We start from the raw sequence: 218,248 nt of genomic DNA on the forward strand, positions 1-218,248 counted from the left end.
ACTCACTTCTGTGGGACGGTAGTGCTGATGACTTTTTGTAAAGTCAAACCCGTTAGGTTCAGTTAGCTATTCGTAAGCCCGTGGAAATACTTGTGATGGCGGCCGTATTTGTGCCTTTTTCTGCCCTCGTGATGAATGCATTCTCCGGTGATTCAGAAGACGATTTCGATTTCCTCTGAATGGAAGCCAAGCTCCTGGCGATGATGGCCTTTGGTGCCGCTGTTATGACCCTTTGGGCTTGGTTGATGGCGAATTTGCCGCGGATGGAGTCTGACCGGAACAAGCCTGACAACCGCCGTTGATGCGGTAGGGCGCGAGGTGTCCACGCAGGCAAATTGTGCCGCGGAAGAAGAGTTTTCGTCCCAGTTCTCGCGCGTGGGCATCTGTGAGCGGCAGGGAAAGCCAGCGATCAGGTACTCGACCCTTTAGCTGTGATCTGGCTTCCAGCGCTGCTTGGCGGCGTTGTTTTTCTTCTCGATCGTTTTTGCGATAAACCCCTTCAATTTGAAGTTCGCGGGAACAGGTTTCACAGGCATTCACGGTGGGCTTGCGGCGAGCCGTGTTCAGCGACAACTTGTCGCTGGGCACTTCCCGCTCGGCCCCGCAGCTGCAGCGGCACCACCAAAAAGCGTTTCCTGCTTTGGTTCGCCGTTCGGATGCGCGCACCACGGTGAGTTTGCCGTAAACCTCGCCAATGCGGTTGCGTGGACTGGAGGGCATGGCTCAGGCCGATTTCTGATCAGGAGCGTTGTTCAAGTCAGCAAACTTGGCTGTCATCGTTGGATTGTGTCGGGTCAACTTTTTAACGGTCACATCCTGTGCCTTGTCATTGGCAAGCCTCAGGTTTCGATCAGCACCCATCAGGGCCTCTTTGGTTTTTTGGAGGTGATCGATCGACTTATCGATTTCATCGATTGCCGTTTGGAAGCGTCTGGAGGCGAGGTCGTAGTTGCGTGAGAAGGCTGTTTTGAAGGTTTCGAGGTCGTTCTCGAAATTGGTGACATCAATGTTCTGTGCCTTCACCAGAGCTAGTTCAGCCTTGTATTCCAGAGACTTCATGGCTGCATTGCGGAGCAATGTGATGAATGGAATAAAGAATTGTGGGCGAATGATGTAGGTCTTCGGGAAGCGATGAGACACATCAACAATGCCTGAATTGTAAAGCTCATTTTCAGGCTCCAGTAGGGAGACGAGCACCGCATACTCGCAATTTTTTTCGTTTCTATCTTTATTTAGCTCTTTGAGAAAGTCTTCGTTTTTCTTTTTGGTGGCCGTTGTATCAGCCTCATTTTTCATCTCAAACATGATCGAGATGATTTCGTTGTTGTGTTCGTCCTGGTCGCGGAAGATGTAGTCACCCTTGCTTCCACTGCGCGCGTCGTTGTCTTTTTCGAAATAGGCCTTGGGGAAAGCCGCTGCACGAATCCTGTTGAATTCGGTTTCGCAGTGCTGCTCGAGGGTTTCTCCCACCATTTTGGTGGAAAGCCGCGCCTTCATGTCGCGCAAGCGTTCAATGGCCTGATCTCGATCACTGAGCTGGGCTTCGTAGCGATCTTTCAGTGATTGAGATTCCAGTTGATGCTTCAGTTCCGCTTCCTTCAAGCCGCTTTGAAGTGCATCGCGTTGCTTCTCCACGGAACTGACCGCTTCATTCACGGCCAGCTGGCGCTGCATGGCTCCAGCCTGGAGCTTCGCCTGCAAATCCCTCACTTCACTATCTTTTTGCAGCGTCAGCGCCTGCATTTCTTTGGCGAATTTGGTTTCAGCCAGGCGTAGTTCTGTGGCCTGCTGCTCACGAATTTGCTGGAGCTCAGCGGCAATGCGATCACGCTGCTTCTCCGCTTTATTCACCGCATCTTTAATCGCCAGTTCCTGATGGATTGCACTTTGCTTGAGTTGGGCCTCAAGCGTTTGCATTTCCCTGTCTTTTTTGGCAACGGTCAACTCGATGGCATTGCGTTTGTCCTGTTCGGCGAGGGCCAGGCGCTTGTTCAGTTGCTGTTCAAATTCACGATCCCTCACCTGCTTGAGGATGTCGGCATACCCGGCCTCATCCACCTTGAAGGCGGTATTGCAGTGAGGGCAAATGATGTCGTGCATGTCTGACGATTTGTGTTGAACGTTCGCGCTACGTGCTGGGATTTTATCCGGCTCTGGCTAATACGAGATCAGCCCACGGTTCATGCCATGCCTGATTGGATCGATCCTCGCTCGCTGCTCGACACGGTGATCATCTTGAGCATCGTGGCCTTGGCCGCCATCGGATTCGTGGTTGGCATCAAGGAAATGATCATCGATCTGAGCAAACTGCGTCGCGCCAAGGTTTAACCGGCCTTCAGCTCTCCAGCCCCGCCCGCAACGCCGCCAATCGTGCGGCGTTCACACCAAGATCCGAGTCGCCGAGACGCGACTCGGACCGTGCCTTGATCCGGTTGTTGTCGCGATCAGCGAACAGCTCCAGGTCATCCACAAAGCCAAAGAAAGCGCTGCTGGCCTCGGCATGCAGGTAGGTCTCGGTCTGATCAATCACAACTGTCCGCGGCGACTCCTGCACCAACCCACTCAGCTTGCTGAAGTCAGCCATCGGGTCGGAGCTCGCCCAGTTTTGGCTGGAACAGTGAGCTGTTGTCGGGCAGTCGCGCAACGCCCCGTTGCGCACGCCGAGATCCGCAGGGACGGGGCCTGCAAGATGGAAGAGCATCAACACGGGGGCCAGTAGGCCGGCAAGGAAGGTCACTGGTCTCTGCGGGAACGACCGCCCCAGTTCAGCATCCAAAGCCAGATGCCGAACAGGGTTCCAACTGGTAAGGCGATCACCACCAACTGGCTGATCACGAACTGGCGCACCTCAGGATCCACGGTTGCGCTGGTGAGGGGACATGCAGGCAAGACTCGCGTCCCGTTCGCCATCATGGAGCGCATTGCTGGGCAACGATGACGAATCCGGGTTGGATTGTGCTCGCATGGTTGGTGGTGGCCCTGGCGTCTGCCCTCAAGTTTTGGTCGATCACGCGCCCCTATCGCGACAAAACAGCTCTTTCCCGTGGGCAAACCGTTGACGAAGCACGTCAACGTTTGGAACGACGCTGGCGAAACGACAGCAAAGTGTGAGGCTTATTTCTCGGCGATCACCCAGGCCGTTGCAGCTCTCTGACGCACATAGAGATCTGCGAGTTCCCGTGCCAGAGCTTTCAACTGGTCAAGATCGTCGGTTTCGTTGATGGACCGCTTGATCGCTTCAGCTTCGAACTGCTGAGGCAAGCTCAGGTTCATGACTTCCAAGCAGGTCAATCAACTGTAACGAAGCGTTATTTCTTGTGTGGGCTGGCTGCTGCCCGTGAGCGGGCAATCTCCTGCTGCCAAGCCAGAAGCAGATCTTTGCTGATCTCCTGAAGCTGTTTCACGTCAGTCATTGAATTGATATCGCGACTGCGCTGTTCAATGTCGAATTGTTGGCCAATTGTAAGAGCGATGGGCTCCATGGTGACGTCGGCAGGATCAGCTCAAAGTATTGACTCGATCCTGCGTTGTCGTAACAACGGGTACGTTTTATCCCTGCTGTGTGCTGTTCCGTACTTGGTCTGGATGAAAGAACATTGACCCTCGTTCTTGCCATCGTGATGTGAAGCAAGTGCTAGTCGCTAAATGTTGACATCGAAGGCGATGCCGTTCTGCATTGCTTAGATTTTGTGGGTGATGCAGGTAGAGCTTTGGACGGTTCTGGACAAAATCTCGAGCGCCGTTATCACCTGGAAGTTTGGAGGGAAACGGTGTACTGGATGCAAGCGCGATGTAGCGACCTGCAGGAGCTCGATCGTGAGCGCGATGCTGCTTCGATTTATATGGAATTTCGCCTAAAAGGTATTGGCTGACTCGAAATCAGTTCTGGGATTCAGCGACGGGCAGGGAAACGGCCACTAGCAGGGCAATTCCGATTTCCGTGGCAGCGATCAGCAGTTCGGTAACGATTCCCATGCTCAATTGCGGTTCTCGTCGATGGGTGGCATGTCACTGGGACGCATCAGGGCAAACACCACAGCAGCCGTCAACACGATGCCAATGCCCACCATGGCGATGATTGCGGTTGTGTAATCACCCATCAGGTGCGTCCAGCTCTCATCACGTTACACGAATGTAACGCTCTGTAAAGCGTTTCTCAGCTGGTTGGAGCCGTTGCCGTTCTCTGATTCAACAGCTCCTCTCCGCGGCGATGGATCTCCTGGGCATAGTCGGTCCAGGTTCCTTGACCCCAGTAGCGAAAACAACTGGTTTCCAGCAGCAGCACATGCAGCAACGCTTCCTGATAAGCCCGGGTCCCGGTGGTGGTGGGGTCTGCGGCGACTGAGGGGTCGAACAGCGCATGAAACTGAGCGCTGAGTTGATTCATCGGGCCCAGCACGTTGGCGTAACCCTCAACCCAGCTCAGGTCGTTGGTCCAGGACGCACCCTCCATGCTGAAGCTGGTGTCGTCAGCCCTCAGTTTGCTGATGGTCTCTTCCATCGCTTCGGCTGAGGCGTTGTTGTCAAGCTCTTGCCAAAGGCGGTGTTGTTGCACGGCCTGGATGGTGGGGAAGTGGTGGCGATTCACGCCCTTGCGCTCCAGGGCCTCAAGGTATTCACTGCCGTTGATGGCCACGGTGCCGTTGGGGTTGTCACGGATGTGGCGATTGGCCTGCCGGAACGCCTCTGGGAATTCATTCATCATCACCCCACCGTTTTCTCCGTCGGCGATCTGGCTCACCAGGGATGGCAGTGCAACGTCACCAAGACGTTGCTGTTCGCAACCCAATGCCTCGTAATAAGGCTGCATCTGGCCCACAAGTTTGGTGTCAGACCCCTGGGTTTTAATCAATGCCGTCATGCTGATCTCCTCGCCTCGACTGTTTCTGGCGAGAAGTTGATTGGGAATGAAGCATTGGCTGCGCGGCAGTGGACTGCCGTCCATGCGTTCAACGCTGTGCTCTTGCACCAGAAGCCACTGATATCCAGCTTCTTTGAGGGCTTTGATGAATTCGAACAGGGTGTCGGGATGGTTGGGCAAAGCCATCTCCGGCGGTGAGAACCCCTTGACTCGCTCCAGGGCAGCGCTGCCAAAACAGGCCGCGAACTGCTGTTGCCAGGCGTTGATTTGCAGTTTCAGGTCTGGGATGGGTGTGGATGGAGCCACGGCATGGCTCCAGAAGGTTCCAAGCCACTCCACATGTCCCTGCATCAAAGGGTCACAGGCGAGGTAGTGGAGTGCATCGCCAATGTCGCCGCGCCCCATCTGCTCGATTCCCCAGAGCAGATTGCCCGAGTAGTCGAGCATGATTCTTGGGTTACAGCCTTCGTTGATCAGTTCAGGCAGCAGGTCGGCAAGACGCCGATAGCAGTGGGCGAATGGCTCTGCGTTGTGGTTGTCACCCTCGTTGGGGTGATCGAGCATGTATTGAAGATGGGAGATCAAGCTGTTGTTCGCCCCCGCCGGCACCGTTGGTTGGTGCATGTGAAGAGCACAGGCAAATCCGGAACGCAGTTGTTCCAGATCGATCGCGCTGTTGGCCCACACGTGACGCGGGGGCAGCATCACAGCGGCGATGTCCGCTTCGCGTCCGCTGATCGGGGGACAGCCTGTCATTGCACTCCGCTTGTTATGACCAGCCGGCACGCGGTGTTTGGCGCAGCAAGCCTTCCCAATGATCACGCCAGGTGTGCTGATCGCCAATGCCAGCCAACAGTTCAACCTCAGCAGGGGCTTGATCCAGCCGATTCCTCCAGTGGGTGATGTCTTCGGCTTGATCGAGCCAGGTGCTCATTACGTCGTGACGAATCGCCTCCCCATCCCAGTGGTGCTGGTCGGCCATGTTTTGCGACCAGTGCATCAATTCATCCAGGCTCAGTGGCCTGAATCCCATGATTGTGAGACCTGTGATCTGCTCGAGTTCAAAGCGACGCAGAACGTCTCCAAGGCCAAAGAAGTGAAGAAGGATCATTGAGCTGATCACTTTTGTGTGAAATTTATGAGCCTTTCTTTCTTCGAATTGTTCAGGTTGATGCTCTTTGTTTGTGGAAATATTTCACTTGGATCAACATCCAGGGCTTGGCACTCCTGGCCCGAGAGTGCCAAGCTTCTCCCAGCATTCTTGGGCCGATGCCTCTGATCAATGTGCGCACGTCGCTTCCAGCGTTGAAAGACGGATCGGCGTTGCTGCAGGAGCTTTCGTCTGAGTTGGCCAACCAGACGGGCAAGCCGGAGGCCTACGTGATGACGCTCCTGGAGACGGGCGTGCCGATGACCTTCGCCGGGAGCCACGAGCCCTGTGCCTACGTGGAGGTGAAGTCGATCGGTGCCCTGCGTCCGCCCGCGATGACGGCCGCATTCTGTGAACTGATCCAGGCACGCACGGGAATCCCTGCCAACCGGGTGTACATCGGTTTTGAGGATGTGCAGGCCAGCTGTTGGGGTTGGAACGGCAACACCTTTGGGTAACAACAGCTGCTAACAGCAGGTAACAAGCCAATTCGCGTTGTCAATAGTGCTGCTTAGCGTTTGCTCAGCACGAATGATTGCTGTGAGTGAATCCTTCGGTGGTCTGCCCAACAAAGAGTTGAGTTCTGGTGTGTCGCAGTGGTGGCGCGAACGGGTTCAACACCTGATTGATTGCGGCCGGGCTGAGGATGCCCGCTGCCTTTACCTGGAGTTCGGGGAGGACAGTGCAGGAACGCTGGGTTTCTGAAAAACTGCATAAAAAAGGAGGGTTCCCTAGGCCCTCCCGGAGTCGACGCATTACCCCTCACCGGGGTGCACCAAGTGTTACGTGCTGAACACTCAAGCGCTGTAAGTGTTGATACTTATTCTTGGCCGCAACGATCAACTTAAGGATTGTTCCTGACGCCGCAGAATTTCATAGGCCAGCCAGAGACCTTCAACGTCAGAGCACACCGCTTGTCGATTGCAGACGCGATAGCGGCCCTGGCCGATGGCATCAATGGTTGTGCCCTTGGATGTGGCGCAGATGCGACTGATGCTCTCCATGGGATTTGCTCAGTGGATCAAGGATCTACAGCCGTGAGGGGGCGCCATGCACATCTGATTTGCAGTTCTAAATCTCTTTTGCAAGAGAAAAGATCCATGGCTAACAGCTCAGCGCCATAAAAAAACCGGGCCTGGCCCGGTTTTTGTTCAGCTTTTGCTGGCGTTTTGAACGCTCAGGCTTTGGAAGGCTTGGTGGTGAGTGCAGCAGACATGGCGGAGGCCAGGAGCACGCATCCGGCGACGGCGAGGAAACCCATGGATCGGGGGGAGGGAACGACCTGAGCATCATTCCCACAGCTGGCGTCAGCTTTTGTTGCTGTTGGCACGGAATTCGGAAGAACCTTGCTTTCTGCCTCCCTCGGCCGTTTTCACAGGTATCTCCTGACGGTCGAGACACGATGAGCACAGCAATTTCCCCTTGTTGCGCCAGTACGCCGCCATCGAGCGCTCGATGCGCATGGAGCACCCTTCACAGCGAAATAACGGCATCGACGGCTCCGCGACGCAGCCCTTCTAACGCAACGGCGCGGTTGAACCGGTGTTCTCTGTGACGATGGGTGCGCTTCGCTTGCCCCAGCCTTGTGATGCAGGCCCTGCGTTTGTTGCTGCTCACCCTGATGGCGTCCGTTGCCTCTGCCTCCACGTCGTTTCAGCCCTTGGATCGGGTGGAGGGTTGGTTGATCGAGCGACGTTTGGATGCAAACCAGGATCCGATCTGCCGTGCGTCTGTGCCAGGACCTGGCACCTGGTTCTCGGCACGGGTTCATCTGGATGCGAACGACGAGATGGTGGTGCCTGCCGGACTGCATCGGCCGGACGAAACGAGGCTGGCGGCTGTGCGTGATGCGCTCCGGCGTTGTCGCGCCAGTGTTCTTTATCTGTAGCGGATAAAGCTTTGTGGCCGGGGCCGTTGCTGATCTGAAATCGAGCTATGAAATCGGTGTCGGCAGTTGCAAAATCGTCGACTCCTCACACCACCTGAGCCTCCGCCAAGCGCGGGGGCTTTTTTTTGATTGATCCCGAACAGCACCTTTCGATTTTGTGCTCAGCAAATGTTTTGCGGTTGTGATGTTTTTAACCGCTAGATCTCTGATGTATTGCATCGAGAGGCTTGATACAGGAGGGCAGTGGATCCAGGAGATCTGCTTCAAAACGGAGTTCAAAGCCTTTGTGAATGCCCGCACCAAATCGCGCGCCACGTTGAAGACCTATCGCGTGGTGCATGCCACCTGGAATCAGGTGGTCACCGTTGTGCAGGGATCAGCTGAACCCCATTGATCTGCCTTGCTTCGGCGTTCCCCGAGCCGGTGCGATCCCGAAGACTTCAAGGCTCTTTCTTGGATGTGAAATGTCCTGAGCCATAACCGGTGGCCCAGGGGCCTGTGGGCATGATCCTCACGCGGTATCTCAGCAGTGAAGGTTGGGTGGAGGAGTGTTCCCATGCCAACGCTTTTGATGCCTATATCGACGCAAGGCGACGCTGCGTGCTCCGAGGCTGCCCTTATCTGCTGGTGGATGCAGAGACCGGCAGCACGGTCTCCGTGCTCACGGTGAAACAGTGTTTGCATCAGTACGGCGTCGAGGGGGATTTCCCGGCGTGATCGCGTCAGGGGATCGACGCAAGAGCCGGCAGGATGGCGGTTGCTGAAACCTCCCGATGGCGACGTTTCTGGTCACCGGCGCAAACCGTGGGATCGGCTTGGAATACTGCAGGCAGCTCAAGGCCCGTGGCGATGACGTGGTGGCCGTTTGCCGTCAAACCAGTGATGAACTGGAGTGCCTAGGGGTGCGGGTGGAAGCCGGCCTTGAGTTGAGCGACAGCCAAGCCATTGATGACCTGATGCGGCGACTGGATGGTTTGCCCCTCGATGGCGTCATCCTCAATGCCGGGATTTTGCAGTCGATGGGCCTGATGGATTTGGATCCCTCCGGGATTCGCCGCCAGTTTGAGGTGAACGCCCTTGCTCCTTTGCTGCTGGCCAGGGCGTTGGTGGATCAGATGCCCAACGGAGCGAAGTTGGTGCTGATGACCAGCCGCATGGGGTCCATCGACGACAACAGTTCGGGAGGCTCCTATGGCTATCGGATGTCGAAGGTGGCGCTCAACATGGCCGGAAAGTCGTTGGCGATTGATCTGGAACCGCGGGGCATCGCCGTGGCGATCTTGCATCCCGGATTGGTGCGCACTCGCATGATTCGCTTCAATCCCAGCGGGATCCCCCCCGAGCAGTCGGTGAAGGGGCTGTTGGCCCGGATCGATGGCTTGACCATGGCCACCAGCGGCAGCTTCTGGCATGCCAATGGTGAGTTGTTGCCATGGTGAGGCGGGAGACACGCTTTGGGCTTTGATCCGCGTCAGTGGTCAGGCGGACGCCCTGAACAACGGGTCACCAGCAATGTTGAGGCGTTGCTGGCGGAGAACGACGCTTTGCGTCGCGAGGTGTTGCGGCTCAACCGTGAGTTGGAGCGACTGCAACGTCAGCAACGCCAACGCATTCGTACGGAGCCCAGATCCCATCGCCCCTGGACTGAGCCATCGGCACAAGCTCCACCGCGCATCAGCAGCCAACAGGTGCTGGCCTGGGGGCAGGCCCTGGCTCAGCAGCCGGGATGGACGGCACTGCGTCAGCGCGGATTGGAGCTGTTGATCGAGCAGCTCAACCGCAGTGGTTTTCCTGCCCACTTAACCCTTGAACAGCGGTTGGATCGGTTGGTTCGGGGGCTGGGAACAGATCTCATGGCGGCGGTGGGAGCCAAGCCGAACAAGCAAACAACGGCCGTTCTGGCGGCGTTTGCCTTGTTTGGGGTTCGCGCCAGTGAATGGCTGGATGAGGATCCACAGCGTGTGGTGGAGCAGTTGCGTCAGCGGCAGGACCAATCAGGTTCAAGGCGGCAGGGTCGCCGCACCCGAACGGACCAACGTCAAACGGATCGTCAGGACGATGGCCACGCCCGTGATCCACGCCGTGCCGCTTTAAGGGTGTTGGGCTTGGAGGCCAACGCGTCCCTCGCTGAGATCAAGCAGGCGCATCGAAAACTGGTGAAGCAGCACCATCCCGATCTCGGTGGTTCTGCTGAGGCGTTCCGACGCGTCAATGAGGCGTATCAGTCGTTGGTTCAGTGACGCTCTTGTCCGATGATCTGGGGTAGCAACAGGTGGTGTTGATGCCGGTGGAAGTTGGTGTGGTGCTGATTGGTGCTGGCTTTGCCGTGGGTGTGTCCCTCGCCGTCGCCGTTTGGTTTGAACGTTGGAAGGCAAAACAACCCGATCCTGAACGCAAATGAGCCATAAAAAAGCCCCGCCGAGGCGGGGCATGTAAGAGGTCGTCGTGCTGTTTTCAGCGGGCGACTTTCTGACCGCGGTAAACAAGAACTGGGCGCTGAGCGTTGGACGCAGCAGCGTTGTTCTGGTTGTACTTCTGGCCGCGATAGGTCAGGGTCATGATGGGTTCCTCGAAGCAAGCTCAGGTCCCCGTTCCATGGCCTGAGTCGAACTGCGCCTCGCCGAAGACGAAGTGAACGTGATTGCGTAGCAGTTGCTACAAATCTTTTATAAGGGTGATGTCAATCCACGTGTCGTTCGTGCTGTTACAGAACAGGAGATCTGTTCAGCTCCGATGGGTTGATTCAGGCCTTTAAGTGCTTCAAGCGCGTTTGGGTGGTGTGTGCACCGGGCGTGGCTTGAGTTGAGGTGCTTTCTGGGTCATCACGGCTGAAGGTGAATTGAATCAATTCTGTCGCTGCTTGAATGGTCGGAATGATGGATCGGCTACCGATCACGAGGTTCAGGCTCTGATCGCTCTGGCTTGGACTCAAAGCTTCTATTAATTCGTTGTTCTGCTGAACAGTTCGGCTGCGATTGAGTGATCCTTGATGCTTACTCAGTGTGAAGCTCATGGCGCCGAAGAACGCCATCCGTACGGTGTGGGCAGGTCAGTTTTCGCGGTCATGAACAGCGCTCAGAGCAAGGATGATTGGGTGAAGGCGCAGCAGCACAAGTTCCATAAACCGATTGATGTCGACACCTTGATGTGGGTGCGCAATCGCCTGATGCGTTTGGAAGTGGAGGCCCGTTGGGCCGACCGCATCTGTGTGTTTGAAGAGTTCTTCCCCAACGACGCGATCATTCCGCGCATCTGAACCTCAGCCATGTTTTTGACTGTCTTTGGCCAGAAGGGTGGTGTGGCAAAAACCTGCACCAGCATTCATTTGGCTTGTGTCTGGGCCCAGCAGGACCTGTCGGTGTGTGTTGTTGATGCGGATCGCAACCGCTCGGCAACCGCCTACGCAGCCCGGGGGATGCTTCCGTTTGAAGTGGTGCCTGTGGAGGCTGCAGCAAAGGCCACCCGCCATGCCCAAGTGATCATCACCGACGGGCAGGCCAGCAGTCACGAGGATGAACTCAAGAATCTTTCGGCCGGAGCAGATCTTGTTTTGCTGCCCACTACGCCGCAGGCGAGATCGGTTGAGCTCACTGTTGAACTCTCCTCAATCCTCAGGCAGATGGACACCATGCATGCCGCATTGTTGGTGAAGGTGGACAGCCGAAAACAACGGCTTGCGCAGGAAGCACGCCAAATTTTGGAGGGTTTTGATGTGGATGTGATGCAGGCGGAAATCCCCTTGTTGGCGGCGTTTGAAAAAGCAGAAGTGGAGGGTGTTTGTGTGTCGAATGCCGTCGATGACCGTGGCCGTGCCGATCTGAGGCGCATGGGGGGATGGGCGGCCTATTGCCAGGCCGCTGTTCAGATCCGTGATCGCTTGTCGGCAGCAACGCCTGACGCCATTAGTGCTTGATCAAGAAACAGCTCACTTTTGGCGTCGGTCGCCAATCAGACAGATCTTTTGAGCTTCAGCCGCAATCCTTACCTCAGCTGATTGAAGGTTGATGGGTCGCAGTTCTTGGTTGAAGAATCCCACCCGTTGCTCAGCAGCATCCACCTGGCAGCCCCAGGCGCAATCCGCTTCCTCTGGACAGGCGACGGTTAATGCATCCGCTGCGGCGGTTCTGCTCAAGACGCCGAGCATCTCCACCAAAGCCGCATGATCGAAGCCGTGGTGATGCTTGCCATTGGTTTGTCGATGGCAGGCGTGGTTCTTGGCAATCTGAACAACGACGAGTCCGTTTAAGTTCAAAAGCCATTGCTGCTTTTGATGAATCCCTTGTTGGCCTTCATGCTCGGGCAGCTTGAGATCAGCAATCTCACTGCGGCCTTCCTCGCTTTGGTGGCGGTGGTCTTTGTGGGCAGCTTTGCTGTGGTGTCGTTGCAGACCGGTGAGCTGATCAAACCCCCCAAAAACGACTGAGTCTGAAAGGTTGATGCCTGATCAAGCCAAGGTTGCCAGCGTGGATGGTTCCCATGTGATGGTGATCGGCGCTGGCTGGGCCGGCTGGGGTGCTGCCAAAGCTCTCTGTGAAGCCGGCGTTCGCGTCACCCTGGTCGATGGGATGTCGGATCCCACGGGGAGGACGCCGATGCGCACCGCCAGCGGTAAACCCTTCGAAGCGGGCACCCGGGGCTTTTGGAGGGATTACCCCAACATCAATGCGCTGACCGATGAGCTTGGGCTCACCGACGTGTTCACTGCATTCACCACAAGCGCCTTCTGGTCTCCCGCCGGTCTGGAGGCCACGGCCCCGGTGTTCGGTGACGGGTTGCAGTTGCCTAGCCCCCTGGGGCAGGCCATGGCAACGATCAAGAACTTCAAGCGCCTGCCTGTTGCCGATCGCCTGAGCATTGCCGGCCTTTTGGTGGCGATGCTTGATCTGAACCGCAACGAGGAGACCTTCCGGCGCTACGACGCCATCGATGCGTTGACCCTGTTCCGCCAACTGGGAATCACGGAGCGGATGATCGACGAATTCTTGCGTCCGATTCTTTTGGTGGGTCTGTTCAAGCCACCGGAGGAATTGTCGGCAGCCGTCACCATGGAGCTGCTCTACTACTACGCCCTGGCGCATCAAGATTCCTTTGATGTGCGCTGGATTCGTTCCGGCAGCATCGCCGAGCAGCTGATCGCTCCCCTGGCGGAACGCCTGCTGGACTCCGGTCTGCTCACTGTTCTGGGAGGAACGTTGGCCACGCGCCTGAATCTTGATCAGCCAGGCGAAGCGATTCGGTCGGTGGAGGTCTGCGGCAAAGCAACAGGCCGCTCCAGCGTTGTTGATGACGTTGATGCGGTTGTGCTGGCGGTTGGTGCCAAGGGCATGCATGACCTGATGGCGGAGTCGCCGCGTTGCAGTGATGTGCTGCCGGAGCTGGTGGCGGCTGGCGGCTTGGGCGCGATTGATGTGGTGTCTGTGCGGTTGTGGCTGGATCGCACCATTGCGGTCGCCGATCCCGCCAATGTCTTCTCGCGCTTCGACGCTTTACAGGGTGCGGGCGCCACATTTTTTATGCTCGACCAGCTGCAGGACGCGGATCTTGATGCGCTCTGGGGCGGCAGCGAGCCCCAGGGTTCCGTGGTGGCCAGCGACTTCTACAACGCCACGGCAATCGCAGCCTTGAGTGATCAGGAGATCGTCGACACCCTGCTGAAGGAGCTGTTGCCCCAGGCGGTGCCGGCCTTCCGGCTTGCCCAGGTGCTGGAGTTTGAGGTGCGGCGTTACCCGGGCTCGGTGTCGTTGTTCTCCCCCGGCAGTTTCAGCCAGAGGCCCCCGCTGCAGACGGCACTTCCTTCTGTGGTCTGCGCTGGCGACTGGGTGCGGATGGGCGAACGCGAGCACGGTGCCAAGGGCCTGTGCCAGGAACGGGCCTACGTCTGCGGTCTTGAGGCGGCCAACGCCTTGATGCGCAGTGGGGTGGTGAGAGGGGCGAATGCTGCGACCCGCCCAGAACATCCGGTGCGGCCGATCCGTCCGGAAGAACCCCAGGTGCTTTTGGGCCGGGCCCTCAACAAGTTCGTGATGGATCCCCTGGAGGCGTTCGGGATCCGTTGGCCTTGGCTGGCCTGAGCTCAGAAATTCAGTTGACCTGAAAGCCAGAGTTCCTGCCAAGACCCTGCGGCTGAGGCATTCAGCGCCATCAGGATGGTCACGCTGATGCCACCCAGGGTGAGCCCCACCCCCATCATGATCAGGGCGGTCAGTCCTTCCGCTTCGGTGAGCGGTTGCTTTTCGAGAAAGCGACGCTTGGCCATGGCTGCTGATCCGATGCACCCGTTCTGCATCGGCCCAAGGGCACTTGGCAACAGGCCGTATCACTCATTCACGCAGAGCTGCGGGGGATGACTCAGCGTTGCTTAGGTTGCTGGCCTGCGCTTGACGCCGCCCCGATGGGTTTCATCATGCAGCCATGACTGGTTTGATCTGTGGCATGACCGCCCTGTGGCTCCACGCCTGGTGGTGTTGCAGAACAACCAATTCGCCTGCGGTCAAACGCAGCTGGCCTTACCCGCGCTCGTGGAAAAACAGCGCCGATCTGTATGAAAGGCCCTGTCGCCGTCACCGTCATCTCAGGGCGCGCACGCAACTCAGCGCACGCAGCCGCCGCAGCATCGCCGGTAGAACACCTGTCTTGGTAGCGCAAGTTACTGAAAACGCTTAAGTTGGCGCGTCTGGATTTTTCTTTTGAACGGCAGCCAATCGGTCGAGGCCAGGAGTGAGAAGCGCCGTCAACAGCTGATGGGAGTCTCGTTTGTGGCTGCAGCGGTTGGGGTTCTGGCGTTGTTGACGATCCGTCTTGGCACCTGTTGCTCCTGGTTCGGTTCGCACTGACCTTTCGGGGTGAGCGGCTGGTGGTCAGTGGTGTTACGTGCCTCAGCAAGGCTGCGCCAGCCACCAGATGTGGTGTCATCAGCCCTTGATTGTGTGTGCAGGGCCGGTATGTTTCATTTGTTCCCCATCACCTGGCTTCAGCCCATGCGGCTGAGGCTTTTTTATTGCCTTCTTGCAGGTCGTTGTATCCAGGCAGACCAACTTCTGATTGTCTTAAGTGACATCACTTGGTGGCAACGGCCACATCGATATCACGTTCCTTAAGTTGAAAATCCACGTGTTCCCTTGATGTCTCCTGCTGAATTGTCGAGCATCAAATGGGAGAAAGATGGGGAAATGTCTGCGCAAGACACCTGGACTCTGGTGAAAAAGCTCACCAAGGTGGAAGAGCAAGACAAGGCATCCAACCTGTTGCATTTGTCGTCGAAACACAGCCACTCCAAGCGCTCCAGTCGCCGCTGAATTCGACACCTTCCTTTGGAACGCGGTCGGGTCGTTGATGGAAACGTGGGTGAGGTTGTTCGTTCTGACTCCCCCCTTTGGGGGAGGGCGCAGCTCTGAATACTCCCTCATCTGAGGGATGGACCGTTGGTGCTGGTGGGTTGTCTCGAGGTGTCTTCAGCCGGTCTAGGATTTTTTGCTCTCTCGATAAGGACCCACAGCGGCCTTGACCAACAAACTCATCGTCGGCAGTGAGGAGTGGTGCTCCCTGCCAGGGCTTGGATTGCCGGCGATTAAGGCACGCGTCGATTCCGGCGCGGCGACGTCGTCGTTGCATGCCTTCAACATCGTCCCCTTCCAGAGGGATGGTGAGCTGTGGATCAGTTTTGAGGTGCATCCGCTCCAGAACGACCGCAGTGTGGTGGTGCGCCATGAGGCGCCGGTGCTGGAGCAACGCAGCGTGCGCAACACCAGCGGCATCTCTGAAAACCGCTACGTGATTCGGGAAGAGTTGGTGCTCGGCGAGCAGCGTTGGCCGATTGAACTCACCCTCACCAACCGGGATGCGATGGGCTACCGGATGCTGCTGGGGCGTGAGGCGATGGTGGGTCGCGTGCTTGTGGATCCTGAGGGGAGCCATCAACTGGGTGATGTTGAACCGGCCCAGCTCGAAGCGATGTATGCGGCCTTGCGCACCGAACGCACGGGGCTTCGTATTGCTCTGTTGGCTTCGGATCCAGCGCTCTACAGCAACCGCCGATTGCTGGAGGCGGGTGAGGAGCGCGGACACCGTATGGAATTCCTCAACGTCAAGCAGTGCTACATGCGGCTCGATCCGCAAAACCCCGAGATGCATTACCGGGGCGGCAATGTGCTCGAGCGAATCGATGCAGTGATTCCTCGCATCCGTCCAAGCGTCACCTTCTACGGATGCGCGATCACCCGTCAGTTTGAGGCGATGGGCATTCGTGTTCTCAATGCCGCTGAGCCGATCAAACGATCCCGCGACAAGCTTCTGGCGTCACAGCTGTTTGTGCGCCATGGGCTGAGCATGCCGGTCACCGGTTTTGCCAGTTCTCCGCTCGACACCAAGGATCTGATCAAGATGGTGGGCGGCGCACCGTTGATCCTCAAGCTTCTTGAGGGGGCTCAGGGACGTGGCGTGGTTTTGGCCGAAACCCAGAAGGCAGCAGAAAGTGTGATCAATGCCATGAAGAGCCTGAACGCCAACCTGCTGGTTCAGGAATTCATCAAGGAAGCCGGCGGGAAGGACCTGCGTTGTTTCGTGATTGGCAACAAGGTGGTGTCGGCCATTGAGCGGACAGCAGCCATGGGTGACTTCCGCTCCAACATTCATCAGGGCGGTTCCGCCCAGGCGGTGCGCATCCGGCCTGAGGAGCGCAAGTTGGCTGTGGCGGCGACACGGGCGCTCGGCCTGGATGTGGCTGGCGTGGACATCATCCGCTCGGAGCGGGGGCCCTTGCTGTTGGAGGTGAATTCCAGCCCTGGGCTCGAGGGAATTGAAACGGCGACGGGTAAGGATCTTGCCGGCCAAATGATTCAGGAAGTGGAGCGAAAACTGGGTTGGGTTCGTTCCTGTTCGACCCCCGCTCTGGTCGCTGCTTGATCGGGTTTTTGGGCAGAAGCTTTGGTTTTCTGCCCTATCCAAAGTTCACTTTTTCCTTTTGGTTGTTTCGATGCTGGCTCTGCTGGTGTTGGTGATTTGGCTGGCTTCAATCTCCTGGCGATTGTCGAGGCGACGTTGAGATCAATGGTTGGGGAGGCTTATTCGTGTCTTTGAACAGTGTTATTTAGGTGCTGCTTGAGCTGGTGCTTTTCTGCGCTGGAGTGGGTGGTTTGAGCCTGGCCTGATCCATTCCTCTGCAGAATCACTGCATTGATGGGGAGTTTGGTGGGAGTCACGGGAAGACCTTTCTTGATGCTCTCAGCCGGCGTAAGCCAAGGTTTGCCGCCATCCCAGAGGGTCACGGAAAGACGGGAACCTCAGCGTTGAACCACAGGCAAAAAGAACCCCCCCCCCGCCAAGAGCAGGGGGAGAAGAGCGCAAATGGCTTTTGCGTTCAGCTGTCGTTTTTGTAGAGCTTGCAAGCCTCGCTATCAGCCAAGGCCGGATCGGTAGAGCACAGATGCCTCATTAAGCCGTCTTGGTCGTGGGGAGACAGGGTTCCGTCTGCGCCCCACTTCATGCAGGTATTCAGGGTGCAATCGACAGGCTTTTTGAAAGCTTCGTACATGTGACCCTCCTTGTTTGGGTCAACTGAACTTGGGATCCTTTTTCTGTCGCGAGATCAAAAACACACAAATCTTGTCAGGATCTCAACACAAGTCTTGGGCCAGGTCTGGCCGTCCGAACACAGCTTGCGCATCGCATTGGTCCAAGTACGAGGCACGCCGTTCCAACAATCGGTCGCTCTGCCTCAGAAGGCAATGAGCACGACAGCTGATTGCCGAGTGCTCCACGGCTGCCGAGAGTGTGTGCATCGAGATCGGAGGAGCCCATGACGGCCGACACTCCACCTGAGCAAATCGCAGAAGCAGCCTGACTTTTCTGGCCCCTGCTCCAACTTTTCAACCCAACCGTGAGCGCCTCGTCTGTGACGACACTGATGTGCGTCTGATCAGTCGATACTCCTCTGCACCGTGCGTAGGTGCCCCGCAGGAGTCCCGCTACACACCTGGTCCAAATGGCCCCAGGGTTGCCATAAGCCAGACGCTTCGACCTTCCTCTTTCAGTCCCATTGCCAAGGAGATCCCCAAAGGCAACACGTACTGACTAGGTCGACTGCAATGCATAAACGAGCGAGTTAGGCCGTCTCTTCCATCTGGGAGGGGCGGCCTCCTCTTTTGTTGAAGTGCAGGTGAGCAGTTCCCTAGGACGCTTTGCTGTTTTTGCAGGGGCGTTCACCTCGCTTCAACTTGAGCCACATCGCTTTTTCAAGTGCCGTCAGCTTTGGAGACGTTTCATGCAATGCAGCTTCGGCGCGTCGCCTGGCGGCAATGATGAAGCGGTCTGTCTTATCGACTCCGTCGAATCCCATGTCCCTAAAGAGGACGACACTCGCAAGGTAGGCATTCGAATCGTGCGTGCATCGAATGCCAGTGAGCCCTCACTTCAAGCGATGGCCAGAGCTGACTGGGGCTTCAATCGCTCGACCCAAACTTGGCCGTAGCGAATGATTTCTTTCACGCCGATGCCTGTTCAGTCGTGTCATCGAGGACATCTTGCTGTAGCTGCTGAACTGCGCAGAGGGCTTCATGCGCTGGCCATCCATGGACGTCCATCAACTCCTTAACCAGAGCATCAGGGGCCTGAGTGATCGAGGAGCGAATGGCATTGATGACTTTGTTGTCCCTCGCGAGTGCAGACAGCCGTAGAGCCCTAAGTCGCTGTGTGTTCGGCTGTTTCATAACCGCACTCTGGACTACCGCTGGTGTTGCTCCAATTGCCAACTACTCGTAAGCACTTGGTTGCTCCGTTCACTGCCCTACCGAAGTGGACCGGCGCACCTCCTCCAGCCCATTGACTTGAGTGCATTCCATTTCTCCAGCGCCTCTTGTCTTGTCATCAGTTGACTCCCCTGAGGAATCGGGTCGTCAGGTGGTCTCCAATGGAAGCTGCGCATGACGATCGACTCCCCTTGAGAGCCATCCTTGGAAGCGGTGAATTGGTAGTAAAGCTGCTGTGGCTCATTGACAAGCCACGCGCCAACTGACTTGTAGGAGAGTTCTTCAGTGATGAGCTCGCCCCATGGGAGAGGAGCCTGATCGATCGATCAGACGGCTTTTTTCGTAGGTGAGCTGGCGGAGCCTTTCGATGTGCTGCTCATGCTCTCCGCTGCTCCAGTGCTGTGGGTAGGCAACCCGGGCTTGAAGCTCCGAGATTTGGTTGTTGAGTTCTCTCGCTGGGTCCTCGGTCCGAAGGTCTTCCCTACTGTGGACGATCGCAACCCCCTACTGGCATAGGGGGGGAGTGAATCTCCCTAATAATTCCCGGTGGATCTTCCCGGGCCATCCTTCATTTGACGCGGCTACTCCTTCTGACTCACGGCAGCTGCAGTTGCGGCCGTGAGTTTCTAGTAGCCAAAGGTCAGTTCTGCTTGACCTCTTCGGCGTATTCCCGCTCGAGGTGATCAAAGCGGGCCAAGCACTCTTCTGCGTCAGCCCAGCGCCCAAAGCGGCTGAACCAACGGCTGCGTAGCCCTTCCCACCTCATGCCCCAATGCAATGACTCTGCGTAGGTCCGGCCTGCTTTACCGCTGTATGTGAGCCGACTTCGCGTTGATCGTTCAGCCATTGGAGCCTCCTCCATGAAGGAGACCCGTGGTGTGGGTATCCATGCTTACCTTCTAGTGGGGTTGGCCTGTCAGCTGCGGGTAACCAGCCTCGATCCGCAGGTGCGTTGTCTACTTCTGGGCGTAGTCGATCAAAAGTTGCTTTTGGAAGTTGAGCTGACGCAGCTTTTCGATGTTCTGCTCATTCTCTTCTTTGCTCCAATGACGTGGATTGGCGATTCGGGCCTCAAGCTCCGATATTGCGTCGTTGAGATTTGTCGTTGAGTCCTCGGTCCAAGGTTCACCTCCACAGTGGACCATCGGGTGATAACCATGGCTGAGGTGAGTAAATATCCTTTATTGCTACTGATGCCATCTCGTTCGGCTGTTATCAGTATGTGGGTGTCGTGCTCGTGCAGACCTCCTCTAGGTCGGTGGTCAAACTGAGGCGACGGGATGAGGGAACAGTTGGGTTTGCGCAACCTGCCCTCATCGCACCACGGTTAAGCAGCCAAAGTTGCGATGCTGCTTAGCATGCAACACGAAGGGCAGAGCATGACGAACAGCACTCCGAACCTCATCGCTTGGCTGGCTGAATACAGAAAGTATTTAATCCTCGTCGCCGATGGTGCCAACGATGAGGCTGCACTTCTAAGGCAAGAAATTGAGGAGGGTCTCAATTGGGTTGAGCTGAGTTGGGCTGACCTTGAATTTGCAAATGATTCTGATCAGTAGACCAACGTCGACGAAACAAGGTGTCACGTTGTCGTTATTCAGAGTGATATCAATGCTGGCGATATTCGCAGCTGAATGCGCAGGTTGATCAAAGCCCTGGTCTCCAACCGACGAACCCATTCTCGAGAAATACTCATTGATCTGCCGATCTCGGCAAGGGTGTGTCCCTCAAAGAAGCGCATACGAATAATTTGGGCATCTTGCTTATTAAGTCGACCAAGTGCGGCTTGGACTGCTTCCTCCATGTCAGTCACCTCCGGCTCGTCGCCAGGGGCTGCGATCCGATCCAGAAGGCTTCTACCTCCTTCTGTTGTTGCTGCATCGAGTGAGCAGCAGCGGGTGCGCTGGTCGTCGGCAAGGGTCTTCGTTATTTCCTCCACTGTTATGGCCAAATGATCAGAGATCTGTTGCAGCGTCGGCTGGTCTCCATGCTGCAAGGTCAGCCGCGAACTCACTTGTTTGATTTTTGAGAGCAGCTCCCTCCGGTTTGAGGGAATTCGGATCGTTCTGCTCTGCTGGCTGATCGCTCGGTTGAGCCCCTGACGGATCCACCAGTAGGCGTAGGTCGAAAACTTATACCCCCTTGTTGCATCAAATTTTTCAGCGGCTCGGCTCAGACCAAGTGAACCCTCCTGGACCATGTCCTGTAACTCAAGGCCATTCCCCATCTTTTTCTTACAAACGGAGACAACCAAGCGGAGATTGCCTGCCATCAAACGTTCCTTAGCCCGCCTCCCGCGCCGCCGAACTTGTGCGGGAGCGGCTTCAGGTCCGCCAACGTATTGGAGCCATGCCTGGATTTGACGGGAGCAGTAGATCTCCTCTTGATCCGTTAGTAGGGGGACCCGTCCGATCTCCTGCAAGTAGTCGCCGAAAGAGTCCATAAGGCGACCTTTGTTTCAACGATCGTTGCAGGTTTTTCTGCGAGGTGGTGAAACCCCCCAGATTTCTCCGCACATTTGCTTGCATCAACATCTCTGCCACCTGTGCCGTAGTCACGGCGACGTATGCTGCGAAATATCCGATCGAGCAAACTTGGTTAGCTAAAGCTTGACCTTTTTTTGCCTTTGAAGGCCCGCTTGTTACGCCATACGGCGAGATAGCCGCCGAGCCCCTAAGCCAACCAGTAATAGAAAAGGACTCACCTTTTGTTGTTCTTGCTCAGATCTGCATCCTGACTAGCGTTACAAGCTTCGGATTGAGCCAATGCCGGATCAGTCGCGCAAAGGCGTTTCATCAGTTCATCTTGATCGTGCTCGGACAATGAGCCGTCAGGAGACCATTTCAAGCAAGTTCTCCCAGTACACGTTTGGGGAATGAAGGAAGTGGCCACAAAGCCCTCCTGCTTTGATTCTGTCAATCTCCCATCCGGCACAGGCACCTCAATATCCCTGCTTGGGGACAAAAGAAAAACCCTGGAGAGTGACAGCTCCAGGGTGGTTCTCGAGGCAAAGACGAAAACCCTGTCGTCTCAGGTCCAGGGCTCTCGCTCGATGACCGAAGGAGGTGCTGACGCCCCTTCGATCTGTTTATTTGACTCCTGTTTGGCTTTTTCCAATACCCCCGCATAGGGGTATTGGGCACCTGAAATACCTGAGAGGCTCAACTCATGCGGAAGGGCCGAGAGACCACAACGCGAGAACTGATTAGGAGGTCTCTGTAATGGCCAGAAGTGATGTGCATCCCCTATTGATGTGGTGGGATGAGGAACGTCGCAAAGTCGAGAACAAAGCTCTGGAAAGGCTCGACGCTCAGATGACTGGCCTTGAGTCACCTCAACACAAGCGTTTCCTTCGTGCTGAGGCAGAAGAGGAAGTACAGGGCAAAGTCGTATGAATCAGATGAGGCCGACCAAGCTCACCAGCACTTGATGCCTGGCAGGATCGCTAGAGCAATCCCAAGGGTGTGATGTCTCGCCTGTGGCACTGGATCAGGTGAAGTACGGGAAGCCGATCGCCGGCTGGGAACTTGACGTTCGTAGACCGTTTGAAGATTTTCCCGGTTATGACAATCCATCTTTCAGGCGGCGCGCCAATCGGTTCGGTCATCTTTGAAGGGATGCACGCTCCTTTTCGTGCTCTCGCCTGTCCATTGCACGCAATATCAACGGGCTCAGAGGAATCTCCTTTGGATTCAGCTCAAAGCCGCCGCGCACGTCGCGCTTGAAGTTTCACTAGCGGAGCAATCTCAGGCAGCCTCTGTAGATCCAGCTCCATCGTCGGGGAAGGCCCAAGGCTCTTCCGCTTCTTTTGCTCTGCGCTTCTGCCAAGCCTCAAAGCTGTCCTCCTCTTGCTGCTCAAGGAGCGGTTGATCGGCTGGATGGATGCCCATGTCGGCACCCTATGGGATTTCTTCGGTCTTAGAAAAAGTCTCAACTCGCCTCAGGAGCCCAGCTCATCTCCTTCTGCAACTTGAAAGGCCTAGAAGCCGAAGAAATTAAGGACTGCTTCTAAGGCTCCAAGCCCTAATAGGAAGGTGCCCGCGAGCAAAGCAAAGTCTCTTTTGGAGTTAGCCACAGTTGCAACGGTTGCTCCAACGAATGCCAATAGCAGAAACCTAAAGAAAATCGGAAGACTCAGCATTGAGTTCCATGTAGTTCCCGAATGAGTTATGTAAACCACTGCGACGCAGTGGTTTATCCGCTCGATACCAACTTTGAGTACCTTAATTTCTCTCAAAGGAGGTAATGCTTATGACGAGGGCTGCCCCCGTGCGGTGACTTCCTTGAGTTTTCCGCTCTGCTCAGTCAACAAAAAAGGAGTAGACCCCCTAAGTCCGCCACTTCGTATTTGTTCGACGCAGAGAAGGGCACCACTGCCCTCTCCTCAACACTGACTGGGTAGGTGCCGATATGTAAGCCCCTGAACACCAATTAGGCATTAAGACTCTTGAGGGGAAAAGCCAATTATTTGATGATTTCGATGGCGCAAGCACCACTGCCAGCGCTTCGGGAGATGTAGTTCGCGGGTCCCCCTAGCCCGCGTCTCCCTCAACTATCCAGCCTCAGGGGCCTAGTCGACTTGCTTCTGCCAGGTGGTTCTCCAGAGCTTGCAGCTCTTCTTTAGGTGTTCATTCTGCTGCGGCTGCCTCTGTCAGAAGGATCGGGCAATGAGACGCTCACTGCCGCAATGATGATCGCCGTTGCATTGGGCTTGAACCGCGCATAGCTCTTTAGGTGAACCTCGATGGTGCGCCTCATTGCTTCGGAGATGTTGGCGATTGGCGCGTTCGAGGTATGCATCCCCTTGGCGTAGCGATACCGGAATGAATACGAGGTGAGATGGCGGCAACCGGCGTGGCGGCTTGTGCTGTTCTGCACCGGAGTGGGTGGTTTGACCTTGGCCTGATCCATTCCTCTGCAGAATCACTGCATCGATGGGGAGTGTGGTGGCTGGAGCTGGTGTGAATCCTGCTGATCAGCGCTGGGGTTTCTGGCCGCTGCTGCCGCTCTACCCCTACGGCCGCCGCCGCACGCTGTTCAGTGAGCTGATCCCTGGTCAGCTCTGGAGCCTGGAGCAGCTGCAGGGTGTCTATTACGTGGCCGTGCCGGTGCGGCTCACCGTGGCCAAGGTGCCCGGTGGCTTGATGTTGGTGAACCCTCTGCCGCCCACCGGTGAGGTTCGCCAAGCCATTTCCGAGCTGGAACAACAGCACGGTCCGGTGCGCTCGATCGTGCTGCCCACCGCCTCTGGTTTGGAGCACAAGCTTCCCCTCGGTCCCCTGGCACGCGCCTTCCCGGATGCGGACATCTGGGTGTGTCCGGGCCAGTGGAGTTTCCCGGTGCAGTTGCCACTGGCCTGGCTGGGTGTCCCGGCACGCCGCACCAAGGTGTTGTTCGACGATGGCGTCCCCCATAGCGATGTTTGTGCGTGGTTCTCCCTTGGACCGCTGGACCTTGGCGTGGGTCGTTTCCAGGAAGTCTCCTGTTTTCATCGCCCGTCGGGGGCTCTGTTGGTGACCGACGCCCTTGTGGGCATCAGTGCTGAACCCCCGGCCCTGTTCGATCTCGACCCAACGCCACTGTTGTTCCATGCCCGTGAACGGGGTGATGAACCCCTCATTGATTCAGCGGAAGCCCGCCGCCGTGGCTGGGCCCGGTTGGTGCTGTTTGCCTCCTATCTCCGGCCGGAACCGTTGGAGGTGCCAGAGCTGCCGGAGTTGCTGCGGGATGCGTTCAAGCCCGGGCTCCGCTCCCTTAAGGCCCACTTCGGCCTCTACCCCTTCCGTTGGAAGGCCGGTTGGCAGGCGGCTGCCGATGGCTTGATGGGCGAAGAAGCGCCCAGGCTGCAGGTGGCCCCAGTGCTCGAGCGGTTGGTGTTGCCAAGAGCCCAGGACGCCCTGTTGCGTTGGTTGGACGAGCTAAGCGGTCTGGCTGAGCTGCGCTGGTTGGTGCCGGCCCACTACAGCGCGCCAGTTACATTTACGTCCGAAACAGTGCAACAACTGCTCGCATCATTGCGACAGCGGGATTGGGCGCCAAGTTCAGAGAATTGGGAATTTTTGAGTTCCATTGATCAGCGTTTGCTGGATCTCGGCGTCGTGCCTGATCAGCCCGTGATCAAAGCTTGAGTTCGTCTTCCGGCTCGATCGCCATCTGTTCGTCGGCGAACAGGGTTTCCTCGAGCTCCTTGCGCTGTTCCATCTGGCGCAGGAAATACCCGGTCATCATTGCTGAGGCCAACATGTTGGCGAGGTTGTCGCGATTCGCCGTCACCTTGACTTCAAAGTGCTCGCCAGGAAGCATTCCCAGTAGCCCCTGAACGTTGTGGCGAATGATGTCTTGAACATCGTTGCTTGCTGCCTTGGCGACCCGCTGCAGGGTGTCTGACGACTGCTCTTGCAGGTAGTGGATCAGGCTGTTCCCCGCGTGACCATCACTGTTGTCAGTTGTCAGGAACTCGGGGTTAAACATTCGACTGTGATCTACATCACGAACCTGACACTAACGCAAGGCATTGGAATCAACCGCCATCGCTGCTTTCGGTGATCCGTAACGGACCGAACCTTTGTAGCGGCCAGTACCGCCAGACCGCCGTGCCCAGAACATTGGTTTCCGGCAGTGATCCCCAGAGGTGGGAATCAAGGCTGGCATTGCGGTTGTCCCCCATCACCCACAACTGATCCGCCGGCACGGTGATCGGGGCCATGGCGTAGTTGATCGGTTCCGCCAGCCAAGGTTCTGTAGCTGGTTCGCCGTTGCGGAACAGCTTGCCGTCGTGCACGTTCAGCTGATCGCCAGGAAGCCCCACCACCCGCTTGATCAACGCAGCTGATGCGTCATAGCCAGCGGCCACGAGCTGCTCCGGCGGAGCGAACACCACCACATCGCCCCGGTGCAGATGGCCGTGGCGGCTGCGTGCCAGACGGGGCCTCACCTTTTCCACGAGGATGCGGTCCTGCAGCTGCAGGGTGGGCAGCATCGAGCCGGAGGGAATCCAGCGTGGTTCCACCACCAGCCAGCGCAGTAGCAGTGCCAGCAGTGCCCAAAGAATCAGATTGCGCCAGAAGCCCTTGCTGTCTTCTCCTGGAGCGGGTGTCGTGGGTTGGGTCATCGTTGACCGAAGATCACACCAGCCTGGCCTGCTGCACTGACCATCGCTCGCGCCAATTTGCAGGCCGCCCTCACCCTGCTTGAGGCGTTGTGCCTCCAGGGGCTGAAGCAGCTGGTGCTCTGCCCCGGCAGCCGTTCCGGCCCCCTGGCAACAGCGGCGGGCGTGCTGGCGTCCCAGGCGAAGCTGCAGTTGGTCACAGCGATCGATGAGCGCTCGGCCGCCTTTCTGGCTCTCGGCATGGCGACCGCCCATGGACGTGCCGTGGCGGTGGTCACCACCTCCGGCACCGCGGTGGCCAACCTGCTACCCGCTGCGGTGGAGGCGGACCGCTCCTGTCAGCCCTTGCTGCTGCTCACAGCAGATCGCCCCGCCCGGCTCAAAAACTGCGGTGCCAACCAGACCGTCAATCAGGAATCCTTTCTGCTCTCGGCCTGCCGCTGGTTCGGCAGTGGAGCGGGGGCAGGTGTCCATGCCCAGTCAAACGATGCCCTCAACGCCCTGGCGGTTCAGGCCTGGCAGCAAGCCCAGGGCGCAGGCACTGAGCCGCCAGGACCGGTTCACCTCAACATGCCCTTCGAAGAGCCGCTGCACACCACTCTCGAGCAGCAGCAACAGCTGGTTTCGGGTGCATGTTCAACCGTGGCTTGCCCTGAGCATTCGGCCGAGATTGGGCCTGCGCCTCACCTCGATCCCGAGCGCCCGGGGGTTGTCATTGCTGGCCCCTGGCGTGGACTCACGCCTTCCTTGGAGGCATATCAACAGGCGCTGCATCGCTGGCTGAACCTCAGCGGTTGGCCTCTGCTGGCCGATCCCCTGGCAGCTCTGGCTTCTGAGTGCCCCAACCGCATCGAGCACTGGGAGCTGCAGCTTGATCGGCTGAATCTCCCTGACGATGCTCAGCTGCTGCGGCTTGGGCCGATGCCCGCAAGCCGGCGGTTGGAGGCCTGGCTTCAGCAGCATCAGGGCCCCCAACTGTTGATCACCGAAGGGGATTCAAGGCCGCTGGATCCCTTGCAGACGGCCCGCCAATGGTCGGGGGGCATGGCCGCCTGGATTGCCAAACAGCCCGTTCTCGATCAGCAGAGCAAGCCGTCGGTTGGGACCAATGACCTTTCACGGTGGCTTGAGACCCATCTGCCCTTGAGCGGCGCAGTCAATGAGCCCGCTCTGGCCTACTGGCTTCCCCAGCTCCTGCCGGAGCGGTTGCCGGTGATGCTGGCCGCCAGTTCGCCGGTGCGCGACTGGTTGACCTGGGGTGGCCCAGTCAGCGGCCGTCACCGATGCTTCAGCTTCCGCGGGGCCTCGGGAATTGACGGCACCTTGTCCCTCGCCATGGGTCTGGCGACGAATCTCGGTCCGCTGGCTCTGGTGACCGGGGATCTGGCGCTGCTGCACGACAGCAACGGCTGGCTGCATGCCTCGTCCGCTGCGGAAGCTCCGCCATTGCTGGTGCTGCTGATCGACAACGGGGGCGGCGGCATTTTCCAGCAGTTGCCCATCGCTACACGGGCCTTCGAATCACTCTTCGCGATGCCCCAGCAGGTGGATCCCCTGGCCTTGGCGGCGGCCCATGGTGTGCCTGGTCGCCAGGTGGCCTGTTTGGACGACCTGGAGGAGGCTTTGGCCTGGGGCTTGTCGCAGCAGCGTCCGGTGTTGTTGCGCTTGTGCACCGACCGTGAACGTGATGCCGCCCTGCGTCAGCAGCTGCGCGCCGCTGCTCAGAATGAACGCACCGAGCTCGGAACCCGATGAGTGACATGCGTCAGGTGCTCCCCGGTGCGCCAACAGCGCAATGGACACCGTGGGGCACCTATCAGGACATCCTCGTGGACCGTTGCGCGGACGGCCTGGCTCGCGTGGCCATCAACCGCCCCGCCAAGCGCAATGCCTTCCGTCCGCAGACGGTGATGGAGCTCTGTGATGCCTTCACGCGCATCCGGGATGACCGTGACATCGGTGTGGTGCTGTTCACGGGGGTTGGCCCGGCTCCTGATGGTGGATATGCCTTCTGTTCCGGCGGTGATCAGAGTGTTCGTGGCGATGGTGGTTACGTCGGTGAGGACGGCCTGCCGCGCTTGAACGTGCTGGATCTGCAGCGCATCATCCGCAGCTTGCCCAAGGTGGTGATCGCTCTGGTGGCGGGCTATGCGATGGGCGGCGGCCAGGTGCTGCATCTGCTCTGCGACCTCAGCCTTGCCGCCGACAACGCCGTGTTTGGCCAGACCGGACCCAAGGTCGGCAGTTTTGATGGCGGCTTTGGTTCGGGCTATCTGGCTCGTGTGGTCGGCCAGCGCAAAGCGCGCGAGATCTGGTTTCTCTGCCGCCGTTATGGCGCCCAGGCGGCCCTGGAGATGGGGCTCGTTAATGCCGTGGTGCCGTTGGATCAGTTGGAGGCGGAGGGGGTGCGTTGGGCCCGGGAGGTGCTGCAGCACAGCCCCACGGCCATCCGTTGCCTCAAGGCCGCATTCAATGCCGAAACCGATGGCCTTGCCGGGATTCAGGAGCTGGCCGGCAATGCCACCCATCTCTTTTATCGAACCGAAGAAGCCGTGGAAGGCCGCAATGCCTTCCTTGAGAAGCGGTCTCCGGATTTTTCCGAGACAGGCTGGTTACCCTGACGGGAATGCTTCCTCTCCCCCCGCCGGAACCGCTGGCCCTGCTGCAGGCGGCGGCTGAGGATTCCGTGACGGCAGACCTGGCTTCACTGCCTCAGGATCTGCGGAGCAACAGCAGTCGCCATGTGGTGATGTTGCGCGGCCGTCGCCGTGTCTTTCTGCTCGACAACGGCAGGCTGCGCAACGCCTTTCCGGTGGCCATCGGAATGCCCGGCTGGGAAACCCCCACCGGACGCTTTGAAGTGCTTCAGAAGATCCCCAATCCGGTGTGGGTGCATCCGGTGAGTGGTGAGCGGGTGGCGTAACAGGGGGCCAACAATCCCTTGGGCAGCCACTGGATCGCCTTCCATCGCGATTGCCGCGGCCGTGATGCCCATGACGGCGATGCCTGGATCACCATCAAGGGATGCACCACCACGGGGTTCCATGGCACCCCCCACCGCTGGACGGTGGGACGGTCCGTTTCTCATGGCTGCGTGCGGCTTTACAACGAGGATGTGCGTGCCCTGTATCGCCAGGTGTCGCTTGGAACTCAGGTGACGGTTCTTCCCTGACGGAACAGATTCCTAAATTCCCCTTAAAGTCGCCGCGCCAACGCCGATCTGAGACATGCGCATCCTCTTCGCTGCAGCGGAATGCGCCCCGATGATCAAGGTTGGAGGGATGGGCGATGTTGTTGGCTCTTTGCCCCCGGCATTGGCCAAGCTCGGCCACGACGTGCGCCTGATCATGCCGGGCTACGCCAAGCTCTGGAGCCGCCTCAATGTGCCGGCGGAGCCGATCTGGCGGGCCCAGACCATGGGCACCGAGTTCGCCGTCTATGAAACGAAACATCCCACCAATGGGATGACGATTTACCTGGTGGGTCACCCGGTGTTCGATCCGGAGCGCATCTATGGCGGTGAAGACGAAGACTGGCGTTTCACCTTCTTTGCCAGTGCTGCTGCCGAATTCTCCTGGAACGTCTGGAAGCCCCAGGTGCTGCATTGCCACGACTGGCACACCGGGATGATCCCGGTGTGGATGCATCAGGACCCTGACATCAGCACGGTGTTCACCATCCACAACCTCAAGTACCAGGGTCCCTGGCGCTGGAAGCTCGATCGGATGACCTGGTGCCCCTGGTACATGCAGGGGGATCACACCATGGCCGCTGCCCTGCTCTACGCCGATCGCGTCAATGCGGTGTCGCCCACCTACGCCCAGGAGATCCGCACGGCGGAATACGGCGAAAAGCTGGAGGGTCTGCTCAACTTCGTCTCGGGCAAGCTGCGCGGCATCCTCAACGGCATTGATCTGGATGCCTGGGACCCAGCCACCGATCGCTCCCTGCCGGCGAACTTCAGCGCCGACGATCTTTCCGGCAAGGCGGTCTGCAAGAAGGTGCTCCAGGAACGCATGGGGCTGGAGGTGCGGGAGGACGCCTTCGTCCTTGGCATGGTCAGCCGCCTGGTCGACCAGAAGGGAGTTGATCTGCTGCTGCAGGTGGCTGATCGGTTGCTGGCCTACACCGACACCCAGATCGTTGTGCTGGGCACCGGCGACCGGGGGCTCGAATCCGGGCTCTGGCAACTCGCATCCCGTTACCCCGGCAAGTGCGCCGTCTTCCTCACCTATGACGACGACCTGTCGCGGTTGATCTACGGCGGTAGCGATGCCTTCCTGATGCCCAGCCGGTTTGAGCCCTGTGGCATCAGCCAGCTCTACGCCATGCGCTACGGCTCAGTGCCCGTTGTTCGCAAGGTTGGTGGTCTCGTTGACACAGTTCCGCCCCACATCCCCGCTGCCGACAGCGGCACAGGCTTCTGCTTCGATCGCTTCGAACCGGTCGACTTCTACACAGCCCTGGTGCGGGCCTGGGAGGCCTTCCGCCACCGGGACAGCTGGGTCGAGCTGCAGAAACGCGGCATGAATCAGGACTACAGCTGGGATCGTTCCGCGGTCGACTACGACCTCATGTACAAGGACGTCTGCGGCATCAAGGAACCCACCCCGGATGCTGCCCTGGTGGAACAGTTCTCTCAGGGGCAGGCTGCTGATCCTTCCCGTTCCGAGGGGCAGACTGAAGAGGCCAGGGTTCCTGCTGAGGTGACCTCCGCCGGCCGGAATCCCCTGAATCGCCTCTTCGGTCGTCGATCCAGTTGAGTTTGAGCGAGCCCGCCCGATCCGACTCCCCACCTGAGGCTCGTTCCGAGCTCCAGGGGGTGGAGCCATCAGGCAATCTCCCGGCTCCCTACGTCAGCCCCTGGCAGGAGTTCGGCCGCAACCTGCAGGCGATGGCCGCCGATCTTCGGCTCAGGGGTCAGGAACTCTGGCGCCGCAATCGAGAGGGTGAGCTTTCGGTGCCAGGCTTCTGGCCCCGGGATCTGGCCCCCAGCTTCTGGCCACTGCTGCTGTTGCTGCTGCTGCTGCTTCCGCTTGCTGGGATCCGCTTCTGGCAGGACCATGCCCGCCCTGCGCCGCGTCCGGAGCCGGTCATGGAGCAGCTGACGTCTCCCCTTGAGCTCCCTGTGCCGGAGCTGATCCCAGCCCCACAGCCCATGCTGGAGGAGCCATCCCCTCCGCCGGAAGCTGTGGATGCGGAGCCGGCCTTGGAACCATTGGAGCCGGAGCAGCCCCTCCAACCCCAACTCAGTTTCGATCCGCTGTTCGAGTTGTTTCAGGACAAGGCCGTCCCGGAAGGACTGCTCCGTTCAGCCAAGCCCGTTCCGGAGCAGGACCGCTTGCTGTTGGAGTTGTCTGTTGACGCTTGGCAGCAGTTGTCTCTCGATCAGCGCCAGAGCCTCGCCTCCAGCTGGCTTCAGTCGGCGTTTGAGCTGGATTACGCCAGTCTTCAGTTGGTCAATGAACAGGGCGATCTGCTGGGGCGGTCAGCTCGGGTTGGGGGCGGCATGATCCTGTTTGACCTCGGGTTGGTGGGATGACCCTGACGCTGCGTCAGCTGCTTGATGCCTGGGGAACGCCGCAGGGCGGCAGCTTTGAACCCAATGCCCCTGTGGGACGGGTCTGCACCGACAGCCGACAGCTTCAGCCGGGTGATTTTTTTGTCCCCCTGGTGGGCGAGCGCTTCGATGGTCATCACTTTCTTGCCCAACTGCCTGAACACAAGGTTCAGGCTGCTGTTGTGAGCCGCAGCTGGACTGAAACGTTGCCTTCGGGCCTGTTGCATTGGCGGGTGGACGACACACTGCTGGCCTATCAACAGCTGGCCTTGCTGCATCGCCGTGCCCTGGCCAAGCCTCTGGTGGCGGTGACGGGCTCAGCCGGCAAAACCACAACCCGGGAGTTGATTCGAGCGGCATTGGCTCCGCTGGGAGCGATTCAGGCCAGCGAAGGCAACAACAACAACGATGTCGGCGTTCCCCTCACCGTTCTGGGCGCCACCGCAGCTGATGCGGCTCTGGTGATTGAGATGGGCATGCGGGGGCCTGGGGAGATCGAGCGTCTCTCCCGCTGCACCGAGCCGGATCATGCGGTGATCACCAACATCGGCACGGCCCACATCGGTCGTCTCGGCAGCCGTGAAGCGATTGCAGCGGCCAAATGTGAAATCACGGCTGGGTTGCATCCGAAGGGAACCGTGGTGATTCCCGCCGGTGATCCCCTGCTGGAGTCGGCTTTGGCGGCGGTGTGGTCCGGCCGCGTGCTGCGCGTGCGCCTGGCTGACGATCCCGAGGTCGAATCCGATCTGGTTGGAGACATCAACGGCGACCAGTTGCTGATCGATGCGGATCGTCTCCCGCTACAGCTGGAGGGACGCCACAACGCCCGCAACCTGCTCTTGGCCGTCGCTGTTGCAGACCAGTTGGGCGTGTCCCGCAAGGCGTTGCAAGGCATGCAGGTGACGGTGCCGGGCGGACGCAACCGACGCCTTCAGCAGGGTGGTTTGACACTCCTCGATGAGACCTACAACGCCTCGCCTGAGGCGGTGTTGGCGGCTCTTGAGCTGCTGGCGGCGCAACCGGGGCGACGTTTTGCCGTGTTGGGGACCATGCTCGAGCTTGGGGAGCGCAGCCTGGAGCTGCATCAGGAGGTTGCCGCCCGCGCCGTGCATCTGGGCCTGGATGGTCTGGTGCTGGTGGATGGCGGTGCGGAGGGCAAGGCGATGGCTGAAGTGGCGGCTCCCCTGCCCCACCTGCAGCTGGTGTCGCATCCCGAAGACGCCGCAGCGCCCCTGGCCGCCTGGCTGAACTCCGGTGATGTTTTGCTGCTCAAGGCCAGCCGCGGTGTCGCCCTGGAACGGTTGATTCCGCTGTTGCCACGCCTCTGAAAAGGCTGGACTAAACCTTTCGTTCCGCCCAGGCGTCCTTGGTCATCTGGCGGGCGCGACCGATTGCCAGGGCGCCATCCGCCACATCCTTGGTGATCGTTGACCCGGCACCGATGGTGGCGCGTTCACCGACGTTGATGGGGGCCACCAGCACGGAATTGGCACCGGTTTTGCTGTTGCTGCCGATCACGGTGCGGTGCTTGTTCACCCCGTCGTAGTTGGCGGTGATGGTTCCGGCCCCCACGTTGACCTTCTCCCCCAGTTGGGCGTCGCCGATGTAGCTGAGGTGGTTCACCTTGGTGCCAGCCCCCAGCTGGCTTTTCTTCACCTCCACAAAGTTGCCGATGCGGCAGCCATCACCGACATCAGCGGCCGGCCGCAGGTGAGCAAAGGGACCGATGGCAACGTCATTGCCGACGTTGGCCTCTCGCACCACAGAGTGCACCACACTGACATTGGTCCCAACCGACGCGTCCTCGATCAGGCTGCCGGGGCCGATCCGGGAGTTGTCGCCGACCACGCAACGGCCGCGGAAGTGGGTTTGCGGTTCGATCACCACATCGCGGCCGAAACTGCAGCCTTCGCTGAGGGTGCAGCTTTCGGGATCAACGAAGGTGACCCCTTCATCCATCCAGTGGTGGCGCAACCGTTGCTGCAGCAGGGCTTCGCACTGGGCCAGTTGCCGCCGGTTGTTGATGCCGTTCACCTCATCGGCATCGGCCACCTCCAGGTGCATGGCCTTCGGCAGCATCGCCACCGTGTCGGTGAGATAGAGCTCCCCCTGATCGTTGTCGGTGCTGAGCTTCGGCAGAACGTTGGCCAGGGCTGTCCAGTTGAAGCAGTAGATCCCGGCGTTGGTGAGGTTGTTGCTGCGTTGCTCGTCTGTGCAATCGCGATGCTCAATGATGCTGCTCACCTGGCCCTCGGCATCGGCGAACACACGCCCGTAACCGGTGGGATTCTCGAGCCGTGCCGTCAGCAGGGTGACATCGGCACCGCTGGCCCGGTGCTGTTGCACCAATGCGTCGACGGTTTCACGTCGCAGCAGCGGTACATCGCCGTTGAGCACGAGCAGTTCCCCTTCAAAGCCCTGCAGCGATGGGACCAGCTGTTGCACCGCATGGCCCGTGCCGTTCTGGGGCTGCTGCAGAACAAATTCCAGGCCTCCGAGCGGTGCCAGCTGCTGCTCCACCCGTTCGGCTTGATGCCCAACGATCAGCAGCCGCCGTTCCGGTTTCAGGTTGCCGGCACTGGCGAGCACCCGTTCCACCAGGGTGGCTCCCGCCAGCGGTTGGAGCACTTTTGGGAGTGCGCTCTTCATGCGGGTGCCTTTTCCAGCGGCCAGTACGGCTACGGCAAGCATGCGGAGCGAGGGGAAGACGGGCGGAATCTACCGGGCTCAGGACGGACTGTCCTTGCGCCAGCGCCTTTGCCAGACATTGGTGGGTTCATAACCGCAATGCTCCTGTTCAAGGCGGCGGCGCTCAAGGATGTCTTCAGCTGTGGCGTTGCCCTGGGGATCACGAAATGGCACGGCCGCCCGGGTCTGCAGGTGTTCCCACTCCATCGCCGAGAGCTGGCGCCAACCGGGGCCGTCCAGAGGACAGGCGGCGTCAGCAGGCGTGGCCATGGTGCCGCTGCTCCATCCCACCCGTTCGCCCGGGGCCGGCAACAGGGAATACAGGCTCAATCCCGCCCGCTTCAGGCTGCCCCGCACCGCGGCGGAACGGCTGTAGGTGAGCAACCGTCCCTGCGGAGCCAAGCGCTGCGCCAGCGCTCCCAGGAATTCCTCGCTCCACAGTTCCGGGCAACGCTGGGGGGAAAAGGCGTCCAACAGCACCAGATCAAAGCGAACGGGCTCGGGAATCTCCTGGAGCATCGATCGGGCATCGCCCCAGAGCTGGATCCCTTGGCTGTTGGGTTCTTGCCAGTTGTTGGGTTCTTTCCAGCAGCCGTGGTCGCGAATGGCTTCAAGCTTCGCCAGCACAGAGGCTGACCAGAGGGATTGGAAACTTGCCTGCTCCAAGGCTTGTTCCAAGGGCCGGCGGTCCAGCTCAAGCCCCCACCACTGCAGCTTCGGCCCTGCCGTCGGCAAGGCTTCCAGCACAGCGGCCGTGTTGTAGCCGAGCCCCAGGCACACGTCCAGGATCCTTAAATCAGAGCCGCTGCTGAAGCGCTGCAGCTCAGCGGGTTGGACGAACTTGGCCCGGGCCTCATTCAGGGCTCCCGCCGAGTTGTGAAAGGCCTCGCCGAAGTGATCGCTGTGCAGGCTGAAGCTGCCATCCGCCGTCGGATAGACGTGGAGCGCACCGAGCTCAGCAGCGGAGCCGTTCAAGTTCGTCCCAGAACGAGGGATACGACACGGCTGCAGCTTCGCTTCTCGCCAGGCTCGAGTTGCCGTCGGCGAGCATGGCCGCCACGCCGAGGCTCATCGCCACCCGGTGATCGGTTTCGCTGTCCAGCACGGCTCCCTTGAGCGGTCGACCGCCGCGGATGGTCATGCCGTCCTCATGCTCATCAATGTCGGCACCCATGGCCTTGAGCTGACGCGCCATCACCGCCAGCCGATCGGTTTCCTTCACCCGCAGTTCAGACGCTCCACTGATCCGGCTTTCGCCCTCGCAAAAACAGGCGGCGACGCTGAGGATCGGCACTTCATCCACGAGGCGGGGCATGATCTGCTCGCCGAAGTTGAAGGGCTTCAATGGGCCGTGGGTCACCCGCAGATCGCCCACCGGTTCGCCCGCCACGTCGCGGGGGTTGAGCACCTCGATCCGGGCACCCATCTGCTCCAGCACCTCCAGGATCCCGGTGCGTGTTGGATTCAGCCCCACGTTTTCGATGGTGAGATCGGCACCTGGAATCAGGGCTCCAGCCACAAGCCAGAAGGCCGCCGAGCTGATGTCACCAGGGACCACCACGTTCTGGCCCTGCAGGGTGGCGCCGGGACGCACGCTGATGTGCCGTCCCATTTCGCCGCCAACGGTGAGATCAGCACCGAAGGCCTTCAGCATCCGCTCGCTGTGATCACGGGACTGGGCCGGTTCGATCACCGTGGTCGGGCTCTCGGCCGTGAGCGCAGCCAGAAGCAGGGCTGATTTCACCTGAGCACTGGCCACGGGCGTGCCGATCACCGTTCCTTTCAGCTGGCGCCCCTGCACCGCTAGCGGCGCCAGGTTGCCCCCATCACGGCCACGCACTTCCGCACCCATTGAGGCCAACGGTTGGCCCACCCGACGCATCGGGCGGCGGCGCAGGGAGGCATCGCCATCCAGCACGAAGTGGCGACCGTCGCGGCCCGCCAGCAGGCCCAGCATCAGTCGCATCGTGGTGCCGGAGTTGCCGCAGTCGAGCACTTCTGCTGGCTCCTGCAATCCGTCCAGGCCAACCCCTTCAACGGTGACGATGCCGCCATCGGTGATCGGGCTGATGCTGACGCCCATCGCCCGCAGGCAGGCGGCGGTGCTCAGGGGGTCTTCGGCCGGGAGCAGACCATCAATGGTTGTGGTGCCCTCTGCGATGGCGCCGAACAGCAGCGATCGGTGCGAGATTGATTTATCGCCTGGAACCTTCACCCGTCCCTGGAGGGTTCCTCCGGCCTTGAGCTCACGAGGGTCGTCGGATTGGCCTGTGCCGCTCAAGGTTGTTTCGTCGTTGGGCTGATCCTATTGGCCGGTCTTCAGGCCCTGAATCAGGCGATCGAGGGCATAGCCGAAGAGGCTGGGGTCGGGGTCTTCGTTGCCGAGGCCCTCCAGACCCAGCTCGGCCCAGCGGTCGCTGACCCGCTGTTCCAGATCCGCCGGACGGCTGAGGGGTTCGCCCCATTCGTGATTTTTCTCAGGTCCCACCTTGGTGGTGGCATCAATGGCCAGTCGTCCCCCCAGGCCCAACTGCTCGCTGGCGAAGTCCAGGGTGTCGAAGGGGGTGTTTTCCAGGGTGAACAGGTCGCGCTGGGGATCCACCTGGGCCGCGATGGCCCAGACCACCTGACGCGGGTCGCGCACGTTGATGTGACTGTCCACCACAACAACGAACTTGGTGTATGTGAATTGCGGCAGGGCACTCCAGAAGGCCATGGCAGCACGCTTGGCCTGCCCCGGATAGGCCTTGTCGATCGAGATCACCGCCAGCTTGTAGCTGAGCGCTTCCATCGGCAGGAAGAAGTCGGTGATCTCTGGGATCTGCTGCCGCAGGATCGGCGTGTAGATCCGGTTCAGCGCGATGGCCAGCATCGCTTCTTCTTTGGGAGGACGGCCGCTGAAGGTGGTGAGAAACACCGGATCCCGCCGTTGGGTCATGCAGTGGAAGCGCACCAGAGGTGAGTCCTCCACACCGCCGTAGAACCCCATGTGATCCCCGAAGGGGCCATCCGGCAGCACTTCACCGGGAGTGATCGTTCCCTCCAGAACCACTTCGCTGTGGCTGGGCACCTGCAGGTCGATGGTTTTGCAGGGGGCCAGACGAACCCCTTCTCCGGCATAGATGCCTGCGAACAGCCACTCGCTGAGTTGCACCGGGATCGGTGTGGCTGCGGCCATCACCAGCAGCGGGTGCACGCCGATGGCCACCGCCACCTCCAGCTTCTTGCCCATGGCGGCTGCCTTGCGCAGGTGGCGGGCACCACCGCGCACGCTCAACCAGTGCACGGTCATCGTGTTCACCGACTGCTTCTGAAGCCGGTAGACACCCACGTTGGGGACACCGGTTTCGGGGTCTTTGGTGATCACCAGTCCAAGCGTGATCACGCCCCCGGCATCCCCTGGCCAGGGCCGGACCAGGGGGATGTTGTCGAGATCAACCTCATCGCCACGGAACACCTGCTGACGACAGGGGGGGGTGAGGTCGCGGTCGGGCTTGGCCTTGACCAGGTCCCAGAAGACCCGGGCGAACTGTTTGGTTTCCTCCAGGCCTTTGGGGGGGCGTGGTTGCTGCAGCAGGGCCAGGCGTGACCCCAGCTCCTCCAGCTGCTCGGCCCGTTCGAGGCCCATGCTCCACACCACCCGTTCCACGGTGCCGAGGGTGTTGACGGCCACCGGCATCGACGAGCCGATCACGTTCTCGAACAGAAGAGCGGGCCCCCCTTGGCTCAGCACCCGGTCGGCAATGGCCGCCAGCTCAAGGTCGGGGTCCACTGGTGCTGTGATCCGGCGCAGCTGGCCGCGATCCTCGAGCAGCTTGAGGAAGCCCCGCAGATCTCGGGTGGCCGGACCGGATTGGAACAGGGCCATGGGATGACGGTCTCGGCGCAAGCGGTCTCGGTACTGTGTCGCACGCCGGTGTTCAGCGTGGCCATGCAGATCTCCTACTTCCATGTGCCGGCAGAGATGCCGCAGGACCTTCGCCCCGATGCGGCGGTGGTGATTGATGTGCTGCGGGCCACCACCACCATTGCCTGGTCGTTGCACAACGGCGCCGAGGCGGTGCAGGCCTTCGCCAGCCTCGACGATCTGCGCGCTGCGGCAGCGGCATGGCCTGCCGATGCGCGGCTGCTCCTTGGTGAGCGCGGTGGGCAAATGCTCGAGGGATTTGACCTGGGCAATTCACCCGTTGCCGTGACGCCGGAGCGGGTGGCTGGCAAGCGTCTGTTCATGAGCACCACCAATGGCACACGGGCGCTTGATCGTGTCCGGGAGGTTCCTCTGCTGTTAACGGCGGCGTTGCCAAACCGTGAAGCCGTGGCCCAGCGCTTGCTGGCGAAACAACCCACCCACGTGGCGATTGTCGGCAGCGGTTGGGAGGGGGCCTATTCCCTCGAGGATTCCCTGGCCGCTGGTGCCTTGGGCCATCGCTTGCTGGAGCTGGATCCCACCGGGAGCTGTGCCGCCAACGACGAACTCACAGCAGCCGTCTCCCTCTGGCGTCAGTGGCAATCCGAACCAGAGGCTTGTCTTCGCACGGCAACCCATGGTCAGCGCTTGATTCGCCTTGGCGATCACGATGCGGATTTCCGCTGCTGTGCTGGCCTCGATCAGCTCAGTGTCGTTCCGACACAGGTCGAGCCTGGGGTGCTTCGGGCGGCCTGACCCTCACTAAAGTTCGCTCATCTGATCAGTGCATGTGAGCGACTTCCTGGCGGCTGCTGTCCAGCTGACGAGTGGTCAGGACCCGGAGCTCAACTTCAATGCAGCTGAAGAGCAGATCGATTTGGCTGCCCGCCGTGGGGCAGAGCTGATCGGTCTGCCGGAGAACTTCGCTTTCATGGGCGAGGACAGCCGGCGCCTGGAGCTGGCTCCCACCCTGGCGGAGCAGAGCAGTCGCTTCCTGGTGACCATGGCGCGTCGCTATCAGGTGGCGCTGCTGGGTGGTGGCTTTCCTGTGCCGGTGGGTGATGGATCGCGAACCCTGAACCGCGCTGAGCTTGTCGACCGTGACGGCATGCTCCTGGGCCGTTACGACAAGATTCACCTCTTTGATGTCGACCTGCCGGACGGCAACACCTACCGCGAGTCGGCAACGGTGAACCCAGGCAGGGATCTGCCTCCGGTCGTTGAGATTCCTGGTCTCTGCAAGGTGGGGCTGTCCATTTGCTACGACGTGCGGTTTCCTGAGCTTTATCGCCATCTCGTCGGTGCCGGCGCAGAACTGTTGATGATTCCTGCGGCATTCACGGCCTTCACCGGAAAAGACCACTGGCAGGTGCTTTTGCAGGCCAGAGCCATTGAAAACACGGCCTATGTCCTCGCTCCGGCTCAGACCGGTGTCCACCATGGTCGCCGTCAGAGCCATGGTCACGCCCTGGTGATTGATCCCTGGGGAACGGTCCTCGCGGATGCGGGTGTCCAGGCGGGTGCCGCCATTGCTCCGGTGAACACCAACCACCTCGGTCATGTTCGGGGTCAGATGCCGAGCCTTCGGCACCGCCAACCCACGCTGTTCTGAGCGCCATGGCTCCGGCCTCGTCCCGACGGATGGCCTGGCTTCTGGCCGCAGCCCTGCAGTGCACGACCTTCACCCAGGCGTTGCCTGCCCGAGCCGCGAGTGCCTTGGCCGCCTGGGCCTTCACCGAGGAGGGGGTGCTCAAGCTGCGCACCAGCCGGAACGCTCGCTTGGAGGCATTTTTTCAGGCTGCTAGCGATGGCCGCGGCACCCGGGTCTGGATTGACATTCCAGGTGAGCTGAGATTCCCGCGGCGCCTGGCGGGGCGCGGTGCCGTTCGTGAGATCCGGCTGGGCAAACCCCGCGCGGGTGCCACCCGTCTGGTGGTGGAATTCCGCCCTGATGTGGATCTCAACCCCAACGATCTGCGCCTGCGTGGAACCGCTCCGGACCGTTGGGAACTGGTGTTCACAGGCCTGCCCACCCGGGGCTTGGATGATTTCGGTGAAGGCGACCTCAGCGGTCGTGCCACGGCCTGGCTCCCACCGGGTGGATTCCGTTCCACCCGCACGCCGGTGGATCCTTCCGGGCTGCCCACCGTGGCCCGCAACCGTTATCGCATCGTGATCGACCCCGGTCATGGCGGCCCTGATCCGGGGGCCATCGGCATCGGCGGTCTGCGCGAGACCGACGTGGTTTTGGATGTGTCGCTGCAGGTGGCCGACCTGCTGCGGGCGAGGGGCGTGGACGTGCGCTTGACCCGCACCCGTGAAGTGGATGTGGACCTGCCGCCGCGGGTGTCCCTGGCAAACCGCAGTGGGGCCACGGCCTTCGTGAGCATCCATGCCAATGCCCTGAGCATGAACCGCCCGGATGTGAACGGGATCGAGACGTTCTTTTTCTCGGACCCCCGTTCTGGACGCCTCGCGTCCTATCTGCAGCAGCAGATGATGGATGTGTCCCCCGGAACACCGAACCGCGGCGTCAGACGTGGTCGCTTCTTCGTGATCCGGCGCAGCACCATGCCTTCGGCTCTGGTGGAGATGGGATTCGTCACCGGGGCGATAGATGCGCCGCGTCTGGCCAAGGCCGACCATCGCCGCCGCCTGGCCTTGGCCCTGGCGGCCGGCATCCTCAACTACCTCAAGCAGGAGGTGCGATGACGAAGCAACTGCTGGGGTTCTTCGACAGCGGCCTCGGTGGCCTGACGGTTCTGCGTCGGGTGCTCGAACGCCATGGCCCGGTGCCCTGCGTGTACCTCGGTGACACGGCCCGGGTTCCCTATGGCAACCGTCAACCGGATGACATCCGGCGCATCGCTGCAGAAGTGGTGGGTTGGTTGCGCGACCAACAGGTCTCCACGGTGGTGATGGCCTGCAACACCACCAATGCCCTGGCGAGGGATGTGGCCGAGGGACAGGCCGGGGTGCCGGTGATCGGTTTGATCGGCGCCGCCGCCGCGATGGTGGAAACGCGCCGTGTTGGCGTGCTGGCCACACCAGCCACCGTGGCCTCCTCGGCCTACCGGGCCAGCATCGAAGCGCTTCATCCTGGCTCGGTGGTGATCGAGCAGGCCTGTCCTGCCTTTGTGCCTTTGATCGAAGCCGGCGAGATGAACAGCGACGACCTGCGTCGTGCGGCCCAGGCCTATCTCGAACCCCTGCTGGCAGCCTCCGTGGACTCGATCGTTCTGGGTTGCACCCATTACCCGTTATTGGTGCCGCTGTTGCGTCAGCTGCTGCCGGAGTCGGTCCAGATCATTGACCCGGCCATCGGCGTGGCCCGTCAACTGGATGCCGTTCTGGGGCCACCGGTACGCATCTCGCCGGCCTCAAGGCCCTTTTCCCTGGAGAGCTGCCGGTTCTGCGTCACCGCAGACCCCGATGGCTTCGCTGTGCGCGCCACCCCCTGGCTGGGCCAGCGGCCTGCCGTCAGCCTTCAGCTGCTGCAGGACTGAGCGTGGGACCACTAGGATCGCGGCGCCGAGGGGAGTCATGAGCACCGTTACCGAGCTACTCCAACCGGTAGAGACAGATCTTGAAACCCTGCTCGGAGACCTTCGCAGCCTGATCGGGGCAGGTCACCCCATCCTCCAGGCCGCTGCCGAGCATCTGTTCAGCGCCGGTGGCAAGCGGTTGCGCCCCGGCATCGTTCTGCTTCTGTCGCGGGCTCTGTCCCCTCAGGGAGAGCTCACGCCCCGCCACCGCCGCCTGGCTGAGATCACTGAAATGATCCACACGGCCTCGCTCGTTCACGACGATGTGGTGGATGAGGCGTCCACCCGGCGCGGGGTGGACACGGTCCACAGCCGGTTCGATGCCCGCGTTGCCGTTCTTGCCGGCGACTTCCTCTTTGCTCAGGCCAGCTGGCACCTTGCCAATCTCGATGACCTCGACGTGGTCAAGCTGCTCAGCCGCGTGATCATGGATCTCGCGGATGGGGAGGTGAAGCAGGGCCTCTACCGCTTCGACACGGCCCAAACCTTTGAGACCTACCTCGAAAAGAGCTACTGCAAGACGGCATCCCTGATTGCCAACAGCTGCCGTGCTGTAGGCGTGCTCAGCGGCTGCTCGCCCTCCCAGCTCGACAGCCTCTATCAATTCGGTCGCCAGTTGGGCCTGGCCTTCCAGGTGGTGGATGACATCCTTGATTTCACCGGGAGCGACCAGCAGCTCGGCAAGCCGGCCGCCAGTGATCTCGCCAGCGGCTACCTCACCGCGCCCACCTTCTATGCCCTTGAGGAGCATCCATCGCTGCAGCCGTTGATCGATCGCCAGTTTTCCGAGCCCGGTGACCTGGACAAGGCACTGGAGATGGTGCGGGCCTCCAAGGCGATTGAACGCACCCGTGAGCTGGCGGAAACCTTTGCCCGCGAATCCCGGGAATCGATCGCTTGGTTGCCGGAGTCTGCGGCGCAACGCGCCTTGATGGAACTGCCGGACTTTGTCCTCAGCCGCCTGTACTGAGCAGCGACTTCAAGCCAACAGCCTCCACACAACAGCCAGGCTGTTGATGGCACAGGGGTTTGTCTCCAGGTCGGGTTGGTCTGAGCCCTTGGGGCTCACGAGCCAGACCTGACACCCAGCGCCAAGGGCTGATTGGCTGCCGGCCTGGGAATCCTCCAGGGCCCAGCAGTTGCTTGGGTTGAGCCCCAACCGGTGGGCAGCAAGTCGAAAGGGTGCGGGGTCGGGTTTGCCCGCGTTGAGCTCGGGATCGTCGCCGTAGACCCGTTCCTGGATCAGCTCCAGCCAGGGATGGGGTGCTGCTTTGAATGCAACGGCCTCGCTGCTGCTGCTGGTGACCAGTGCCATGGGGATGCCCCGGTTGTGGCAATGCGCCACCAGCTCCTGCGCGGCAGGCATCGGGGCAGCATCCGGAAGCAGGGCACGCACGATCGGCTGCTGCACCGCCAACAGCGCATCCGCGCCCACCGGTTTCGCCAGCCATGCATCCACCTGGGCCGCACAGTCGAGCCGGCGACGGCCCTTCAGCTGCATCAACTGGGCCTCGCTCAGCTGGGTGCCGAAGTGGGCCGCGGCTTCCCACCAGCCCCGGCCATGCAGCGGCTCGGTGTCGAGCAGAAGCCCATCCAGATCGAACAGGCAAGCGGCAGGTGGCAGTTTCATCCCGGGATGGCGATGCCCAGCTCAATCCTTTCGCATCGACTGCATCATCGTCCGACGGATTGATACGGGACCTGGATCAAGCGGGGTCCTGCTCCTTACCCTTCCAGGAGAAGCACTGCGCAGTCTGCTGTGACCGACGCCAACACCACCATCGAAAGCGTGCTGCAGGAGCAGCGGGTGTTCGAGCCGCCAGCAGACACTGCCGCCAAAGCGCGCATCGACAGCCTCGAGGCCTACCGTGCCATGGCCGATGCCGCCAAAAACGATCCTGATGCGTTCTGGGGTGAGGCCGCCCGTCGAGAACTGCATTGGTTCGAGCCCTTCCACACCGTTCTCGATTGGTCGAATCCTCCGTTCGCGCGCTGGTTTGAGGGCGGCACCACGAACCTCTCCTACAACTGCCTGGACCGTCATCTCGTTGGGCCAACGGCGCAGAAGACAGCGTTGATCTGGGAAGGAGAACCGGGGGATGTGCGCCGGTTCACCTACCAGGAACTGCATGCCGAGGTGTGCAAAGCCGCCCATGGCCTCAAGGCCATGGGCATCGGCAAGGGTGACCTTGTGGCGCTCTACATGCCGATGGTGCCTGAGGCGGCGATCGCCATGCTCGCCTGCGCGCGCATCGGTGCACCCCATTCAGTGGTGTTCGGCGGCTTTTCCGCCGAAGCCCTGAGGGATCGGCTCAACGATGGTGAAGTGAAAGCGGTGATCACCGCTGATGGCGGCTTCCGCAAGGACAAGCCGGTGTCACTCAAGCCCGCGGTGGATGCGGCGCTGGCCAATGGCGCCTGCCCCTCGGTGACCGGCGTGCTTGTGGTGCAGCGCACCAAGCAGGACGTGGAGATGGTCTCCGGTCGCGATCAGTGGTGGCATGACCTGGTGGAGGGTCAGAGTGCCGACTGCCCCGCTGAGCCGATGGCCAGCGAGGACCGCCTGTTCGTGCTCTACACCTCCGGCTCCACCGGCAAGCCCAAGGGCGTTGTTCACACCACCGCCGGCTACAACCTCTGGGCGCACCTCACCTTCCAGTGGATCTTCGATATCCGGGATGAGGATGTCTTCTGGTGTACGGCCGATGTGGGTTGGATCACCGGCCACAGCTACATCGTCTACGGCCCCTTGTCGAACGGTGCCACGACGGTGATGTACGAGGGTGCGCCGCGACCGTCCAAGCCCGGTGCCTTCTGGGAGTTGATCCAGAAACACAAGATCTCGATCTTCTACACGGCCCCCACCGCCATCCGAGCGTTCATGAAGAGCGGCCGCTCCGTTCCGGATCAGTTCGACATGAGCAGCCTCCGGCTGCTCGGCACCGTCGGCGAACCGATCAATCCGGAGGCCTGGATGTGGTATCGCGACGTGATTGGAGGCAACCGCTGCCCGATCGTCGACACCTGGTGGCAGACCGAAACCGGCGGGGTGATGATCAGCCCCCTGCCAGGGGCAACGCCCACCAAGCCCGGCTCCGCCACCCTGCCCCTGCCCGGCATTCAGGCCGACATCATCGATGCGGAAGGCAACAGCTGCGGTGCCGATGAAGGCGGGTACCTGGCGGTGCGTGCCCCCTGGCCGGGAATGATGCGCACCGTGCATGGCAACCCCCAACGCTTCCGCGAGAGCTATTGGGAGCACATCCGTCCTGCCGATGGGTCCTACCTTTATTTCGCCGGGGACGGTGCCCGTCGGGATGCCGATGGCTACTTCTGGGTGATGGGTCGCGTCGATGACGTGATCAACGTCTCAGGCCACCGTCTCGGCACGATGGAAATTGAATCAGCCCTGGTGAGTCACCCCGCGGTGGCGGAGGCGGCCGTCGTGGGTCGGCCCGACGACCTCAAGGGCGAAGGCATCGTGGCCTTCGTCACCCTGGAGGCGGGCCGCGAGGGCGATGACGCCCTGGTGAAGGAGTTGCGCGCCCACGTGGGAACGGAAATCGGTCCGATTGCCCGGCCGGATGAGATCCGTTGCAGTGATGCCCTGCCCAAGACCCGCAGTGGCAAGATCATGCGCCGGATCCTGCGGGCCCTGGCGGCGGGGCAGGAGGTGAGTGGCGACACCAGCACCCTGGAAGATCGCTCTGTGCTGGATCGCCTCAGGGCCTGATCGCCTGGCCGATGGTTCGGCTCAGCTGACGGATGACCGCCACCCGCCTGGGGTCATCCGCCCAGTCTCCGAGAAAGCTGCGCCGCAGCCCTGCACTGGCCGGGGTGAGGTGATCACCGGGCAGCTCCAGGGTTGAGCTGGCGTCGGAAGCACGTTCTCGCAGGGCCTGGATCAGATCGCCGCTTTGATCCAGTTCATCGCGCCCGAAGCGCACCACCAGGTTCCGCTCCTGTTGGTAGTGGCGGCTGATCAAGCGAAGCGTTTCAGCTGGGCTTGGGCTGAACTCGGTTTCCACCCCGAGCCTTGGTGCCAGTTCCCCCAGGAGGGGAATCGAGCGATCGGCGTTGAAGTTGTTGAAGCTCAGGGCCACCAGAGCCCTGCTGCCCCGACCCCCATCGGGGGCCAGCAGGTGAAGCTTGCATCCCAGGCTGTGGCCAAGCCGCAGCGGAGCCCCAAAGGTCCCGCAGCGCTCCTCAAGTTGGCGACGCGCAGAGCGGAAGGCACTCCAGGCATCGCGGGCCTGACATTGATGATCGAACCCGGGCACATAGGCCCAGGCATGCACCGCCAACCCATCCGCCGCCAGCTCTTCCAACAGCCTGCGGTAGCTGATCTGGGGGGTTGCCGCCAGATAGCTGCCGCCGATGAATTCGATCAATCCCGTGGGTTCGGCCGGCCGCAGTTGCCAGATCGCACCCAGCTGACGCCAGTTGGCCATGCTCAACCGCGCAGCTGATTCAGCACTTGCTGTGCTTCACGCACGTGGGCCGGGCCATCCAGGAGGTTGCTGAAGGTGTGACGGATCACCCCCTCGCCATCAACGATGTAGGTGACACGACCGGGCAGCAGACCAAGGGCTTTGGGCACACCCATCTCGCGGCGCAGGGCGTTGTTGCGGTCGCACAGCAGCGGAAACGTGAGGTTGTGGCGGCTGGCGAAACGGCGGTGGCTGACGGCGTCATCACCGCTGATGCCCCAGACCTCTGCATCGAGGGCAGCAAAGCTCTCTGCGTTGTCGCGGAAGCTGCAGGCTTCAGCTGTGCAGCCAGGTGTGTCGTCCTTGGGATAGAAGAACAGCACCAGCCAGCGGCCCTGCACCGAAGCGGGAGTGCGAAGGTCGCCGTTCTGATCCTCCAGGCTGAAGGAGGGGAGCCGGTCGCCTATCCCGAGGGCCATTCGATTGAAATGAAGAGGTTGAACCCTAGGCAGCAGGCACCTTGCCCGGGGCGGGAGAATCAGGGGCGGGAGGAGTCACTGCGCCATGCCTGAACAGCTCGATTTGCTTGCGGGATTTTCAAGGCCTCAGGCGGAGCCCCAAACAGCGGCAATGCCGATGCCTGTTCCGCCAGCCGCTGAACCCGAGGCCATGGCTGATCAGACCGAGGACGCGCCAAAGCCCTCACCCACCACCCTGCTGATCATCGACACCGAAACCTCCGGTCTGGATCCGCAGCAGGACCAATGCCTGGAGGTGGGCTGCATTTTGTTTGATGTGCCGAGTCGTTCGGTGCTGGCCCAGCAATCGTTTCTCCTGCCGGTGGACTCCAACGCGGCAGAGGCGATCAACCGGATCCCCGCCGCCGTCACCCGCAGGCCCCAGCCCTGGCGGGAGGCGCTGGTGTGGTTTGAGCATCTGCTTGAAGCTGCCGATCTGCTGGTAGCCCATAACGCGGCCTTCGATCGCCAGTGGTTCGGTCTTGGCGTTGTGCCGGCCACCGCAACACCGTGGCTGTGCACCATGGAAGACATCCGCTGGCCGGCGGAGCGTCAGCTGCGTTCGCGGCCGTCGGTGCGTGACCTGGCCCTGGCCTACGGCGTTCCGGTTTGGGCGGCCCACCGCGCCCTCAGCGATTGCATCTACATCGCGGAAGTCTTCGCCCGCTGCGACGACCTGGAGCAGCTGTTGGAGCGGGGCTTGGAACCCCGCCAGTTGATGCGTGCCCGGGTGTCGTTCGACGAACGACACCTCGCCAAAGCGGCGGGTTTCCGTTGGAACGATCCGATCAAGGGGGCCTGGACCCGTCGTTTGAGCGATCGTGAGGTGGCGGAGCTGGAGTTTCCGGTTGCCCCCGTTGAGATCGAAGCCGATCGCCTCAGCGCCTGAGCCTGCGCATTTGCTTCAGCACTCCGAAGCGTCTGGGTGATTTTGCGGAGAGTGCTGCTAGACGCAGCAGGCTGAAGCCATGACGGCTTTTCTGCATCCCCATCAACGCCCCATCCGCTCCCGCCTGCGTCAATGGCAGCAGGTGCGCACTTGGGCGCGTTTGATCCGTGAAGCTGAAGCGCTCTGGCATGTGGATGTGCGTGCCCTGCGCCGTATGGGGGCGGATGAACTCAGCCAGTTGATTGAGGAGGTTCCCGCCCCCCACCGCAAACGGGTCAACCGTTGGCTGCGCTGTTACGCGGTGGCAACACGGCTCACCGTCGCCTCCACCGTCGTGCCCAGCGTGTAGGCCACCTCTGAGCCTGGATCAACGACGCGGGAGGATGGAGCAAATCACTCAAACGGTTTTGGCACATCGTTCCCTGGTTGTTTCAAGCCTGAGCGTTCTCGCTGTTGGCCTCGCCGCCTGTGGCGGAAGTTCCAGTGTGTCCAGCCTCAATGCGGCGGGGGCCTCCTTCCCCGCCAAGGTGTATCAGAGCTGGTTCGCCGAGCTTGCCGGCTCCGGCGGAATCAAGGTGAACTACCAGGCGGTGGGTTCCGGTTCCGGCCGCAAAGCCTTCATCGATGGCACCGTGGATTTCGCCGCTTCGGACGACCCGATCATGGAGGCTGATCGCGCGCAGGTGAGCCAAGGGGTGGTTCAGATCCCGATGGTGGGGGGAACGATCGCCTTCGGTTACAACAAACCGGATTGCGAGCTTCAGCTCACCCAGCAACAGGCTGTGGAGGTGGCCATCGGCCGCATCAGCGATTGGAAGGAGCTCGGCTGTGAAGCGGGCACGATCACCTGGGTGCACCGCTCGGACGGTTCCGGCACCACCAAGGCTTTCACCAACTCGCTGCAGACCTTTTCACCGGATTGGACCCTCGGCAGCGGCAAATCGGTGAAGTGGCCGGTGGGCGTGGGTGCCAAGGGCAACTCGGGCGTTGCCGGGGTGATCGACAACCGGGTCGGCGCGATTGGCTACGTGAATCAGTCGTACATCAAGGGGAATGTGAAGGCTGCTGCGCTGCAGAACAAATCCGGGGAATTCCTCACGCCCTCCGTGGAGGCTGGTGCCAAAGCCCTCAACGGCATTGAGCTTGATCAGCATCTTGCGGGAAGCAACCCCAACCCCTCCGCTGCTGGTGCCTACCCAATCGCAACACTCACCTGGGTGTTGGCCTATGCCGAGGGCAATGGCGCCAAGGCTGAAGCTGTGAGGAACGTCTTCAACTACATGCTGGAAGACTCCACCCAGGAGGGTGCTGCGGCCCTGGGCTTTGTGCCTCTACGGGGCAGCATCCTTGAAAAATCCCGCACTGCGGTGGCAGGCATTCAGCCTTGAATGCGAACCCTCGATTGGGTGAACGACATGCCCCGGTTTGGATAGCCAAACCGGGGTTTTTTGATGGTTTAAACAGGGTTTTATGGTTCCTTAACTATCGTTAATGGCCGCATAACGACAGGTGGTTTGAGTCCCGATTAGGTCTTGGTTGCAACAGCCTCTTTCCTCTTTCGGTTGTCGTGATGCGCATTGCACAAAAGGCCCTCCTCGCCTCGTCCCTGCTTGTCCTCGGGGCAAGCATGTCAGCTTCTGCAGCTCCCAAGCTGAACGGCGCTGGCGCCTCCTTCCCGGCCAAGATCTACCAGCGTTGGTTCGCCGACCTGGCCAAGGCTGGCGGCCCTCAGGTCAACTACCAGGCCGTGGGTTCCGGTTCCGGCCGTAAAGCCTTCATCGACCAGACCGTGAACTTCGGTGCATCGGATGACCCGATGCAGAAAGCGGACATGGCCAAGGTCACCCGTGGTGTGGTTCAGATCCCGATGGTGGGTGGCACCATTGCCTTCGGCTACAACAAGCCCGGTTGCAACCTGAAGCTCACCCAGGAGCAGGCCGTCCAGGTCGCCATGGGGATGATCAAGGACTGGAAGGAGCTCGGCTGCAAGCCCGGCACCCTCACCTGGGTGCACCGTTCCGATGGCTCTGGCACCACCAAGGCCTTCACCAACTCCATGCAGGCCTTCTCCAAGACCTGGACCCTCGGCACCGGTAAGTCCGTGAAGTGGCCCGCTGGCGTTGGCGCCAAGGGCAACTCCGGTGTGGCTGGCCTGATCCAGAACCGTGAAGGCGCGATCGGTTATGTGAACCAGTCGTACATCAAGGGCAAGGTGGTTGCCGCCGCTCTCCAGAACAAGTCCGGTGAGTTCCTTAAGCCCTCTGTGGCTGCGGGTGCCAAGGCCCTCAATGGCATCAGCCTGGACAAGGACCTGGCTGGCAAGAACCCCAACCCCACCGCCAAGGGCGCATACCCCATCGCAACCCTCACCTGGGTTCTGGCGTACAAAACCGGCAACGGAGACAACGCCAAGGTGGTTCAGGACGCCTTCAACTACATGCTGAGCGACGCTGCTCAGAACAAGGCTCCTTCCCTGGGCTTCGTTCCCCTCAAGGGCGACATCCTGGCCAAGTCCAAGGCCGCTGTGAACAAGATCGGCAAGTGATCTTGGCTTGTATTGGTTTTTCAAAACCAAACATCAAAGGGGGCCCCTCGGGGCCCTTTTTTTTTGGCTGAATCATTCGAATTGCGATCAGTGTTAGAGCCTTCTTAACCGAATCTCCCCCGAATCTCTCCCAGCTCTTTGTTGGGAATCGATGTTGTCCTCAATACAGTTTTTCTGGATTCACGGGATTCCAAATGCTTGCTACTCCATCGGCTGATCTGAGTTCAACAGCGCTGGGTTTCAAGGCGTTTCTTGAAAACAGCTACGACAATCGCAATGTTGTTCATGTCACCGCGGGAAGTTTCGTTCCTCTGCTGAAGAACAGTGTTTGGTTTGTGGTGCGCGGCATGGTGAAGCTCGGGGCGCTGTCGGTGCATGGCGACGAGCTGGTGCTTGGCCTGGTGGGTCCCAACGAACCCTTCGGTGCCGCATTCACCAATGTGGAGGCCTATGAGGCTGTAGCGCTCACCGATTGCGATCTGCTCTGCTGCAATCTGGCGGAGCTCGAGCAGTCTCCTCAGTTAGCGCTTGGTTTGGCCAAGGCCATGGCCGCCCGCTACCGCCAGGCGGAGTCGCTCCTGGCCCTGCTGGGGCTGCGTCGCGTTGAAGAACGGGTCCGGGGCTTTTTGGAGCTGCTCGCCAAGGACTTTGGCGAACCCTGTGAGGCCGGGTTGCGGCTCAACCTTCGCCTGACCCATCAGGAGATCGCCAGTGCCCTGAGCACCACACGGGTGACCGTGACCCGCGTGTTGGGGCAGTTGCGGGATGAAGGCTGGCTTCAGATTGATGCCTCCAGGCATCTGGTGGTGACCGGCGCTGGCCGCCGCTGAAGGCAAAAAAAAGAGCCGGCGAAACCGCCGGCTCAATCCCTGAAGTGTCGATGTTCAGGTGGGGAAACAAGACGGTTGAATCGGAGCGGCGGGATTTGAACCCACGACCCCCACTACCCCAAAGTGGTGCGCTACCAAGCTGCGCCACGCCCCGTCAGATTTAAGTTATCACAGTGCATCCCGGCGTCTGAGTCGCCTGAGCAACCGAGTGGTGAGCTGGTCTCTCGTTGCGGATCCGTAGTGGTACAGCCGCAGTTCTGCGGCGGCCTGGCGAAGCTCAGCCAGGGTCATCGCCGCCAGACGCAGCTCGGGCAGGGTGCGCCAGGCTCTCGAGCGCATCGGGAGTGAGGCAGGGCCTTTGGCCTGGCCCAGATTCAGGGTTCCATCCGCCAGCCATTCGGGGATGAGCACCACCAGAACGGCGATCAATCCATAGAGCTCCACCAGCCCCCTCGGCAGGGGATGCAGTTGACGCTGCTCGGATGGATCAGGCCGTTCACTCACCGCAGAACGGAGGAGTCCTTGTTGTCCCACGATCGCACCAACAGCAAGCGAGCCCGCCGGCTGGTGGTCAGATTGCCAAAGGTTTTGTAGTGGGTAGCGGGGTCTCCCGCCACAGCATCGGTGACTGCTGCTCTCGATTGAACGAGACACTGCCGAGGATCAGGCCTAGAACCAAAATCAAGGTGAGGGCGATCGCCAGGATCACCTGCCGATCAGACCAGGGTTCGGGCATGACATGGGTCGGGAGCGTCCTCATCTTGGCCGAATCAGCCCAGGGCGATCGGGCTGTTGTCGGATCGAAGCACGCAGTGACTGATCGACCAGTCGTACTTGTCCCAGACCTGCTTCGGGAGTTTGTAGTTCGATCCCTCGAAGTCACTAAGCAGGGTCTGGGTTGGCATGGCGGAGCAGTAGGGGCGGCTGCCGGGTTTGGCCAGGTATTGCTGGTGGTAGTCCTCGGCGAAATAGAAGGTCTGGTCCGCCAGGATTTCGGTGGTGATGGCCCCGTAGCCCTTGGCCGAGAGGGCGACTTGATAGGCGTCCCGGCTGGCCAGGGCCAGTTGCAGATGCTCCGGATTGAACGTGTAGATGGCTGATCGGTATTGGCTGCCGGTGTCGTTGCCTTGCCTGTTGCCCTGGGTGGGGTCGTGGCACTCCCAGAACAGCTTCAGCAGGTCGCTGAAGTCGAGGGCGGGTCGGCTCCACACAACTCGCACTACTTCCGTGTGTCCCGTTCTGCCGGAGCAGACCTGGTTGTAGGTGGGTTGCTCGGTCTGGCCGCCCGCATACCCCACAGCAGTGCTCACCACCCCAGGCAGTCGCCAGAACCCTTTTTCAGCACCCCAGAAGCACCCACAGGCAAAGATTGCTTCCTCTTGGTCGGCCATCAGGGGTGCCTTCAGCGGCGTTCCCAACACGGCGTGCGTTGCCGGGGCCGAGGATTCGGCGCCGCCGCGGGGAGACAGCCAGGAAGGAAGCATGTTGGTTGCGTTGATCCGCAGAGCTTAGGCAGCGGATTCAGCACGGTGATGCTGCCGCGTCGAGGGCCATCTGTGAACTTTCAGTGATGGCTCCCCAAGTGAGGGATACATAGGGAACGAATCAAAGCTTGTCTGGAAGAGTGGTTCTTCTTTGAACAATGTTCTGCAGAAAGGTGTTGATTGTTTGTCAGTGGTTTTCAGCCTGAATGGCGCTGTTGCTGAGCTGTCTCGAGGCGAGTCTGCCGGTCAGGCACATTTGATTGTTGACACCATTGAGAATGTCATCAGGGGTGGAGGAGATTGTGCCGATGGCTGGGCCATGGCCAGAAAGAAGACGAATTGGATGGATCAATCAATTGCAAGCCATTGATTGATGGCTTGTTGATGAAGAAAGCTGTTTCTCAGAAACAAAACCAGATGGTTCACTCGGTTGAACCAGAAAGCGCACCTGCGCCAGGACTGTCTGCCCTTAATCGTTTTGCAGGATGGAACGAGCTTCTGCTGGTGGCCGACCAAGGGAAGTTGTCTCGTCCTGCGGAACCACCGCGGGATAGCCGTTCCGGACGTGTTGACAGGCCCTCGTTTCTTGTTGCCGTTGATGCTCAGGACGCGTTGGCTTCCCCCTCAACTGGGTTGAGCTGGATGTGATTCAGCAGCGTTGTGACGAAGGCGAAGAGCAGAAACGGCAGGCTGAGCACCAAAATCAGCCCCACTCCCACCAGCGCAAACACCGGTCGCGACGAGCCCATCAGGGCAAGCCCCGCAGCCAGGCTCACAAAAATGACGGCCATCCAGGCCAGCACCTGTCCGTAGATATCGCCAAAGGTGAGCGTGCAGCGCACCGCGAAGGGGGATCCGCTGGTCATAGGCAAGGAGTTGCCTTCACAGCTAAGCCACGAACGTTGGTGTTGTCAGAAACCGCCCGGAGATTCTTTAGGAAGCCAACGCATCCAGTTGTTGCGAGGCCTGCTGACGCTCCCAAAGCCGTTTGTATACACCCGGCTGCTGAATCAAGGCGTTGTGGTGTCCCTGTTGAACGATACGTCCGTTCTCCATCACCAGGATGCGATCACAGGCCGCTGCGGCTGAAAGTTGATGGCTGATCATCACGATCGTCCGGTCTTCCTGAGCTCGGATCGAATCCAGAATCGCCGCAGCCGTGTTGTTGTCAACGCTGGCCAAGGCGTCGTCGAGGACCAACACCGGCGCCGACATCAGCAGAGCCCGGCCCAGAGCTGTGCGTTGACGCTGACCACCACTCAAGGTGATGCCGCGTTCACCAACGATGGTTCCGAAACCATCGGGAAAGCCCTTCACGTCATCAGCCAGGCGGGCTTGCTCTGCCGCCAGTTCAACCCGCTGATCACTGGCTTCAGGGTCGCCATAGCGCAGGTTGTCCGCCAGGGTGCTGGTGAACAGAAAGCCCTCCTGGGGAACGATCGCCACGTCACGGCGCAACCTCTTCAGGGGCATCTGGGTGACATCCACACCATCCAGGAACAGCTGTCCCGGTTCCAGTGGAACCATCCGACCGAAAGCCCGAGCCAGGGTGGTCTTGCCGCAGCCCACGGCCCCGACAACAGCCACCAACTCCCCAGGCTCGATGCAGAAGCTCAGGCCATTGAGGGTGTTCTGCTCTGCGCCCTGGTACTGAACCGTCAGGTCACGGGCTTCAAAACGCCCCCTGCGTTCTGCCGTTGGCTGGGGCTGAGCATCAGAGGGATCCGGGTCTTTGATCTTTGGTTCCCGTTTCAGTAACTCCTCCACCCGCTCGAGGCTCACCTGGCCGGTCTGGAAGGTGTTGAGCGTGAATCCCAGCAGTGCCGTTGGGAAGACGAGCTGCTCCACATAAAGGATCAGGGCCACCAGTCCTCCAATGCTCAGACGACCGGCTTCGAGCTGACCGCTGCCGATGGCCAGCAGCAAAAGAACCGAGAGGGAGGAAATGCCCTGAAGCAGCGGGAACAGAGTGCTTTGTGTTCTCGCCAGCTGAATGGCACTGTCGCGGTAGCGGCGGTTGCGCGTGGCAAAGGCCTGCTGTTCTGCTCCCTCCTGGCCGTAGATCTTGATGGCCCCGATTCCCGAAAGATCCTCCTGAATCAGGTTGCTGAGGGCGGAGAGTTCTTCCTGCTGCGCGCGCTTCTGACGCATCATGCGCCCACCGAACAGGCGCACTGTGCTGAGCATCACGGGGTAGAGCCCGACGGCGGCCAGGGTCAGCCACGGATCGATGGCCAACATCGCGGGCAGCGTCAGCGCATAGGCCAGCAGCGTGTTGGTCAGGCTGAGAATCGCGAATCCGAGCAGGCGCCGGATGTTTTCCACATCGCTGGTGGCGCGACTGATCACTTCACCGCTGCCCTTGCTCTGAATCCAATCGGGTTCCTGGCGGAGCATGTGCTCGAACAGGCGCTGACGCAGATCCACCTCCACCTGCCGACCCACGCCGAAGATGAGTTGTCGCGAGGCCAGCCGGATCACCCCCATGGTGCTGGCGAGCAGCACAACCCATCCCGCCTGGCGCAGGACTCCGGCGTAACTGAATCCCCCTTGCAGCTCGTCCACAACGCTGCGCACTTCCATCGGGATCGTGACCCGCAGAACGTTGACCACCACCAGGGCGATGGCTCCCAGCAGCACCGTGCGGCGGTGGGGACGCAGATAGCGGCCGATCAGATCGAGACGAAGGGCGGCCATGCGAGCTCGTGGGTCCCGTTGGCAGGCCAACCTAGGCATCCGGCTTCAACGGCTGGTTGTTGGCTGGTCGTTATCCGTTGATTTGGGGGATAGTGGGACTGTCCCCATCACCCGGCCCGGCGTGCCTCGCACCCCGGGTTTTTTACTGCCAGCCCCCTCCATGTCTTCAGACCCGCGTTCCTGGTCCGGTTGCTTGGACCATCTGCTGCAGGGCAACAACCTCAGCTCCGATGAGGCCACTGCTCTCATGCGTGCCTGGCTGGCCGAAGAGCTCGAGCCCGTGCAGACCGGGGCGTTCCTGGCTGGACTGCGGGCCAAGGGGATGGTGGCCGATGAGCTGGCGGCCATGGCGGCTGTCCTGCGCGAGGCCTGCCCCCTTCCCTGCCCCCGGCCCGATCTGGCCATGGTCGACACCTGCGGCACCGGTGGTGATGGTGCCGACACCTTCAACATCTCCACGGCGGTCGCCTTTGCCGCCGCCGCCTGCGGGGTCAATGTGGCCAAGCACGGCAATCGCAGCGCCAGCGGCAAAGTGGGTTCAGCCGACGTGCTCGAGGGGCTCGGCCTCAACCTCAAGGCACCGTTGAACAAGGTGGTCGACGCTTTGCCGGGAACCGGTGTCACCTTCCTGTTCGCTCCCGCCTGGCATCCAGCTCTTGTGAATCTGGCGCCGCTGCGTCGCAGCCTGGGGGTCCGCACGGTGTTCAACCTGTTGGGTCCTCTGGTCAATCCGCTGCAGCCCCAGGCCCAGGTTCTTGGCGTGGCGCGTCCGGAACTTCTCGACCCCATGGCGGGCGCTCTGCAGCACTTGGGCTTGAGCCGTGCCGTGGTGGTTCATGGCGCTGGAGGCCTCGATGAGGCGTCCTTGGCGGGGCCCAATGCCTTACGTCTGATCGAATCCGGGGGCATCACCACAAAGGAGGTTTCCCCTGAAGATCTGGGCCTCACTCGTGCTGGTCTCGATCAGCTGCGCGGTGGTGACTGCGCGGTGAACCAGCAGATCCTTCAGAACGTTCTGCAGGGGCAGGGATCCCTGGCGCAGACGGAGGTTGTGGCCTTCAACACAGCACTGGTGCTCTGGGCTGCTGGGCTTCAAAGCGATCTGCCGGCTGCTGTTGCTCAGGCTCTGGCTGTTCTCAATGAGGGCAAGGCCTGGTACAAGCTTGTGGCTCTGCGGGATGCCCTGTCCGACGGAGATGGAGAATGAGTGACTGATGACCTGCGGCGGCCCTTCGATGCCCGATTCCCCATCAGACAAGGCTTATCTCGTCCTTGCCGATGGCACGGTTCTCACCGGTGTCGGCTTCGGCCATCGCGGCACCACCATCGGTGAGGTGGTGTTCAACACCGGCATGACCGGTTACCAGGAGGTGCTGACCGACCCCTCCTATGCCGGGCAGCTGGTGAGCTTCACCTATCCCGAACTCGGCAACACCGGGGTGAATGCTGACGATCAAGAAGCTGATCGCCCCCATGCCCGTGGCGTGATTGCCCGCCAGCTGGCCCCAGTTCCCAGCAACTGGCGCTGTGAACAATCCCTTGAGAGCTGGATGCAGACCCATCAGTTGGTGGGCATCAGCGGTTTGGACACCCGTGCCCTGGTGCGTCACCTGCGTGAGGTGGGGGCCATGAATGGCGTGATCAGCAGTGACGGCCAGACCCCTGCGCAGTTGCTTGAGCTCCTGAAGCATGCCCCGTCGATGCAGGGGTTGAACCTGGCGGACCGCGTCACAACCCGTGAGCCCTACCAGTGGAATCAGGCCTGCAGTGTTTGCTTCGATCAGCGTTTGCAGCGCCGCAGCGACGCGCCCTTCCGCGTTGTCGCCATCGATTTCGGCATCAAGCGCGCCATCCTCGATCGATTGGTCGCCCATGGTTGTGATGTCACGGTTCTGCCGGCAGACACGGATCTGGAGACGGTTCGTTCCCATCGCCCGGACGGAGTCTTCCTGTCCAACGGGCCTGGCGACCCGGCAGCGGTGACCCGTGGGATCGCCCTGGCCAAGTTGTTGCTGGAGGAATCCGATCTACCCCTGTTCGGCATCTGCCTGGGCCATCAGATCCTTGGTCTGGCCCTAGGCGGAGAGACGTTCAAGCTCCCCTATGGCCACCGCGGCTTGAACCATCCCTGTGGCACCACAGGCCAGGTTGAAATCACCAGTCAGAACCACGGCTTTGCCCTCTCCGCTGATTCTCTTGATTCAGACGTCATTGACGTCACCCATTTCAATCTGAACGACCGCACCGTGGCAGCGATCGCCCACCGTCAGAAGCCGGTGTTCGGGGTGCAGTACCACCCGGAAGCGAGTCCGGGCCCCCATGACGCCGACCATCATTTCGCCCGCTTTGTGACGCTGATGGCCGATCGCCGTTGATGAGGTGGTAGCCAACGCTCAGCATCACTACACTTCGTGCCGATGATGCCTGGGGGGCTTGATCCCATCAGCGAACTGCAGCGACTGACCGTCTCTCTCCGGGGCGGATTCGAACAAAAAGACGGCTGTCTGGTGTTTCATTTCACCGGTCAGCTGGATGCGTACTCCGAGAAGCAGTTCATGGAGTACGTGGGTGATGTTTTGAAGGCCAACAAGCTTCCTTCTGTTCTCGATCTCAGCAAGATCGATTTCCTCGATTCATCCGGCCTTGGGGCGCTGGTTCAGCTGGCCAAGCAATGCACGGATGCCAAACGATCTTTTCTTTTGGTGGGCAACACCAGGGTGACGCAGACGATCAAGTTGGTGCGTCTTGAGGAGTTCCTTCATCTGGTGGAGGATCTGCCCACAGCCCTCAACCAGTTGGCCGCTTGAGCGATTGGATTAGAAGCCAGTCTCCCCGGGATATCAACGAACAGCTGGGTCCATTGCAGCTGGCTTGGATTGGTGATGCTGTGTGGGAGCTGCATCAACGGCTCCGCCATGGGTCGAGGCCAGGACGTTCTGACGACCTGCATCGCGCTGTCGTGGCTGATGTTCGTGCTGACGCCCAGTCCCGTTTGTTGAGCTGGCTGGAAGAACGCGAGCTCCTCTGCTCAGAAGAACTCGATCTGGTGCGGCGGGGTCGCAACAGTGCCGGGCGGGGGCCACGGCGCGCAGACGCTGCGGTTTATGGAAGGGCCACAGGGTTTGAGACAATGGTGGGCTGGCTGTTTCTGAACAATCCAGCCCGGCTTGCGGAGCTCTTCGATCACTTGGAGCAAGCCGGATCCCACCCATAACGTTGCCTCGCACACCATGAGCCCTCGCTTTGAACGCCGCTCCAGCGGCCCATCCCGCGATGGCCGCTCGGGGCCAGGGGGAGGTGGGGGCGGTCGACCACCAGTAGGAAGGCCGGCGAGTGGGCGAGCATCCGCTGGCCGCTCCTCGATGGGGCGATCAGATAGCGGTCGCCCCATGCCCAGTAACCGTCGTTTCGATGGTGGTCGTTCCCCCTATGCCAAACCTGGGCGTGATGGCGGCGGATATCGCGAACGACGCGCTCCACGGGATGGAGAGTGGGACCAGTCGCGAGGTGGTGACCGGCCCAGTAACCGCTTTGGTGAGCGTTCCGGTGATCGACCCGGTTATCGGTTCAAGGAGCGGTCTGGGGATCGTTTTGGTGATCGACAAGGTGATCGAACTGGAGAACGTTTCGGTGATCGCCCGAAAGACCGGTTCGGCAACCGTTCCCGTTCCTTCGACCGAGATCAGAATGCATCCCGTTCGGGCTCTCAAGACGAACGCTCAGGGCCTGGACGTTTTCGCGATCGCAACGATCGGTACGCCGACCGCCGTCGCTCCGGGGATGAGCGGCGCCAACCGTCCCAGCGCTCCAGATCTCGTTTCGATGAGGCTCGTCCTCAGCGGCCGGATGCAGCCCCGGAGGCTGCAGCGGCCACCCCGCCAGCGGACGATCTGATCTGGGGGCGTCATGCCACCCAGGCCGCGTTGGAGGCCGGACGCCCCATCCATCGCATCTGGTGCACTGCTGAGATGCGCAGTGCCTCCAAATTCCTCCAGCTTCTGCGCGATGCCAAGGCCTCGGGCGTTCTCGTGGAAGAGGTGACCTGGGCCCGGCTGGGACAGATCACAGGTGGGTCCGTTCATCAGGGCATCGCCTTGCAGACGGCTGCGGCGGAAACCCTTGATCTCGACAGCCTCATCGAGGGCTGCTCGGATCTGGGGGAACCCCCCTTGTTGGTGGCCTTGGACGGTGTCACCGACCCCCACAACCTTGGGGCGGTTGTTCGCTCCGCTGAGGCCATGGGAGCCCATGGTGTGGTGATCCCCCAGCGCCGCAGTGCTGGCTTGACCGGTTCCGCCGCCAAGGTGGCCGCCGGAGCCCTTGAACACCTGCCGGTGGCACGTGTGGTCAACCTCAATCGCTCCCTGGAAAAGCTCAAAGATGCCGGCTACAGGGTGGTGGGCCTTGCCGCTGAAGGGGATGTGACCCTCACCGATGTCGACCTCAGTGGGCCGATGGTGCTGGTCACCGGATCCGAGGACCAGGGCCTGTCGCTGATGACCCGGCGCCATTGCGACCAGTTGGTTCGCATCCCGCTGCGGGGCATCACACCGAGCCTCAATGCTTCCGTCGCCACAGCCCTTTGCGTCTATGAAGTGGCACGGCGCAACTGGATGAAGGACATTCACGGCCAGGCACCGTCGCCGCCGATTAGGAGGCCCAAACTTGCCGGTGCTGAATCGCCTGTTGTGGCTGAACAACCTGTTTCGTCTGAACAGCCCGCTTCGCCTGCACAGCTTGCTACGCCCGAACAGCCTGAAGCTCCTGTTGAGAAGGCCCCGGAACAGCGGATTGACCTGGATCTGAACCCATCGCAGCCGGATGCTGCCCTGCCGTTCGATCAGAACATCCAGCTATCTCCCTGAAAACAGCGCGGTTGAACAAGATCTCGGGGCACAATGCCCCGACGTCCTGTTCATCCCATGAGTCCCCTGATTCGGCCTCTGCGCAGCCTTGCCAATGGCTTTGGAGTCGCTTGGTGGGCTCGCGTTCAGACGTCAGGCCCTGATGTGACCTACTGGTTCGGACCTTTCATCACCCGCAAGGGGCTGGAGAGCGAGCTCAGTGCCTTCCTGGACGACGTCAAGTCGGAGCAACCCCAGTCGATTAGCCATTCCCTGCTGCGGACCCGGCGCTCCGAGCCCCTCACTATCTCAGCTGAGGGCTGATCCTGCGGCTGATAGCGTCCTTGCTGCAATGGATCGCAGGGACATGACGATCAGCGCGTGGCGTCAGCAACTGCAGAGCGGCGAGGTGTCCTCCCGCGAGCTCGTTGATCAGCACCTCAAGCGGCTCGAAAGTTCTGAGCCTTCGCTGAACGCCTTTGTTGAAGTCACGGCCGATCAGGCCCGTGCTGAGGCGTCCCGCATTGATGAAGCCCGGGCCGCCGGCGAGACGCTCGGCCCCCTGGCGGGATTGCCGCTGGCCATCAAGGACAACCTCTGCACCAAAGGTGTTCGCACCACCTGTTCCAGCCGCATGCTCGAGCAGTTCGTGCCGCCCTACGAATCCACGGTCACCGAGCGGCTCTGGCAGGCCGGTGGTGTGTTGGTGGGCAAGACAAATCTGGATGAGTTCGCCATGGGTGGCTCAACCGAAACGTCCGCATTCGGGGCCACACAGAACCCCTGGAACACCGCCCATGTGCCGGGTGGAAGCTCCGGTGGCAGTGCAGCGGCCGTCGCCGCTGGCAGTTGCGTCGCTTCGCTTGGTTCCGACACCGGTGGCTCCATCCGCCAACCGGCGTCGTTCTGTGGTGTGGTGGGCCTCAAGCCCACCTACGGCCGCGTCAGCCGTTGGGGCCTGGTGGCCTTCGCCAGCTCTCTGGATCAGGTGGGACCCTTCGCCGGCAGCGTTGCTGATGTGGCTGAACTGCTCCAGGTGATCGCCGGGCCCGACCCCCGCGATTCCACCTGCCTTGATGCAGCTGTTCCCGATTTCAGCGCCGGCCTCAACCAGTCCATCAAGGGGCTCAAGGTGGGTGTGATCAAGGAGTGCTTCGATGCCGAAGGCCTCGACCCTGAGGTGAAGGCATCGGTGCAGGCCTCTGCTGCCCAGCTGGAGGCTCTCGGTGCTGAACTGGTGGAGGTGAGCTGCCCCCGGTTCAACGACGGCATCGCCACCTACTACGTGATCGCACCATCGGAGGCGTCGGCCAACCTGGCGCGGTACGACGGTGTCAAATACGGCTTCCGTGCCGAAGACGCCGAGAGCCTTGCCGCGATGACGGCGCGAAGCCGTGCTGAAGGATTCGGCGCTGAGGTGCAACGGCGAATCCTGATCGGCACCTACGCCCTGTCCGCCGGATATGTCGATGCCTACTACAAAAAGGCGCAGCAGGTGCGCACCCTGATCCGGCGGGATTTTGATGCGGCCTTCCAGAGTGTTGATGTGCTGCTGACGCCAACAGCGCCGTCCACGGCCTTCAAGGCTGGTGCCCACGCCGACGACCCGCTGGCGATGTATCTGGCTGACCTGCTGACGATTCCGGTCAACCTGGCTGGACTTCCGGCCATCAGTGTTCCCTGTGGATTCAGCGCGGCGGGTCTGCCGATCGGGATGCAGCTGATCGGCAATGTGTTGGATGAACCGCGTCTGCTTCAGGTGGCGCATCAGTACGAGCAGGCCGCTCAGGTGTTTGCGTCACGCCCGGAAGCTGCACTGGTTCCCTGATCTGCGCCACATATGGGGGGTTGTGTTCCCCCTGAACGCTGGATCTTGCGTCGGGTCCTAGTCTGACCCCATGGCTTTCGTTCCTCTCCACAACCACAGCGACTACAGCCTTCTGGACGGTGCGTCGCAGTTGCCGGCCATGGTGGAGCGGGCGAAGCAGCTGGGCATGCCTGCCATCGCCCTGACGGATCACGGCGTGATGTACGGCGCGATTGAGCTGCTGAAGCTCTGTCAGGGTTCAGATCTCAAGCCGATCATCGGCAATGAGATGTATGTGATCAATGGGTCCATTGACGACCCACAACCCAAGAAAGAGAAGCGATATCACCTGGTGGTGCTGGCGAAAAACGCCACCGGTTACCGCAATCTGGTGAAGCTCACCAGCATCAGCCACCTGCGGGGGATGCGGGGACGCGGGATTTTCTCCCGTGCCTGCATCGACAAGGAACTGCTGAAGCAACACAGCGAAGGCCTGATCATCGCCACGGCCTGCCTCGGCGGTGAGATCGCCCAGGCGATTCTGCGGGGTCGCCCCGATGTGGCTCGCAAGGTGGCGGCTTGGTATCAGGAGGTGTTCGGCGACGACTACTACCTCGAAATCCAGGATCACGGATCCCCGGAAGATCGGATCGTCAACGTTGAGATCGTCAAAATTGCCAAGGAACTCGGCATCCAGATCGTTGCCACCAACGATGCCCACTACCTGAGCAAGCAGGACGTTGAAGCCCACGACGCCTTGCTTTGCGTGCTCACCGGCAAGCTGATCACCGATGAGAAGCGGCTGCGTTACACCGGCACTGAATACATCAAAACCGAAGAGGAGATGGGCCTTCTCTTCGGGGATCACCTCGAGCCTGAGGTGGTTCAGGAGGCGATCGCCAACACCGTCAAGGTGGCCAAGAAGGTGGAGCCTTACGACATTCTCGGGCGCTATCAAATGCCCCGATTCCCGATTCCCGAGGGCCATACCCCCGTCAGCTACCTGAGGGAGGTGACCGAGCAGGGATTACGGGATCGGCTCGAGCTCAGCCCTGATGCTGCCTTGCCCGACGACTATGCCGAGCGCATGGCCCATGAGCTCAAGATCATGGAGCAGATGGGATTTCCCACTTACTTCCTGGTGGTCTGGGATTACATCCGTTTTGCCCGGGAACAGAACATTCCCGTCGGTCCGGGTCGTGGCTCCGCTGCAGGGTCGCTCGTCGCGTATTGCCTGGGGATCACCAACATCGATCCGATCACCAACTGCCTGCTGTTCGAGCGCTTCCTCAATCCGGAACGCAAGTCGATGCCTGATATCGACACCGACTTCTGCATCGAGCGTCGTGGTGAGGTGATCGACTACGTCACCGAACGCTACGGCGAGGACAAGGTGGCGCAGATCATCACCTTCAACCGGATGACCTCCAAGGCGGTTTTGAAGGATGTGGCCCGGGTGCTCGACATTCCCTACGGGGATGCCGACCGTCTGGCGAAGCTGATCCCGGTGGTTCGCGGCAAGCCCGCCAAGCTCAAGGCGATGATCGGCGCGGAATCACCCAACCCCGAGTTCCGCGAGAAGTACGAGGCGGATCCAACGGTGAAGCGTTGGGTGGACATGGCAATGCGGATTGAAGGCACCAACAAAACCTTCGGTGTTCACGCAGCTGGTGTGGTCATCGCCGCTGATCCCCTCGACGAACTGGTGCCGTTGCAGCGCAACAACGATGGTCAGGTGATCACGCAGTACTTCATGGAAGACGTGGAATCCATGGGTCTGTTGAAGATGGATTTCTTGGGGTTGAAGAACCTCACGATGATCGAAAAGACCCTCGAACTGGTGGAGGTGAGCAGTGGCACCCGTGTCGATCCCGACAAATTGCCGCCCCAGGATGAAGAGACCTTTGCCCTTTTGGCGAGAGGTGATCTGGAGGGGATCTTCCAGTTGGAATCCAGCGGAATGCGGCAGATCGTGCGTGATCTCAAGCCGTCATCCCTGGAAGACATCTCCTCGATCCTTGCCCTCTACAGACCGGGGCCTCTCGATGCTGGCCTGATTCCCAAATTCATCAACCGCAAGCACGGCCGGGAGGCGATCGATTTCGCCCACGCGATTCTTGAGCCGATCCTGTCCGAGACCTACGGGATCATGGTGTACCAGGAACAGATCATGCGGATCGCACAGGATCTGGCCGGTTACTCCCTGGGTCAGGCCGATCTGCTCCGGCGGGCGATGGGCAAGAAAAAAGTGTCTGAGATGCAGAAGCACCGCGGCATCTTCGTTCAGGGTGCTGGAGAGCGCGGCGTTGATGAAAAGGTCGCCGACGAACTGTTCGATCAGATGGTTCTCTTCGCTGAATACTGCTTCAACAAGAGCCATTCCACGGCCTATGGCGCCGTTACTTACCAGACGGCTTACCTGAAAGCGCACTACCCGGTCGCTTACATGGCGGCCCTGCTCACGGTGAACGCCGGAGCGGCCGACAAAGTGCAGCGCTACATCTCCAATTGCAATGCGATGGGGATTGAGGTGATGCCCCCGGATGTGAATGCCTCGCTCACGGATTTCACCCCCAATGGCGATCGGATCCTGTTCGGCCTGTCCGCCGTTCGCAACCTTGGTGATGGTGCGATCCGTCAATTGATCGCCGCCCGCGATAGTGATGGCCCCTTCCGTTCCCTGGCGGACCTCTGTGACCGGATCCCGTCCTCGGTGCTCAACCGCCGTGCTCTGGAGTCGTTGATTCACTGCGGTGCCCTGGATGCCATGGATCCGCAGGCCAACCGTGCTCAGTTGATGGCAGATCTTGATCTGCTGCTCGACTGGGCCTCCTCACGGGCCAAAGATCGAGACAGCGGCCAGGGCAACCTCTTTGATCTGATGGCTCCAGCCGCCGATGCCGATGGGCCGGCGGATCTCAGCCATGCACCCAAGGCGGCGCCGGTGCCGGACTATCCCCCAACGGAAAAGCTTCGTCTCGAAAAAGATCTGGTGGGCTTCTACCTCTCCGATCACCCACTCAAACAGCTCACACCCTCGTCGAAGTTGCTGGCCCCCATCGGCCTGGGTTCCCTGGAGGAACAGCCCGACAAAGCCAAGGTGAGTGCCATTGCGATGGTGGCTGAAATGCGCCAGGTCACCACCCGTAAGGGCGATCGCATGGCGATCCTGCAGCTTGAGGATCTCACTGGAAGTTGCGAAGCGGTGGTGTTTCCCAAGAGTTACGCGCGCCTCGCAGATCACCTGATGGCTGAAGCCCGCCTTTTGGTGTGGGCTGGGGTCGACCGGCGTGACGAGCGCGTGCAGCTGATCATTGACGACTGCCGTGCCGTCGATGAGCTCAATCTGCTGCTGGTTCATCTCCCCTCCGATCAGGCCAGCGACATCGCCATTCAGCACAAGCTGCGGGAATGCCTGAACCAACATCGCCCTGAGCGTGATGAGCTGGGCGTCAAGGTGCCTGTGGTGGCCGAGGTGTGCCACGGCGACAGTGTTCGCTATGTGCGTCTCGGTTCCCAGTTCTGCGTCAAAGACGTTGATGCAGCGATCGCGTCACTGCGCACCCAGTCCTTTGAAGCCCGGTGCAGCGACCGTCTGGTGCTCACCTGATCGTCTGACCAGGAGGTCCTGATCCACAGAACTGGATCAGGACTTCGATTGCTCTTGCTGCTGCTTTTGGGCCCGGATCGACTCCTTCATCCGCTGAATGTTCGGCTTGAAGTTCTCGAAGCCGAGCAGAGAACCCGGTTCGGGATCCCAGCTGGCGGTCAACACGCCAACGCTGAGGCCTACCAGACCCAGGAGGAAAAACAGGCCGGAGCCAGTCAGCGTGAGCCCTGGAGCGATATCGGCGATGCCACGGGTGACGACGAAATAACTGCCAACAAAAACTCCCATCCCAGCGAGGGACGGGAGTCCTGTGAACACAGCAACCCGACGAGCCATCCGATCGGCCACGTAGCGAGGAATGGCTTCCTGCCTAGGCGTCCCTGAAGCAGGCTTGTTTCCCTTCCCAGACCCTTTGGGCTCAAAGGGGAGGGCGTTGCGTTGCTCAGGCATGGGGGACGTCGATCAGCCGCGGATGCCCAGTTTGGCGATCGTGTCGGCGTAGCGTTGCTCGCTCTTGCTGCGCATGTAGCTCAGCAGGCGCTTGCGGCGGCCAATCATCTTGAGCAGCCCCTGCCGTGAGGAGAAGTCATGGATGTTGTTCTGCAGGTGGCTGCTGAGACGGTTGATCCGCTCACTCAGCATGGCCACCTGGACCTCGGCAGAACCGGTGTCGGTGCCGTGGGTCTGGTGGGTGTTGATCAGCTGCTGCTTCTCGGTGGTATCAAGCGACATGCGCGGGGGGCGGCCCTGTCAGTGCAAACAACCAGCTTACCTTCGCGTGGGGCGGCTCAGGCCGATTCGCGGCTCAGCCATTGCAGGCAGCCCCGCAGCCAGGCGTCCTGGTCGTCTCCAGCAGGCGGTTGGCCATCGGCGCCCTCAGCGATCGCACGGATGGCTCGACGGATTTCCAGATCGTCGTAACCCAGCATCGAGAGGGTCGCTTCCACGTCGGCACCGCTTGCCGGCATCTGCTCCGAGCTGACGCCTTCCGCCAGCGATGGGGCGGGATCCACGCCCGCGAAGGCCGCAATCGAGGCCCTGAGTTCCACCGCCAGGCGCTCAGCGGTGCGTTTGCCGATGCCCTGCGCCTTGCAGAGGCGACGCAAATCACCGCTGCTGATCGCTTCCACCAGCTCCTGGGGCTTGCATTCCTGCATCAGCGCCAGACCGGCCTGGGGGCCCACACCGCTGACGCTGATCAGCAGCCGGAACAGATCCCGCTCCTGGCGCAGGGGAAAGCCGTAGAGGCTGCTGCCGTCCTCCCGCTGCACCTGATGAATCCACAGGTTTAGGTCGCCGTCCGCCGGAAGGTTCTGCTGATGCCGCTCGGTCAGGTGCACCTCATATCCGACCCCACCGCAGAGCAGCAGAACGCCGCTACGGTTGCCTTGAGTCCAGCACTCCATCGGTCGTCCCTGAAGCCAGCCGATCATGGGGAGAGGTTTCAACCGCGTCATGTTGCCGCAGCTGTCATTGCCTGTCTCTGCTTTCAAGCGCGTTGTGCGCCGTTTGCTTCAGGTGCTGTGCGTTCTATCGATCGTGGTTTCACTGACGGCATGCAATGGATCTCAGCCGCCACGGGCTCTCCTGAATGAAGCGCTGGCCCTGCAGATTCAGCTCACCCAGTCGGCCATTGCCAGCTCCCTCGATCTCACCCCGATGCCCATCGCCCCAAGCGTGAGTCGGGTGCGGGTGGAGGACCAGGAAAGTTTTTCCCTGGGTGACGAGCAGGGCCTCAGGATTTCAGGCCGCTTCGACTGGCAGCTCCCCGGCGACCGTGTGCAGGTGGATAGCCCGTTTGAACTGTTTCTGCAGCGGGGCTCTCGTGGTCAGAGCTGGCGCCTGGCCAGACCCAAAGGCGGATCCGACGACCGCCAGGCCTGGCTGACGTACCCCCTGGGTTTGGACAAAGCCTGAGCTCTAACGTCGCGCCGACAGGCTGATCAGAGTGGCGGCCAGCACCAGCATCCCGCCGCCCACCTGCCAGGCATTGATCGACTCGGCGAACCACATCCAGCCCCAGCCTGCGGCAAAGACCACCTGCACGTAGTTGATCGATGTGGCTCGGGCGGCGGGCAGGCAGCGCAGGCCCTCGGTCACCCAGATCTGGCCCAGCTGGGTCATCACCCCGACCCCCAGGAGCCAGAACCATTCGATGCCTTGGGGCCAGACCCCTTGCTGCAGAACCCAGGGCAGGGTCAGGGGAACCGAGATCATCGGGAAATAGAGGATGATCACCAAGGGGTGCTCGGTTTGCGACAGCCGCCGCACACTCACGTAGGCCAGGGCGGTCATCAGAGCGCCACCAATGCCGATCAGGGCAGGGATCAGTTGCGCAGGTTGGGCTGTTCCCGTGAGCCACTGCGGTTGCACCACCAGGGTGACGCCGATCCAGCCCAGCAGAACCGCTGCACTGATGCGTCGGCGCAGGGGCTCGCCCAGCAGCAACAGCGCTGCCACGGCGGTGAAGGTGGGGTAGGTGTACTGCAGCACCGTCGCTGAAGCGAGCGGCAGCTGGTCAATCGCTTCGAAGAAGCAGAGCAGGGCCAAGCTGCCCAGCACCCCCCGCGCCACCAGCAGCCCCCGTCGCTGGCCCCACGGGGAGACCCCGGCCAGGCGCAGGCCCACAGCGGTCAGAACGATGCTGATCAGGGCCCGGCACAGCACGATTTCCGCCACCGGAAGCCGACTGTTCAGTTGCTTGACGCAGACCGTCATCAGGCTGAAGGCCAGGGAGCTCAGGATCAGGGCACGGCTGCCCCGCACCGAGTCCTGGTTCCACCAGGGCTGTGGGGTCTGCGGTTCGGCCATGGCTGTTCGGATGACGGGGTGCACGGAACCCTGCGACTTCGCAGAATGGACCGATGGTGAACGCCCGCCTGCACCCAAGAACGATCGAGGCCGTCAAGGAACGGGCCGACATCGTTGATGTGGTGGGCGAGCACGTGGTGCTCAAGAAGAAGGGACGGGAATTCGTCGGGATCTGTCCGTTCCATGACGACAGCAAACCGTCTATGACGGTGTCGCCCGCCAAGCAGTTCTACTACTGCTTCTCCTGTGGTGCTGGCGGCAACTCCATCAAGTTCCTGATGGAGTTCCAGCGCCAGAGTTTCAGCGATGTGGTGCTGGATCTGGCGCGGCGTTATCAGCTGCCGATCGAGACTGTGGATGGTCCGCAGCAGGAACGGCTGCGGCAACAGTTGTCCCGCAGGGACAAGCTGCAGCGGGCCCTGGCCCTGGCTGCCGGTTGGTTCCGCAGCCAGTTGATGGCGCCTGCTGGAGCAGAGGCCCTCAAGTACCTCAGTGAGGCCAGAGGGTTGAGTCCCGCCACCCAGGAGACCTTTCAACTCGGCTATGCGCCGGATCAGTGGGATGGTCTGCTCAAGCATCTTCAGCAAGTTGAGGGGCTGGCGCCTGAGCTTCTCGAGGCTGCTGGGCTGGTGGTTCCCCGCAAGGGCGGCAACGGGTTCTATGACCGCTTCCGCCATCGGGTCATGGTGCCGATCCATGACCGTCAGGGCCGGGTGATCGGTTTCGGGGGACGCAGCCTTGATGGCAGCGAACCGAAATACCTCAACTCCCCCGAGACCGAAGTGTTCGAGAAGGGGAAGCATCTGTTCGGTCTCGACAAGGCCTCCAACGCCATCCGCAAGGACGACAGGGCGGTGGTGGTGGAGGGCTATTTCGATGTGATTGCCCTGCATGCCGCCGGCATCACCAACGCTGTGGCCTCCCTCGGCACGGCCCTGAGCAGTCAGCAGATCACCCAGTTGTGCCGCGTCAGCGACAGCAAGCGGATCGTTCTGAATTTCGACGCCGACGGTGCCGGTGTCCGTGCCGCCAATCGGGCCATCGGCGAGGTGGAGCAGCTGGCGATGCAGGGCCAGCTGGAGCTGCGGGTTCTGCACCTTCCTTCAGGCAAGGACCCCGATGAGTTCCTCAAACAGAACGGGGCTGGCGATTACCGCGCTCTGCTCGATCAGGCCCCCCTCTGGCTGGATTGGCAGATCGAGCAGGTGCTGGAGGAGCGCGATCTCAGCCGGGCCGACCAGTTCCAACAGGCGGTTACGGCCCTGGTGGGGCTGCTGGGCAAACTGCCCCAGTCCGCCGTGCGCACCCATTACCTCCAACGGGTAGCGGAGCGCCTCAGTGGTGGCCAGGGACGCCTGGCGCTTCAGCTCGAGGACGACCTGCGGCAGCAGGTGAAGGGCCAGCGTTGGCATGGGCGCTCCAGCCGTCATGAGCAGCCCGGTGAATCCGGACAGCGGGAGCGTTGTGAGGCCGATCTGCTGCGGCTGTATCTGCATTGCCCCCGGCATCGGGCCACGATTCGCCAGGAACTGCGCAAACGCGAACTGGAGGATTTCGCCATTCCCCATCACCGCCATCTCTGGGCGGCCATTACGGATCTCGAGGAGACCAACCTGGGTGAGGGGCGCATGGAGTCGATCAGCCGTTGCGACGACGACGGCGAGGGTCTGGATCTCATCGATCTGCCCCGCTTGCTCACCGATCAGCTCTTGCTGGAGAGCAGTGCGCTGGTGTCTCGCCTGACGCCCCTTTTGGAGCCTGGTGAATTGCAGCGTGTTGCCCTGGCGGAGCCCCTGGAGCAGCTGCGGGGCATTGCTGCTCTGCTGGAGCGTCAAAAAAGCTTGAAGCGCTGCCGGCACCTGTTGGAGGCCTGGGGTGGCCAGCGTCTGCAAACCCTGGAATCCTGCATCGCTGTTCTGATCGATCAGGAGGCTTCGTCAGATCAGGCCTCCGTGGACATGGAGGTGCGGATTCAGGCCCTCTTCGATGACCTCAACCGTGATGCGCTGCGCTACCAGGAGTTGTATTACACCGAGCGAAAACACATCGGCCATTTGGATCAGCAACGTTGCGCCAGCTACACCGTTCCCCCGGCCGCCTGAGCCATGGGCCGGTGGTCTGGGCAAACTGCATCAGGATCTGTTCCTCGAGTTGAAGATGTCTGAATTCTTCGAAGCGATCTGGCACGGTGAGGGCGTCGGCGACGGCGGTGATCTGGAGGAAGCGCTGCAGGCCTACGTCGTGGTGAAGCCGGAGGAGGGGGATTGGGTTGAGGCTTGCGCCGCTGAGGGGGCCGACCCTGTGATCGAGCGCTTCGCCTCGTTTGACGCCTACCTCGACAATGCTGATCCGCTTGAGCGCATTGCCGTCACCCCGCAGATGATCAGCGAAGCCCTTGCGTTGCTGCCGTCCTGATGACTGATTCGCAGCTGGATTTCGCCGCGCTCGATCCGGTCAACCACCTCTGGCCGGCCTTTGTGGAGCGTCTGGGTTCCGAGAAGGCTCAGCGGGCTGTTCGTCAGGCGCTGGATCTGCAGGGCATGCGAGGGCACCAGGGCACCCTGCCGGTGCTGTTCACTGAAACCGGAGGACTGGCGTTGGCCAGCACCGATCTGGTGCGGGAGCAGACGGGTCTCAACGCCCACGGCGAGCGGATGGTCTTGCTGCTCAGCACCCGTGAGCAGGTCATCCAGCTGCTGCAGGAGGTTTGAGGCCTGGCTCAACGCTGTGGGTCAGGCCTTCACCACCGGTAGATCCTGCAGACGGGTGGTGGCGGCGCGGCTGAGTTGCTCACGCCGCATCAACCAACTGGGCTGCAGTCCGCAACCGGCCCATTGCAGGGTTCCACGCCCGTAACGCCGATTGATCCGGTCGATGGTCTCCATCAGGCACTCCCGTTTCTGCTGCTGCTCCTCACTCATCGGCACCATCAGATGGGTCTGCAGGATGTCATGGCTCTGCAGGTGCTGCATCAGCACGCCGGCCTTGGCCAATGGTCGGTGGGGGCGAAAGATCCGTGCCACCAAGGGCCGTGCCGCTTCCAGCAGCACAGCTGTGTCATTGCTCGGCAGGTCCAGCTGCGTGCTGGCGGCTTGACTGTAAAACCCAGGAGCGAACGGGCTGGTGCGGGTGTAGATGGTGAGGGCTGCTGCCCGTTGCCGTTGCCTGCGCAATTTCTCGGCGGCGCGCACCACATAGGTGGCGATGGCCTGGTGCAGCTCCTCCTGGCTGGTGATGGGTCGGCTGAAACTGCGACTCACGCAGGTTTCCTGCTTTGGTGCTGGTGCCAGCTCCAGCGGCAGGCAGGCATGGCCCCGCAGCTCCCGTTGCAGCCGCAGACCCACCACGCCGCATTTGGCGCGCAGTTCACCGCTCGGCATGTCCCGGAGGTGTCGTGCGTTGCTGACGCCCCGCAGGCGACACCAATGGGCTAGTTGTCGACCGATTCCCCAGACATCCTCGATCGCAATGGTTTCCAGCCAGCGATCGGGGTTGTCGCACTGGCCGAGGTCGAACATCCCGGCATGGTCTGGGGTCTGTTTGGCCAGGCGATTGGCCAGCTTGGCCTGGGCCTTGCTGGCCCCTAAGCCGATGGCGATCGGTAGGCCGAGGTTCTGCCGTGCCCGTGCCCGCAGCTGGCGGGACCAACCCTGCAGGTCGCCATCGCGGGGACGACGAATTCTCCCGAAGGCCTCGTCAATCGAATACACCTCCAGCTCTTCACAGTGGGCCTCCAGCAGGCTCATCATCCGCTGGCTCATGTCGGCATAGAGGGCGTAGTTCGAACTGCGCACCACCACGTTGTGCCGTTCAAGCTCCCGGCGCGCCTTGAAGTACGGCGTCCCCATGCGGATGCCGAGGGCACGGGCTTCGGCACTGCGCGCAACGATGCAGCCGTCGTTGTTGGACAGCACCACCACGGGGTGACCGATCAGAGCCGGATCCAGGCTCTGTTCGCAGGAGGCATAGAAGTTGTTTCCATCGATCAGGGCCGTGGCCTGAGGCATGGCGATGTCGCTTCAGAGCGGATGGATCACGTGGATGGCGACGCCCCAGATCTGCACTTCGCCGCAGCGGTGAAGCTCCAGTGGCGGATAGTCCGGATGGGCGGCTTCCAGGCGCAACCGGCCGCGATGACGCATCAGGCGTTTGAGGGTGAAGGCACCGTCGAGCACAGCCACAACCACCTGGCCCGGGCGCGGGTCGAGGCTGCGATCGACCACTAGAAGATCGCCGTCGTGGATGCCGGCGTCGGTCATCGATTCGCCGCTCACATGCAGGAAAAAGGTGCTGGTGGGATGCCGGATCAGCTGTTCATTCAGGTCGATCCCCACGTCCACGTAGTCATCGGCGGGGGACGGGAAGCCTGCGGCGACCCGTTCCCCGGCCAGGGGCAGCGTGAGCCGACTGCGCTTGGGCTGCAGGGGAAGCGGTCTGTGTTGGAGCTCCACGGCAGCAGCGACAACTGGCTAAATAGTACGCATGTACTGCTCGCTGTGGGGAGGATCCGGTGAGGATGGTGGCCTTCGACATCTGGTGTTGGCTGACTCCCCTTACCTCGTGGCCATGGCGCTGATCGATCAGCAGGGCCGGCGCGCCCTGCCCCTGGGGGGACGGTCTCAGAAAGAGGTGGCTCCGCAGGGTGAGGCCCCGGAGGCGTTGGGCCATGCACTGGTGCTGGAGCTGTTGCTGCGGGTGTGGCAGCGCAGTGATCAGGGTGCGCTGCAGCGTGCGGCTGGAGCCGACAGCCTGCTGCTGGTTGAGCTGCCGATGGAACGGCTGCCGGAGGACGTGCCCAGGCTCAAGGCGGACTGGTTGAACACGGGGGATACGGCCGCGTTCAAAGCGGCATTGCAGGCTTTCTCCCCGCGGGCCTGGACGGTTTCGATCGAAAAATTCAAGCCGGTGGCTCTGCAGCCGTTGTGGTGAGGGGCGCTTGCTCCCAGATGTTCACGGCCACGGAATAGCGCTCGCCTTCGAACGGGTTGATCCGGTGCAGGATGCCTGGGGAGAACAGCACCAGACGGTTCACCACCGGTGGGATCGAGATCACCGAGCGGAATGTGGGTAACGGCCCCTGGTATCCGTTCTCGATCGGAGGGCTGTCGGCCACCAGCAGTTTGCCGCCAGCGCAGCTCACGTGGGGGTAGAACACAGTGGACAGCAACGGAAGCAGGAAACGGCCGCTGCGTCGACCTTCCAGCTAGTCCTTGTCGATGTGCCAGTCGAGATCGTTGTTGGTGTTGCACCACCACTCGACTCCGGCCCGCTGTGGTGCGAACGGTGTTGCCAGAGGGAGCAGGGCCTCGTCGAGGTAGTGATCGACGACGGCTTGCTGAGCCGCTGCGTGAATCGAGCGGGGAGAACCGGTTTCGGGTCGCCAGCTGAATTGAGCATCACCGTCGTGTTCCTCCTTGAGTCGCCCGTGGATGTCACACAAGTCGCGTAGGTCCTGAAGGGCGCTGGCGGGCAGAAGGTTGTCGATGATTTGCAGCATGGTCGTGGCTGAGAGATCAGCGGCCATCGCCGAACCCTAGGCACGGTGATAAGGGCTGCCTTGAACAATCGCCTGGGCTCGGAACAGTTGTTCCACGAGCATCAGCCGCGCCAGTTCGTGGGGGAAGGTCATCGGTGAAAGGCTCAGGCGCCATTTGGCCTGTGCCTTGAGCTCAGCCGTCAGACCGTCGGCCCCACCGATCACGAAGGCCAGCCGTTGGTTGCCGAATTGCTCGAGACGTCGCGCGAAGGGAACCGACGCCAAGGTGTCGCCCTGTTCCATCAGTGCAATCAGGGTTTCGTCGGGTCGCAGGGCCGCTCTGATGGCATCAGCTTCCTTGTCTGGATTGCTGTCGCGCAGTTCGCTGATGGTCAACCCAGGCAGGCGTTTGAGGTAGAGGTCAATGCCGTCCTGAATCCAGCCACGACGCACTTTGCCCACCGCAAGAATCCGGCAACGGGCCGGGTTCAAACGTCGTCTCCCTCATCCTCGAGCAGCAGCTGCCCGAAAGCCACGTAGAGGCTTTCCTCCTCGCTGCCCGGGTTCACCTTCGGCCGTTTCGGCTGGGTGTTTTTTCCCGGTCCGGGCTGGCTGCGCGCTGGTGCGGCAAGGGCTGGGGTGGTGTCGTTGTTGTTGAACGGCGATGGTTGAGCCGATGGTTTGCGTTGGGCCTCCAACTGTTTGAGGCGGTCCATGAGGTGCTCAGGAACGGTGCCGTCCTGGCTGGCCTTCATCAGTTCCCGGAAGAGCTCCTCGGGGTTCTTCTCCGTTTCAACGCGATGGCGCACCTGGCTGGCTTTGGGAGCTGACGCAGGCTTCTCCGGTTCCGGCAGGCGTGCAGGGAGTTGACGCCCTAACTCACGCAGGCGCTCGAGGCTGCGGGGATCAAAACTCATGGTTCAGGCGCAACCGAGGCTTTCACGGGTGCTGCGGCCCGTGACGGAATTCGTTCCGTCGGCAACGGCGCAGAGGCTTTTGAGTTGGTCCCCGCGCATGGGAACGTCGGTGAAGTCGGCCCCCGTGATCAACACATCGCTGAAGCGGGTGTTGAAGGCAAAAGCCCCCTCCAGCACGGCATCCTCAAGGTTGGTGCCTGTCATCACAGCGGCGTCCAGGGTGGCTTCGCGCAGGTCGGTGCCGCTGAGGTCGGCATCCTGCAGCTTGGCGCCGTAGAGGCTGGCTCCCCGCAGATCAGACCCGGACAGGTTGGCTTCGCGCAGGTTGCTGAGGTTGAAGGTGGCCCCCCGCAGGTCCTTGTTGGAATAGTCGGCCCCAATCAACACCTGTTTGGCCACATCCATCGCGGCGTGGGCCGGAGCCGGCATCAGCCACTGGCATGTGAATACCACCAGAGAGATCAGTACGGCCGTGAAGCGTCTGCCCATGATCGGAACCATCACCGCCGAACCCTAGAACCGTTCCAGGGGGGAATGGTTTGAACCAAGACGTGAGGGTTCAAGCCGGTGGGGTCTCAATGCAGCGGTGGCTGGGCGGAGCAGCAGGCCTTGCAGCAGCTGGAAGCGCAGGGATGGCGGTTGCTGGACCGAAACTGGCACTGCCGCTGGGGCGAGCTCGATCTGGTGCTGGAGCGGCAGCAGCAGCTGCTGGTGGTGGAGGTGAAGGGCCGTCGCACGGGGCATCGGGACCGCCATGGCCTTGATGCCTTTCATTCCGCCAAACGGCGCCGCATGGCCCGCGCGATCAGTTGCTGGAGAGCTGTGCATCCGGCATCCGCTGAGCATCTGCTCCGGGTCAAGCTGGCCCTCGTTCCCTTGATGACGTCCCGCCGAACGATTCGCTGGATTGATGTGGAGCGGCTGTGCTGATGCACAGTTGACCCATGGGTTTCTCTGGACATCACGCCCGCAAGCGTTTTGGTCAGCACTGGTTGCGGGACGAATCCGTGCTGCAACGAATCATCGAGGCTGCTGACCTGCAGTCCACCGATCGGGTGCTGGAGGTGGGGCCCGGTCGCGGGGCATTAACCGAGCGTCTGCTGGCCGCGGGACTGAAGGCGGTGCATGCGATTGAGCTCGACCGCGATCTGGTGGATGGTCTTCAGGAACGTTTTGAGGCTCAGCCTGGGTTCAGCCTCCATCAGGGCGATGTTCTCGAAGCCCCACTGGAATTGAGTGATGGCCGCATCGCCGACAAGGTGGTGGCCAACATTCCGTACAACATCACTGGCCCACTGCTGGAGCGGTTGGTGGGCCGACTGGACCGGCCGGTGGATCCGCCCTACCAACGGCTTGTGTTGCTGGTGCAGAAGGAAGTCGCGGAGCGAATTCGTGCCCGACCCGGCCACAGCAGTTTCAGTGCCCTGAGTGTGCGCATGCAGCTGCTGGCCCGGTGCCGTTCGGTGTGTCCGGTGCCGCCGCGCTGTTTTCAGCCACCACCAAAGGTGCAATCGGAAGTGATCTGCCTGGAGCCCTTGCCGGCCGCGGAGCGGGTGGAGCCGGCTCTGGCCGCTCGGGTGGAATCGCTGTTGAAGCAGGCGTTTCTGGCCCGGCGCAAGATGTTGCGCAACACCCTGGCGGGTGTGGCTGAGCCAGATCGCTTGAAGGAGCTGGCGGCCTCCGCGGGTTTCAGCCTGCAGCAACGCCCCCAGGAACTCGCGCCCGCCACCTGGGTCGCCCTGGCCAGGGGTTTGAATCGGGGCGACTGAACAACCACCATGATCACGGTGACGGCCCCGGCCAAAGTCAACCTGCACCTGGAGGTCCTGGGGCTGCGCTCGGACGGTTTCCATGAGCTGGCCATGGTGATGCAGAGCATCGAACTGGCGGATCGCCTGAGCTTTCAGAACACCGCTGATGCCCAACTCAGCCTCACCTGCGATGACGCCAGCCTCAGCGTCGGCGACGACAACCTGATCCTCCGGGCGGCCCAGTTGCTGCGGGACCGTTCGGGTTTCAGTGAATTGGGGGCGTCCATTCATCTCGAGAAGCGCATCCCCATCGGTGCTGGCCTGGCTGGTGGCTCCAGCGACGGCGCCGCGGCACTGGTTGGTCTGAATGCTCTGTGGGGCTTGGGCCACAGCCCCGCAGATCTGGAGCGAATGGCCGCTGAGCTCGGTTCAGACATGCCCTTCTGTGTGGCCGGAGGATGTCAGCTCTGTTTCGGGCGAGGCGAACAACTGGAAGCTGTGCCACCAACGCCTCAACCCCTGGCTGTGCTTTTGGTCAAAGACCCCACGGTGAGCGTTTCAACGCCCTGGGCCTACAAGCGTTGCCGTGAGCTCAATCAATCCCACTACCTCGCTGACGAGGCGGCTTTTGAACAACGCCGGCAAGCCTTGCGCAGCGTTGATTGGCTCCAGCCATTGCGCAGCGAGCTGCCACCTCCCCTGCGCAATGACCTGCAGGAGGTGGTTGCTCCTGAAACAGCTGCGGTGCGTTCGGCGCTCGATCTGTTGAACAGCATTCCCCAAAGCCTGGCGGTGGCCATGAGTGGTTCTGGACCCAGTTGTTTCGCGCTGTTTTCCGATCTGGCGTCATGCCGCCAGGCGCGGGATCAGCTCACTCCCCAGCTGGACCGCGCCGGCCTGAAGGCCTGGTCTTGCGCCCTTCGCAGCGATGGCGTGAGGATCGAGGCATGACTGATGTCCCCACACCAGAGAGCCCCGAACCACAGGATCCGCGCAAAGGTCCGCTGAGTTTTCTTTCCGGAGCGCTGACGGCCGGGCTGTTGGCCTGGCTAGCCCTGGGCCTGAGTCGGCGGATGGTGGTGTATTTCGCCGTTCATCCCCCGCACTACAGCTCGCCGATTGCCCAGAACATCGCTGTCACCCTGAAGACCCTTCTGGTGGGTTTGTCCTTCCTGGCCACCTTCAGCACGGCTTTTGTGGCCCTTGGCCTGACCCTGGTGTTTCTTCGCAGTCTCTTTACGGCTCGCGATCAGAACCCTGCCTAGCGTCCGCTCATTGCCAGGGTTTGGATGACGCCCCACGACCTCGGCCAGCTGGCGTTGCTGCTGTCTCCGGCCATGCTGCTTTCCGTTTTGTTGTTGTTCACCTTCGCGGCGGGCGGTTGACCCTGCGCTGACTGAGATAGCTTGGCCTCACCACCCGGATTGGCCGGGATCACTGTGACGCCGTGGCAGGAACACTTCTCTTCAACGCCCTCCGGGAAGCCATCGACGAGGAGATGGGGAGAGACCCCCACGTCTGCGTGATGGGGGAGGACGTCGGTCACTACGGCGGCAGTTACAAGGTCACCAAGGATCTGGCGGAGAAATACGGCGATCTCAGGGTGCTCGACACCCCGATTGCTGAGAACGGCTTCACCGGAATGGCTGTTGGTGCCGCGATGACCGGTCTGCGGCCGATCGTTGAGGGCATGAACATGGGCTTCCTGCTCCTGGCCTTCAACCAGATCTCCAACAACATGGGGATGCTCCGCTACACGAGCGGCGGCAACTTCACCATTCCCACCGTGGTGCGCGGCCCCGGCGGTGTGGGTCGTCAGCTTGGCGCTGAGCACAGCCAACGGCTCGAGGCCTACTTCCATGCCGTCCCCGGCATCAAGATCGTGGCCTGCAGCACGCCCACCAATGCCAAAGGCCTGATGAAGGCCGCGATTCGCGACAACAACCCCGTGCTCTTCTTCGAGCACGTTCTGCTCTACAACCTCAGCGAGGAGCTCCCCGAAGGCGACTACACCTGTGCCCTCGACCAGGCGGATCTGGTGAAAGAAGGCACCGATGTGACGATCCTCACCTACTCCCGGATGCGTCACCACTGTCTCAAGGCTGTGGAGCAACTGGAGGCAGAGGGGGTGAGCGTTGAGCTTATCGATCTGATTAGCCTCAAGCCCTTCGACATGGAGACGATCAGCCGCTCCATCCGCAAGACCAACAAGGTGATCGTGGTGGAGGAATGCATGAAGACCGGCGGCATCGGGGCCGAGTTGATTGCTCTGATCACCGAGCAGTGCTTCGACGATCTGGATGCCCGGCCTGTGCGTCTTTCCAGTCAGGACATCCCCACCCCCTACAACGGTTCTCTCGAGAACCTCACGATCATTCAGCCGCATCAGATCGTTGACGCGGCGCAGGCGTTGGTCAACAAGGGCATCTGACGTTGATGGCGCGTTATCAGGGTTGGTTTGCCCTTGTTCTTGCCCTGGCGATCGCCGCCGGGATGTTTTTGGTTCGGACGCCGCTGGAACTGGGCCTCGATCTGCGGGGCGGCAGTCAGCTCACCGTTGAGGTGAAGCCAGCCGGAGAAATCACCCGGGTTGGTGCCGAAGAGATGGAAGCGGTGAAAGCCGTGCTCGATCGTCGGGTTAACGGTCTTGGTGTGGCTGAGTCCACCCTGCAGACGGTGGGTGAGTCGCAGCTCGTGCTGCAGCTCCCAGGTGAGCAGGATCCCACCGCTGCTGCGCGGGTTCTCGGCGACACAGCCCTGTTGGAGTTTCGTGCCCAAAAGGCCGACACCGAAGCAGAGTTCCGAGGTCTGAGGCAGCTCCGTTCCCAGGTGGAAGCGATCCTCAGGTTGCGTGAAGATCAGATCCGCCTTGGTGAGACCCCGGAGCCTCTGGATCTGGCTCAGCTGAAGTCAACCCAGCAGACCCTGGGTCTGGATGGGCAGGCCAGCTCGGATGAGGAGCAGCTCCGCCAGCTTCTGAACAAGGTTGATGCAGATCTCCTCACGATGCTTGAGCCGGCAGCCCTGACGGGCAAGCAGCTGGTGACGGCAGGCCGCCAACCGCTCCAGAACAACCCGAACAGCTGGGAGGTGACCCTCAATTTCGATGGTGAGGGTGCTGAGGCCTTCGCTGACCTCACCAAATCGATTGCCGGTACCGACCGGTTGCTCGCCATCACTCTGGATGATCAGCTGATCAGTGCCGCCAGCGTTGGCCCCCAGTTCAAAAGTGCTGGAATCTCTGGTGGTGCAGCCACCATCAGTGGCAATTTCAGTGCGGAAACGGCCCGTGAGCTCGAGGTGAAGCTCCGCGGCGGCTCCCTGCCCCTCCCCGTTGAAGTGATCGAGGTCCGCACCATCGGGCCCACGCTCGGAGCAGAGAACATTCGCCGCAGCCTGGTGGCCGCCCTCTCGGGCCTGGCTCTGGTGGCGGTGTTCATGGTGGTGGCCTATCGCCTGCCAGGGGCGGTGGCTGTGATGGCCCTCAGCCTCTATGCCCTGTTCAACCTGGCGGTGTACGCCTTGATTCCGGTCACCCTCACCCTGCCGGGAATCGCTGGTTTCATCCTCTCGATCGGCATGGCCGTGGATGCCAATGTGCTGATCTTTGAACGGATCAAGGACGAATTGCGGCGGGGCAACACCTTGATCCGCTCGATCGATACAGGCTTCTCCGAGGCCTTTTCATCGATCGTCGATGGTCACCTGACCACGCTGATCAGTTGTGCAGCTCTCTTCTTCCTTGGAACCGGCCTGGTCAAGGGCTTTGCCGCGACCCTGGGCATTGGTGTTCTGCTGAGTTTGTTCACGGCCCTGACCTGCACCCGCACCCTGCTTCGTTTCCTGATGGGCTACGCCGGTCTGCGTCGTGCCAGCAATTTTCTGCCCACCGGGCAACTTCCTTCTGCCACCGCCTGAACCATGACTGAAGCATCGTCATCGGCACAAGCGGCCACGGTCCTCAGATTGCGCTGGTCCCTCAGCAGCATGCGCCGCAAGGTGTGGCTCGTTTCTGTTCTGGTGGTTCTGATCAGCCTGTTGGGCCTGGTGCTCAGCTGGTTGGATCCTGCGATTCGTGCTCCCCTCCGTCCCGGCCTGGATTTCACCGGTGGCACGCAGATTCAACTGGAGCGTCGCTGTGATGACGCCTGTGCCGAGCTCAAGGCGATTCAGGTTTCGGATGTGATCCGCAGCCTGGAGCTGCCCCAGGAGGAGGGTCAACCTCTCCCCAACCTGGGCGCTCCCCGGGTTCAGCTTCTGGATGGCGGTCAGTCGTTGTTGCTGCGCCTGCCAACCTTGTCGGCTGCCCAGGGCCAAGCGGTGATTCAGGCGGTTGAACCCGTTGCAGGGCCATTCCTCTCCGGTGGTCAATCGGTCGACACGATCGGGCCAAGCCTGGGCAAACAATTGCTGCGCAGCAGTCTGATTTCTCTGTTGGTGGCCTTCAGCGGTATTGCGGCCTACATCAGCTTCCGCTACGACCGCCGCTACGCGTTTCTCGCTCTGGTGGCGCTGGCCCATGACGTGGCGATCGTCTGTGGAGTTTTTGCCTGGCTCGGGGTTGTGCTCCAGCTGGAGGTGGACAGCCTCTTTGCGGTTTCATTGCTGACCATTGCTGGTTATTCGGTCAACGACACGGTGGTGGTCTTTGATCGCATCCGTGAACGCAGCAAGGATGCTGCCGACCTGCCGCTTTCAGTGCAGGTGGATCAAGCGGTGTCCGCCACCCTGACCCGCACGCTCTACACCAGCGGAACCACCCTGCTGCCTCTCTTGGCGCTCGTGTTTTTCGGTGGAGCAACGCTGTATTGGTTTGCCATCGCCCTCGCCCTCGGGGTTGTTGTTGGTTCCTGGTCGAGCATCGCCCTGGCGCCCTCGTTGCTCACGCTGTGGGACCGCTCCCGTGACTAAATCCAGCGGTAATTCAGAGCTGAGACGCCGTGCTGTTTCGGCCCGTTGGTTTCCAATACTGTTGATCCTGCTGGCTCTAGCTGATCTGCGCACCGAAGTTCTGCTGCTCAGTGATCAGTTCACGATCACAGGGCTTGGTTATGCCATTCGGCATCATCAGCTTGCTGTGGTGGTCTTGCTGGGTTCCGGCTCTCTCTGGCGTCGTTTCGGTTAACGCTTGGGGCCGTTGCCGAATTCCCGCCAGATCGAATCCCAGGTGCGTTGTTTCACCTCGGCGTTCCACTGCCCCTGGCTGTGGGTTGAGGCCCACCACGATTCGAACAGATCGTGGGCTTCCTCTTGCAGCAAATCGGGGTCAAGATTCTCGCGAACCAGCTGCATCACGGCCTGCCTCAGTTCCTCGTAACGGGAGAAATTGAAGATGACGTCCAAGCCTGTTCGTCTCAAGATCTCTTGGACACACTATTGGATTGAAGGGCGTGGAGGTGGCTTTTTCTGTATCGCAATGAACGTCAGTTCTTGGGAAGCCTGAGCTACTACACCTTTGGTTGCTCAGGTTCCATGGAGTTGAATCCTGGTCTCAGCGAGGTGGTCTTCGGCTTGCGTGCTGAGGTGGAAGCTCTGAAGACGCGCTTGAACAAGATTGAGCGTGGTCAAGAGGTGGCGGTCTCTGCGGCCTATTGGCAGGCGGTTGAGCGGGAGCGTGATTCGAGCGAAAAAAAGAAACGTCACCTGCTCTGATGCGGTCGAAAAAAATGGGACCCTCTCCCAAGAGTCCCAAGGCTCGACGCGTCGTTCTCACGACTCCGCAAAAATACTCACACAGTGCGGGTCTCAGATGTGACCCCTGCTACAGGACGTTCCGTGGGTTACATCTTTCGAGGGCATTGTCAGGCCCAGCGGTCCATGATCTGCTGCACCACCACGCGCTGCATCAGCACCTGAAGCACCACCACCAAAGGAAGGGCCAGCAGCACGCCCGGAAGCCCGAGTAGAGCACCAAGGCAGAGCTGAGCCGTTAAGGCCACCGTTGGCAGCAGATTCACGGTTTTGCGCAGCAGCAGTGGTGTGAGCAGAAAGGCCTCCAGGTTCTGCAGCACCAGCCGAAAAACCAGAACCGACAGCATCAATTGCGGCGACTGCAGCAGGGCCAATCCCGTGGGCAGCAGCGTTGCCGCCGTGGGCCCGATGGTCGGCACGAACGTGAGCAGCCCACACACCAGTGCGCTCAACAGGGCCAGGGGCGATTTCAGCAGCAACAGGCCGCCCCAGGTGAGCAGAAAAACGGTGGTGGCGGAGAGGGTCATGCCACTGAGCCAACCCCCCAACGCTTGCCTGCACTCGTCGATCAGGTGCTCCATCCGCTCCCGGGCGGGTCGGGGCGTCATGGCCACCACCATGCGCCTGTGGGCGCTTGGATCCAAGGCCAGCAGGATCGCGAGCAGCACCATCAAGAACAGTTGAATGAGCGAGTTCGCTGCACCTCCTGCGAACCCCAGCAACGGCTGAAGTCCTTTCAGATTGAGGCCCTCCCCCAAAGCGTCATTCAGCTGCGCCAGGCGCGGCTCACTGCTCAGCAGGTCGGACACCTTGCTGACCAACTGCGGCAGATCCCGTCCCAGTTGTTGAAACTGGCTGATCAGTTCCGGCACCAGCAGTTGCCCCAGCAGCCCCCCGGCCAAGATCAAAATCCCCAGCACGGCCGCCAGGGCCTGGGGGCGCTCCAGTGGGGTTCGCTTCTGAACCTGAACAAGCAGCACATCCAGGGCTACGGCCACCACCACGGCGCCAAAAAGCACCAGCAGCACCCAACGCAGGTGCCAGAGCAACAGCACCAGCACCACCAAGGTGAGCGCAATGAGAAACGTGCCGGCGGTCATCGAACCGGCTCCAGGCGTTTCCAGCGATCCAACACATCGTGGATCACCACTTCACGGATGATCACCTGCAGCACCACCGCCAAAGGCAGCGCCATCAGCAGGCCGAGGGGGCCAAACAGGAGTGTGAACAGGAACTGAGCCGCCAGAGTCAATCCGGGCAGCAGCTTCACCTGGTGGTGCATCACCGATGGTGTGATCACGTAACTCTCGATGTTCTGGATCACCACGTAGGCACCCAGCACCGCAGCGGCCTTCCAGGGGGCATCCAACAGAGCCACCGCCATCGGGAAGATCGTGCTCATGGTTGGCCCCACATTGGGGATCACGTTCAACAGCCCTGCAAGAAGTGCATTGGCCAGAACGAGCTTCACGCCCAACAGCGTTAAGGCAATGCTGCAAAGCACAAACACGGCCAGGGAGCTGATCAGCACACCCACCATCCAGCTGCTCAAGGCAGCACCGCACTGATCCAGGATGCGACGCCCCCGGCGTCGATAGAAGGAGGGAATCAACTGCAGGCCAACATTCCGATAGGCCTGGGGCTGAATGCTGATCATCAGAGCCACCGCCACCACGAACAACAGCCGCAGGACGCCGTTGCCGAGGTTGCCTGCCAAACCAAGCAGACCCAGCAAGCCACTGCCTACACCAGCGGCGAGGGATGAACTGTCGGGCACAAGTTGGCGTGGACCGTTCAGGCCCAGTTGATCCAGATCGGGGAATGCATCGGCCCCATAAATGGCCTCACTGATGCTGTCGATCCAACCGAGTCCCAGCCGCACCAGGGTCTGACCCGCTTCGGGCAGCTTCTGCAACAGCAGTGCGAATTCCTCGAGAAACGGGGGGACAACAACACCAGCCGCACCGGCGACCAACAACAACAACCCAACGATGCAGAGCAACAGGGCCAGGGGCCTTTGCATCGGCCGCCGCTCGCGAAGAATGCCCACCAAGGTGCACAGAGCCATGGCCAGAACCACTGCTGCGAAGATCAGCAGCAGCAGCTCACGCAGCGACCACAGCAGGACGATGGCTGCAATGAAGGCTGTCAATAACAGCCACTGGGGCAGTCTCAAGCTTGTTGGTCGTCGGCCCCTTCAGTCTGATTGGAATCCTGGCTTTGTGAATAACCCAAGCCATTGGCATCGGCGTAGCGCTGGGCGAAGCGCATGAAACGCTCGAAGTCCTGTTCGGACTTCCACGAGTAAACGGCTTCAAGGGCACTGGCGGTGCCGTTCACGAATTTGCCATTCACTTCGCGGGTGACCATTTCGCCTTCTTCATCCACCATCCACATTCCGGTGATGTCACCCATGGTTTCGGGAGCAATCGCAGCAGGCTGCTCGAAACGGAAGGTGGCTTGACCGGTGCGGCCGTCGCGGCTGCGGGTCAGACGGATGTCGGGCACCACCGGCTCGTTGACTCCCCGAAAGAACTGAATCGCCGCTTTGCTCATGCCGTTCTCGAACCGTCGATGGGGGCGATCCTAATCGGGGATTTCAACAAACCCGCCGTCGATCAAGGTCTCGGCGGCTTGATCAGCGCTGAGCCCTGAGAGATCGATCGTGTCGCGTTTGGGCGATCGCGCCAGTTCATGGTCGTAACAGCGGTCGTAGTAATCGAGCGTTGCGCGGCAGGCGGTGGCCCAGTCTTCCCTGGCAATCGCCTCGAGGGCTTCCTTGGTGCGCTGGGGCCCCAGGCGACGGCTGATCCGTTCGGTCGCCTCAGCCAGGGCGGCTCCCCCTTGGTGGCCGTACACCTGCACCAATTGGTTCACCCGTTCCCCGAGGTCGCGCTGAATCTCCAGCACAGGGGCCTCTTGCATCTGATCGAAAAGGGCCTTGGGAATGCGGCAGCGGCCCACCTGGATGCTTTCCGCTTCCAACCAGATGGCTGTGGCCCCATGGCGTTGGTGTTGATCCAGGGCCTCAGCCAATTGGTTTTCGTAGTGCTCGGTGCTGGGTTGATCCGGCAGACCCAGACCGCCGAAACTGCTGCCGCGGTGGTTGGCCAGCCCTTCCAGATCAACCACGGCTGCACCGCGCGCGGCCATGGCCAACAGCAGATCGGTTTTCCCTGTTCCCGTTCGGCCTCCCATCACGCGAAGGGGCCAGATCTGCTCAAAGCGGCTTTGGGCCCAGCGCCGATAGCTCTTGTAGCCCCCCTGAAGGAGCCTTGGCTTGAGATCAATCTGCTGGGCAAGCCAGGCCACACTGGCCGAGCGCATTCCGCCCCGCCAGCAGTAGATCCGTGGTTCCCCCTGCTGACGCAGGCTCTCCAATTGGCGCGCCAGGCTGCTGAGCTTGGGGCCGGTGAGTTCAAGCCCCAGGTAAATTGCTGGTGTGCGTCCCTGCTGCTTGTAGGCGGTGCCCACCGCGGCACGTTCCTCATCGTTGAAAAGCGGAACGTTGGTGGCCCCGGGCCAGTGCCCTTTCGCAAATTCGCCGGGGCTCCGAACGTCCACCAAAGGTCCCTTCAGCTCGCGCAGCTGTTGGATTTCGATTGAACATGTCTCGCCCATGCCTGACATAGTGGGCCAACACCGAGCCAGTTGGGGCCGGTTGCGACTCATGCTCTCCGGTTCCACACCCGCCACAAAACTCAGCGTTGATCAGCTGCTGGATCGTTTCGCGAAGGGAACACCTCGCCAGCGACGTCCGCTGATCAAGCAGATCGAAACCCGCGCCGACGAGTTGGCTGCGGTGGGCCCAGACCTTCTTTCTGGCTTTGACCCCGCCGGTGATGACTGGGCTGCAGGTTGGATCTTGCAGGTGTTGCAGCGCCACCATCCCGATGCAGTCACCACTCTCATCCCGTCGTCCGATCGAGGCTGGTTGACCACTGATTCCGGGGTTGGCCTGGATTACGGACCGCTGCAGCAGGAGCTGCTCGATCAGAACTTTGAAGAGGCGGATCGCGTCACCAGCCAGTGCCTGCGTGAATTGGCCGGTGATGCCGCCGTGAAACGGGGCTACGTCTATTTCACAGAAGTTGCGCCGATGTCAGGCGTTGATCTGGTCAGTCTTGATCGCCTCTGGACGGTCTATTCCCAAGGTCGTTTCGGCTTCACAGCCCAGTCCCAGTTGCTGTCAGCCCTCGATGGGCGTTACGAACGCCTTTGGCCCCGGATTGGCTGGAAATGTGATGGCGTCTGGACGCGTTATCCCGGTGCCTTCACCTGGTCGATCGAGGCTCCAGAAGGGCACATGCCGTTGATCAATCAGCTCCGTGGCGTTCGCCTGATGGATTCCCTCTTGAATCATCCGGCACTTGTGGCCCGCAGATCCTGACGGGGCTTCCCATCAACGGTAAGTTCGAAACACCGACGTCAACGGGCCCCACTGTGCCGTCCAAGAGGTTCCGTGTTCGCCGCATACTCACGCCCAACTGGATGGTCTGGCAGGTTCAGGATGAGGGTTGCGGTCTCCCACAACAGTCCCGCACAGCCACCCTGCCGCCGGCTCTCGATGCTCCCAGCGGGCGTGGGTTGTTCCTGATCCATCAATGTTTTGATGATGTGCGCTGGAGCCGCCGGGGGAATCGCCTGCAGCTGGCCTGCCGTCGGCCCGTCAGTGACGCGGACAGCCCGGATCCTTCAGCTCTCCTTTGAACCACCCCAGTGCCTGTTGGGTCAGGTTCTCCACGTCGGCGCTGTCCCCTTGGCGGAGCAGTTGCACCATCGCTGCAGCCAGTAACTCAGCTCCACGCCGCTGTCGGTTGCTCTTCAGCTGATGCCAGTCGCGATCGCCGATGCGGAGCAACTGGTGCAGTTCTTCCGCCTTGGCTGTAGCGGAGTCGGGCCATGGGGCGTCAGGTGAAGTCATCCCTGAATCATCAGATCGATCTAGTTTCGGTTTTCTTGGGTGCAATGGCGTTGAACAGCGCAAAGGCCAACGACGCGTTCGTGAACTGCGTTGGTTGCACCATGCCTCACGGCTGGTGTTGCAAGGGCAATGTCAGGCCCATGTCCGGTCGGGTGTTGCGGCGCGGCGATGGCTGCAGCGCCGCAAACTTGCTGCGAATCTGATCACGCAACGGCCTGTGGGCTGGGCCTTCTCCCCAGTGTCTGGAGAGCGCTTCTGGAGATCCTTACGCTTCGGTGGAGCAGGCTTTGCCTTGGCCTGGCTGCTGGCGCAGCTTTGAACGCATCAGAAGATCAGGCCACCCGTTGGCGATGGGCTTGGCCAACCACCACCATCGAATTCGAGGCCGGTGCTGATTCCTTCGTGGGTGTAACCCCCGCGGGCTGTGCCATGTCCTGACCGCGCAGCCAGGCATTGTGCAGGGCTCGCCTGCGGCGATCTTCAGACAACACCAAACGATCGGCTGCAGCCTGAGGACTTTCCCCAGGCATCACGGCCGTGCGCAGGCAGATGCCGAACCCATGGGCTTCGACCTGCACATGGCCTTCCATCAGCACCACCTGGAATGTCCAGCCCTCAAGCCAACGCAGCCGGAAGGGATTGCTCATGACGTTCCCTTCGGGATTCAGCACACCCTATGGCTCGCAGCCGTTCGTGCAAGGGACGCTGTCAGGGAATCCCCTCAGCTGGCCTCTGCGATGGGTTTGCGTGCCGACCAGACCCGCGTCATGAAGTGGGTTTCCGCGGTGATGCCTTCGAACCCTGCAGCTGAGAGGCGGGCGTCGATGTCGTCGCCGATGTAGTCGCGGTAGTAGGGCTCATGGAAGACGCGCCGGAAGTTCTCCATCACGGAGGCGAACTTGGCTGAATCGGCCATCTGCACAGAGTCGGCAAGTACGAACACACCACCGGGTTCAAGCACCCGCCAGGCCTCGTTGAGCACGTTCTGGCGGGCGTCCGCCGGAAGTTCGTGCAGCAGGAACACACTGGTGACGGCCTGAACCGATTCATCAGCCAAGGGCAGTGATTCCCCGTTGGCACGGATCAGCTGAACCAGCGATGCATCGCCGTCATTCAGCCAGCGGTTGGCTTGACGCAGGTACGACTCGGAGAGATCGGTTCCGATCAGTTGCGCGTGGGGAACGGCGGCGCGGATCTGCTGCAGGGTCCGGCCGGTGCCGGTAGCCACATCGAGAATCTTGAGGGAACCCGGAGCACGGTCTTCGAAGTGCTTCAAGCCGCGTTTCAGGGGAGCCAAAACCCTGCGTCGCATGGCATCGGCGGTGCCATTGAAAAGGATTTCCACCTGCAGGTCGTAAAGACCAGCCGAATGGTCACTCAGGTAGCCGTCGGTTTGATGGTGAAAATTCTGGAGGTAGTACTCGGGGTAGAGCGCTTTTTCGGTTTCCTTGGGGAGATCCCGCACATTGCGCTCGCGGCGTCGATCCCAGGTGGAGGGAAGATCCATCCAAACCTGCGGGTAGCGGCTGACCCAGTCGAGCCAGGGTGCATCAAACAACAACTGCTCGGGGTAGATCCCCTGTTCGGCGTCCTGCCAGTCCTGTTCCTGGAGTTTCTTCATATCCAGCTGCAGCTCTCCAAGAACTTCGGCGGACACGGGCTCCGTTTTCGGCACTGCATCCGGTGCCAACAGCTCCATCAGCTTGGTGCTCAGCTCCTTGTGGGCCAGGCCCGCGATGCTTTTGCCTTGCTGAAGCGTTTGGTACGCAAGCTTGCTCAGGGGCGTTGACGCCATCGCGGATTCAGACAACGGGACCATTCCAACGAATGAGGCGCACAATCGCGTGGCCAGCAGTCCACAAAAAAACCCGCCTCCTTGGAGGCGGGTCGTGGGATGCACGGGCGCTGATCAAGCGTCGTAGTACATGGTGAATTCGTGGGGGTGAGGCCGCTGGCGCAGCTGTTGCACCTCCTCGTACTTCAGGTCGATCCAGTTGTCGATGAAGTCGTCGCTGAACACACCTCCGGCGGTGAGGAAGCCGCGATCGGCATTCAACGCTTCCAGGGCACCGTTGAGGGATGCGGGGACCGTGGCGATCTTCGAGAGCTCTTCAGCCGGAAGTTCGAACAGGTCGCGATCTTCGCCATCGCCGGGATCGATCTGGTTCTTGATGCCGTCCAGACCAGCCATCATCATGGCGCTGAAGGCCAGATAGGGGTTGGCGAGGGCATCGCCGGAGCGGAACTCGAGGCGCTTGGCCTTCGGGCTCGGGCCGGTGAGCGGGATCCGCACGGCGGCGGAGCGGTTGCCCTCGGAGTAGACGAGGTTCACCGGGGCTTCGAAACCGGGCACCAGACGCTTGTAGCTGTTGGTGGTGGGGTTGGTGAAGGCCAGGAAGGCGGGGGCGTGCTTGAGGATGCCACCGATGTACCAGCGTGCCGTCTGCGAGAGGTTGGCGTAGGTGCCTTCGCCGAAGAACAGGGGCTGACCGCCTTTCCAGAGGCTCTGGTGCACGTGCATGCCGGAGCCGTTGTCGTTGAAGACCGGCTTGGGCATGAAGGTGGCCGTCTTGCCGTACTTCTTGGCCACGTTGCGCACGACGTACTTGTACGTCATCACGTTGTCGGCGGCCTGGATCAGCTCAGCAAATTTCATGCCGAGTTCGTGCTGACCCGCGCCTGCTACCTCGTGGTGGTGCTTCTCGGTGGGAATGCCCAGCTGACCCATCAGCAGGAGCATCTCGGAGCGGATGTCCTGAGCGGTGTCGTTGGGAGCGACAGGGAAGTAGCCCTCCTTCTCCTGAATCTTGTAGGCGAGGTTGCCGCCTTCTTCGATCCGTCCAGTGTTCCAGCCCGCTTCGATCGTGTCGACGCTGTAGAAGGAGCCCCCTTCAGCCGAGTTGTAGCGGACGTCGTCGAAGAGGAAGAACTCCGGCTCAGGACCGAAGAAGGCCATGTCGGCCAGGCCGGTGCTGGCTAGATGATTCAGTGCCCGCTGGGCCAGGGCACGGGGGCAGCGCTCGTAGGGCTGGCCGGTGCGTGGCTCCTGAATCGAGCAGATCATGCTCAGGGTTTTGTGCCGGTAGAAGGGGTCCACCCAGGCCGTGTTGGCGTCCGGCACCATGGCCATGTCGGAGGCCTGGATGCCTTTCCAGCCGCGGATGGATGAGCCGTCAAAAGCCAGGCCCTCAGTGAAGGATTCTTCCTCCAGCAGATCGGTGCACACCGTCAGGTGCTGCCACTTGCCGTGCAGATCGGTGAATTTGAGGTCGATCAGTTCGATGCCTTCGTCCTTGATCTGGCGCAGGACGTCCTGGGGGGATTTCGACATAAGAAGGGACTGCTCGACTGAATTGTGCAGTGATGTGACCGTATATAGCCACAAGACACCATTTTGTATCAAGGGGTACGTTTCAGCAGCTGGAAGGCGACTGCGTAACCGTTTCTGTCAACTTGGCTGAAATGCAGGCACGCCAAAGGATCTGCCCGCCTCAACGGTGTTAGCTTCCGCTGGGGGATCCTCTGGAGATTCAGGGACATGCGCGATGCAATCAGCGGTCTGATCGGTCGTTACGACCAGCTGGGTCGCTATTTCGACCGCCCGGCGATCGACAGCATCAATTTGTATCTGGATGAATCCGCGCTGCGGATTCAGGCCGTAGAGCTGATCAACGGATCCTCGGCCGAGATTGTGCGTGAGGCCAGCCAGCGCCTGTTCCGGGATGAACCCGATCTGTTGCTGCCTGGCGGCAACGCCTACACCACCCGTCGGCTCGCCGCCTGCCTGCGGGATATGGACTATTTCCTGCGTTACGCCAGCTACGCCCTGGTGGCAGGCGACTCCACGATCCTCAATGAGCGTGTGCTGAACGGACTCGACGACACCTACAAGAGTCTCGGCGTTCCCACCGGCCCAACGGTCCGCAGCATCGTTCTGTTGGGAGAGGTTGTTTCCGAGATGCTTTTGGCCAACGGTGCTGCATCCGATCAGCTCGCCACCGTTCTTCAGCCGTTTGATCACCTGGCCAAGGGCCTGGGTGAAACCAATGTGCGCCAGCGCTGATCCAGCACGCTCAACGCAAAATCCGAACAGATTGCAATCAAGCCTCCCTCACCCCTTCCAAGGGGCGTGACTGCGTAGGCTCAACACTCGAACCAATGAACAGGGCTTTGGCGACGACGAACTCACTCCTCTCTGTTGACGATCGTCACCGCAAAGCCTTTGCACCGATCGGCACACCCGACCGCCTCCTGCTTGGACCAGGCCCCTCCAACGCCCATCCAACAGTTCTGAAGGCTCTGTCGCGAACCCCGATTGGTCACCTTGATCCTCTTTATGTGGATCTGATGGGCGAAGTGCAGGAACTGCTGCGTTACGCCTGGCAAACGGATAACCGCCTCACGCTTCCGATGAGCGGCACCGGCAGTGCTGCCATGGAGGCAACCATCGCCAACACCGTCGAGCCTGGAGACACCGTTCTGGTGGCGGTGAAGGGATATTTCGGCCTGCGACTGGCTGACATGGCCGGCCGCTATCGCGCTGAGGTGAAGACCATTGAAAAGCCCTGGGGTGAGTGGTTTTCCCTCGATGAGCTGGAAGCTGCCCTGATTGAGCACAAGCCCGCCATCCTGGCGATGGTCCATGCCGAAACCTCAACGGGTGTCTGCCAACCCATGGAGGGCATCGGCGACCTCTGCCGGAAGCATGATTGCCTTCTGCTGCTAGACACAGTCACCTCTCTGGGGGGCGTTCCGCTCTACATCGATGAGTGGAAAGTCGATCTCGCCTACAGCTGCAGCCAGAAGGGCCTGAGCTGCCCTCCCGGTCTCGGACCCTTCACCATGGGCCCCCGTGCCGAGGCCAAGATGACAGCCCGTCAGGGCAAGGTGCCCAACTGGTATCTCGACGTCTCCTTGTTGAACCAGTACTGGGGCAGCGACCGCGTCTACCACCACACCGCGCCGGTCAACATGAACTTCGGCATGCGTGAGGCCCTGCGTCTCCTGGCTGAAGAAGGTCTCGACCAGGCCTGGGCACGCCATCGCAGCAATGCGGAGATGCTCTGGAACGGGCTGGAAAGTCTCGGCCTTTCGATGCATGTGCCGGCCGAGCGCCGACTGCCCACCCTCACCACAGTTCGCATCCCTGAAGGTGTGGATGGCAAGGCCTTCAGTCAGCACCTGCTTAACAACCACGGCATTGAAGTTGGTGGTGGACTCGGCAGCCTGGCCGGCAAAATCTGGCGTATCGGCCTGATGGGCTACAACTCCACCCCTGAAAACGTGAACCGTCTGCTCAACCTGTTTGAGACAGAGCTGCCTCGCTTCAGCGGTTCCGTCGCCGCCGCCGCCTGAACCAGCGTTCCAGCTGCTCCCTCGCCTCGGGTTCGCACACGCCCTGAATCACGTTCATGTGGTGATGGGCACTGGCATGGGTGGAGAGGTCAAGGCTTCCCCCCAGGCCACCGCGCTTGGGATCTGATGCCGCAAAAATCACGGTTCCCATGCGGGCCTGCACCAAGGCCCCCGCACACATGGGGCAGGGTTCGAGGGTGACGATCAGGGTGCAGCTGTTGAATCTCCAGTCGTCCTGAACGATCGCTGCCTGTTGCAAGGCCACCAGTTCGGCATGCCCGAGGGGATCCCTGTCGTTCTGGCGCCGGTTCCGCCCATGGCCGATGGCCCGGCCCTGTCCATCCAGGATCACTGCGGCCACCGGAACTTCTCCTTCCGCTCCAGCCTCCTCCGCGCGCTGGAGCAGAACATCCATCCAGCGAGTGAACTCATCCCGCTGATCCACTGCTGTTCCACGTTGTCCTTTGAGCACCATCCCACGAGACGCGAAGATCGGTGCAGTTCACGGGTCTCCGTTGCAAGCCTGTTCCGAGTCTCAGCACCCACCGGATCGGCTTGCTCCGTTCGCCATCCCCTCGGCCGAAGACCCGGTGCTGAGGAACTTCCTGCATCGCAGTTCGGATCTGCTCTGCCGTTGGATCGGCTCCGCTGATCGATCAAGCCCGGTCCCCGTCATGCGGCCCTTGCCTGACGTGGCACCAGGGCTTGATGGGGCCAGCGTTGAATCGCTGCTCAGTGATCTTCAGCAGGTGATGGATGGGGCGTATCAGCCGTCCCATCCCGGTGCTCTCGCCCATCTCGATCCGCCACCGCTTACTGCGTCGATTGCGGCGGAATTGGTCTGTGCAGGTCTCAACAACAACCTCCTGGCCGAGGAGCTTTCGCCTGGTCTGACCGGCCTGGAACATGACCTCTGCCGCTGGTTCTGCCACAGGATTGGCCTGCCCGCCGGTTCCGGAGGGGTACTGGCCAGCGGCGGGACCCTGAGCAATCTCATGGCCCTGGTGGCCGCACGGGCGGCGTTGAAGGCCAGCCATCGGGATCCTGTGCTGCTATGCAGCCAAGACGCTCACGTCTCGATCAACAAGGCGGCAAAGGTGATGGGGCTGGCGGATGATGCCCTTCAGACGCTTCCCGTCGCCGCGGATGGTGGCCTTTGTCTCGAGGCTTTTGCCAAGCGTTTGAGAGCTCTGCAAGCGGCGGGTCGGCCTTGTCTGGCGGTGGTGGCCACGGCCGGCACCACGGTGCGTGGAGCAATTGATCCTCTCTCGGATCTGGCAACCCTCTGCCGTGATGCTGGGGTCTGGTTGCACGTTGATGCGGCCATCGGCGGTGTGTTCGCCCTCACGGCCCGCCATGCCTCTCTGATGGATGGCATGGAATCTGCCGATTCGATCACGCTGAATCCCCAGAAATTGCTGGGCATCACCAAGGCGTCATCCCTGCTGTTGCTTCGGGATCGAACCCATCTGCGTCAGGCCTTTTCAACAGGATTGCCCTACATGGAGGCGCCCAGGGGGATGGATCACGGAGGTGAGATCGGCTTGCAGGGCACCCGACCTGCAGAGATCCTCAAGCTTTGGCTGGGCCTGCGCCAGTTGGGCGAGGCGGGCATCGAAGCAACGCTCAGCGGAGCTTTGCAACGGCGAACCGCCTTCGCAGCCCAATTGGACCCGGAGAAGTTCACGTTGCTGGCGGGTGACCTGCATCTGCTGGCCTTTCATCCCAAACATGGAGACGCTGCTGCAGCAGGCCGTTGGAGTGAAGACACCCGGCAAATGCTGCTGTCTCACGGCTACATGCTGTCGCGACCGTTCTACGGCGACCGTTTCTGCCTTAAGGCGGTTTTTGGAAACCCCCACACCACGGCTCAGCACCTCAGCGACCTGTCGGGACGACTGAATAAATCGCTGGCTCCAGCCTGATCGTTCACAATCGCCATCGTTCGAGATGCTCCGATGCCGGAACAGCAGAAGGGTTCACGCTGGGTTGCCATCGTCACCGGGGCGATCTCCGTGGCGATTGGTGTGCTCTATCTGCTTCTGATCACCGTTCTGGATGCCCGGGGGCCGATGCTTCCCCCTCCTGCTGAGGCCCTGGCCGGGGGGGAAGACGTCCCGCCGCCGACTGCTGAAGGGGTTCAACCACTTGCCGCATGGCACTGGCCAGAAAGCGTTGCAGTGAGAGTTCCCGTCGGTTGAGCTCAAAGGCCTGTTGAACCACGGTCTGCATGCCACCGTCACCCCAGTCCTGGTCCTGTTCGAAGTAGCGCATGAAACTGCTTCCGGCGATTCGGGTGAGCCATGCGGTCACCACCCCCTGGAGCACCTGCCCCAGCACCAGAGTGGGCAAGCTCAGGCTCAGGCTGGTGCCCAGCAAGCTCATGGCCCCCTTGACGATGCCCAACTTGCCCAGGGTCTGTCCAAGGGACAGGGCCAGATCCTTGGCGCGCTCACGGGACATCTCGACCCCATAGATCTTGGCCATCTCCAGGATCATCTGGGCATTCACCGCTGCGGTGCTCAACAGATCCACCCCTGGCAGCGGATTGGCAGCGACAATCCCCGCTCCCATCCAGCTGTAGCGGTCAATGCAGCGTTTGGCTTCCCGAGACCGCTGGTCGTTCAAGAGGTCACGCCCGCGACTGTCGAGGGATCGGCACTGCAGAAGGATGTTGTCGGCAATCAATTCCTCCCCCTCGGCGTGCAGCACAACGGCGAGGCGCTGCAGCAGATCGCTGACGTCAGGCAGCGGCTGCAGCGGGCGACGGCCGGGTTGGGGAATCGATTGAGGAGAGGCGCTGCAGGCCACCACATCAGCAGCGTTGAGCTGTCCCTGGCAACGGGAGCGAAGCACCTGCAGGAGCCTTTTCTCCTCGTCAACTCCGCGTAAATCCCGCTTGTTCAGCACCAGGAGCAGCCGCTTGCCGAGCCCGGCGAGCGAGGTCACGACGGCGTATTCAGAGGCTCTGAGGTCCCCGTCCACCACCACGATCAACAGATCGGCACGAACCGCCCGACGACGGGCTGTTTCCTCCCGGCTGAGTCCTTCGTCTCCGGCTTCCAGGATTCCTGGGGTGTCCACGAGCTGAAGACCACGCTCCAGGCCTTTCAAACGCAGCCGGTAGGCGCGGCTGGTTTTGGTCACGCCCATGGGCGCTCCTACATCGCCGACCATTTCATTGAGCAGGGCACGGATCAGCGATGTCTTGCCACTGGATCCAGTGCCGAACACCACAACCACCAGATCGCCTCGCTTAAGTTCCTCGGCGACCCGGTCGCGTTCGTTCTGAAGGCTGCGGCGACTGATGTCGTCCTGAATGCGTTCGATCAGACGATCCACATGGCCGAGGCTGGTGGTCGCGGCATCCCGCCGGTTCTGTGGAGCCGGGGTGGCTTGGCGTGGGTGTTGGCTTGGGCGTGATTTCAGGCGTTTCCACATCGGCCAACCCACCTGCACCGCCAGGGTGGCCAGCAGCGCGAACCCCAGCAGCAGCACCGGCGTGAGCAACCAGGGAGGCAGGAAGTAACTCAGATCCCACAGCAGGCTGCGGATGGTCTGAACGGCAGCGCCGATCAGCACGAGTGCCACAAAGGCAACGGCGAGACCGATCAGCAACCGGGTTTGGCGTTTCATGCCTGCGTCACACCAGCCTCAGGGCAAGTTTGGGTCAGCCACGGCTGTTGTCACGGAGGCTGTTGTCACGCAGGCTGCTGTCCCCCCGGCGGGTCCAGAGGTCGATGGCAAAGCAGAGCAAGGCGAGATTGATGGCGACATCCGCCCCGTTGAAGATCGGGAAATCGATCGGTTCGAGGGCCAGAAAATCCACCACGTGGCCGAGACGCCAACGGTCAATCCCATTGCCCACGGTTCCGCCTAGAAGCGCTGCTGCGGCGAGGGCCTGCCAGAACGGCAGCACCCGTTCACGCCAGATCCAGAGGATCAGCCCGATGCCCACCCCCAAGCTGAGCAGCCCAAGCAGGGCAGTGGAGCCCTGCAGAGCACTGAAGGCCGCGCCGGTGTTGTGCACCAATTGCAGCGAGAGCAGATCTGGCAGCAGGGGTAGGGATTGACCCTCTCGCAAAGCGCTCGAGGCCGCCGCCTTGCTCAGCTGATCCACCACCACGATCACCAGGGCAATCAGCAGGGTTGAGCGACGTGGAAGTGGTCTCGTCATGGCTCGATGATCAGCAACCGACGCAGCACAATTGAAAGGAATCCTGCACCGATGCAGAGCAGCATCTGAGCCGGTAGCGGACCGATTGAAAACTGCATCAGCAGCTCGGGAAAATCAAGGCTCCATCGCCCCAGCAGTGCCCCGAGGGCGAGATTCAGCACCCCGCAGATCTGGAGAACGAGCAGCCCTGCCAGGGCACAGAGCGACTGTCTGTGCAGGTCATCCATGCCGTCCTGCTGCGCCAGTCGACCGGTGAGCCAGGCTGCGGGCACGAAGCCCGCGAGATAGCCGAAACCCGGTTCAAGCACGTAGTTCAGCCCTCCACCGCCATGGAACACCGGCAGGCTGAACAATCCCAGGCTCAGATAGCCAACAGCGGCCATCACGCCGGCACGCGGGCCACTGACCATGGCGCAGAGAAGCAGCGCTGGCACCTGCCACGTGACCGGCAGGGGGAGAAGGATCGGCTCGGGAGCAGGCAGGAACAACGCGGCCGGAACAAGACCACCGATGAGGATGGCCAGCAGACCCGCCAGGGCACCACACCAGGAGGCGAGAGCCCTCACATCACTCACTCAACTCGGCCCATCCTGCTCGACAATGCAGATCCTGCCCAGTTCAGATGTCGGTATCGATTGGTGATCAGCTGCGCCTGTCGCAGCAGCTTCCGTACCTCAAGTCGGCGGATCCGATGCCGATGCTGCGGCCGCCGGATCTGGTGGCCGCCGGTGAAGTAGGCGAAGTGGTTGCACTTCATCCGATGGACACGGTTGCTGTGCGTTTTCGCCGGGGCACGTTTCTGATCCCCCTCGATCGGCTGGATCCGGTGGATGCAGCTGAGGTGGACTAAGCAGCGTCCCGCCGATCCCAGCGCCGTTTGAGCTGCTTCAGTGCAGCGGAGGTTCCGCACAGGCTGAGTCGTGGTTCCCTCAGCCAACGTTGGGCGGCATGGAGCACATCCGTCGGTGTCAGTTCCGCAAGAGTCCGCACACAGCGCTGGTCATGATCGTCAGGGAGCCCTTGGGCCTTCAGCTGAACCCGTCGCTCTGCCCGTTGGGAGCAGGTCTGCAGCCCCTGGGCGAGCTGACCGATGTACTTGGCCCGTGCGAGCTCGAGTGCGGCCTCACTGAGGGGTTGCTCACTCAGCTCGTCCCAGATGTTCAGCAGCAAGTCCAGCGCGAGCTCTGAGCGCTCCTCCACGCTCGAGGCCATCAGCACAAAGGGCGCCGGTCCTGCAAGGGCAGGGAAGTGCGCGGCCACGTCGTAGGCCACGCCATGGTCTTCCCGCAGGCGCTGGAACAGCAGGCTCGACATCCCCACGCCCAGATGGCACTGCAACAGTCGCAACGCCAGTTCATCCGGGTGTCCATGCCCCAGCGTCGCCTGCCCAAGCATCAGAACCACCTGTTCGGTGTCCATTGCTTCGAGCTGGATCGTTTCGGTTCCTACCGCTTCGGCGTAGGGACGGCGGCCTGAGCGATCGTTGCCGCTCCCTTCTGGCCAGTCGCGGAAGTCCTCAAGGGAGCCAATCGTGTCGATGATTTGCGGTGGGACGCTGCCCGCCAGGGCGAGAACGCTCGATGCCCTCGGTAGCCGCTCGGCCAGGGGGAGAAGTGCCTCCCGATCCAGATCATCCAGCTCTTCAGCGATGCCCATCGGGTCGTGGCCGTAGCCCCCGTTGCCATAGGTCAGCTGCCGCCATCCGGTCGTGGCGCAATGGAAGGGATCCTCCCGCTGCCGTTGCAAGGCCTGAATCGTGAGCGAACGTTCAAGGGCCACCTGGCCAGGCTCAAGCCGGGGGGAACGAACCATCTGGGCCAGCAGGGGCAGGAGCTGCTCCGCGTCTTCCACCGTGCAGCGCAGGCTCAGCACGAGTGCATCTTCCTGGGCATCGCAGCGCAGACCTGCTCCGCATCCCTCAACAAGGTCCGCCAGGTCAACGTGGTTGTGTCGTCCACAGCCGCGGCTGAGCAGAGATGCCAGCAGGTCATGGGCACCCCGTGTTTCTGCAGGGTCGTCGGCGCTGCCGAAAGGAAGCAGCAGTTTCGCGGCCAGAATCCCCGGGCTTGAGACCGGTTCGATCAGCAGTTCGGGGTTGCTCATCCGTGTTTCGTCTTTGCCTGGGCGGTCAGCACAAACGCCTGTTTGGGTTGAAGCCTTGGGAACAGGTCTGAGCGAAGCCGCTCGGCCGTCCATGGCGGCAGGAAAGCAAGGGGCTGGAGCAGATCCTGCTGCCGGTCCCAGAGGGTCTGGCTGGCGCTGAGCCCAGACACCTGGCCCGTCGATTCCAAGGCATAGCGCAGTCCGTTGCTCACCAGCTGCTGGCCCCGCTTCAGCTCCTGATCGCTGACGAGCTCTTCCGCCATGGCGCGCAGCTGCCGGTTCACCTCGTCTTCCACAGCCTCCAGATGCTCGTCTGGACAGATCACCTCCAGCGTGATCAGGCTTCCCTGCTCCAGAACCGAGAGGTCCATCGACACGCTTTCAACGATCTGCAGTTCCTCCCTCAAGCGGTTCACGAGACGACTGCGTCGTCCTTCCCCCAGCAGGGTTGTGGCGAGATCAGCGGCCATCACGCCTGTTTGATCCTGGGCCCGTGGAGCTTCCCAGAGCATCAGCAGTCGGGCGGATTCGAGCCGGTCCACAACAACGCTTTCGCGTCCAGGACGCACGCTCAGGGGCGATGACGGTGATGAGGGCTCAGGCGCATCCAGGAGGTCCGCCAGAGCCGAGGAACCCAGGGCACTGCGCAGCTCCGCTGACGAAGGCCCGGCCATCGCCAGACAGCAGTTGGAACCGCGGTACTGCCGCTGATGAAACGCCCGCATGGCCTCGGGCGTCATGGCCTCCAGGCTGCGGGGGGTACCCAGGATGGGTCGGCCGTAGGGGTGCTGGTCACAGCCCTTGCTCAACAGCAGTTGCAGCACCTGCTCATTGGGTTGATCGGCGTATTGAGCGATCTCTTCAAGCACCACCCCCCGTTCCGTGTTGAACCCGTCAGGCTCGAGGCTTGGCTGCAACACCAGTTCCAACAACAGATCCAACGCTTCGCGGGCTCGATCCGGGGGTGTCAGCACGTGGAAGTGAACGTCATCAAAGCCTGTGGCGGCATTGCTGCTGCCCCCCAGAGCTTCGATGGCTTCATCGAATGCCCCTGCGGCCAGCCGCTCACTTCCCTTGAACACCATGTGCTCCAGGAAATGGGCCATGCCCTCTTCCCCTGGCTGCTCACTGGCACTGCCGGCACGGCACCAGAGATCGAGACAGGTCAGGGGTGCATCCGGCATGTCCGCCGTCACGCAGCGCACTCCGTTGGGGAGGGTCCAATGGTCCAGTTGGGGACCGGAGAACGGAAGGTTCAGAACTGCGTGGCAAAGTTCCATTCTGTGCCTGCCCCTTCGATGCAGCCCAAGCCGCTGGCGCCACCGCCAGGACAGCATCCCCTCGTGCAGGCCTTGGCGGCGTCGATCCGTAGTGCCTGGGCGGGATTGCCCGGATTGGAGATCCTCCCCTGCGATGAGGATTTGCGCTTCATCCAGGGGCAACTCGATGGCGAGGGCCTATCGATCGGCAACGAGCTTTTTCGCTGCATCGGCCTTCGCAAACTTCATTTGGAGGTTGCGCGACTCGGCAACGGCCTGCAGATCCTCCACAGCGTCTGGTTCCCCGATCCCCACTACGACTTGCCGATCTTCGGGGCCGACATCGTGGCCGGCCCTGCAGGCATCTCCGCCGCGATCGTCGATCTGTCCCCCACCTCCGATGCCTTGCCGGAGCAGCTGATCCAGCGGCTTGAGGCCAGGCCATGGCCGGCATTCCGTCAGGTTCGGGAGCTGCCGGCCTGGGGATCAGCCATCTTCTCGAACAAGGTGTGCTTCATCCGCCCCGATGGTGCTGACGAGGAAGCAGCCTTTCAGGAACTGGTGAGCCACTACCTGCAGGTGATGGCCACCAGCGTGATCGAGGCGACTCCCGAACCGTCCACGGCTCTCACTACAGTCCGCCGGTACGAGGGTCAGTTGAACTATTGCCTTCAGCAGAAACGCAACGACAAGACTCGCCGCGTGCTCGAGAAGGCCTTCGATTCAGCCTGGGCCGATCGCTACATCGACATGCTTCTGTTCGACAACCCTCCGGAACTCTGATGACCCCCAAGCGCTGGTCTGTTCTGGCTGGAAGTTTGGTCATTGCGGTCATCGGCGGCTGGTTGCTGCGGCCGACGCCCGAACTCAAGCCGGTTGAACCGACGCCTGCACCCACGGTCCGTCCCGAAGCGGTCGCGGCCCTGGGGCAGCTGGAGCCCGCCGGGGACATCCGCAATCTGGCGGCTCCCAATGCGGGGATGGCGGGGACACCCCGGGTGGCAGCCCTCAATGTGAATGAGGGTGATCTGATCAAGACCGGTCAGGTGTTGGCGTCCTTCGATCATCGGGATGGACTCCTCGCTGATCTGGAGCGCGTCGATGCGCAGCTGCGCAGCCTCGAGCAGGAGATACAGCTTCAGGCCCTTGAGGTAGAGCGCTTCAGCAGAGCCGCCGATTGGGGTGCGGCCGAATTGACTCTGGTGGACAACAAGCGTGAAGAGCTGGTTCGTCTTCAGGGACAGCGGGATCAGGCCCTGGCGGAGCGCAAAGGGCTTCAGGCCGACCTCGTGCTCAGTCAGCTGATCTCGCCCCTTGATGGTGTTGTGCTCAAGCTGCATGCCCGTGCAGGCGAGCGCCCTGGTGCAGACGGGGTGATGGATGTGGGGGCCAATCAGGCGATGCAGGCCAGCATCGAGGTCTACGAATCCGACATCTCCCTGATCCGCCTCGACCAGTCCGTGCGCCTCATCAGCGAGAACGGTGGTTTCCGCGGTGAACTCGTCGGGCGCGTCCTGCGCATCAGCCCGCAGGTGGAACAACGGTCTGTTCTCTCCACCGATCCCACCGGCGATGCCGACGCCCGCGTTGTGATGGTTGATGTGGTGCTTAACCCTGAAGATGCCGCCAAGGTCAGTCGTCTGGCGGGTTTGAAGGTGATCGCCCGCTTCGATCCATGAACCGGTTCTGGCGGGGGCGTCGGATCCCCCTCTCCTGGCTGTTGCTGACGCGCCAGCCCGTTCGCTTGCTGGTGGCGCTTGCTGGCATCAGTTTCGCGGGAATTCTGATGTTCATGCAGCTTGGATTCCGTGATGGCCTCTTTGACGCCAGCGTCACAGCGCACCGGCTGTTCGATGCTGATGTTGTTCTGATCAGTCCCCGCTCCGCCAGCTCCGTGAGCATGGAGGCCTTTCCAAGGCGGCGGCTGGTTCAGACCCTGGCTGATCCAGGCGTCGATGGGGTGACCCCGGTGCACTGGGGGCTGATGCTGTGGCGCAACCCGGAAACGCGGCGCAACCGGTCGATCCTGGCCTTGGGTTTCAATCCCGACGACCCCTTCTTTGTCGATCCCTCCCTGGCTGAGAAAACTGATGCTCTCAAGCAGAAAGGGCGGATCCTCTTCGATCAGCTGTCCCGCCCTGAATTCGGACCCATTGCCGATTGGTATCGCGATGGCCGTGTGGTGGAAACCGAGATTGCTGGCAACCGCGTCCGGGTGGCGGGTCTGGTGAGCCTGGGCACCAGCTTCGGTGCCGACGGCAACCTGCTCACGAGCACGGAGACGTTCCTTGATCTGATGCCTCAGAAGCCGCCTGGGGCGATCGAAGTGGGTCTGGTGCGGTTGAAGCCCGGTGCGGATCCTGAGCAGGTGGTGTCCCGATTGAGACAGCGACTGCCCAAGGATGTTTCGGTGCTGACCAAGCAGGGCTTCATCGATTTCGAGCAGAACTACTGGAAGAGCAGCACCTCCATCGGTTTCATCTTCACGCTCGGCGCCGCCATGGGCTTCGTGGTGGGCTGCGTGATCGTGTATCAGGTGCTGTACACCGATGTGAGTGATCACCTGCCGGAGTACGCCACCTTGATGGCCATGGGCTATCGACTCAGCCATCTGTTGGGAGTGGTGGTTCGTGAGGGTTTCTATTTGGCGGCGATGGGGTACGTCCCCGCCTACATGGCCGGTCAGGGGCTGTACTGGTTCGTTCGTGACGCCACCAAGCTGCCCGTCGGCATGGATCTGTCCCGGGCGTTGACCGTTCTGGTGATGATCCTGGTGATGTGCATGTTGTCGTCGTTCCTGGCCATGCGTCGTCTCATCGATGCAGACCCTGCGGAGATCTTCTGATGGCAGCTGTTGTTGTCGACAACCTCTCCCACGCTTTCGGCCAAGGGGAGATGCGCCGCGCGGTTCTTCAAAACATCAGCTTCAGCATCGAGCCGGGCGAAGTGGTGTTGTTGACCGGTCCTTCGGGCTGTGGCAAGACGACACTGCTCACCTTGATCGGCGCCTTGCGGACGGTTCAGCAGGGTGAGGTGTCGGTGCTTGGTGAGTCCCTGCATGGTGCAGGCCGTCGGCGCCGCCAGCAGGTGCGCCGGCGCATTGGAATGATTTTTCAGGGGCACAACCTTCTGCGCTGCCTCACGGCTGAACAGAACGTGCAGATGGGAGCCGATCTTCTGCCTGATCTCAGTTACAGGGCGCGCCGGGATGAGGCTCGTCAGTGGCTCCGTGCCGTTGGCCTGGAGGACCACATGGCCAAAGTCCCCCATGACTTGTCCGGTGGACAGAAGCAGCGGGTCGCCATTGCCCGTGCCCTTGCCGCAAACCCCCGCCTTCTCCTGGCTGACGAACCCACCGCTGCCCTGGACAGCCGTACGGGCCGGGAGGTGGTGGAGCTGCTTCGCCGACTCGCCCGTGAACAATCCTGCGCGGTGCTGATGGTGACCCATGACCCGCGCATCGTTGATGTGGCCGATCGCCTGCTTCAGATGGAGGACGGGCGATTAAAGAATGCTCTTTAGTACGATGCAAGTTGACATCAGAGCCCGCAGTTCCGCATGGCCAAGCGCAGAAACCTGAAGAAAGAAAAGCAGGAGCGGAACCGCGCCTACGCGCGCAAGTTCAAGAAGCGCAAGATGCGGAACGATGGCCGTGGTGAAGGCGCTGGTAACGGTGTGACCGGAACCGCCAACAACGGTGGTGCCGCCGACTGATCAACGGATCAGACCATGCATCAAAAAGGGGGCCTGCGGGCCCCTTTTTTGTTGTTCGTAGGGTGGGTAGCCATTTGCATCGGCCGTCGCGATGTTCGTCAGCGTCGTTATCCCGACCTACAACCGACGCCCGATCCTCGAGAAATGCCTCTCGGCACTGGAAGATCAGCAGCTTGCTGGAGCTCTTCAGGACTACGAGGTTGTTGTGGTTGACGACGGTTCCACCGATGGAACGCCGTCATGGCTGAGAGAGCAGTCCCAGCGTTTTCCCCATGTGCGCCTGATCGAGCAGGAGCACGGTGGTCCTGCCGAGGGCCGAAACCGCGGTGTGGATCACGCCCGTGGCGATGTGATCGTCTTCATCGACAGCGATCTGGTGGTCACAGAAACCTTTCTGGCCACCCATGCACGGGCGTTGCAGCAGTCCTGGCAACGGCGCGGTGATCGGCTCTGCTTCACCTACGGCGCTGTCATCAACACCGCCAACTTCGAAGCACCCTGCTCGGAGCGCCACAAATTACGAGACTTGTCCTGGGCTTATTTCGCCACTGGAAATGTGGCCATCGATCGGGAGGTGCTGGAGCGCTCAGGCCTGTTTGACACCGGTTTCCGCCTCTACGGCTGGGAGGACCTGGAACTGGGTGAGCGTCTGCGGCGGATGGGGGTTGAGTTGGTGAAGTGCCCGGACGCTGTCGGCTATCACTGGCACCCCGCCCTGAGTCTTGACCAGATCCCTCGACTTGTGGAAGTGGAGGGTGAACGGGCCCGTATGGGGCTTGTTTTTTACCGCAAACATCCCACCAGGCGGGTGCGGTTGATCATCCAGTTCACCTGGTTCCATCGCATCCTTTGGGAAGTGCTCACCCTCGGTGGGCTGATCAATCCCTCAAGCCTTCGTCCGCTGCTCCGTTGGCTGATCCGGCATGGCTATCCCGGAACGGCGATGGAGTTGCTTCGTTTGCCCCTTAATCGCATCGGTGTGCGTGCCCTGTTCCGTGAAGCCAGAGCGGCAGGGCTTCGCTGATCAACGTTTTGATACCTTCTATAGGTCCTTTCACTCCGCACACCTGCCCGTTTCGGGTGCACCGTGAGACCAGCTCCTGCTGGTTGTTCAGGTCCCTGGCAGGTGGAGGCGAACCCGAAACTCTCAAACCATGGCTGTCGTCACCCTCGCCGAGATGATGGAGGCTGGTGCCCACTTTGGGCACCAGACCCGTCGTTGGAACCCCAAGATGTCGCGCTACATCTATTGCGCGCGCAACGGCGTTCACATCATCGACCTCGTGCAGACCGCCGTCTGCATGAACAACGCCTACAAGTGGACCCGTTCTGCGGCACGCAGCGGCAAGCGTTTCCTCTTCGTTGGCACCAAGAAGCAAGCCTCTGAAGTTGTGGCGCTGGAAGCCGCCCGCTGCGGAGCCTCCTACGTGAACCAGCGCTGGTTGGGCGGCATGCTCACCAACTGGACCACCATGAAGGCCCGGATCGACCGTCTCAAGGATCTGGAGCGGATGGAGTCCAGCGGCGCCATCGCCATGCGCCCCAAGAAGGAAGGTGCGGTGCTGCGTCGCGAACTCGAGCGTCTTCAGAAGTATCTGGGTGGCCTCAAGAACATGCGTCGCCTTCCCGATGTTGTGGTGCTGGTGGACCAGCGTCGTGAGTCGAATGCGGTGCTCGAAGCCCGCAAGCTCGACATCCCCCTGGTTTCCATGTTGGACACCAACTGTGATCCGGACCTCTGTGAGGTGCCGATTCCCTGCAACGACGACGCCGTTCGTTCTGTGCAACTGATCCTGGGCCGTCTGGCCGATGCGATCAATGAGGGCCGCCACGGTTCCAACGATCAGCGTGGTGGCGACAGCGAAGGCTGATCTCCTCTCACCGCTAAGTTCACGCCGCTGATTCCAATCAGGGAATCGGCGGCGAATCAATTTCCCTTCTCACTGCTCCGACCGATGGCTGCTGCCGTATCCGCCAAGCTTGTCAAAGAACTGCGCGACAAGACCGGCGCGGGGATGATGGATTGCAAAAAGGCCCTGGCCGCCACGGAAGGCGATGCCAACAAGGCCGTTGAGTGGCTTCGCCAGAAAGGCATCGCCAGCGCTGAAAAGAAATCCGGCCGCACCGCCGCCGAGGGTGCCATCGGCAGCTACATCCACACCGGTGCCCGCGTGGGTGTGCTGGTTGAGGTGAACTGCGAAACCGACTTCGTGGCCCGGGGCGACATGTTCCAGTCGCTGCTGCGTGATGTCTCCATGCAGGTGGCGGCATGCCCCAACGTTGAGTACGTCACCACCGACGAGATTCCCGACGAGATCCGTGAGCGGGAAAAGGCGATCGAGATGGGTCGTGACGATCTCGAGGGCAAGCCTGAGCAGATGAAGGAAAAGATCGTTGAGGGCCGCATCGGCAAGCGCCTCAAGGAACTCGCCCTCATGGAGCAGCCCTTCATCAAGGACAGCTCCATCACCGTTGCTGACCTCGTCAAGCAAACCGCTGGCAAGATCGGCGAGAATGTGAAAGTTCGTCGCTTCACCCGTTACACCCTGGGCGAGGGCATCGAGGTGGAGGAGAACGATTTCGCTGCTGAAGTGGCGTCCATGCAGAACGCCGGCTGATTCCCTTGTCCGACCCGGACGTCAGGCCTGCTTACGACCCGTCAGAACAGCTGGCACGCCTTCAACGGTTGTGCCGGCTGCGGGCCATCGCCCTTTATAGGGAGCAGGCTCTATATCTTCAGGTGCTGCGGGAACTGCTGGAAGGAGCCACCCGTCAGGCCCTGTTCAATCTTCTCGGTGAGGTTGATCCCTCCCGTTTTGGTCGGCTGCCGGAGTCGACCCGTCAGAATTTCCATGCAGCGGTCACAGACCTGATCGACCGCTGCAGCGTTCTGCTCACAGTTGAGCAGCTGATGCAGCTGGTGCGGCAGATGCAGCAGGAGCAACGGCGCCAGCAGGCCCATGCCAGCAGAAGCATGCTGCAGAAGCTCAGTCGCCAGTCCCAGGAGAGTGCGCCTGAACCCGAGCCACCCACCTCTGAGCTCCCACGGGAAGAACCGAGCGGATCCATTCAGTTGAGCTTGGCTTCACCGCTTGAATCCCCCCCGAGGACGGCTTCCCCGGATCCCGTTAAGGAACCGGTCCCAGAACCCGCAGACAACAAATCTTCGGGTGATTTGGATGTGCTCCGCTCACTGTTCGAGCTGGCCGGTGATGCGATGCAGCAGGCCCAACAGCCCCTTGATCCCGGTGCTGTTCTTGATCCTTCGCTGGACGGCAACGACCACTTTCTTCCGAATGAACCGGATGCGCTGTTGCATTGGATCCAGGCCATGGATCAGGCGCTTGAGCGACGCCTTCGCAACCTGTCCCATGCGGTGAATGTGCAGATGCTGCGGTCAGGACTGGCCCAGACCCTTCTTCCCATCAGCCTTCTGGATGCTGTCCTGAAGGGGCAGGTGGAAACGCAGCCAACCGCCACGAACGTGCTTCGCCTGCGCCTCCCTCTGGCCGTCGGTGAGATCGACCAGGGCATGGACGTGCTCTGCGTGCTGTTACGCAGCAACGATCTGGAGTTCGACAGCCCACGTCTGCGTCAGTGCCGCAAACGATTGCGCGCTCACCACCATGCTCTGCTCACAATGGTGCGGCAGCAGCGTCATTGGCAGCGTCGCTCCCTGGATCGTGAGGCCCGGACCCATTGGCAGACCCCATCGGATTCAACGCAGCAGCTGAGCGGGGACTGACCAGCGAGCAGCTGTCGCTGCTCCTCACCTGGATGCTTCCCCTTCAGCGCTCGCTGGGGTTGGAGGCCGACCGTGGTTTTCAGAATCTGCAGGGTCGCCAGCAGCGCTTTCACGCCTTTCTGCAGCAGCAACTCGCAGCGCCTCCGGCCGTTCCCTTCCCCCAGGGGGTCAGTGAACGCATGTCCAAGCTCAGCTCTGGATTTGCCGACTATCCGGAGCTCGCTGATCCGGCCCGCCGTCGCTTGGTCACCGATGCCCGTCAGTGGCTGCATGAGCTGCGCCATCGCCTGGAACCCTCGGCTCCGATGGCACCGCCACGCCTCAAGGTTCAGGCGTCGCCCCAGCAGCGTGCCAGCTCACCACTGCAGCTCGATAGTCCCATCACCCAGATCCGTGGTGTGGGTCCGAAATTCGCGGCACGGCTGGCTTCGATCGGCCTGCTTCTGGTCCGCGACCTGCTCCGCTATTACCCCCGTGATCATGTCGATTACTCCGCGATGCGCCGCATTGAGGCGCTGGTGTCGGGGGAAACAGCCACGATCGTCGCCACGATTCGCCGTTGCAACGGATTCGTCAGCCCACGGAACACCAACCTCGCCATCATTGAGCTCCAGCTGCAGGACTCGACCGGTCGCCTGAAGGTGAGCCGTTTCCTGGCGGGCAAACGCTTCAGTTCTCCGGCTTACCTCAAAGGCCAGCAGCGTCTCTACCCCGTTGGTGCCACCGTGGCCGTCAGTGGTCTGGTGAAAGACGGCCCCTACGGCATCACCTTTCAGGATCCGTTGATCGAGGTGCTGGACAGCCCCTCGTCTCCGGTCAAATCCCCCAGCATCGGCCGGCTTCTCCCGGTGTATCCCCTCACCGAAGGGGTTGGCGCGGATCGGTTCCGCAGCCTGATCGATCAGGTCCTGCCCCTCGCCGCATCGTGGCCTGATCCTCTCCCCGCCGTGACGCAGCGGCAATTCCAGCTGCCGGCACTGTCGGAGGCCCTGCAGGCCCTGCATGCGCCCAAGGACCGCGAAAGCCTCGATCGGGGACGGCGCCGGCTGGTGTTCGATGAGTTTCTGCTCCTGCAGCTCGGTCTGTTGCGCCGACGCCAGGCGCTGCGCTCTCGGACGGGTCCGGACCTGGATCTCCAATCCAGTGCCAATGGGCTTGTGGGGGAGTTCATGGATCTTCTGCCCTTCCGCTTCACCGCAGCCCAACAACGGGTGTTTCAGGAGATCGAAGCCGATCTGGCGCGCAGCGAACCCATGGCCCGTCTGGTGCAGGGGGACGTGGGCTCGGGCAAAACGGTGGTTGCCATTGCAGCGTTGCTCAGCACCATTGCCTCGGGCTGGCAGGGGGCCCTGATGGCCCCCACGGAGGTGTTGGCCGAGCAGCATTACCGCAACCTCTGTCAGTGGCTGCCGCAGCTCCATGTGAGCGTCGCCTTGCTGACGGGATCCACGCCGCGGCCCCGCCGCCGGGAGCTGCTGGATGACCTGGCCAACGGTTCGCTGAAGGTGCTGGTGGGCACTCATGCACTGCTCGAGGATCCTGTCGTTTTCAACCGCCTAGGGCTGGTGGTGGTGGATGAACAGCACCGTTTCGGTGTGCATCAACGGGATCGCCTGCTCAACAAGGGCTTGCAGCCCCATCTGCTCACCATGACGGCAACACCGATCCCTCGGACCCTGGCGCTCTCGATGCATGGGGATCTCGATGTCAGCCAGATCGATGAATTGCCGCCAGGGCGAACACCGATTCGCACCCGCATGCTCACGGCCGCAAAGCGCGAGAAGGCCTATGAGTTGATCCGTGAGGAGGTGCAGCTGGGCCAGCGGGCCTATGTCGTTCTGCCTCTGGTGGACGAGTCTGAAAAGCTCGAGCTTCGCTCAGCCGTTGAAGTTCACGCTGAATTGGCCTCGGAGGTGTTCCCAGATCTGGCCGTTGGTTTGCTGCATGGGCGTCTCTCCAGTGCTGAAAAGCAGGCGGTGCTGAGCGATTTCGCTGCTGGCACGACTCAGGTGCTGGTGTCGACCACGGTGGTGGAAGTGGGCGTGGACGTGCCCGAAGCCAGCGTGATGGTGATCGACCATGCCGAACGTTTCGGCCTGGCGCAGCTGCATCAGTTGCGGGGGCGCGTTGGCCGTGGCGCCGCTGCCTCCCATTGCCTGTTGATCAATGGCAGCTCCAATCCCCTGGCCCGCCAGCGTCTGGATGTGCTGGTGCGCTCCACCGATGGCTTCGAGATCGCCGAGATGGATCTGCGCTTGCGGGGGCCTGGCCAGGTGCTGGGAACCCGACAATCGGGCCTGCCTGATCTGGCCCTGGCCAGCCTTGCCGATGATGGTGCTGTGCTGGAGGACGCACGAACAGCTGCCCAGGAGCTGTTGAACAACGATCCTGAGCTCGCGCAGCACCCGTTGCTGCGCGAGACCCTGGAGGCCCAGCAGCGTCGCCTCAGCGGTGGCACCCCCTTGAACTGATCCATCCCGTTGCCGCGATTTGATGCGCCCCTGGAGTTCAATTCCGATCGAAGATTGCGGCGAGCCTTTGCAAGCGCTGCCTCCCGCTTTGTTGCGGATGGAACCTCACCCGTACATTGCGCTGGGGGCGCCCTATGGGACGTCGGGGAATCCCTTTCAATTGCGCCTGGGGGTCGTTCAGCGCCTGCTTGATGCTCAGCAGCAGCTGGTCGAGCACGATCCCCGCCTGCGCTTGAGCATTTTTGATGCCTGGCGGCCGATCGCCGTGCAAGCCTTCATGGTGGACCACAGCATTACGGAACTTTGCCGTGAACGCGGCGTGGAAGCGCGCTCGGGGCACGCTTTCGATCAGGTGGTGGCCGATGTGGGGCGCTTCTGGGCTGCTCCCAGTCGGGATCCTGCGACCCCGCCTCCCCACAGCACCGGTGCGGCTGTTGATCTCACCCTCAGCAGCAGCGATGGAATGCCGCTGGCCATGGGGGGAGTGATTGATGCCATAGGTGCGGTGTCTGAACCGCAGCACTACGCCGGTCGGGAGGATTCCGAAGCTCGACGCTGGCATCAACGCCGGCAGTTGCTGGCTGAAGTGATGGGAGCAGCCGGCTTTGCCCAGCATCCGAACGAGTGGTGGCACTATTCGTTCGGTGATCAGCTCTGGGCCTGGCGAAAAGGTGCAGCTGTGGCGGTCTACGCCGAGGCCGTCAACAGCGCGCTCACTTCCTGATCACCAAGCTTCTCGATGTGGTCCCCGAAGCTGCGACGTCCACCGGCGGCTTTCCAGCTGAGGAGGAGCGGTTCAAGGGTTGTCTCCAGATCATCCAAGGGCAGTTTTTCCAGGTAAGGGCGCGCCAGACGCTGGAGATTGGGGGTGCCGCCGAGCCACAGCTGGTACTGGTTAACACCGTTGCCCACCAAGCCCAGCTCCGCCATGTAGGGGCGGGCACAGCCGTTGGGGCAGCCGGTCATCCTTACAAGCAGGGACTTCTCAATCTCGAGCCGTCGCAGCTGGGCATCGAGGCGATCCAGAACATCCGGAAGGATGCGCTCAGATTCGGTGATGGCGAGCCCGCAGGTGGGTAGAGCTGGGCAGGCGATGGCATGCCTGGCCAGAGGTGCTGGAGCTTCAGGCACCTCAAACCCGAGGGCTTCCAGCTGGGTTCGAATGCTGGCTCGCTGGGAGGTGCCGATGTTGCACAGCAGCAGGTCTTGATTGGCGGTGAGGCGAATCTCCAGCTGGTAGGTCTCCACCAGCTCCCTCAGCCCTGCCTTGAGATCTCCGTTCAGGCGGCCACAGAGCAGGGGAAGTCCCACGAACCACATCCCTGCCTTCTGGCGATGCCAGCCGAGATAGTCCAAAAGCTTGGCCTTGGGCTCATTGCGCAGCCCCTTGAGGCTTCCCTTGAAGTAGGTCGCGCACAGGGTGTCGCGGAACCACTGGATTCCCTTGTCGTGCAGCAGATACTTCATGCGGGCGTGCTTGCGCACCTCCCGATCACCGTGATCCCGTTGCAGCGCCAGGATCGCCTGAACCACATCCAGAACGTCGACAGCATCGACGTAACCCAAAGGATCCGCCGTGCGGGCGAAGGTCTCCTCCTTGTTGTGGGTGCGGCCCATGCCACCGCCCACGTAGACGTTGCAGCCCCGCAGATCGCCGGAGGGGTCGGTGAAGGCCACCAGGCCGATGTCCTGGGTGAGCAGGTCAACAGAGTTGTCCCCCGGCACGGTGACGGCCACCTTGAATTTCCGGGGAAGGTAGGTGTCTCCGTAGAGAGGTTCCTCAGTGCTGCCAGAAAAAACGCCGCCCTCGCTCTGGCGCTTTCTGGCCTTCTGAACGGCTCGGCTGGGCTTGAAGCGATAACTCAGGTCACCATCCACCCAGAGGTCCAGATAGGCCCCCTCGGCCGCTTCGGGGCTGAGCAGATCAGCAATTTCATCGGCCAGGCGCCGTGCCACGGGATAGCCGCCTTTCTCAAAAGGAGCTGGTGGTGCCATCACATTGCGGTTGATGTCCCCGCAGGCCGCCAGGGTCGAGCCCATGTTGCGAACGATGGTGCCGATCACCTCTTTCAGGTCGGCTTTGGCGATGCCGTGCATCTGGAAGGCCTGACGGGTGGTGGCCCGCAGAGTTCCGTCCCCAAGGCGGTTGGAGAGGTCATCGAGTGCGAGGAACAGTCGGGCAGGGATGCGTCCGCCCGGGCTGCGCAGCCGCAGCATCATCTGCCAGCTGCGAACCTTGTCCGTCTTGCGCAGTTCGCGGTGGTGCTGTTGGTAGCTGCCGTGAAACTTCAGCAGTTGAACGGCATCTTCCGTGAAGCGAACATCGTCGTTGCTGAGCTCGCTCAACAATGGGTCGCGTAGATGGTCGCTGTCCAGCTTGCGCTGCTCCGCCTTGGACAGCGATTGAGTTCCTGTTTCCGCCACTGCCAAGGAGCCTTCCCCCACCCCGAAAAGGATTTCTTGATTTGAACGTAGCGAAACGGCTTCCAATACAGTCGCTTCCGGCTCTGACCTTGGCGTGACGGCAACCTTTCTTCTGGAAATCGGCACCGAGGAGCTTCCTGCCGATTTCGTCAGGCAAGCGCTTGACCAGCTGCAGCAACGGGTGAGCCGTGATCTGCGTGAGGCAAGGCTTGGCCATGGAGCGGTGTCGGTGTTCGGCACCCCCCGGCGTCTGGTGGTCTCCGTTGCTGATCTGGAGGACCGCCAACCCGATCTTGAGGAAGACCGCAAGGGCCCTCCCGTGGCTCAGGCTTTTAAGGACGGCATCCCAGGGCCAGCGGCGATCGGTTTCGCCAAGCGCTGCGGGGTTGATCCCTCAGCACTTGAGCAGCGTGACACTCCCAAGGGGCCTTGTGTCTTCGCAACCGTGCTCACCCCCGGTCAAGCCTGCGTTGAACTGCTCCAGGGGCTGATCCCCCAATGGATTGATGGGTTGCAGGGTCGGCGGTTCATGCGCTGGGGCACCGGAGCCCAGCGCTTCAGCCGCCCCATTCGCTGGCTGCTTGCGTTGAAGGGTTCAGAGGTGATCCCGGTGGTGCTGGGCGGCGCTGACCCTGAGGTCCGCAGCGACCGTTTCAGCCGTGCCCACCGTCTCCATGGTGACGAGCCTCTCTCCATCGCATCAGCGGAGCAGTTTGGAGAGACCCTTGCCGCCGCTGGCGTTGTTGTCGATCGTGCGGATCGGGCCAAACGAATACGCACCAGCCTGGACCAGTCGGCACAGGCCGCCAACGGAACTCCCGACTGTCCGGAGTCGCTGTTTGAGGAACTGGTGGACCTGGTTGAAGACCCCAGGATTCTCGAGGGAACCATTGCTGAGCGGTTCCTGCAGCTGCCTCCGGAGGTGATCAGCACGGTGATGCAGGCCCACCAGCGTTATGTGCCGCTGCAGGTGCCTGGTCTGGAGGCTGATCCGCTCCGACTCACCGCTGAGGCCGTGCTTCGGCCCCAGTTCCTTTTGGTGGGCAATGGCCTGGCCCCGGCGTCGTCCTTGATTGTTCGCGGCAATGAACGCGTGCTTGGAGCTCGCCTGGCGGATGCCGAATTTTTCCTCGATGTTGACCGGCGTCAGTCCAGCGAATCCCGGCGTGAAGCCCTCGATCGTGTCACCTTCGCCGAGGGCCTGGGAAGTCTTCTGGACCGCTCCGAGCGAATCGAGCGGCTTACGGGCCTGCTGTTGAAGCAACTCGGTCTGGATCAGAGCGTGGTGGATGCGGCCCAGCGTGCTGCTCATTTCTGCAAGAACGATCTGGTCAGCCAGATGGTGGGTGAGTTCCCTGAACTTCAGGGACTGATGGGGGGTAAATACCTCCTGGAGGAGGGAGAACCCCGCGATGTTGCTCTTGCTGTGGTGGAGCACTATCTGCCCCGGGGAGCCGGTGATGCTCTGCCCGCAACCCCCGCGGGAGCCGTTGTGGCCTTGGCGGAACGGCTCGAGCTGCTGCTCAGCATCTTTGCCAAGGGAGAGCGACCAACCGGATCCTCCGACCCCTATGCCCTGCGGCGGGCCGGCAATGGTGTTGTGCAGATTCTCTGGGGCATGGCCTGGCGCCTAGACCTCATGGCCTTCCTCAGCAACGCCGTGGAGGAGTGGGCTGCTCTGTTCCCGGCCTTTGCGGTGGATGCCAGCCAACTGCATAACGACCTCTGTCAGCTGATGCGGCAGCGGATTGTGTCTCAACTGGAAGACGACGGCTTTGCGCCTGATCTGGTGCAGGCTGTGGCTGGTGATGCTGTCTCCAGTCAGCGTCTGCTCAGTGATCCCCTGGATGTCAAGCAGCGGATTCAACTGTTGCGTGACCTTCGGGACAGCGGTCAGCTGGATGCCGTCCAGGCGGTGGTGCAGCGGGCAGCGAAGCTTGCCGAAAAAGGTGATCTGGCACGCGATCAGCTTGTGGCCGGCGAAGTGGTTGAGCCCGAACGGTTCGAGTCCGCCAGTGAGAAGGATCTGTTCGCAGCTCTCGAGCAGCTGCAGCCATTGGCTCAGCGGCGGTCTTATCAGGCCCTTGCCGATGCGCTCGTCGCGGCAACCCCGGCGCTCCAGGCCTTCTTTGATGGTGACACCAGCGTGATGGTGATGGTCGACGATGCCGCGCTGAGGCTCAATCGCCTCAACCTGTTGGCGGTCCTGCGCAATCAGGCTTCGGTCTTGGCCGAATTTGAATCGATTCAATCCAACTGAAGGCAGCCCTGGCCTCTGCGGCTAAGCAGGGGCCAGCCGCTTGAGCCGCAATGTCTGATCAACAGACGACCACCACCCAGCCGCCTGTGGTGATCCGCCAGGGAGGAAATGGTCTGGGCAGCGTGATTGCGGCGCTGATCTTGGCTGCTGCCGCCGTTTACGCCATCAACGTCTGGTCGACGACCAAGAAAGAAACATCCCCCGCCAAGAGCATTGAGCAGGGGATTGAGCGGATCAAGGATGCCGCTGGCAAGGCGATTGAGTCACGCAACTGACCAGAGGCATTGTCATTGGTGTTGCAGAGATGTTGAGGGCCGGCCTCCCTCAGGAGACGCCGGCCTTTTCCTTCGACTCGGAACCTTTGGAGTTCCCCTCCTTGGATTCGCCAGCCTGAGCCTTGATCTGCTGGGCCGCTTCCTCCGCCAGGAAATCACCGTCGGAACGGCCAACGGCCGAAGGAACAGGGTTGTAGACGGATGGAGCCAGAGCCTCGCCCCGGATCAGGCTGCCCAGGGTGCGGAGGGTGAGCTTGATCTGCTGCCAGGGGTTCATCATCACCACCCGTTTGTACAGGTAGCTGTCAAACGTCAGCTTCTGCACGTCCTTGTCGTCGCACATCTCGACGAAGGCTTCCCGGGCAGCGTCGTTGCGATAGAAGATCCGCTGCAGGATGTCGAGCACCGCATAGGTGGCACCGTATTTGCGGTCCCAGCGCTTGAGGTAGGTCGACTTGATCTGCTTTTCGGTGGGGATAGAGGCGCCGTTGTTGGAAATTTCCACAATCGCTTCGGCACACATCCGGCCGCTCTTGGCAGCGAAATAAATGCCTTCCCCGGAGCTCTTGGTGACGTAGCCCGCTGCATCGCCCACCAAGGCCATGCGGCCCACAACCCGGCGCGGACGGGGGTGCTCAGGAATTGGGTGGGCTTCCACCTTGATCACTTCGCCCTGGAACAGGCGCTTGTTGGCCCGCTCACGAATGCCCCTTTGCAGACCCTTGATCAGGCTCTGGTTCTGCTGCATGGTTCCCGTTCCCACGGCCACGTGGTCGTATTTGGGAAACACCCAGGCATAGAAGTCGGGAGAGACGTCTGTTCCGACGTACATCTCAGCAAGATCTTCGTAGTAGGTCATCTCCTCAGCAGGAAGCTTGATCCGTTCCTGGAAGGCGATGGCCACGTTGTAATCCCCGGCGTCCATGGCTTTCGCCACCCGGGAGTTGGCGCCATCGGCACCGATGATCAGATCCACAGCCAGAGTCTTCTGCTCACCGGTGGGGCCACCACCGCTGTAGTCGGCGTAATGAATGGTGTAAGGGCCCTGACGGTCTGTACCGGTGTCGATCTTCTGCACCAGGCCGTTGATCAAGGTTGTGCCCAGCTCGGCGGCGCGGTTGCGCAGGAAGGCATCGAACACCTCACGACGGCACATGCCGATGTAGGCGTTTTCGTCGTAACCGAGGGGATCGAGCTTGATGTCCACCTCCCGGTTGGAAGGGGAGATCATCTTCATGTTGCGGACCTTGCGGTCGATGATTTCGTCGGGCAGGTCGAACTCTTCGACCATGCAAAGCGGAATGGCTCCACCACAGGGTTTGGCGTTGTCGAGTTTGCGCTCGAACAGCCAGGTTTCAATTCCCGCCTTGGCCAGAATTTCGGCAGCACAGGAGCCACTTGGGCCACCGCCGATCACCGCAACTCGCAACATCTCAGCCCGTCTCCGCTGGATTGTTTTGTGAAGCTATCACTGTCACAACAACCATTGTGGGTTGAGCTGGCTGCTGCCTTTACGATCGAAACAACACGCATCAGCGCCTTGGTTCGGGCCTCCTCTGCGCGACGCATCGAGCGGGAGGACATTCCGGTCGCTCGACGAACACGGCAGCCGCGTCAACGCAAGGGAAATGGCGCAGCTGGATTGCTGTTCGGGCTCGTTCTCGTCTGTGCCGGAAGCGTGGCTGTGGTGATGCTGGTTCCCACGCTGCTGTCAAGGCGCCAGCCCACGCAGAACCTTGAGATTTCAGGCTTTCGCGAACGTCCTGACGCCGATGGCCGACTCCTGGGCCACTTCCCCTACGGAGAGGCTGACGCTGATCAACTCATCGTCTTTGAACCGGGGATCGAGCTGAATGTGAAAGCCGCCGAGGCCCTCGACACGATGATGCGTTCCGCCTTGGCTGACGGGATCGATCTGCGTCTGCTCAGTGGATTCCGCTCCCTGGCCCTCCAGGAATCGATCTTCTTTGATGTGGCCTCCGAACGGAACCAGACCGCCGAAGAGCGAGCCCAGGTGTCAGCTCCACCGGGCTACTCCGAGCACAGCACGGGTTACGCCGTCGATCTAGGCGATGGCCGTTTCCCTGAGACCAACCTCTCCCAGAGCTTTCAAGACACCGCCGCCTTTCGCTGGTTGCAGGACCATGCGGCGAGATATCACTTCGTGTTGTCCTTCCCTGAGGGCAACAAACAGGGTGTGATGTACGAGCCCTGGCATTGGCGCTACGAGGGCAATGCGGATGCACTGCGTTTGTTCGAGCCGGCCAGTCGGTTCTCCAGGCGCGACCCTTGACCGTTCCCGAACTGCTGTCACCTGCCGGCGACTGGGCTGCGATGAAGGCGGCCGCTGCCTCCGGTGCCGATGCGGTGTATTTCGGCGTTGATGCCTTCAACGCCCGCCAGCGGGCTGAAAATTTCCGACTGCAAGACCTTCCTGAAGTGATGCAGTGGCTGCATCAGCGGGGGGTGAAGGGATTCCTCACCTTCAACGTGTTGGTGTTCAGCGATGAACTGGAGGCAGCGGCTCAGTTGCTGATCGCTGCAGATCGAGCCGGTGTGGATGCGGTGATCGTCCAGGACGTGGGGCTCTGTCGCCTGGCCCAGCGGCTGGTGCCGAATCTCTGTGTGCATGGCTCAACCCAGATGTCGATCACCAGTGCCGCGGGTATTGCCCAGGCTGCGGCGCTCGGTTGCCAGCGGGTGGTGCTGGCCCGTGAGCTGGCCCTGCGTGATCTCGAGCGACTGCAGACACAACTGGTTCAGCGGAACCTTGCGATGCCGTTGGAGGTGTTTGTGCATGGCGCCCTTTGCGTCGCCTATTCCGGTCAATGTCTGACCAGTGAATCCCTCGGGCAGCGCAGTGCCAATCGAGGTGAGTGTGCCCAGGCCTGTCGCCTGCCTTACGAAATGGTGGTGGATGGGCAACCCCACCCCCTTGAAGACCAGCGCTACCTCCTCTCCCCCCAGGATCTGGCGGCCTGGGAGCTGCTGCCGGAGTTGCAGCGCATCGGCGTGGCCAGCCTCAAGATCGAAGGGCGTCTGAAGGATGCTGCCTACGTGGCTGCCGTCACCGACGCCTATCGCCAGCGCCTGGATCAAACCCCCGCTTCGGCGCCGCAGGTGCAACGCCAGCTTGAGCTGGCCTTTTCCCGAGGCCTTTCCACCGGTTGGCTTGAAGGGGTGAACCATCGCCGTCTGGTGCATGGCCGCTGGAGTAAGAAGCGGGGCCCGCTACTGGGGCAGTTGCTGCGGGTGGAGCGGGGTGGTTGGTTGCATCTGCGCAGCCGGGAACAGCTGCATCCCGGGCAGGGCCTTGTGCTGGAACAACTGTCGTCCGACCCGCTGCAGCCGCCTCGGGAGATCGGTGGCCGGATCATGGTGTGTGAGCGGATGGGCGACGAACGCTGGAAGCTGCGCCTGGGGCCCGATCGTGTGGATGGCTCTGGATTGAGAGCTGGCGCCTCGGTCTGGCTCACCAGTGATCCCGATTGGCAGTCCCGTTGGCAGCGTGCCGCCCGTCGCACGGTGGAGGCTCGGTCCAGGGATCTGGCGCTGCGGGTGTCCGGTCGGCTGGATGCCCCGCTGGAGTTGCAGGTGCTGGAGCCCCAGGGATTTGAGCTGAAGCTCTGCAGCACCATGCCGCTCCAGAGTGCTTCGCAGCGCCCCCTTGACCGGGAACGGCTTGAGCAGCAATTGGGACGCCTGGGGGGAACCGGTTGGTCGCTTCAGCATTTGGAGATCGAACTGGAGGGCGATCTTTTTCTGCCCGTGGCGGAACTGAACCGCATGCGCAGGGCTCTGCTGGAGCAGTTGGAGGCCACAGGGGACTGCAGCACCGATTCAGGGCCTGTCCCTGCAGCCACCAAAACGGCAGACCCAACGGAGCTGCTGGCTCAGATGTGCCCACCAGCTGTCGCTCCCCTCAGCGAGACCAAGCCAGGCTTGGTGGTGCTGGTGCGCAGCCTGGAGCAGCTGCAGGCCTTGGTGGATCTCTCCGGCACGGACCTGCCGATTCGCTCGGTGGTGGCGGATCTCGAGCAGCCTCGGGAGCTGCGGGAAGCGGTGGCGATCGGTCGAGGCTGCTGGCCTGAGGGTGTATGGCTGGCCGGTGCACGGATCACACGGCCTGATGAACGCTGGTCGCTTGAGCCACTGATTCGGGCCCGTCCTGACGGTTTCCTGGTGCGAAATGCCGATCAGCTGGAGGTGCTGACGCCGCTGGCCCCCTGCATTGGTGACTTTTCCCTCAACACCGCCAACCCCCTGAGTTTCCACTGGTATCGCGACCATTGGGCGCTGCAGCGACTCACGGCCAGTTACGACCTCAACCTTCAGCAACTGCTGGATCTGGCCGCCGCCGTTGATCCAGCGCTGCTGGAGGTCACCCTGCACCAGCACATGCCGTTGTTCCACATGGAGCATTGCCTGTTCTGTGCATTCCTCTCGGACGGCAAGGACCACACCGATTGCGGTCGTCCCTGTGAGAAGCACCACGTCACTCTGCGGGATCGCAGTGGCGTTGAACACCCACTGCGGGCTGATCTGGGTTGTCGGAACACCCTTTTCAATGGCACGGCGCAATCGGGCGTTGAAGCGCTTCCGTCGCTGCTGCGGGCAGGCGTGCGCAGGATCCGGCTCGAACTTCTCGATGAGGATGCCGCTGCGACGCAACGGCGCGTCAGCCTTTACGCCGAGGCTCTGGCGGGTCGGATGGCCACCCAGGAGGTCTGGTCCCAGGAGCAGATCCACCACCAGCTGGGCGTCACCCGCGGCAGCCTGCGCAGCAAGGGTCCGGAGCGCACCAGTCGATTCTCACGTTGAGATAACCTGTCGCACTGCGCCTTTGGCGTTCTTCACAAATACTTACGGTCAGCCCGCATGAGCGCCAACAACAAGGCGATCCGCAACATCGCGATCATCGCCCACGTTGACCACGGCAAGACGACTCTGGTCGATTCGCTGTTGGCGCAGTCAGGAATTTTCCGCGACAACGAGGCCGTCCCCACCTGTGTGATGGACTCCAACGACCTGGAGCGTGAGCGGGGCATCACGATCCTGTCGAAAAACACGGCTGTCACCTACAACGACACCCGGATCAACATCGTTGACACCCCTGGTCACGCCGATTTCGGTGGAGAAGTGGAGCGGGTGCTGGGCATGGTTGACGGTTGCCTGCTGATCGTGGATGCCAACGAGGGGCCGATGCCCCAGACCCGTTTTGTGCTGAAGAAGGCCCTCGAGCAGGGCCTGCGTCCGATCGTGTTCGTCAACAAGATCGACCGTGCCCGGGTGGATCCCGAGACCGCCGTCGACAAGGTGCTCGACCTCTTCATCGAACTCGGCGCTGACGATGATCAGTGCGATTTCCCCTACCTGTTCGGCAGCGGTCTCGGAGGCTTCGCCAAGCCCGACATGAAGACCGACAGCGACAACATGCGTCCGCTGTTCGATGCCATCCTGCGCCACGTTCCGCCCCCGGTTGGTGATCCGGAGAAGCCCCTCCAGCTGCAAATCACCACCCTTGACTATTCCGACTTCCTCGGCCGGATCATCATTGGCCGCGTTCACAACGGAAAAATCAAACAGGGTCAGAACGCTGCGCTGATCAAGGACGACGGCAGCATCAAGAAGGGCCGCATCAGCAAGCTGCTTGGCTTCGAGGGGCTGCAGCGCGTCGAGATCGAAGAGGCGTCTGCCGGTGATCTGGTGGCCGTGGCTGGCTTTGACGACGTCAACATCGGCGAAACCATCGCCTGCCCCGATGAGCCCACCGCTCTGCCGCTGATCAAGGTGGATGAGCCCACCCTTCAGATGACTTTCGTCGTCAACGATTCACCCTTTGCGGGCAAGGAAGGCAAGTTCGTCACCAGCCGTCAGGTGCGTGACCGCCTGCAGCGTGAGTTGCTCACCAACGTTGCCCTGCGTGTGGAAGACACCGATTCACCGGACCGGTTTGCGGTGAGTGGTCGCGGTGAGCTGCACCTCGGCATCCTGATCGAGACCATGCGCCGTGAGGGCTATGAGTTCCAGGTGTCCCAGCCGCAGGTGATTTACCGCACCATCGATGGCACCCCCTGCGAGCCGGTGGAAACCCTGGTGATGGATGTGCCTGAACCAGCGGTGGGCAGCTGCATCGAAAAACTGGGCACCCGCAAGGGCGAGATGCAGAACATGGAAACCAGCGCTGATGGCCGCACCCAGCTGGAGTTCATCGTTCCCTCCCGTGGTCTGATCGGTTTCCGCGGTGAATTCATCCGGGCCACCCGCGGCGAAGGAATCATGAGCCATTCCTTCTATGAATACCGGCCGATGATGGGTGAATTCGACACCCGCCGGAACGGTGTGCTGATCGCCTTCGAAGAAGGAACAGCAACGTTCTATGCCCTCAAGAACGCCGAGGATCGCGGCCAGTTCTTCATCAGCCCGGGCACCAAGGTCTACAAGGGAATGATCATCGGGGAATACAACCGGCCTCAGGACCTCGAGATCAACGTCTGCAAGACCAAGCAGCTCACCAACATGCGTTCCGCGGGCGCTGAGGAACTTGACACGCTGCAAGCACCGGTGCAGATGACGCTGGAGCGAGCGCTGGAATACATCGGTCCCGATGAGATGCTCGAAGTCACGCCCGAGTCGATCCGTCTGCGCAAACTTCCCGGCAAGAAGCCGGCCAAGTCCAAGCGCTGATGCCTCAGGCGGACCCTCGCTTTCAGCAGGGTGTGGAGCTCTTCAATGCAGGTGAGTGGTACGCCGCTCATGATCTGTTTGAGGAGCTCTGGCATGAAACAGCTGATCCGGAACGGCGCAGCCTTCAGGGGATCCTGCAGGTGGCAGTAGCGCAGTTGCACCTGCAACGGGGCAACCGGCGCGGTGCCACGATTCTTTTCGGTGAAGCTCTGGGTCGTCTCAAACGTCCTGGAACCCCGGATCTTGGCTTGGATCTTGCGTCTCTGTGCCGTGCTGCGCAACAGCGGCTTGAGGCGCTTCAGCAGGATGGGGATCCCGAGTCATGCACTGTCCCTGTTCTTGAATTCATGCGCTGAAGCGCCGGTAATCTCGACGAACTTGGGCAGGTGGTGTGGCAGTGAAAGCAATGCTCCGTTCTCGGGGGCTTCTTTTAGCTCTGCCCCTTCTGGCCGCCCTTTGGCCCCTGTTGTCGGCCCAGGCTCAGCAAACAGCTGACGCTGGCGTCATCACGATTGAGTCCGACCTGCAATCGGCCGACAACGGAACGGGTGTGATCACCGCCAGTGGCAACGTTCGCTTGGTGCACGCCGGTCGTGGTTTGGTGGCCACCAGCCGACAAGCCCAGTACTTCACGGAGGAAGACCGGATTGTTCTGAGTGGTGATGTTGATGTGATCCAGGCTGATGGCAACCAGCTCCGCGCTGATCGGTTTACTTATCTCCTGGATGAAGGTCGCGCGATTGCCAGCCCTGTTCCCGGCCAGCAGGTGTTCAGTCAGTGGTCGCTCACTCCCAGCCAACCCGTGCTCGACGTTCAGGCCGAGACCAACCCGGTGACTCCATGACCTTGGAACTGTCGAATGTCTCCATCACCCTTGGGGGCCGCCAGTTGGTGAAGGGCTTGGATCTGAAGCTTGCCCCCGGCGAGGTGGTCGGCCTGCTTGGTCCCAATGGAGCTGGAAAAACCACCACCTTCAATCTGGTGATCGGTCTGCTCTCCCCTGATCAGGGGGAGGTGACCGTGAACGGTGAGCGGGTCACCCATCTGCCTATGCCGGAGCGAGCCCGGCTTGGTGTGGGTTACCTGCCCCAGGAAGCGAGTGTGTTTCGCAATCTCACGGTGCGTGAAAATCTGGATATCGCCCTTGAACAGACCGGTCTCAGTTCCGAGCAGCGTCGGGATCGGCGCCAGCAGTTGATTGAGGACTTTCACCTCAGCGCGTTCATCAATCGTCTTGGTTTCCAACTCTCCGGGGGAGAACGTCGCCGTTGCGAAGTGGCCAGGGCACTGGCATCGGGTGACAACGGACCGACGTATCTGCTTTTGGATGAACCCTTTGCCGGCGTCGACCCCCTTGCGGTGGCGGATCTGCAGCTGCTGATCGAGGGGTTGCGCTCCCGGGGCATGGGGATTCTGATCACCGATCACAACGTGCGCGAAACCCTGGCCACCACCGATCGGGCATACATCCTCAACGATGGTGCGGTGTTGGCCGCAGGACGTTCCGAGGAGGTGGCAGCTGATCCACAGGTGCGTCGTTATTACCTCGGGGAGGGATTCCAACTGTGATTTTGGATCGTCTCAAACGGGCCACCTGGATGCGGCTGGATCTTCTGGATCGTTGGTTGCTCAAGGAGCTGCTTGGTCCGCTTCTGTTCTTCATTGCCCTGTTCACCCTGCTGCTGCTCACGGGTGGCGTGATGTTTGAACTGGTCCGGCAGATGGTCGACAAGAACCTGCCGATCACAGTTGCAGCTCAGGTGCTGTTGTTCAGCATTCCGCGTTGGTTGGCTTTCTCTGTGCCGATTGGAACGCTGATGGCCTCGCTGTTCGTGTTCACCCGCCTTTCTGCCAACAACGAACTCACCGCCCTGAGAAGCCTCGGCATCACCACGAAGCGGATGATCAGTGCCGCTCTCGCCCTCTCGATGGCGATGACCCTGTTCACCTTCGTTCTCAACGACGTGGTGGTGCCCCGCAGCCAACGCTTTGCAGAGGTGAGCTTGAAGCGCGCCTTGGGGCGTTCTCTCGCCAGTGAGACGGGACGCGATGTCATCTATCCCCGCTTCGGCAGACGCATTGGTTCAGATGGTGAGAAGGGTGACAAGGGCCTGCTTCAACTGTTTTATTCCCGCAAATTCCAGAACGGCCAAATGCTGGATGTGACGGTTCTGGATTTCACCAGACCCGGTCTTACCCAGATGTTGCGTGCTGATCGGGCCATCTGGAATGAGGCCCAAGCCAGCTGGGATTTCATGGATGGCCAGATTCTGACTTTGGCGGCGAATGGCAGTTCAACCAAGGCCGATTTCGATCGTTACGTCTATCCCCTGGGATCTGGGCCGCTGCGTTTGGCGGGGATTGAGAACGATGCCGTGAACATGACCGTTGCTGAAGCACTGCAGGCCCAAAGGATGTACGAAGAGGCCGGCAGCATCAAGGAAGCCCGCAAAATCCGTGTGCGGATCCAGGAGAAGTTCACGGTTCCGATGGCCTGTCTGGTGTTTGGATTGTTTGGAGCCACCCTCGGCGCTCAGCCCAGTTACCGAAGCAGCCGAAGCTTCTCGTTTGTGCTCACCCTCGGCATCATCGCTGTCTATTACGTGATTGGTTTCAGCTTCAGTTCCCTCGGGGTGAAGGGAACCCTGCCTCCGATCCTGGCGGCCTGGCTGCCTGTGATGTTGTTTCTCGGGGCGGGTGGTCTGTTGCTGAAACAGGCCAGTCGCTGATTGGCCGGGGCAGAATCGACGTGTCTTCAGGAAATGGTGTGCTGAACACGCCCTTTGAGCTGGTCACCAGTCTTGGTTTCGCTGGCTTTGTGTTGCTGCTGCTGGCCATGCCCCTGGCTTTCTGGGCGGTGTCCAGCCAGTCCCGGGCTGGTTTGGTGCGGCTGCTGGTGGCCGTCGCCAACCTTCTGTTCACGGCTCAGCTGATTTTGCGTTGGTGGCAATCCGGCCACTTCCCGATCAGCAACCTCTACGAATCCCTGTGCTTTCTCGCCTGGGCTTGCACCCTCACCCAGCTGCTGGTGGAACGGGCCTGGCCTTCTCCCATCGTGGCGGCTGCGGCCACCCCCATGGGCCTTGGTTGCATTGCCTTCGCCAGCTTTGCCTTGCCCGATCAATTGCAGTCAGCGGCTCCTCTGGTTCCCGCCCTGCGCTCAAGCTGGTTGGTCATGCACGTGAGCGTGATCATGGTGAGTTACGCCGCACTGCTGGTGGGATCCCTGCTCTCCTTGGCGGTGTTGGTCACCGATCGCGGCCAAACCCTGGAACTGCGGAGCAGTTCCATTGGCAGTGGTGGATATCGTCAGGCGGCCTCGATCACGAATGGTGGTTCTGTTCAGCTGCAATCGGTTCAGCTGAGCACCAACGAGCAACTCGACAGCCTCAGTTATCGCACCATCACCGTTGGGTTCTTGATGCTTACGGTGGGCATCGTGAGTGGTGCTGTTTGGGCGAATGAAGCCTGGGGCAGCTACTGGAGCTGGGATCCCAAGGAAACCTGGGCCTTGATCTGCTGGCTGGTGTATGCCGCCTACCTGCACACCCGCCTCAGTCGCGGTTGGCAGGGCCGACGCCCAGCTCTTGTTGCGGTTGTTGGTCTAGTGGTGATCGCTGTTTGCTACATCGGCGTCAATCTTTTGGGCATTGGTTTGCATAGCTACGGCTGGTTTTTCTGAACTCCAGTGAACAACGTGGCATGCTCTCAAGCCACAACTTTCACCCCCGGATGAGGGTTTCTTCTCCCTGTCAAGTACCCCCATCTCAGGGTTCTTTCACTATGGACAGCATCGTGTGGATGTGTGTGCCCGTTAGCGCAAGTTTTCGCAACGCGGGAATCAAGACCCAGTAGGAAGGAATAAATCAACACCGGCGGAGGCTCCGTCTCACTGAGATGAGCGATGCCTGACCGCTTGTTGGGAGGTTTCGCTCTCTTCTGCTTCCGAGCGCAAATAACGCTTCCGCTGCGCCGATTCCAGGCCAGACAGCAAGACAGCTCGCCTTGAAGATGCGACCCGCTGAGGCCGATCAAGACCCCGAAGCAGTGGATGGATGCCTCGTCTGCTCATGCTGTTCTCTCGGTTATGCGTGAATCTTGCGCCGTGACCTGTGGTCCATCGCGTGACTGAATAATTCCATGATCTTCAGTCTTGTTTTGTGATCCACGTCACTGATTGGCGTGATGCCCTTCCAAGTTGTTGTTGGCTTCTCAGGACATGCATCAAGCCAACGGGCAAAAAGGAAGGCCACCCCCGCAAAGGGATGGCCTAAACCTTGTTGGCGTTCTTTGAAGCTGAACGAAGCGTCTGGCTGTATGGCTTGTCAGACCAGTCAGGCAGCTTCTAGATCTTGCTCAGTTGGACCGTCGTCACGCATGGACGCCTCCGACTTCGACTCTCCCAGTCTCCTCCAGAGGACCTGCTTTGATCATCCGTATTTCAACTCAGCCGCAGGGAAGAGAGCCTGGGCCTGACCGATGCGCAAAGTCAACGGAACTATTGAGCAAGATGTTGAAGGACTGCACCGATATTCATGCTCCCTTTGAGATATCCGGCAAAAGCCAATGCGATCACACCAGCATTAAGCGCCAGGAAGGCGGCAACCAATTTGACGTCATCTCCCATGCACTGATTATCGGAGGCATGGTCGCATCACTGTGGACATCAAATCTTTGGAGATGTTGAAACTGTTCAAGCGCTGGGTTCTTGCTTGAAGTGCTCATCAAAAAAGCCCGGCATCGGCTGCCGGGCTTGTGGCTGTCAGATGACGGTCTGTTGATCAGGCAAGGACAGCTTCCTTGCTGCTGCTGTTGCGGATTCCCTTGATTGCTTCAGCGTAATCGGGCTGGTTGAACACACCGGAGCCGGACACAATCGCGTTGGCACCTGCTTCGATCACCTTCCAAGCATTGCCGGCTTTGATGCCGCCATCCACTTCGATCCAGGGATCGAGACCCTTCTCGTCGCACATGCGGCGCAGGTCGCGAATTTTCTGAACCTGGTTCTCAATGAAGCTCTGGCCCCCGAAACCGGGGTTCACGCTCATGATCAGCACCAGATCGCAGAGCTCGAGGCAGTATTCGAGGGTGTCGATCGGTGTTGATGGGTTCAGAACTGCACCTGCTTTTTTGCCCAGGTCCTTGATCTGAGCCAGGTTGCGGTGCAGATGAGGGCAGGCTTCAACCTGCACGGAAATGATGTCGGCACCGGCTTTGGCGAAGTCGGGGACGTACTTCTCCGGCTCAACGATCATCAGGTGAACGTCCAGGGGCTTCTGGGTCACCGGCCGCAGCGCCTCAACAATCAGCGGTCCAATGGTGATGTTCGGAACAAAGCGGCCGTCCATCACATCCACATGGATCCAATCCGCACCGGCTTCGTCCACGGCTTTCACTTCTTCGCCGAGGCGTGCGAAGTCAGCCGACAGGATTGACGGCGAGATCACCAGGGGCTTGGTGCTCATGGATGAGGAGCGCGAAGTGCCGGGAGATTTTAGGGACTCCTGCAACCACTGATACAGTGAGCCGCGCTCAGACGTCGAGATCCACTGCGGCGACGGCCAACTGCCCGTCCAGGAGATCTCGCCAACCCGTCCCACCTCATCCGGAGTCCCGTGGATCAGACCCTCATTCAGGAAATTCTCGAGATCGTCGAGCAGGCCGCCATCGCTTCCGCCTCGCTCTCCGGCAAAGGCCTGAAGGATGAAGCCGATGCATTGGCCGTTGATGCCATGCGCAAGCGCATGAATCAGATCCAGATGCAGGGCCGCATCGTGATCGGAGAGGGGGAACGTGATGAAGCCCCAATGCTTTACATCGGAGAAGAGGTCGGCACCGGCACCGGCCCCGGCGTTGACTTTGCTGTTGACCCTTGCGAAGGCACCAACCTCTGCGCCTTCAACCAGCGCGGCTCCATGGCTGTTCTCGCCGCTTCCGACCGTGGCGGTCTGTTCAACGCCCCCGACTTCTACATGAAGAAGCTGGCTGCTCCTCCGGCAGCCAAGGGCAAGGTGGACATTCGCAAATCAGCCACTGAAAACATCAAGATCCTCAGCGAGTGTCTGGGTCTCCCCGTCGACGAGCTGAACATCGTGGTGATGGATCGCGCCCGTCACAAGGACCTGATCGCTGAGATCCGTGCCACCGGCGCTCGCATCCAGCCCATCTCCGATGGTGACGTTCAGGCCGCCATCGCCTGCGGTTTCGCTGGTACCGGAACCCACTGCCTGATGGGCATCGGTGCTGCCCCTGAAGGTGTGATCTCCGCCGCTGCCATGCGCGCTCTTGGTGGTCACTTCCAGGGCCAACTGGTGTATGACCCTGCGATTGCTCAGACCTCCGAGTGGGCTGACATGACCAAAGAGGGCAACCTGGCGCGTCTCGCTGAGATGGGCATCGCCGATCCCGACAAGGTCTATGAGGCTGAGGAGCTGGCCTGCGGCGAGCATGTTTGTTTCGCTGGCAGCGGCATCACGGATGGTCTGCTCTTTGATGGCGTTAAGTTCGAAAAGGACTGCACCCGCACAAGCAGCCTGGTGATCAGCAACCTGGACAACACCTGCCGCTTCACCAACACCGTGCACATCAAAGACGGCGCCCAGAGCATTGCTCTGAGCTGATCGTCATCAACTGGTTGAGAGGAACGTCTTCATGCATATCTCCGTCGTCGGCCTCAGTCATCGGACGGCACCGGTGGAGATCCGGGAACGGCTCAGCATCCCTGAGCAGACCATGGAGACGTCCCTTCAATCCCTCCGCGGCAACGAGCAGGTGCTCGAGGCATCGATCCTCAGCACCTGCAACCGCCTTGAGATTTACACCTTGGTCCGCAATCCGGACCTCGGCGTGTCTGCTGTCAGCGACTTCCTCAGCAGCCACTCCGGTCTTGAAACAGGGGAGCTGACGCCCCACCTGTTCAGTTACCACCACGAAGACGCTGTCGACCACCTGATGCGGGTGGCAGCAGGTCTCGATAGCCTTGTGCTGGGGGAAGGTCAAATTCTCTCCCAGGTGAAAAAAATGATGCGGCTCGGCCAGGAGCACAAATCCCTGGGTCCGATCCTGAACCGCTTGCTCACCCAGGCTGTTTCCACCGGCAAACGGGTGCGCAGTGAAACCAACCTCGGAACGGGTGCTGTTTCGATCAGCTCAGCTGCCGTTGAGCTCGCCCAGCTCAAGCTCGGTCAATCCCGAGGTCTGGATCAACTGGTCACCCTGGAAAGCGAGCAGATCGCCGTTGTTGGTGCAGGGCGCATGAGCCGTCTGTTGCTCCAGCACCTTCAGGCCAAAGGTGCCTCGGGTGTTGTTCTGCTCAACCGCACCGTTGAACGGGCAGAGCATCTATCGGCTGATTTCCCTGATCTTCCTGTTCAGTGCAGGCCGCTTACGGATTTGGATCAGTACCTGAGCACCTGCTCGCTGATGTTCACCAGCACCGCCGCCGATGATCCGATCATTGATGCCGCACGTCTGGCTCCTCTGAACCGGCGCAGCAAGCTGCGCTTGATTGATATCGGTGTGCCGCGCAACATCGCTGCGGATGCTGCCGATGTGGACGGCGTTGAATCCCACGATGTGGACGACCTGCAAGAGGTCGTTGCCCGTAACCAGGAAGCCCGTCAGGCCATGGCCCGCGAGGCTGAGCAGTTGCTTCAGCAAGAAGCGCAGCAGTTCCTCGAGTGGTGGGACAGCCTTGAGGCTGTCCCGACCATCAACCAGCTGCGCTCGTCGATGGAGTCGATCCGTTCGGAGGAACTCCAGAAAGCCCTCAGCCGAATGGGGCCTGATTTCTCAGCCCGGGAACGCAAGGTTGTCGAAGCGTTGAGCAAGGGAATTATCAACAAAATCCTCCACACGCCGGTGACCCAGCTGCGGGCTCCCCAGACCCGTCAGGATCGCCAACAGGCCCTCCGAATTGTCGAACGACTGTTCGATTTGGAAGCTTCTTGAGCTGTTGAGCGATTCAGTCGCGATCTGAATCCCAGTAATCTCGACTGATTCTTCCGAAAGACGGTTGCGAAGCCAAAAACTCCGGTAAGTTCTTGCGGCAACGCCGATTTGGGACAGCGGCATGAAGCGGGTCTTGGCCATCATTCTGGGCGGCGGTGCAGGCACGCGCCTGTATCCGCTCACAAAAATGCGCGCCAAGCCGGCCGTCCCTCTGGCAGGCAAATATCGACTGATTGATATTCCGATTAGCAACTGCATCAACTCCGACATCAACAAGATGTACGTGATGACGCAGTTCAACAGTGCGTCACTGAACCGTCACCTCAGTCAGACCTACAACCTCAGTAATACCTTTGGTGGCGGTTTTGTTGAGGTGCTCGCAGCTCAGCAAACCCCCGACAGTCCCACTTGGTTTGAAGGCACTGCAGACGCTGTACGCAAATACCAGTGGTTGTTCCAGGAATGGGATGTTGATGAATACCTGATCCTTTCCGGCGACCAGCTCTACCGGATGGATTACAGCCTCTTCATCGAGCACCACCGCCGCTCAGGTGCTGATCTCACAGTCGCTGCCCTTCCCGTTGATCCCAAGCAGGCAGAGGCTTTCGGTCTGATGCGGACCGATGAAAACGGCTCGATCAAGGAGTTCCGCGAGAAGCCCAAGGGTGATTCCCTGCTGGAGATGGCTGTCGACACCTCTCGCTTCGGCCTGAGTGCCGATTCAGCCAAGGAAAGGCCCTATCTGGCCTCGATGGGCATTTACGTCTTCAGCCGTCAGACCCTCTTTGATTTGCTCGACAAGCATCCCGGGCACAAGGATTTCGGCAAGGAGATCATTCCCGAGGCTCTAGCGCGGGGCGACAAGCTTCAGAGCTATGTGTTCGACGACTACTGGGAAGACATCGGCACCATCGGCGCGTTCTATGAAGCCAACCTCGCGCTGACCCAACAACCCACGCCCCCCTTCAGCTTCTACGACGAGAAATTCCCCATCTACACCCGTCCTCGCTATCTGCCCCCCAGCAAGCTGGTTGACGCCCAGATCACCAACTCGATTGTTGGCGAAGGCTCAATCCTGAAGTCCTGCAGCATCCATCACTGTGTTCTCGGGGTGCGCAGTCGAATTGAAAGTGATTGCGTGCTTCAAGACACGCTGGTGATGGGGGCCGACTTCTTCGAATCTCCAGACGAACGCGCTGTCTTGAAAGAACGCGGAGGCATTCCTCTCGGCGTGGGCAAGGGCACCACGGTGAAACGCGCCATCCTCGACAAGAACACCCGCATTGGTTCGGGTGTCTCGATCATCAACAAGGACAACGTGGAAGAAGCCGACCGTTCCGATCAGGGCTTCTACATCCGCAACGGCATTGTGGTGGTTCAGAAAAACGCCACCATCGCTGATGGAACGGTGATCTGAGGGCAGCATCCGTTTTCAGGAATGAGCTGATGTCTGCCTGAGCAGATGGCTCATTCCTGACATTTGTTGGTTGATTTGCGGTCGAGACCAGCCGAGATCAACACACTGAGATCAGTCCTCAGTGGTTCTTCTGGCCATGTCCAAGTCTCACTTCGGCCTCATCGGTCTTGGCGTGATGGGCGAGAACCTCGTCCTGAATGCGGAACGCAACGGTTTCTCCAGCGTTGTCTACAACCGCACCTACGCCAAAACCGAAGACTTCCTCCAGGGGCGTGGCAAGGACAAGAACATTCAGGGCGCCACTGACCTCGAAGATTTCGTTGGCAAGTTGGAACGCCCCCGCCGGATTTTGATGATGGTGAAGGCGGGGCCTGCCGTCGATGCTGTTGTTGATCAGCTCTCCCCCTATCTCGAAGAAGGCGATCTGCTGATTGATGGAGGCAACTCCGACTACCACGACACCGAACGTCGGGTGAAGCAACTCGAGAGCAAGAGCTTCGGTTTCATCGGTATGGGTGTGTCCGGTGGCGCCAAAGGTGCCCTGGAGGGGCCGAGCATGATGCCCGGAGGAACCAAAACCTCCTATGAGGCCATCGAGGGCCTTGTGAACAAGATGGCGGCTCAGGTCGAAGACGGACCTTGCGTGACCTACATCGGTCCCGGCGGGTCAGGACACCTGGTGAAGACCGTCCACAACGGGATCGAATACGGCATTGAGCAGATCCTTGCCGAGGGCTACGACCTGATGAAGCGGGTCAAAGGAATGACCGGTGTGCAGATGGCCGATGTTCTCGGTCAATGGAACGCCACAGAAGAGTTGTCGTCGTATCTGGTTGAAATCACCGAGGTGTGTCTCCGCACCAAGGATCCCGTCGATGGCACTGATCTGGTGGAAAAAATCACCGATCAGGCTGGCCAGAAGGGCACGGGCCTTTGGACCGTGGTGACGGCGCTGCAGATGGGTGCCTCTGTTCCCACCATCTACGCCTCTCTCAATGCAAGGGTGATGAGCTCGATGAAGCCCCAACGCGTGGCGGCCGAATCGATCCTCAAAGGACCAACCATCAAGGACTTTGACCTGGGAACGGCTGACGATGCCATGGCTCCGCTGATGGATGCCACGGTGCTGAGCTGCATCGCCAGTTATGCCCAGGGCATGGAGCTTCTGCGAATCGCCTCCCAGGACCTCGACTATGAACTCCACATGCCGTCGATCGCTCAGATCTGGAAGGGTGGCTGCATCATTCGGGCCCGTCTGCTGAAGCGCATTCAGGATGCTTTCCACGCGGATCCCCAGCTGCCCAACCTGATGGTTGATCCATGGTTCGCTGAACAGATCAACCGACGACTTCCCGGACTGGCTCAAGTGGTGGCCGGTGCCGCCGAGGCCGGCATTCCCGTTCCCTGCTTCAGCAGCACCCTCGACTACATCAACAGCTACCGCTCCGGTCGCCTTCCTCAGAACCTGGTTCAGGCGATGCGCGATTGCTTCGGCTCCCACACCTACCAAAGGGTCGACAAGGAGGGCACGTTCCACACCGAATGGCTCAGCTGAGTGGTTGAGCGATGACCAACTACCGCATCGAGCGGGCGAAGGATCCTCAGGACCTCGCCCGTCAGGCCTGTGAAACTGTTGCTGCCCAAATTGATCTGGCCTTGGATCAACGGGACCGCTGCCAGATCGCTCTCTCCGGCGGGAGCACGCCCGCAAGCGCCTACTCCCTGCTCGGTCAGGAACGGTTGCCCTGGGACCGGGTGGACGTCGTGCTGGGTGACGAGCGCTGGGTGGCTGCCGACGATGCGTCCAGCAACGCCGGCATGCTGCGCCGCACCCTTCTCGCACCCGGGCCTGGAGCTTCAGCCGCTTTTCATCCCGTGCCTACCGTGGAACTGGAGAGCCCTGAGGCCAGTGCCCAGGCTTTTGCTGACCAGCTTTCTCAGCTGTGCTCAGGAGCACCACCGGTGTTCGATGTGATGCTGCTGGGCCTGGGGGATGACGGCCACACCGCATCCCTGTTCCCCGGCACCGAGGCACCAGCGGTGCTGGATCGCTGGACGACCATCGGGCGCGGCAAGGGGTTGGATCGCATCACCATGACGGCTCCTGTGCTCAGTGCCGCCCGTCAGGTGATCTTCCTCGTCAGTGGGGCCGGTAAGCAGGAGGCCCTCCGGCGACTGGTCGATCCCTCCGAATCCTCCGACCGCACTCCCGCTCGGCTGGTTCAACCTGCTAGTGATGTGCTGATCCTTGCTGATCAGGATGCAGCCGCCGGCCTCTGAACAGATCCTTTTCCAGGGCAGCGACTTTGCTGACTGGGCCAGCCTGAACGACACGATCATGGGCGGCCGATCCCGTGCCGGTTGCCGCGTGACCCCCGACGGACTCGTGCTGGACGGGGAGCTGGTGGAGACCGGCGGTGGTTTCGTGAGCTGCCGCTCCCCTCGCCTGCAGCCCCCGCTCGATCTGTCCCCGTATGCAGCACTTCAGCTGGATGTTGAGGGTGAGGGACGCACCCTGAAGATTGCCCTTGGTTGCCGGGATGGAGCCATGGGACTCACGGAACTGATTCCCGGTGGTCTCCGCTGGGTGGTGGATGTTGCGACCAAACCGTCCGGTTTGACCCCTGTTGTGGTGCCATTCGCCGACCTCAGACCCACGGTGCGTGCCAAGCCCGTTGGCTTACCGCTGCGCTTCGATCCCAGTGGCATCACCCGCATTCAGGTGTTGCACTCGAAATTCGGCGATGCTGGGGATCTCAATCCGGGGTTTCGCGCTGGGTCCATCCGGGTGCTGATCCGTTCAATCCGCGCCTTGCCCTGAGTCCATGGACCTTCTGGTGTTGATTGCCAAGGCGGCTGACGTTTGCCTCAAGCCCTGGAGCCATGCTGTTGTTCTGATCGATCCTTCGGCTCCAGAACAGATCGACGATCTGCACGTGCGGATTGAATGCCGTGATGGCGACGGCCAGCGTTGCTCCGATCAGGATCTTGAACTGGAGATCTATCGGAGTGGCGATGAGATCAATCTGATGCTGAGCTGGTGGGACCAACCGGAACGTCCAATGCTCTGGCACGGGCGCCATCCGGTCTGGATGGACGGCGCATCGGGGCAGCGCTGTGCGGCACCGCAGGATGCCGCCCCGCTTGAAGCATTGGGTCGGCGCCTACGGGCTCTGGTGCAACCGGCTGTTTGATCGCGCCGAATTCAATCGGCGTGGTCGGTGGTCGCACCCCGGCTTGAGCTGGAGACGAGCCGCGCGTACTTGCCGAGAATTCCGTTGCGGTAACGGGGTTCCGGCTTGCTCCATCCCGCCCGGCGGCGATCCAGTTCCGCGTCATCCACGTTGAGTTGGAGCAGCAGCTGATCGGCATCAACCGTGATGCTGTCGCCTTCTTGAACCAGCCCGATCGTTCCGCCAACGGCGGCTTCAGGAGCCACGTGACCCACCACCAGGCCATAGGTGCCGCCGCTGAAGCGGCCATCGGTGATCAGGGCGACCTTGTCCCCAAGGCCCTGACCAACGATCGCTGAGGTGGGAGCCAGCATCTCCCGCATGCCCGGTCCACCGACGGGACCCTCGTTGCGAACCACCACCACATCCCCGGCCTGGATCTTTTTGTCGAGGATGGCGGCAAGGCAGTCTTCCTCGCTTTCAAACAACCGCGCCGGGCCGGTGAGAACAGGTGTCTTCACACCGCTGATCTTGGCCACGCTTCCCTCGCTGGCGAGGTTGCCCTTCAGGATGGCGAGGTGCCCTTTGGCGTAAAGCGGATTGCTCAGGGGGCGGATCACGTCCTGCCCGGAGGGCGGCTCCGAGGGCACATCGGCGAGCAACTCCTTCAGGCTTTTGCCCTCCACCGTTCGGCAGTCGCCGTGCAGCAAGCCTGCATCCAGCAGCAGCTTCATCACCTGGGGAATGCCGCCGGCGTTGTGCAGATCAACGGTCACGTAGCGGCCGCTGGGCTTGAGATCACAGATCACCGGCACCCGCTGACGAATCCGTTCGAAGTCATCGATGCTCAGATCAACGCCGGCGGTTCGGGCAATGGCCAGCAGGTGCAGCACCGCATTGGTGGAGCCACCCACCGCCATGATCACGCTGATGGCGTTCTCAAAGGCTTCCTTGGTGAGCAGATCCAGGGGGCGGATGTTGGCTTTCACGGCCTCCACCAGCACCTCGGCGGAGCGAGCGGCACTGTCAGCCTTTTCCTCGTCCTCGGCAGCCATCGTGGAGCTGTAGGGGAGGCTGAGACCCATCGTTTCGATGGCGGCACTCATGGTGTTGGCGGTGAACATGCCGCCGCAACTGCCAGCCCCAGGGCAGGCATTTTTCTCAACTGCGGTGAGCTGCTCTTCGTCGATCTTGCCGCTGGTCAGTTGGCCGACCGCTTCAAAAGCGCTCACCACCGTGAGATCACAGCCGCCCAGCTTGCCCGGCTTGATCGTGCCGCCGTAGACGAACACCGAAGGGATGTTCATCCGCGCCATCGCGAGCATGGCGCCGGGCATGTTCTTGTCGCAGCCACCAACGGCCAGCACCCCATCCATGCTCTGGCCATTGCAGGCCGTTTCGATGGCGTCAGCGATCACTTCACGGCTCACCAGGGAGTACTTCATCCCTTCGGTGCCCATGGAGATTCCATCACTCACGGTGATGGTTCCGAACATCTGTGGCATGCCTCCGGCCTGCCGGGCCGCTTCCTCAGCTCGTTTGGCGAGGTCGTTCAGCCCCACATTGCAGGGGGTGATGGTGCTGTAGCCGTTGGCGATGCCCAGGATGGGCTTGCCGAAATCGCTGTCTCCAAAACCCACGGCCCGCAACATGGCGCGGTTGGGAGACCGCTGAATCCCCTTGGTGACGGCGTCGGAGCGAAGCATGGAACGGAGCGGACCAGTGGCAATCAAGCCAACCTACCGAGCGCTCATCCTTCGCTACCGAGTCCCTCGAGTTGGGCGCGAACGCGGGCGATTTCCGCGTTGAGTTTTTCCACCCGCTCCTCGAGGTGTCCGTTGCCTGCGCTGTCCAGCACTTCGGAACCGTCCTGCATCCGCGGTGCGTGCAACATCGACTTCTGCGCGCCGTAACGCCTGCGCCTGTCGGCTTCGTTGAGGAGCCACCAGGCCAGGCCTGCAGCACCGAGCACTGCTCCGGTGACCAGAGTTGCCAGGGTGCCTGAGCCCGTGTCGTGCTGCTGGGCCATGGGTGCATTCAACCTGCCTGAAGGTTAGTCATGCCCTCAAGATCTGAGGTTCAGCCGTCGCACAGGGTCACCGATTCCCGGACGAATCTCACCCTGCTCCCCCACGCCTTCGTCAATGCAGGCGGTGTGCAGCGTTAGGTCTGGAATCGCTTCACCCAACAGCTTCAGTCCAGGACTGGCGCACAGGGCAGTGATCAGCCGCAGCCGCCGACCATCCACACCCTTGCTCTGGAGCTCCTGCAGAAGTTTGAGGGTGGCCTCACCATCACTGATCTGATCAACAAACAGAATCACCCCGGCGTTGGCTTCGATCTCCTGTGGGCACGACCCCAGGCAGAGGCAGGAATCGGGAAGGACGGATCGTCCTCCCTGCCAAAGCTCGAGGCCTGCTGGCAGCAATGGAATGGCGATCAGCGGTACCGATGCTTCAACGAGGGTGCCTTCGGTGTCCCCATGGAGTCCGGGCACCATCTCCCGGCGATGGGGCAGCCAGTCCCGCAGGGCTTCGTAGGTGAGCCACCGGCCCAGTTCCTGCAGGGCTGTGGCGTAGAGGGCCGCAGGGGTTTCCCGATGCCGAAGCATGGTCAGCCAATGGCCGATCAGGGGATGGGGTGGAACCAGCACCCGCAAGCTCATGGCCATATCGACTCGCTCCGCGGACAGTTGCCATAACGTGATTGCTCAAATTACCGGTCTCATGGGCGCCCTTCGACGTATGGCCTCGCTGCTGGCGGTGATCACGCTGGCGTTCAGCACTGTTGTTTGGGCTGAATCAGTGCAGGCCATCACCGCTCCCGAGCTGCGTGGTCAGTTCGCAGTTCAGGAGATCAGCGCTGATATGCACGGTCTTGACCTCAAAGAAAAAGAGTTCCTCAAGGCCGATTTGCGCGAGGTGAATCTCAGCGGCACAGACCTGCGCGGCGCTGTGATCAACACCTCGCAACTACAGGGGGCCGATCTCCGGGATGCCGATCTCTCCGATGTTGTGGGCTTTGCCAGCCACTTCGAGGGCGCCGATCTCCGGGGGGCCAATTTCACCAACGCGATGATGATGCAGAGCCGTTTCACGGACGCGCAGATCGACGGTGCTGATTTCACCAACGCCGTGATCGACCTTCCCCAACAGCGGGCCCTCTGCGCTCGGGCGGATGGATCCAATCCGATCAGTGGTGTCTCCACCCGTGAGAGCCTGGGCTGCCGCCCTTAATCGTCATGGCTAAGCGTCTGCCGGTGACCGTGATCACCGGGTTTCTTGGGGCCGGCAAGACCACGGTGCTCCGCCATCTGCTCACCCGTGGCGGTCAGCGATTGGCTGTGATGGTCAACGAATTCGGCAGCGTTGGGCTTGATGGTGATCTGATTCGCAGCTGCGGGTTTTGTCCTGAGGAGGAGGTGGACGGCCGTTTGGTTGAGCTGAACAACGGCTGCCTCTGCTGCACGGTGCAGGACGACTTCCTGCCGACCATGGAGACGTTGCTGGAACGGGCGGATCAATTGGATGGGATCGTTGTTGAAACCAGCGGTCTCGCTTTGCCAAGGCCTCTGCTTCAGGCCCTGGATTGGCCGGCCATCCGCAGCCGCGTGCATGTGAATGGTGTGGTGACGCTGGTGGATGGCGAAGCTTTGGCTGCAGGCAGCCCAGTGGCTGATGCTGAAGCGCTGGAGCGGCAACGGGCCGAGGATCCCAGCCTCGATCACCTCACAGCGATCGACGACTTGTTTGAGGATCAACTCCAGGCCGCTGACCTGGTCTTGATCAGCCGGGCTGATTGCATGGATGCATCAGCGATGGCTGAGGTGCAGGGGCGTATCAAAGACAAAGTGCGCCCGGGTACCGCTCTGCTTCCTGTGTCTCAGGGACAGGTGGAGACATCCGTTGTGTTGGGCCTTGAGCACAAGCCCACCCCCCAGGAGGCCCACACCCACCACGACAACGACCACGACAACGACCACCACGACCACGACCATCACGACCACAGCCATGTCGACATGGTCGGCAGCAATGTTCGTGTTGAAGGGGCCTTGGACCGTCAGGCCCTCGAACAGCTGTTGCCCAGCCTCGTGAGCAATCTCCAGGTGGTTCGACTCAAGGGGCGTGTCTGGCTGCCCAGCAAAACGCTTCCGCTTCAGATCCAGATGGTGGGTCCGCGGTTGAACAGCTGGTTTGAAGCAGCTCCCAGCCATGCCTGGCGTCCCGATCAGGGCTGTGGTGCTGATCTGGTGGTGCTGGCTTTGAACGAGGCTGCAGCTCCGGCCCTGGAATCCGGCCTTCAGAGGCTGGTGCAGGCCACACCGGCCAAGGCCAGCCCCGCGGCAGCCACGCCGGAGAGCTGAATCGGGTCTCCTTCTATTCGGCCTACAAAAAGAGCCATCACTGGTGCCGTGGCCATCAGGGTCACCCCTTCTCCAACGGGCATCGTTTGCAGCACCACCTGTTGCAACAGGATTCCCCCGTTGGTTCCGACCACGGTGGCAATCACAAGCTTCCATTGCTCCCGTTGCTTCAGCTTGGTCTGTCTCCAGATCCCTTTGAGGAAGGGAAGAAGACCAAGCCATCCGCCCAGCAGCCGGATCGATGCCGTCTGCAATGGGGTGAGGTCACTGTTGATCAGCACGTGACGGGCCAGAAAGGCTCCGCTCAGGCCACAGACCACGGCAGTGAGTGCCAACAGCAGCCCGATGCCGAAGTCAGCAGCGTTGTCCCCCCGCTCCCCTTGGCTCGTCTCTTTCGCCTGCATGGCAATGAGAACCACCGCGCTTGAAACCAAAAGCGCGCCGAGACCGTTCTTCACGGCCAGGCTGTCCCCCATCACCAACACCCCAGCGATGCTGGCCAGCACCGGACCGCTGGCTTCCACGGTGAGGGTTCGTCGGGTGCCGAGTCGCCGCAACGCCCCGAGATAGAAGCTGTCTCCGGCCGCAATGCCGATCAAGCCGCTGATCAACAGCAGCAGAACAGCATGCACCTCGGTGTTGTGCGGAAGTGTGAGCAGAACAGGCAGAAACAGCAGGCTGGCCAAGCCGTTCTTCATGGCGTTGAGCCGGATCGCCGTGACTCGCCCTGATAGCGATCGCCAGAGTGCACTGGCTCCCGTCCAGGCCATGGCTGCTCCAAGGGCCGCCAGTACACCCGTCATGGTCTGGTGTTGGTCGTTGTGCAGTCTGCTGCGCAGTCGAGAACTCTTCGCACAATTCAGGAATGTGAGGCCTGGAGACGTGCACGGTGCTGGGGCAATTGCTGGAAACCTTGTCGGGGCATTGGGCGGTTCATCTTGAAAGTCGTGTTCCTCGCACGGAGCTTTATGAAGCGCGGATCGCTTCATCCAAGCCATCGCTTGGTTTTTTCATTCTTCTGATCAGCTCTGCGGTGATTGCCAGCCTCGGGCTGATCTCCAACAGCACGGCGGTTGTGATCGGGGCCATGATCGTCGCTCCGCTGATGGACCCCATCCTCAGCCTGGCTTTTGGCTTGGCCGTGAGCGATGGGAAATTGATCCGACGTTCCGCCGTCACCATTGGCTTCGGCGTTCTGGCGGTGATTGCAACCGCGGCGTTGATCAGTTTGGGACTCGGCATCAGCCATGTGCAGTCGGAGATCACTGGCCGCACGTCTCCCAACCTGGTCGATCTGGGCATCGCCATCGTGGCGGCCGTTGCCGGGTCGTTCTCGATGACCCGCAAGCAATTGTCGAATTCGATTGCCGGAGTGGCGATTGCTGTCGCCCTTGTGCCACCGCTCTGTGTCAGCGGCATCGGCCTCACGCTCGGCTCGGAAATGGTGGCTGTGTTTGGCCGTGGAACTGTGGCGGGTCTCACCAACCAGATCGCGGAGGGATCGTTTCTAATTTTTCTGGCGAACCTGATCGGCATCACCGTCACCAGCCTTGTGGTGTTTTTGCTGCAGCGTTACGGCTCATTCCGCAGCTGTTGGCGCAATCTTCTGGTCTGGTTGGGATTGCTCGGGCTGTTGAGCCTGCCCTTGTCATCGGCATTGCATGACTTCAGTGTGCGGCAGCAGATGGATGCAGAATTTGGTCGCTTCAAAGCAGGACAACTCAAACGTGTAGCCCTCGCGCGAGGCAACCAGAGGTTGTGGTCAAAAGTTCGTCTGATGTACAGCAGCGTGAGTGTTGTTAACAACAAGGCAAGGCTGGATATTGTGCTCAATGCACCCGAAGACATCTTGGATCAATCCTTTATGAACGATGTCAATCAGCAGATGTTGAAACGAGCCAAAGACTTCGGTTTGGATGACCCTGATGTCAACATCAGTGTGATTCCCAACCGTGTGTACAAGTTTGACAATCAGTCAATGAACTAACGCAATAGATGCTGGTTTGTGAACGGTTTGGCGATCAGCGGGATGGCGTCAAAAAAGAGTTGATCAGATTGTTCGACAACATCCAGAGCATCGTCGCTGTGTCGCTGTTCTTCGCTTCCTCGGAGGGTTCCGTTGGTTTGAATTGATGCCGGCCAGGGCCCAACAGATCATTGCTCCAGTAGCTGAATCCCGGTTGATCAAGTTGTTCATCGATGAGCTGCACCAGCAGTGCCCCTGCCCGCTCAACGCTTTCCGTCAATCGCAAGAGATCCCGAGCGACCAACCCAAACAAGGCCTGCCCAAGTGGATTGGCTTGGCGACTGTTTCTGAAAAACCCCTCTGACGTGCGGGGAATCACCAGTCCCGGACTCCAGGCCACGACTGGTATGTCCGGACGCTGCTGGTGGATCTGCAGGGCCATCAGCAGATTGCAGAGCTTGCTGTCTTTGTAGGCCTTGTCTGCATTGAACGGACTTTCTCCATCCACCATCGGCGCCCCGGGGCCCTGGCGCAGTCCCTGTAGCGAGCCCAGCCCTGCAGGCTGGCCAACCCGTCCTCCACCGGTGGCTGGATTGTGCACCTCAGATGCGGTGATCACGATGGCTTGGGTTTGCTCTATCAATCCTTCAGCCAGAAGTTGATGGGCCAGGTGGTTCACCGCAAAGGTGAGTTCAATGCCCTGTGCACTCCAACGGGGGGAGCTGTGGCCGGCGTATTGCAACCCGGCATTGAGCACCAGTGCATCGAACGGCATCTCGTGATGGCGGAGTTGTTCGATCGCCTTGGCCACAGACGCAAGGTCCGCCAGATCGGCAATGCAGATGTCAACGGAACATGACAGAGCCGTGCGGATTCGCTCGGCCCGTTCTGCATTGCGGCAAACAACGGTGAGTGCATCACCACGGGCCAGCAGGATTTTTGCCGCTTCAAGGCCAATGCCGCTGCTAGCACCGGTGATCAGAACGCGGCGCTGTTCAGCAGTCGTCATGGAGTTTGAACACGTAGAGATCAGCGTCTCGATCGCTCACCACGTACATCCTTTTCCGCCCGGGATCGATGGCAACACCCTCAGGTTTGCGGATTTGCTTTGGCTTGTCTCCCGTGCTGATGGTGAGATCGAGGCGCTGGAGAACAGTGTCGCCTGCCCAGTCGTACTGGAACAGGCACCGCCCCTTGTCGCTGACGATCCAGAGGGTGTCGCTGCTGCTGTCGTAGCTCAGGCCCGAGAAATCAAGCTTCTCGGCCTTCAGTTCGGGATGCATGAACCCTTGGCTGGCTTGCAGCACTCGTGTGGAGAGGATTGTGGTGAGTGTGGAATCCAGTTCGATCAGCAAACCGGGCTTGCGCTCTTTCACTACAACCACATGGTTGTTGCTGGTGTTCACAGTGATGCCCTCCAATCCGTTGTTGTCCGGAGGGTCTGGGAAGTGGTGCGCGATCGTGTCGTAGTTGGTCATGGCTGACAGCGGGCGCCGAGACCGTTCGCTCCGGCTGTTCAGATCCACCACCACCACAGAATTGCTCCGCTCCTGCACCACGAGTAGCTCGCTGTCATCGCCACGGAGTGCAATGCCTTCCAAGTCGTCGAGGCCGATGAAGAACGAGTCGCTCACCGACACCCTGCCTTTGAGATCCAAACGAAAAATCACCTTGGTGTCATCACTGACGGTGTACAGCGCTGATCCATCCGAGTTCAGCGTCAGTCCGGATGGCTCATTCAGGCCGAGGCCTGGGTCTCGAATCCTGTGACGGCTCAGCAGCTCAAGGCGCATCGAGGTCATCCTCATCGGGACCCGTTCCTGGTGATTTTCGAGGCTTGGCTCGTTTTTGCCAGCCATCCCAGGTGAGGATGAATGGATCACGGCCAGGCGCCATGAATCGAATCGCTGTGTATTGCGGCTCCTCGAGCGGCGACTCGAGCCTGTTCAAGCTTGCTGCCACTGAGCTGGGTGCACTGATCGCTACCCAGGACATGGCCCTGGTTTACGGCGGCGCTCGCATTGGTTTGATGGGCGCTGTTGCTGATGCCGCTTTGGCGGCTGGAGGGGAGGTGATCGGGGTGATCCCCGAGGCGTTAACGCAGGATGAAGTGGTGCACACCGGTTTGACCCATCTCGAGGTTGTGGGATCGATGCATGAGCGCAAAGCGCGAATGCTCGATCTGGCCGATGCAGCCGTTGCCATGCCCGGGGGGCTGGGAACCCTCGACGAGTTGTTCGAAGCCTTGACCTGGGCTCAGCTTCGTTTTCATGCCAAGCCGATCGGCATGCTCAACATCGATGGCTACTTCGATGGGTTGCTGAGCTTTTTGGATCAAAGCGTTTCGACGGGCTTTCTTTCGCAGCGAAATCGCCAGCTCCTCCTGGATGCAACAACGCCAGAATTGCTGATCGATCGACTCCTCAACGCGTCCTGATGCAACGCACGGTTTTGCTTACCGGAGCCAGTCGTGGCATCGGACGTTCCATTGCCAGACGGTTGCTCAAGGATGGTCACCGCCTCAGCCTTGGTCTGCGGGATCCGCAGGCTCTAAGGGGAACAGACCTGGACGTCGGTACGGTGTTGCATCACGCCTACGACGCCAACGACCCAGCCAGTGTTGAAGCCTGGGTTGACAGCACCGTTCGTCACTGGGGTGCCATCGACACCGTGATCCACTGCGCGGGGATTTTGCATCGAACCCCGTTGTTGTTTGCAGATGGCGATGAGCAGCAGCTTGATGAACTGTGGGCGATCAACGTGAAGGGGCCCTGGTGGCTGACCCGTGCGGCCTGGCCGTATCTGGTTACCAGTGGCCATGGACGAATCCAGGTGTTGGTGTCGATGAGTGGCAAACGCGTCAAAGGTCGAATGGCGGGTTATCCCGTGAGCAAATTCGCCTTGATGGGGCTCTGCCAGAGCATGCGCAATGAAGGGTGGGACAAGGGGATTCGGGTGACCGCCATCTGTCCCAGTTGGGTCAACACCGATATGGCTCGTGCGGTGACGGCCGTTGAACCTGCCGCGATGACCCAACCCGATGATCTTGCGTCTCTCTCGAGCAGCCTGTTGTCGATCCCCAACGCCGCCGTTCCGTTCGAGTTGGCGATGAATTGCTCGCTCGAAACCTGAATCTTCCGGTGGGGATGATCTCCTCGCCTTCAGAAGACGTCGCTATGGATGACCCTGCGTCCGTGCCTTGCGATGTGTCTTCTGGCGGCGATTGGCCTGCTGGCTCCACGCCTGGTTTTGGTGTTGATGTGGTTGATCAACAGCAGTTTTGTACTGCAGCCCTTCAGTGGCACCAGTGTTCCCAATCCGGTGCTTCCGATCCTGGGTCTGTTGTTTCTCCCCACCACGACCCTCGGCTATTGCTGGGCTGCGGCCTCGTTCGGAGGCGTGTCGTCGTTCAGTGGCCTGTTGGTGGTGTTGATCGGTTTGATCATCGACTTCGGCTTGATTGGTAATGGCCGTGGTGCTGTTCGTCGTTGAAGATCATCCCCGTGGAAAACTGCGCCATCTGCCAGCTGCATCTCGATCCCACAGCGCAAGAGCGGTACGAGATTCAGCGCTCTGAACTCTGGGTTTTGCGGCATCACCCGGACCCAGCACCTCTGCCAGGTTGGCTTCTCTTGGATTCACGAAGGCACTGTTCTGGCCCCGTGGATTTCACGGTGGCCGAGGCTTCTGATTGGGGGTGCGCTGTTCGGGATGCCAGTGATCTCGTGAAACAGATCAGCGGATGTGAGCGCGTGTATGCAATTGCCTTTGGTGAGGGAGCCCAGCACCTTCATCTCCATCTCATCCCACGCCATCTGAATGAACCGGCCTCCAAAGCGTGGGCGGTTGCCGACTTGTACCGGGACATGGATCGAGGCGATCGAGCCGCTGCTGATCCTGCCGTTGTGGCGGCGATGGTGCAACGCTGTCGATCGTTGATCAGCGTCCCGGGTTGAAGCGTTTGCGCGTCTTGGTGCCGTTGGCGTATTGCTTGAGATTTCCCAAGGGCCAGCCGAGGTGCCTGAGATGGCTCACCGTGTTTGGCGATGCGTTGAAGCAGTTTTCGCTGTAGCTGCTGGCGATACCGATTTCTTTGAGGGTGAGTAACAGCAACCTCTGCTCTCGGCGTGTACCCCGACGGCTCGCGAGCAGCACGAAGTCGCGTTCGCGAAGCTGTTCACCGATCGCATCGATGTTCTCGGAGTACCCCAAGGAGAGGGTTTGATCAATAGCGCGATAGGCGGTGTAGATCCGCCCCTCAGGATTGTTCTCGAGGGTTTGCACCCTTTCGCTCAGGGCAATCACGGCGTCCATCACCGGAGCCTGAAGCGCTTGTTCGATCTGATCAAGCTGCACGATCACAACCCTCCCACAGCCAAACGTTCATCACAGGCAGCCTCATAGGCGCGGATGGCTGCGCTGGGAATGGAGCCATTGCTCTTGAGTTGGCGCACCGACAGCTCCACGCACTGAAGTACAACGCTGGTCAGCTCACGTCCTTCGCACAGGGCCCAGCCGCGAAGAAGCACATGAAGGCTCGGTGGAACGGAGACCGTGAGCTTCACCTGGGTCTCTCGGGTGGAGGTTTTGATCATGACCCGTCTGCTGCCGGAGCATCCCTAGGGTAGCTCAAAAGACGCTGCGGAGCAACTCACGAGTACCTAAAGGGTGTCTTTGGAGTTGCTTCGGGGCTGCTCGTCGGCATTGCTCGGCCCTGTGGCGTGACAGCCAGGGTGCTGCTCGCATAGCTGATGCATGGGCCACCCCTTTGAGGCACCAGGCCTGAGCTGTCTGGCTGCAATTGTTGTGCCTCTATGTCGTCAATTCAGCCCTATTTGGGCTGCCATCTTTCCTTATCCCGGTGATTCCAGGTGTCGATTGTTGAGCACCCAGGCGAAGTTTTTTTATGCAAAATCTGCATATCCATGGATATGATGTTGGTGTGGATTCTTGGGAGCAGATGAGTGCAACTTCGGTTCAGGCTGACAAGGTCGTCAACGTCAGAATGTCTGAATCGGAGCACACTCTGTTGAAGGCCTACTGCGCTTCGTTGAACCGGAGCATGCAAGACGTGCTTCGTGATTTCGCGTTAATGCAAATCCAGAAGCAACGCTTTTGTTGCCGCCTTGTGCGCTCTCTGATGGATGAACATGGGATCGAGCAAGACCCCAGAGTTCGTAAGCCCTGTTTTGGTTATGCCTGTTATTACTGCCGCCATGCTGAGGCCTGCATGGCTGGTGAAACTGAATTGCTTTATATCCCCCGCCAGGAGATACGTGAACTCGTTTCTGAGGAAGCGGCCTATATCTTCGACTTTGATGGCAGCAGCATCGAGGCCCCGGACCAACCGGGGTGATCGATTTCGACCCGCCAGTCACTTCACCCACAGACGCACCAGCCTTCACATCAAGAGTTCGATTGAGGCGGTCCTGGCAGGAATCACTTCGAGTCTTGGTTGCAATTTGTGGATGTCGAGAAATCCGAGCACAACCCCTTCAAAAATGCGGACGATTCGGCTCATAGTGATCCAGCCAAGTCGCTAATCGGGCTTGGAAGCCGGACAGAGCGATGTCCGACGCCCTGGTGTTTGACTCCTGCTTCGGCAGGAGTCAAATCCATTTGTTTCTTAAGAAATCTGGTTGTGTAGCCCCGCGAACAGATTTGTCCGTCAATGTATCGACGTGGTCGAATCGCTCCGGTGATGCATCACCGTCGGCCACACAACATGTCCTGATTCATTTCAAGACCAACGATCGTCTAGATCATTGGTTCAGGTCGTTCAAAACGGAGAGGGTGGGATTCGAACCCACGGTGCCCGTGAAGACACGCTGGTTTTCAAGACCAGAGCCATAAACCACTCGACCACCTCTCCAGAGGGTGTCAGGTGCCCCGCGGGACACCCGACAACTGTATCGGGACGTGCTCCCAGCTCAGTTTTCCGGCTTGGCCAGAGGCAGCAGACACTTATCGGAATCACATCCGGCCGGGCCTGCTTCCGTCAGCTCACCCTGGTCGTAACGCTGCAGTGCTTCGAAGAAATCACTGCTGACGCGTCGCTTCACCACAGCCGATTGCAGCTCCTCGTAGGTGGCTGCATCGATTGGCTCAAAGGGCAGGCGGGGGAAGGTGGCATTGGCATCGAAACGGGCCAGAAGAGCTGCTGAGATGTAGCCCTCGCCCTTCTCCATGGCTTGATGCAGAGCATCAGCCAAGGGTTCGATTTCGTGCTCGCGGAATTCGATGGTGGCGGAGGTGTTGTGGGCGGTGTAATGCCGCTGCACTTGCATGTAGAAATCGAATTGTGCCATCGCACTGAAGCCGTTGATGTCAACAGCATCAGCACCGGGCAGGTTGGCCCAGCTCACCTCGGTGGGAATCTCCACCAGCCATTCGGTGCAGCGGGGATCGAAGGGGTCATTCAGCAGACGGCCTTCCTCATCCTTGTCGGACTGGGAGGGAACGATGGTGTAGCCGTAGTCCATGCAGGCCATGGCCACGGGGTCGTTCTTGCGGAAGGTGATCCGGCGGATGAAGCGCTGGGCTTTGGGGGGATGCCAGCCGGGGGCGGCACCGGTGAGCAGGCTCTTGGTGCCTGCAGGCTGAACGGTGGTGCAGCGGTTGGGGCGACGCAGACCATGGCGGTCGCAGTAGTCCCAGACCGTTTGATTGACGATCTCCTTCCAGCGGCTCAGGTAAGCGGCTTCCTGCTCCTTGAAGCGAAGACCCTCCTCGGTTTCCGGGCGACCGGCTTCCCACCAGCTCAGCCATTCCGAGCCGAAGGCATGGACGAAGAAGTCGAACAGACCGGTGAAGCTGACGCCAACGATTGGGTCCCATTCACGGCTCTGGCGGTACCGCTCCACCTCAAAACGATGGTTGAGCAGGCAAGCAACCGAGAGGGCACCTGCACGGAAGGCATCGGCCTGTCCTTCCTCGTCGCTGGGGTCGATCTGGTTGAGGTGCACCTCGGCCAGATTGCAGTGGAAATCGGCGCCCAGGATCTCGCCGCAGGGATTCAAGCCGTAACGGCTGAGGCGGTGCTCAAGCTCGTCGGCGCCAATGGGGCCATGGTTGTCGGACAGCCAACGCCCCGCTTCCTCACGACCCTGGTCGCAGTAGATCTCAATGAATTCCGTTCGCAGCTCAGGGGTGGTGAGCAGATCGGCATTGGAGCGAGCGATCGCTTCGGGAGCGAACTGGATCGCGCCTTCGCCGGAGTGAAACTGCTTGGTCACCGCTGCGTGCACAACGTCCTTGCTGGGACGGGTGTGATAAACGCGGGTGTGGTTGGCCATCCGCAATGCATCACGCTCGGGGTCGATCCTCCAGTTGCCCTCCTCGTCTTGCTGCCAGAGGTTGTCCTTGGAGGACGCAGCCGCCTGGTCGTCCGAAGCGAACTGGCGCATGCCGGCGCTGCGGCGGATGTTTCCAGCCACGATCGTGACGGCGGCTTCGTCGATCAGAAGGCAGCACTCGACTGAGGTGAGCCGACGGCCCTGGGCCTTGTTCAGCAGCCGAGCAACGCGCCCGTAGAGATCCTTCAGCTTGACGGGGTTGGCCATGCCGCCGAAACCCTTCAGCGTTTCCCCAACAGGCCGCACATCGCTGAGGTCCACCTCGATCTGAATCGGACCTCCGTTGAACCGTTCATCGCTGCTGAGCTCGAGCATCAGCTGGTAGCTGTCCACCCAGCCGCGACGGGTGTCACCCACCTTGATGGTCACCTTGTTGCCATCAATGCTGTGGGTGCAGTCGTCCTGGCGCTCTGCGGCAGGAGTGATGCCGATTTCGCTGACGCTGAGAACTTCAAAGCTGTTGCGCACCACCGGAAGCCGGTCGATCAGGTGCGGCTCGATGATGGCGCCGGTGCCACAGCCCATCATCGCCAGGTCCATCATCAGACCAAAGGCTTGCCAATCCACCAGGTTGGTGGATGTGCAGTTGTAGGAACCCGAGAAGTTTTCGGGCTGCTCGATCCAGCGGGTGCCACCGATCCAGAGCCAGCGGCCGGAGGGAAGAGCTTTTTTCTCGGCCTGCATGCGAGCCAGCAGGGCAACTTCCGCATCGTTGAGGTTGCCCAATTGACGCAGGCCTTCCAGGTTTCGCGCGCCCACCTGACTCCAGCTCTCACGGCCGCTGGGGGTTTTGCGGCTGTAGGTGCGATAGAAGACCGGGTTGGCAGCAGGAGCGGTTGCGGGGAAGTCGCCGAACCCGGCGACAGCTCCCGCAGAGGTCTCCACACGATTTGGAGTGAGGGTCACGTGCGGTGCTGGGGCGAAGGACAAGTATCGAAACCCTAACGCCACAGATGGGGGTAGCAAGGTCTCTTTGCCACCATCAACAGTGTCCCGATCAAACTGCGCTCGGAATCGGCAGCAAATGATGCAGCGGCGGCTGGAGCCTGAGTTGATGAACGGCGATACGCAGGTGCAGGCCTATGCCGCTGCTGACTTCAGTTCCGGCGATCAAGCCACCATCGAAGCGATTCAGCGTCTCCTCTCACGCACATTGCCTTTGCCGCCTGATCCACTGGTGGTGGACCTGGGTTGTGGCCCGGGAAACATCACGCTTCGGTTGGCCGGCCTCTTCCCCAAGGCTCGGATCATCGGCATTGACGGTGCCGAATCGATGCTGGCTGTTGCACGGGAGCGGGCCCAGCAGCATCAGCTGGAGATCTCGTTCCTTTGTCAGACCCTTCAGGAGGTGCTTCGAGGTGCTCTGCTTGGGCAGGCTGATCTGATCGTCAGCAACAGCCTTTTGCATCATCTGCACCAGCCTGATCTGCTCTGGATGGTCACCAGAGACTTGGCAGCACCGGGTTGTCGCACCTTGCACCGGGATCTGCGGCGTCCTGCTTCCGACGCTGAGATTCAACAGCTGCTGCTCAAACACCTGCCATCGGCGCCAGAGGTGTTGCAGCACGATTTCGCGGCCTCGCTGGCGGCGGCCTTCGAACCTCAGGAGGTGACCGCAGAGCTCCACCGGCTTGATCTCAACCAGTTGACGGTGTCGGCGGAGGACGACCGTTATCTGGTGGTGTCAGGCTTGGTGAAGTCCTGAAATCCGATGAGCGGCAGTCAAGCGACCACTGATGGTGATCTGGCCCAGGTTTTGGCCTCGGCGGTGGATCGCCGTCGCAACTTTGCGATCATTTCCCACCCGGACGCGGGAAAAACAACCCTCACCGAGAAGTTGCTGCTCTACGGCGGCGCCATTCAGCAGGCCGGTGCGGTGAAAGCCCGGGGTGAGCAGCGCAAGGTGACCTCCGACTGGATGGAGCTTGAAAAGCAGCGGGGCATTTCAATCACCTCCACGGTGCTGCAGTTCGATTACGACGCCACCACGATCAACCTCCTGGACACCCCAGGTCACCAGGATTTTTCCGAAGACACCTATCGAACGCTGGCAGCGGCGGACAACGCCGTGATGCTGGAGGATGCCGCCAAGGGCCTGGAGCCTCAGACCCGGAAGCTGTTCGAGGTCTGCCGTATGCGTCAGATCCCGATCTTCACCTTCATCAACAAGATGGACCGCCCGGGGCGGGAACCGCTCACCCTGCTCGATGAAATCGAGTCGGAACTAGGCCTCACCCCCTGGGCGGTGAACTGGCCGATCGGCAGTGGCGAGCAATTCCGAGGTGTGATCGATCGCCGCAGCAAGGAGGTGGTTCTGTTTAGCCGTGCTGAACGCGGCAAGCAGGCCAGTGAGCAACGCCTCTCGCTGGACGACCCTGCCCTGCGCGAGTTGGTGGAAGAGGACCTGCTGGATCTGGCCATTGAAGAAATGGAGTTCCTGGAGGCGGCTGGCGCCGAGCTGGACATCGAGATGGTCCATGCCGGTGAGCTCACCCCGGTGTTCTTCGGCTCGGCCATGACCAACTTCGGGGTCCGTCCCTTCCTCGATGCCTTCCTGGAGATGGCGCAACGGCCCATCGCCCGATCCAGCAGCGAAGGGCTGGTGGACCCGTTGCGTGAAGGCTTCAGCGGCTTCGTGTTCAAGCTTCAGGCCAACATGGACCCCAGGCACCGCGACAGGGTGGCCTTCGTCCGTGTCTGCAGCGGCCGCTTCGAAAAAGACATGACGGTGAAGCACGCCCGCACGGGCAAAGCGATCCGTCTCTCCCGCCCTCAAAAGCTGTTCGGTCAGGACCGAGCCGTGGTGGAAGACGCCTATCCGGGTGATGTGATCGGTCTCAACAACCCCGGCATGTTTTCCATTGGCGACACCCTTTATGTGGGTTCGAAAGTGGAATACGAAGGCATTCCCTGTTTCAGCCCGGAGATTTTCAGTTGGCTGCGCAACCCCAACCCTTCAGCCTTCAAGAACTTCCGCAAAGGGGTGAACGAATTGCGGGAAGAGGGAGCTGTGCAGATCCTTTATGACACCGACGAGAGCAAGCGGGATCCAATTCTGGCGGCCGTTGGACAACTCCAGCTTGAGGTGGTGCAGCACCGGCTTGAGAACGAATACGGCGTGGAAACCCGCCTTGAGCCCATGGGTTTCCAGGTTGCCCGTTGGATCAACGGCGGTTGGGCTGAACTCGAAAAGGTGGGCCGGATTTTCAATTGCAAGACTGTGCGTGATGCCTGGAATAGGCCTGTGCTGTTGTTCAAGAACGAGTGGAATCTCAACCAGCTTCGGGAAGACCACCCCGACCTTGAACTCAGCAGTGTTGCCCCGGTGGTGAGTGGAGTGGAGCCGATCAGTCTCTGAACCGCGCCGATCACCCCATCCACACCTCCACGGCTCTCTCGCCAGAATCGTGACGCGCCTTCATCTTCCGTGAGTACGTTCTGGCTGCTGAGGAACAACGCTGACGGCGGCACCGAATACGTGTGTTTCCGTGGGGATGACGAATCGGTGGAAATGCTGGAGGGCTACCACCTTCCTCCGCAGATGCCGTTGATCAAGCGCCGCTCCTGGATGAACCGGGTGGATGCCCTCAGCTGCCGAAGCAGGCTGGAACGCAGCGAGGGTTTTCGTCACGGTGCGCCCCTCTTCTGAACAGGCCCCGATACGCTCATCAAAAGGAACCCGATCGACGCAATGGCAGCCCTGGGTGAATCAGGTCCCGATGCAAACGCAGATGATCCATTTGCCCGTCTAGGCCTGAGCCGTGATGCGGGCTTTGATCAGGTTCAGGCGGCCAAAGCACGCTGTCTCGCCGAGGTTTCCGGTGATGATCAGGCTCGAGCAAAGATCGAAGCGGCCTACGACGCCGTCCTGATGGCTCGCCTGCGGGACCGGCAACAGGGTCAGGTGAGTGCTGCTGCAGCGACGGCATCGGAGCGGGAGGCCATGGCGGGATCCATGCCTTCTTCGCCAGCTCAGGCACCGATGGGCAACGTGTTGGCGAATCTCCGCAACAGGCTGCCCGATCCCTCCCCGACCCTCTCCGGCCTCAAGCCCGACTGGGCGCTGGTGGAAGGGCAGGGGCGTTCCGTTCGCCTGATTGCAGGGATCGTCGGCGTTGCTCTGTTGCTGATCTCGGCCGGGAGCATTCAGTTGGTGCTGGCCCTGGCAACCATCGGCGTTTTTCTCAGTCAGGTTCGCCGTGGTCGCCGCCCACTTGCATCCCTGGGCTGGACGTTGCTGGTGCTCATCCTGGGCTTGGCGGCAGGCTCTTTGCTGAACCTGGCGCTCTCCCCCACTGCTGTTGAACAGCTGGCTCTCAATCCTCTGCAGATCCAGGCTCTGCCTGCAGCTCTGCTGCTGTGGGCTGCAGCCCTGTTCCTGGCCTGAGCATCAGGCCGCCGTCGGTAGGCCGTCAATCAGCTCCTGCAGCTCCGCAGCGCTCACGTCATAACTGTCGTTGCAGAAGTGGCAGGTCAGTTCCGCGCCACCGTCCTTGTCACGCATGTCGGTGAGTTCGTCCCTTCCCAGCAGGAGCAGTGCCGCTTTACTGCGTTCACGGCTGCAAGGACAGAAAAAACGAAGTTCCTGACTGGCCTCGGCATCGTCGAGGGGTTTGGGATCAAGGTCGGGGAAGACGTCCCGAAGCAGATCCTCCAGCTGGTCTCCACTTGCCGCCAGCCGCTGACTGAATCCAGTGATCTCGCGGCAACGCTGTTCAATCAGCTCCACCAGGGCCGGTTCTTCCGCTGCTTTTGGAAGGATTTGAACCAGGAGGCCACCGCTGGCATGGATGCCGGCGCTGTTCACTTGCTCACCCACAAACACGGCTGAAGGAGTCTGTTCGGAGTGGAGCAGATAGGAGGCCACATCCTCACCAATGCCTCCACTGACGAGTTCAACGGTGCTGTTGAAGGGCTCACCCTTGCCGTCATCACGCATCACGTGGAGGTAGCCGGTGCCAGCGGCCTCCTTGAAGTTGAAGCTGAAATGGCCTGCTTCATCCTGAATCGGGTCAAGTTCCAGGCCCGGCTCGCCCACGTAGCCACGAACGGTTCCGTTACGGCCGGCATCCACCATCAAGTTCTTGATTGGTCCGTCGGAACCGAGGCGCAGGTTCACCCGGCCGTGCCGCACCTTCATCGAACTGGCCAGCATCAATCCAGCGGCCATGGCTCGTCCGAGCATCACGCTGGTGAGGAACGACAGACCATGGCGCTCCCTCGCCTCACGCACGATGTTGGTTGTTGATACCGCCACCAATCGGATGCCGCCCTCAGCGGCTGTTGCACGCACCAGCCGGTCGGCCATATCCCCTCGGAAGTTCAGGGCAATGTAGTCATCGGTTCGAGCCGCCCGCCCTGCAAGCGCAGTCTTTGGCAGTCCCAGTCCTGAAACAGCTCGGGTTCATGGGTGACCACGATCAACACCTGCTCACGGGCGAGGCCGGCGAGCAGATCAAGCACGTCCCGTCGCACCGACCAATCCAAACCTGCGGTGGGTTCATCCAGGAGGAGCACTTCAGCGCCGCGGAGCATTTGCACGGCGAGGGCAAGCCGCCGTTGCTGCCCGCCGCTCAGCCGTTCTGGCGCCGTTGTGGAGGCGATGGTGTCGAGGCCAACCCGTTCGAGCACGCTCTGTTCGCGCTCATGACCGAGCCGCCGATGCCCCAGCCGCAGTTCCTGAGCCACGCTCAGCCCGAGGAAGTGGCGCTCAGGAAACTGGAAAACGATGCCGCAAAGCCAGCGCAGCTGCCGTCGTTTCACTGCGCTGCCGTTCCAGCGGATGCTGCCGGATGTGGCTGATGCCAGGCCACTGATGATTTCCAGTAGCGATGTCTTTCCGGATCCACTGGCGCCAGCAATCAGCAGCGGCCGTCCTTTCTGCGTCTGAAAACCGACGCCGTCGAGGATGGGGGCACCGGCAGTCGCAGGTGCATAGGTGATTCCTGAGAGCTCGAGCATGCGTTCAGCTTGAACGATGATGACGGTGTCGCGATGGCCCCATGGACATTCGTTTTCGTGAAGTCGATCCCTTCAATTGCTGGTTGTGGATCCGTTTTTCGGAACCCCCCAGTCAGGGGGAACGGAATTACGTCGATGGTGTCTTCGACAGCTGGTATGTGATCGGGCGTTTGGGCGGCTTCAACGCAGAAAACCTGCAGGTGCATGACGCGGGCTCCGATCTCAGTTGGATGACCTACGACAACGATGGGGCTGAGTCGGCGATGCCAGCCCTGATGCACAACATGGGGCAGCTCGAATACCAGAACGACTGGGGACGTTGCTGGGTTGATCTCGGTACGTCGGATGGAGTTGCCATCGATGTTCTGATCAATGCCTTGCGTCAACTGGACTCCGACGTGGTCCAGATCGAAGAGCTGGTCGTTGGTGGGGTCAATGAGAATTGGCCGGTTGAAGACCATCCCGACAGTGTTTTCCCTGCAGGTGGCTGAACGCCGGCGCTTGCTTCTGTCGTCGGATCGCCTGGAGCAGGGTGGATCGGTTCTGCTCAACTCCGAAGAGCAGCACTATCTGCGGAGAGTGTTGCGTCTGCGCTGTGGCGAGCAGGTGGATCTGATCGATGGTTGCGGCCGGCTCACGACCGCAACCCTGATGGAAGCCAAGCTGCTCGAGCTCGATCGGCCAGCGCAACTGATTGAGCCCCAGGCCCAACCTCAGCTGGGTCTGGCCGTGGCCTTGATGCGGCGTGGGATGGATGAGGTCGTCCGGATGGCCTGTGAGCTCGGGATTGATCGGATTCAGCCCCTGCGCTGCGATCGCTGTGTTCCCCAGGCCGACCACCGACCCGAGCGCTGGGCCACGATCATTCGTGAAGCGGTGGAGCAGTGCGAACGGTTGTGGACGCCACAGCTGCTCGATCTCAAAGACCTATCTCAATGGATGGGAGATGAGCGTGGCCAGCGTCTGGTGGGGGTGACCCGCGAGACGGCACCACCGGCCTTGGATCAATGGTTGCGTCATCAGGCCGATCCTGTTCAGCTCACATGGCTCATGGTCGGCCCGGAAGGGGGCTGGACCGAAGAGGAACTGAAGCAGTTCACCCAAGCCCAGATTCAACCCGTCCAGATGGGATCAACCATCCTGCGCAGTTCGACGGCCGCGGTGGCTGGTGCCGTGGAACTGGTTCGTTGGCGTGATCGGCTGATCAGCTCTTGAACAGATCCTGAGCGATCCCCCGGAAGGATTTCAGAGCTGCTCCAGGCCGGCGGCTGCGCTGGCGCAGTCCGCCACCAGGCATGAGGTTGCTGGGGGCAAAGGTGGAGTAGGTCACCGCCGGGCGGGATGCCTCTGCTGCAGCCAGTTCAGCGGCGATCGCTTCTGCTGTGGTGAGTGAGGCTGCGGGCTGAGCGCTGGATGCAGCACTGGTTTCTGCAACGGTCTCTTCAACAGCGTCTGGGGCTGAAGGCTTGGCAACAACTGAAGGCTCTGAGGCTTCGACGACAGCTGACTCGACCGGTGCATCTTCGGTTGCTGGAGCCTCTTGTTGAGGCAGCTCGAGGGTGGCCGGAGCGGCGGCGTCATCCAGGGTGAGGAAAAAGCCCTTGTTGCTGTTGAACACCATCCGGTCGACCAGAGAACGAACGCACCCGATTCTCCCTCTGCAATGGCCGCAGGCAGGAGATGCTTAGGGCACTGCAACACGGTGTGATGTCCGCACTCTGGATTCAGGCCCTGCTGGTGAACACGGTTTTGATTGCCCTGGCGCAGCGGACATCTGTTCTCACCCGCAGTGGTTGGGTCCATGCAGCTGCCTTGGGCACGATCCTCTGGGGGTGTTTGGGGTGGTCGGGCTGGTTGGCCGTGGTCGCCTATCTCTCTCTGGGAAGTCTGGTCACCAAGATCGGCTTTCAAAACAAGCAGAGCCGAGGACTTGCCGAAGCCCGCGGTGGGCAGCGCGGCCCTGAAAACGTCTGGGGTTCTGCGGCTGTTGGAGCATTCCTGGCACTGCTCATCGGTGCCGGTGTCGAGCCCCGTGAGCTGATGTTGGTTGGTTTTGCGGCGAGTTTTGCCGCCAAGTTGGCCGACACCTTCGGCAGTGAGATCGGCAAACGATTCGGGCGTACCACGGTGTTGATCACCAGCCTTCGGGTGGTTCCACCAGGAACCGAAGGGGCCATCAGCCTTGAGGGAACCCTGGCCAGTGCCGCCGGCAGCATCGCCATGACCCTGGTGATGCTGGCCCTGCAGCTGGTTCCTTCATGGCCTGTGGCAGTCCTGGTGATGCTGGTTGGCCTGGTGGCGACCCTCGGCGAAAGCCTGCTCGGTGCTCTGGTGCAGGATCGCGTGGCGTGGTTGAGCAATGAGTTGGTCAATGCTCTCCAGACCCTTTTGGCCGCAGTTCTGGCGATGCTGCTGATGGTGCTTTGATCAGCTGGTTTGGATGGGCATCAGACCATCGCGCTGGGCCAATTGCTGCAGCAGTTGAACGCCCTCATGGAGATGAAGGCGCAGGGATGAACGGCTGCAATTCATGGCCTGAGCCAGATCCTTGAGGGTCTGGCCTTCGATCAAGTGGGCTTGCAGCACCGTTCCGGCCAGGCCATCCACCTGGTGCAGCACGCTCTTCAGCCAGTCCAGGTGTTCATCCTCCACACTCGAGCTTGCTGGCTCCCCAGGGCTGGCAGACAGGTCGACGACCTGGCTGGCTCCATGGCTCTGAACGGCGGCAGCCCAGCGCTCTGGTCGAACCGAGAGTTCGGTAGCAAGATCCTGATCGCTGAGAAGCGGTTGCCGGTTCTGTTCGCGTTCCCGCTGGATCTTCATTCCGGCTGCCTAAAGATCACGCAGTCGCCAGGGAATCCGAATGGTGCGTGATCGATCGCGGCGGTAGTGGAGGATTTGGCCGGTGGCTCGCGAGAGCAGATAGCTGCTGGGGCGGAGGCCTCGTTGTTGATCAAACCGTTCAAGGCCACGGATCAATCCAACCCTGGACTCCTGCAGAAGGTCGTCGAACTCTTCGGGGCCGCGCTGCTGTTGGCGACGGGCCGCGCAGTGCGCCAGGCCCAGGTGCTTGAGAGCCTGCTGATTGCGTCGTGCAACGCAGGGCGGCAGTCCACGCCGGGACTCCTGGTGCAGGTGACGTTGAGAAATCAAGGGATCAGTGCAACTGATCCAACGGTTCAACCCTCAGCCCCGAAGCGGTTGGCCCTTTGGTGCCGCAGATCGGCACTTTCGTGCCGGATCATGGGTGCAACGGTTTTGGATGGATGGACTGGCAACCAGAAGCACTGGCAGCACTCAAGAAAGATGTTCCGTTCTTCGTACGGCCTGCTGTTCGTAAACGGGTTGAGGCGATGGCGGATTCAGACGGACGTTCCGACATCGACCTGGATTTCTACAAATCCGCCAAGCAGGCCATGGCCCCGAGCTGATCCTCAGGAGGGGTCGAGATCGCAGCGCTGCAGTTCCGGCTGGGTCAAGCGGTCAACGATGCGTGCCATATCCAGGGCTGTGAGTTCACCGTTTTCGTCCCACTTGAGCGTGGTTTTGCGCTGGGCAGGGGGGTGGCCGGCAGCGCGTTGTGCAGAGCGGTCAGGTCCCAAGTCCGATCACCAATGTCAGGAGAGCCACACATTAGTCGCCGCTGCGGGTCTCGTTTACATGCTGATAGGTGTTGATGTGTTAAGCGCAGCGAGTCCGGCCCACTCCTGCAGAGGCGCCCATTGGCCTAAGCGCTGGTCGAGCCAGCGGTGGCCGTCGGCATTGAGATGGATCCCATCGGGTTCCATCCAGGTCAACCAGTCGGGCTCCTCCTGCATCTCCTGATGCATGGACAGGAAGGGCACATCAGCCTCACGGCACTGTTCGGCCATCACGGCCTCCGTGGCCGCGATCTGGCTGTTCCCGTACCAGAGGCAGCCGGCAAAGGGCATCACGTGCTCATCCACCGCAGTGAGGCCCAGCACAAACACCTGCACCTCCTGGGTCATCTCATTGAGAAGTTGTCCCAGGCCGAACGAAAAGGCCTCCACATCCAGTTGGGGTCTGCCGTCGGTCCGACCAACGCGGGCGGTGTCATTCAGCCCGACACTGAGCAGAAGTCCGCCCGGCGTTTGGCGACGCAGTTCGCCGCGGCAGCTCCATTCGCTGCGCCAGCGGGCGGCCACGCGTTCCAGGCCATCCCCGCGGATGCCCAGGGGGTACACCACTGGAGCGCTGGGCAGGTTCATCCAGCGCAGGCGCAGTCGCTGGCACCAGCCACCCGCTTCACGGTCACCCCAACCATGCACGCCACTGTCCCCGAGCACGATCAGCTGACGGGGGGCGTCGTTCGCACCGCTCATAAGGCCATGGCCCGGCTGTTCCAGCTCCCCTGAAGTCGTTCCCCCAGGCTCTCACCCAGGAGTGTGAGCACTGCGGAGATCAGCACGATCCAGAGCACCAACCACCAATGAAACGAGCTGAGGGCTTCCATCAGCTGCCAGCCCAGACCAGCTCCCCCCACCATGCCGATGATCGCGGTGTCGCGAAGGATCACATCCAATCGGTAGGTCGCATAGGTGAGGTAAGCGCGACTCACATCCGCTAGGGGGCCGTAAAGCCAGCTCACCCGGTTGGGGGCGCCGCAGGCCTTCATGGTCTGGGCGGAACGCACTCCCGTGCTGCGGATGTCGTCGATCAGCACCCGACCCATCACACCGCCGTGGTGCAGCCCCAGGGCCAGCCCCGCCAGGGCCAGGCTTGGTTTGGCCAGCATCAGCAGCAGGAGTGCGGTGAGAGGGGCCGGGATCAGTCGCAACGCCCCCCACACCACTCCCTGCAAACGCAGGCTGGCCTGGCTGGGCCAAACCAGCAGCAACAGCGGTGGAAGGCCGGTGGCAACACAAACGGCGATCAGGGTGATCCACACCGTGGCTCCAATCACCCCGGGCCAGGAGATCTCAAGGGCAGCATTGAATCCCTGGGATCCGTCGATGAGGTTGCCCATAACCATCGACCACTCAGCCACTGGCCAGGTCAGCTGCAGATCCAGCTGTGTTCCCCAGCCGAGGGCTAGCCAGGGGCCGGCCATGGCCACGGGAAGAATCAGCATGCGTGACCAGTTGCGCAGCGTTCGCAGCAGTCGGTCGAGCACCACCATGGCGATGGCCAGCAACCACAGGCCACTCCACAGCTCCTGAAATTGGAGTGATCGCAGGCTGAGGCTGAGGTCTGTCCCCAGTCCTCCGAGGCCGAAAACGCCCAGAATCAAGGCTGAACGAAGTGCGCAATCGAGGCGGTGGCCGATGTGGTCGCTGATCGGCTCTGCCAGCGGTGGGACCAGCCCGGTGAGCATCACGGCCCATGGTGTGGCGCCGGCTCCCTTGAGGACGGGAATGGCCGGTGAAACGTGGCAATCCACCTGATCGGCGATCACCCGCGCCATTAGAACCGTGTAGGGAATCGCGATGGCGCAGATCGCAACCCAGCCATTCAGCCCGAACACCTGCAGCAGCAACAGCCCCCAGATCAGTTCATGCACAGCGCGCAGGGGCGCCAGCCAACGGCGCAAGATCACGGCAGGCCAACGCACGCCCGCCTGGATTTCCCAGAAGGTGCTTGAGCTCAGGAGTCCGAGACCCACGCCGAGAACACTGCTGATGCCCCAGGACATCACGGCGATCACCAGGGTGATCTGGAGCCCATTAAGCAAGCTACCCAAAACGATGGGGTCGATGGAGGGCTTTACGGCCCCAGCCGCGAACTGTTGAAGAAGTGAAAGTCCGCCGCCGTGACCATCGCGCAACAGCACCCCAAGAACGCCGAGCAGGCTGAGGCCCGGCAGCAATGGGATCAGCGGCAGGGCTGGCTTCAGGCCGATGCGTAGAGCCATTCCAGCTGATCCCGGTGAATGGTGTTTGGAGCCGCATCGATCACCAGGGCACCACCACGGAGCCCCAGAACCCGATCAAACCGATGAATCAGATCCGGCCGATGCAGGCTGATCAGACAGCCCGGCAAGAGAAGCAGGGTGTTGAGAACGTCTTCGGCGAGGCTGGGATCAAGGGCGGAGAGTGGTTCGTCCGCCAGCACGAGTTCAGGCCGCTGATGCAACAGACGGCCCAGAGCCACCCGTTGGCGCTGCCCTCCGGAGAGCTCACGCACGGGCTGTTCAAGCAGATCCGCCTCCAGTTTCACCTGGTGCATCAGCTCCAGGCAGGTGTTTGGGTCCAGCGGACCCAACAGGTTTCGAATCGCCCAGAGCAGCCCATGGCGTCCCAGGGCACCGCTGTTGATGTTCTGGATCACACTCAGTTCCTCCACCAGGCGCAGGTCCTGCCAAAGCGTGCCGATCTGGCGACGTTGCCGGCGGGTGAGCTGCTGATGGGGGCGACCACACCAGTTCACGGTTCCTGCATCGGGGGTTAAAGCCCCGTTGCAGAGCTTCAACAATGTGGTTTTGCCGGCGCCACTGGCACCGAGCAAAACCACACGCTGGTCCGCACGAAGGGTGAGGGTGATCGGTTGGAGCCGTTGCCCCAGGCAGACCTGGTGCAGCTCCAGCAGCGCCGTCAACGGATCTTTCCGAGTTGGCGACCCACCGTTTCGATCATCACGTAGTCCTCGTCCTTGGCGGGGATGAAGCGTTCGGCACCGAACAACTCGAGAATCGTGGCGCCGTTTTCCGTGTCTGCCGAAAGGTCCAGCAACGCGCTCTGGAGCTTGTCGGTGAAACCATCGCCAAAGCGATCATCCAGACCGGGTCGTACAACCCAGTGGTAATCCACGTAGGGCGGTGTCCTCCAGATCACCGACACCTTGTCGGGATCCACGCGGCCGTCCGCCACATTGCTGCGCCAGACCTGCTCGTTCAAGGCGCCCACCTCGTAGGCACCGCTCTTCACCACAGCAACGGTGGCGTCGTGGCTTCCGCTGAAGCCAGGGCCGCCCCCCGCCAGATCCTCAGGTTTCACGCCGTTTTCGCCCATAAAGAACTGGGGCATCAGGCGGCCGGAGGTGGAACTCTCCGAACCGAAGGCCAGTCGGCGTCCCTTCAGCTCAACCAGTTGGTCGGCACTGGTGAAGGGGCGCAAACCACTGGCGCCATTGGCGATGAACACACTGGTGAACTCTGCATCGATGTCCCGTTGCGCCAGCACCCGGGCTCCAGGCGTCTGCAGCCGGGCCTGCACACCGGTGAGTCCACCGAACCACACCAGATCAAGGCTGCCGGTGCGGAAGGCACTCACCGCAGCCGCGTAATTGCTCACCGGCGCATACCGCACGGGAACATCCAGCTTTTCGCTGAGTTCCGCAGAGAGCGTGCCGTAGAGGCGATTGAGTTTCTCGGGGTTCTGGTCGGGGATGGCACTGATCTGCAGAACGGCCTGTTTGGCGTCGTTCTGGGGTGCGCCGCAACTGGAAACAGTGGCCGTGAGTGCGAGTCCGGCAATCAAACCGGTGGCCACCACGGCCCTGCGTTCTCGTACAGACATTCAGAAAAAGAGAGTGATGAGAACGGATCAGAAGGAACGAAGCAGCCGCTTAAGTCGCATCAGTCCATCGTTGATCGTCTCATCCGCCACGGCACAGGAGAGTCGAATGCAGCGGTCATCGCCGAAGGCCAGGCCCGGAACCACGGCCAGGCCTTCCTGTTCCAGGGCTTGCCGGCAGAACTCCATCGAATCGGGCAAGCCGTCCGGCAGGCGGGGAAAGGCGTAGAAGGCCCCTTGAGGGGGCGTCAGGGTGATGCCCTCCAGAGCCTGCAGCCCTTCAGTGAGCAGAGTTCGGCGGCGGTTGTAGCTGATGGCCATCTCGCGCACGCAATCTCGAGGCGCTTCGATCGCCGCCAGAGCACCCCGTTGAGCAAAGCTGCACACATTGCTGGTGCTCTGGCTCTGCAGGGCTGAAGCAGCCTTGATCACGCCAGCATCTCCAGCCAGATAACCGAGGCGCCAGCCGGTCATCGCCCAGCCTTTGGCAAAGCCGTTCACGGTGAAGCAGCGCGAGCGGATCTCTTCGGCAATGGCCGCAAAGCTGCAGTGCTGCTGACCATCGGCCAGGAGATATTCATAGATCTCATCGCTCATCACCATCAGCTGGGGGTTACGGGCCACCAGCGCGGCCAGGGCTTCCATTTCGGCCCGTGACATCACCTGGCCGCTGGGGTTGCCAGGGGAATTGATCACCAGCAGTCGGCTGCGTGGGGTGATCTGCTGCTCCAGCAGATCGAGGTCGAGACGGAAGCCTTCCTCCGCTTTGGTGGGGATGATCCTCGTGCTCGCCCCGGCCAGGGCCGCCATCTCGGGATAGCTCAGCCAGTAGGGCGCCGGCACGAGAACTTCGTCGCCGGGATTGAGCAGCACCTGGAACAGGTTGTAGATGGCTTGCTTGCCACCGTTGGTGACCAGCACCTGCTCGGGCTGAGTTGGAATCCCGTTTTCGACGCTCAGTTTGTGGGCCAGAGCCGCACGAAGATCGGGGTCCCCCGCGGCGGGGCCGTAGCGGGTGAAGCCGGATCCCAGAGCATGCTGAGCCGCTTCAACGATGAATGCAGGCGTCGCAAAGTCCGGCTCACCGGCACTGAGGCTGCAGATGTCCTTACCGCTGTCGCGCAGTGCTTTGGCCTTGGCGCTGATCTCCAGCGTCAGCGACGGTTTGAGGGCGACAGCCCGGTCGGAAAGTTCTGGCGGGCGCGGCATCGGTAACGCACCTCCCCGCGGTGCGTTTAAAACTTCATCATCCTGCCTCAGATGGTGTCGCAGACAACCTTGATTTCTCAGCGCCCATGAATGCGATACAGATCAGCTGGGTCTTGGCCGCAGAGGACAGCGCCAGATTGGCGACGTTCTACAGCGAGCTGTTTCAAGCCACGTTGAAGCCTGGGCTGGCGGAGCACCACTGCATCCTTCAATTCAGCGATGGCACCCAGCTGGAGATCTACAGGCCCTCACGCCGGCGCTCTTTTCCAGCCCGAGGGCGAGCGCTGGCGCCCTGCTTGCGGCTCTCCCCATCGCAGCAACCCCTGCCTGAACTGCAACGGCTGCTCAGCAACGCCCTGCAGCGTGGTGGATCGCTCCTCGAGGAGGCGCGGCTTGAGCCCTTTGGTGCTGAGGCCTGGATCCACGATCCGGAGGGCAATCCCCTGTTGCTCCTGGCTCCCCTGGCTTCCGTTGCTCCGACGTCATGAACCTCTCCAGCCTGGAGGCCTGCAGTTCTTGCGCTGCCTGTGATCTGGCCAGCACGCGCCAGACCGTCGTGATCAGCCGCGGCAACCCCAAGGCGGATCTGATGCTGATCGGTGAAGCACCCGGAGCTCAGGAAGATGCTCAGGGCGTCCCGTTTGTCGGGCGTTCAGGACGTGCCCTCGACCAACTGCTGCGGGATGTGGATCTGGATCCCGAGCATGACCTCTACATCTGCAACGCGATCAAATGCCGGCCGCCCAACAACCGACGGCCGAAAAAGGCTGAGTTGGCCGCCTGCCGGGCCTGGCTTGACCTGCAACTGGAGACCGTTGATCCCACGGTGATCGTGCTCACGGGAGCCACCGCTGTGGAGGCCATCCTTGGCATCAAGGGGGGCATGACCCAGCTTCGTGGTCAGTGGCAGAGCTGGAATGGACGGGCGGTGATGCCGATTTTTCACCCCTCCTATCTGCTGCGCAATCCCTCCAAAGCAGCCGGCGCGCCCCTGGATCTGACACGGCAGGATCTCGACGCGGTTCGGCGCAGGCTGTGCGAACGTTGACGCGCTTCACCACCGGCCCCATGACTGCCCTGGATCGGCGCTACGACACCCAGATCCACCGCCGAGTGACCCGCACTGTGATGGTGGGTGATGTGCCCGTGGGCAGCGAGCACCCGATCGTGGTGCAGTCGATGATCAACGAGGACACCCTCGATATCGAGGCTGCTGTAGCCGGCATCATCCGCCTGGCGGAAGCGGGCAGTGAGATCGTGCGGGTGACGACCCCATCGATGGCCCACGCCAAAGCGATGGGACAGATCCGTCAGGAGCTTCGTCAGCGCGGCTGCACCGTTCCCCTGGTGGCGGATGTTCACCACAACGGCGTCAGGATCGCCCTGGAGGTCGCCCAGCACGTCGACAAAGTCCGGATTAATCCCGGCCTCTTCATTTTTGATAAGCCAGATCCGAACCGCCAGGAATTCAGCCCCGAGGAATTTGCCGCCATCGGTCAGCGCATCCGTGAGACGTTCGAGCCCTTGGTGACCCTGCTACGAGATCAGAACAAGGCGCTTCGAATCGGTGTGAACCATGGCTCCCTGGCGGAGCGGATGCTGTTCACCTACGGCGACACCCCTGAGGGGATGGTCGAGTCAGCGATGGAATTCGTGCGCATCTGCCATGAGCTTGATTTCCACAACATCGTGATTTCGATGAAGGCCTCGCGGGCTCCGGTGATGCTCGCGGCCTACCGCCTGATGGCGGACACCATGGACAAGGAAGGTTTCAATTACCCACTCCACCTGGGCGTCACCGAAGCCGGTGATGGTGATTACGGCCGGATCAAGAGCACCGCTGGCATCGCCACTCTGCTGGCCGATGGATTGGGAGACACCCTCCGGGTCTCACTGACGGAGGCCCCCGAAAAGGAAATCCCCGTCTGCTACTCGATTCTTCAATCCCTGGGTCTGCGCAAGACCATGGTCGAGTACGTCGCCTGCCCCAGCTGCGGTCGCACCCTGTTCAATCTCGAGGAGGTGTTGCATAAGGTGCGCAACGCCACATCCCACCTCACGGGTCTGGACATTGCCGTGATGGGGTGCATCGTCAATGGTCCCGGCGAGATGGCTGACGCCGATTACGGCTACGTCGGTAAAACCCCGGGCGTGATTTCGCTGTATCGCGGCCGTGATGAAATCCGCAAGGTGCCTGAAGCTGAGGGTGTTGAAGCCTTAATCCAGTTGATCAAAGAGGACGGTCGCTGGGTGGAGCCCGCCTGATCTCGTTAGTCTGAAGAATCAGTCCTGAAGGGCCATGGTTCGGAGTCAGCGCCTGCGTTCTTTGGTTGGGTCGACTCCGTTGCTGTTGATGCTGGGGGTTGGTGGTGTGGTCACCGCCCTGGGCATCAGCTCGCCAGGTCTTTCCCTGCCATCGGCTTCCGGCGGATCGATTCACGACAGCCCCAAGGAGGTGATTGATCAGGTCTGGCAGATCGTTTATCGCGATTACCTGGATTCCACGGGCTCCTACGACGAAAGAACGTGGCGCCAGTTGCGGAGCAATCTGCTGCGCAAGTCCTACGGGGGCAGCGCCGAGTCCTACGAGGCGATCCGGGGCATGCTGGCCAGCCTTGATGACCCCTACACGCGTTTCCTTGATCCGAAGGAGTTCAAGGAGATGCAGATCGACACCTCCGGGGAGTTGATGGGCGTGGGGATCCAGCTCAGTCTCGACAAAGACACGAAAGAGCTGATTGTTGTCTCTCCGATTGAGGGCACCCCTGCATCCCGTGCGGGCGTTCAGCCCAAGGATGTGATCGTTTCCATCGATGGTGCCTCGACCAAAGGCATGACCACCGAGGACGCCGTCAAGTTGATCCGTGGTCCGGAAGGCACCGATGTGGTGCTGGGACTCAGGCGCCAGGGTCAGGTGCTGGATGTGCCCTTGAAACGGGCGCGCATTGAGATTCATGCCGTGAAGGCGATGCTCAACACGGCGCCCAATGGCCGCAAGGTGGGCTACATCCGTCTCAAGCAATTCAATGCCAACGCCACGCGTGAGATGCGTGCGGCCATCAAGGATCTGGAATCACAGGCTGCTGAGGGCTATGTGCTGGATCTACGCAGCAATCCCGGCGGCTTGCTTGAGGCCAGTGTGGACATCGCCCGCCAATGGCTCAACGAGGGCACCATCGTCAGCACCCGAACCCGCGCAGGAATCCGCGATGTGAGGCGCGCCACGGGTAGTGCAATCACCGATAAACCTCTGGTCGTGCTGATTGATCAGGGATCCGCCAGTGCCAGCGAAATACTTTCAGGGGCACTTCAGGACAATTCCCGTGCCCAACTCGTTGGACAGAAGACCTTCGGCAAAGGGCTTGTCCAGGCCGTTCGCGGATTGGCCGATGGATCCGGTCTGACGGTCACCATCGCGAAGTATCTGACACCCAAGGGAACCGATATTCACAAGAACGGAATCCAACCGGACATCGAAGCTGCGATGTCGAAGCAGGAGATCAAAAACTTCTTGGTTGAAGACCTGGGAACCCAGAAAGACAGTCAGTACCTGACTGCTGAGGGGACCCTGATGAACAAATTGAGGAAGATTCAGGCAGGCACGACCTATCAACCCGGCCGGGCCAATCTCAGCTACGCGCTGCAGTAACTCAGGAGATCGGCTGCATCAGTCCGCCGCCACCACCACCGTTGGAGTCGTCATCGTCTGAAGCGCCGGGCTGGAACAGGGCATACACACCAAGCGCGGTGGCACAGAAAACGCCGCTGATCAGTTCCAGAGAGACGCCACTAGCACCGATCTCGACGAATTCACCCATGACCAACGGATTTCGCTGGAACCAATGTAACGAAGAATTGCGTGGTTGGTAACGTTTTTCTCAGAATTGGTTTCAGGCTTCAGACCTGAACAACCTCTGCATTCTTGGCACGCAGCTCTTCCTGGCGCTGTGCCTCCGTTTTGCCATCGGCATCGGGAATCTGGGCTGCCATCAAACGCAGCCATTCCATCAGCTGTTCCAGTTGCTTCTCCATGGGGAGAACACCAAGACCGCGGGCCATCACCTTGTGCTGGATGCCGCTGCCGGCCTGATACACCAAACGGCCATGCAGATGCTGGGGCAACCCCTGGCGCAGCAAACGGAACGCCGGTTCCTCCATGGGAGTTTCAAGCACGATGTTGGGCTTCTCCGGCTTGATCCTGGAGAAGCCGCACCGCTTCGCCAGCAGTTTGAGTTCCATCAGCTGCAGAAGCGACACCACGGCAGCGGGCAGCGCTCCGTAGCGATCGGCCCAACCCGCAGCCAGCTCCACCAGGGCCTCGGCGGTGAGGCAGTCGGCGGCAGCCCGGTAGGCCGCGATCTTCTCATCCGGATCAGTGATCCAGTCCGCAGGCACGAAGGCCGTGACGGGGAGGTCCACCTGGGTGTCTTCAACGCTGGGGATGTCTTGACCCTGAATTTCCGCCAGGGATTCCTGCAGCATCTCCATGTAGAGGTCAAAGCCGATGGTTTCCATCTGGCCGCTCTGCTGCACGCCGAGGAGATTGCCCACTCCACGGATCTCCATATCCCGCATGGCGAGCTGGTATCCACTGCCCAGTTGGGCGAACTCCTGAATGGCGCGCAGCCGCTGACGGGCGGTGTCGCTCAGCGATGCGTTGCCCGGATAGAACAACCAGGCATGGGCCTGAATCCCACTGCGACCGACCCGTCCCCGCAATTGGTACAGCTGGGCCAGGCCAAAGCGGTGGGCGTCCTCAATCAGGATCGTGTTGACACGAGGAATGTCCAGGCCGCTTTCCACAATCGTGGTGCAGAGCATCACGTCGGCTTCACCGGCGTTGAACGCCACCATGGCGTTCTCCAGTTCGCCCTCGGCCATCTGACCGTGAGCCACCAAAAGCTTCAGGCCTGGCAGCATTTCCCGTAGGCCTGCAGCCACCTCCTCGATTCCTTCCACCCGGGGAACCACATAAAACACCTGGCCCCCACGATCCAGTTCCTGGCGGATGGCGCTGCGCACCGCCTCCGGATCCAGAGAAGCCAGGTGCGTCTTGATCGGACGGCGCAGTGGCGGTGGTGTGGTGATCAGGCTCATCTCCCGCACCCCCGAAAGGCTCATGTAGAGCGTTCTGGGAATCGGCGTTGCCGACAGGGTCAGCACGTCGACGTCCTTCCGCAGCACTTTGATCTTTTCCTTCTGCTTCACACCGAAGCGCTGTTCTTCATCCACCACCAACAGACCAAGCTCTTGGAACGACGCTCCTTTGCTGAGCAGCTGGTGGGTTCCCACCACGGCGTCGATGGTTCCCTGCTTCAGTCCATCGAGAATGGATTTGCGTTCCGACGCCGTCCGGAAACGATTCAGCAGAGCCACCTTGATCGGATATGGCGCGAAGCGTTCCGAGAGCGTGCGCCAGTGCTGCTGAGCCAACACCGTGGTTGGGGCCAGCATCGCCACTTGCTTCCCAGCGGTGATGGCTTTGAAGATGGCGCGGATCGCAACTTCGGTCTTGCCGAAGCCAACGTCCCCGCACACCAGTCGGTCCATCGGCTCCTGTCGTTCCATGTCCCGCTTCACGTCGGCCGTGGCCTTCAGTTGATCCGGCGTCGGGTCATAGGGGAACGACTCCTCCATTTCCACCTGCCAGGGGCCGTCGGAGGGGAAGGCAAAGCCTGCGGCCTGTTGCCGTTCTGCGTACAGCTTCACCAGATCAAGGGCAACCTTGCGAACCGCCTTCTTGGCCCGTTCCTTGGCCTTGTTCCAGGCCATGCCACCCATACGGTTGAGCTGCGGGGGTGTTTCACTCGTGGCCCGATAACGCCCAAGGCTGCCGAGTTGATCGGCGGCAACCCGAAGGATTCCATCGGCGTACTGCACCACGAGGTAGTCGCGGATGTCGCCTGACATCGCGAGTTTTTCCATGGCTTTGAAGCGGCCGATGCCATGGTTCCGATGCACCACGAAATCGCCCGGGCGCATCTTGTTGGGATCCACCGTGCGGCTGGCGGCCTTGCGGCGACGGCGCACATAGCCACTGGAACTGAGGCTCTGCTGGCCAAAGAATTCACGGTCGGTGACCAGAGCAATCCGCCAAGCCGGCAGCTGCAAACCCTCAAGTTCGGCCGTGCCCCTCACCTTCAGGGCGACGGGGGTGTTCTGCTCAATCAGACGGGAAATGGCATTGCTGTCTCCCGCGTTCGGCACAAACCGACTGATGCAGTCGTGCTCCTCCAGCAGCGCAACCGCTCGGCTGGGTTGTGCAGACACCAACCAAACCGCCGTGCGTTCGGTTTGAAATCCCTTGATCAGTTCCCCGAGTTTTCCGAATTGGTTGGGGTAGGCCGCAACAGGGCGGCTGGCGAGGTCAAAGCTGTTGGGGTGCTGGTCGACTTCGAGCAGTTCTGCCATATCAAAGCCATGGAAGACCTCCGTCAGGGCATAGGCGGCTTCAATCTCACGGTGCAGAACCGCTGGCCAGAGCCGATCACGATCGCCCTCGTCCAGACCCGCCTCAGCAGCCATGTCGTGGTGATGTTCCTCCACATGGCTGAGCCACTGTTGTCCGTGGGCCAAGCCCTGGCGTCGCTCATCGATCACCACTGTTGTGGAGTCCGGCAGGTAGTCGAGAAGCGAGGCGGGTTGCTCCCAGGCGAGCCCCATCAGCCGGCGCATGCCTTCCGGGGTCCCGCCGTTCAAAAGCTGCTCTGTGCCCTCGCTACCAAGCAATTGCTCCAGTCCATCGGGCATCGTCTCCCTGAGCTGGTCCGCAATCAGAGGCCCAAACCCTGTTGGTGTGAGTCGAAGCGCATCGACGGGGTCCAGTGAGCGTTGGCTGGCGGGATCGAATTCCCGCAGCTTGTCGAGCTCCTCTCCGAAGAATTCGAGTCGAACAGGCAGCTCACTGCTCACCGGGAAGATGTCGACGATGTCGCCGCGACGGCTCCAGCTCCCCTCCTGCTCAATGGTGGTGACCCGCTCGTAGCCAAGTTGGGACAGCGTCTCGCCCAGTGCCCCTAGATCAACCTCATCCCCTTTGCGCAAGGTGCGCGTTTTTGTTATCAGAACATCCGGCGGGGGGAGATGGGGCTGCAAACAACGTTCCGTGGCAACGATGGCCCAGGACGCCGCGTTGGGTTCCCCCAGCAGGTCACTCAGAACCTGAAGTTGCCCCCAGGTGATTTCACTTGTGGGATCGAAGGGTTCATAGGGAGAGCCTTCGCTGGTGGGGTACAGGCTGGCCTGGCTCCATCCCATTAATTCCAACAGCGCTGTCCAGCGTCCCGCTTCCTCAAGCGTTGGCACCACCACGAGCAGAGGTGCGCCCCGCCGCTGTGAGAGCGCGCTGGCCACCAGAGCTCGGCTGCAACGACCAGCCCCGCGCATCAACAAACGTTCGGGGCGGCTTGAGCGCTCATCAAGCTCACCGGTGAGTGCAGTTTCCTGCAACTTGGTCACCAGGGAACGGAGCGGCATGGAGCAGGCGTCGGCAATCCATGATCTTCGCAATAAGGTGCCAGCAGCTGCGTTTCACCGGTCGATGCCGCGCTACCGCTGCCCCTCCTGCTGTTGCGGCCCGGCCTTGGTGTTGCATCTACCCAAGGGGGTTGTTCCGCTCTGCTCCAGCTGTGCGACACCGTTGCAGCGTCAGCCCCTGGTCCGGCCCATTCCGCTGCTGGTGTTGCTGACTGTGGGCGGCGTGCTGGTTGCTTCCTCGATCCCCATCCTGTTCACCCCCGAACCAGCCCCCAGCTCAAGGCGCGAAAAACTGGCCTAAGGCGGGGTTTTCGGTTCAATACGTCGGTATTGGTGCCTTCATGACCCTCGGCCGTTTTCTTATTTTCTTCGTGATCGGGCTTGTGCTCGCCCTCACCATTCCTCAGTTGACCTGGTTGCTTTGGCCCCTGGCAGCTTCAGCACTTTTTGTTGTTGTTCAACTGATCCGCCCCTGAATGCCGGTGCGTTTAAGGCCGAACCGGCGCTCAAGACAATCAGCAGGCATCCACAGAAAAGGTGAGCACGTCGTGGGCATCACGATGGTCTCCCGACGTAATGGCAACACAGGCCAGCTGACCATCCTCAAAACAAGTTTTCGACTTGAGCACAAATTTGGCGGCGTCACTGTGGGACCAGACCGCTAGACCCTGTTGTTGGGCTTCGTCGTTGTAGATGTCCCAGAGCTCGGAGAAGCGATCTGCCTCCGGTCCCTGCAGAAATTCACCGAGGGCTTCATCAGCACCAACTTCACGGAAGCGATCCAGAAAAGACCGCATCAAGGGATCATCGATCACGTTGCTGGTGGCGATGGCACCAGTGATGCCGCGAACTGAGGTACGAACTACCCGGTTGGGTTCGGTACGTGCATCAATGATGACGACGGGGCATTGGAGATCCCAAGTGCTGCGATTTCTGAGTTCACGGCCCGCTTCGGACATGTCATCCCGAAGCTCATTGATCAGTTGCCGTACAACAAAGGTCGGGTCATCCATGACTGACCTTATCGCAAGTGCAGCTGGTGAATTAGGCAGGTTAAAGATTCAAAACGTTGATATATCAAGTGGCATTCAGGCCAAAAACGCTCGCTAGGAGCATCCGCCTCAGCTGGTTATCGATTCCTCGCGGTTTGCTCAATCGCCTTGGTCTAAAACGCGTTCACGGGATTGCAGACCTCAAGTAATTTATCTGCACTGAAAAGCATGCTGTACAATAAATGCAGCGGAAGTGAAGTCCATCACAACGGCAATATCTTCAAAGGCATCAAGCCAGAAATCTGATTATTTGGCTAAAGCTGCGGAGTACTACTCACGAGCAAAGCAATTGATCGAAGTCGATCAAGACTGGCAGGCTTCGGGCTCCATGATCCTCAAAGCGCTTGCCGAGGAGAGGAAGTCTGAAAATACTGGTCTTCAGGTGATGAATGTGATCAAGTACCAAAAGCCCAAAACAAAGCTGGAGTTCAACTTCCGCAGTTGAGTTATCAGCTGATCCACTCCTCGCGACAGAGCTCTGATCTCATTACCGCCCCATAGGGGCCATTCCCCCCTTCAGGAAAGAAGCGGAGGGAACGACCTGGCTGCGCAGAGTGTGTAGACGATTCACCCTGCTGCAATCGGCATGGACGCCGTATCAGTCCCTGCCGCAAACCCGTTGTAGGCCACTAGCCCCGACCATTCCTGAGTTTTAATGCCTATTTGGCCTGGCTGAGTGTCTGCTCCTCCAGCAGCATGTTGAACTGCAGTAGCTGTTCATCACTGAGTTGTTGACGACTGGTCGCCCCCAGTTGTTGTTGGAGAAAGGTCCTGGCTTGATCGGAGCTCCAACCAAGCTGCTTCAACATTGCATCTCCTTGTTGAAGCAGATCACCACGACGGATGGGTGCTGGTGCGGTGGACGCGTCGTCGTTGGCTTGGATCAACTTCAACTGACGCAGATAGGCCACCAGATCGGCATAGCGCGTGAGCTTGTGGCGGCTGCCGAGCGCGAAGGCCCGGGTCAAATACTCCTGCTCCTGCTCTCGAGACCAACCAATGCGTCTGATTTCCATATCGATGGCGGTCAGCTCATCACTCCAGTCGTCAGGATCCGTTGGTGTTTCAGAGGGGGCATTGTCAGCAGGGGTGGCTGGGACCTGATCGGTGGCAGGGGTGGGTGGAGCAGACGAGGGCTGGGGCTGCTCAAGTTTTCTCGGCCGCTCCACGGGCACCTGCTTCGGATTTGGCTCATCCACCCGGGGGGCTTCAGGGCGAGCTGAATTCAGGGGCTGTTGTGGCCCCTCAGTGGACCCCAGCCTGGAGTTCAGGCGTCGCAATGCTCTCTCCTCAGCCTCTTCAGCAGTGGCGGCTTCACCCAGGGCGCTGCCCTGCAGAGAACCGTCGAGCCAGGCCTCGACCCGCACGATGCATCTCAGGGTGTCGACGTGACACAGCTCGGCCCGGATCTGCATCGCAATGGAACAGCGCTTGCACTTTCTAGGCTGCCGCGATGGACATCACTTCGCTTCCCTCACTGTCGGATTTCTTCGAAGGTGCCGATCAATGGGGTGAGGTTTTGGCCCTGCTGCCTGTTCTGGTACTGCTGGAGCTGATCCTGTCGGCTGACAATGCCGTGGCCCTCGCGGCCATCGCCCGCAGCAGCCGCCAACCGGAGCGGGAAGGCCTTGCCCTCAACCTGGGCATTGGCATTGCACTGGTCTTGCGGATCGCCTTGATCGTTGTGGCCCAGTGGGTGTTGCAAAACGCCTGGGTGCAACTCCTCGCTGCGGCCTATCTGGTTTGGCTCGTGGTTGATCACTTCAACAACCGATCAGGCGATGATGCCGAGTCCAGCGAAGGACATGAATCAAACGGTCTGTCTCGCCCGTTTCTGAACACGGTTTTGCTGCTGGCTTTCACAGATCTGGCCTTCTCCATCGATAGCGTCGCCGCAGCCGTGGCCATCAGTGATCAGATTGTGTTGATCAGCACAGGTGCCTTCATCGGCATCGTGGCACTGCGTTTTACATCCGCCCTGTTCATCCGCTGGCTTGATCTGTATCCACGGCTTGAAACGGCTGGGTTTCTCGCCGTTGCTTTCGTGGCGCTGCGCTTGATTGTTCATGTTGTCGTGCCCAGCCTCAATCAACCCGATTGGCTCACCTTGGTGGTGGTGCTGTTGCTGTTTGCCTGGGGAATGTCGATCCGCAGCAAGGAACTCGATCAGGACGAAGGCCATGCTTGTTGAACTTCGCCATATCAGTGGAGACCGTTTGCTCCATCGCGTTGATCTTGAGGATCCGCCACAACCGGGGCGATGGCTTGTTGTGGAACAGCAATCCTTCCTTGTGATGCAACGTCGTCACCGTTACGCCCTTCGCAACGGTCGCTATGTGATGGCCTCAGTGGCCTTGTTGGTGAAACCCCAGACGCGTCCCGCCGATGCAACACCCTGGAGAAATGGCTGGGTGATCGGTGATCCCAATTGTCGTTTCAATGCCCGTAGTCCTTTGCTCCGCTGTGCTGTGTGGCCGGAAGGCCCCTGCGAGAACTGCAGCCACCGTGAACTTCGCTGATTGATGAAACCGGACTGGCTCACTGGGCGACTCTGTGCTGGCCATGGCGTCGCCTCCGGAACAAGCAACGATTCACCGTATCCGGATGGCACAATTCGAATGCAATTCCCCGTGTTCCAGTCCTTAGGGCTGGACCTTTCGGGCTGTTACTTCGGCACGCTAAATCTCGACTTTGCCCCCCTCGAGGTTTCACTTTCAAATCCAGATCACCTGTTTGAAAAGGTGCGATGGACCGACCTCCACCCCCCCGAAACGTTCTCGTTCTGGAGTGTTCAGATCAAGTCGCCCCAAAGTGAGGTTGTGAACGGCTGGATTTATTACCCCCACCCCGAAACCAAGTTGCGTCATTGGCAACCGCCGACAACGTTGGAATTGCTTGCACCTCGATTATGCGGAGTGGAAACAGGCGGCACCATTCATCTCTGTGATCAAGGCCAACGGATCAAACTCATCGATACGGTTCGCTTGCGCGCAAGGTTGCTGGAATTTCTCAAATTCAGAGTTCTGGCTTCGCAGCAAACATTTTTTGAAGCCGACACCCTGTTGAAGCGCCAACAATGGCTTTCGACGATGTTCCCGGAAGCTCTTCAGCTTTCCGAGCAGGATCTCGATCGGGTTTGGTCACAAGCGCGGATGTTGTACACGGAATCCTGAATCAACCTTCGCCCAATCGATCTCCGGGAGTGGCGTTGAGTTGCTGCAACAGAACGGGGGCTGTGCTGCGTGCTTTCCCTTCCAGCTGTGCCTCCCGGATCAGAAGGGGGCAGCCTGAACTGCTCACCACAAGCCCCAGATCTTCAATCACTGCAAGGATCGTCCCTGGGGGATGCCCGCCGGTGGGCCATTGGCCCACGAGGTTGCGTCCCTCAGGACTGAGTTGATCCTGCAGGCGCTCGATCAACGGCTCCGTGCGCAACACCTTCAGGCGTTTGCTCTGCCACTGGGTGAACGCTCCGGGATGAAGCCCCATCACCTTGCGATGAATGCTGAGAGCAGGGGCAGACCAATCCAATTGGAAATCCTGCTTCTCCAGCATGCGGGCATAGGTCGACCCCTCGGCCTGAACCCGCACGTTGAGCCTTGCCAATCTCTCGACTTCTGGACCCGGTCCCGCCGCTTCAATCAGTGGCATCGCCTGAACCATCAGCTCTGCAGTGAGAGCACTGAGCCGTTCGGCCAAGGCGACGGAAGGTTCCAGCAGCTGGATCGGGGTGCGTTGCTCGAGCAGAACCGGACCAGTATCGAGCCCTTCTTCCATGGCCATGATCCCAACACCCGTTTCCTGATCCCCTTCGAGCAGGGACCACTGGATGGGACCAGCACCGCGCCAACGCGGTAGTAGTGATCCGTGGCCGTTCCAGCAGCCCAGGGGAGGCTGCTCCAACACATCCTTGGGAAGGATCTGTCCGAAGGCCACGACCACAGAGGCATCAGCACCGAGTGCAGCGATCTTGGCTTTGCAATCGTCATCCCGTCGGATCCGTTCAGGTGTGAACACAGGAAGACCGAGTTCTTCCGCCCTCGCCTTCACCGGTGATGGAACAAGCTGTTTGCCTCGACCCCGCCGACGATCCGGCTGCGTGACGACCCCAACGATGGTGTGGCCCGCATCATGCAGTGCATTAAGGGTTGGCACCGCATAGACCGGTGTCCCCCAGAACAGAATCTTCAACGTCAGGCTTCGCCGGTGATGGAGAGTCCATCCACCCAAACATGAGGGGAAACGCCTCGGTGGGTGATTTCAGAATCAGCTTCCAGATGAGCAATGCCGTTGAGAACAGAGCGGATGTCACCGGCAACCGTTGCTGCTTCAACGGAGACCCGTTCGCCGTTGTTCACCAACCATCCATCGAAGGGCAAGGAGAAGGATCCCTGGGTGGCTTTCACACCGGCGTGAAGCGCTGACAGATCCTCAATCAGCACGAAGGGGCCTGACTCGGTGCGGTGGTTGAGGCTGTTACCGCTGCTCACCTGCGGGTTGGAACCAACCACGAACCAGTCTGGACCCACCGAAACCTTGGCTCCAAGTCCAGCGTGGCCGGTGGGTTGAACACCGAAGGCTCGAGCCGTGGCTTCCGAGTGAAGGAAATTCCGCAGGGTTCCGCCCTCAATCAAGGAGAGACGTCGGGTTGGTGTTCCCTCGCCATCGAAGGCTGCCGCACTGATGTGTCCGGGGTGGAGGCCGTCATCGTGGAGGTTGAAGAAGGGAACCGCCACATCGGATCCAATCGAATCACGCTGGCTCAAGCTCACCCCATCGAGCACCGAACGCGCATTGAACATGCTGCTGAAGGCACCAAGCAGTGAGAGAAAGGCCTCGGGGGTGAAGCAAACCCGGTAGCTCCCGGTTTCGATCGGTCGATAATCCAGATGGCTGACGGTGCGATCAACAGCCTCGCTGATGCAGCCTTGAACATCCAGTTCGCTGCTGCCAAGACCCAAACGAACAGCTCCTCCACTGCGGGGCTTACGACCTGTTTCTTCCGCCCTCGCGTAGAGATACAGGCTGGCTTGGGTGCGCTCCATTTGGCGCAGTGCTCCCTCACTGTTGAGATAGAGGCTCTGGGACAGGGATTCCGCCAGTCCGTTGTAGGGGACGGTCTGGATCGCAGGGTGACGACCCAACAGATCGGCTTCCGCATCCCGAAGGGTGTCCAGCAGGGGGAGGATTCCTTGGCGTGGTTGAAGCGGGCGATCGAGCTCGGGGAGTGGAGCTGTGGCCAGGGGGGAGAACTCAGGGATGTCCTCGGGATTGCCAAAACGGCTGGCCGTATGGGCTCCAACCAGGGCTTGTTCCAAGCCGCTATCGGAGAGGTCGGTGGTGCTGGTGATGCCTACCAGGCCATCGCTGTTCCAAACCCGGACGGTGATGGAGCTCCGCTGCGAAGCCTTGAGTTGTTTGGCTTCACCACGATCCACCTGAACGGAGCAATCGTCACTGCAGGCGGCACCAAGATCCCAACGACGAATGCCTTCACGCGAGGCGAGGGTCTGAAGGCGATCCCTGAGATCCGATGCGTTGAGGCTGTTGTTGCTGCTCATCATCAACGGCCCCCCACCGTGATCGAATCAACTTTGATGTGGGGTTGGCCCACTGTGACGAAAACACTTCCACTCACGGATCCGCAGAACCCGGCAGCCAGTTCCAGATCGTTGGCGCACATCGAAATGCGTGGCATCACCTCCTTGGCATCACCGATCAACGTCGCCCCTTTCACCGGTTTGGTGAGTTTGCCGTTCTCAATCAGATACCCCTCTTCTACGGAGAAATTGAACTGACCTGTCGGGCCGACGCTTCCCCCACCCATGGCCTTGCAGTACAGGCCTTGATCGACGGATTCAATCAACTGTTCAGGGGTATGCGGACCGGCGTCGATGAAGGTGTTTCGCATCCGGCTCGCAGCTGCAAAGGCATGGCTCTGACGCCGGCCGCTTCCGGTGCGTTTGTGGCCCGTGCGCAGTTCACCGGCCCGGTCACTGATGAAGCGTTGGAGCACCCCGTCTTTGATCAGCACGGTGCGCTCAGGTTCCATCCCTTCGTCATCCATCGAGATGGAACCGAAGGATCCACCACTCAGCCCTTCATCGATGGCGGTGACTGCAGGGTGAGCGATCAGTTCACCAACCCGATCCGCGAAGGGCGTGGTGCCTCGTTCAATCTGGGTTGTTTCGAGCAGGTGACCACAGGCCTCGTGGAAAATCACGCCACCAAACCGGTTGGCGAGAACAGCCGGCATCTGTCCGGCATCCACGTAGTCGGCCCGCAACATCGTTCCAGCGCTGTTGCACACTTCAGCTGCACTGGCTTCGGCATCCCAGTCGCGAAGATCGTCCGGACGATCGGAACTGCCATAGCGGCGGCCAATGCTGGATCGGTGATCGCCGTCGGCGGCAAGAACGGAGAGACCGGTCGACTGATGCAGGCGGATGTCGCGGGCAAAAGTGCCATCGGATGCAGCCACCAGCACTTCCTGCCAGTCGCGGGCGTAACTGCCACGGCGCACCTGCAAGTGCTGACCAAGACGATTGAGATGGTCTGTGCCTTTGAGCAGGCACTGGCTGGCCTGATCCAGGGAGGGGCAGCGTTCCAACCAGTCGGCTTTGTTCAAGCCGTGGTCGGTCAGCTTCTTCAACCCTTCAAAAGCTGAAGGGGACGTGAGATGTTGCGCCTCGAGACCGAGCATGGCGAGGGCCTGATCGAGGGCGCGCTGGAGGCCGGCTTCGCTGAGATCGTTGGTGCTGACGAAGCCATCACGGCCATCACGGAACACCCTCAGGCCAGCTCCACGGGCGAACGACGGATTCACACTGGTGATCCGATCTTGTTCGGCAAGCAAACCGATGTGGTCGGTGCGCTCAAGAAACACCTCCACCAGGTCGGCTCCTGCGGAGCTGCCACGGTGCAGCAAGGACTCCAAGAGTCCTTGCCACTGATTCGAAAAGGCGTTGGTCAAGAAATCTCCTCGATTGGGCCGGGGGAGTCCCCTCAGCGCACAGCTGGCTGGAAACGATCGCTGTCGATCGCTGGCATCAGGAACAACTTGGCCATCTCGGCACCGTTTCCGATCCAGAAGGGCAGCTTGCGAAGCACTTTCAGAGGAGCGATGGAATCGCTTGCATCAGCCTTTTCCAATGCGGCGTTGTTGGCCACCAGCCGTTCGAGGCGTGTCCAGAACTTGTCGTTGTTCACATCAAGAACAACGGGGAAAACGCGCGCAGACGTTTCGTTGGTCTTCTCGATCACCATCTTGTCGTAGGTGCGAGCATCCAATCCGAGAGCCTCGTAGAACTCTTTGCGGGCCACGTCGCGCACATACATGGTGGCGAACACCGCCAACAGGAAGAAGCGGCACCAGAGTTTGGCGATGGGCCCACGAACCGTGTCCGGTTGGGCCTTCATCAGGGCATCAAAGAAATCACCATGTCGGTTTTCGTCCTGACACCAGTTCTCAAAGAAGTTGAAGATCGGGAAGATCTTGCTGTCGGGGTTCTTTTCGAGGTGGCGGTAAATGGCGATGTAACGCCAGTAGCCGATCTTTTCAGACAGGTAGGTGGCGTAGAAGATGAATTTCGGCTTGAAGAACGTGTAGTCCTTGTTCGCGGTCAGGAAGCCGAGATCCAGCTGCATGCCGAAATCACTCATCGACTTGTTGAGGAAGCCGGCGTGGCGAGCTTCATCCCGAGCCATGTGAGCAAAGCACTCGGCCAGAAGAGGGTTCTTCGCCTTAATGCGGCGGCTCAGTTCCTTGTAGAGCAGGAATCCTGAAAATTCCGATGTGCAGCTCTGCTCAAGGAATTCGATAAACACCTTGCGGGTTTCAGGATCCAGCTTGTCCGCAGCACCCTCGAACTCCTCGTTACGAACGAAGTGGTGGCGGTTGTAATCCTTCCTGAACTCTTCACAGATGGCTTCAAGTTCAGCCTCATTGGGCTGAAGGTCCATTGCCGCCATCGCTTCGAAATCGGTGGTGTAGAAGCGAGGGGTCAGGATTGTGTCCTTGACAGGATCCTTGATGGCTACAGCGCTGCCTTCGGCCACGGCGGTGGGAGGGACCATCAGTTGCGGTTCACGATCCTGCCAATGTAGGCGTGTCAGCCCAACCCCCGAGGCCAATGCGGGCGGTTAGTTACCTCCCAGCCACTTTTGGCCGTTGAGCCGTTGCAAGAGACGGGAAACGAGAAGGGCCAAAGACATCCGCTTCTCATCGATCAGAAAGCTCTCCAGCAGCGTTGGCTCGCTGCCGGCATCAGCCAGGGCAATCACTTTGGCGCTGTTGATGTCGGCCTTGGAGAAGCAGACCCAGAAGCGGCGCCCCCCTGGAAGCTCACCAACCACCATTGGACATTCACCACCGACGACGGGACGCTGCCCATCCACTCGCTCGAGCCGATCAGCGGTGATGTCATGTTCGGCCAACTGTTTGGCGACGGCCGGCAAAAACAGTGTGTCGATGAATTCAGGGAAGGGCTTGTCCTCCGGCTTGGGCGGCTTCGCTTTCGGCGCCGCTTTGGCAGGGGCCTCTTGACCTGAAGACTGCTTCTCGACTGGGGTTTCGCTCACCGATCCAGCATTGCTGGCGCAACTGTAAGCAGCTTGGTGCGTTGCTTACCAGTTCGCCTCCGGATCATCTCCCCAATCACTTAACTCCTGAGAAGGAGAGCCCACGGCTGAAGTGCCTGATGAAGTGTCCGACTGCGGGGGGACTGACGAACGGCGTTGAATCACGCGGTAGGCCACAGACACCGTTGGAGCCGGTTCTCTCACATCTCTTTCGGGGCCTGGGTTTGTGCTGGATCTGGGTGTCGGTTCGTAGTTGGTGTAGCCCCTCTCCTCAAACTCCGGTTGAACAGGGGAACGCCTCTGGCGACTCAGAGGACGCTCCACTGGGGAGAGCAAAACCGCTGCGACAGCGGCTGCGGCCGCACCACCAACGCCAGCCAGCGCTGTCCACGCCCCAACGGGGAGCGGAGGTGTTGTCCAAACCAGCAGACGGATCCGGGTCTTGTCTCCGACATTGGTGGCCGAAAGAACCAGCAACACCAGCAGTGGCGCCAGGCAGGGAATCAGCAGCAACCGCTGAAACATGCTCATTCCAGGGGGCCCTGCCAGCGCTTCAGGGGTGCAAGGTCCTCCTCCAGGCCGTCGAACAGGCGCACCACCAGGAAGTCCACCATCTCCTCCAAGGAATCGGGCCGGGTATACCAGGCCGGAATGGGAGCGGCAATGGTGGCTCCAGCTTCAGCGAGGCCGGTGAGGTTGCGGAGGTGAATCAGGTTGAAAGGCATCTCCCGGGGAGCAATCACCAGGGGCCGACGCTCCTTGAGATGCACATCCGCACAACGTTCGATCAGATCTGCGGCGATACCGGCATGGATCCGCCCGACGGTTCCCATGCTGCAGGGAACGATGACCATCGCCCGGGTTCTGTAGCTGCCACTGGCAATGCAGGCAGCCTGATCATTCCAGCGATGACAGGTGAGCTCGCCATCCTCCACCGACAGCCTCTCTCGCCAGAACGCACGTTGTTTCAGGGGATCAACAGGAATCGTCAGGCCCTGTTCCGCACGAAACACCTCATGGGCACCATGGCTGAGCACAAGATGCACCGAGCGCCCGCGCTGCAGCAGCAGCTGTAGGGCACGCTCGGCCAGGGGTTGAGCGGATGCACCGGTGACTGCCAGAACGTAGGGATGCATCACTCAGCGCTCGCTGAGGGCAACGGGCAGCGGCTCCGAGGATTCAGGCGCTGAGGATTCAGGTTCCGTGGAGCCATTGGAACCCTGGCTGATGACCTCAAGGTCGATCTGGTTGCGCAGAACATCCACATTGATCACGCGCACCTGTACGGCGTCGCCAAGTTGATAGGTCTGACGGTTCTTGCGCCCGACCAAGCGATTCTGGCGTGATCTGTATTCGTACCAGTCATCGTTGAGGGAGCTCACATGCACCAGCCCTTCAACGCGACTTTCACCAACTTCCACGAAAAAGCCATAGCTCTGCACACCACTGATGCGCCCTTCCACCTGTTCGCCGATCAGGGGTTGGGCTGAACGGGCCTGGATCATCGAAAGCAGATCCTTTTCCAGTTCCAACACCTGACGCCGTCGCGTGTTGAGCCGCTGCACGGTGCGCTCGTTCACCAATCCGTTCAACTTCTCGTCCTGGGATGCGGTGAACAGGGGCCACGTGAGATCAGCACCGGCACCCTTGAGGCCAAGCTTCAGACGGGTCTTGTGACGGACGGTTGGACGATCCTTGGCATCGGTCAGCAGCGCAACGATCACCTGTTGGTTCACCAGGTGGGCGTAGTGCTGGGTGGCACAGGTCCATGGGGTCAGTGAGCTGTTCCGGCTTGACGCAGCAACCTCGTCCCCATCGGAATCTGCTGCCGCAGGGGGGGCCTCTGTGGATGCCACAAGGGTGAGAGGTGGCAGAGCGTGACTGAGTTGTTGTTCCAGCACACGGCGCTGACTGCTGTCTTTGAACACCTGAACCAGCTCCGAAGCTGATGGACAGCCGTCGTCATCCAGTTCAAGGGGAAGATCCAGGGCAATGGCTGTCTTTGCCACATCGGTGAGCACGCTGCCATCGGGTTCATCCGCCTCAACGGTGATGCCCGGCAGTTGGAGCTCGAGTCGTTGTGCGGTCCACGCACGGTCGGCGGCCCTCAACAGAGGCTGAAGGAACGCATGGGGGTCGACCGGGTTGAACGCATCAACCCAGCGATGCCGCAACCCGCAGGGATCTGCGCTGCAGAGGTCACCAAGGGCCTCCAGCTGTGGAGGGCAGAGATCGAGTTGCACAACCCCGTTGGCACGCTCCTGCTCCAACAACAGCGTGCTGCAGAAGCGCAGGGTCTCCAGCTGACCGAGTTGGTCTTTGATCGGCTTGAGGGCGGTCGGGACGCTGCGCGCCTTGGGTTTGCGTTCCGCCAGGGCGACCAACTGATCGGCGCTCACCTCGGCGACGGGGCGCACTGTGCTGAGCATGAACTCCCAGTCGCTCACCTCACCGTTGGCAGAGACGTCGAGCCGAACGCTGATGGCATCAGCCTCGGACCCGGCCGAGAAGCTGGTGGCCTTGTGGAGGGCCGGAGTGAGAAGAGGTTGCCAGACTTCACCGAGGCAAAGGGCTTCACCGCGGTCGCGCAGGCAGGCATCGAGGCTGTTGCCCAGACCGATCCGCTCGCCCACGCTTGGCGCATGGACCCAGAGGCGACAACCGCCGTCCCTCGCTTCAACGTGCACGGCAGGTAACCCCGGTGCATCGTCCTGACTCCATCCTTTGAGAAGCAGCGACGGTTGTGCGGTGAGATCGATCCGGCCTTTGGACGCAGGGGTTTTGCCAGAGCTCCTGGGTGCCGTTGGACGGTCCTGGAGACCAACCTTGGTCAGCAGCAGGTCCCGGTCGGCTGCTGGTCCGCCATTGAGCGGGAGAGATCGCACAACGTGGCCGGCCGCAGGATGCTGAGCCACGGGATAGCGATCGATGCGCACCTCAACAACGCTGGAGACCTCATCACCGGGCAGATGCTTGGAATCTTCAGCTGGCAGCTCAATGCCGGCAAGCACTCTGTCGTCCAAGGGGGAGGCGAGCAGCTGGTCGCTCTGCTGCTCCACCTGAGCCAGGAGAGATTGCGTGGCCCGTTCCAGGATGCATTGCACACCTCCTTCAGGAGAGCGGCGGCGTCCGCCCTCCCGCGTCACCCGCACCAGCACACGATCGCCATTCCAGGCGTGGTTCAGCTGATGGTCACGGATGTAGATGTCCTCGCCGCTGTCATCGCGAATGGCGAAGCAGAAGCCTTTGCTGCTGCAACGCAGGCGAGCATCAATCAGATCACTCTCCTGGGGCCGTGTGAGACCACCCTCACTGGTCTTTTCGATCACACCGATTTTCATCAGTGATGAAACGGCAAGCTCAAGCGCCGCTTTATCCGTCTTGTTGCTGAGCTTGAGGATCTTGGCCAGTTGGTCGGGCTCAGAGAAGTGCTCCGTTGAGAGCTGATCCAGCAGATCGGCAACCGTAAATTTCATCGTGGCGTGCGCAGAAACCGACCATCAGGGCCGGGAGAGAGGGAAGGGGTGGTCGACGCTCTTCAGCAGGCCGTGCAGAGTCAGCCCTTCAAAGATCACTTTAGGACTCAGAAGTTTGATCCCCGTCCGAGTTGGCTTCACCATCACGGACGAGAGGAACCAGCAAGCGGCCACCGATCACGAGGAAACCAACGGAAGCCAGCAGTTGAAGCAGATCGCTGGGAATCACGGTTGCAACGGAACCACCGGCGAAGGCCCCCAGCAAACTGGCCAGAACCAACGCCGATGATGAGCCGAGAAACACGGCCAGGGGGCGATTGGACGTGCCACTGATTGCAACAGTGGCGAGTTGGGTCTTGTCACCGAGTTCGGCCAGGAACACGGTCAAGAACGTGGAGATCAGAAGGGGAAAATCCATCGTCAGCTCGCTGCATTGAGCCAAAGGGAGCTGGCGGCCTGAAGACCGAGCCAGATGCCGAGCGCCACCATCAGCACCCCAGCCATCAGTTCAAGACGCTCAGGCGGAAGGGTTTTGGCCAACCATTGACCGACGAGAACGCCCACAAGGCTGGATGAAATCAACGCCAGCGCGGCACCGATGAACACCAGAACAGGAGAGCCGGACTGGGCCGAGAGCAACAGCGTTGCCAACTGGGTTTTGTCGCCCAGTTCAGCCACAAACACTGTGGTGAAGGTGCTGAACAGCACGGCAGCAAAGCTGCGCGACTCAGGGCTTGTTTGCTCTCTCGTCAACAGAACCTCCCGCGGTCTGAGCGTGCTTGAACCTACGCATCACGCCACTGCGGCCGCCATAGGTGCTACGGATCTGTTGTTGGCAACAGGTGATGGCGAAGGCATCGAACTGATCATCGGGAACGTCAAAAAGACGGCCTAGACCACTGACACGACAAAAATCAGGACGCTCCTCATAAATCGTGCAGCGCTGACTGCCCGTGTCGTAGTGGATGCACCAGCCGTCAGGGCCAACCATGGCCAGATAGGTGCGTTGTTGCTCTTCGTTCAAGGCCGCCAGGGCATCAGCCCGTTCCTCCGGAGCGAGTCGGCAACAGGCTCCACAGTGTTTGATGCAGGACCATTGCGGCGTTTCTCGGCTCATGATTGAAGCTGTGACAAGCCATCACAGAGATCAGAACCAATCCGTCGCTCTTGGGACAGAGCCCCGTAGCCTGGGAGGCGTAACGATTTTGGACAGCGCTGCATCGCCATGGGCTTTGACATTCACCTGATCGCCAACTTTGCCGCCCTGGCGATGATCACCATTGCCGGTCCCGCTGTCATCTTCATCCTCTTCTACCGCCGCGGCGCACTCTGATCGCCTCGTTTTAAGGACGTAGCCCCAACCCGAGGCAGGCTTCCTCGATCAACTGAATCACCCGCTGATCCCTCGCCAGATCGTTGTCGCTGGTGAGGGATTGTTCTTGTTGAATGTTCGCCTGAATCGTCTCACCCTCGCCATTGGTGAGCTTCAGCCCTGAGGTTTCCGTCAACTGGGCGGTGTACTGCCGTGTGCCGCGGTCGATCAACACCAACGCCGTATGGGCACGGATGGCCTTGAGCTCCAGCTGCAGACGCTGTTCACCCTGCCAACGGTTGATCGAAATGCTGTAAGCCACGTCACAACATGCGGGAACAGGCGCCGCTGGATCCCATCGCCAGGCGATGGCGCGACGCTCACTTTCACCCTGGCGCAGCGTCAGGGCCAGGTGTCCTCCTTTGAGGTCGCGCCGATCCTCAACGCTCACCCCCCGTGACCAGAACAGCGGTTTGGGATGACCGATGCCGAAGGGGGCCAGGGATTGCAGGTGGCGCCACAGATCCCAGTTCACATCCTGCAACTGCAGCAGAGCGTCGGGTTGCACGGGACGCCCCTGGGCCTGGGTCATCAACCAGCCATCGGCTTCGGCGCAGAGGCGCTCATGCAGGGCATGCACGAATTCCGCTTTAACGGTGAATCCCCCGGCAGCGGGATGGCCTCCAAAGCGGGTTAGCAGATCACTGCAATGGGAGAGGGCACGATCCACCGCGAAGCCGATGGGTCCCCGTACCGAAGCCCGCAGACTTCCATCTCCATCTCCGGCCAGAAGAGCGGTTGGGCGGTGATAGCGCTCCATCAGCCGCGCAGCAACAATGCCAATCACCCCGTGGTGCCAGTGGCTTTGCGCCAACAGCAGGAATGAGGGGAGAGCGTCACTGGACTCCGCTTCCACCAGCGCCACGGCCTCCGCTTCAATCGCGTCGCAGAGATCCCGTCGCTGGCGGTTGTAATCATCACAACGGCGTGCGAGGGCCATCGCTGAATCAGGATCTTCAGCCGTGAGCAGATCCACCACAAGCCTCGGTTCCCCAAGGCGGCCCACTGCATTGATGCGCGGTGCAAGCTGAAACCCGATGTCTTCTGCCGTCAGCGGACGTTCCCCGAGACCCGCCAGGCGCTGAAGCGCTTGCACGCCCTTGCACTCGGAACGATGCAGGTGGTTCAGCCCCTCCAGCAACCAACTGCGGTTGGCCCCCACCAGAGGAGCCATATCGGCCACCGTGCCGATGCAAAACAGATCCCGGGCCACGCGGATCGCTTCTGGTTTGTTCAGCACATCGGCAACGGCATGGGCCAGCACATAGGCCAGCCCCACTCCGGCGAGTCCGCGGTAAGGCGAGCCGTCCGGGGTGGTGGCCGGGTGAATGAGCGCGGTCATGGGCGGCCGTTGCGCCGGGATCGTGTGGTGATCGGTCACGATCACCTGCATCGACAAAGTTGCGGCCAGTTCGAGGGCTTCCCTCGCGGCAACACCGTTATCAACGGTGACCAGCAGCCGCACGCCATCGTCGAAGAGCCGCTGCACCATGGCGGGATTGAGGCCATATCCCTCCTCCATCCGCGAGGGGATGGCGGGTTCCGGCTCAGCACCCAACGGGGCCAACGCCCGCAACAGCAAGGCTGTGCTCGTCATCCCATCGGCGTCGTAATCACCACAGATGGCAATGCGTTCACGGGAACGGCAGGCCGCTACCAAGCGCGTACAGGCCTGCTCGAGATCGGGGAAATGATCACGTGTGGGCGGTAGATCACCAGGGGAGAGAAAGCTCTCTGCCTCGGATGTGGAGCTGAATCCCCTGCGCCGCAGCACACAGCGCAGCGACAGCGGCAAATTAAGCCCTTGCAATGGCGATGGTTCCACCACGGCTGGAAGGGACCAAGACCAATGCAGCGGAACAGCCGGCAAGGGAACGCAACAGGCGGTGATGTCCCAGCATTGTGCCGTTGCTGCTCCTCAAGGTGAACAGGCTTTCAGCGGTCTTCTGGGATGTGGATGGCACCTTGGCCGACACGGAAATGGACGGTCATCGACCGGCCTTCAACATGGCCTTCCAGGAACTGGATCTTCCCTTTGTTTGGGATGAAGCGCTCTACAACAGGCTGCTGGCGATTCCTGGCGGGCTGCGCAGGGTGAAACTCCACGCTGAAACATGCGGGGTGCATCTCAGCCAGAACCAACTGGACCAGGTGCGTGATCGCAAACGCGTCCATTACCTGGAACGGGTCCGCCAAGGACATGTGCATCTCCGTCCCGGAGTGAAGAGGCTTTTGCAGGAGTTGAACAGGGCCGGCGTGCAGCAGTGGATCGTCACCTCCAGCGGATCGGCCTCGGTGATGGCTCTGCTGGAACAGATCCAGAAGCAAATCCCCAGCTTCGATGGGGTGGTGACATCGGATGACGTTGCTTCGGGAAAGCCAGCACCGGACGGCTACCGACTCGCTCTCGAACGCAGTGGGGCCAACAGTGCTGCCAGCCTTGCCGTCGAAGATTCTGCAGCAGGTCTTTCGGCGGCAAGAGCCGCAGGTCTGCGTTGTCTGCTGACCCCTTCCCCCTGGGATGCCGATGCTCTGCGTGAGTCCGGAGGCGAGGCTGCTGCGGTGTTGAATCACCTGGGGGACCCTGGACAGCCAGCAACCGTGCTTTCCGGTGCCTCTTGCCAGGAGGGGGCAGTAACGCTGAAGTATCTGGAGTACCTGCTGTCGGTGCCGGATCGATGAGCTCAATCCAGCGCACACGTCTGGCGGGGCTTCAGAACGCGTGGGGCGCTGGGATCCGGCGGTACTGGTCTGGCCCCTGGTGGCGTCGCAGCGCTTCGTTGCTGCTGCTGCTGTTCGGATTTTTCATCGGCAGCAACCTTCCCGTCTACATCCTGGATGCTGTTGAACTCAGGACGTACACGGCGTTCTATGCCCTCATCGCCTGTGAATTGATGGTTCTTGGGCGCCGTCGTCTTCCCTGGCTGGACAACCTCCGGCTTGGATTTGTTTACGCCGTTGTTCTGGAGGCGTTCAAAGTTGGATCCTGAGGGCCAACGCGTCATCCCCAGCAAGGATCAGCAGCGGTTGCTGCAGCATCTCGAGTTGGGCGACCTTCCGAGTTGGTCTGCACTGCAGCGCAACTCTGGGTGGCATCGGGTCGCCATCGATCACTGGCATCCTCAGGCGACACCGGATTGGCTCTGGTCTGTTGGTCTGCCGCTTCTGAACCTGGGCCAGCAATGGCAGGGACAACGCCGACTGCTCGGATTCAGTGCTTTGCCGGGTTGCGGGAAAACCACCCTGGGGCAGTGGATTGAAGCTGCCGCACGGGCACTTCACCTCTCGATCCAGGTGGTTTCGCTCGATGACTTTTATTTCGAGGCGGAACGGCTTGATGCGGCGATGCAGGGCAACCCCTGGGGTGTGCCTCGTGCGCTTCCTGGCAGCCATGACCTGGAGCTCCTGCAGGAGTGTCTTCAGAAATGGCGACAGGGTGAGAACGTTCTGATGCCCTGCTTCGACAAAGCCAAACGCCATGGCCGAGGAGATCGAAGCGGTTGGCGCCGCTGCGATGCCGACTTGCTGATTTTTGAGGGGTGGTTTGTGGGCTGCAGCCCAAATGCCGACGCAACTGCGGATGAGCCCCATCTCGAGAGCCCCCTAACGGCGCAGGAGTTGGAGTGGCGCCTGAAGCTGCAACCCGTGCTCGCCCACTACGAACCCACCTGGAGGTGTTTCGATCAACTCTGGCAACTGCGAGCAACCGACTTCAACGCGCCTTGGCGATGGAAGCGCCAACAGGAAGCCACCCTTGAAGCGGAACGCGGTGCGTCGCTGTCGAATGCCGACTTGGATCGTTTTATCCGCATGATTCTCTGCTCGCTTCCATCGAGCAGTTTTCACACCATGCGAGCGGATGTTGTTGTGGAGGTGGATCCGGATCGAACTCTGCGGCGGATCCACCTCCCGAGTTCGACTCAGGATTCGCCGTCTTCGGACTCACTCACCGGATAAACAAAACCCTGGGCGCGGCCACTCAGCACAGACTTGCCGATGGACATGGCGCGCTGGGCGGCAACGGCTGCCTTGGCCTTCCAGGTGGCGCTGCGCTGGTTGCGCTTGGCCTTGGATGTTTTCTTCTTCGGGACGGCCATTGCGCCTGGTGAATTTCCAAACCGAGATTGTCTCGTTTGGAACCCCCTTGCGTCAAATCGCTAGGCTCCGTGCAGCGCAATGAAGACGTGGCACCAGGTTCGGACGACTCCAGTGGTTCCGCGGCCCCTCAGAAGGCTCAACCTTCTTCGATTCAGGGTTTTTGGACGAAGCAGGACACGGTGAGTTACTCCACCCTGCTGAGAGATATCGATGCGAAAGAGATCAAACAGTTGGATCTTGTGCCCGGTCGTCGGGAGGTAAGAGTCCAATACAACGATGGCCGACGGGTCACCGTTCCTGTTTTCGCCAACGACAACCAAATTCTTCGGGCCGCTGAAAGCTCTGGCACGCCCCTGACGGTTGTTGACATCCGCCGCGAACAAGCAGGACGCGAACTGGCGGGAACCCTGATGTTGGTTCTGCTGGTGGTGGTCGGCTTGTCGTTTCTGTTGAAGCGGTCAGCTCAAATGGCGAACAGAGCTCTTGGGTTTGGGCGCAGTCAACCTCGGTTGAAACCCCAGGAAGACCTTCAGCTTCGTTTTGAGGATGTTGCCGGCATCAACGATGCGCGGCTGGAACTTGAGGAGGTGGTCACCTTTCTCAAGCAGCCCGAGGCCTTCATCCGCTTGGGCGCGAAGATTCCGCGGGGAGTGCTGCTGGTCGGCCCCCCTGGAACCGGGAAAACGCTTCTTGCCAAGGCGATTGCAGGCGAGGCGGGCGTGCCGTTCTTCTCCATCGCGGCCTCTGAGTTTGTTGAGCTGTTCGTTGGTGTTGGTGCGAGCAGGGTTCGCGATCTGTTCCGCCAAGCCAAGGAAAAGTCCCCCTGCATCGTTTTCATTGACGAAATCGACGCTGTGGGTCGCCAGCGGGGTGCTGGTATCGGTGGCGGCAACGATGAACGGGAGCAGACCCTCAACCAACTCCTGACAGAGATGGACGGCTTTGAGGAGAACTCCGGTGTGATTCTGCTGGCGGCCACAAACCGTGCCGACGTGCTCGACGCCGCACTGTTGCGTCCAGGACGCTTCGACCGGCGCATTGATGTGGGCCTTCCCGATCGCCGAGGTCGCGAGGCAATTCTCGCCGTTCATGCGAGAACTCGTCCCCTCGATGACGCGGTCTCGCTATCGGATTGGGCGAGCCGCACGCCGGGTTTTTCCGGGGCTGACCTCGCCAATCTTCTCAACGAAGCGGCCATCCTTACGGCCCGCCAGAACATGCTCCGCATCGGTCAGTTCCAGCTGGAGGGGGCCTTGGAGCGGATCACCATGGGGCTGAGCAATCGTCCCTTGCAGGACAGCGCTAAAAAACGGCTCATCGCTTATCACGAGGTGGGTCATGCCCTGGTGGCCAGTCTTCTTCCAGCGGCCAACGCGGTGGACAAGGTCACGATTCTTCCCCGGGGAGGAGCCGGTGGTTACACCCGCTTCATGCCTGACGAGGAGGTGCTTGATTCCGGGTTGATCACCCGCTCCTCCTGCCTCGCTGATCTGGTGGTGGCCCTGGGGGGACGAGCAGCTGAGCAAGTGGTTTTCGGGTCGCTCGAGATCACCCAGGGAGCCAGTGGAGACCTCCAGATGGTGGCGCAACTCGCACGGGAGATGGTCACGCGCTTTGGCTTTTCCAGCCTCGGACCGATGGCCCTCGAGGGTCCGGGTACGGAGGTTTTTCTGGGGCGCGACTGGTTCAACCAACGGCCGGGATACGCCGAATCCACTGGCCAGGCCATTGACGCTCAAATCCGCCAGCTCGCCAAGAGTGCTCTGACGCAGGCCATCGCCCTGCTGGAACCCCGCCGAGAGTTGATGGATCAACTGGTGGACGTTTTGATTGCCGAGGAAACGATCAACGGTGATCGATTCAGAGACATCGCTGGCCTCCCATGAGACGCCTCCTCCTTCTGCTGCCGCTGGTTGTTGTTGCAGCCCGGATGCAGATCGAGTGGCTCTGGTTCGATCAGTTCACCTGGAGCGACGTTCTTCTCAAGCGCTGGCTTCTGCAGCTTCTCTTCGCGGGAGTGGCGATGCTGCCGCTGCTGTCAGCCCAGGCCTGGTCAAGGCAATTCAGGAAACACAGCTCGAGTTCATCCAAGGCGATGAGCCTGACGGGATGGTCCTTTGGATTCACGCTGTTGATCAGTGGTGGTGCTGTGCTGATCAGTGCCTTGCTGACGCTGGATATGTTGGCGTTGGCCATACACGATCCGTTTCAGCTTGGGGAATGGCAGCCAGTTGCGGGGCTCCAGCACCGCATCAGCTCAGCTGCAGGACTCGTTCAGGCAGGGGCGATAGGGCTTGCGATGGCCTGGCCGCGGTTGAGGCTGTGGCTGGCACGGATCGTGGCGGGTTCGCTGGTGGCTGTCGTCAGCCGGGCGTGGGGCATCTGGTCGCTGGCGCTATGGATTCCCGATGAATCCACGAGAGACCCCTTGCTGGGAGCGGATCTCAGCTTCGGCTTGGGGCGTTTTGCCGGATTGCATCTGGCCCTGGACCTGCTGCTCTTGGCTGCCGCGTTCACCCTCACCTTTGAACTCTGGCGGGTGCTGGCGAGCTCAAAATCGATTTCTGACTGGGCCAGTCCAGCCTTTTCTGCGCGACAGATTCAACTGATCAGGTTGCTTTCGGCGCTTCTGCTGTTCGGAGCGGCGGGGCAGGTGTGGTTATCGAGGCATCAGCTGCTGTGGACCCAACACGGCCTGGTAGCAGGGGCGGGCTGGCTCCAGGCCCACATGACCCTTCCGTTGCGAGGCTTCGCCACACTGCTGCTGGTGCTGATCGCATGTGCACTTCTTGTCCCGTGCCGGCGACGCCTCCGTCAGGGCCTTGCACTGGTGTTGGTGTCTCTTGTGGTGTTGGAAACGGTGGCAACTCCGGTAACGCGCTGGCTGGTGGTGCGGCCAAGGGAATTTGCACTGCAAGAGCGCTATCTGAACAATGCCATTGAGGCCACGCAATGGGGCTTCCAGTTGGATCAGATCAAGAGTCAAGTCGTCGACCCGACAAGGTTCAGCGCCGCTGATCGCGAGCAAGGTGTTAGCACGCTCGAAAATGTGCGTCTCTGGGACAGCAGCCCTCTGCTGGAAGCCAACCGGCAACTGCAGCAACTGAGGGTGTACTACCGCTTTTCCAATGCCGCTGTTGATCGATACCCGCTGAATGAAAACAGCGATTCCTCGCAGCAAGTGATCCTCTCGGCCCGCGAATTGGATCAATCTGCCTTACCGCGTCAATCCAGAACCTGGCAGAACCGTCACTTCATCTTCACTCATGGCTATGGATTCACCGTCAGTCCGGTGAATGACCGAAGCAGTGATGGCCTTCCCTCGTATTTCATTAAAGGTCTTGGCCCAGAAACACTCATTGAGGGAAATCCAGAACTGGGGATTGAACGATCGGAGGTGCAGAAGGCCATCCCCGTTGGTGATGCAGCGATCTATTACGGGATGCTTCCTTCGCCCTATGCCATCGCTCCAACGCAGATTGAAGAATTCGACTACCCCGAAGGCGACATCAATGTGATGACGCACTATCAGGGTTCTGGCGGAGTACCGATTGGATCCTGGCTTCAACGATTCGCAGCGGCTGTTTATCTGCGTGACCCTCGATTGCTGATCACCACAACGATCAATGCTGATTCCAAGCTTTTGATCCGGCGTGATGTGCGCAGTCGGGTTAAGGCCATCGCTCCCTTTATTGATTTTCGTGGTGAGCCCTACCTGATCTCCATTCCAAACCCTGAGCAAGACAGCTCCAACACCACCAAGGCAACTTCAGAACAACGCAGCCAACATCAGTATTGGGTTGTCGAGGGTTACACCCATAGTTCAACCCTGCCCTACAGCGCTGCGGTCTCAGCAGATGATCCGGATCGGTATTTAAGAAACTCAGTGAAGGCCATCGTTGATGCTTATAACGGCAGCATTCGCTTTTTCATCTCGGAGCCTGAGGATCCAATTGTGATGGCCTGGGCTCACGCTTTTCCAGGCTTGATGGAGCCGATGGAGGCAATGCCAAAGCCTTTTCTTGATCACCGCAGAGTTCCTGAGGACTTCTTCAATGCCCAGGTCAACCAATTGAAGCGGTACCACGTTTCGAATCCGAGGATTTTCTACAACGGTGATGATGTTTGGCAGGTGCCAAGCGAGATCTACGGCGGCCGCAAAGTTGATGTTGCTCCGTATCACATCACGGCTCAGCTTCAAAGCAACGACAATTCTGAATTTCTGCTGCTCCAACCACTGACCCCTTTGTCAAGGCCAAATCTCACGGCGTGGTTGGTGGCTCGGAATGATGGTGATCACTACGGTGAACTGAAACTGATCGACTTTCCCAAAGACAAATACATTCCCGGGCCGGAACAGGTTCAGGCTCTGATCCATCAGGATCCAGATGTGAGCGAGCAGTTCGGTCTATGGGATCAGGAAGATCTGGAACTCCTGCAGGGAAATCTTCTTGTGCTTCCCGTGGGCTCCGGACTTCTCTATGTGGAACCGGTGTATCTGCGCACCAAGAAGGTAGGGCTGCCTTCTCTGGCCAGGATTGTTGTGAGTGACGGCCGATTGGTTGCCATGGACCGCGACCTCAATCTTGCTTTGGATCAACTCATGAAAAAAAGCCCCACCCGTTTGACGGGCAGGGCAAAACGAAGTGACCGATCGGGTTGATCGAACGATCAGCCGATGGCGGAGAAGTACTCCTTGGAACCCTTGGGATCTTCCAGCATGGTGGCGGCGCCAGGAGTCCAGTTGGCGGGGCAAACCTCGTCGGGGTTGGACTGCACGTACTGGAAGGCCTGCAGCAAGCGCAGGGTTTCATCCACGTTGCGGCCGACAGGCAGGTTGTTGATGGTGGCATGAACGATCACACCGTCGGGGTCGATCAAGTACAGGCCACGCAGTGCCTTGCCTTCGTCATCGAGGATGTTGAAAGCATTGCCGATTTCCTTGTTCAGGTCGGCAACGAGGGGGTAGTTGATATCACCGATGCCACCCTGGTTACGGGGGGTCTGAATCCAGGCCAAGTGGCTGAACTTGCTGTCGACGGACACACCGAGGATCTCGCAGTTCTTGCTGGAGAAGTCGGTGTAGCGATCGCTGAATGCGGTGATTTCCGTCGGGCAGACGAAGGTGAAATCGAGGGGGTAGAAGAACAGCACCACATACTTGCCGCGGTACTGGGACAGGGAGATTTCCTTGAACTCCTGGTCCACCACTGCAGTGGCAGTGAAATCGGGGGCTTGATGGCCCACACGCAAGCAACCGGTGTCGGTCATGTTCGGGAGGTGAATGAGTGAGCTGAAGGCCGCAGACGACGTAACACGTAGTCGATCCGACTTCCAGTTTCAGGATTGAACCTATCACGACCCTAGCCATCCATCGCCATAAACTCAGGTCATGAATGACCAACTCACGAGCTGGGATCCTGCGCTCCTGCGCAAGTTCAGTTCCACCGGACATTTCCGTCTGTTGAACCAGCTGAAGGGAGATCTGCGCAAGAAACCCCTGGACCGAGACCAGCGCACTGGCCAGCTGAAGAGTCTGGGTGGGAATCGCGGCACAAGCCGACGTTCAACGCCAACGCGGAGCATCGAGCCGGCCCCAGCTCCAGCTCCAACACCGGTTGTTGAGACGGCACTCCCACTCACCAGGGACGACCAACCGAAATCCTTCCGCGATCGCCTCAATGCGATCGACATGCGCTGAGGCTGAACCCCTGAGATGTATGATGGGGACTGGCCTGAAGGGCCTGCGTCAGAGTAGCTCAGCTGGTTAGAGCACAGGATTCATAACCCTGAGGTCGGGAGTTCAAGTCTCCCCTCTGACATTCTTTGACCCTTGCTGTTAATCAGCTCGTTCGAACCCTTGTTGGGTTCGAGCATGCCTGATTCAGGCCTTGCGTGCCGGTAGTTTCACCAAGGGATTGAGAGCAGCGCCACCGGCCCGACGGATTTCAAAGTGAAGGTGAGGTCCGGTGCTTCGTCCGGTGCTTCCCATCAGTGAAATGCGAGACCCACGGGGAACAATCTGCCCTTTTTTGACCAAAAGACGGCTGTTGTGGGCATAACGCGTGAATTCGCCATCACTGTGGGCGATTTCAACCAGATAGCCGTAGGCGCCTCTCCAGCCGGAAAATGAAACGATCCCATCACGGGCCGCAACAACGGGCGTGCCAGTGTTGTTGGCGATATCAATGCCTTTGTGCATGCGTCCCCAGCGCCACCCATAACCGGAGGTGAAAACCCCCTTGGTGGGCCACTGGTAACCAACAATCGGTGGCTTCAGGCTGTCGGGCTGATCGGCTGAAGACGTCAGGGGGCGATCAGGCCATGCAGCACCTCCACTGCTGAGGGGGCGAACAGCCAGGATTGACTGACCCGAAGTGGCTTCAGCGATCTGCAGTTCCTGGCCAATCGTCAAAGCACTGAGCTGAAGGCCTGGATTCCAACTCAACAGCTGCTGTTGCGTCACGCCGTGGCGTTCGAGGAATGACGCAAGAGAGTCTCCGGTTTTGATTTTGGCCGTGGCGCTAAACGGAGGTGGGGCAACCATCGGAAGCGTCTCAAGTTCACTGGAGCGGTTGAGTGACGACAACGTCACGGCAACAACCCGTGCAGAGTCCGGCAGGGAAAGCCAACTCTCTTTTTCAAAAACGTGGGAGCTTGGCACGTTGTTCAACGAGGCCAGCTGCTCACGATCGAGCTTCAACAGCTCAGCGAAACGCCGCAGGGACGTGGCACGAACAACTTGGAACGAGACAGAACTGTTGGAATCGACTTTGCTGACAACAGCAACGGGATTGTTCGGGGAGAGAGCTGGCAGAGGGGGCAGCTCGGCAAGATCAAAAGTGGCGTTATCGGCAATCCCGGGAAGAGAACTCCACAGACCCAGGGACAGAACAGGGGTTACAGCAGCTGCCAGAGCAAGCGTTGCGCGCATGAAACCACTGAGACGCGTTGAAGGTAACGAGCCGAACATCCCCGCGCAAGGGGGTTTGGAGCAGTGGTGGGATCACCACAACCGCAACTGTTGTCCAGCCACGTAGGTCACCAGGGCGCAGGCCACGGAAAGATTGAGGCTGCGAACACCTCCCTGGCCTGCGTCATCAGCAGCTCCAGGCATGGGGATCGTGAGGATGCTGTCGCAGGCTTCGCGAACCGGTTCCGGTAGCCCCGTATCTTCCCGGCCGAAGAGCAGAACATCTCCCCGTTGAAACGTGAACGAGGAGAGCGATGAACCACCACGACGACTGCAGCCGATCAACCTCTGTTCAGGACGAAGCTCAGCTTGAAACTCGGCAAAGTTCGAAGCGATGGAAAGCTGAACGTGGGGCCAGTAATCAAGTCCGGCACGACGAACGCTCCGATCATCCACTTTGAAGCCGAGGGGTTCAATCAGGGTCAACGGCACCCTGAAGGCCGCCGAGGTGCGGGCGATGTTGCCTGTGTTCGGAGGGATCTGAGGTTCGAACAGGGCAATCCGCAGGGGGGCGATCTCAGTCATGGCACCACCTGGCCAAGGGCATGAAGATCAAGTGCACGACCCTGGAGAACAAGCCAGGCAGCGTCAGCAACGGGGTCAAGTGCCTGCGCGAGGGTTCCGAGGCGATCACGGAACAATCCTCCGATGCGTGTTGGAGGAACGACGCCCCATCCTGTCTCTTCGATCACCAGAACAAACGTGCAGTGCGATGCCCTAATCGAGGCGATCAACTGTTCACAGAGCTGATCCCACTCCTGGGCAGTGAGGTCCAGGTGGTGGGCAACAAAGCCACCAAGGGCATCAATCAGAACAGATTGCCCGGGAGCCAGGCCGTTGATCACGCTCACCAGCTCTGCCCCACATTCAGAAACGCTCCAATGGTCGGGCCGACGCTGCCGGTGGGCCTCCAAACGCTTTTGCCAATCTCGGTCATCCGGCCGGGCGGCCGCCGTGGCGATGTAGGTGACAAACGGGTGGTGTTTCAACAGGTGCTCAGCCCAGCGGCTCTTCCCACTGCGGGTTGGCCCACTCACCAGGATCAGCCGGCTGGTCTGGCCGGCAACGGGGGGCTCCACTGTGGAGGAGGGGTCAACCACTGCCATTCATTCCCTTCAGCGTCGCGACGGAAGACGGAGACACACGGTTGAGGTACCTGAAAATCCAATACTTGAAGATCGTCGCCAACACCACCGGGAATGTCGCGATGAAGAGGTTGACGAAACTTTGGCTGGAGGGAAGACCGAAATGCTCGGCAATCCCTTCCAGCAAGACCTGCCAACCTTCCGGGCTGTGGTATCCGACGAAGATGTCGGTGAACAGGATGATGGCGAAGGCCTTGGCGGAATCACTCAGCCCGTAAACCGCCTCATCAACAAATCCACGCAGAACACGCAGTTCATCACGGCTCAGAAAACACACCACGGCGAAAGCGATCAGGCCCGCCAGATCCGCAAACACATTCTTGATCGCCTTGAGACTTTCCTGATCGGCATCGTGCTTGAGCTCAGTCGCCTTTTTGGTGAGCTTGTCGCGCAGCGCACCATCATCAAGGGGCTGCACGCCCTTGAGGAAGGCATCGAATTCCAGTTCTTGCTTGTAGAGCCGAAGTTTTTCAGCCGCCTTCTCTTCCAGCTGAGGCTTGGGGTAGCTCAGGAAAGGGAGTTCGGGGGAAAACTGATTGACCGCAGGCGAGATCAGATAGGTACCGGCAATCTGCTGAACAAGAAGGGGAACCAGAATGAGCAGAAGCAGAACCCTCAGGGAAATCAGCGTGCTGTCCCGCCGGCGTCGATACCCCGCCACGACGCTGTCTTCCGTTGAGGGATCCAACTGGAGGCGAATGCTGTCGAAGACACCCAGAAGCGATCGGGGGAGGGCATCCGGTGAGCGGCTGATCGACGGCGAACTGCTGGATCGTCTCGATCCATAGCGGCTCACGACGGATTCAATCAGTTGAAGTTGACGCAACTCTTGGGAATCCAGTTGGCCCCGTTGTTTCGAGAGAGTTGCTGCTGTATTGCGGCAGATGGCCAGCGCGGTTTTGAAGCGGCGAAGAATCGTGGCCTGAACAGAGCGCGGCACGGAGAGCTTGAGCTCCGGACGAATCTGCCGGTCGCCGTAGTACTCCAACTCAAGGCTTTGGATGAGCAGAGCCGCCTCGTAGCCACGCTCAAGATCACTGGAGAGCTCGATCGCTTGGCTGTTGCTGAACAGGTTGATCCAGTTACGGCGGCTCATTGCAGTCAGCTCATCGCAGTCAGCTCATCGCAGTCGGGTCATCAGCGCGAGAACACCCACCAGGTGGCCATCGGAATGATGGTGCCAAGCACCAACAGGATGATCACCCACTTGGTGGCATCGCTTTCAGCGGTTTCCGCCTTGGTGGGAATGTTGGTGGGAAGGGTGACCCGTTCGATCTCCTTCGGCGGGCCGGGATCCTCGCCACCCGAGAGGACGGTTGAAAGTCGGGTGAGTCCATCAACTGATGCCTGGCGATAACGATCGCCCTCCCTCAGGGGCACAGTCATCGTTGTACGGGCGGTGCTCTTCAGCAGGCTGGGAGGAAGCTGTGCCTCAAGCTCCAGATTGGCCACAACAGCGGAGCGCTTGTTCGAGGCTTCGATCAACATCAGCAGCAAGGGATTGCCGCTGGGTGAGCTCCACGTCTCGAGGAGTTCCTCACCGAAGCTGTTCAAGGTGATGCCGTAATCCAAACGCCGCAGCGTGATCAGGCGGGCATCGACCCGTTGATCTTCAAAGCTGCGTAATTTCGCTTCCAATTCACCACGGCTGGCGCGGCTGAACACGTCGGCATCGTCGATCACCAACGCATCCGGCAGGCTTTCACCCAGGGCAGCAGGTGAGATCGCCAGACTGGCTGGTGCCCAGAGGAGAAGACAGACCCCGAAACTGAGCAGGCTGGCCAACAGGCGTCGGGCGGAACGGGGCATCCCTTCAAGCGTCATGACTGTCTCAGTCTGCCGTTAGCTGTCCAGCATGTCGCGGTTCAAAGCTGCAATTGCCTCAACAACCATGCGGGCTTCGTTGTCGGGCAGAGTCATTTGACGGGTGAGCTGGTCGAGGAGATCGGTTTCCTCCGCTGTGATCTTGCGGTCGGCATGCACCAGATGCGCTGCCACAGCCAGGGCGGACTGCTGCTGAATTCGATTGAGCTGAGGCAAGGCGGACGTGATCAAGCCCTGAACGCCCTGCTCCCGCAACAACAACAGCAGGCGGTCAAACAATTCACCCATGGCCGCTTCAGAGCTGTCGCTGTAAAGCGATCGGTTCTCCAGCTGACGGCGCAGAGCATGGGCCTCATCCCGCCCCAGCCTTCCATCGCAGGCAACAGCGGCAAGGGCAACAGCAGCAAAAGCCTCGGGAGTCGTCATGGCAGAGACGCACATGTCCGTATTTGAGCAGGATGATTGCGTTCTGACAGCACCCTCTGTTGATGCCAGGTCCCGCCCGAGCTGTTCTGATCTGTGCGCTTCTGTTGCTGGGTCTGACCGTGACCAATGCAGGGGTAGCGCAGACCGTGACACCGGAATTTCAACGGGCCGAAGTTCTGGCGGGGATGGCAGCGGTGGGCCTGATGCTGGTGGCTGTGCTGTGGACTCGGGCGAACCCCAAGTCAGCAGCGAAAGTTCCGTTGCAGGGGGAACAGGGACTTTTGATGACGGATCAGTTCAGCGAAAACCAACAACAGGAGCTGGCCTGGGGCAGCCACATGCTGTTGACGGCGACGCCAGCGGCATCCGTGCTCGTGATATGGCGCCATCAGGTTGTGCTGCGTCGGGGCCTGATCAGTCAGGAGGCTTTCGAGCCAGGAGCAATCACCCAACGGGCCATGGAGCGTGAGCAAACGATCTCCTTGGTCAACACAACGCTGTTTCCGGGCCGAGCGGAATTCGACGCCATGCTGCCGTCACTTCCTGCCATCGTTGTTTGCCCGATGGGAACCGAGGGGGCCGTGATCGTGGGGGGTTGGTCGCCCCGTTGCTTCACCCGCTCCGATGAGCGATGGATTGAGGGCTGGACCCAGCGGCTCAGAACGACACTTGGGGCCGGCGAGGCTTCTCCTGTGCCGCCGGACTCAGCTTGATCGTTGATTGAACCCTCGCTCCGGCCTGGCCGAAGCGGACCTCGCCATTCTCCGAAATCCTGGCCTCCATGCGTGAGGCCCGCGTGATCTGCTCTGGTTTGGTCCGCTCAAGAACCACATCGCCATCGGCCACAACCCGTTCACTGCGCCAGTTCCATGCGCAGCGCCGGGCCGTCAATGTTTCCGACGTCTGCTCAACGCGACAATCATTGGCAATGATCACGGTGCCGGAAGTCTGATCCAGCTTGAATCCCCTGCCCTGCACCTTGCTGTTTTTCAAATCAGCCTGCACGGGTTGATCGGATTGAAATTGCTTCGCTGTAAATAACCAACGTGTTTGACCGGCATTGATCTGACCGCGGTCGTTCTCCAGCACCAGCGTGACCGGTTCTTGCAGGTCGAGGTAACCCTGGAGGGTGTTGCCATCGAGGCCTGAAGCGCTGAGTATGCGTCCATCGCTGCGGATGGCCTGCACAGGGCCAGGCGCCTGCAACAAACCACTCTTCAGATTCCAGGTGCCGTTACCACCTTTCACCACCGTGGAAGCAGAACTGATTTCATCAACACGGTTGAGCTGGGTTGGGCCGCTGAACTCCAGTACCTCGGTGTCCTGCTGGAACACCAGCTCGCGTGAACGAATTTGCGTCTCACCATCATTGGCCTTGGGCCGTTGATTGATGACCATCCGCGACTGCGATGGCGTCCAGATCAGATTGTCTCCCTCAATCGTCAGCCCCCGTTGGTTCAACTGCCGCAGCTGGACCGATCCTTCAAGAACGACGAGCTCACCATCCCGCAACACCGTGGCGAGATCGGCGGTGATCCTGAAGTGCGGTTGATCATTTCGATAGAGAACGCCCTCGGGACCTCGCGCACGGATGGTTCGACTGATCAGGTCGTAGCGCGCCTCGGGGCTGATGAGATCCCAGTCACGGTTGCCATCAACGGCCCGCTGGCTCAAATCCAGCGACCGGAAGACAAAGGACGGCGTGGGTTCAAGCGCAATCTGCCGCCGCGTTGTGCAACCGGTGAGCCATGCACTCGCCACAAGGGCTGCTGTCAGACCACAACGTGACCAGCGACCCAGCATGCTTTGTTCAGAGCGGTTCATCCAGCTCCAACCGCTGCATCACCGGTGTTGGATTCGGCAGCGCGGAACCGCTGCACAGCCTGCCCCAATTCAGCTGTTTCGACCAGTTGTCTGGATCCAGGCGTTCCCCAAGTTGAGACAGGATCCGCTCGCTGAGGTCGGGCAACAGCGGGGCAAGCAGGAGTCCAACGATGCGGGTGGTTTCCAGCACAGCAAACAAATCCTCGGCCACGCTCTGCTCTTGACCGGGTTCCTTCATGCGACTCCAGGGAGCCGTGTCATTGAGATGACCGTTCGCGGCAATGGCCAACTGAAGGATCGACTCGGCCGCGGTCTTGAACGCGAGCTGCGGCATCGCCTCCATCACCGTGCTGACGGTTTCCGCAGCCTTGAGGGCCAGGGGATGGTCAGCACTTGAGGCTGCCCCTGCCGGGGGAACGCCGTCATCGAACCATTTGCGCGCCATCGACGAGGTGCGATTCAGCAGGTTGCCGATGGTGTTGGCCAGATCGTTGTTGACCAGATCAACAAAGCGTTGCTGTTGGAAATCGCCGTCGTCTCCGAATTGGATGTCGCGCAGGAGGTACCAACGAACGGCATCACTGCCGCATCGCTCCAGCAACAGTTCGGGGTCCAGCACATTGCCGAGGGATTTGCCCATCTTCTGGCCCTCACGGGTGAGGAAGCCATGGCCGAAAACCTTTTGCGGCAGCGGCAGTCCTGCAGACATGCACATGGCAGGCCAGAACACAGCGTGGAAGCGGAGGATGTCCTTGCCGATCACGTGCACGGAGGCGGGCCAACCGCAGGAGGCGAGCCGATCGAGCGATACCGCTTCTCCATCATCAAGAAGCGCTGTGAGATAACCCAGCAGGGCATCAAACCAGACGTAGAAGGTGTGGCCTGGATGGTCGGGGACCGGAAGTCCCCAGGACACATTCACCCGCGAAATGGAGAAGTCGCGCAGACCTTGAGCGACGAAGTTGCGCACTTCCTGTCGTCGGCTGGCAGGGGCGATGAAGTCATCGCGCGCCACCAACTCCTCAATGGCGGATTGATAGCGGGAGAGCCGAAAGAACAGGTTCTCCTCATCGCGCCACTCGAGAGGCTTGCGGTGGATCGAACAGGAGGGCGACTCCGCTTCGGCCGGATCATCCTTGTATTCCTCGCAATCGACGCAGTACCAGCCGGTCTGCTTGCCGACAACGATGTCGCCGGATGCCTTGACCCTTTTGTAGAACTGTTCCACCAATTCCAGGTGGCGCGGGTTGGTGGTGCGCACAAAGCGATCGTCAGAAATCCCCCACTGATTCCAGAGATCGCGGTATCGGCTGCTGACCTTGTCGCAGTGGTCCTGGGGGCTCAGCTGCTGACGTTCTGCCGTGCGCTGAATCTTCTGGCCGTGCTCATCAACACCGGTCACGAAGGTCACCTTCTCCAGCTGCAGCCGCTCAAAGCGAGCCAAGGCATCACAGGCCAGGGTCGTGTAAGTGCTGCCCAGATGGGGACGATCGTTGACGTAATAGAGCGGAGTCGTAAGGGTGTAAGGCATCAGAAAAGTTCGAACTCCGCTGCACCGCAGCGACGACAGACTCTAACGAGCATGCCCATCTCGCTCCACGCCAAACAGCCCTCCTCATGACGCACCGCGACGTGGTGGTCTGGGGTGGTGGCTGCGGCGGCGTTGCTGCTGCACTGCAGAGCGCAAGATCAGGAGCAGACACGACACTGTTCACCCCTGGCCCCTGGCTGGGGGGCATGGTGAGTTCAGCAGGAGTCTGTGCCCCGGATGGCCATGAACTCACCTGTTGGCAAACCGGGATCTGGGGCGCCTTTCTGCGCCAGTTGGAGTTGGAGGAGCCGAGTGGGCTCGACCACAACTGGGTGAGTTGTTTCGGATACAGGCCGCAAACAGCCGAACGGATCCTGCAACGCTGGGTGGCGGCTGAGCCCAGGCTGGACTGGCGTCCCCACTGCAGGCTGGAACAGGTTTACGGCCAGCAGGGTCGCCTCCAGTCTGTGGAGATCCACAGCACCAATGGCGTCGAAAGCTATTCCGCCGACGTGTTTGTGGATGGCAGCGATCTGGGTGATCTGCTTGCCCTGTCGTCCGCCCCCTTCCGCTGGGGGTGGGAAGCCAAGGAGATCTGGGATGAACCCAGCGCTCCCGAGCAGTCCCGGCTTGAGAGCGAAGCGTTTTTTCAAGAGCAACCGATTCAGTCACCCACCTGGGTGGTGATGGGCCAATTGCATGGGGAACTCGATCCGCGCCAGGCCGCAGCGATCCCGCGGATTCCGTTCGATCGGAGCACCGCCAGCTTCGGCCTCGAGAAAACCATCACCTATGGCCGTCTGCCCAGCGGCCTGGTCATGCTCAATTGGCCCCTTGAGGGCAACGACTGGCACCACAGCCTCGATCGAGCCCTCAGTGCTGATGGCGAGGTTCGTGCGGAGCTGGCCCAGGAGATGCAACGGCACAGCAAGGATTTCCTGGCGGCCCTGGAGGACTGCAGCGGTGGTTGGATCACTTCCGGTAACGCCTTCCCGGGAGCCGATCCCAGCCTGGCGTTGATGCCGTACTGGCGAGAAGGCCGGCGGCTGATGGGTCGCACAACGGTCACGGAACGCGACCTCTTGCCGGTCTCCAAACAAGCCCTGCGGGGACCGCTCCCCATCGATGCCCAGGGTCGCTGCACCAGCATCGCTGTGGGTACCTATGCCAATGACCATCACTACCCGGGCGAGGACTGGCCTCTCGCGCCAAAAAGTGTTCGTTGGGGAGGACGTTGGAGCGGTACGCCCTTCTGCATCCCCTTCGATGCCCTGATCACAGACTCAATACCCAACCTTGTGATGGCAGAGAAAGGCTTCAGCGTCAGCCACATGGCCAATGGGGCCACGCGCCTGCAGCCTTTGATCCTCAACCTGGGCCAGGTGGCGGGTCTGGCGGCGGCCATGGCGGTTCGCCAGGGCTGTGACACTGCTGATCTGCAAGTTGAGGCCATCCAGTCAGCCCTGATCCACGAGCCGCAGGCCCCTGCAGCAGTTCTCCCGATCTGGGACTGGCCGCTCTGGCATCCGCACTGGGTTAAGGCACAGGAGCAGGGCTTGGCTCAGCCTGAACACCTGGACGCCATGGGCCGCCTTTCAGGCCCAAGGTCCAGCCTGCTTCCCCCTGGCGTGAACCAGGCGCCAAATCAGCCCCATGAGGTTGGCCTCAGTGGCGTGCTCACCGGCAACCTCCATGAGGGCTACCACTTGGAAACCGCTGAAAAGATCTGGCCTCTGATCACCCTTGAACCGGCAATCCATCGCTGGCTATCCGACGAGGATCATTCGGGCCGAACCCTGAACCTCCGCGGCATTAAGAATCCCTGGGGGCCCTGGGTGCGGATCACTGGGGTTATGGATCAAGCCAACTGAAGCTGCAGCTCACCGCGTACCGGGTCAGCCCGCCCCACCCTGAGTTCAAGAGCATCACCAGGAGCAGGGTCTGCTGCAGACACACAACCGACCAGATCCATGGCCAGCTCGCTCACATGAACCAGGGCCAAGCGATCCTGCGGGCGCAGCCAGCGCAGGAACACGGCCGACCAAACGGTGTTCTGATGCTCAGCGAACCACACCTGCTGCCAGTGGCGCTGATCCTCACGGCTGATCTGAATGGATTGGCGCAATGGATCATCGAGGTCATCGATCACTTCCCGCAGACGCTCTTCATCCATCGGTGCAAGCGCCGAGAGTTGGGCAATGATCTGGCGGTGGGCGACGAGATCGGCGTAGCGTCGGATGGGTGACGTCGCCTGCACATAGGCCTCAAGCCCGAGGCTGAAATGGGGCATGGCTCGCGTGCCCTGCACGCCTCGGCTCAAGCAGCGCTTGATCGCCGCATCACGGGCTGGTCCCTCGGGGATTCGATCGAGTTCATCGCTGGAGGGCAACTCCGCCGCAGGCTGACTGCGGAAGGGCAACGGCAGGCTGTGCTCCTGCCCAAAGCCGGCCACAACAGCTCCCATCAGCAGCATCGCTTCACTCACCATCAGGCGGGAAGGTGAAGGGTCAATCACCTGCAGCGTCAAGGCTCCATCGCTAAGGCGGAAGCGTCCTTCAGGCCGGTCAAACATCACGGCTCCTTTGGAACGGCGCCAGCGCATGCGCAACATCAGAAGTCCCGAGAGATCCGAGAGGGCTTCATCCCCTGGGGGTGCCAACTCGATCAGCTCATCACCATCGGTGTAGGTGAGGCCATAGCGGGGTCGGATCCAGCTGCGCGCAATCCGTTGCTCCGCCACAGCACCATCCCCATCGAGGCGAACGGCCACACTGAGGGCTGCACAGCGCTGTCCAGCCCGAAGACTGAGGGGACCGGCCGCCAGCTCCAGAGGCAGCATGGGCATCACACCCTCCGCCAGATACAAACTGGTGGCTCGACGTCTGGCTTCCTGATCAAGGGGGGAGTCAATGTCGATCAGACGGCTGGGATCAGCGATGTGGATCCAGATCCAATCGACGCCATCACGACGCTCCAGCGAGAGCGCGTCATCAATTTCTCGAGTGCCCGCATCGTCCAGGCTGTAGGTGGCCAGGTCAGTGAGGTCGATGCGTTGCTCATCCCCAGGTCGCTCTCCATTCGAAAGAGCAACAAGACGATTCGCTTCCTCCACCAGATCAGAGGGAAAACAGCGGGACCAGACGCTGCCCCTCAGGCCAATGGGCTCGTTGGGATCGAGCAACCCACGCACGATCAACCACTGCCGAAGATCAGCGGCATCTGATCCAATCGACAACGCTGCCGACCACTGCTGGAGATCCAGGTCGGAACCCACCGCAGCGGGATTGTCTTTCAGCAACTGAATCCAGTGGTTGAAGCGCTCGTCCCAAACCGGGTCCAGCTCCAGGCGTTCATCGTCGCTAAGGCCTCGCTCTGCCCGCAGCAATGCGAGCTGCCGTTGTTCATGTTGTTGCGCCTGCCGCTCAGCTCGGCGTTGGCGCCGCAGGCTGGCCCTCTCTTCGCGGGAGAGTGGCTGGATCAAACGGTCACGACGCCAGCGGAACAACTGTTGGTCCCCATGCAGCCAGGCCCACAGCGCTGCCAGACCAGCGAGGTTGAGCGGGGTCAACACCAACTCGCCCAGCTCGCAGAGGCTCAGCCGAGCCAATCCACCCGGTTGATCCGTTTCCAACAGCTGCCAGGCCTCCACAACGGCCCGCGCTGATGGAGCGCTGTCCTGCACCTGCTCAGGGGCAGGTAGTTCACTGCCATCGAACAGATGCTCGGGATCGATGGCAATCAGATCGCGCAGGGGCAGGCCCTGGTCACGACGTTGACCACCAAAAGAAAGAACCGCCTTGCTGCCCTTGATGGACAGAAGACGGCCGAAGAGAGGAGAACCCTTGAGAACAACCGCGACGGTGTCTCCGGGTTGGATTGAATTGTTCAACGCCCGAGGATCAACCTTCGGGGTTCACAAACGGCAGAAGGGCAACGATGCGTGCACGCTTGACGGCGTTGGTGAGATCGCGCTGCTGCTTGGCGGTGAGGCCGGTGAGGCGACGGGGAAGGATCTTGCCGCGTTCGGTGATGAACTTCTTGAGAAGATCCACATCCTTGTAATCGATGGGATCACCGGGCTTGATCGGCGAAAGACGCTTCTTGAAGAAGGAGCTGGACATGACTCAGGAACGGATGGAGGAAAGACGGACCTGCAAGGTCACTTGATCTCCTTATGGAGCGTGGACTTGTTGCAGTGGGGACAGAACTTTTTGATCTCCAGCCGTTCGGTGGTGTTCCGGCGGTTCTTTTCCGTCGTGTAGCGAGACACGCCGGGTGAACGCTTGGCGGGATTGGACCGGCATTCGGTGCACTCGAGAGTGATCACGATCCGGACGCCCTTGTTCTTGGCCATAAAGGACGTTGCGCCGCAGGTGCGAAGCGAATTGACAAACATCGAGCTTACCCCCTGACCCGACAGGTTCAGAGCAGCTCCCCCAGAGGGGACTTCCTAAGATCGCGCGCTGTCTGGCTTAGATCCGATGCGGGTATCCATCTCCTGGCTGAAGCAGCTGGTCCAGGTGAATGAGTCCGTGGACGATCTCTCCGAGCGCCTGTCGATGGCGGGCTTTGAGGTGGAAGACGTTGATGACCTCAGCGCCCGAGCCCAGGGCGTGGTGGTTGGCCATGTGCTGGAACGGGAGAAACACCCCAACGCCGACAAGCTCAGCGTTTGCACGGTGGATGTGGGAGCTCAGGACCCCATCCAGATCGTGTGTGGAGCCAGCAACGTGCGTGCCGGGATCCACGTTCCGGTGGCCATGGTCGGAGCCACCCTCCCCGCCGTTGGCTTGACGATCAAAGCCGGTGAATTGCGGGGTGTGACCAGCAACGGAATGATCTGCTCCCTGACGGAGCTGGGCCTGACGGAGCAGTCCGACGGCATCGCCATCCTGGATGAACTTGATGAATCCCTGCCGCCTAACGGGTCGCCCGTGGCGCCCCTGCTGGGACTCGACGACACCGTTCTGGAGCTGGCCATCACCGCTAATCGCCCCGACGGCCTCTCGATGGTGGGTATTGCCCGCGAGGTGGCGGCCCTGACCGGTGGCAGTTTGAGCCTGCCCGAGCTGGATCTGGATCCCAGCACCACTCCGCTGAACGCAGAACTGGATGGCTGCTTCTACTCGATCACCAGGATCGAGGGTGTGGACGGCTCCAAGCCCTCACCCACCTGGTTGCAGCAGCGCCTTGAGCGTGGTGGCGTGAACAGCGTCAATGCGGTGGTTGACGTCACCAATCTGGTGATGCTGGAGCAGGGGCAGCCCCTCCACGCCTTTGATGCCGATGCGCTGGAACAACTGACCGGGCAACCGATCGACGCCAAGAGTTTTGCCGTCCGTTCCGCTCGCGATGGGGAAATTTTCGTGGGTCTGGATGACCAGAAGCGCACCCTCGACAGCCGTGTGCAGGTCGTCACCTGCCATGACCGGCCTGTCGCCGTTGCTGGTGTGATGGGGAGTCGCGAGAGTGGGGTGACTGCCGGTACCCGGAACATTTGGCTCGAATCCGCTCTGTTTACTCCGCCGCGGGTTCGTCAGTCGGCCCGGGCCCTGGGCTTGCGCACGGATGCCAGCAGCCGTTTCGAAAAAGGGTTGCCTGTGGAAATGACCCTGCCCTGTTCGGCCCGTGCCTCGGCCTTGTTGATTCAGGAGTTTTCCTGCTCTGAGAGCGGCCGTTGGGTGGGCGGTAACGGTCCCGCAGAAGCGGAACCGGTGCTGTTGAGGCGCAGTGCCCTCCATCAACTGCTTGGCCCCCTCGATGCTGCCGATGGCCCGGAGGATCTCGATGACACCAGCATCGAAACCTGCCTGACAGCCCTCGGTTGCCAGCTCTCAGCCCATGAGCAGGGATGGCAGGTGATTGCACCGCCCTCAAGACGGCAAGACCTTCAGCGTGAAGTTGATCTGATCGAGGAGGTGGCGCGTCTTGTGGGCTTCGATCGGTTTGAGGCTCACCTGCCGGATCCGCTGGAGCCCGGTGCCCTCACCCCCCGCCAGCAGGCGGAACGGCGCCTGCGGCAGCTGTTCTGTTCCACAGGTTTGCAGGAGGTCACCACCCTGTCCCTTGTCCCGGCTTCGGAGCAGGAACAGCGCATCGCCATCAGCAATCCGTTGTTGGCCGACACAAGCCATCTGCGCACGAACCTCTGGGAAGAGCACCTGCAGATCTGTGTTCGCAATCTGAAGGCATCACAGCGCGGTTGCTCTGTTTTCGAGATCGGCAACACCTACAGCGGTTCACCGGAAGCCGTCAGCCAGACCGGCATTTTGGGTGGCGTGATCTGCGGAGATCGACGACTCTCCACCTGGGCCACCAGCGGCAAGCCGCAGGCGCCCGACTATTTCCAGGCCCGTGGCGTTCTCACCAGGGTGATGGAGGCCTTGCAGCTGGAGCTGTCTGACCGTCGCCTCACGGACGACGCACGACTGCATCCGGGTCGTGCCGCCACCCTGGTGTTGGAAGGACGCCCCTTGGGTTGCTTCGGTCAGCTTCATCCAGCCATGGCTGAGGAGCTGGATCTCCCAGAAGCCACGTATCTGTTCGAACTCGACCTTGCGCGACTGCTGGATTCCGCTACCCGCAGCAACCGTTGGACGCCGGCCTTCAAGCCCTACCCAACCGTGCCCTTCAGCGAGCGGGATCTTGCCGTCATCGTCGACCGATCCAGTGCAGCTGCTGATCTGATCCAAGCCATCCGCAAGGCGGGCAAACCCCTTCTGGAGCAGGTGGAACTTGTGGATCGCTTTGAGGGCGAACAGCTGGGCGACAACAAAGTGAGCCAGGCATTCCGTTTGCGCTACCGCGGCAAGAACGAAACCCTCACAGACGACAAAATTCAGCCTGTTCACGACAAGGTGCGTGCCGCCTTGAGCAAGCAGTTTCAGGCTGAGCTCAGGAGCTGATCCGTTTCAGCAGCGCCAACGATTCGAGGTGCGTTGTCTGGGGGAAGAAGTCGACGGGCTGGAGCATCTCCAGCTCGTAGGGGCCTGATGGGGCGAGCAGTGCTTTGAGATCCCGTGCTTGCGTGGCGGGGTCACAGCTGAGGTAAGTCAGCACGGCAGGTGGCCGCTCAAGGATGCTGTCCACCACGCGTCGATCGAGCCCCCGGCGCGGGGGATCCAACACCAGCGCCTGACAGTCGTCCAGCTGAGCAGCGAGAAGATCGGCAACATCGCCGGCATCAAAGGCACAGCGCGAGGAAAGGCCGTTGTGCATGGCATTCAGCCGGGCCTGCTCCACCGAGTCGGGGTTGAGTTCCAGACCTTGAACATCAAAACCGGCCTTGGCCAGGGGCAGGGCAATGGTTCCGACGCCGCAATAGGCGTCGACCACCCGTGCGCCGGCGCACTGAGTCAAAAGCCAGTCTGTGAGGCGTTGAACGATCCGTTCCGCCTGCAGCGTATTCACCTGAACAAAGGTGGTGCTGCTGAGGGCGAGCTTGATGCCGCAGAACTGTTCCTCAATGGTGGGAACACCGGCGAGACAATGGGTGGTGCGACCGAGCACCAGGTTGTTGGCCTTGGGTTGAAGGTTGAGGCAGACCCCTTTCACCGCGGGCCAACGCTCCACCCAGCTCTGTGCGAGGTCCTCAAGGCCTCGAAGCTGAGCATGGCTGCTGATCAGCGTGATCAACACGTCTCCGGTGGCGCTGGCCAGACGAAGCCCGAGATGGCGCAGCCCCTTGGCTTCGAGCAGGTCATGGTCGGCCGGCCACCCCCCTGCATCCAGGTCCTGCTTGAGAGGTTCCACCAACGCGTCCAGGCGTGGATCGAGCACCGGGCAGTGGTTCAGGTTGACGATCTTGTGGGTCTTCGGTCGGAAGTAGCCAGCCTTCAAGCGTCCGTTCTGGTCACGCTTCAGCGGGATCAAGGCCCTGTTGCGGTAACCGAAGCAGCGTTCCGCATCAACAAGCGTGGGCGCAGGGGCAACGTCAATCCCCCCGATGCGCTGCATGGTCTGTTGAATTTGCTGGGCTTTCCAACGGGTTTGGGCGGGGTCATCCAGGCGTTGCAGGGTGCAACCACCGCAGTCATCGGCAAGGATGCAGGGAGGGCGGCGCCGATCAGCGGAGAACGTGATCTGATCCACCCGACGGCTCAACCAGCGCGACTTCTGGCGTTGCTGCAGCTGGACCGTGGCGCGTTCCCCTGGCAAGAGATCAGGAACGACGATCACCCAGTTGTTCCAACGGGCCAGACCCTTGCCGTCGCGATCCAGGTCAACAGCTTCGAGCTCAATCGTGAGCCCGGGCCGCGGTTCACTGCTGTTCGGGCTGTCGACTTTGGTCATGCTCTCGATTCCCTGCCATTGCAATGGCGTAACACCCAGGCGGTGATGGGTCAGGTGAACGGGTCGAGACCACTAAACTCCACGAAGCCTGACCAGTTCCATGAGCGTTGTCCGGGATCTCATCCTCCAGGCCGATGACGATCTGCGGTATCCCACCAGCGGAGAACTCCGCACCATGGTGGATTTCCTCGACCAAGGCGCCATGCGCGTGTCTGTGGTCAAGGTTCTGACCGAGAACGAAAAAAAGATCGTCGACGAATCCGCCAAGCAACTGTTTGGTCGCAAACCTGAGTACGTCGCCCCTGGCGGTAATGCCTACGGTCAGCGCCAGCGGGCCCAGTGCCTCCGCGACTACAGCTGGTACCTCCGTCTGATCACCTACGGAGTTCTGGCCGGCAGCACCGAAATGATCCAGGAGATCGGTCTGGTGGGGGCTCGCGAGATGTACAACAGCCTGGGTGTTCCGATGCCCGGAATGGTTGAAGCCATGAAGTGCATGAAGGAAGCGTCCCTGTCGTTGTTGTCGGAACAGCAGGTGAAGCTCACGTCTCCTTATTTCGACTTCCTGATTCAGGGCATGCAGACGTCCACCTGATTCAAGGTTGAACGTTTTCAAAAGAGCCGGGCCCTCGAGCCCGGTTTTTTTATTTTCTACTTGTCTTGACTGAGACAGCTTTCAAGACCTGAAATGCGCCTCAGTTGAGACCTACGAGATGGAGATCTGCTTTTTAATTTTCTGCCAATCACCTGTTGAAGTCGTGCAGGGCATCCTCTCGATAATTCAATCGGCCGCACAAGGGCGTCAGGTCTCTGCCTTGTCCATAGGCCGACATTCTTAAGCAGCCGACCGGCGAAGCTTCGAGGCGCCAATCCGTCTCGGGCGAGACTTCAATTAAGACCCATAACAGGTCTATGTTGAGCCGCTTGGTACTTATCTCTGGCTTAAAGATGATCGATAGGCGCGTGATTGAAGCTGTGGAGCGATCCCCGGATCAACAGCCAGACACTGGTCCCGATTCGAGGTTTCGAGGCCCAAAAAAGTGAGGATGCATTGCGTACCTGTGTCTACAGCAGGTACGCAGGGCTGAAAACCGGCTTTTACAGGGGTTTCATCGCTCACGGGCATCCCCTGGACTGGCCGTGGACTACAGGCAGAACAATCAAGCACAGAGTTTTTTGAGAAGGAAAGGTGACGCAATACTCCACTGCTCAGCAAACAAAAACCACCAATTTTGTGGATCTTGAGGATTAGCGCTCATCGCAGGCAAGTCTCTTTATGGGTCCCGCTGCGCGTCGCAGGCAAGACCACAGACTCTGTGAGCAGACTGCGAACGGATGAACAAATTGGACCTCGATCCACGCCTGGAGGGTGGCGAAGAACAGCACACCAACATTCTCTCGGTAAACAGCCTCCAAAGCCTGAAGAACAATCTGTCCAATGTGATTGTTGTGGGCCTGATGGTTGCGGCATTCAAAAAGACCATCGGCTTCGAGGTGAACAACGCCGCTGATTTGTTGGTGCTGTGTGGCTCCGTGGCCATGTTGGCCCTCAGTGCTTGGTTGATTGTTCGAGGCCACGGAGCTGTCCATGAATGACAACGCAGCCGTCTCAACCAAGACATGCGCTTGGACCTGTCTTGCGTCTCAGTAGAGATAAGCGGTCAACGGTTTCTGTACAGCTCACGCAGGAGCCGATAGGCCTCATTGAGTCGGCGCATCGCGTCTGTGGACCCACCTGCATCAGGATGTTCCTCAAGCGCCCGTTGCTTGTAAGCCTCCCGGATGGAGCTCAGGGTGACCGAAGTCCCTGCTTGGGTTGACAACCCCAGCAGTTTGAGAGCCCCATGCACCGTCATGGTCGACTCAAGGGTTTCGAATGAGGTGACCTGTCTGCTGCGGCGGAAACGGTTCACGAAGCGGCGGATCAGGGTCGGCATGCGTTCCGCCAATGAGGATGTTGCAAAGGGATCCTCTAGAGCGCCAGCCACGACCATCACCCGACCCAGCGATGGGTCGCTTGACTCCCAGCTGGCACAGAGTGTCTCAACGGCTGCATTGGCAGCCGACCAGGTGAATGGACGCCCATCACTGGCATCGGTACTGGACCAGACATCTCGGGCCAGCCAGGTCATGGCCGCTTCAATCACTGTTGGGCCCGGTGGTTGGCCATAAAGGGACCTCCAGTGCTCTTCTGCGGCAGCACTGGCCTCTCTTAGATCGGTGAGGTCCACCGTTGAGACAAGGGGGTCGTTCTGAGGGGAATCGCGTTGCTGCGGAGAGCGAAGCGTCGCTTTCAGCTGACTGGTGCGCTTGCTGACGAACCCCGGCAGGTCGATGCCTGAGGAGCCACCTCCCGAAGGAAGCCCAGAGGCTGAGGCTGGAGCGTCTTCACCCCCTTGCTGTTGGTTCCCCGTTGAGATCAGAACGAGACTGGTGACCTCATCGGGCCCAGTGGCGACCGCTGGTTCAGCATCGTCCTTGAGAGGATCGACCTCAGGATCCGATGCTGCATCCCCAGGGTCGAGCAGATCCTGGAGGAGCATTTCGAGCACCCGGCCCCGGGAACGGGCTCCGTATTCACCCTTGAGCTGGTCAATCAACGCGACCATGGGCTCTGACATCTCCACAGAGATGCGTTGACGTTTTGAGTCCTCGCCGCTCAAAAGTTCAATCCACCTTTGGGCAGGTTATCGACCCTGAAGCTGGAGCAACCACTGCTGCTGAGATCGAATCACATCGCCGTAACCGGGTCGGGCGACAGGCACCACAGCAGGAATCACAGAACCCGGCCTCACAGATGCTGGCCTCGCAGCTGCAGGGTTCACAACAACAGGCTTGGCTTCAGGTGGAGGAGGAGCGGTCTTCGGCCCCACCATGCGGGATTTACTGTCCGCGATTTTGACCTGGGCGTCCCGCTGTTGTTGCTTGCGGTGATGAAGCATGGCCAGCTGCTGAACGGGAACCACACTGAGGAGATGGCCTGGGGTGGCATCAGCCGGATAAACCAAGCTCACCTTCACCGCCTTGCGCGTTCCAGGGACCAGGTTGAAATCAGCCAGGGCCAGGCTCTCCCCTGAGCGCATGCCCACGTGAACCTCTTGAAGGGTTCGTTCCTGACGAATCTGCAGCGATCCACGGAAGGCTGTGAACGTCTTCTTGCCAGACACAACCGGATGACTGAGCACCAGTTGATGGGGCCCTTCACCAGCAACATTGAGGGTCACGTCATAGCGAACCCCATAGGTGCCGACGTTGTTCAGAGCGGAATCAACCATCCGTGTGGTCAAGGGATTGACCTGAACATCGCTGGTGCCGAAGTGATGCCGCTTCGTGCTGGTCAGGGGCACGTGGAGTGGCCCCTGGTTGAGGTCATGGCTGATCTCAGCTTTGTAGGCATCGCCCAGGGCAACGCCGGCCACCCTGGAAAAAACACGACCCAGTTGGATCTCGCGAATCCGGTTGAGATAAATCCTTCCGGGTGCCAGTCGTCCCGACTGCAGCACTGCGAACAGATCGGCATCCTGTGCTGATTGCTCGGCGGCAACGACAGCCATCGTGAAAGGACCGTTGCTGCGTCCTCTCAGCAGCCCGTTGGCAATGCCACGGGCAGGGAGCACCGTGCGCACAACAACCCTCTGCCCTCCTGCCGGAATCACGACCTGTTCGGGTATTTTCCGGTCCAGTTCACCGCGCAGCAGTTGAACGGCGGTGGCATCGCCTGGCCCTGTGTTCCAAGGACGCTTCCCAAGGGGTTTGACCCCCATCAAACGATTCGGGTGATAAGGCGCTTCAAAACTGTTTTTGACAGAGCCTCGATCGAACTTCAGTGTGATCGGGCTTGACCCGGGATTCGTCGCGATCAGAGCCAGGGTCATCAAGCCTCTGGATCGACGGCTCCCCAACTTGGATTGGTCTTTGGGGTAGTACTTGTGATGCATATGAACGCCGAACTCACCGTTGAAGGTGTGGGCGGCATTGCGAAGCGGCTGGTTCGACTCCGCAGCGATGGCTGAGCCCGCAGCCGTGTTCACCATGATTCCTGGACCGGTGACGATCTCCGGTTGATTGGAATGAAGAACCGGAACGTTGTTGAAGGTGCCGTTGAGCGGTCGTGCCTTTTGACCTGCCATGAGCGCGACGTAGGCCTCAGCGTTGCGCTGAGGCATGCACTCAAAGCCCGCAAGCGAGACGCAGGTCAAGACCAAGATTGGGATTTGCCTGAGACTCATGCGGCTTGCTGTTGTGGTGTTCGGAGCAACGTCGACACCACGATGTGGATGCTCTCAATTCACACCGTAGTTCCACCTTCTGAGACAACCAACAGATTGATGAGTCACACTGTGCCTGAAAATCGGTCAGCATGAGCTCAGCGTCGACGCTGAAATGCTTCCTCCGTTCTGCTGCAGCCCCAGCACCGATCACACAAGCCTGCGTCGCCAGCATCAGGAACGGAAGTTGTCGATGCTGCGGTTCTGGCGTGATGGTGCTGAACGGCAGCTGTCGGCTATGAATGCCGCCATCAAAACTCTTCAGGAACAGATGGATCGCGATGCTCAGACGTCCGGCTAAGCGGCGTTCAACTGCTTCGCGATGGTGTTGAGGCCGCGTTTCAAACGCCTCTGAACTGTCATTGCTGAAATCCCAAGCAGTCGCGCTGTCTGCCTCAGACTCATTCCATCAATGGCGACCATCTGCAGGGCACATTGGTCGTCGTTCTCAAGGTTGCGGAAGAGCTTGTTAACCCTGCTCCAGGCCTCCGAGCGTTCGACCAGATCCATTGCTTGCGCCGTGTCGCCGAGAAGGTCGTCGTTGAATTCCACCCAGTGCTGTTTGCTGCGGTAGTGGTCAACCACGAGGGCATCGGCTGGGCTCAGAGCAGAGCCCTCCGAACTGCGCACCATCTGCATGGCCCGTTCTTCAACGGCCCTGGGGAGTCGTATCAATCCGACTCTGTCGCGAAGGAAGTGGAGAATGGCTCCGCGAATGTGCGGCTTGGCGAAGCTTGGAAAGGGAACCCCCCGCTGGGCGTCGTAGCGGTTGTAGGCCTTGATCAGGCCAAGACATCCCACTTGCAGGAGATCGTCGCTTTCTAGGCCTGTCTGTTGGGCGTAATGACGGGCAATGGGTTGAACCAGATGCAGGTTGTCCTGAATTTGACGGTTCCGACGCTTGAGGCAGGTCTTGTCCAATGGATGGTTGTGAGTTGCATCTCCAGCCTTGGCAGAGAGAAGCAAGTCAAGACATCCGTGCCATCACCGAACTTTTCAGTCCTGCGTGTCAACAACAGCTTGAAGCAGGGCCTCCGGTCCAGAACGATGAATCCACTCTAGATCGGAGACTTCGGTGCTCAACAAGGATCCGGCGAAGCCGAGGGCGTTGACACTGAAGCCGCGAATTCCCTCCCTGCTGCGGCGAACCATGGCCATCCACTGCCGTGTGATCAGCAGGTTGTAAGCCCCTCGAGGACATTCATCGGTGCTGGGGTGCCCCAGACCGAGATCTTCAGCTAGGGCGAGATACAACGCTTGAAGCATTTCACCCGTCAGGATTGAACTGATCGCTGCGACCCGTGAACTGCGCAACAGAGGATCCTGAGCAGACGTGGTTGTGCCAGCCGCACAGCAACGGAACCAATCTTCCCGTGCACAGATCCGCTCCCCTTCTAACCGCGGTAACAACTGCAGATGTCGATGGGGCTGACTGGCGCCGGCATCAGGCCCGCTGTTGAAGAACCACAGCCCCGTCGTCGTGGCATCAATCCTGGCGAGGGAGTGCCAATCCTCCAAGGACAACCAACCGGTCTGGGGTTGCCAGTCCTGGGTGATGAGCAACATGTGGGAGGTCTGAACGGGATATTTGTTCAGGATTACGACGTGGGATTCACCGATCCGGTCAACCTCCAGACGTTGATCCCAGGGAAGAAACGGATTTGGCTTTGGACCCGATGCTCGAAGGTGTTTTGGTGTGGCGCTGAGGAGGTGGCGCAACTCAAAGCGACAGCCTCTTTCCCCGACCAGGTGGCTCAATGAGGTGTCGAGCGGAACAAGAGCTCCGGATGCGGTCGCTGCAACCGTGACCTCCATCGCTTTTCGAAGCAGTTCACTGGTCATGCCATGTCAACCGTGCCAGCGAGGCTCCTGCGTAGTACCTGCCGAGAATGGCATTGAAGGGGAGTCCCTGATGGGCAAGTTGCTGTGACCCTGATTGACTCATGCTGGCGCCGAGATGGCCATGGGCTTCAGCACTCACCTGCGCATTTGACGCATAAAGGCTTTCCACAATGCCGCCGCCGTAACTCAGGATGATCCCGCGGGTTTCCCGTGTTGCTGAACGACTGGCCGGGGTGGTGCTTTGCTCCCCTGCAAACACCTGCCAACGGGTTGTATCCCCCAGGTGATAGGCCGTCGTTGCCGGTCGGGCGAGATGGGCAATCGCATAGGAGCGTGCTGCAACGGCTTGCGCCTTGAGGGCTTCCCCATGCCAACTGCTTGGCATTTCGGCGCCGACCACGGAGGCCACGTAGGTCTCCAGATCAAGCGAGACAACCGGCAGCCAATCACCTTGGCCTTTCAGCAGTGATATATCACCTTGACAATGCTGCTGGTTGATCTGAACAGGTCCACCGGAGCAATGAATCTCATGCTGAGGTGAGGAAGCGATCCTCTTCATCAGCTCTTGGGCAGGGATCACATCGCCGTGCTGGTAGCGACAGAGCACGTTGGGTCCGGGTCGGAAGGCGGTGATAGGGCTCTGGCTGACCAAACCGACGCGGATCTCCAGGGGCACATGGTCAGCACCAGGCGGCACCTTTGGAACCACGCTCGAACCGACAGTTGAATCGTGATTGAGCAGATCAGCCAAGCTTGATCTGAGCTGATCAGGCCGCTGTGAGAGCGGCCGAGCCAACCAGCCGATCAAAGCCGCCATGAAAAGACTTCCGATCGCGGCCGGGAGCCAGAAATGACAGCGCATCGGCACCAGTACTGCTGTCAGAGCCACCAGCCGATGATGCCTGATTTCCGCTAGACGGTCTCCTCTTCGCAGCAAGTTCACATGGTCGAAGAAGCTCCGACCACTTGGGCTGGCTTGGCTCTGGTGGTTGGCCCCGGCGGCATCGGAGCTGCGGTGGCAGCAGAACTGAAGCGCACCTGCCCTGATCTGAAGGTGCTGACCGCTGGACGTCATGGACCTCCGGTCTCCTCACTGCAACTGGACCTCCAAAACGACAGTGATCTGGATGGTCTGAGCTCAAGCCTGCGAGCCCAGGGGCTCCCCCTGCGTTTGGTGTTCAACTGCAGCGGCCGTCTGCATGGTCCTGGGCTTCAACCGGAAAAACGTCTTCAGCAGATCGATCGATCTCAGTTGGAGCAGCAATTCGGCATCAACGCCATGGCACCGATTTTGCTGGCCAAGGCGATCGAGTCCTTGCTGCATAGGGATCAACTCTTTCATTTCGCCAGCCTCAGTGCTCGTGTGGGAAGCATCGGTGACAACCGCACTGGGGGCTGGTACGGCTACAGGGCGGCCAAGGCGGCTCAGAACCAGCTGCTGCGCTGCCTGAGCATTGAATGGGCCCGCCGCTGGCCATTGGCCACCGTGAGCCTGTTGCATCCCGGTACGACCGACACAGCCCTGTCTCGTCCGTTCCAGAGCTTCGTGGCTCCGGACAAACTTTTCACTCCAGAAAGGGCTGCGCGTCAGTTGGTTGAAGTGTTGCTGCAACAGACCCCGGAACAATCAGGAGCTTTTCTCGCCTGGGACGGTCAGTCGATCGATTGGTGAGCGTGCTGCTTCAGCTGGTCAAGGCTGACAACCGTCAGGGCTGTGTCTTCCGTGGCTTCCAGGCGCACCAGCGGTGCGACGCCATCGTCGTAGGCCTGTTTCCAGCGCGGTGCACAGACGCACCAGTGATCCCCTGGTTTCAAGCCCGGGAACTGAAACGTGGGCATCGGTGTGCTCAGGTCATTGCCCTGGGCCTTGCTGTAACTGAGAAATTGCTCGGTCATCACGCAGCAGATGCTGTGCTGGCCGAGATCCGATGGATCGGTTTGGCAGAGACCATTGCGATACCAACCCGTCATCGGTTCACAACTGCAACTCTCCAGTGGGTCGCCAAGAACGTTCCTGGCCGGCGGAAATTCGGGGCTGCTGCTGGACATCTGAGCGCTCG

249 protein-coding genes, 3 tRNA genes and 3 pseudogenes are annotated in these 218,248 nt (G+C 60.7%); 135 read left to right on the forward strand and 120 right to left on the reverse strand.

All coding sequences use genetic code 11. From position 1 onward, the window contains the following. Window positions 1–222: 222 nt before the first annotated feature. Both SynM161_RS04905 and SynM161_RS04910 read right to left on the reverse strand, forming a co-directional pair. Complete coding sequence (locus SynM161_RS04905) at window positions 223–720, reverse strand: early protein (E6) (protein WP_186542161.1); 498 nt, start codon at window positions 718–720, stop codon at window positions 223–225. 3 nt (window positions 721–723) lie between these two features. After that, on the reverse strand, window positions 724–2,100 hold the full coding sequence (locus tag SynM161_RS04910; protein ID WP_186542162.1) for a DUF2130 domain-containing protein: 1,377 nt from the start codon (window positions 2,098–2,100) through the stop codon (window positions 724–726). 87 nt (window positions 2,101–2,187) lie between these two features. Between SynM161_RS04910 and SynM161_RS04915 the strand changes: the two genes are divergently transcribed. Continuing rightward, on the forward strand, window positions 2,188–2,328 hold the full coding sequence (locus SynM161_RS04915) for a hypothetical protein (protein ID WP_170950583.1): 141 nt from the start codon (window positions 2,188–2,190) through the stop codon (window positions 2,326–2,328). Between the two features lie 7 nt (window positions 2,329–2,335). Here the strand turns inward: SynM161_RS04915 and SynM161_RS04920 are convergent, their stop codons facing one another. Both SynM161_RS04920 and SynM161_RS04925 read right to left on the reverse strand, forming a co-directional pair. Then, the gene (locus SynM161_RS04920; RefSeq protein ID WP_370593117.1) at window positions 2,336–2,701 is read right to left on the reverse strand and encodes a DUF1499 domain-containing protein; all 366 of its coding nucleotides are present in this window, start codon (window positions 2,699–2,701) and stop codon (window positions 2,336–2,338) included. A gap of 32 nt (window positions 2,702–2,733) precedes the next feature. Continuing rightward, a complete protein-coding gene (locus SynM161_RS04925) occupies window positions 2,734–2,889 on the reverse strand; it encodes a hypothetical protein (RefSeq protein WP_186515622.1) in 156 nt (51 codons plus the stop codon). 45 nt (window positions 2,890–2,934) lie between these two features. Here SynM161_RS04925 and SynM161_RS04930 point away from each other — a divergent pair, with 45 nt between their 5' ends. Further along, window positions 2,935–3,111 carry a hypothetical protein gene (locus SynM161_RS04930; protein ID WP_170951298.1) on the forward strand — a complete coding sequence of 59 codons (177 nt, stop codon included), beginning with the start codon at window positions 2,935–2,937 and terminating at the stop codon, window positions 3,109–3,111. 3 nt (window positions 3,112–3,114) lie between these two features. Here the strand turns inward: SynM161_RS04930 and SynM161_RS04935 are convergent, their stop codons facing one another. The 5 genes from SynM161_RS04935 to SynM161_RS04950 form a co-directional block, all read right to left on the reverse strand. Next, window positions 3,115–3,273 carry a hypothetical protein gene (locus SynM161_RS04935; RefSeq protein ID WP_170950585.1) on the reverse strand — a complete coding sequence of 53 codons (159 nt, stop codon included), beginning with the start codon at window positions 3,271–3,273 and terminating at the stop codon, window positions 3,115–3,117. Window positions 3,274–3,308: 35 nt separating this feature from the next. Beyond that, the gene (locus tag SynM161_RS04940) at window positions 3,309–3,482 is read right to left on the reverse strand and encodes a hypothetical protein (protein WP_186542164.1); all 174 of its coding nucleotides are present in this window, start codon (window positions 3,480–3,482) and stop codon (window positions 3,309–3,311) included. Between the two features lie 495 nt (window positions 3,483–3,977). Then, window positions 3,978–4,100, reverse strand: coding sequence for a hypothetical protein (locus tag SynM161_RS12020; protein WP_255441949.1), 123 nt, complete (start codon window positions 4,098–4,100; stop codon window positions 3,978–3,980). A 56-nt stretch (window positions 4,101–4,156) separates the two neighbouring features. Then, window positions 4,157–5,617 (reverse strand): glycosyl hydrolase family 57, encoded by a 1,461-nt coding sequence (locus SynM161_RS04945; RefSeq protein ID WP_186542165.1) that lies wholly within the window; start codon window positions 5,615–5,617, stop codon window positions 4,157–4,159. A 13-nt stretch (window positions 5,618–5,630) separates the two neighbouring features. After that, window positions 5,631–5,972 carry a hypothetical protein gene (locus tag SynM161_RS04950; protein WP_186542166.1) on the reverse strand — a complete coding sequence of 114 codons (342 nt, stop codon included), beginning with the start codon at window positions 5,970–5,972 and terminating at the stop codon, window positions 5,631–5,633. A 158-nt stretch (window positions 5,973–6,130) separates the two neighbouring features. On the opposite strand from SynM161_RS04950, the gene SynM161_RS04955 reads away from it, so the two are divergent. Then, on the forward strand, window positions 6,131–6,469 hold the full coding sequence (locus SynM161_RS04955; protein ID WP_038555629.1) for a phenylpyruvate tautomerase MIF-related protein: 339 nt from the start codon (window positions 6,131–6,133) through the stop codon (window positions 6,467–6,469). A gap of 82 nt (window positions 6,470–6,551) precedes the next feature. After that, the gene (locus tag SynM161_RS04960; RefSeq protein WP_170950588.1) at window positions 6,552–6,716 is read left to right on the forward strand and encodes a hypothetical protein; all 165 of its coding nucleotides are present in this window, start codon (window positions 6,552–6,554) and stop codon (window positions 6,714–6,716) included. A gap of 134 nt (window positions 6,717–6,850) precedes the next feature. On the opposite strand, the gene SynM161_RS04965 is transcribed toward SynM161_RS04960, so the two are convergent. Both SynM161_RS04965 and SynM161_RS04970 read right to left on the reverse strand, forming a co-directional pair. Further along, window positions 6,851–7,015, reverse strand: a complete 165-nt coding sequence (locus tag SynM161_RS04965; RefSeq protein ID WP_186542167.1) for a hypothetical protein — start codon at window positions 7,013–7,015, stop codon at window positions 6,851–6,853. A 303-nt stretch (window positions 7,016–7,318) separates the two neighbouring features. Continuing rightward, a complete protein-coding gene (locus tag SynM161_RS04970; RefSeq protein WP_255441950.1) occupies window positions 7,319–7,474 on the reverse strand; it encodes a hypothetical protein in 156 nt (51 codons plus the stop codon). A gap of 125 nt (window positions 7,475–7,599) precedes the next feature. On the opposite strand from SynM161_RS04970, the gene SynM161_RS04975 reads away from it, so the two are divergent. From SynM161_RS04975 to SynM161_RS04995, 5 genes are all read left to right on the forward strand, one after another. Beyond that, the gene (locus SynM161_RS04975; protein ID WP_186542169.1) at window positions 7,600–7,899 is read left to right on the forward strand and encodes a hypothetical protein; all 300 of its coding nucleotides are present in this window, start codon (window positions 7,600–7,602) and stop codon (window positions 7,897–7,899) included. A 208-nt stretch (window positions 7,900–8,107) separates the two neighbouring features. Beyond that, window positions 8,108–8,293: a hypothetical protein gene (locus SynM161_RS04980; RefSeq protein ID WP_114988977.1), complete on the forward strand. Its 186-nt coding sequence runs from the start codon at window positions 8,108–8,110 to the stop codon at window positions 8,291–8,293. Window positions 8,294–8,403: 110 nt separating this feature from the next. Continuing rightward, the gene (locus SynM161_RS04985) at window positions 8,404–8,616 is read left to right on the forward strand and encodes a hypothetical protein (protein ID WP_114989190.1); all 213 of its coding nucleotides are present in this window, start codon (window positions 8,404–8,406) and stop codon (window positions 8,614–8,616) included. 56 nt (window positions 8,617–8,672) lie between these two features. Further along, entirely contained in the window at window positions 8,673–9,338 is a 666-nt protein-coding gene (locus SynM161_RS04990) for an SDR family oxidoreductase (protein ID WP_186542170.1), read from the forward strand. 15 nt (window positions 9,339–9,353) lie between these two features. After that, entirely contained in the window at window positions 9,354–10,139 is a 786-nt protein-coding gene (locus SynM161_RS04995) for a J domain-containing protein (RefSeq protein ID WP_186542171.1), read from the forward strand. 214 nt (window positions 10,140–10,353) lie between these two features. Here the strand turns inward: SynM161_RS04995 and SynM161_RS05000 are convergent, their stop codons facing one another. Beyond that, window positions 10,354–10,458: a DUF4278 domain-containing protein gene (locus tag SynM161_RS05000; protein WP_115160639.1), complete on the reverse strand. Its 105-nt coding sequence runs from the start codon at window positions 10,456–10,458 to the stop codon at window positions 10,354–10,356. 184 nt (window positions 10,459–10,642) lie between these two features. Then, the gene (locus tag SynM161_RS05005; protein WP_186542698.1) at window positions 10,643–10,930 is read right to left on the reverse strand and encodes a hypothetical protein; all 288 of its coding nucleotides are present in this window, start codon (window positions 10,928–10,930) and stop codon (window positions 10,643–10,645) included. A 33-nt stretch (window positions 10,931–10,963) separates the two neighbouring features. Between SynM161_RS05005 and SynM161_RS05010 the strand changes: the two genes are divergently transcribed. The 5 genes from SynM161_RS05010 to SynM161_RS05030 all read left to right on the forward strand — a co-directional run bounded on the left by SynM161_RS05010 (window position 10,964) and on the right by SynM161_RS05030 (window position 13,970). Continuing rightward, complete coding sequence (locus SynM161_RS05010) at window positions 10,964–11,155, forward strand: hypothetical protein (RefSeq protein ID WP_226400170.1); 192 nt, start codon at window positions 10,964–10,966, stop codon at window positions 11,153–11,155. A 9-nt stretch (window positions 11,156–11,164) separates the two neighbouring features. Continuing rightward, window positions 11,165–11,812 (forward strand): ParA family protein, encoded by a 648-nt coding sequence (locus SynM161_RS05015; protein WP_186542173.1) that lies wholly within the window; start codon window positions 11,165–11,167, stop codon window positions 11,810–11,812. A gap of 91 nt (window positions 11,813–11,903) precedes the next feature. After that, entirely contained in the window at window positions 11,904–12,062 is a 159-nt protein-coding gene (locus SynM161_RS05020; protein ID WP_186542174.1) for a hypothetical protein, read from the forward strand. Between the two features lie 107 nt (window positions 12,063–12,169). Beyond that, a complete protein-coding gene (locus SynM161_RS05025) occupies window positions 12,170–12,322 on the forward strand; it encodes a hypothetical protein (protein WP_186542175.1) in 153 nt (50 codons plus the stop codon). A gap of 13 nt (window positions 12,323–12,335) precedes the next feature. Continuing rightward, window positions 12,336–13,970, forward strand: a complete 1,635-nt coding sequence (locus SynM161_RS05030; RefSeq protein WP_186542176.1) for an FAD-dependent oxidoreductase — start codon at window positions 12,336–12,338, stop codon at window positions 13,968–13,970. 2 nt (window positions 13,971–13,972) lie between these two features. On the opposite strand, the gene SynM161_RS05035 is transcribed toward SynM161_RS05030, so the two are convergent. Next, complete coding sequence (locus tag SynM161_RS05035; RefSeq protein ID WP_255441952.1) at window positions 13,973–14,206, reverse strand: hypothetical protein; 234 nt, start codon at window positions 14,204–14,206, stop codon at window positions 13,973–13,975. A gap of 862 nt (window positions 14,207–15,068) precedes the next feature. On the opposite strand from SynM161_RS05035, the gene SynM161_RS12025 reads away from it, so the two are divergent. From SynM161_RS12025 to rimK, 3 genes and pseudogenes are all read left to right on the forward strand, one after another. Then, window positions 15,069–15,194, forward strand: a complete 126-nt coding sequence (locus SynM161_RS12025) for a hypothetical protein (protein WP_255441953.1) — start codon at window positions 15,069–15,071, stop codon at window positions 15,192–15,194. 205 nt (window positions 15,195–15,399) lie between these two features. Further along, window positions 15,400–15,792 (forward strand): annotated as a pseudogene (locus tag SynM161_RS12210) (ATP-dependent zinc protease); the annotation flags it as partial. 57 nt (window positions 15,793–15,849) lie between these two features. Continuing rightward, window positions 15,850–16,800, forward strand: coding sequence for a 30S ribosomal protein S6--L-glutamate ligase (gene rimK / locus SynM161_RS05040; RefSeq protein WP_370593137.1), 951 nt, complete (start codon window positions 15,850–15,852; stop codon window positions 16,798–16,800). 1,879 nt (window positions 16,801–18,679) lie between these two features. Here the strand turns inward: rimK and SynM161_RS05045 are convergent. Then, window positions 18,680–18,964 (reverse strand): DUF1651 domain-containing protein, encoded by a 285-nt coding sequence (locus tag SynM161_RS05045; protein WP_186542530.1) that lies wholly within the window; start codon window positions 18,962–18,964, stop codon window positions 18,680–18,682. Window positions 18,965–19,281: 317 nt separating this feature from the next. Beyond that, window positions 19,282–19,407, reverse strand: a complete 126-nt coding sequence (locus SynM161_RS12030) for a hypothetical protein (RefSeq protein WP_255441954.1) — start codon at window positions 19,405–19,407, stop codon at window positions 19,282–19,284. A 94-nt stretch (window positions 19,408–19,501) separates the two neighbouring features. On the opposite strand from SynM161_RS12030, the gene SynM161_RS05050 reads away from it, so the two are divergent. Further along, entirely contained in the window at window positions 19,502–19,750 is a 249-nt protein-coding gene (locus SynM161_RS05050) for a hypothetical protein (RefSeq protein ID WP_186515154.1), read from the forward strand. 488 nt (window positions 19,751–20,238) lie between these two features. On the opposite strand, the gene SynM161_RS05055 is transcribed toward SynM161_RS05050, so the two are convergent. Further along, entirely contained in the window at window positions 20,239–21,084 is an 846-nt protein-coding gene (locus SynM161_RS05055; RefSeq protein WP_255441955.1) for a sigma-70 family RNA polymerase sigma factor, read from the reverse strand. Window positions 21,085–23,261: 2,177 nt separating this feature from the next. Continuing rightward, window positions 23,262–23,552: a hypothetical protein gene (locus tag SynM161_RS05060; RefSeq protein ID WP_186542179.1), complete on the reverse strand. Its 291-nt coding sequence runs from the start codon at window positions 23,550–23,552 to the stop codon at window positions 23,262–23,264. A gap of 23 nt (window positions 23,553–23,575) precedes the next feature. Here SynM161_RS05060 and SynM161_RS05065 point away from each other — a divergent pair, with 23 nt between their 5' ends. Then, on the forward strand, window positions 23,576–24,769 hold the full coding sequence (locus SynM161_RS05065; RefSeq protein ID WP_186542180.1) for a DUF4336 domain-containing protein: 1,194 nt from the start codon (window positions 23,576–23,578) through the stop codon (window positions 24,767–24,769). Here the strand turns inward: SynM161_RS05065 and SynM161_RS05070 are convergent. Together SynM161_RS05070 and lepB are read right to left on the reverse strand one after the other, a co-directional pair. Beyond that, entirely contained in the window at window positions 24,759–25,112 is a 354-nt protein-coding gene (locus tag SynM161_RS05070) for a DUF760 domain-containing protein (protein ID WP_186542181.1), read from the reverse strand. The genes SynM161_RS05065 and SynM161_RS05070 overlap by 11 nt on opposite strands. 49 nt (window positions 25,113–25,161) lie before the next feature. Continuing rightward, window positions 25,162–25,752: a signal peptidase I gene (gene lepB, locus SynM161_RS05075; RefSeq protein ID WP_186542182.1), complete on the reverse strand. Its 591-nt coding sequence runs from the start codon at window positions 25,750–25,752 to the stop codon at window positions 25,162–25,164. A 57-nt stretch (window positions 25,753–25,809) separates the two neighbouring features. Here lepB and menD point away from each other — a divergent pair, with 57 nt between their 5' ends. The 6 genes and pseudogenes from menD (at window position 25,810) to murF (ending at window position 32,637) form a co-directional block, all read left to right on the forward strand. After that, complete coding sequence (menD, locus tag SynM161_RS05080) at window positions 25,810–27,504, forward strand: 2-succinyl-5-enolpyruvyl-6-hydroxy-3-cyclohexene-1-carboxylic-acid synthase (protein WP_186542183.1); 1,695 nt, start codon at window positions 25,810–25,812, stop codon at window positions 27,502–27,504. Further along, on the forward strand, window positions 27,501–28,370 hold the full coding sequence (gene menB / locus SynM161_RS05085) for a 1,4-dihydroxy-2-naphthoyl-CoA synthase (protein ID WP_186542184.1): 870 nt from the start codon (window positions 27,501–27,503) through the stop codon (window positions 28,368–28,370). The genes menD and menB overlap by 4 nt, the downstream gene beginning before the upstream one ends. A 128-nt stretch (window positions 28,371–28,498) precedes the next feature. Next, window positions 28,499–28,921: pseudogene (locus tag SynM161_RS05090) on the forward strand (L,D-transpeptidase). 55 nt (window positions 28,922–28,976) lie between these two features. Next, the gene (glgA, locus tag SynM161_RS05095; RefSeq protein WP_186542185.1) at window positions 28,977–30,512 is read left to right on the forward strand and encodes a glycogen synthase GlgA; all 1,536 of its coding nucleotides are present in this window, start codon (window positions 28,977–28,979) and stop codon (window positions 30,510–30,512) included. Then, entirely contained in the window at window positions 30,509–31,291 is a 783-nt protein-coding gene (locus SynM161_RS05100) for a hypothetical protein (RefSeq protein ID WP_186542186.1), read from the forward strand. Before glgA ends, SynM161_RS05100 begins: the two co-directional genes overlap by 4 nt. Continuing rightward, on the forward strand, window positions 31,288–32,637 hold the full coding sequence (gene murF / locus SynM161_RS05105; RefSeq protein ID WP_186542187.1) for a UDP-N-acetylmuramoyl-tripeptide--D-alanyl-D-alanine ligase: 1,350 nt from the start codon (window positions 31,288–31,290) through the stop codon (window positions 32,635–32,637). The genes SynM161_RS05100 and murF overlap by 4 nt, the downstream gene beginning before the upstream one ends. Before the next feature lie 10 nt (window positions 32,638–32,647). Here murF and glmU read toward each other — a convergent pair whose 3' ends face one another. From glmU to SynM161_RS05125, 4 genes are read right to left on the reverse strand one after another with little or no spacing between them, the layout of a single operon-like run. Continuing rightward, window positions 32,648–34,000, reverse strand: a complete 1,353-nt coding sequence (gene glmU, locus SynM161_RS05110) for a bifunctional UDP-N-acetylglucosamine diphosphorylase/glucosamine-1-phosphate N-acetyltransferase GlmU (protein WP_186542188.1) — start codon at window positions 33,998–34,000, stop codon at window positions 32,648–32,650. Between the two features lie 36 nt (window positions 34,001–34,036). Further along, window positions 34,037–34,972, reverse strand: coding sequence for a tRNA (5-methylaminomethyl-2-thiouridine)(34)-methyltransferase MnmD (locus tag SynM161_RS05115; protein ID WP_186542189.1), 936 nt, complete (start codon window positions 34,970–34,972; stop codon window positions 34,037–34,039). Further along, entirely contained in the window at window positions 34,953–36,278 is a 1,326-nt protein-coding gene (gene aroA / locus SynM161_RS05120) for a 3-phosphoshikimate 1-carboxyvinyltransferase (RefSeq protein ID WP_186542190.1), read from the reverse strand. Before aroA ends, SynM161_RS05115 begins: the two co-directional genes overlap by 20 nt. 24 nt (window positions 36,279–36,302) lie before the next feature. Beyond that, window positions 36,303–37,865 (reverse strand): UbiD family decarboxylase, encoded by a 1,563-nt coding sequence (locus SynM161_RS05125; RefSeq protein WP_186542191.1) that lies wholly within the window; start codon window positions 37,863–37,865, stop codon window positions 36,303–36,305. A gap of 63 nt (window positions 37,866–37,928) precedes the next feature. On the opposite strand from SynM161_RS05125, the gene SynM161_RS05130 reads away from it, so the two are divergent. From SynM161_RS05130 to sds, 5 genes are read left to right on the forward strand one after another with little or no spacing between them, the layout of a single operon-like run. After that, entirely contained in the window at window positions 37,929–38,660 is a 732-nt protein-coding gene (locus tag SynM161_RS05130) for a 2-phosphosulfolactate phosphatase family protein (RefSeq protein ID WP_186542533.1), read from the forward strand. 34 nt (window positions 38,661–38,694) lie between these two features. Further along, window positions 38,695–39,516: a carbon-nitrogen hydrolase family protein gene (locus SynM161_RS05135; RefSeq protein ID WP_186542192.1), complete on the forward strand. Its 822-nt coding sequence runs from the start codon at window positions 38,695–38,697 to the stop codon at window positions 39,514–39,516. A 5-nt stretch (window positions 39,517–39,521) separates the two neighbouring features. Next, a complete protein-coding gene (locus SynM161_RS05140) occupies window positions 39,522–40,616 on the forward strand; it encodes an N-acetylmuramoyl-L-alanine amidase (protein ID WP_186542193.1) in 1,095 nt (364 codons plus the stop codon). After that, complete coding sequence (murI, locus tag SynM161_RS05145) at window positions 40,613–41,410, forward strand: glutamate racemase (RefSeq protein WP_186542194.1); 798 nt, start codon at window positions 40,613–40,615, stop codon at window positions 41,408–41,410. The genes SynM161_RS05140 and murI overlap by 4 nt, the downstream gene beginning before the upstream one ends. A 37-nt stretch (window positions 41,411–41,447) precedes the next feature. After that, a complete protein-coding gene (gene sds, locus SynM161_RS05150; RefSeq protein WP_186542195.1) occupies window positions 41,448–42,419 on the forward strand; it encodes a solanesyl diphosphate synthase in 972 nt (323 codons plus the stop codon). 9 nt (window positions 42,420–42,428) lie between these two features. Here sds and SynM161_RS05155 read toward each other — a convergent pair whose 3' ends face one another. Further along, window positions 42,429–43,079, reverse strand: coding sequence for an HAD family phosphatase (locus tag SynM161_RS05155; RefSeq protein WP_186542196.1), 651 nt, complete (start codon window positions 43,077–43,079; stop codon window positions 42,429–42,431). Between the two features lie 129 nt (window positions 43,080–43,208). Between SynM161_RS05155 and acs the strand changes: the two genes are divergently transcribed. Beyond that, window positions 43,209–45,182: an acetate--CoA ligase gene (gene acs / locus SynM161_RS05160; protein WP_186542197.1), complete on the forward strand. Its 1,974-nt coding sequence runs from the start codon at window positions 43,209–43,211 to the stop codon at window positions 45,180–45,182. Here acs and SynM161_RS05165 read toward each other — a convergent pair. Together SynM161_RS05165 and SynM161_RS05170 are read right to left on the reverse strand one after the other, a co-directional pair. Then, window positions 45,172–45,900, reverse strand: a complete 729-nt coding sequence (locus SynM161_RS05165) for a DUF1350 family protein (RefSeq protein WP_186542198.1) — start codon at window positions 45,898–45,900, stop codon at window positions 45,172–45,174. The two genes, acs and SynM161_RS05165, sit on opposite strands and share 11 nt — an antisense overlap. Window positions 45,901–45,902: 2 nt before the next feature. Then, entirely contained in the window at window positions 45,903–46,358 is a 456-nt protein-coding gene (locus tag SynM161_RS05170) for a peroxiredoxin (protein ID WP_114989006.1), read from the reverse strand. An 85-nt stretch (window positions 46,359–46,443) separates the two neighbouring features. Between SynM161_RS05170 and SynM161_RS05175 the strand changes: the two genes are divergently transcribed. The 5 genes from SynM161_RS05175 (at window position 46,444) to SynM161_RS05195 (ending at window position 50,661) form a co-directional block, all read left to right on the forward strand. Further along, the gene (locus tag SynM161_RS05175; RefSeq protein ID WP_186542199.1) at window positions 46,444–47,286 is read left to right on the forward strand and encodes a 3'-5' exonuclease; all 843 of its coding nucleotides are present in this window, start codon (window positions 46,444–46,446) and stop codon (window positions 47,284–47,286) included. Between the two features lie 79 nt (window positions 47,287–47,365). Continuing rightward, the gene (locus tag SynM161_RS05180; protein WP_186542200.1) at window positions 47,366–47,635 is read left to right on the forward strand and encodes a hypothetical protein; all 270 of its coding nucleotides are present in this window, start codon (window positions 47,366–47,368) and stop codon (window positions 47,633–47,635) included. 34 nt (window positions 47,636–47,669) lie between these two features. Then, complete coding sequence (gene pstS / locus SynM161_RS05185) at window positions 47,670–48,674, forward strand: phosphate ABC transporter substrate-binding protein PstS (RefSeq protein WP_186542201.1); 1,005 nt, start codon at window positions 47,670–47,672, stop codon at window positions 48,672–48,674. A gap of 182 nt (window positions 48,675–48,856) precedes the next feature. Then, window positions 48,857–49,831, forward strand: a complete 975-nt coding sequence (pstS, locus tag SynM161_RS05190) for a phosphate ABC transporter substrate-binding protein PstS (protein WP_186542202.1) — start codon at window positions 48,857–48,859, stop codon at window positions 49,829–49,831. 194 nt (window positions 49,832–50,025) lie between these two features. Beyond that, on the forward strand, window positions 50,026–50,661 hold the full coding sequence (locus SynM161_RS05195; RefSeq protein WP_186542203.1) for a Crp/Fnr family transcriptional regulator: 636 nt from the start codon (window positions 50,026–50,028) through the stop codon (window positions 50,659–50,661). An 80-nt stretch (window positions 50,662–50,741) separates the two neighbouring features. Here SynM161_RS05195 and SynM161_RS05200 read toward each other — a convergent pair. The 4 genes from SynM161_RS05200 to msrA form a co-directional block, all read right to left on the reverse strand. After that, window positions 50,742–50,815 (reverse strand) — tRNA-Pro (locus SynM161_RS05200). Window positions 50,816–50,829: 14 nt separating this feature from the next. After that, complete coding sequence (locus tag SynM161_RS05205; protein ID WP_115082475.1) at window positions 50,830–51,165, reverse strand: hypothetical protein; 336 nt, start codon at window positions 51,163–51,165, stop codon at window positions 50,830–50,832. A 67-nt stretch (window positions 51,166–51,232) separates the two neighbouring features. After that, window positions 51,233–51,397, reverse strand: coding sequence for a hypothetical protein (locus SynM161_RS05210; protein ID WP_186542204.1), 165 nt, complete (start codon window positions 51,395–51,397; stop codon window positions 51,233–51,235). 34 nt (window positions 51,398–51,431) lie between these two features. Continuing rightward, window positions 51,432–52,145, reverse strand: a complete 714-nt coding sequence (msrA, locus tag SynM161_RS05215; RefSeq protein WP_186542205.1) for a peptide-methionine (S)-S-oxide reductase MsrA — start codon at window positions 52,143–52,145, stop codon at window positions 51,432–51,434. Window positions 52,146–52,296: 151 nt separating this feature from the next. Here msrA and SynM161_RS05220 point away from each other — a divergent pair, with 151 nt between their 5' ends. Further along, window positions 52,297–52,515, forward strand: a complete 219-nt coding sequence (locus tag SynM161_RS05220; protein WP_186542206.1) for a hypothetical protein — start codon at window positions 52,297–52,299, stop codon at window positions 52,513–52,515. A 232-nt stretch (window positions 52,516–52,747) separates the two neighbouring features. Here the strand turns inward: SynM161_RS05220 and SynM161_RS05225 are convergent, their stop codons facing one another. Together SynM161_RS05225 and SynM161_RS05230 are read right to left on the reverse strand one after the other, a co-directional pair. Then, entirely contained in the window at window positions 52,748–53,011 is a 264-nt protein-coding gene (locus SynM161_RS05225) for a hypothetical protein (RefSeq protein WP_011364125.1), read from the reverse strand. Window positions 53,012–53,078: 67 nt separating this feature from the next. Then, window positions 53,079–54,842 carry an ABC transporter ATP-binding protein gene (locus SynM161_RS05230; protein ID WP_186542207.1) on the reverse strand — a complete coding sequence of 588 codons (1,764 nt, stop codon included), beginning with the start codon at window positions 54,840–54,842 and terminating at the stop codon, window positions 53,079–53,081. Between the two features lie 160 nt (window positions 54,843–55,002). On the opposite strand from SynM161_RS05230, the gene trpD reads away from it, so the two are divergent. The 8 genes from trpD (at window position 55,003) to SynM161_RS05270 (ending at window position 65,103) form a co-directional block, all read left to right on the forward strand. After that, window positions 55,003–56,049, forward strand: coding sequence for an anthranilate phosphoribosyltransferase (gene trpD, locus SynM161_RS05235; RefSeq protein WP_186542208.1), 1,047 nt, complete (start codon window positions 55,003–55,005; stop codon window positions 56,047–56,049). Window positions 56,050–56,056: 7 nt separating this feature from the next. Next, the gene (gene carA / locus SynM161_RS05240) at window positions 56,057–57,217 is read left to right on the forward strand and encodes a glutamine-hydrolyzing carbamoyl-phosphate synthase small subunit (protein ID WP_186542209.1); all 1,161 of its coding nucleotides are present in this window, start codon (window positions 56,057–56,059) and stop codon (window positions 57,215–57,217) included. 42 nt (window positions 57,218–57,259) lie between these two features. After that, entirely contained in the window at window positions 57,260–57,649 is a 390-nt protein-coding gene (locus SynM161_RS05245) for an STAS domain-containing protein (protein WP_186515478.1), read from the forward strand. After that, complete coding sequence (locus tag SynM161_RS05250) at window positions 57,646–58,056, forward strand: Mini-ribonuclease 3 (RefSeq protein WP_186508775.1); 411 nt, start codon at window positions 57,646–57,648, stop codon at window positions 58,054–58,056. Before SynM161_RS05245 ends, SynM161_RS05250 begins: the two co-directional genes overlap by 4 nt. A 175-nt stretch (window positions 58,057–58,231) precedes the next feature. Continuing rightward, window positions 58,232–59,707: a 23S rRNA (guanosine(2251)-2'-O)-methyltransferase RlmB gene (rlmB, locus tag SynM161_RS05255; RefSeq protein ID WP_370593120.1), complete on the forward strand. Its 1,476-nt coding sequence runs from the start codon at window positions 58,232–58,234 to the stop codon at window positions 59,705–59,707. A 57-nt stretch (window positions 59,708–59,764) separates the two neighbouring features. After that, on the forward strand, window positions 59,765–60,010 hold the full coding sequence (locus SynM161_RS05260; RefSeq protein ID WP_115132509.1) for a DUF1816 domain-containing protein: 246 nt from the start codon (window positions 59,765–59,767) through the stop codon (window positions 60,008–60,010). Window positions 60,011–60,038: 28 nt separating this feature from the next. Further along, a complete protein-coding gene (gene gatA, locus SynM161_RS05265; protein WP_115008919.1) occupies window positions 60,039–61,514 on the forward strand; it encodes an Asp-tRNA(Asn)/Glu-tRNA(Gln) amidotransferase subunit GatA in 1,476 nt (491 codons plus the stop codon). A gap of 70 nt (window positions 61,515–61,584) precedes the next feature. After that, window positions 61,585–65,103 (forward strand): DNA polymerase III subunit alpha, encoded by a 3,519-nt coding sequence (locus SynM161_RS05270; protein WP_186542211.1) that lies wholly within the window; start codon window positions 61,585–61,587, stop codon window positions 65,101–65,103. Between the two features lie 36 nt (window positions 65,104–65,139). Here the strand turns inward: SynM161_RS05270 and SynM161_RS05275 are convergent, their stop codons facing one another. From SynM161_RS05275 to ruvA, 3 genes are read right to left on the reverse strand one after another with little or no spacing between them, the layout of a single operon-like run. Continuing rightward, entirely contained in the window at window positions 65,140–65,553 is a 414-nt protein-coding gene (locus tag SynM161_RS05275) for a PAM68 family protein (protein ID WP_186542212.1), read from the reverse strand. A gap of 12 nt (window positions 65,554–65,565) precedes the next feature. Further along, window positions 65,566–65,835, reverse strand: coding sequence for a 30S ribosomal protein S15 (rpsO, locus tag SynM161_RS05280; protein ID WP_006851408.1), 270 nt, complete (start codon window positions 65,833–65,835; stop codon window positions 65,566–65,568). Window positions 65,836–65,891: 56 nt separating this feature from the next. Further along, complete coding sequence (ruvA, locus tag SynM161_RS05285) at window positions 65,892–66,536, reverse strand: Holliday junction branch migration protein RuvA (RefSeq protein ID WP_025362328.1); 645 nt, start codon at window positions 66,534–66,536, stop codon at window positions 65,892–65,894. Between the two features lie 22 nt (window positions 66,537–66,558). Between ruvA and SynM161_RS05290 the strand changes: the two genes are divergently transcribed. Then, on the forward strand, window positions 66,559–67,020 hold the full coding sequence (locus SynM161_RS05290) for a hypothetical protein (RefSeq protein ID WP_186515479.1): 462 nt from the start codon (window positions 66,559–66,561) through the stop codon (window positions 67,018–67,020). Between the two features lie 3 nt (window positions 67,021–67,023). Here SynM161_RS05290 and SynM161_RS05295 read toward each other — a convergent pair whose 3' ends face one another. Next, a complete protein-coding gene (locus SynM161_RS05295) occupies window positions 67,024–67,914 on the reverse strand; it encodes a DMT family transporter (RefSeq protein ID WP_115162141.1) in 891 nt (296 codons plus the stop codon). 53 nt (window positions 67,915–67,967) lie between these two features. Here SynM161_RS05295 and dnaG point away from each other — a divergent pair, with 53 nt between their 5' ends. The 3 genes from dnaG to SynM161_RS05310 are packed head-to-tail and all read left to right on the forward strand — an operon-like array spanning window position 67,968 to window position 70,625. Continuing rightward, the gene (gene dnaG, locus SynM161_RS05300; protein WP_186515210.1) at window positions 67,968–70,016 is read left to right on the forward strand and encodes a DNA primase; all 2,049 of its coding nucleotides are present in this window, start codon (window positions 67,968–67,970) and stop codon (window positions 70,014–70,016) included. A gap of 55 nt (window positions 70,017–70,071) precedes the next feature. Further along, window positions 70,072–70,329, forward strand: a complete 258-nt coding sequence (locus SynM161_RS05305) for a hypothetical protein (RefSeq protein ID WP_115082165.1) — start codon at window positions 70,072–70,074, stop codon at window positions 70,327–70,329. Then, on the forward strand, window positions 70,329–70,625 hold the full coding sequence (locus SynM161_RS05310; protein WP_006851716.1) for a hypothetical protein: 297 nt from the start codon (window positions 70,329–70,331) through the stop codon (window positions 70,623–70,625). Before SynM161_RS05305 ends, SynM161_RS05310 begins: the two co-directional genes overlap by 1 nt. A gap of 21 nt (window positions 70,626–70,646) precedes the next feature. On the opposite strand, the gene SynM161_RS05315 is transcribed toward SynM161_RS05310, so the two are convergent. Together SynM161_RS05315 and SynM161_RS05320 are read right to left on the reverse strand one after the other, a co-directional pair. Continuing rightward, a complete protein-coding gene (locus SynM161_RS05315) occupies window positions 70,647–71,921 on the reverse strand; it encodes a Y-family DNA polymerase (RefSeq protein WP_186542213.1) in 1,275 nt (424 codons plus the stop codon). 12 nt (window positions 71,922–71,933) lie between these two features. Further along, window positions 71,934–72,365, reverse strand: coding sequence for a LexA family transcriptional regulator (locus SynM161_RS05320; RefSeq protein ID WP_006850817.1), 432 nt, complete (start codon window positions 72,363–72,365; stop codon window positions 71,934–71,936). 88 nt (window positions 72,366–72,453) lie between these two features. Between SynM161_RS05320 and SynM161_RS05325 the strand changes: the two genes are divergently transcribed. Beyond that, window positions 72,454–72,843: a hypothetical protein gene (locus SynM161_RS05325; protein ID WP_244276240.1), complete on the forward strand. Its 390-nt coding sequence runs from the start codon at window positions 72,454–72,456 to the stop codon at window positions 72,841–72,843. On the opposite strand, the gene SynM161_RS12035 is transcribed toward SynM161_RS05325, so the two are convergent. From SynM161_RS12035 to SynM161_RS05345, 5 genes are read right to left on the reverse strand one after another with little or no spacing between them, the layout of a single operon-like run. Beyond that, window positions 72,812–73,081 carry a 2OG-Fe(II) oxygenase gene (locus SynM161_RS12035; protein WP_255441956.1) on the reverse strand — a complete coding sequence of 90 codons (270 nt, stop codon included), beginning with the start codon at window positions 73,079–73,081 and terminating at the stop codon, window positions 72,812–72,814. The two genes, SynM161_RS05325 and SynM161_RS12035, sit on opposite strands and share 32 nt — an antisense overlap. A gap of 36 nt (window positions 73,082–73,117) precedes the next feature. Beyond that, window positions 73,118–73,438: a hypothetical protein gene (locus SynM161_RS12040; RefSeq protein WP_255441957.1), complete on the reverse strand. Its 321-nt coding sequence runs from the start codon at window positions 73,436–73,438 to the stop codon at window positions 73,118–73,120. A gap of 9 nt (window positions 73,439–73,447) precedes the next feature. Then, entirely contained in the window at window positions 73,448–73,882 is a 435-nt protein-coding gene (locus SynM161_RS05335; RefSeq protein ID WP_115082171.1) for a 23S rRNA (pseudouridine(1915)-N(3))-methyltransferase RlmH, read from the reverse strand. After that, on the reverse strand, window positions 73,879–74,307 hold the full coding sequence (locus SynM161_RS05340) for a hypothetical protein (protein ID WP_186542214.1): 429 nt from the start codon (window positions 74,305–74,307) through the stop codon (window positions 73,879–73,881). Before SynM161_RS05340 ends, SynM161_RS05335 begins: the two co-directional genes overlap by 4 nt. 3 nt (window positions 74,308–74,310) lie before the next feature. Beyond that, the gene (locus tag SynM161_RS05345) at window positions 74,311–74,736 is read right to left on the reverse strand and encodes a pentapeptide repeat-containing protein (protein WP_370593122.1); all 426 of its coding nucleotides are present in this window, start codon (window positions 74,734–74,736) and stop codon (window positions 74,311–74,313) included. 138 nt (window positions 74,737–74,874) lie between these two features. On the opposite strand from SynM161_RS05345, the gene SynM161_RS05350 reads away from it, so the two are divergent. The 8 genes from SynM161_RS05350 (at window position 74,875) to SynM161_RS05385 (ending at window position 81,183) form a co-directional block, all read left to right on the forward strand. Next, window positions 74,875–75,237: a YraN family protein gene (locus SynM161_RS05350; RefSeq protein WP_186542215.1), complete on the forward strand. Its 363-nt coding sequence runs from the start codon at window positions 74,875–74,877 to the stop codon at window positions 75,235–75,237. A 14-nt stretch (window positions 75,238–75,251) separates the two neighbouring features. After that, window positions 75,252–76,076 carry a 16S rRNA (adenine(1518)-N(6)/adenine(1519)-N(6))-dimethyltransferase RsmA gene (gene rsmA, locus SynM161_RS05355; protein ID WP_115132523.1) on the forward strand — a complete coding sequence of 275 codons (825 nt, stop codon included), beginning with the start codon at window positions 75,252–75,254 and terminating at the stop codon, window positions 76,074–76,076. A 9-nt stretch (window positions 76,077–76,085) separates the two neighbouring features. After that, window positions 76,086–77,009 (forward strand): 4-(cytidine 5'-diphospho)-2-C-methyl-D-erythritol kinase, encoded by a 924-nt coding sequence (ispE, locus tag SynM161_RS05360; protein WP_186542216.1) that lies wholly within the window; start codon window positions 76,086–76,088, stop codon window positions 77,007–77,009. Further along, on the forward strand, window positions 77,006–77,323 hold the full coding sequence (locus tag SynM161_RS05365; RefSeq protein ID WP_186542217.1) for a DUF3082 domain-containing protein: 318 nt from the start codon (window positions 77,006–77,008) through the stop codon (window positions 77,321–77,323). The genes ispE and SynM161_RS05365 overlap by 4 nt, the downstream gene beginning before the upstream one ends. A 182-nt stretch (window positions 77,324–77,505) precedes the next feature. Continuing rightward, the gene (locus SynM161_RS05370; RefSeq protein WP_186542218.1) at window positions 77,506–78,489 is read left to right on the forward strand and encodes a pyruvate dehydrogenase complex E1 component subunit beta; all 984 of its coding nucleotides are present in this window, start codon (window positions 77,506–77,508) and stop codon (window positions 78,487–78,489) included. Between the two features lie 5 nt (window positions 78,490–78,494). Next, entirely contained in the window at window positions 78,495–79,976 is a 1,482-nt protein-coding gene (secD, locus tag SynM161_RS05375) for a protein translocase subunit SecD (protein ID WP_186542219.1), read from the forward strand. A gap of 3 nt (window positions 79,977–79,979) precedes the next feature. After that, complete coding sequence (secF, locus tag SynM161_RS05380; protein ID WP_186542220.1) at window positions 79,980–80,969, forward strand: protein translocase subunit SecF; 990 nt, start codon at window positions 79,980–79,982, stop codon at window positions 80,967–80,969. Window positions 80,970–81,030: 61 nt separating this feature from the next. Beyond that, window positions 81,031–81,183, forward strand: coding sequence for a hypothetical protein (locus SynM161_RS05385; RefSeq protein WP_370593124.1), 153 nt, complete (start codon window positions 81,031–81,033; stop codon window positions 81,181–81,183). On the opposite strand, the gene SynM161_RS05390 is transcribed toward SynM161_RS05385, so the two are convergent. Further along, window positions 81,180–81,401, reverse strand: coding sequence for a hypothetical protein (locus SynM161_RS05390; RefSeq protein WP_006850715.1), 222 nt, complete (start codon window positions 81,399–81,401; stop codon window positions 81,180–81,182). The two genes, SynM161_RS05385 and SynM161_RS05390, sit on opposite strands and share 4 nt — an antisense overlap. Window positions 81,402–81,530: 129 nt before the next feature. On the opposite strand from SynM161_RS05390, the gene SynM161_RS05395 reads away from it, so the two are divergent. After that, window positions 81,531–81,710 carry a hypothetical protein gene (locus SynM161_RS05395; RefSeq protein ID WP_115132528.1) on the forward strand — a complete coding sequence of 60 codons (180 nt, stop codon included), beginning with the start codon at window positions 81,531–81,533 and terminating at the stop codon, window positions 81,708–81,710. 149 nt (window positions 81,711–81,859) lie between these two features. Here SynM161_RS05395 and SynM161_RS05400 read toward each other — a convergent pair whose 3' ends face one another. The 4 genes from SynM161_RS05400 to mnmH are packed head-to-tail and all read right to left on the reverse strand — an operon-like array spanning window position 81,860 to window position 85,379. Further along, window positions 81,860–82,849 (reverse strand): AI-2E family transporter, encoded by a 990-nt coding sequence (locus tag SynM161_RS05400; RefSeq protein WP_186542222.1) that lies wholly within the window; start codon window positions 82,847–82,849, stop codon window positions 81,860–81,862. Then, a complete protein-coding gene (locus tag SynM161_RS05405; protein WP_186542223.1) occupies window positions 82,846–83,925 on the reverse strand; it encodes an AI-2E family transporter in 1,080 nt (359 codons plus the stop codon). The genes SynM161_RS05400 and SynM161_RS05405 overlap by 4 nt, the downstream gene beginning before the upstream one ends. Further along, the gene (gene psb28 / locus SynM161_RS05410) at window positions 83,922–84,305 is read right to left on the reverse strand and encodes a photosystem II reaction center protein Psb28 (RefSeq protein WP_025362320.1); all 384 of its coding nucleotides are present in this window, start codon (window positions 84,303–84,305) and stop codon (window positions 83,922–83,924) included. Before psb28 ends, SynM161_RS05405 begins: the two co-directional genes overlap by 4 nt. A gap of 30 nt (window positions 84,306–84,335) precedes the next feature. Beyond that, window positions 84,336–85,379, reverse strand: coding sequence for a tRNA 2-selenouridine(34) synthase MnmH (gene mnmH, locus SynM161_RS05415; RefSeq protein WP_186542536.1), 1,044 nt, complete (start codon window positions 85,377–85,379; stop codon window positions 84,336–84,338). Window positions 85,380–85,419: 40 nt separating this feature from the next. Here mnmH and SynM161_RS05420 point away from each other — a divergent pair, with 40 nt between their 5' ends. Then, the gene (locus tag SynM161_RS05420) at window positions 85,420–86,139 is read left to right on the forward strand and encodes a GUN4 domain-containing protein (RefSeq protein WP_186542224.1); all 720 of its coding nucleotides are present in this window, start codon (window positions 85,420–85,422) and stop codon (window positions 86,137–86,139) included. Window positions 86,140–86,195: 56 nt separating this feature from the next. Then, a pseudogene (locus SynM161_RS05425) lies at window positions 86,196–86,459 on the forward strand (ATP-binding protein); the annotation flags it as partial. Here SynM161_RS05425 and SynM161_RS05430 read toward each other — a convergent pair. Next, window positions 86,419–86,673, reverse strand: a complete 255-nt coding sequence (locus SynM161_RS05430) for a DUF6439 family protein (protein WP_114989049.1) — start codon at window positions 86,671–86,673, stop codon at window positions 86,419–86,421. The pseudogene SynM161_RS05425 and the gene SynM161_RS05430 overlap by 41 nt on opposite strands. 115 nt (window positions 86,674–86,788) lie before the next feature. On the opposite strand from SynM161_RS05430, the gene SynM161_RS12045 reads away from it, so the two are divergent. Continuing rightward, window positions 86,789–86,992 (forward strand): hypothetical protein, encoded by a 204-nt coding sequence (locus SynM161_RS12045; RefSeq protein ID WP_255441959.1) that lies wholly within the window; start codon window positions 86,789–86,791, stop codon window positions 86,990–86,992. A gap of 13 nt (window positions 86,993–87,005) precedes the next feature. Here the strand turns inward: SynM161_RS12045 and SynM161_RS05440 are convergent, their stop codons facing one another. From SynM161_RS05440 to glnA, 3 genes are all read right to left on the reverse strand, one after another. Beyond that, window positions 87,006–87,320, reverse strand: coding sequence for a copper-binding protein (locus SynM161_RS05440; RefSeq protein WP_186542225.1), 315 nt, complete (start codon window positions 87,318–87,320; stop codon window positions 87,006–87,008). A gap of 74 nt (window positions 87,321–87,394) precedes the next feature. After that, window positions 87,395–88,468, reverse strand: a complete 1,074-nt coding sequence (locus SynM161_RS05445; protein WP_186542226.1) for a class I SAM-dependent methyltransferase — start codon at window positions 88,466–88,468, stop codon at window positions 87,395–87,397. Between the two features lie 114 nt (window positions 88,469–88,582). Continuing rightward, window positions 88,583–90,004 (reverse strand): type I glutamate--ammonia ligase, encoded by a 1,422-nt coding sequence (gene glnA / locus SynM161_RS05450; RefSeq protein WP_114989052.1) that lies wholly within the window; start codon window positions 90,002–90,004, stop codon window positions 88,583–88,585. Between the two features lie 207 nt (window positions 90,005–90,211). On the opposite strand from glnA, the gene SynM161_RS05455 reads away from it, so the two are divergent. Together SynM161_RS05455 and SynM161_RS05460 are read left to right on the forward strand one after the other, a co-directional pair. Next, window positions 90,212–90,736 carry an allophycocyanin subunit beta gene (locus SynM161_RS05455; protein WP_186542227.1) on the forward strand — a complete coding sequence of 175 codons (525 nt, stop codon included), beginning with the start codon at window positions 90,212–90,214 and terminating at the stop codon, window positions 90,734–90,736. A gap of 95 nt (window positions 90,737–90,831) precedes the next feature. Beyond that, on the forward strand, window positions 90,832–92,028 hold the full coding sequence (locus SynM161_RS05460) for an alanine--glyoxylate aminotransferase family protein (RefSeq protein WP_186542228.1): 1,197 nt from the start codon (window positions 90,832–90,834) through the stop codon (window positions 92,026–92,028). Here SynM161_RS05460 and SynM161_RS05465 read toward each other — a convergent pair. After that, a complete protein-coding gene (locus SynM161_RS05465) occupies window positions 92,000–92,503 on the reverse strand; it encodes a nucleoside deaminase (RefSeq protein WP_186542229.1) in 504 nt (167 codons plus the stop codon). The genes SynM161_RS05460 and SynM161_RS05465 overlap by 29 nt on opposite strands. Window positions 92,504–92,543: 40 nt before the next feature. On the opposite strand from SynM161_RS05465, the gene SynM161_RS05470 reads away from it, so the two are divergent. Beyond that, entirely contained in the window at window positions 92,544–93,953 is a 1,410-nt protein-coding gene (locus SynM161_RS05470) for an aminotransferase class V-fold PLP-dependent enzyme (protein WP_186542230.1), read from the forward strand. Window positions 93,954–94,074: 121 nt separating this feature from the next. Here the strand turns inward: SynM161_RS05470 and SynM161_RS05475 are convergent, their stop codons facing one another. The 3 genes from SynM161_RS05475 to SynM161_RS05485 are packed head-to-tail and all read right to left on the reverse strand — an operon-like array spanning window position 94,075 to window position 96,771. Further along, entirely contained in the window at window positions 94,075–95,664 is a 1,590-nt protein-coding gene (locus SynM161_RS05475; RefSeq protein WP_186542231.1) for a YcjF family protein, read from the reverse strand. Window positions 95,665–95,698: 34 nt separating this feature from the next. Then, window positions 95,699–96,205 (reverse strand): signal peptidase II, encoded by a 507-nt coding sequence (gene lspA, locus SynM161_RS05480; RefSeq protein WP_186542232.1) that lies wholly within the window; start codon window positions 96,203–96,205, stop codon window positions 95,699–95,701. After that, window positions 96,202–96,771 carry a biotin transporter BioY gene (locus SynM161_RS05485; RefSeq protein ID WP_186542233.1) on the reverse strand — a complete coding sequence of 190 codons (570 nt, stop codon included), beginning with the start codon at window positions 96,769–96,771 and terminating at the stop codon, window positions 96,202–96,204. Before SynM161_RS05485 ends, lspA begins: the two co-directional genes overlap by 4 nt. A 56-nt stretch (window positions 96,772–96,827) precedes the next feature. Here SynM161_RS05485 and SynM161_RS05490 point away from each other — a divergent pair, with 56 nt between their 5' ends. After that, window positions 96,828–97,055: a DUF3148 domain-containing protein gene (locus SynM161_RS05490; RefSeq protein WP_006849608.1), complete on the forward strand. Its 228-nt coding sequence runs from the start codon at window positions 96,828–96,830 to the stop codon at window positions 97,053–97,055. Here SynM161_RS05490 and SynM161_RS05495 read toward each other — a convergent pair. After that, the gene (locus tag SynM161_RS05495; RefSeq protein WP_186542234.1) at window positions 97,052–98,308 is read right to left on the reverse strand and encodes a pitrilysin family protein; all 1,257 of its coding nucleotides are present in this window, start codon (window positions 98,306–98,308) and stop codon (window positions 97,052–97,054) included. The genes SynM161_RS05490 and SynM161_RS05495 overlap by 4 nt on opposite strands. Beyond that, complete coding sequence (locus SynM161_RS05500; protein ID WP_186542235.1) at window positions 98,305–99,588, reverse strand: pitrilysin family protein; 1,284 nt, start codon at window positions 99,586–99,588, stop codon at window positions 98,305–98,307. Before SynM161_RS05500 ends, SynM161_RS05495 begins: the two co-directional genes overlap by 4 nt. Window positions 99,589–99,606: 18 nt before the next feature. Between SynM161_RS05500 and SynM161_RS05505 the strand changes: the two genes are divergently transcribed. The 11 genes from SynM161_RS05505 (at window position 99,607) to SynM161_RS05555 (ending at window position 110,221) form a co-directional block, all read left to right on the forward strand. Continuing rightward, window positions 99,607–100,350, forward strand: a complete 744-nt coding sequence (locus SynM161_RS05505; protein ID WP_115082481.1) for a phycocyanobilin:ferredoxin oxidoreductase — start codon at window positions 99,607–99,609, stop codon at window positions 100,348–100,350. Beyond that, complete coding sequence (locus SynM161_RS05510; RefSeq protein ID WP_186542236.1) at window positions 100,350–101,246, forward strand: HlyD family efflux transporter periplasmic adaptor subunit; 897 nt, start codon at window positions 100,350–100,352, stop codon at window positions 101,244–101,246. The genes SynM161_RS05505 and SynM161_RS05510 overlap by 1 nt, the downstream gene beginning before the upstream one ends. Then, window positions 101,243–102,412 carry an ABC transporter permease DevC gene (devC, locus tag SynM161_RS05515; RefSeq protein WP_186542237.1) on the forward strand — a complete coding sequence of 390 codons (1,170 nt, stop codon included), beginning with the start codon at window positions 101,243–101,245 and terminating at the stop codon, window positions 102,410–102,412. Before SynM161_RS05510 ends, devC begins: the two co-directional genes overlap by 4 nt. Then, entirely contained in the window at window positions 102,412–103,089 is a 678-nt protein-coding gene (locus SynM161_RS05520; RefSeq protein ID WP_186542238.1) for a DevA family ABC transporter ATP-binding protein, read from the forward strand. Before devC ends, SynM161_RS05520 begins: the two co-directional genes overlap by 1 nt. A 36-nt stretch (window positions 103,090–103,125) precedes the next feature. Then, complete coding sequence (locus SynM161_RS05525) at window positions 103,126–103,281, forward strand: hypothetical protein (protein ID WP_006850288.1); 156 nt, start codon at window positions 103,126–103,128, stop codon at window positions 103,279–103,281. A 91-nt stretch (window positions 103,282–103,372) separates the two neighbouring features. Continuing rightward, window positions 103,373–104,305 (forward strand): glycosyltransferase family 2 protein, encoded by a 933-nt coding sequence (locus tag SynM161_RS05530; protein WP_186542239.1) that lies wholly within the window; start codon window positions 103,373–103,375, stop codon window positions 104,303–104,305. A gap of 130 nt (window positions 104,306–104,435) precedes the next feature. Beyond that, a complete protein-coding gene (gene rpsB, locus SynM161_RS05535; RefSeq protein WP_006850376.1) occupies window positions 104,436–105,152 on the forward strand; it encodes a 30S ribosomal protein S2 in 717 nt (238 codons plus the stop codon). An 84-nt stretch (window positions 105,153–105,236) separates the two neighbouring features. Further along, window positions 105,237–105,899: a translation elongation factor Ts gene (gene tsf, locus SynM161_RS05540; RefSeq protein ID WP_038555235.1), complete on the forward strand. Its 663-nt coding sequence runs from the start codon at window positions 105,237–105,239 to the stop codon at window positions 105,897–105,899. A 5-nt stretch (window positions 105,900–105,904) separates the two neighbouring features. Then, window positions 105,905–107,026 carry a hypothetical protein gene (locus SynM161_RS05545; RefSeq protein WP_186542240.1) on the forward strand — a complete coding sequence of 374 codons (1,122 nt, stop codon included), beginning with the start codon at window positions 105,905–105,907 and terminating at the stop codon, window positions 107,024–107,026. After that, window positions 106,981–109,497 carry an ATP-dependent DNA helicase RecG gene (gene recG / locus SynM161_RS05550; RefSeq protein WP_186542241.1) on the forward strand — a complete coding sequence of 839 codons (2,517 nt, stop codon included), beginning with the start codon at window positions 106,981–106,983 and terminating at the stop codon, window positions 109,495–109,497. Before SynM161_RS05545 ends, recG begins: the two co-directional genes overlap by 46 nt. Before the next feature lie 22 nt (window positions 109,498–109,519). Then, window positions 109,520–110,221 (forward strand): M15 family metallopeptidase, encoded by a 702-nt coding sequence (locus SynM161_RS05555; protein WP_186542242.1) that lies wholly within the window; start codon window positions 109,520–109,522, stop codon window positions 110,219–110,221. Here the strand turns inward: SynM161_RS05555 and SynM161_RS05560 are convergent. Then, window positions 110,185–111,927: an NADPH-dependent assimilatory sulfite reductase hemoprotein subunit gene (locus tag SynM161_RS05560; protein WP_186542542.1), complete on the reverse strand. Its 1,743-nt coding sequence runs from the start codon at window positions 111,925–111,927 to the stop codon at window positions 110,185–110,187. The two genes, SynM161_RS05555 and SynM161_RS05560, sit on opposite strands and share 37 nt — an antisense overlap. Before the next feature lie 88 nt (window positions 111,928–112,015). Here SynM161_RS05560 and glyS point away from each other — a divergent pair, with 88 nt between their 5' ends. Both glyS and SynM161_RS05570 read left to right on the forward strand, forming a co-directional pair. Then, complete coding sequence (glyS, locus tag SynM161_RS05565; protein ID WP_186542243.1) at window positions 112,016–114,181, forward strand: glycine--tRNA ligase subunit beta; 2,166 nt, start codon at window positions 112,016–112,018, stop codon at window positions 114,179–114,181. Between the two features lie 50 nt (window positions 114,182–114,231). Continuing rightward, window positions 114,232–114,456: a hypothetical protein gene (locus tag SynM161_RS05570; protein ID WP_244275970.1), complete on the forward strand. Its 225-nt coding sequence runs from the start codon at window positions 114,232–114,234 to the stop codon at window positions 114,454–114,456. 49 nt (window positions 114,457–114,505) lie between these two features. Here SynM161_RS05570 and chlP read toward each other — a convergent pair whose 3' ends face one another. After that, window positions 114,506–115,888, reverse strand: a complete 1,383-nt coding sequence (chlP, locus tag SynM161_RS05575) for a geranylgeranyl reductase (RefSeq protein WP_186542244.1) — start codon at window positions 115,886–115,888, stop codon at window positions 114,506–114,508. A 108-nt stretch (window positions 115,889–115,996) separates the two neighbouring features. On the opposite strand from chlP, the gene SynM161_RS05580 reads away from it, so the two are divergent. The 8 genes from SynM161_RS05580 to ccsB all read left to right on the forward strand — a co-directional run bounded on the left by SynM161_RS05580 (window position 115,997) and on the right by ccsB (window position 124,825). Further along, window positions 115,997–116,749 carry a M15 family metallopeptidase gene (locus SynM161_RS05580; protein ID WP_186542245.1) on the forward strand — a complete coding sequence of 251 codons (753 nt, stop codon included), beginning with the start codon at window positions 115,997–115,999 and terminating at the stop codon, window positions 116,747–116,749. Continuing rightward, entirely contained in the window at window positions 116,746–119,277 is a 2,532-nt protein-coding gene (locus tag SynM161_RS05585) for a U32 family peptidase (protein ID WP_186542246.1), read from the forward strand. The genes SynM161_RS05580 and SynM161_RS05585 overlap by 4 nt, the downstream gene beginning before the upstream one ends. 57 nt (window positions 119,278–119,334) lie before the next feature. Further along, the gene (gene typA / locus SynM161_RS05590; RefSeq protein WP_114989070.1) at window positions 119,335–121,143 is read left to right on the forward strand and encodes a translational GTPase TypA; all 1,809 of its coding nucleotides are present in this window, start codon (window positions 119,335–119,337) and stop codon (window positions 121,141–121,143) included. Then, window positions 121,143–121,499 (forward strand): DUF309 domain-containing protein, encoded by a 357-nt coding sequence (locus SynM161_RS05595; RefSeq protein WP_186542247.1) that lies wholly within the window; start codon window positions 121,143–121,145, stop codon window positions 121,497–121,499. The genes typA and SynM161_RS05595 overlap by 1 nt, the downstream gene beginning before the upstream one ends. A gap of 110 nt (window positions 121,500–121,609) precedes the next feature. After that, complete coding sequence (locus SynM161_RS05600; protein WP_370593127.1) at window positions 121,610–121,987, forward strand: LptA/OstA family protein; 378 nt, start codon at window positions 121,610–121,612, stop codon at window positions 121,985–121,987. Beyond that, window positions 121,984–122,712 (forward strand): LPS export ABC transporter ATP-binding protein, encoded by a 729-nt coding sequence (gene lptB / locus SynM161_RS05605; RefSeq protein ID WP_186542248.1) that lies wholly within the window; start codon window positions 121,984–121,986, stop codon window positions 122,710–122,712. The genes SynM161_RS05600 and lptB overlap by 4 nt, the downstream gene beginning before the upstream one ends. Beyond that, on the forward strand, window positions 122,712–123,872 hold the full coding sequence (locus tag SynM161_RS05610; protein WP_255441987.1) for an LptF/LptG family permease: 1,161 nt from the start codon (window positions 122,712–122,714) through the stop codon (window positions 123,870–123,872). The genes lptB and SynM161_RS05610 overlap by 1 nt, the downstream gene beginning before the upstream one ends. A gap of 38 nt (window positions 123,873–123,910) precedes the next feature. Then, complete coding sequence (gene ccsB, locus SynM161_RS05615) at window positions 123,911–124,825, forward strand: c-type cytochrome biogenesis protein CcsB (protein ID WP_186542249.1); 915 nt, start codon at window positions 123,911–123,913, stop codon at window positions 124,823–124,825. A gap of 816 nt (window positions 124,826–125,641) precedes the next feature. Here the strand turns inward: ccsB and SynM161_RS12050 are convergent. Together SynM161_RS12050 and rpe are read right to left on the reverse strand one after the other, a co-directional pair. Continuing rightward, window positions 125,642–125,770 (reverse strand): hypothetical protein, encoded by a 129-nt coding sequence (locus SynM161_RS12050; protein ID WP_255441962.1) that lies wholly within the window; start codon window positions 125,768–125,770, stop codon window positions 125,642–125,644. A 154-nt stretch (window positions 125,771–125,924) separates the two neighbouring features. Next, window positions 125,925–126,608, reverse strand: a complete 684-nt coding sequence (gene rpe, locus SynM161_RS05620; protein ID WP_115008971.1) for a ribulose-phosphate 3-epimerase — start codon at window positions 126,606–126,608, stop codon at window positions 125,925–125,927. 150 nt (window positions 126,609–126,758) lie between these two features. Here rpe and glpX point away from each other — a divergent pair, with 150 nt between their 5' ends. From glpX to SynM161_RS05655, 7 genes are all read left to right on the forward strand, one after another. After that, on the forward strand, window positions 126,759–127,763 hold the full coding sequence (glpX, locus tag SynM161_RS05625) for a class II fructose-bisphosphatase (protein WP_006851350.1): 1,005 nt from the start codon (window positions 126,759–126,761) through the stop codon (window positions 127,761–127,763). 31 nt (window positions 127,764–127,794) lie between these two features. Beyond that, window positions 127,795–129,093, forward strand: a complete 1,299-nt coding sequence (locus tag SynM161_RS05630) for a glutamyl-tRNA reductase (RefSeq protein WP_186542250.1) — start codon at window positions 127,795–127,797, stop codon at window positions 129,091–129,093. Between the two features lie 121 nt (window positions 129,094–129,214). Beyond that, on the forward strand, window positions 129,215–130,510 hold the full coding sequence (locus SynM161_RS05635; protein WP_186542251.1) for a glucose-1-phosphate adenylyltransferase: 1,296 nt from the start codon (window positions 129,215–129,217) through the stop codon (window positions 130,508–130,510). 136 nt (window positions 130,511–130,646) lie between these two features. After that, window positions 130,647–132,065: an NADP-dependent phosphogluconate dehydrogenase gene (gene gndA / locus SynM161_RS05640; protein WP_186542252.1), complete on the forward strand. Its 1,419-nt coding sequence runs from the start codon at window positions 130,647–130,649 to the stop codon at window positions 132,063–132,065. Window positions 132,066–132,076: 11 nt separating this feature from the next. After that, window positions 132,077–132,790, forward strand: a complete 714-nt coding sequence (pgl, locus tag SynM161_RS05645) for a 6-phosphogluconolactonase (protein ID WP_114989082.1) — start codon at window positions 132,077–132,079, stop codon at window positions 132,788–132,790. Then, a complete protein-coding gene (locus SynM161_RS05650; protein ID WP_186542253.1) occupies window positions 132,771–133,331 on the forward strand; it encodes a CIA30 family protein in 561 nt (186 codons plus the stop codon). Before pgl ends, SynM161_RS05650 begins: the two co-directional genes overlap by 20 nt. A 4-nt stretch (window positions 133,332–133,335) precedes the next feature. Continuing rightward, window positions 133,336–133,704: a hypothetical protein gene (locus tag SynM161_RS05655; protein WP_114989084.1), complete on the forward strand. Its 369-nt coding sequence runs from the start codon at window positions 133,336–133,338 to the stop codon at window positions 133,702–133,704. 11 nt (window positions 133,705–133,715) lie between these two features. Here the strand turns inward: SynM161_RS05655 and ilvD are convergent, their stop codons facing one another. Genes ilvD through SynM161_RS05670 form a run of 3 tightly spaced genes read right to left on the reverse strand, consistent with a single transcriptional unit; the run spans window position 133,716 to window position 136,354 of the window. Next, a complete protein-coding gene (ilvD, locus tag SynM161_RS05660; protein ID WP_186542254.1) occupies window positions 133,716–135,389 on the reverse strand; it encodes a dihydroxy-acid dehydratase in 1,674 nt (557 codons plus the stop codon). Between the two features lie 44 nt (window positions 135,390–135,433). Beyond that, window positions 135,434–135,712, reverse strand: coding sequence for a hypothetical protein (locus SynM161_RS05665; RefSeq protein WP_114989086.1), 279 nt, complete (start codon window positions 135,710–135,712; stop codon window positions 135,434–135,436). A 36-nt stretch (window positions 135,713–135,748) separates the two neighbouring features. Then, window positions 135,749–136,354: a uracil phosphoribosyltransferase gene (locus tag SynM161_RS05670; RefSeq protein ID WP_186542255.1), complete on the reverse strand. Its 606-nt coding sequence runs from the start codon at window positions 136,352–136,354 to the stop codon at window positions 135,749–135,751. A 73-nt stretch (window positions 136,355–136,427) separates the two neighbouring features. Between SynM161_RS05670 and SynM161_RS05675 the strand changes: the two genes are divergently transcribed. Then, window positions 136,428–136,919 (forward strand): pentapeptide repeat-containing protein, encoded by a 492-nt coding sequence (locus SynM161_RS05675; protein ID WP_244273103.1) that lies wholly within the window; start codon window positions 136,428–136,430, stop codon window positions 136,917–136,919. A 5-nt stretch (window positions 136,920–136,924) separates the two neighbouring features. Beyond that, window positions 136,925–138,046 (forward strand): cobalamin biosynthesis protein CobW, encoded by a 1,122-nt coding sequence (gene cobW / locus SynM161_RS05680; RefSeq protein WP_186542256.1) that lies wholly within the window; start codon window positions 136,925–136,927, stop codon window positions 138,044–138,046. On the opposite strand, the gene SynM161_RS05685 is transcribed toward cobW, so the two are convergent. Further along, the gene (locus tag SynM161_RS05685) at window positions 137,983–138,849 is read right to left on the reverse strand and encodes an EamA family transporter (RefSeq protein WP_186542257.1); all 867 of its coding nucleotides are present in this window, start codon (window positions 138,847–138,849) and stop codon (window positions 137,983–137,985) included. The genes cobW and SynM161_RS05685 overlap by 64 nt on opposite strands. A gap of 86 nt (window positions 138,850–138,935) precedes the next feature. On the opposite strand from SynM161_RS05685, the gene SynM161_RS05690 reads away from it, so the two are divergent. Beyond that, the gene (locus SynM161_RS05690; RefSeq protein WP_255441963.1) at window positions 138,936–140,033 is read left to right on the forward strand and encodes a DUF389 domain-containing protein; all 1,098 of its coding nucleotides are present in this window, start codon (window positions 138,936–138,938) and stop codon (window positions 140,031–140,033) included. A gap of 34 nt (window positions 140,034–140,067) precedes the next feature. Here the strand turns inward: SynM161_RS05690 and SynM161_RS05695 are convergent, their stop codons facing one another. Then, window positions 140,068–141,021: an SDR family NAD(P)-dependent oxidoreductase gene (locus SynM161_RS05695; RefSeq protein ID WP_186542258.1), complete on the reverse strand. Its 954-nt coding sequence runs from the start codon at window positions 141,019–141,021 to the stop codon at window positions 140,068–140,070. Beyond that, window positions 141,008–141,814 (reverse strand): SdiA-regulated domain-containing protein, encoded by an 807-nt coding sequence (locus SynM161_RS05700; protein ID WP_186542259.1) that lies wholly within the window; start codon window positions 141,812–141,814, stop codon window positions 141,008–141,010. The genes SynM161_RS05695 and SynM161_RS05700 overlap by 14 nt, the downstream gene beginning before the upstream one ends. 92 nt (window positions 141,815–141,906) lie before the next feature. On the opposite strand from SynM161_RS05700, the gene SynM161_RS05705 reads away from it, so the two are divergent. The 4 genes from SynM161_RS05705 (at window position 141,907) to SynM161_RS12215 (ending at window position 143,968) form a co-directional block, all read left to right on the forward strand. Continuing rightward, entirely contained in the window at window positions 141,907–142,449 is a 543-nt protein-coding gene (locus SynM161_RS05705; protein WP_255441964.1) for a TIGR00730 family Rossman fold protein, read from the forward strand. Then, window positions 142,449–143,144, forward strand: a complete 696-nt coding sequence (locus tag SynM161_RS05710) for an SDR family NAD(P)-dependent oxidoreductase (protein ID WP_186542261.1) — start codon at window positions 142,449–142,451, stop codon at window positions 143,142–143,144. The genes SynM161_RS05705 and SynM161_RS05710 overlap by 1 nt, the downstream gene beginning before the upstream one ends. Window positions 143,145–143,216: 72 nt before the next feature. Continuing rightward, on the forward strand, window positions 143,217–143,504 hold the full coding sequence (locus tag SynM161_RS05715) for a hypothetical protein (protein WP_186542551.1): 288 nt from the start codon (window positions 143,217–143,219) through the stop codon (window positions 143,502–143,504). Between the two features lie 170 nt (window positions 143,505–143,674). After that, complete coding sequence (locus SynM161_RS12215; protein WP_370593128.1) at window positions 143,675–143,968, forward strand: hypothetical protein; 294 nt, start codon at window positions 143,675–143,677, stop codon at window positions 143,966–143,968. Here SynM161_RS12215 and SynM161_RS05725 read toward each other — a convergent pair. After that, window positions 143,952–144,368: a hypothetical protein gene (locus SynM161_RS05725; RefSeq protein ID WP_370593129.1), complete on the reverse strand. Its 417-nt coding sequence runs from the start codon at window positions 144,366–144,368 to the stop codon at window positions 143,952–143,954. The two genes, SynM161_RS12215 and SynM161_RS05725, sit on opposite strands and share 17 nt — an antisense overlap. A 2-nt stretch (window positions 144,369–144,370) precedes the next feature. Continuing rightward, complete coding sequence (locus tag SynM161_RS05730) at window positions 144,371–144,607, reverse strand: hypothetical protein (RefSeq protein ID WP_006850194.1); 237 nt, start codon at window positions 144,605–144,607, stop codon at window positions 144,371–144,373. A gap of 311 nt (window positions 144,608–144,918) precedes the next feature. Between SynM161_RS05730 and SynM161_RS05735 the strand changes: the two genes are divergently transcribed. After that, complete coding sequence (locus SynM161_RS05735) at window positions 144,919–145,368, forward strand: hypothetical protein (protein WP_186542264.1); 450 nt, start codon at window positions 144,919–144,921, stop codon at window positions 145,366–145,368. Window positions 145,369–145,797: 429 nt separating this feature from the next. On the opposite strand, the gene SynM161_RS05740 is transcribed toward SynM161_RS05735, so the two are convergent. Both SynM161_RS05740 and nrdJ read right to left on the reverse strand, forming a co-directional pair. Next, window positions 145,798–145,884: transfer RNA gene (locus SynM161_RS05740), tRNA-Ser, on the reverse strand. Between the two features lie 58 nt (window positions 145,885–145,942). After that, window positions 145,943–148,273: a ribonucleoside-triphosphate reductase, adenosylcobalamin-dependent gene (nrdJ, locus tag SynM161_RS05745; protein ID WP_186542265.1), complete on the reverse strand. Its 2,331-nt coding sequence runs from the start codon at window positions 148,271–148,273 to the stop codon at window positions 145,943–145,945. Between the two features lie 148 nt (window positions 148,274–148,421). Here nrdJ and SynM161_RS05750 point away from each other — a divergent pair, with 148 nt between their 5' ends. The 4 genes from SynM161_RS05750 (at window position 148,422) to SynM161_RS05765 (ending at window position 151,754) form a co-directional block, all read left to right on the forward strand. Then, window positions 148,422–149,072 carry a trans-aconitate 2-methyltransferase gene (locus SynM161_RS05750; protein WP_370593130.1) on the forward strand — a complete coding sequence of 217 codons (651 nt, stop codon included), beginning with the start codon at window positions 148,422–148,424 and terminating at the stop codon, window positions 149,070–149,072. A gap of 6 nt (window positions 149,073–149,078) precedes the next feature. Next, window positions 149,079–150,725, forward strand: coding sequence for a peptide chain release factor 3 (locus SynM161_RS05755; protein WP_115008995.1), 1,647 nt, complete (start codon window positions 149,079–149,081; stop codon window positions 150,723–150,725). Between the two features lie 69 nt (window positions 150,726–150,794). Beyond that, entirely contained in the window at window positions 150,795–151,016 is a 222-nt protein-coding gene (locus SynM161_RS05760) for a hypothetical protein (RefSeq protein ID WP_115162081.1), read from the forward strand. A gap of 42 nt (window positions 151,017–151,058) precedes the next feature. After that, on the forward strand, window positions 151,059–151,754 hold the full coding sequence (locus tag SynM161_RS05765) for a CPP1-like family protein (RefSeq protein WP_186542267.1): 696 nt from the start codon (window positions 151,059–151,061) through the stop codon (window positions 151,752–151,754). Between the two features lie 3 nt (window positions 151,755–151,757). Here SynM161_RS05765 and hslO read toward each other — a convergent pair whose 3' ends face one another. Together hslO and SynM161_RS05775 are read right to left on the reverse strand one after the other, a co-directional pair. Next, window positions 151,758–152,675: an Hsp33 family molecular chaperone HslO gene (gene hslO / locus SynM161_RS05770; protein ID WP_186542268.1), complete on the reverse strand. Its 918-nt coding sequence runs from the start codon at window positions 152,673–152,675 to the stop codon at window positions 151,758–151,760. 14 nt (window positions 152,676–152,689) lie between these two features. Continuing rightward, complete coding sequence (locus SynM161_RS05775) at window positions 152,690–153,328, reverse strand: ABC transporter ATP-binding protein (RefSeq protein WP_186542269.1); 639 nt, start codon at window positions 153,326–153,328, stop codon at window positions 152,690–152,692. Window positions 153,329–153,369: 41 nt separating this feature from the next. On the opposite strand from SynM161_RS05775, the gene SynM161_RS05780 reads away from it, so the two are divergent. After that, window positions 153,370–153,819: a DUF3531 family protein gene (locus SynM161_RS05780; protein WP_115082235.1), complete on the forward strand. Its 450-nt coding sequence runs from the start codon at window positions 153,370–153,372 to the stop codon at window positions 153,817–153,819. Then, a complete protein-coding gene (locus tag SynM161_RS05785; RefSeq protein ID WP_255441966.1) occupies window positions 153,779–154,543 on the forward strand; it encodes a 16S rRNA (uracil(1498)-N(3))-methyltransferase in 765 nt (254 codons plus the stop codon). Before SynM161_RS05780 ends, SynM161_RS05785 begins: the two co-directional genes overlap by 41 nt. Here the strand turns inward: SynM161_RS05785 and SynM161_RS05790 are convergent. Then, complete coding sequence (locus SynM161_RS05790; RefSeq protein ID WP_186542270.1) at window positions 154,533–154,949, reverse strand: hypothetical protein; 417 nt, start codon at window positions 154,947–154,949, stop codon at window positions 154,533–154,535. The genes SynM161_RS05785 and SynM161_RS05790 overlap by 11 nt on opposite strands. A gap of 86 nt (window positions 154,950–155,035) precedes the next feature. On the opposite strand from SynM161_RS05790, the gene SynM161_RS05795 reads away from it, so the two are divergent. After that, window positions 155,036–155,755, forward strand: coding sequence for a TIGR00297 family protein (locus tag SynM161_RS05795; RefSeq protein WP_255441968.1), 720 nt, complete (start codon window positions 155,036–155,038; stop codon window positions 155,753–155,755). Here the strand turns inward: SynM161_RS05795 and SynM161_RS05800 are convergent, their stop codons facing one another. Beyond that, complete coding sequence (locus tag SynM161_RS05800) at window positions 155,756–156,151, reverse strand: sigma-70 family RNA polymerase sigma factor (protein WP_186542272.1); 396 nt, start codon at window positions 156,149–156,151, stop codon at window positions 155,756–155,758. It abuts the gene before it with no gap. Window positions 156,152–156,160: 9 nt separating this feature from the next. After that, window positions 156,161–156,481: a sigma factor gene (locus SynM161_RS05805; RefSeq protein ID WP_186542273.1), complete on the reverse strand. Its 321-nt coding sequence runs from the start codon at window positions 156,479–156,481 to the stop codon at window positions 156,161–156,163. A 113-nt stretch (window positions 156,482–156,594) separates the two neighbouring features. On the opposite strand from SynM161_RS05805, the gene SynM161_RS05810 reads away from it, so the two are divergent. Next, entirely contained in the window at window positions 156,595–156,759 is a 165-nt protein-coding gene (locus SynM161_RS05810; protein WP_115082491.1) for a PCP reductase family protein, read from the forward strand. Window positions 156,760–156,762: 3 nt separating this feature from the next. Here the strand turns inward: SynM161_RS05810 and SynM161_RS05815 are convergent, their stop codons facing one another. The 6 genes from SynM161_RS05815 to SynM161_RS05840 are packed head-to-tail and all read right to left on the reverse strand — an operon-like array spanning window position 156,763 to window position 162,009. Next, window positions 156,763–156,930, reverse strand: coding sequence for a hypothetical protein (locus SynM161_RS05815; protein ID WP_011364263.1), 168 nt, complete (start codon window positions 156,928–156,930; stop codon window positions 156,763–156,765). A 54-nt stretch (window positions 156,931–156,984) separates the two neighbouring features. Then, window positions 156,985–157,671 carry a GDSL-type esterase/lipase family protein gene (locus SynM161_RS05820; protein ID WP_186542274.1) on the reverse strand — a complete coding sequence of 229 codons (687 nt, stop codon included), beginning with the start codon at window positions 157,669–157,671 and terminating at the stop codon, window positions 156,985–156,987. Beyond that, on the reverse strand, window positions 157,668–159,200 hold the full coding sequence (locus SynM161_RS05825) for a phosphonate ABC transporter (protein WP_186542275.1): 1,533 nt from the start codon (window positions 159,198–159,200) through the stop codon (window positions 157,668–157,670). Before SynM161_RS05825 ends, SynM161_RS05820 begins: the two co-directional genes overlap by 4 nt. Continuing rightward, the gene (locus tag SynM161_RS05830) at window positions 159,179–159,883 is read right to left on the reverse strand and encodes an ATP-binding cassette domain-containing protein (RefSeq protein ID WP_186542276.1); all 705 of its coding nucleotides are present in this window, start codon (window positions 159,881–159,883) and stop codon (window positions 159,179–159,181) included. Before SynM161_RS05830 ends, SynM161_RS05825 begins: the two co-directional genes overlap by 22 nt. Then, window positions 159,880–160,803, reverse strand: coding sequence for a putative selenate ABC transporter substrate-binding protein (locus SynM161_RS05835; RefSeq protein WP_186542277.1), 924 nt, complete (start codon window positions 160,801–160,803; stop codon window positions 159,880–159,882). Before SynM161_RS05835 ends, SynM161_RS05830 begins: the two co-directional genes overlap by 4 nt. Before the next feature lie 27 nt (window positions 160,804–160,830). Next, window positions 160,831–162,009, reverse strand: coding sequence for a pyridoxal phosphate-dependent aminotransferase (locus tag SynM161_RS05840; protein WP_186542278.1), 1,179 nt, complete (start codon window positions 162,007–162,009; stop codon window positions 160,831–160,833). Window positions 162,010–162,122: 113 nt separating this feature from the next. Between SynM161_RS05840 and SynM161_RS05845 the strand changes: the two genes are divergently transcribed. Genes SynM161_RS05845 through SynM161_RS05860 form a run of 4 tightly spaced genes read left to right on the forward strand, consistent with a single transcriptional unit; the run spans window position 162,123 to window position 165,658 of the window. Continuing rightward, window positions 162,123–162,497 carry a VOC family protein gene (locus SynM161_RS05845; RefSeq protein WP_255441970.1) on the forward strand — a complete coding sequence of 125 codons (375 nt, stop codon included), beginning with the start codon at window positions 162,123–162,125 and terminating at the stop codon, window positions 162,495–162,497. Then, a complete protein-coding gene (locus SynM161_RS05850) occupies window positions 162,494–163,057 on the forward strand; it encodes a uracil-DNA glycosylase (RefSeq protein ID WP_186542280.1) in 564 nt (187 codons plus the stop codon). Before SynM161_RS05845 ends, SynM161_RS05850 begins: the two co-directional genes overlap by 4 nt. A gap of 20 nt (window positions 163,058–163,077) precedes the next feature. Further along, the gene (ispG, locus tag SynM161_RS05855; RefSeq protein ID WP_186542281.1) at window positions 163,078–164,274 is read left to right on the forward strand and encodes a (E)-4-hydroxy-3-methylbut-2-enyl-diphosphate synthase; all 1,197 of its coding nucleotides are present in this window, start codon (window positions 163,078–163,080) and stop codon (window positions 164,272–164,274) included. A 34-nt stretch (window positions 164,275–164,308) separates the two neighbouring features. Next, the gene (locus SynM161_RS05860; RefSeq protein ID WP_186542282.1) at window positions 164,309–165,658 is read left to right on the forward strand and encodes a S41 family peptidase; all 1,350 of its coding nucleotides are present in this window, start codon (window positions 164,309–164,311) and stop codon (window positions 165,656–165,658) included. A 1-nt stretch (window position 165,659) separates the two neighbouring features. Here the strand turns inward: SynM161_RS05860 and SynM161_RS05865 are convergent, their stop codons facing one another. Together SynM161_RS05865 and mfd are read right to left on the reverse strand one after the other, a co-directional pair. Next, window positions 165,660–165,827, reverse strand: coding sequence for a hypothetical protein (locus SynM161_RS05865; protein WP_186542283.1), 168 nt, complete (start codon window positions 165,825–165,827; stop codon window positions 165,660–165,662). A gap of 79 nt (window positions 165,828–165,906) precedes the next feature. Next, on the reverse strand, window positions 165,907–169,485 hold the full coding sequence (gene mfd, locus SynM161_RS05870) for a transcription-repair coupling factor (RefSeq protein WP_186542284.1): 3,579 nt from the start codon (window positions 169,483–169,485) through the stop codon (window positions 165,907–165,909). 64 nt (window positions 169,486–169,549) lie between these two features. Here mfd and SynM161_RS05875 point away from each other — a divergent pair, with 64 nt between their 5' ends. After that, window positions 169,550–169,786: a hypothetical protein gene (locus SynM161_RS05875; protein WP_186542285.1), complete on the forward strand. Its 237-nt coding sequence runs from the start codon at window positions 169,550–169,552 to the stop codon at window positions 169,784–169,786. A 40-nt stretch (window positions 169,787–169,826) separates the two neighbouring features. Further along, window positions 169,827–169,961, forward strand: a complete 135-nt coding sequence (locus SynM161_RS12055) for a hypothetical protein (protein WP_255441972.1) — start codon at window positions 169,827–169,829, stop codon at window positions 169,959–169,961. A gap of 39 nt (window positions 169,962–170,000) precedes the next feature. On the opposite strand, the gene SynM161_RS05880 is transcribed toward SynM161_RS12055, so the two are convergent. Beyond that, window positions 170,001–170,498: a hypothetical protein gene (locus SynM161_RS05880; protein ID WP_186542286.1), complete on the reverse strand. Its 498-nt coding sequence runs from the start codon at window positions 170,496–170,498 to the stop codon at window positions 170,001–170,003. Between the two features lie 232 nt (window positions 170,499–170,730). Here SynM161_RS05880 and SynM161_RS05885 point away from each other — a divergent pair, with 232 nt between their 5' ends. After that, window positions 170,731–170,982, forward strand: a complete 252-nt coding sequence (locus tag SynM161_RS05885) for a hypothetical protein (protein WP_186542700.1) — start codon at window positions 170,731–170,733, stop codon at window positions 170,980–170,982. Window positions 170,983–171,196: 214 nt separating this feature from the next. Here the strand turns inward: SynM161_RS05885 and SynM161_RS05890 are convergent, their stop codons facing one another. After that, a complete protein-coding gene (locus tag SynM161_RS05890; protein ID WP_186542287.1) occupies window positions 171,197–171,952 on the reverse strand; it encodes a hypothetical protein in 756 nt (251 codons plus the stop codon). A 38-nt stretch (window positions 171,953–171,990) separates the two neighbouring features. Here SynM161_RS05890 and SynM161_RS05895 point away from each other — a divergent pair, with 38 nt between their 5' ends. Genes SynM161_RS05895 through SynM161_RS05905 form a run of 3 tightly spaced genes read left to right on the forward strand, consistent with a single transcriptional unit; the run spans window position 171,991 to window position 173,710 of the window. Next, window positions 171,991–172,728, forward strand: a complete 738-nt coding sequence (locus SynM161_RS05895; RefSeq protein ID WP_115162059.1) for a DUF475 domain-containing protein — start codon at window positions 171,991–171,993, stop codon at window positions 172,726–172,728. Continuing rightward, window positions 172,718–173,056: a DUF6464 family protein gene (locus SynM161_RS05900; protein ID WP_186542288.1), complete on the forward strand. Its 339-nt coding sequence runs from the start codon at window positions 172,718–172,720 to the stop codon at window positions 173,054–173,056. Before SynM161_RS05895 ends, SynM161_RS05900 begins: the two co-directional genes overlap by 11 nt. A 3-nt stretch (window positions 173,057–173,059) precedes the next feature. Further along, on the forward strand, window positions 173,060–173,710 hold the full coding sequence (locus SynM161_RS05905; protein ID WP_186542289.1) for a hypothetical protein: 651 nt from the start codon (window positions 173,060–173,062) through the stop codon (window positions 173,708–173,710). A gap of 1 nt (window position 173,711) precedes the next feature. Here SynM161_RS05905 and fmt read toward each other — a convergent pair whose 3' ends face one another. The 11 genes from fmt to SynM161_RS05960 all read right to left on the reverse strand — a co-directional run bounded on the left by fmt (window position 173,712) and on the right by SynM161_RS05960 (window position 183,710). Then, entirely contained in the window at window positions 173,712–174,728 is a 1,017-nt protein-coding gene (fmt, locus tag SynM161_RS05910; protein WP_186542290.1) for a methionyl-tRNA formyltransferase, read from the reverse strand. 2 nt (window positions 174,729–174,730) lie between these two features. After that, window positions 174,731–176,101: a TldD/PmbA family protein gene (locus SynM161_RS05915; RefSeq protein WP_186542291.1), complete on the reverse strand. Its 1,371-nt coding sequence runs from the start codon at window positions 176,099–176,101 to the stop codon at window positions 174,731–174,733. Further along, the gene (locus SynM161_RS05920; protein WP_186542292.1) at window positions 176,101–177,510 is read right to left on the reverse strand and encodes a TldD/PmbA family protein; all 1,410 of its coding nucleotides are present in this window, start codon (window positions 177,508–177,510) and stop codon (window positions 176,101–176,103) included. Before SynM161_RS05920 ends, SynM161_RS05915 begins: the two co-directional genes overlap by 1 nt. A gap of 32 nt (window positions 177,511–177,542) precedes the next feature. Then, window positions 177,543–178,613, reverse strand: coding sequence for a magnesium-protoporphyrin IX monomethyl ester (oxidative) cyclase (gene acsF / locus SynM161_RS05925; protein ID WP_115162054.1), 1,071 nt, complete (start codon window positions 178,611–178,613; stop codon window positions 177,543–177,545). 66 nt (window positions 178,614–178,679) lie between these two features. After that, window positions 178,680–179,117: a DUF2996 domain-containing protein gene (locus SynM161_RS05930; RefSeq protein WP_115162053.1), complete on the reverse strand. Its 438-nt coding sequence runs from the start codon at window positions 179,115–179,117 to the stop codon at window positions 178,680–178,682. Between the two features lie 45 nt (window positions 179,118–179,162). Beyond that, window positions 179,163–179,648: a hypothetical protein gene (locus SynM161_RS05935; protein ID WP_186542293.1), complete on the reverse strand. Its 486-nt coding sequence runs from the start codon at window positions 179,646–179,648 to the stop codon at window positions 179,163–179,165. Then, a complete protein-coding gene (locus SynM161_RS05940; RefSeq protein ID WP_186542294.1) occupies window positions 179,645–180,253 on the reverse strand; it encodes a flavin prenyltransferase UbiX in 609 nt (202 codons plus the stop codon). The genes SynM161_RS05935 and SynM161_RS05940 overlap by 4 nt, the downstream gene beginning before the upstream one ends. 3 nt (window positions 180,254–180,256) lie before the next feature. Further along, entirely contained in the window at window positions 180,257–182,593 is a 2,337-nt protein-coding gene (locus SynM161_RS05945) for an RNB domain-containing ribonuclease (RefSeq protein ID WP_186542295.1), read from the reverse strand. 100 nt (window positions 182,594–182,693) lie between these two features. After that, window positions 182,694–183,011 carry a TMEM165/GDT1 family protein gene (locus tag SynM161_RS05950; RefSeq protein WP_115132611.1) on the reverse strand — a complete coding sequence of 106 codons (318 nt, stop codon included), beginning with the start codon at window positions 183,009–183,011 and terminating at the stop codon, window positions 182,694–182,696. Window positions 183,012–183,013: 2 nt separating this feature from the next. Beyond that, window positions 183,014–183,346 carry a TMEM165/GDT1 family protein gene (locus SynM161_RS05955; protein WP_186542296.1) on the reverse strand — a complete coding sequence of 111 codons (333 nt, stop codon included), beginning with the start codon at window positions 183,344–183,346 and terminating at the stop codon, window positions 183,014–183,016. Further along, complete coding sequence (locus tag SynM161_RS05960) at window positions 183,321–183,710, reverse strand: YkgJ family cysteine cluster protein (protein ID WP_186542297.1); 390 nt, start codon at window positions 183,708–183,710, stop codon at window positions 183,321–183,323. The genes SynM161_RS05955 and SynM161_RS05960 overlap by 26 nt, the downstream gene beginning before the upstream one ends. A 108-nt stretch (window positions 183,711–183,818) precedes the next feature. On the opposite strand from SynM161_RS05960, the gene psb30 reads away from it, so the two are divergent. Beyond that, a complete protein-coding gene (gene psb30, locus SynM161_RS05965) occupies window positions 183,819–183,926 on the forward strand; it encodes a photosystem II reaction center protein Ycf12/Psb30 (protein ID WP_025362280.1) in 108 nt (35 codons plus the stop codon). Window positions 183,927–183,936: 10 nt separating this feature from the next. Here the strand turns inward: psb30 and recJ are convergent, their stop codons facing one another. Next, a complete protein-coding gene (gene recJ, locus SynM161_RS05970) occupies window positions 183,937–185,835 on the reverse strand; it encodes a single-stranded-DNA-specific exonuclease RecJ (RefSeq protein WP_186542298.1) in 1,899 nt (632 codons plus the stop codon). Between the two features lie 32 nt (window positions 185,836–185,867). Between recJ and SynM161_RS05975 the strand changes: the two genes are divergently transcribed. The 3 genes from SynM161_RS05975 to SynM161_RS05985 are packed head-to-tail and all read left to right on the forward strand — an operon-like array spanning window position 185,868 to window position 187,922. Next, complete coding sequence (locus SynM161_RS05975) at window positions 185,868–186,647, forward strand: HAD-IA family hydrolase (protein WP_186542299.1); 780 nt, start codon at window positions 185,868–185,870, stop codon at window positions 186,645–186,647. Next, on the forward strand, window positions 186,644–186,955 hold the full coding sequence (locus tag SynM161_RS05980) for a DUF565 domain-containing protein (RefSeq protein WP_186542300.1): 312 nt from the start codon (window positions 186,644–186,646) through the stop codon (window positions 186,953–186,955). The genes SynM161_RS05975 and SynM161_RS05980 overlap by 4 nt, the downstream gene beginning before the upstream one ends. After that, window positions 186,945–187,922 (forward strand): phosphoribulokinase, encoded by a 978-nt coding sequence (locus SynM161_RS05985; RefSeq protein WP_186542301.1) that lies wholly within the window; start codon window positions 186,945–186,947, stop codon window positions 187,920–187,922. Before SynM161_RS05980 ends, SynM161_RS05985 begins: the two co-directional genes overlap by 11 nt. On the opposite strand, the gene rpmF is transcribed toward SynM161_RS05985, so the two are convergent. Continuing rightward, on the reverse strand, window positions 187,886–188,062 hold the full coding sequence (gene rpmF / locus SynM161_RS05990) for a 50S ribosomal protein L32 (RefSeq protein WP_006851068.1): 177 nt from the start codon (window positions 188,060–188,062) through the stop codon (window positions 187,886–187,888). The two genes, SynM161_RS05985 and rpmF, sit on opposite strands and share 37 nt — an antisense overlap. An 87-nt stretch (window positions 188,063–188,149) precedes the next feature. On the opposite strand from rpmF, the gene ftsH reads away from it, so the two are divergent. Further along, a complete protein-coding gene (gene ftsH / locus SynM161_RS05995) occupies window positions 188,150–189,949 on the forward strand; it encodes an ATP-dependent zinc metalloprotease FtsH (RefSeq protein ID WP_186542302.1) in 1,800 nt (599 codons plus the stop codon). Then, window positions 189,946–192,726 carry a UPF0182 family protein gene (locus tag SynM161_RS06000; protein ID WP_186540243.1) on the forward strand — a complete coding sequence of 927 codons (2,781 nt, stop codon included), beginning with the start codon at window positions 189,946–189,948 and terminating at the stop codon, window positions 192,724–192,726. Before ftsH ends, SynM161_RS06000 begins: the two co-directional genes overlap by 4 nt. Window positions 192,727–192,734: 8 nt before the next feature. Here SynM161_RS06000 and SynM161_RS06005 read toward each other — a convergent pair whose 3' ends face one another. Further along, the gene (locus SynM161_RS06005; RefSeq protein ID WP_186508581.1) at window positions 192,735–193,334 is read right to left on the reverse strand and encodes a peroxiredoxin; all 600 of its coding nucleotides are present in this window, start codon (window positions 193,332–193,334) and stop codon (window positions 192,735–192,737) included. Window positions 193,335–193,455: 121 nt separating this feature from the next. Here SynM161_RS06005 and SynM161_RS06010 point away from each other — a divergent pair, with 121 nt between their 5' ends. Further along, a complete protein-coding gene (locus SynM161_RS06010) occupies window positions 193,456–193,764 on the forward strand; it encodes a hypothetical protein (protein WP_186540245.1) in 309 nt (102 codons plus the stop codon). 47 nt (window positions 193,765–193,811) lie between these two features. Continuing rightward, window positions 193,812–193,885 (forward strand) — tRNA-Met (locus SynM161_RS06015). Between the two features lie 62 nt (window positions 193,886–193,947). Here SynM161_RS06015 and SynM161_RS06020 read toward each other — a convergent pair. From SynM161_RS06020 to SynM161_RS06045, 6 genes are all read right to left on the reverse strand, one after another. Beyond that, window positions 193,948–194,997, reverse strand: a complete 1,050-nt coding sequence (locus SynM161_RS06020) for a M23 family metallopeptidase (RefSeq protein WP_186540247.1) — start codon at window positions 194,995–194,997, stop codon at window positions 193,948–193,950. A gap of 72 nt (window positions 194,998–195,069) precedes the next feature. Further along, entirely contained in the window at window positions 195,070–195,561 is a 492-nt protein-coding gene (locus SynM161_RS06025) for a tRNA (cytidine(34)-2'-O)-methyltransferase (protein WP_186515330.1), read from the reverse strand. Beyond that, window positions 195,558–196,142: a bifunctional adenosylcobinamide kinase/adenosylcobinamide-phosphate guanylyltransferase gene (gene cobU / locus SynM161_RS06030; protein WP_186540249.1), complete on the reverse strand. Its 585-nt coding sequence runs from the start codon at window positions 196,140–196,142 to the stop codon at window positions 195,558–195,560. Before cobU ends, SynM161_RS06025 begins: the two co-directional genes overlap by 4 nt. Then, window positions 196,129–197,277, reverse strand: a complete 1,149-nt coding sequence (gene pxcA / locus SynM161_RS06035) for a proton extrusion protein PcxA (RefSeq protein WP_186540251.1) — start codon at window positions 197,275–197,277, stop codon at window positions 196,129–196,131. The genes cobU and pxcA overlap by 14 nt, the downstream gene beginning before the upstream one ends. Window positions 197,278–197,318: 41 nt before the next feature. Then, the gene (gene psb32, locus SynM161_RS06040; protein WP_186540253.1) at window positions 197,319–197,990 is read right to left on the reverse strand and encodes a photosystem II repair protein Psb32; all 672 of its coding nucleotides are present in this window, start codon (window positions 197,988–197,990) and stop codon (window positions 197,319–197,321) included. Window positions 197,991–198,023: 33 nt separating this feature from the next. Further along, window positions 198,024–198,431, reverse strand: a complete 408-nt coding sequence (locus SynM161_RS06045; protein ID WP_115162037.1) for a tellurite resistance TerB family protein — start codon at window positions 198,429–198,431, stop codon at window positions 198,024–198,026. Between the two features lie 62 nt (window positions 198,432–198,493). Here SynM161_RS06045 and SynM161_RS06050 point away from each other — a divergent pair, with 62 nt between their 5' ends. After that, a complete protein-coding gene (locus tag SynM161_RS06050) occupies window positions 198,494–199,144 on the forward strand; it encodes a cofactor assembly of complex C subunit B (protein WP_186540255.1) in 651 nt (216 codons plus the stop codon). Here SynM161_RS06050 and lptC read toward each other — a convergent pair. Then, on the reverse strand, window positions 199,089–200,255 hold the full coding sequence (gene lptC, locus SynM161_RS06055) for an LPS export ABC transporter periplasmic protein LptC (RefSeq protein ID WP_186540257.1): 1,167 nt from the start codon (window positions 200,253–200,255) through the stop codon (window positions 199,089–199,091). The genes SynM161_RS06050 and lptC overlap by 56 nt on opposite strands. Beyond that, complete coding sequence (gene metG / locus SynM161_RS06060) at window positions 200,242–201,786, reverse strand: methionine--tRNA ligase (protein WP_186540259.1); 1,545 nt, start codon at window positions 201,784–201,786, stop codon at window positions 200,242–200,244. Before metG ends, lptC begins: the two co-directional genes overlap by 14 nt. An 86-nt stretch (window positions 201,787–201,872) precedes the next feature. Between metG and SynM161_RS06065 the strand changes: the two genes are divergently transcribed. Then, complete coding sequence (locus SynM161_RS06065; protein WP_186540261.1) at window positions 201,873–203,657, forward strand: FAD-dependent oxidoreductase; 1,785 nt, start codon at window positions 201,873–201,875, stop codon at window positions 203,655–203,657. On the opposite strand, the gene SynM161_RS06070 is transcribed toward SynM161_RS06065, so the two are convergent. Genes SynM161_RS06070 through rpmG form a run of 3 tightly spaced genes read right to left on the reverse strand, consistent with a single transcriptional unit; the run spans window position 203,645 to window position 206,140 of the window. Further along, on the reverse strand, window positions 203,645–205,675 hold the full coding sequence (locus tag SynM161_RS06070; protein ID WP_186540263.1) for a ribonuclease catalytic domain-containing protein: 2,031 nt from the start codon (window positions 205,673–205,675) through the stop codon (window positions 203,645–203,647). The two genes, SynM161_RS06065 and SynM161_RS06070, sit on opposite strands and share 13 nt — an antisense overlap. Window positions 205,676–205,685: 10 nt before the next feature. Continuing rightward, complete coding sequence (gene rpsR, locus SynM161_RS06075) at window positions 205,686–205,907, reverse strand: 30S ribosomal protein S18 (protein ID WP_006041316.1); 222 nt, start codon at window positions 205,905–205,907, stop codon at window positions 205,686–205,688. 38 nt (window positions 205,908–205,945) lie between these two features. Beyond that, a complete protein-coding gene (rpmG, locus tag SynM161_RS06080; RefSeq protein WP_006851071.1) occupies window positions 205,946–206,140 on the reverse strand; it encodes a 50S ribosomal protein L33 in 195 nt (64 codons plus the stop codon). Window positions 206,141–206,267: 127 nt separating this feature from the next. Here rpmG and pheT point away from each other — a divergent pair, with 127 nt between their 5' ends. Next, on the forward strand, window positions 206,268–208,691 hold the full coding sequence (gene pheT, locus SynM161_RS06085) for a phenylalanine--tRNA ligase subunit beta (protein ID WP_186540265.1): 2,424 nt from the start codon (window positions 206,268–206,270) through the stop codon (window positions 208,689–208,691). Here pheT and rlmD read toward each other — a convergent pair. Next, window positions 208,681–210,078, reverse strand: coding sequence for a 23S rRNA (uracil(1939)-C(5))-methyltransferase RlmD (rlmD, locus tag SynM161_RS06090; protein ID WP_186540267.1), 1,398 nt, complete (start codon window positions 210,076–210,078; stop codon window positions 208,681–208,683). The two genes, pheT and rlmD, sit on opposite strands and share 11 nt — an antisense overlap. A gap of 100 nt (window positions 210,079–210,178) precedes the next feature. On the opposite strand from rlmD, the gene SynM161_RS06095 reads away from it, so the two are divergent. Together SynM161_RS06095 and SynM161_RS06100 are read left to right on the forward strand one after the other, a co-directional pair. Further along, complete coding sequence (locus SynM161_RS06095) at window positions 210,179–210,673, forward strand: allophycocyanin subunit alpha-B (RefSeq protein ID WP_114989152.1); 495 nt, start codon at window positions 210,179–210,181, stop codon at window positions 210,671–210,673. Between the two features lie 740 nt (window positions 210,674–211,413). Further along, window positions 211,414–211,674 carry a hypothetical protein gene (locus SynM161_RS06100; RefSeq protein WP_186540268.1) on the forward strand — a complete coding sequence of 87 codons (261 nt, stop codon included), beginning with the start codon at window positions 211,414–211,416 and terminating at the stop codon, window positions 211,672–211,674. Window positions 211,675–211,739: 65 nt separating this feature from the next. Here the strand turns inward: SynM161_RS06100 and SynM161_RS06105 are convergent, their stop codons facing one another. After that, window positions 211,740–212,687, reverse strand: coding sequence for a molecular chaperone DnaJ (locus SynM161_RS06105; protein ID WP_186540270.1), 948 nt, complete (start codon window positions 212,685–212,687; stop codon window positions 211,740–211,742). A 78-nt stretch (window positions 212,688–212,765) separates the two neighbouring features. Next, window positions 212,766–214,307 carry a DUF3370 family protein gene (locus SynM161_RS06110; RefSeq protein WP_186540272.1) on the reverse strand — a complete coding sequence of 514 codons (1,542 nt, stop codon included), beginning with the start codon at window positions 214,305–214,307 and terminating at the stop codon, window positions 212,766–212,768. Window positions 214,308–214,461: 154 nt separating this feature from the next. On the opposite strand from SynM161_RS06110, the gene SynM161_RS06115 reads away from it, so the two are divergent. Next, window positions 214,462–214,647, forward strand: coding sequence for a hypothetical protein (locus SynM161_RS06115; protein ID WP_186540274.1), 186 nt, complete (start codon window positions 214,462–214,464; stop codon window positions 214,645–214,647). Here SynM161_RS06115 and SynM161_RS06120 read toward each other — a convergent pair. The 3 genes from SynM161_RS06120 to SynM161_RS06130 are packed head-to-tail and all read right to left on the reverse strand — an operon-like array spanning window position 214,644 to window position 217,077. Beyond that, on the reverse strand, window positions 214,644–215,312 hold the full coding sequence (locus tag SynM161_RS06120) for a sigma-70 family RNA polymerase sigma factor (protein ID WP_186540276.1): 669 nt from the start codon (window positions 215,310–215,312) through the stop codon (window positions 214,644–214,646). The genes SynM161_RS06115 and SynM161_RS06120 overlap by 4 nt on opposite strands. A gap of 30 nt (window positions 215,313–215,342) precedes the next feature. Then, entirely contained in the window at window positions 215,343–216,188 is an 846-nt protein-coding gene (locus tag SynM161_RS06125; protein ID WP_186540278.1) for a DUF4922 domain-containing protein, read from the reverse strand. Then, complete coding sequence (locus SynM161_RS06130; RefSeq protein WP_255441720.1) at window positions 216,178–217,077, reverse strand: SpoIID/LytB domain-containing protein; 900 nt, start codon at window positions 217,075–217,077, stop codon at window positions 216,178–216,180. Before SynM161_RS06130 ends, SynM161_RS06125 begins: the two co-directional genes overlap by 11 nt. Window positions 217,078–217,131: 54 nt before the next feature. Between SynM161_RS06130 and SynM161_RS06135 the strand changes: the two genes are divergently transcribed. Further along, the gene (locus tag SynM161_RS06135; RefSeq protein WP_186540282.1) at window positions 217,132–217,860 is read left to right on the forward strand and encodes an SDR family NAD(P)-dependent oxidoreductase; all 729 of its coding nucleotides are present in this window, start codon (window positions 217,132–217,134) and stop codon (window positions 217,858–217,860) included. Here SynM161_RS06135 and SynM161_RS06140 read toward each other — a convergent pair. Then, window positions 217,842–218,237, reverse strand: coding sequence for a DUF2237 family protein (locus tag SynM161_RS06140; RefSeq protein WP_186540284.1), 396 nt, complete (start codon window positions 218,235–218,237; stop codon window positions 217,842–217,844). The two genes, SynM161_RS06135 and SynM161_RS06140, sit on opposite strands and share 19 nt — an antisense overlap. Between the last annotated feature and the right edge of the window lie 11 nt (window positions 218,238–218,248).

The organism is Synechococcus sp. M16.1 (assembly GCF_014279895.1).
Lineage (GTDB): Bacteria > Cyanobacteriota > Cyanobacteriia > PCC-6307 > Cyanobiaceae > Parasynechococcus.

Bases quoted from the DNA above. Each gene is read 5' to 3' on its own strand.
- SynM161_RS04905 (WP_186542161.1), bottom strand. From the start codon at position 720: ATGCCCTCCAGTCCACGCAACCGCATTGGCGAGGTTTACGGCAAACTC.
- SynM161_RS04910 (WP_186542162.1), bottom strand. From the start codon at position 2,100: ATGCACGACATCATTTGCCCTCACTGCAATACCGCCTTCAAGGTGGAT.
- SynM161_RS04915 (WP_170950583.1), top strand. From the start codon at position 2,188: ATGCCTGATTGGATCGATCCTCGCTCGCTGCTCGACACGGTGATCATC.
- SynM161_RS04920 (WP_370593117.1), bottom strand. From the start codon at position 2,701: ATGCTCTTCCATCTTGCAGGCCCCGTCCCTGCGGATCTCGGCGTGCGC.
- SynM161_RS04930 (WP_170951298.1), top strand. From the start codon at position 2,935: ATGACGAATCCGGGTTGGATTGTGCTCGCATGGTTGGTGGTGGCCCTG.
- SynM161_RS04935 (WP_170950585.1), bottom strand. From the start codon at position 3,273: ATGAACCTGAGCTTGCCTCAGCAGTTCGAAGCTGAAGCGATCAAGCGG.
- SynM161_RS04940 (WP_186542164.1), bottom strand. From the start codon at position 3,482: ATGGAGCCCATCGCTCTTACAATTGGCCAACAATTCGACATTGAACAG.
- SynM161_RS12020 (WP_255441949.1), bottom strand. From the start codon at position 4,100: ATGGGTGATTACACAACCGCAATCATCGCCATGGTGGGCATTGGCATC.
- SynM161_RS04945 (WP_186542165.1), bottom strand. From the start codon at position 5,617: ATGACAGGCTGTCCCCCGATCAGCGGACGCGAAGCGGACATCGCCGCT.
- SynM161_RS04950 (WP_186542166.1), bottom strand. From the start codon at position 5,972: ATGATCCTTCTTCACTTCTTTGGCCTTGGAGACGTTCTGCGTCGCTTT.
- SynM161_RS04955 (WP_038555629.1), top strand. From the start codon at position 6,131: ATGCCTCTGATCAATGTGCGCACGTCGCTTCCAGCGTTGAAAGACGGA.
- SynM161_RS04965 (WP_186542167.1), bottom strand. From the start codon at position 7,015: ATGGAGAGCATCAGTCGCATCTGCGCCACATCCAAGGGCACAACCATT.
- SynM161_RS04970 (WP_255441950.1), bottom strand. From the start codon at position 7,474: ATGCGCATCGAGCGCTCGATGGCGGCGTACTGGCGCAACAAGGGGAAA.
- SynM161_RS04975 (WP_186542169.1), top strand. From the start codon at position 7,600: ATGCAGGCCCTGCGTTTGTTGCTGCTCACCCTGATGGCGTCCGTTGCC.
- SynM161_RS04980 (WP_114988977.1), top strand. From the start codon at position 8,108: ATGTATTGCATCGAGAGGCTTGATACAGGAGGGCAGTGGATCCAGGAG.
- SynM161_RS04985 (WP_114989190.1), top strand. From the start codon at position 8,404: ATGATCCTCACGCGGTATCTCAGCAGTGAAGGTTGGGTGGAGGAGTGT.
- SynM161_RS04990 (WP_186542170.1), top strand. From the start codon at position 8,673: ATGGCGACGTTTCTGGTCACCGGCGCAAACCGTGGGATCGGCTTGGAA.
- SynM161_RS05000 (WP_115160639.1), bottom strand. From the start codon at position 10,458: ATGACCCTGACCTATCGCGGCCAGAAGTACAACCAGAACAACGCTGCT.
- SynM161_RS05005 (WP_186542698.1), bottom strand. From the start codon at position 10,930: ATGGCGTTCTTCGGCGCCATGAGCTTCACACTGAGTAAGCATCAAGGA.
- SynM161_RS05010 (WP_226400170.1), top strand. From the start codon at position 10,964: ATGAACAGCGCTCAGAGCAAGGATGATTGGGTGAAGGCGCAGCAGCAC.
- SynM161_RS05015 (WP_186542173.1), top strand. From the start codon at position 11,165: ATGTTTTTGACTGTCTTTGGCCAGAAGGGTGGTGTGGCAAAAACCTGC.
- SynM161_RS05020 (WP_186542174.1), top strand. From the start codon at position 11,904: ATGGGTCGCAGTTCTTGGTTGAAGAATCCCACCCGTTGCTCAGCAGCA.
- SynM161_RS05025 (WP_186542175.1), top strand. From the start codon at position 12,170: ATGAATCCCTTGTTGGCCTTCATGCTCGGGCAGCTTGAGATCAGCAAT.
- SynM161_RS05030 (WP_186542176.1), top strand. From the start codon at position 12,336: ATGCCTGATCAAGCCAAGGTTGCCAGCGTGGATGGTTCCCATGTGATG.
- SynM161_RS12025 (WP_255441953.1), top strand. From the start codon at position 15,069: ATGTCTGCGCAAGACACCTGGACTCTGGTGAAAAAGCTCACCAAGGTG.
- rimK (WP_370593137.1), top strand. From the start codon at position 15,850: ATGTATGCGGCCTTGCGCACCGAACGCACGGGGCTTCGTATTGCTCTG.
- SynM161_RS12030 (WP_255441954.1), bottom strand. From the start codon at position 19,407: ATGAGGTGGGAAGGGCTACGCAGCCGTTGGTTCAGCCGCTTTGGGCGC.
- SynM161_RS05050 (WP_186515154.1), top strand. From the start codon at position 19,502: ATGAAGGAGACCCGTGGTGTGGGTATCCATGCTTACCTTCTAGTGGGG.
- SynM161_RS05055 (WP_255441955.1), bottom strand. From the start codon at position 21,084: ATGGACTCTTTCGGCGACTACTTGCAGGAGATCGGACGGGTCCCCCTA.
- SynM161_RS05060 (WP_186542179.1), bottom strand. From the start codon at position 23,552: ATGGATCAGGCCAAGGTCAAACCACCCACTCCGGTGCAGAACAGCACA.
- SynM161_RS05065 (WP_186542180.1), top strand. From the start codon at position 23,576: ATGGGGAGTGTGGTGGCTGGAGCTGGTGTGAATCCTGCTGATCAGCGC.
- SynM161_RS05070 (WP_186542181.1), bottom strand. From the start codon at position 25,112: ATGTTTAACCCCGAGTTCCTGACAACTGACAACAGTGATGGTCACGCG.
- lepB (WP_186542182.1), bottom strand. From the start codon at position 25,752: ATGACCCAACCCACGACACCCGCTCCAGGAGAAGACAGCAAGGGCTTC.
- menB (WP_186542184.1), top strand. From the start codon at position 27,501: ATGAGTGACATGCGTCAGGTGCTCCCCGGTGCGCCAACAGCGCAATGG.
- glgA (WP_186542185.1), top strand. From the start codon at position 28,977: ATGCGCATCCTCTTCGCTGCAGCGGAATGCGCCCCGATGATCAAGGTT.
- murF (WP_186542187.1), top strand. From the start codon at position 31,288: ATGACCCTGACGCTGCGTCAGCTGCTTGATGCCTGGGGAACGCCGCAG.
- glmU (WP_186542188.1), bottom strand. From the start codon at position 34,000: ATGCTTGCCGTAGCCGTACTGGCCGCTGGAAAAGGCACCCGCATGAAG.
- SynM161_RS05125 (WP_186542191.1), bottom strand. From the start codon at position 37,865: ATGGCCCTGTTCCAATCCGGTCCGGCCACCCGAGATCTGCGGGGCTTC.
- SynM161_RS05130 (WP_186542533.1), top strand. From the start codon at position 37,929: ATGCAGATCTCCTACTTCCATGTGCCGGCAGAGATGCCGCAGGACCTT.
- SynM161_RS05140 (WP_186542193.1), top strand. From the start codon at position 39,522: ATGGCTCCGGCCTCGTCCCGACGGATGGCCTGGCTTCTGGCCGCAGCC.
- murI (WP_186542194.1), top strand. From the start codon at position 40,613: ATGACGAAGCAACTGCTGGGGTTCTTCGACAGCGGCCTCGGTGGCCTG.
- sds (WP_186542195.1), top strand. From the start codon at position 41,448: ATGAGCACCGTTACCGAGCTACTCCAACCGGTAGAGACAGATCTTGAA.
- SynM161_RS05155 (WP_186542196.1), bottom strand. From the start codon at position 43,079: ATGAAACTGCCACCTGCCGCTTGCCTGTTCGATCTGGATGGGCTTCTG.
- SynM161_RS05165 (WP_186542198.1), bottom strand. From the start codon at position 45,900: ATGGCCAACTGGCGTCAGCTGGGTGCGATCTGGCAACTGCGGCCGGCC.
- SynM161_RS05170 (WP_114989006.1), bottom strand. From the start codon at position 46,358: ATGGCCCTCGGGATAGGCGACCGGCTCCCCTCCTTCAGCCTGGAGGAT.
- SynM161_RS05175 (WP_186542199.1), top strand. From the start codon at position 46,444: ATGCCTGAACAGCTCGATTTGCTTGCGGGATTTTCAAGGCCTCAGGCG.
- SynM161_RS05180 (WP_186542200.1), top strand. From the start codon at position 47,366: ATGACGGCTTTTCTGCATCCCCATCAACGCCCCATCCGCTCCCGCCTG.
- pstS (WP_186542201.1), top strand. From the start codon at position 47,670: ATGGAGCAAATCACTCAAACGGTTTTGGCACATCGTTCCCTGGTTGTT.
- pstS (WP_186542202.1), top strand. From the start codon at position 48,857: ATGCGCATTGCACAAAAGGCCCTCCTCGCCTCGTCCCTGCTTGTCCTC.
- SynM161_RS05195 (WP_186542203.1), top strand. From the start codon at position 50,026: ATGCTTGCTACTCCATCGGCTGATCTGAGTTCAACAGCGCTGGGTTTC.
- SynM161_RS05210 (WP_186542204.1), bottom strand. From the start codon at position 51,397: ATGCCCGAACCCTGGTCTGATCGGCAGGTGATCCTGGCGATCGCCCTC.
- msrA (WP_186542205.1), bottom strand. From the start codon at position 52,145: ATGCTTCCTTCCTGGCTGTCTCCCCGCGGCGGCGCCGAATCCTCGGCC.
- SynM161_RS05225 (WP_011364125.1), bottom strand. From the start codon at position 53,011: ATGACCAGCGGATCCCCCTTCGCGGTGCGCTGCACGCTCACCTTTGGC.
- SynM161_RS05230 (WP_186542207.1), bottom strand. From the start codon at position 54,842: ATGGCCGCCCTTCGTCTCGATCTGATCGGCCGCTATCTGCGTCCCCAC.
- trpD (WP_186542208.1), top strand. From the start codon at position 55,003: ATGTCTTCAGACCCGCGTTCCTGGTCCGGTTGCTTGGACCATCTGCTG.
- carA (WP_186542209.1), top strand. From the start codon at position 56,057: ATGACCTGCGGCGGCCCTTCGATGCCCGATTCCCCATCAGACAAGGCT.
- SynM161_RS05245 (WP_186515478.1), top strand. From the start codon at position 57,260: ATGATGCCTGGGGGGCTTGATCCCATCAGCGAACTGCAGCGACTGACC.
- rlmB (WP_370593120.1), top strand. From the start codon at position 58,232: ATGCCCAGTAACCGTCGTTTCGATGGTGGTCGTTCCCCCTATGCCAAA.
- SynM161_RS05260 (WP_115132509.1), top strand. From the start codon at position 59,765: ATGAGTCCCCTGATTCGGCCTCTGCGCAGCCTTGCCAATGGCTTTGGA.
- gatA (WP_115008919.1), top strand. From the start codon at position 60,039: ATGGATCGCAGGGACATGACGATCAGCGCGTGGCGTCAGCAACTGCAG.
- SynM161_RS05270 (WP_186542211.1), top strand. From the start codon at position 61,585: ATGGCTTTCGTTCCTCTCCACAACCACAGCGACTACAGCCTTCTGGAC.
- SynM161_RS05275 (WP_186542212.1), bottom strand. From the start codon at position 65,553: ATGCCTGAGCAACGCAACGCCCTCCCCTTTGAGCCCAAAGGGTCTGGG.
- rpsO (WP_006851408.1), bottom strand. From the start codon at position 65,835: ATGTCGCTTGATACCACCGAGAAGCAGCAGCTGATCAACACCCACCAG.
- ruvA (WP_025362328.1), bottom strand. From the start codon at position 66,536: ATGATCGGCTGGCTTCAGGGACGACCGATGGAGTGCTGGACTCAAGGC.
- SynM161_RS05290 (WP_186515479.1), top strand. From the start codon at position 66,559: ATGTTGCCGCAGCTGTCATTGCCTGTCTCTGCTTTCAAGCGCGTTGTG.
- SynM161_RS05295 (WP_115162141.1), bottom strand. From the start codon at position 67,914: ATGGCCGAACCGCAGACCCCACAGCCCTGGTGGAACCAGGACTCGGTG.
- dnaG (WP_186515210.1), top strand. From the start codon at position 67,968: ATGGTGAACGCCCGCCTGCACCCAAGAACGATCGAGGCCGTCAAGGAA.
- SynM161_RS05305 (WP_115082165.1), top strand. From the start codon at position 70,072: ATGTCTGAATTCTTCGAAGCGATCTGGCACGGTGAGGGCGTCGGCGAC.
- SynM161_RS05310 (WP_006851716.1), top strand. From the start codon at position 70,329: ATGACTGATTCGCAGCTGGATTTCGCCGCGCTCGATCCGGTCAACCAC.
- SynM161_RS05315 (WP_186542213.1), bottom strand. From the start codon at position 71,921: ATGCCTCAGGCCACGGCCCTGATCGATGGAAACAACTTCTATGCCTCC.
- SynM161_RS12040 (WP_255441957.1), bottom strand. From the start codon at position 73,438: ATGGCCGCTGATCTCTCAGCCACGACCATGCTGCAAATCATCGACAAC.
- SynM161_RS05340 (WP_186542214.1), bottom strand. From the start codon at position 74,307: ATGAGTTTTGATCCCCGCAGCCTCGAGCGCCTGCGTGAGTTAGGGCGT.
- SynM161_RS05345 (WP_370593122.1), bottom strand. From the start codon at position 74,736: ATGCCGGCTCCGGCCCACGCCGCGATGGATGTGGCCAAACAGGTGTTG.
- rsmA (WP_115132523.1), top strand. From the start codon at position 75,252: ATGGGTTTCTCTGGACATCACGCCCGCAAGCGTTTTGGTCAGCACTGG.
- ispE (WP_186542216.1), top strand. From the start codon at position 76,086: ATGATCACGGTGACGGCCCCGGCCAAAGTCAACCTGCACCTGGAGGTC.
- SynM161_RS05365 (WP_186542217.1), top strand. From the start codon at position 77,006: ATGACTGATGTCCCCACACCAGAGAGCCCCGAACCACAGGATCCGCGC.
- secD (WP_186542219.1), top strand. From the start codon at position 78,495: ATGGCGCGTTATCAGGGTTGGTTTGCCCTTGTTCTTGCCCTGGCGATC.
- secF (WP_186542220.1), top strand. From the start codon at position 79,980: ATGACTGAAGCATCGTCATCGGCACAAGCGGCCACGGTCCTCAGATTG.
- SynM161_RS05395 (WP_115132528.1), top strand. From the start codon at position 81,531: ATGGAGTTGAATCCTGGTCTCAGCGAGGTGGTCTTCGGCTTGCGTGCT.
- SynM161_RS05400 (WP_186542222.1), bottom strand. From the start codon at position 82,849: ATGACCGCCGGCACGTTTCTCATTGCGCTCACCTTGGTGGTGCTGGTG.
- psb28 (WP_025362320.1), bottom strand. From the start codon at position 84,305: ATGAGCAAAGCGGCGATTCAGTTCTTTCGGGGAGTCAACGAGCCGGTG.
- mnmH (WP_186542536.1), bottom strand. From the start codon at position 85,379: ATGTCAGGCATGGGCGAGACATGTTCAATCGAAATCCAACAGCTGCGC.
- SynM161_RS05420 (WP_186542224.1), top strand. From the start codon at position 85,420: ATGCTCTCCGGTTCCACACCCGCCACAAAACTCAGCGTTGATCAGCTG.
- SynM161_RS05430 (WP_114989049.1), bottom strand. From the start codon at position 86,673: ATGACTTCACCTGACGCCCCATGGCCCGACTCCGCTACAGCCAAGGCG.
- SynM161_RS05440 (WP_186542225.1), bottom strand. From the start codon at position 87,320: ATGAGCAATCCCTTCCGGCTGCGTTGGCTTGAGGGCTGGACATTCCAG.
- SynM161_RS05445 (WP_186542226.1), bottom strand. From the start codon at position 88,468: ATGGCGTCAACGCCCCTGAGCAAGCTTGCGTACCAAACGCTTCAGCAA.
- glnA (WP_114989052.1), bottom strand. From the start codon at position 90,004: ATGTCGAAATCCCCCCAGGACGTCCTGCGCCAGATCAAGGACGAAGGC.
- SynM161_RS05455 (WP_186542227.1), top strand. From the start codon at position 90,212: ATGCGCGATGCAATCAGCGGTCTGATCGGTCGTTACGACCAGCTGGGT.
- SynM161_RS05460 (WP_186542228.1), top strand. From the start codon at position 90,832: ATGAACAGGGCTTTGGCGACGACGAACTCACTCCTCTCTGTTGACGAT.
- SynM161_RS05465 (WP_186542229.1), bottom strand. From the start codon at position 92,503: ATGGTGCTCAAAGGACAACGTGGAACAGCAGTGGATCAGCGGGATGAG.
- SynM161_RS05475 (WP_186542231.1), bottom strand. From the start codon at position 95,664: ATGAAACGCCAAACCCGGTTGCTGATCGGTCTCGCCGTTGCCTTTGTG.
- lspA (WP_186542232.1), bottom strand. From the start codon at position 96,205: ATGACGAGACCACTTCCACGTCGCTCAACCCTGCTGATTGCCCTGGTG.
- SynM161_RS05490 (WP_006849608.1), top strand. From the start codon at position 96,828: ATGTCGGTATCGATTGGTGATCAGCTGCGCCTGTCGCAGCAGCTTCCG.
- SynM161_RS05495 (WP_186542234.1), bottom strand. From the start codon at position 98,308: ATGAGCAACCCCGAACTGCTGATCGAACCGGTCTCAAGCCCGGGGATT.
- SynM161_RS05500 (WP_186542235.1), bottom strand. From the start codon at position 99,588: ATGGAACTTTGCCACGCAGTTCTGAACCTTCCGTTCTCCGGTCCCCAA.
- SynM161_RS05505 (WP_115082481.1), top strand. From the start codon at position 99,607: ATGCAGCCCAAGCCGCTGGCGCCACCGCCAGGACAGCATCCCCTCGTG.
- SynM161_RS05510 (WP_186542236.1), top strand. From the start codon at position 100,350: ATGACCCCCAAGCGCTGGTCTGTTCTGGCTGGAAGTTTGGTCATTGCG.
- devC (WP_186542237.1), top strand. From the start codon at position 101,243: ATGAACCGGTTCTGGCGGGGGCGTCGGATCCCCCTCTCCTGGCTGTTG.
- SynM161_RS05520 (WP_186542238.1), top strand. From the start codon at position 102,412: ATGGCAGCTGTTGTTGTCGACAACCTCTCCCACGCTTTCGGCCAAGGG.
- SynM161_RS05525 (WP_006850288.1), top strand. From the start codon at position 103,126: ATGGCCAAGCGCAGAAACCTGAAGAAAGAAAAGCAGGAGCGGAACCGC.
- SynM161_RS05530 (WP_186542239.1), top strand. From the start codon at position 103,373: ATGTTCGTCAGCGTCGTTATCCCGACCTACAACCGACGCCCGATCCTC.
- rpsB (WP_006850376.1), top strand. From the start codon at position 104,436: ATGGCTGTCGTCACCCTCGCCGAGATGATGGAGGCTGGTGCCCACTTT.
- tsf (WP_038555235.1), top strand. From the start codon at position 105,237: ATGGCTGCTGCCGTATCCGCCAAGCTTGTCAAAGAACTGCGCGACAAG.
- SynM161_RS05555 (WP_186542242.1), top strand. From the start codon at position 109,520: ATGCGCCCCTGGAGTTCAATTCCGATCGAAGATTGCGGCGAGCCTTTG.
- SynM161_RS05570 (WP_244275970.1), top strand. From the start codon at position 114,232: ATGTCTGATCAACAGACGACCACCACCCAGCCGCCTGTGGTGATCCGC.
- chlP (WP_186542244.1), bottom strand. From the start codon at position 115,888: ATGTTGCGAGTTGCGGTGATCGGCGGTGGCCCAAGTGGCTCCTGTGCT.
- typA (WP_114989070.1), top strand. From the start codon at position 119,335: ATGAGCGCCAACAACAAGGCGATCCGCAACATCGCGATCATCGCCCAC.
- SynM161_RS05595 (WP_186542247.1), top strand. From the start codon at position 121,143: ATGCCTCAGGCGGACCCTCGCTTTCAGCAGGGTGTGGAGCTCTTCAAT.
- lptB (WP_186542248.1), top strand. From the start codon at position 121,984: ATGACCTTGGAACTGTCGAATGTCTCCATCACCCTTGGGGGCCGCCAG.
- SynM161_RS12050 (WP_255441962.1), bottom strand. From the start codon at position 125,770: ATGGGAGATGACGTCAAATTGGTTGCCGCCTTCCTGGCGCTTAATGCT.
- rpe (WP_115008971.1), bottom strand. From the start codon at position 126,608: ATGAGCACCAAGCCCCTGGTGATCTCGCCGTCAATCCTGTCGGCTGAC.
- SynM161_RS05630 (WP_186542250.1), top strand. From the start codon at position 127,795: ATGCATATCTCCGTCGTCGGCCTCAGTCATCGGACGGCACCGGTGGAG.
- SynM161_RS05635 (WP_186542251.1), top strand. From the start codon at position 129,215: ATGAAGCGGGTCTTGGCCATCATTCTGGGCGGCGGTGCAGGCACGCGC.
- gndA (WP_186542252.1), top strand. From the start codon at position 130,647: ATGTCCAAGTCTCACTTCGGCCTCATCGGTCTTGGCGTGATGGGCGAG.
- pgl (WP_114989082.1), top strand. From the start codon at position 132,077: ATGACCAACTACCGCATCGAGCGGGCGAAGGATCCTCAGGACCTCGCC.
- SynM161_RS05650 (WP_186542253.1), top strand. From the start codon at position 132,771: ATGCAGCCGCCGGCCTCTGAACAGATCCTTTTCCAGGGCAGCGACTTT.
- SynM161_RS05655 (WP_114989084.1), top strand. From the start codon at position 133,336: ATGGACCTTCTGGTGTTGATTGCCAAGGCGGCTGACGTTTGCCTCAAG.
- ilvD (WP_186542254.1), bottom strand. From the start codon at position 135,389: ATGCTTCGCTCCGACGCCGTCACCAAGGGGATTCAGCGGTCTCCCAAC.
- SynM161_RS05665 (WP_114989086.1), bottom strand. From the start codon at position 135,712: ATGGCCCAGCAGCACGACACGGGCTCAGGCACCCTGGCAACTCTGGTC.
- SynM161_RS05670 (WP_186542255.1), bottom strand. From the start codon at position 136,354: ATGGCCATGAGCTTGCGGGTGCTGGTTCCACCCCATCCCCTGATCGGC.
- SynM161_RS05675 (WP_244273103.1), top strand. From the start codon at position 136,428: ATGGCCTCGCTGCTGGCGGTGATCACGCTGGCGTTCAGCACTGTTGTT.
- cobW (WP_186542256.1), top strand. From the start codon at position 136,925: ATGGCTAAGCGTCTGCCGGTGACCGTGATCACCGGGTTTCTTGGGGCC.
- SynM161_RS05685 (WP_186542257.1), bottom strand. From the start codon at position 138,849: ATGACGGGTGTACTGGCGGCCCTTGGAGCAGCCATGGCCTGGACGGGA.
- SynM161_RS05695 (WP_186542258.1), bottom strand. From the start codon at position 141,021: ATGACGACTGCTGAACAGCGCCGCGTTCTGATCACCGGTGCTAGCAGC.
- SynM161_RS05700 (WP_186542259.1), bottom strand. From the start codon at position 141,814: ATGACCTCGATGCGCCTTGAGCTGCTGAGCCGTCACAGGATTCGAGAC.
- SynM161_RS05705 (WP_255441964.1), top strand. From the start codon at position 141,907: ATGAATCGAATCGCTGTGTATTGCGGCTCCTCGAGCGGCGACTCGAGC.
- SynM161_RS05710 (WP_186542261.1), top strand. From the start codon at position 142,449: ATGCAACGCACGGTTTTGCTTACCGGAGCCAGTCGTGGCATCGGACGT.
- SynM161_RS05715 (WP_186542551.1), top strand. From the start codon at position 143,217: ATGTGTCTTCTGGCGGCGATTGGCCTGCTGGCTCCACGCCTGGTTTTG.
- SynM161_RS05730 (WP_006850194.1), bottom strand. From the start codon at position 144,607: ATGATCAAAACCTCCACCCGAGAGACCCAGGTGAAGCTCACGGTCTCC.
- SynM161_RS05735 (WP_186542264.1), top strand. From the start codon at position 144,919: ATGCAAAATCTGCATATCCATGGATATGATGTTGGTGTGGATTCTTGG.
- SynM161_RS05750 (WP_370593130.1), top strand. From the start codon at position 148,422: ATGAACGGCGATACGCAGGTGCAGGCCTATGCCGCTGCTGACTTCAGT.
- SynM161_RS05755 (WP_115008995.1), top strand. From the start codon at position 149,079: ATGAGCGGCAGTCAAGCGACCACTGATGGTGATCTGGCCCAGGTTTTG.
- SynM161_RS05765 (WP_186542267.1), top strand. From the start codon at position 151,059: ATGGCAGCCCTGGGTGAATCAGGTCCCGATGCAAACGCAGATGATCCA.
- hslO (WP_186542268.1), bottom strand. From the start codon at position 152,675: ATGGCCGACCGGCTGGTGCGTGCAACAGCCGCTGAGGGCGGCATCCGA.
- SynM161_RS05775 (WP_186542269.1), bottom strand. From the start codon at position 153,328: ATGCTCGAGCTCTCAGGAATCACCTATGCACCTGCGACTGCCGGTGCC.
- SynM161_RS05780 (WP_115082235.1), top strand. From the start codon at position 153,370: ATGGACATTCGTTTTCGTGAAGTCGATCCCTTCAATTGCTGGTTGTGG.
- SynM161_RS05790 (WP_186542270.1), bottom strand. From the start codon at position 154,949: ATGGTGTTCAACAGCAACAAGGGCTTTTTCCTCACCCTGGATGACGCC.
- SynM161_RS05795 (WP_255441968.1), top strand. From the start codon at position 155,036: ATGTCCGCACTCTGGATTCAGGCCCTGCTGGTGAACACGGTTTTGATT.
- SynM161_RS05800 (WP_186542272.1), bottom strand. From the start codon at position 156,151: ATGAAGATCCAGCGGGAACGCGAACAGAACCGGCAACCGCTTCTCAGC.
- SynM161_RS05810 (WP_115082491.1), top strand. From the start codon at position 156,595: ATGGACTGGCAACCAGAAGCACTGGCAGCACTCAAGAAAGATGTTCCG.
- SynM161_RS05820 (WP_186542274.1), bottom strand. From the start codon at position 157,671: ATGAGCGGTGCGAACGACGCCCCCCGTCAGCTGATCGTGCTCGGGGAC.
- SynM161_RS05825 (WP_186542275.1), bottom strand. From the start codon at position 159,200: ATGGCTCTACGCATCGGCCTGAAGCCAGCCCTGCCGCTGATCCCATTG.
- SynM161_RS05835 (WP_186542277.1), bottom strand. From the start codon at position 160,803: ATGTCTGTACGAGAACGCAGGGCCGTGGTGGCCACCGGTTTGATTGCC.
- SynM161_RS05840 (WP_186542278.1), bottom strand. From the start codon at position 162,009: ATGCCGCGCCCGCCAGAACTTTCCGACCGGGCTGTCGCCCTCAAACCG.
- SynM161_RS05850 (WP_186542280.1), top strand. From the start codon at position 162,494: ATGAACCTCTCCAGCCTGGAGGCCTGCAGTTCTTGCGCTGCCTGTGAT.
- ispG (WP_186542281.1), top strand. From the start codon at position 163,078: ATGACTGCCCTGGATCGGCGCTACGACACCCAGATCCACCGCCGAGTG.
- SynM161_RS05860 (WP_186542282.1), top strand. From the start codon at position 164,309: ATGGTTCGGAGTCAGCGCCTGCGTTCTTTGGTTGGGTCGACTCCGTTG.
- SynM161_RS05865 (WP_186542283.1), bottom strand. From the start codon at position 165,827: ATGGGTGAATTCGTCGAGATCGGTGCTAGTGGCGTCTCTCTGGAACTG.
- mfd (WP_186542284.1), bottom strand. From the start codon at position 169,485: ATGCCGCTCCGTTCCCTGGTGACCAAGTTGCAGGAAACTGCACTCACC.
- SynM161_RS05875 (WP_186542285.1), top strand. From the start codon at position 169,550: ATGCCGCGCTACCGCTGCCCCTCCTGCTGTTGCGGCCCGGCCTTGGTG.
- SynM161_RS12055 (WP_255441972.1), top strand. From the start codon at position 169,827: ATGACCCTCGGCCGTTTTCTTATTTTCTTCGTGATCGGGCTTGTGCTC.
- SynM161_RS05880 (WP_186542286.1), bottom strand. From the start codon at position 170,498: ATGGATGACCCGACCTTTGTTGTACGGCAACTGATCAATGAGCTTCGG.
- SynM161_RS05890 (WP_186542287.1), bottom strand. From the start codon at position 171,952: ATGCAGATCCGGGCCGAGCTGTGTCACGTCGACACCCTGAGATGCATC.
- SynM161_RS05895 (WP_115162059.1), top strand. From the start codon at position 171,991: ATGGACATCACTTCGCTTCCCTCACTGTCGGATTTCTTCGAAGGTGCC.
- SynM161_RS05900 (WP_186542288.1), top strand. From the start codon at position 172,718: ATGCTTGTTGAACTTCGCCATATCAGTGGAGACCGTTTGCTCCATCGC.
- SynM161_RS05905 (WP_186542289.1), top strand. From the start codon at position 173,060: ATGAAACCGGACTGGCTCACTGGGCGACTCTGTGCTGGCCATGGCGTC.
- SynM161_RS05915 (WP_186542291.1), bottom strand. From the start codon at position 176,101: ATGATGAGCAGCAACAACAGCCTCAACGCATCGGATCTCAGGGATCGC.
- acsF (WP_115162054.1), bottom strand. From the start codon at position 178,613: ATGGTCCCTCCCACCGCCGTGGCCGAAGGCAGCGCTGTAGCCATCAAG.
- SynM161_RS05935 (WP_186542293.1), bottom strand. From the start codon at position 179,648: ATGAGCATGTTTCAGCGGTTGCTGCTGATTCCCTGCCTGGCGCCACTG.
- SynM161_RS05940 (WP_186542294.1), bottom strand. From the start codon at position 180,253: ATGCATCCCTACGTTCTGGCAGTCACCGGTGCATCCGCTCAACCCCTG.
- SynM161_RS05945 (WP_186542295.1), bottom strand. From the start codon at position 182,593: ATGAAATTTACGGTTGCCGATCTGCTGGATCAGCTCTCAACGGAGCAC.
- SynM161_RS05950 (WP_115132611.1), bottom strand. From the start codon at position 183,011: ATGGATTTTCCCCTTCTGATCTCCACGTTCTTGACCGTGTTCCTGGCC.
- SynM161_RS05960 (WP_186542297.1), bottom strand. From the start codon at position 183,710: ATGAGCCGAGAAACGCCGCAATGGTCCTGCATCAAACACTGTGGAGCC.
- psb30 (WP_025362280.1), top strand. From the start codon at position 183,819: ATGGGCTTTGACATTCACCTGATCGCCAACTTTGCCGCCCTGGCGATG.
- SynM161_RS05980 (WP_186542300.1), top strand. From the start codon at position 186,644: ATGAGCTCAATCCAGCGCACACGTCTGGCGGGGCTTCAGAACGCGTGG.
- rpmF (WP_006851068.1), bottom strand. From the start codon at position 188,062: ATGGCCGTCCCGAAGAAGAAAACATCCAAGGCCAAGCGCAACCAGCGC.
- SynM161_RS06000 (WP_186540243.1), top strand. From the start codon at position 189,946: ATGAGACGCCTCCTCCTTCTGCTGCCGCTGGTTGTTGTTGCAGCCCGG.
- SynM161_RS06005 (WP_186508581.1), bottom strand. From the start codon at position 193,334: ATGACCGACACCGGTTGCTTGCGTGTGGGCCATCAAGCCCCCGATTTC.
- SynM161_RS06010 (WP_186540245.1), top strand. From the start codon at position 193,456: ATGAATGACCAACTCACGAGCTGGGATCCTGCGCTCCTGCGCAAGTTC.
- SynM161_RS06020 (WP_186540247.1), bottom strand. From the start codon at position 194,997: ATGCGCGCAACGCTTGCTCTGGCAGCTGCTGTAACCCCTGTTCTGTCC.
- SynM161_RS06025 (WP_186515330.1), bottom strand. From the start codon at position 195,561: ATGACTGAGATCGCCCCCCTGCGGATTGCCCTGTTCGAACCTCAGATC.
- cobU (WP_186540249.1), bottom strand. From the start codon at position 196,142: ATGGCAGTGGTTGACCCCTCCTCCACAGTGGAGCCCCCCGTTGCCGGC.
- pxcA (WP_186540251.1), bottom strand. From the start codon at position 197,277: ATGAGCCGCCGTAACTGGATCAACCTGTTCAGCAACAGCCAAGCGATC.
- psb32 (WP_186540253.1), bottom strand. From the start codon at position 197,990: ATGCCCCGTTCCGCCCGACGCCTGTTGGCCAGCCTGCTCAGTTTCGGG.
- SynM161_RS06045 (WP_115162037.1), bottom strand. From the start codon at position 198,431: ATGACGACTCCCGAGGCTTTTGCTGCTGTTGCCCTTGCCGCTGTTGCC.
- SynM161_RS06050 (WP_186540255.1), top strand. From the start codon at position 198,494: ATGCCAGGTCCCGCCCGAGCTGTTCTGATCTGTGCGCTTCTGTTGCTG.
- lptC (WP_186540257.1), bottom strand. From the start codon at position 200,255: ATGAACCGCTCTGAACAAAGCATGCTGGGTCGCTGGTCACGTTGTGGT.
- metG (WP_186540259.1), bottom strand. From the start codon at position 201,786: ATGCCTTACACCCTTACGACTCCGCTCTATTACGTCAACGATCGTCCC.
- SynM161_RS06065 (WP_186540261.1), top strand. From the start codon at position 201,873: ATGACGCACCGCGACGTGGTGGTCTGGGGTGGTGGCTGCGGCGGCGTT.
- rpsR (WP_006041316.1), bottom strand. From the start codon at position 205,907: ATGTCCAGCTCCTTCTTCAAGAAGCGTCTTTCGCCGATCAAGCCCGGT.
- rpmG (WP_006851071.1), bottom strand. From the start codon at position 206,140: ATGGCCAAGAACAAGGGCGTCCGGATCGTGATCACTCTCGAGTGCACC.
- pheT (WP_186540265.1), top strand. From the start codon at position 206,268: ATGCGGGTATCCATCTCCTGGCTGAAGCAGCTGGTCCAGGTGAATGAG.
- rlmD (WP_186540267.1), bottom strand. From the start codon at position 210,078: ATGACCAAAGTCGACAGCCCGAACAGCAGTGAACCGCGGCCCGGGCTC.
- SynM161_RS06095 (WP_114989152.1), top strand. From the start codon at position 210,179: ATGAGCGTTGTCCGGGATCTCATCCTCCAGGCCGATGACGATCTGCGG.
- SynM161_RS06100 (WP_186540268.1), top strand. From the start codon at position 211,414: ATGAACAAATTGGACCTCGATCCACGCCTGGAGGGTGGCGAAGAACAG.
- SynM161_RS06105 (WP_186540270.1), bottom strand. From the start codon at position 212,687: ATGGTCGCGTTGATTGACCAGCTCAAGGGTGAATACGGAGCCCGTTCC.
- SynM161_RS06110 (WP_186540272.1), bottom strand. From the start codon at position 214,307: ATGAGTCTCAGGCAAATCCCAATCTTGGTCTTGACCTGCGTCTCGCTT.
- SynM161_RS06115 (WP_186540274.1), top strand. From the start codon at position 214,462: ATGCTTCCTCCGTTCTGCTGCAGCCCCAGCACCGATCACACAAGCCTG.
- SynM161_RS06125 (WP_186540278.1), bottom strand. From the start codon at position 216,188: ATGACCAGTGAACTGCTTCGAAAAGCGATGGAGGTCACGGTTGCAGCG.
- SynM161_RS06135 (WP_186540282.1), top strand. From the start codon at position 217,132: ATGGTCGAAGAAGCTCCGACCACTTGGGCTGGCTTGGCTCTGGTGGTT.
- SynM161_RS06140 (WP_186540284.1), bottom strand. From the start codon at position 218,237: ATGTCCAGCAGCAGCCCCGAATTTCCGCCGGCCAGGAACGTTCTTGGC.